215 protein-coding genes, 1 tRNA gene, 1 pseudogene and 1 riboswitch (2 of these 218 only partly in view) are annotated in these 226645 nt (G+C 69.8%); of the genes and pseudogenes, 107 read left to right on the top strand and 110 right to left on the bottom strand.

The window, feature by feature from the left end; all coding sequences use genetic code 11:
• Positions 1-588, top strand: partial view of an NAD(P)-dependent alcohol dehydrogenase gene (locus HF024_RS07310; RefSeq protein ID WP_168689133.1) — the 3' portion only. The gene continues 453 nt to the left of window position 1, outside the view; 588 of the gene's 1041 nt are visible here — the last part of the coding sequence; the start codon falls outside the window, past its left edge; it ends in the stop codon at positions 586-588.
• A 10-nt stretch (positions 589-598) separates the two neighbouring features.
• Here the strand turns inward: HF024_RS07310 and HF024_RS07305 are convergent, their stop codons facing one another.
• Positions 599-1204 (bottom strand): TetR family transcriptional regulator, encoded by a 606-nt coding sequence (locus HF024_RS07305; RefSeq protein WP_168689132.1) that lies wholly within the window; start codon positions 1202-1204, stop codon positions 599-601.
• A 78-nt stretch (positions 1205-1282) separates the two neighbouring features.
• Here HF024_RS07305 and HF024_RS07300 point away from each other — a divergent pair, with 78 nt between their 5' ends.
• On the top strand, positions 1283-2041 hold the full coding sequence (locus HF024_RS07300) for an SDR family NAD(P)-dependent oxidoreductase (RefSeq protein ID WP_085369260.1): 759 nt from the start codon (positions 1283-1285) through the stop codon (positions 2039-2041).
• Here the strand turns inward: HF024_RS07300 and HF024_RS07295 are convergent.
• A complete protein-coding gene (locus tag HF024_RS07295) occupies positions 2038-3522 on the bottom strand; it encodes a PLP-dependent aminotransferase family protein (RefSeq protein WP_168689131.1) in 1485 nt (494 codons plus the stop codon). The two genes, HF024_RS07300 and HF024_RS07295, sit on opposite strands and share 4 nt — an antisense overlap.
• A gap of 81 nt (positions 3523-3603) precedes the next feature.
• Between HF024_RS07295 and HF024_RS07290 the strand changes: the two genes are divergently transcribed.
• Positions 3604-4041, top strand: a complete 438-nt coding sequence (locus HF024_RS07290) for a carboxymuconolactone decarboxylase family protein (protein WP_085369262.1) — start codon at positions 3604-3606, stop codon at positions 4039-4041.
• A gap of 95 nt (positions 4042-4136) precedes the next feature.
• On the opposite strand, the gene HF024_RS07285 is transcribed toward HF024_RS07290, so the two are convergent.
• The gene (locus tag HF024_RS07285) at positions 4137-4511 is read right to left on the bottom strand and encodes an FKBP-type peptidyl-prolyl cis-trans isomerase (RefSeq protein WP_168689130.1); all 375 of its coding nucleotides are present in this window, start codon (positions 4509-4511) and stop codon (positions 4137-4139) included.
• A gap of 245 nt (positions 4512-4756) precedes the next feature.
• Here HF024_RS07285 and HF024_RS07280 point away from each other — a divergent pair, with 245 nt between their 5' ends.
• Together HF024_RS07280 and HF024_RS07275 are read left to right on the top strand one after the other, a co-directional pair.
• Positions 4757-5956: an ROK family transcriptional regulator gene (locus HF024_RS07280; protein WP_168689129.1), complete on the top strand. Its 1200-nt coding sequence runs from the start codon at positions 4757-4759 to the stop codon at positions 5954-5956.
• 135 nt (positions 5957-6091) lie between these two features.
• Positions 6092-7591 carry a carboxylesterase family protein gene (locus HF024_RS07275; RefSeq protein ID WP_168689128.1) on the top strand — a complete coding sequence of 500 codons (1500 nt, stop codon included), beginning with the start codon at positions 6092-6094 and terminating at the stop codon, positions 7589-7591.
• A gap of 30 nt (positions 7592-7621) precedes the next feature.
• Here the strand turns inward: HF024_RS07275 and HF024_RS07270 are convergent, their stop codons facing one another.
• Positions 7622-9013 carry an FAD-linked oxidase C-terminal domain-containing protein gene (locus tag HF024_RS07270; protein ID WP_168689127.1) on the bottom strand — a complete coding sequence of 464 codons (1392 nt, stop codon included), beginning with the start codon at positions 9011-9013 and terminating at the stop codon, positions 7622-7624.
• Between the two features lie 76 nt (positions 9014-9089).
• Between HF024_RS07270 and HF024_RS07265 the strand changes: the two genes are divergently transcribed.
• Both HF024_RS07265 and HF024_RS07260 read left to right on the top strand, forming a co-directional pair.
• Complete coding sequence (locus HF024_RS07265; protein ID WP_210724044.1) at positions 9090-10613, top strand: AlkA N-terminal domain-containing protein; 1524 nt, start codon at positions 9090-9092, stop codon at positions 10611-10613.
• Positions 10614-10689: 76 nt separating this feature from the next.
• Positions 10690-11454, top strand: a complete 765-nt coding sequence (locus tag HF024_RS07260; protein WP_168689125.1) for a glycosyltransferase family 2 protein — start codon at positions 10690-10692, stop codon at positions 11452-11454.
• Between the two features lie 25 nt (positions 11455-11479).
• Here the strand turns inward: HF024_RS07260 and HF024_RS07255 are convergent, their stop codons facing one another.
• Positions 11480-12355, bottom strand: coding sequence for a fumarylacetoacetate hydrolase family protein (locus tag HF024_RS07255; protein WP_085369269.1), 876 nt, complete (start codon positions 12353-12355; stop codon positions 11480-11482).
• Positions 12356-12440: 85 nt separating this feature from the next.
• On the opposite strand from HF024_RS07255, the gene HF024_RS07250 reads away from it, so the two are divergent.
• Positions 12441-13367, top strand: coding sequence for an alpha/beta hydrolase (locus tag HF024_RS07250; protein ID WP_168689124.1), 927 nt, complete (start codon positions 12441-12443; stop codon positions 13365-13367).
• Between the two features lie 33 nt (positions 13368-13400).
• Here HF024_RS07250 and HF024_RS07245 read toward each other — a convergent pair whose 3' ends face one another.
• The 5 genes from HF024_RS07245 to HF024_RS07225 form a co-directional block, all read right to left on the bottom strand.
• Positions 13401-14927 (bottom strand): aspartate ammonia-lyase, encoded by a 1527-nt coding sequence (locus HF024_RS07245; protein WP_085369396.1) that lies wholly within the window; start codon positions 14925-14927, stop codon positions 13401-13403.
• 132 nt (positions 14928-15059) lie between these two features.
• A complete protein-coding gene (locus tag HF024_RS07240; RefSeq protein WP_168689123.1) occupies positions 15060-16442 on the bottom strand; it encodes an aldehyde dehydrogenase family protein in 1383 nt (460 codons plus the stop codon).
• 9 nt (positions 16443-16451) lie between these two features.
• Positions 16452-17150, bottom strand: coding sequence for a tRNA (guanosine(46)-N7)-methyltransferase TrmB (gene trmB / locus HF024_RS07235; RefSeq protein ID WP_247597346.1), 699 nt, complete (start codon positions 17148-17150; stop codon positions 16452-16454).
• 70 nt (positions 17151-17220) lie between these two features.
• Entirely contained in the window at positions 17221-17499 is a 279-nt protein-coding gene (locus tag HF024_RS07230) for a hypothetical protein (RefSeq protein WP_168689121.1), read from the bottom strand.
• A gap of 125 nt (positions 17500-17624) precedes the next feature.
• A complete protein-coding gene (locus tag HF024_RS07225) occupies positions 17625-19079 on the bottom strand; it encodes an NCS2 family permease (protein WP_210724043.1) in 1455 nt (484 codons plus the stop codon).
• Between the two features lie 98 nt (positions 19080-19177).
• On the opposite strand from HF024_RS07225, the gene HF024_RS07220 reads away from it, so the two are divergent.
• A complete protein-coding gene (locus tag HF024_RS07220; RefSeq protein ID WP_085369274.1) occupies positions 19178-20455 on the top strand; it encodes a solute carrier family 23 protein in 1278 nt (425 codons plus the stop codon).
• 140 nt (positions 20456-20595) lie between these two features.
• Here the strand turns inward: HF024_RS07220 and HF024_RS07215 are convergent, their stop codons facing one another.
• Positions 20596-21570 (bottom strand): sugar-binding domain-containing protein, encoded by a 975-nt coding sequence (locus HF024_RS07215; RefSeq protein ID WP_168689120.1) that lies wholly within the window; start codon positions 21568-21570, stop codon positions 20596-20598.
• A 175-nt stretch (positions 21571-21745) separates the two neighbouring features.
• On the opposite strand from HF024_RS07215, the pseudogene HF024_RS07210 reads away from it, so the two are divergent.
• The 7 genes and pseudogenes from HF024_RS07210 to HF024_RS07180 all read left to right on the top strand — a co-directional run bounded on the left by HF024_RS07210 (position 21746) and on the right by HF024_RS07180 (position 29280).
• A pseudogene (locus HF024_RS07210) lies at positions 21746-23201 on the top strand (mannitol dehydrogenase family protein).
• 87 nt (positions 23202-23288) lie between these two features.
• Positions 23289-24389 carry an alcohol dehydrogenase catalytic domain-containing protein gene (locus HF024_RS07205; RefSeq protein ID WP_168689119.1) on the top strand — a complete coding sequence of 367 codons (1101 nt, stop codon included), beginning with the start codon at positions 23289-23291 and terminating at the stop codon, positions 24387-24389.
• Between the two features lie 56 nt (positions 24390-24445).
• Complete coding sequence (locus HF024_RS07200; RefSeq protein ID WP_168689118.1) at positions 24446-25771, top strand: RbtT/DalT/CsbX family MFS transporter; 1326 nt, start codon at positions 24446-24448, stop codon at positions 25769-25771.
• Complete coding sequence (locus tag HF024_RS07195; RefSeq protein ID WP_168689117.1) at positions 25768-27492, top strand: dihydroxyacetone kinase family protein; 1725 nt, start codon at positions 25768-25770, stop codon at positions 27490-27492. Before HF024_RS07200 ends, HF024_RS07195 begins: the two co-directional genes overlap by 4 nt.
• Positions 27489-27947 (top strand): ribose-5-phosphate isomerase, encoded by a 459-nt coding sequence (locus HF024_RS07190; RefSeq protein ID WP_168689116.1) that lies wholly within the window; start codon positions 27489-27491, stop codon positions 27945-27947. Before HF024_RS07195 ends, HF024_RS07190 begins: the two co-directional genes overlap by 4 nt.
• Positions 27944-28753: a GolD/DthD family dehydrogenase gene (locus tag HF024_RS07185; RefSeq protein WP_168689115.1), complete on the top strand. Its 810-nt coding sequence runs from the start codon at positions 27944-27946 to the stop codon at positions 28751-28753. Before HF024_RS07190 ends, HF024_RS07185 begins: the two co-directional genes overlap by 4 nt.
• A 68-nt stretch (positions 28754-28821) precedes the next feature.
• Positions 28822-29280, top strand: a complete 459-nt coding sequence (locus tag HF024_RS07180) for a hypothetical protein (protein WP_168689114.1) — start codon at positions 28822-28824, stop codon at positions 29278-29280.
• 51 nt (positions 29281-29331) lie between these two features.
• On the opposite strand, the gene HF024_RS07175 is transcribed toward HF024_RS07180, so the two are convergent.
• From HF024_RS07175 to HF024_RS07165, 3 genes are all read right to left on the bottom strand, one after another.
• On the bottom strand, positions 29332-29664 hold the full coding sequence (locus HF024_RS07175) for a peptidase (RefSeq protein WP_085369283.1): 333 nt from the start codon (positions 29662-29664) through the stop codon (positions 29332-29334).
• Complete coding sequence (locus tag HF024_RS07170) at positions 29661-30878, bottom strand: inorganic phosphate transporter (protein ID WP_085369284.1); 1218 nt, start codon at positions 30876-30878, stop codon at positions 29661-29663. The genes HF024_RS07175 and HF024_RS07170 overlap by 4 nt, the downstream gene beginning before the upstream one ends.
• Positions 30879-31001: 123 nt before the next feature.
• The gene (locus HF024_RS07165) at positions 31002-31589 is read right to left on the bottom strand and encodes a TetR/AcrR family transcriptional regulator (protein WP_168689113.1); all 588 of its coding nucleotides are present in this window, start codon (positions 31587-31589) and stop codon (positions 31002-31004) included.
• 76 nt (positions 31590-31665) lie between these two features.
• Between HF024_RS07165 and HF024_RS07160 the strand changes: the two genes are divergently transcribed.
• On the top strand, positions 31666-34059 hold the full coding sequence (locus HF024_RS07160) for an MMPL family transporter (RefSeq protein WP_168689112.1): 2394 nt from the start codon (positions 31666-31668) through the stop codon (positions 34057-34059).
• A gap of 1 nt (position 34060) precedes the next feature.
• Here HF024_RS07160 and HF024_RS07155 read toward each other — a convergent pair whose 3' ends face one another.
• Positions 34061-36625: a DEAD/DEAH box helicase gene (locus tag HF024_RS07155; RefSeq protein WP_168689111.1), complete on the bottom strand. Its 2565-nt coding sequence runs from the start codon at positions 36623-36625 to the stop codon at positions 34061-34063.
• A gap of 82 nt (positions 36626-36707) precedes the next feature.
• Between HF024_RS07155 and HF024_RS07150 the strand changes: the two genes are divergently transcribed.
• From HF024_RS07150 to HF024_RS07110, 9 genes are read left to right on the top strand one after another with little or no spacing between them, the layout of a single operon-like run.
• Positions 36708-38234: a molybdopterin-dependent oxidoreductase gene (locus HF024_RS07150; protein WP_085369288.1), complete on the top strand. Its 1527-nt coding sequence runs from the start codon at positions 36708-36710 to the stop codon at positions 38232-38234.
• 49 nt (positions 38235-38283) lie between these two features.
• On the top strand, positions 38284-39426 hold the full coding sequence (locus tag HF024_RS07145) for a ThiF family adenylyltransferase (protein WP_168689110.1): 1143 nt from the start codon (positions 38284-38286) through the stop codon (positions 39424-39426).
• A 4-nt stretch (positions 39427-39430) separates the two neighbouring features.
• A complete protein-coding gene (gene glp / locus HF024_RS07140) occupies positions 39431-40678 on the top strand; it encodes a gephyrin-like molybdotransferase Glp (RefSeq protein WP_168689109.1) in 1248 nt (415 codons plus the stop codon).
• Positions 40675-41766 carry a bifunctional molybdenum cofactor biosynthesis protein MoaC/MoaB gene (moaCB, locus tag HF024_RS07135; protein ID WP_168689108.1) on the top strand — a complete coding sequence of 364 codons (1092 nt, stop codon included), beginning with the start codon at positions 40675-40677 and terminating at the stop codon, positions 41764-41766. The genes glp and moaCB overlap by 4 nt, the downstream gene beginning before the upstream one ends.
• On the top strand, positions 41763-42176 hold the full coding sequence (locus HF024_RS07130) for a molybdenum cofactor biosynthesis protein MoaE (protein ID WP_168689107.1): 414 nt from the start codon (positions 41763-41765) through the stop codon (positions 42174-42176). The genes moaCB and HF024_RS07130 overlap by 4 nt, the downstream gene beginning before the upstream one ends.
• A gap of 48 nt (positions 42177-42224) precedes the next feature.
• Positions 42225-42629 (top strand): TOBE domain-containing protein, encoded by a 405-nt coding sequence (locus HF024_RS07125; RefSeq protein ID WP_168689106.1) that lies wholly within the window; start codon positions 42225-42227, stop codon positions 42627-42629.
• 32 nt (positions 42630-42661) lie between these two features.
• Positions 42662-43471, top strand: a complete 810-nt coding sequence (gene modA / locus HF024_RS07120) for a molybdate ABC transporter substrate-binding protein (protein WP_168690816.1) — start codon at positions 42662-42664, stop codon at positions 43469-43471.
• Between the two features lies 1 nt (position 43472).
• Positions 43473-44309 carry an ABC transporter permease gene (locus HF024_RS07115; RefSeq protein WP_247597345.1) on the top strand — a complete coding sequence of 279 codons (837 nt, stop codon included), beginning with the start codon at positions 43473-43475 and terminating at the stop codon, positions 44307-44309.
• Between the two features lie 59 nt (positions 44310-44368).
• Positions 44369-45433: an ABC transporter ATP-binding protein gene (locus tag HF024_RS07110; protein WP_168690815.1), complete on the top strand. Its 1065-nt coding sequence runs from the start codon at positions 44369-44371 to the stop codon at positions 45431-45433.
• 20 nt (positions 45434-45453) lie between these two features.
• Here HF024_RS07110 and HF024_RS07105 read toward each other — a convergent pair whose 3' ends face one another.
• The 3 genes from HF024_RS07105 to moaA all read right to left on the bottom strand — a co-directional run bounded on the left by HF024_RS07105 (position 45454) and on the right by moaA (position 47179).
• The gene (locus tag HF024_RS07105; protein WP_168689105.1) at positions 45454-45789 is read right to left on the bottom strand and encodes a hypothetical protein; all 336 of its coding nucleotides are present in this window, start codon (positions 45787-45789) and stop codon (positions 45454-45456) included.
• 72 nt (positions 45790-45861) lie between these two features.
• Positions 45862-46122 carry a MoaD/ThiS family protein gene (locus HF024_RS07100; protein ID WP_168689104.1) on the bottom strand — a complete coding sequence of 87 codons (261 nt, stop codon included), beginning with the start codon at positions 46120-46122 and terminating at the stop codon, positions 45862-45864.
• A complete protein-coding gene (gene moaA / locus HF024_RS07095) occupies positions 46115-47179 on the bottom strand; it encodes a GTP 3',8-cyclase MoaA (protein ID WP_168689103.1) in 1065 nt (354 codons plus the stop codon). Before moaA ends, HF024_RS07100 begins: the two co-directional genes overlap by 8 nt.
• A gap of 47 nt (positions 47180-47226) precedes the next feature.
• Here moaA and HF024_RS07090 point away from each other — a divergent pair, with 47 nt between their 5' ends.
• The 6 genes from HF024_RS07090 (at position 47227) to HF024_RS07065 (ending at position 53022) form a co-directional block, all read left to right on the top strand.
• Positions 47227-47820 (top strand): sulfite oxidase-like oxidoreductase, encoded by a 594-nt coding sequence (locus tag HF024_RS07090; RefSeq protein WP_168689102.1) that lies wholly within the window; start codon positions 47227-47229, stop codon positions 47818-47820.
• Positions 47817-48557, top strand: a complete 741-nt coding sequence (locus tag HF024_RS07085; RefSeq protein WP_168689101.1) for a ferredoxin reductase — start codon at positions 47817-47819, stop codon at positions 48555-48557. Before HF024_RS07090 ends, HF024_RS07085 begins: the two co-directional genes overlap by 4 nt.
• Positions 48554-48829 (top strand): DUF6510 family protein, encoded by a 276-nt coding sequence (locus HF024_RS07080; RefSeq protein WP_168689100.1) that lies wholly within the window; start codon positions 48554-48556, stop codon positions 48827-48829. Before HF024_RS07085 ends, HF024_RS07080 begins: the two co-directional genes overlap by 4 nt.
• 9 nt (positions 48830-48838) lie before the next feature.
• Entirely contained in the window at positions 48839-50425 is a 1587-nt protein-coding gene (locus HF024_RS07075) for an SDR family NAD(P)-dependent oxidoreductase (RefSeq protein ID WP_168689099.1), read from the top strand.
• Positions 50426-50531: 106 nt separating this feature from the next.
• Positions 50532-52541: an amino acid transporter gene (locus HF024_RS07070; protein WP_168689098.1), complete on the top strand. Its 2010-nt coding sequence runs from the start codon at positions 50532-50534 to the stop codon at positions 52539-52541.
• Between the two features lie 88 nt (positions 52542-52629).
• Positions 52630-53022, top strand: a complete 393-nt coding sequence (locus HF024_RS07065; RefSeq protein WP_168689097.1) for a DUF1622 domain-containing protein — start codon at positions 52630-52632, stop codon at positions 53020-53022.
• Between the two features lie 18 nt (positions 53023-53040).
• On the opposite strand, the gene HF024_RS07060 is transcribed toward HF024_RS07065, so the two are convergent.
• Positions 53041-53433, bottom strand: a complete 393-nt coding sequence (locus tag HF024_RS07060) for a DUF5997 family protein (protein WP_085369303.1) — start codon at positions 53431-53433, stop codon at positions 53041-53043.
• A 34-nt stretch (positions 53434-53467) separates the two neighbouring features.
• Here HF024_RS07060 and HF024_RS07055 point away from each other — a divergent pair, with 34 nt between their 5' ends.
• On the top strand, positions 53468-54199 hold the full coding sequence (locus tag HF024_RS07055; protein ID WP_168689096.1) for a LysR family substrate-binding domain-containing protein: 732 nt from the start codon (positions 53468-53470) through the stop codon (positions 54197-54199).
• Positions 54200-54241: 42 nt separating this feature from the next.
• Entirely contained in the window at positions 54242-55519 is a 1278-nt protein-coding gene (locus tag HF024_RS07050) for an alpha-hydroxy-acid oxidizing protein (RefSeq protein ID WP_168689095.1), read from the top strand.
• 55 nt (positions 55520-55574) lie between these two features.
• On the opposite strand, the gene HF024_RS07045 is transcribed toward HF024_RS07050, so the two are convergent.
• The 4 genes from HF024_RS07045 to HF024_RS07030 all read right to left on the bottom strand — a co-directional run bounded on the left by HF024_RS07045 (position 55575) and on the right by HF024_RS07030 (position 58802).
• Positions 55575-55982 carry a hypothetical protein gene (locus HF024_RS07045; protein WP_085369306.1) on the bottom strand — a complete coding sequence of 136 codons (408 nt, stop codon included), beginning with the start codon at positions 55980-55982 and terminating at the stop codon, positions 55575-55577.
• A gap of 98 nt (positions 55983-56080) precedes the next feature.
• Positions 56081-57004, bottom strand: coding sequence for an NADP-dependent oxidoreductase (locus HF024_RS07040; protein WP_168689094.1), 924 nt, complete (start codon positions 57002-57004; stop codon positions 56081-56083).
• A 43-nt stretch (positions 57005-57047) separates the two neighbouring features.
• Positions 57048-58076, bottom strand: coding sequence for a 6-phosphofructokinase (locus tag HF024_RS07035; protein WP_085369308.1), 1029 nt, complete (start codon positions 58074-58076; stop codon positions 57048-57050).
• A 96-nt stretch (positions 58077-58172) separates the two neighbouring features.
• Positions 58173-58802: a CYTH domain-containing protein gene (locus tag HF024_RS07030; RefSeq protein ID WP_168689093.1), complete on the bottom strand. Its 630-nt coding sequence runs from the start codon at positions 58800-58802 to the stop codon at positions 58173-58175.
• 75 nt (positions 58803-58877) lie between these two features.
• On the opposite strand from HF024_RS07030, the gene HF024_RS07025 reads away from it, so the two are divergent.
• Entirely contained in the window at positions 58878-59270 is a 393-nt protein-coding gene (locus tag HF024_RS07025) for a DUF3224 domain-containing protein (protein ID WP_168689092.1), read from the top strand.
• Between the two features lie 45 nt (positions 59271-59315).
• Positions 59316-59510, top strand: a complete 195-nt coding sequence (locus tag HF024_RS07020; RefSeq protein WP_168689091.1) for a hypothetical protein — start codon at positions 59316-59318, stop codon at positions 59508-59510.
• A gap of 26 nt (positions 59511-59536) precedes the next feature.
• Here HF024_RS07020 and HF024_RS07015 read toward each other — a convergent pair whose 3' ends face one another.
• The 5 genes from HF024_RS07015 to HF024_RS06995 form a co-directional block, all read right to left on the bottom strand.
• Complete coding sequence (locus HF024_RS07015) at positions 59537-61693, bottom strand: DEAD/DEAH box helicase (RefSeq protein WP_085369312.1); 2157 nt, start codon at positions 61691-61693, stop codon at positions 59537-59539.
• Between the two features lie 172 nt (positions 61694-61865).
• A complete protein-coding gene (locus HF024_RS07010; protein ID WP_247597344.1) occupies positions 61866-62207 on the bottom strand; it encodes a DUF6804 family protein in 342 nt (113 codons plus the stop codon).
• A 93-nt stretch (positions 62208-62300) separates the two neighbouring features.
• Positions 62301-62726, bottom strand: a complete 426-nt coding sequence (locus HF024_RS07005; protein WP_085369314.1) for an RbsD/FucU domain-containing protein — start codon at positions 62724-62726, stop codon at positions 62301-62303.
• Positions 62727-62906: 180 nt separating this feature from the next.
• Positions 62907-65129, bottom strand: coding sequence for a heavy metal translocating P-type ATPase (locus HF024_RS07000; protein WP_281727832.1), 2223 nt, complete (start codon positions 65127-65129; stop codon positions 62907-62909).
• On the bottom strand, positions 65126-65350 hold the full coding sequence (locus tag HF024_RS06995; protein ID WP_168689089.1) for a heavy-metal-associated domain-containing protein: 225 nt from the start codon (positions 65348-65350) through the stop codon (positions 65126-65128). Before HF024_RS06995 ends, HF024_RS07000 begins: the two co-directional genes overlap by 4 nt.
• 61 nt (positions 65351-65411) lie before the next feature.
• On the opposite strand from HF024_RS06995, the gene HF024_RS06990 reads away from it, so the two are divergent.
• From HF024_RS06990 to HF024_RS06980, 3 genes are all read left to right on the top strand, one after another.
• On the top strand, positions 65412-65690 hold the full coding sequence (locus tag HF024_RS06990) for a metal-sensitive transcriptional regulator (RefSeq protein ID WP_085369317.1): 279 nt from the start codon (positions 65412-65414) through the stop codon (positions 65688-65690).
• Positions 65691-65692: 2 nt separating this feature from the next.
• Positions 65693-66220, top strand: a complete 528-nt coding sequence (locus HF024_RS06985) for an O-acetyl-ADP-ribose deacetylase (RefSeq protein WP_168689088.1) — start codon at positions 65693-65695, stop codon at positions 66218-66220.
• Between the two features lie 68 nt (positions 66221-66288).
• The gene (locus tag HF024_RS06980; RefSeq protein ID WP_168690812.1) at positions 66289-67563 is read left to right on the top strand and encodes a M20/M25/M40 family metallo-hydrolase; all 1275 of its coding nucleotides are present in this window, start codon (positions 66289-66291) and stop codon (positions 67561-67563) included.
• 82 nt (positions 67564-67645) lie between these two features.
• On the opposite strand, the gene HF024_RS06975 is transcribed toward HF024_RS06980, so the two are convergent.
• The 5 genes from HF024_RS06975 to HF024_RS06955 all read right to left on the bottom strand — a co-directional run bounded on the left by HF024_RS06975 (position 67646) and on the right by HF024_RS06955 (position 72738).
• The gene (locus tag HF024_RS06975; RefSeq protein WP_085369319.1) at positions 67646-68239 is read right to left on the bottom strand and encodes a GDSL-type esterase/lipase family protein; all 594 of its coding nucleotides are present in this window, start codon (positions 68237-68239) and stop codon (positions 67646-67648) included.
• 113 nt (positions 68240-68352) lie between these two features.
• Positions 68353-69213: an aldehyde dehydrogenase family protein gene (locus tag HF024_RS06970; RefSeq protein WP_168689087.1), complete on the bottom strand. Its 861-nt coding sequence runs from the start codon at positions 69211-69213 to the stop codon at positions 68353-68355.
• Complete coding sequence (locus tag HF024_RS06965) at positions 69210-70718, bottom strand: aldehyde dehydrogenase family protein (RefSeq protein WP_247597343.1); 1509 nt, start codon at positions 70716-70718, stop codon at positions 69210-69212. Before HF024_RS06965 ends, HF024_RS06970 begins: the two co-directional genes overlap by 4 nt.
• A 24-nt stretch (positions 70719-70742) precedes the next feature.
• Positions 70743-71774, bottom strand: a complete 1032-nt coding sequence (gene deoC / locus HF024_RS06960; protein ID WP_085369322.1) for a deoxyribose-phosphate aldolase — start codon at positions 71772-71774, stop codon at positions 70743-70745.
• Positions 71775-71787: 13 nt separating this feature from the next.
• On the bottom strand, positions 71788-72738 hold the full coding sequence (locus HF024_RS06955) for a sugar-binding domain-containing protein (protein ID WP_168690811.1): 951 nt from the start codon (positions 72736-72738) through the stop codon (positions 71788-71790).
• A gap of 98 nt (positions 72739-72836) precedes the next feature.
• Here HF024_RS06955 and HF024_RS06950 point away from each other — a divergent pair, with 98 nt between their 5' ends.
• Positions 72837-73778, top strand: coding sequence for an ROK family protein (locus HF024_RS06950; protein WP_168689086.1), 942 nt, complete (start codon positions 72837-72839; stop codon positions 73776-73778).
• Positions 73779-73843: 65 nt separating this feature from the next.
• Here the strand turns inward: HF024_RS06950 and HF024_RS06945 are convergent, their stop codons facing one another.
• The 6 genes from HF024_RS06945 to HF024_RS06920 are packed head-to-tail and all read right to left on the bottom strand — an operon-like array spanning position 73844 to position 78403.
• Positions 73844-75064 carry an MFS transporter gene (locus HF024_RS06945; RefSeq protein WP_168689085.1) on the bottom strand — a complete coding sequence of 407 codons (1221 nt, stop codon included), beginning with the start codon at positions 75062-75064 and terminating at the stop codon, positions 73844-73846.
• Positions 75064-76008, bottom strand: coding sequence for a bifunctional riboflavin kinase/FAD synthetase (locus HF024_RS06940; RefSeq protein ID WP_168689084.1), 945 nt, complete (start codon positions 76006-76008; stop codon positions 75064-75066). The genes HF024_RS06945 and HF024_RS06940 overlap by 1 nt, the downstream gene beginning before the upstream one ends.
• Positions 76005-76481, bottom strand: a complete 477-nt coding sequence (locus tag HF024_RS06935; protein ID WP_085369327.1) for a hypothetical protein — start codon at positions 76479-76481, stop codon at positions 76005-76007. Before HF024_RS06935 ends, HF024_RS06940 begins: the two co-directional genes overlap by 4 nt.
• A gap of 25 nt (positions 76482-76506) precedes the next feature.
• The gene (locus HF024_RS06930; protein ID WP_085369328.1) at positions 76507-76875 is read right to left on the bottom strand and encodes a hypothetical protein; all 369 of its coding nucleotides are present in this window, start codon (positions 76873-76875) and stop codon (positions 76507-76509) included.
• Entirely contained in the window at positions 76872-77780 is a 909-nt protein-coding gene (gene truB / locus HF024_RS06925) for a tRNA pseudouridine(55) synthase TruB (RefSeq protein WP_168689083.1), read from the bottom strand. Before truB ends, HF024_RS06930 begins: the two co-directional genes overlap by 4 nt.
• Positions 77777-78403, bottom strand: a complete 627-nt coding sequence (locus HF024_RS06920; RefSeq protein WP_085369330.1) for a TetR/AcrR family transcriptional regulator — start codon at positions 78401-78403, stop codon at positions 77777-77779. The genes truB and HF024_RS06920 overlap by 4 nt, the downstream gene beginning before the upstream one ends.
• 90 nt (positions 78404-78493) lie before the next feature.
• On the opposite strand from HF024_RS06920, the gene HF024_RS06915 reads away from it, so the two are divergent.
• Positions 78494-79960 (top strand): DHA2 family efflux MFS transporter permease subunit, encoded by a 1467-nt coding sequence (locus HF024_RS06915; RefSeq protein ID WP_168689082.1) that lies wholly within the window; start codon positions 78494-78496, stop codon positions 79958-79960.
• A gap of 55 nt (positions 79961-80015) precedes the next feature.
• Positions 80016-81017: a 2-dehydropantoate 2-reductase gene (locus HF024_RS06910; protein WP_168689081.1), complete on the top strand. Its 1002-nt coding sequence runs from the start codon at positions 80016-80018 to the stop codon at positions 81015-81017.
• Here HF024_RS06910 and HF024_RS06905 read toward each other — a convergent pair.
• Positions 81014-81601 (bottom strand): hypothetical protein, encoded by a 588-nt coding sequence (locus tag HF024_RS06905; RefSeq protein ID WP_168689080.1) that lies wholly within the window; start codon positions 81599-81601, stop codon positions 81014-81016. The genes HF024_RS06910 and HF024_RS06905 overlap by 4 nt on opposite strands.
• Before the next feature lie 42 nt (positions 81602-81643).
• Here HF024_RS06905 and HF024_RS06900 point away from each other — a divergent pair, with 42 nt between their 5' ends.
• The gene (locus HF024_RS06900) at positions 81644-82519 is read left to right on the top strand and encodes an A/G-specific adenine glycosylase (protein WP_168689079.1); all 876 of its coding nucleotides are present in this window, start codon (positions 81644-81646) and stop codon (positions 82517-82519) included.
• Between the two features lie 104 nt (positions 82520-82623).
• On the opposite strand, the gene rbfA is transcribed toward HF024_RS06900, so the two are convergent.
• The 4 genes from rbfA to nusA form a co-directional block, all read right to left on the bottom strand.
• On the bottom strand, positions 82624-83061 hold the full coding sequence (rbfA, locus tag HF024_RS06895) for a 30S ribosome-binding factor RbfA (RefSeq protein ID WP_085369335.1): 438 nt from the start codon (positions 83059-83061) through the stop codon (positions 82624-82626).
• Between the two features lie 85 nt (positions 83062-83146).
• Positions 83147-85981: a translation initiation factor IF-2 gene (gene infB, locus HF024_RS06890; RefSeq protein WP_168689078.1), complete on the bottom strand. Its 2835-nt coding sequence runs from the start codon at positions 85979-85981 to the stop codon at positions 83147-83149.
• Between the two features lie 83 nt (positions 85982-86064).
• Positions 86065-86343, bottom strand: coding sequence for a YlxR family protein (locus tag HF024_RS06885; protein WP_168689077.1), 279 nt, complete (start codon positions 86341-86343; stop codon positions 86065-86067).
• Between the two features lie 33 nt (positions 86344-86376).
• On the bottom strand, positions 86377-87384 hold the full coding sequence (gene nusA / locus HF024_RS06880; protein WP_085369337.1) for a transcription termination factor NusA: 1008 nt from the start codon (positions 87382-87384) through the stop codon (positions 86377-86379).
• Between the two features lie 106 nt (positions 87385-87490).
• Between nusA and HF024_RS06875 the strand changes: the two genes are divergently transcribed.
• Entirely contained in the window at positions 87491-88279 is a 789-nt protein-coding gene (locus HF024_RS06875) for a DUF1206 domain-containing protein (protein WP_168689076.1), read from the top strand.
• Positions 88280-88297: 18 nt separating this feature from the next.
• Here HF024_RS06875 and HF024_RS06870 read toward each other — a convergent pair whose 3' ends face one another.
• Positions 88298-90064, bottom strand: a complete 1767-nt coding sequence (locus HF024_RS06870) for a proline--tRNA ligase (protein ID WP_168689075.1) — start codon at positions 90062-90064, stop codon at positions 88298-88300.
• 59 nt (positions 90065-90123) lie between these two features.
• Between HF024_RS06870 and HF024_RS06865 the strand changes: the two genes are divergently transcribed.
• The gene (locus HF024_RS06865) at positions 90124-91551 is read left to right on the top strand and encodes an RNB domain-containing ribonuclease (protein WP_168689074.1); all 1428 of its coding nucleotides are present in this window, start codon (positions 90124-90126) and stop codon (positions 91549-91551) included.
• Between the two features lie 29 nt (positions 91552-91580).
• Here the strand turns inward: HF024_RS06865 and ispG are convergent, their stop codons facing one another.
• The 5 genes from ispG to HF024_RS06840 all read right to left on the bottom strand — a co-directional run bounded on the left by ispG (position 91581) and on the right by HF024_RS06840 (position 96988).
• A complete protein-coding gene (gene ispG / locus HF024_RS06860) occupies positions 91581-92735 on the bottom strand; it encodes a flavodoxin-dependent (E)-4-hydroxy-3-methylbut-2-enyl-diphosphate synthase (RefSeq protein ID WP_179150775.1) in 1155 nt (384 codons plus the stop codon).
• Positions 92736-92790: 55 nt separating this feature from the next.
• Positions 92791-94122, bottom strand: coding sequence for a site-2 protease family protein (locus HF024_RS06855; RefSeq protein ID WP_210724040.1), 1332 nt, complete (start codon positions 94120-94122; stop codon positions 92791-92793).
• A 58-nt stretch (positions 94123-94180) separates the two neighbouring features.
• The gene (locus HF024_RS06850; protein ID WP_210724074.1) at positions 94181-95263 is read right to left on the bottom strand and encodes a 1-deoxy-D-xylulose-5-phosphate reductoisomerase; all 1083 of its coding nucleotides are present in this window, start codon (positions 95261-95263) and stop codon (positions 94181-94183) included.
• 112 nt (positions 95264-95375) lie between these two features.
• A complete protein-coding gene (locus HF024_RS06845) occupies positions 95376-95960 on the bottom strand; it encodes a hypothetical protein (protein ID WP_168689072.1) in 585 nt (194 codons plus the stop codon).
• A 65-nt stretch (positions 95961-96025) separates the two neighbouring features.
• Positions 96026-96988, bottom strand: coding sequence for an FKBP-type peptidyl-prolyl cis-trans isomerase (locus HF024_RS06840; protein WP_247597342.1), 963 nt, complete (start codon positions 96986-96988; stop codon positions 96026-96028).
• Between the two features lie 83 nt (positions 96989-97071).
• On the opposite strand from HF024_RS06840, the gene HF024_RS06835 reads away from it, so the two are divergent.
• The 3 genes from HF024_RS06835 to HF024_RS06825 are packed head-to-tail and all read left to right on the top strand — an operon-like array spanning position 97072 to position 100101.
• Complete coding sequence (locus tag HF024_RS06835) at positions 97072-98418, top strand: aminotransferase class III-fold pyridoxal phosphate-dependent enzyme (RefSeq protein WP_085369343.1); 1347 nt, start codon at positions 97072-97074, stop codon at positions 98416-98418.
• A gap of 7 nt (positions 98419-98425) precedes the next feature.
• Positions 98426-99292, top strand: coding sequence for a hypothetical protein (locus HF024_RS06830; protein ID WP_168689071.1), 867 nt, complete (start codon positions 98426-98428; stop codon positions 99290-99292).
• 50 nt (positions 99293-99342) lie between these two features.
• Entirely contained in the window at positions 99343-100101 is a 759-nt protein-coding gene (locus HF024_RS06825; RefSeq protein WP_168689070.1) for a lysophospholipid acyltransferase family protein, read from the top strand.
• On the opposite strand, the gene HF024_RS06820 is transcribed toward HF024_RS06825, so the two are convergent.
• Positions 100070-100594, bottom strand: coding sequence for a CGNR zinc finger domain-containing protein (locus HF024_RS06820; RefSeq protein ID WP_168689069.1), 525 nt, complete (start codon positions 100592-100594; stop codon positions 100070-100072). The two genes, HF024_RS06825 and HF024_RS06820, sit on opposite strands and share 32 nt — an antisense overlap.
• A gap of 67 nt (positions 100595-100661) precedes the next feature.
• Here HF024_RS06820 and HF024_RS06815 point away from each other — a divergent pair, with 67 nt between their 5' ends.
• Positions 100662-100880, top strand: a complete 219-nt coding sequence (locus HF024_RS06815; protein ID WP_168689068.1) for a hypothetical protein — start codon at positions 100662-100664, stop codon at positions 100878-100880.
• A gap of 66 nt (positions 100881-100946) precedes the next feature.
• Here the strand turns inward: HF024_RS06815 and HF024_RS06810 are convergent, their stop codons facing one another.
• Positions 100947-101420 carry an OsmC family protein gene (locus HF024_RS06810; protein ID WP_168689067.1) on the bottom strand — a complete coding sequence of 158 codons (474 nt, stop codon included), beginning with the start codon at positions 101418-101420 and terminating at the stop codon, positions 100947-100949.
• A 37-nt stretch (positions 101421-101457) separates the two neighbouring features.
• On the opposite strand from HF024_RS06810, the gene gabT reads away from it, so the two are divergent.
• The 6 genes from gabT to HF024_RS06780 all read left to right on the top strand — a co-directional run bounded on the left by gabT (position 101458) and on the right by HF024_RS06780 (position 107675).
• Positions 101458-102819 carry a 4-aminobutyrate--2-oxoglutarate transaminase gene (gene gabT, locus HF024_RS06805; protein ID WP_168689066.1) on the top strand — a complete coding sequence of 454 codons (1362 nt, stop codon included), beginning with the start codon at positions 101458-101460 and terminating at the stop codon, positions 102817-102819.
• Complete coding sequence (locus HF024_RS06800) at positions 102816-103811, top strand: asparaginase (protein WP_168689065.1); 996 nt, start codon at positions 102816-102818, stop codon at positions 103809-103811. The genes gabT and HF024_RS06800 overlap by 4 nt, the downstream gene beginning before the upstream one ends.
• 46 nt (positions 103812-103857) lie before the next feature.
• Positions 103858-103967, top strand: a riboswitch (TPP riboswitch).
• A 57-nt stretch (positions 103968-104024) separates the two neighbouring features.
• Entirely contained in the window at positions 104025-104651 is a 627-nt protein-coding gene (locus HF024_RS06795) for a Ykof family thiamine-binding protein (protein ID WP_247597341.1), read from the top strand.
• On the top strand, positions 104648-105241 hold the full coding sequence (locus HF024_RS06790) for an ECF transporter S component (RefSeq protein WP_085369350.1): 594 nt from the start codon (positions 104648-104650) through the stop codon (positions 105239-105241). Before HF024_RS06795 ends, HF024_RS06790 begins: the two co-directional genes overlap by 4 nt.
• The gene (locus tag HF024_RS06785) at positions 105238-106878 is read left to right on the top strand and encodes an ABC transporter ATP-binding protein (RefSeq protein ID WP_168689064.1); all 1641 of its coding nucleotides are present in this window, start codon (positions 105238-105240) and stop codon (positions 106876-106878) included. The genes HF024_RS06790 and HF024_RS06785 overlap by 4 nt, the downstream gene beginning before the upstream one ends.
• Complete coding sequence (locus tag HF024_RS06780; protein ID WP_168689063.1) at positions 106875-107675, top strand: energy-coupling factor transporter transmembrane component T; 801 nt, start codon at positions 106875-106877, stop codon at positions 107673-107675. Before HF024_RS06785 ends, HF024_RS06780 begins: the two co-directional genes overlap by 4 nt.
• An 85-nt stretch (positions 107676-107760) precedes the next feature.
• On the opposite strand, the gene HF024_RS06775 is transcribed toward HF024_RS06780, so the two are convergent.
• Genes HF024_RS06775 through HF024_RS06760 form a run of 4 tightly spaced genes read right to left on the bottom strand, consistent with a single transcriptional unit; the run spans position 107761 to position 111834 of the window.
• Positions 107761-108567 carry an ABC transporter permease gene (locus tag HF024_RS06775; RefSeq protein ID WP_085369353.1) on the bottom strand — a complete coding sequence of 269 codons (807 nt, stop codon included), beginning with the start codon at positions 108565-108567 and terminating at the stop codon, positions 107761-107763.
• Complete coding sequence (locus tag HF024_RS06770; protein WP_085369354.1) at positions 108564-109490, bottom strand: ABC transporter permease; 927 nt, start codon at positions 109488-109490, stop codon at positions 108564-108566. Before HF024_RS06770 ends, HF024_RS06775 begins: the two co-directional genes overlap by 4 nt.
• Complete coding sequence (locus HF024_RS06765) at positions 109490-110689, bottom strand: ABC transporter ATP-binding protein (RefSeq protein WP_168689062.1); 1200 nt, start codon at positions 110687-110689, stop codon at positions 109490-109492. Before HF024_RS06765 ends, HF024_RS06770 begins: the two co-directional genes overlap by 1 nt.
• Positions 110689-111834, bottom strand: a complete 1146-nt coding sequence (locus HF024_RS06760; RefSeq protein ID WP_247597340.1) for a spermidine/putrescine ABC transporter substrate-binding protein — start codon at positions 111832-111834, stop codon at positions 110689-110691. The genes HF024_RS06765 and HF024_RS06760 overlap by 1 nt, the downstream gene beginning before the upstream one ends.
• Positions 111835-112253: 419 nt before the next feature.
• Between HF024_RS06760 and ald the strand changes: the two genes are divergently transcribed.
• A complete protein-coding gene (gene ald, locus HF024_RS06755) occupies positions 112254-113369 on the top strand; it encodes an alanine dehydrogenase (RefSeq protein ID WP_085369356.1) in 1116 nt (371 codons plus the stop codon).
• A 33-nt stretch (positions 113370-113402) separates the two neighbouring features.
• Here the strand turns inward: ald and HF024_RS06750 are convergent, their stop codons facing one another.
• From HF024_RS06750 to HF024_RS06710, 9 genes are all read right to left on the bottom strand, one after another.
• Positions 113403-113948 (bottom strand): hypothetical protein, encoded by a 546-nt coding sequence (locus HF024_RS06750; RefSeq protein WP_247597339.1) that lies wholly within the window; start codon positions 113946-113948, stop codon positions 113403-113405.
• 23 nt (positions 113949-113971) lie between these two features.
• On the bottom strand, positions 113972-116332 hold the full coding sequence (locus HF024_RS06745; RefSeq protein WP_168689060.1) for a transglutaminase domain-containing protein: 2361 nt from the start codon (positions 116330-116332) through the stop codon (positions 113972-113974).
• Positions 116332-117675, bottom strand: a complete 1344-nt coding sequence (locus HF024_RS06740; RefSeq protein ID WP_168689059.1) for a DUF58 domain-containing protein — start codon at positions 117673-117675, stop codon at positions 116332-116334. Before HF024_RS06740 ends, HF024_RS06745 begins: the two co-directional genes overlap by 1 nt.
• On the bottom strand, positions 117672-118643 hold the full coding sequence (locus HF024_RS06735) for a MoxR family ATPase (protein ID WP_085369359.1): 972 nt from the start codon (positions 118641-118643) through the stop codon (positions 117672-117674). Before HF024_RS06735 ends, HF024_RS06740 begins: the two co-directional genes overlap by 4 nt.
• Before the next feature lie 92 nt (positions 118644-118735).
• The gene (locus tag HF024_RS06730; protein ID WP_168689058.1) at positions 118736-124690 is read right to left on the bottom strand and encodes an Ig-like domain-containing protein; all 5955 of its coding nucleotides are present in this window, start codon (positions 124688-124690) and stop codon (positions 118736-118738) included.
• Positions 124687-126057, bottom strand: coding sequence for a serine/threonine-protein kinase (locus HF024_RS06725; protein ID WP_247597338.1), 1371 nt, complete (start codon positions 126055-126057; stop codon positions 124687-124689). The genes HF024_RS06730 and HF024_RS06725 overlap by 4 nt, the downstream gene beginning before the upstream one ends.
• 198 nt (positions 126058-126255) lie before the next feature.
• Positions 126256-127092, bottom strand: a complete 837-nt coding sequence (locus tag HF024_RS06720; RefSeq protein WP_085369362.1) for a protein phosphatase 2C domain-containing protein — start codon at positions 127090-127092, stop codon at positions 126256-126258.
• Positions 127089-128297: an FHA domain-containing protein gene (locus HF024_RS06715; protein WP_168689056.1), complete on the bottom strand. Its 1209-nt coding sequence runs from the start codon at positions 128295-128297 to the stop codon at positions 127089-127091. The genes HF024_RS06720 and HF024_RS06715 overlap by 4 nt, the downstream gene beginning before the upstream one ends.
• Before the next feature lie 80 nt (positions 128298-128377).
• Positions 128378-129811 carry a gamma-aminobutyraldehyde dehydrogenase gene (locus HF024_RS06710; RefSeq protein WP_168689055.1) on the bottom strand — a complete coding sequence of 478 codons (1434 nt, stop codon included), beginning with the start codon at positions 129809-129811 and terminating at the stop codon, positions 128378-128380.
• 88 nt (positions 129812-129899) lie between these two features.
• On the opposite strand from HF024_RS06710, the gene HF024_RS06705 reads away from it, so the two are divergent.
• From HF024_RS06705 to HF024_RS06695, 3 genes are all read left to right on the top strand, one after another.
• On the top strand, positions 129900-130382 hold the full coding sequence (locus HF024_RS06705) for an Lrp/AsnC family transcriptional regulator (protein ID WP_055892090.1): 483 nt from the start codon (positions 129900-129902) through the stop codon (positions 130380-130382).
• Positions 130379-131791 carry an aspartate aminotransferase family protein gene (locus HF024_RS06700; RefSeq protein ID WP_168689054.1) on the top strand — a complete coding sequence of 471 codons (1413 nt, stop codon included), beginning with the start codon at positions 130379-130381 and terminating at the stop codon, positions 131789-131791. Before HF024_RS06705 ends, HF024_RS06700 begins: the two co-directional genes overlap by 4 nt.
• A gap of 105 nt (positions 131792-131896) precedes the next feature.
• A complete protein-coding gene (locus tag HF024_RS06695; RefSeq protein ID WP_085369408.1) occupies positions 131897-133285 on the top strand; it encodes an FAD-binding oxidoreductase in 1389 nt (462 codons plus the stop codon).
• A 97-nt stretch (positions 133286-133382) separates the two neighbouring features.
• Here HF024_RS06695 and HF024_RS06690 read toward each other — a convergent pair whose 3' ends face one another.
• The 4 genes from HF024_RS06690 to HF024_RS06675 all read right to left on the bottom strand — a co-directional run bounded on the left by HF024_RS06690 (position 133383) and on the right by HF024_RS06675 (position 138884).
• Positions 133383-135365: an ABC transporter ATP-binding protein gene (locus HF024_RS06690; RefSeq protein WP_168689053.1), complete on the bottom strand. Its 1983-nt coding sequence runs from the start codon at positions 135363-135365 to the stop codon at positions 133383-133385.
• Positions 135362-137095 (bottom strand): ABC transporter ATP-binding protein, encoded by a 1734-nt coding sequence (locus HF024_RS06685; RefSeq protein ID WP_168689052.1) that lies wholly within the window; start codon positions 137093-137095, stop codon positions 135362-135364. The genes HF024_RS06690 and HF024_RS06685 overlap by 4 nt, the downstream gene beginning before the upstream one ends.
• Before the next feature lie 20 nt (positions 137096-137115).
• Positions 137116-137790: a TetR/AcrR family transcriptional regulator gene (locus HF024_RS06680; RefSeq protein WP_247597337.1), complete on the bottom strand. Its 675-nt coding sequence runs from the start codon at positions 137788-137790 to the stop codon at positions 137116-137118.
• 122 nt (positions 137791-137912) lie between these two features.
• Positions 137913-138884 carry an aldo/keto reductase gene (locus HF024_RS06675; protein ID WP_168689051.1) on the bottom strand — a complete coding sequence of 324 codons (972 nt, stop codon included), beginning with the start codon at positions 138882-138884 and terminating at the stop codon, positions 137913-137915.
• Positions 138885-138997: 113 nt separating this feature from the next.
• Between HF024_RS06675 and HF024_RS06670 the strand changes: the two genes are divergently transcribed.
• Both HF024_RS06670 and HF024_RS06665 read left to right on the top strand, forming a co-directional pair.
• Complete coding sequence (locus HF024_RS06670) at positions 138998-139495, top strand: methylated-DNA--[protein]-cysteine S-methyltransferase (protein ID WP_085369369.1); 498 nt, start codon at positions 138998-139000, stop codon at positions 139493-139495.
• The gene (locus HF024_RS06665; RefSeq protein ID WP_168689050.1) at positions 139492-140136 is read left to right on the top strand and encodes a DNA-3-methyladenine glycosylase I; all 645 of its coding nucleotides are present in this window, start codon (positions 139492-139494) and stop codon (positions 140134-140136) included. The genes HF024_RS06670 and HF024_RS06665 overlap by 4 nt, the downstream gene beginning before the upstream one ends.
• A gap of 392 nt (positions 140137-140528) precedes the next feature.
• Here the strand turns inward: HF024_RS06665 and HF024_RS06660 are convergent, their stop codons facing one another.
• From HF024_RS06660 to HF024_RS06600, 13 genes are all read right to left on the bottom strand, one after another.
• Positions 140529-141335: a peroxide stress protein YaaA gene (locus HF024_RS06660; RefSeq protein ID WP_168689049.1), complete on the bottom strand. Its 807-nt coding sequence runs from the start codon at positions 141333-141335 to the stop codon at positions 140529-140531.
• Between the two features lies 1 nt (position 141336).
• Positions 141337-141894: an ATP-binding protein gene (locus HF024_RS06655; RefSeq protein ID WP_085369372.1), complete on the bottom strand. Its 558-nt coding sequence runs from the start codon at positions 141892-141894 to the stop codon at positions 141337-141339.
• Position 141895: 1 nt separating this feature from the next.
• On the bottom strand, positions 141896-142156 hold the full coding sequence (locus HF024_RS06650; protein WP_055892062.1) for a F0F1 ATP synthase subunit epsilon: 261 nt from the start codon (positions 142154-142156) through the stop codon (positions 141896-141898).
• 2 nt (positions 142157-142158) lie between these two features.
• Positions 142159-143622, bottom strand: a complete 1464-nt coding sequence (gene atpD, locus HF024_RS06645) for a F0F1 ATP synthase subunit beta (protein ID WP_085369373.1) — start codon at positions 143620-143622, stop codon at positions 142159-142161.
• A gap of 41 nt (positions 143623-143663) precedes the next feature.
• Positions 143664-144563, bottom strand: coding sequence for a F0F1 ATP synthase subunit gamma (locus HF024_RS06640; protein ID WP_085369374.1), 900 nt, complete (start codon positions 144561-144563; stop codon positions 143664-143666).
• 45 nt (positions 144564-144608) lie between these two features.
• A complete protein-coding gene (gene atpA, locus HF024_RS06635; RefSeq protein WP_085369375.1) occupies positions 144609-146246 on the bottom strand; it encodes a F0F1 ATP synthase subunit alpha in 1638 nt (545 codons plus the stop codon).
• Positions 146247-146269: 23 nt separating this feature from the next.
• Positions 146270-147064: a F0F1 ATP synthase subunit delta gene (locus HF024_RS06630; protein ID WP_085369376.1), complete on the bottom strand. Its 795-nt coding sequence runs from the start codon at positions 147062-147064 to the stop codon at positions 146270-146272.
• Positions 147064-147621, bottom strand: coding sequence for a F0F1 ATP synthase subunit B (locus HF024_RS06625; protein ID WP_168689048.1), 558 nt, complete (start codon positions 147619-147621; stop codon positions 147064-147066). Before HF024_RS06625 ends, HF024_RS06630 begins: the two co-directional genes overlap by 1 nt.
• 32 nt (positions 147622-147653) lie before the next feature.
• Positions 147654-147884, bottom strand: a complete 231-nt coding sequence (atpE, locus tag HF024_RS06620; RefSeq protein WP_085369378.1) for an ATP synthase F0 subunit C — start codon at positions 147882-147884, stop codon at positions 147654-147656.
• A 51-nt stretch (positions 147885-147935) separates the two neighbouring features.
• Positions 147936-148733 (bottom strand): F0F1 ATP synthase subunit A, encoded by a 798-nt coding sequence (atpB, locus tag HF024_RS06615; protein ID WP_168689047.1) that lies wholly within the window; start codon positions 148731-148733, stop codon positions 147936-147938.
• 172 nt (positions 148734-148905) lie between these two features.
• Positions 148906-149424, bottom strand: a complete 519-nt coding sequence (locus tag HF024_RS06610) for a hypothetical protein (RefSeq protein ID WP_168689046.1) — start codon at positions 149422-149424, stop codon at positions 148906-148908.
• Positions 149421-150677, bottom strand: coding sequence for an MraY family glycosyltransferase (locus HF024_RS06605; RefSeq protein ID WP_085369381.1), 1257 nt, complete (start codon positions 150675-150677; stop codon positions 149421-149423). Before HF024_RS06605 ends, HF024_RS06610 begins: the two co-directional genes overlap by 4 nt.
• Positions 150678-150680: 3 nt before the next feature.
• On the bottom strand, positions 150681-151403 hold the full coding sequence (locus HF024_RS06600; protein ID WP_085369410.1) for an L-threonylcarbamoyladenylate synthase: 723 nt from the start codon (positions 151401-151403) through the stop codon (positions 150681-150683).
• Between the two features lie 63 nt (positions 151404-151466).
• Between HF024_RS06600 and HF024_RS06595 the strand changes: the two genes are divergently transcribed.
• The gene (locus HF024_RS06595; protein ID WP_085369382.1) at positions 151467-152102 is read left to right on the top strand and encodes an HAD family phosphatase; all 636 of its coding nucleotides are present in this window, start codon (positions 151467-151469) and stop codon (positions 152100-152102) included.
• 40 nt (positions 152103-152142) lie between these two features.
• Here the strand turns inward: HF024_RS06595 and HF024_RS06590 are convergent, their stop codons facing one another.
• Both HF024_RS06590 and HF024_RS06585 read right to left on the bottom strand, forming a co-directional pair.
• Positions 152143-152958, bottom strand: coding sequence for an ABC transporter permease (locus HF024_RS06590; protein ID WP_168689045.1), 816 nt, complete (start codon positions 152956-152958; stop codon positions 152143-152145).
• Positions 152955-153878, bottom strand: a complete 924-nt coding sequence (locus HF024_RS06585) for an ATP-binding cassette domain-containing protein (protein ID WP_168689044.1) — start codon at positions 153876-153878, stop codon at positions 152955-152957. The genes HF024_RS06590 and HF024_RS06585 overlap by 4 nt, the downstream gene beginning before the upstream one ends.
• 119 nt (positions 153879-153997) lie before the next feature.
• Between HF024_RS06585 and HF024_RS06580 the strand changes: the two genes are divergently transcribed.
• Entirely contained in the window at positions 153998-154942 is a 945-nt protein-coding gene (locus HF024_RS06580) for a TetR/AcrR family transcriptional regulator (protein WP_168689043.1), read from the top strand.
• 18 nt (positions 154943-154960) lie between these two features.
• Here the strand turns inward: HF024_RS06580 and prmC are convergent, their stop codons facing one another.
• Positions 154961-155839 carry a peptide chain release factor N(5)-glutamine methyltransferase gene (gene prmC / locus HF024_RS06575; protein WP_168689042.1) on the bottom strand — a complete coding sequence of 293 codons (879 nt, stop codon included), beginning with the start codon at positions 155837-155839 and terminating at the stop codon, positions 154961-154963.
• Between the two features lie 113 nt (positions 155840-155952).
• Between prmC and cysK the strand changes: the two genes are divergently transcribed.
• Together cysK and epsC are read left to right on the top strand one after the other, a co-directional pair.
• Entirely contained in the window at positions 155953-156891 is a 939-nt protein-coding gene (gene cysK / locus HF024_RS06570; protein WP_168689041.1) for a cysteine synthase A, read from the top strand.
• Between the two features lie 4 nt (positions 156892-156895).
• Positions 156896-157468: a serine O-acetyltransferase EpsC gene (gene epsC, locus HF024_RS06565; protein WP_168689040.1), complete on the top strand. Its 573-nt coding sequence runs from the start codon at positions 156896-156898 to the stop codon at positions 157466-157468.
• A gap of 19 nt (positions 157469-157487) precedes the next feature.
• On the opposite strand, the gene prfA is transcribed toward epsC, so the two are convergent.
• From prfA to argS, 8 genes are all read right to left on the bottom strand, one after another.
• Positions 157488-158564 (bottom strand): peptide chain release factor 1, encoded by a 1077-nt coding sequence (prfA, locus tag HF024_RS06560; RefSeq protein WP_085369389.1) that lies wholly within the window; start codon positions 158562-158564, stop codon positions 157488-157490.
• Positions 158565-158657: 93 nt separating this feature from the next.
• Positions 158658-160844 carry a transcription termination factor Rho gene (gene rho, locus HF024_RS06555; RefSeq protein ID WP_168689039.1) on the bottom strand — a complete coding sequence of 729 codons (2187 nt, stop codon included), beginning with the start codon at positions 160842-160844 and terminating at the stop codon, positions 158658-158660.
• A gap of 219 nt (positions 160845-161063) precedes the next feature.
• Positions 161064-162026, bottom strand: coding sequence for a homoserine kinase (thrB, locus tag HF024_RS06550; RefSeq protein ID WP_168689038.1), 963 nt, complete (start codon positions 162024-162026; stop codon positions 161064-161066).
• Positions 162023-163129 carry a threonine synthase gene (gene thrC, locus HF024_RS06545; protein ID WP_085369392.1) on the bottom strand — a complete coding sequence of 369 codons (1107 nt, stop codon included), beginning with the start codon at positions 163127-163129 and terminating at the stop codon, positions 162023-162025. Before thrC ends, thrB begins: the two co-directional genes overlap by 4 nt.
• Entirely contained in the window at positions 163129-164499 is a 1371-nt protein-coding gene (locus HF024_RS06540; protein ID WP_168689037.1) for a homoserine dehydrogenase, read from the bottom strand. Before HF024_RS06540 ends, thrC begins: the two co-directional genes overlap by 1 nt.
• Positions 164496-165923 carry a diaminopimelate decarboxylase gene (gene lysA, locus HF024_RS06535; protein ID WP_168689036.1) on the bottom strand — a complete coding sequence of 476 codons (1428 nt, stop codon included), beginning with the start codon at positions 165921-165923 and terminating at the stop codon, positions 164496-164498. The genes HF024_RS06540 and lysA overlap by 4 nt, the downstream gene beginning before the upstream one ends.
• Positions 165924-166072: 149 nt before the next feature.
• Positions 166073-166867, bottom strand: a complete 795-nt coding sequence (locus HF024_RS06530) for a DUF2993 domain-containing protein (protein ID WP_168689035.1) — start codon at positions 166865-166867, stop codon at positions 166073-166075.
• Positions 166868-166877: 10 nt separating this feature from the next.
• Positions 166878-168563, bottom strand: a complete 1686-nt coding sequence (argS, locus tag HF024_RS06525; protein ID WP_168689034.1) for an arginine--tRNA ligase — start codon at positions 168561-168563, stop codon at positions 166878-166880.
• Positions 168564-168720: 157 nt separating this feature from the next.
• Between argS and HF024_RS06520 the strand changes: the two genes are divergently transcribed.
• Together HF024_RS06520 and HF024_RS06515 are read left to right on the top strand one after the other, a co-directional pair.
• Positions 168721-169341 carry an iron ABC transporter ATP-binding protein gene (locus HF024_RS06520; protein WP_168689033.1) on the top strand — a complete coding sequence of 207 codons (621 nt, stop codon included), beginning with the start codon at positions 168721-168723 and terminating at the stop codon, positions 169339-169341.
• A 58-nt stretch (positions 169342-169399) separates the two neighbouring features.
• Positions 169400-169475: transfer RNA gene (locus HF024_RS06515), tRNA-Arg, on the top strand.
• Positions 169476-169536: 61 nt separating this feature from the next.
• On the opposite strand, the gene msrA is transcribed toward HF024_RS06515, so the two are convergent.
• The 3 genes from msrA to HF024_RS06500 all read right to left on the bottom strand — a co-directional run bounded on the left by msrA (position 169537) and on the right by HF024_RS06500 (position 171024).
• Positions 169537-170082 (bottom strand): peptide-methionine (S)-S-oxide reductase MsrA, encoded by a 546-nt coding sequence (gene msrA / locus HF024_RS06510; protein WP_085370919.1) that lies wholly within the window; start codon positions 170080-170082, stop codon positions 169537-169539.
• Positions 170079-170540 (bottom strand): peptide-methionine (R)-S-oxide reductase MsrB, encoded by a 462-nt coding sequence (msrB, locus tag HF024_RS06505; RefSeq protein WP_085370920.1) that lies wholly within the window; start codon positions 170538-170540, stop codon positions 170079-170081. The genes msrA and msrB overlap by 4 nt, the downstream gene beginning before the upstream one ends.
• Positions 170541-170655: 115 nt before the next feature.
• Positions 170656-171024, bottom strand: a complete 369-nt coding sequence (locus HF024_RS06500) for a VOC family protein (RefSeq protein WP_085370921.1) — start codon at positions 171022-171024, stop codon at positions 170656-170658.
• 62 nt (positions 171025-171086) lie between these two features.
• On the opposite strand from HF024_RS06500, the gene HF024_RS06495 reads away from it, so the two are divergent.
• Together HF024_RS06495 and HF024_RS06490 are read left to right on the top strand one after the other, a co-directional pair.
• Complete coding sequence (locus HF024_RS06495; protein ID WP_168689032.1) at positions 171087-171590, top strand: MarR family transcriptional regulator; 504 nt, start codon at positions 171087-171089, stop codon at positions 171588-171590.
• 126 nt (positions 171591-171716) lie between these two features.
• Positions 171717-172445: an alpha/beta hydrolase gene (locus HF024_RS06490; RefSeq protein WP_168689031.1), complete on the top strand. Its 729-nt coding sequence runs from the start codon at positions 171717-171719 to the stop codon at positions 172443-172445.
• A 30-nt stretch (positions 172446-172475) separates the two neighbouring features.
• Here HF024_RS06490 and HF024_RS06485 read toward each other — a convergent pair whose 3' ends face one another.
• Entirely contained in the window at positions 172476-173678 is a 1203-nt protein-coding gene (locus HF024_RS06485; RefSeq protein ID WP_085370924.1) for a mechanosensitive ion channel domain-containing protein, read from the bottom strand.
• Positions 173679-173769: 91 nt separating this feature from the next.
• Between HF024_RS06485 and HF024_RS06480 the strand changes: the two genes are divergently transcribed.
• Positions 173770-174765, top strand: a complete 996-nt coding sequence (locus HF024_RS06480) for an SDR family oxidoreductase (RefSeq protein WP_168689030.1) — start codon at positions 173770-173772, stop codon at positions 174763-174765.
• A 7-nt stretch (positions 174766-174772) separates the two neighbouring features.
• Here HF024_RS06480 and HF024_RS06475 read toward each other — a convergent pair whose 3' ends face one another.
• Complete coding sequence (locus HF024_RS06475; protein WP_085370926.1) at positions 174773-175162, bottom strand: RidA family protein; 390 nt, start codon at positions 175160-175162, stop codon at positions 174773-174775.
• Positions 175163-175297: 135 nt separating this feature from the next.
• Here HF024_RS06475 and HF024_RS06470 point away from each other — a divergent pair, with 135 nt between their 5' ends.
• The 7 genes from HF024_RS06470 to HF024_RS06440 are packed head-to-tail and all read left to right on the top strand — an operon-like array spanning position 175298 to position 182710.
• Positions 175298-176479, top strand: coding sequence for an ROK family transcriptional regulator (locus HF024_RS06470; RefSeq protein WP_168689029.1), 1182 nt, complete (start codon positions 175298-175300; stop codon positions 176477-176479).
• A 57-nt stretch (positions 176480-176536) separates the two neighbouring features.
• Entirely contained in the window at positions 176537-177874 is a 1338-nt protein-coding gene (locus HF024_RS06465) for an ABC transporter substrate-binding protein (RefSeq protein WP_168689028.1), read from the top strand.
• 2 nt (positions 177875-177876) lie between these two features.
• Positions 177877-178854 carry a sugar ABC transporter permease gene (locus HF024_RS06460; RefSeq protein WP_085370929.1) on the top strand — a complete coding sequence of 326 codons (978 nt, stop codon included), beginning with the start codon at positions 177877-177879 and terminating at the stop codon, positions 178852-178854.
• On the top strand, positions 178851-179753 hold the full coding sequence (locus tag HF024_RS06455) for a carbohydrate ABC transporter permease (RefSeq protein ID WP_085370930.1): 903 nt from the start codon (positions 178851-178853) through the stop codon (positions 179751-179753). Before HF024_RS06460 ends, HF024_RS06455 begins: the two co-directional genes overlap by 4 nt.
• A 2-nt stretch (positions 179754-179755) precedes the next feature.
• Entirely contained in the window at positions 179756-181027 is a 1272-nt protein-coding gene (locus tag HF024_RS06450) for a 6-phospho-beta-glucosidase (RefSeq protein ID WP_085370931.1), read from the top strand.
• Complete coding sequence (locus tag HF024_RS06445; protein ID WP_247597336.1) at positions 181024-182046, top strand: BadF/BadG/BcrA/BcrD ATPase family protein; 1023 nt, start codon at positions 181024-181026, stop codon at positions 182044-182046. The genes HF024_RS06450 and HF024_RS06445 overlap by 4 nt, the downstream gene beginning before the upstream one ends.
• Positions 182015-182710 (top strand): protein-L-isoaspartate(D-aspartate) O-methyltransferase, encoded by a 696-nt coding sequence (locus HF024_RS06440; protein ID WP_281727834.1) that lies wholly within the window; start codon positions 182015-182017, stop codon positions 182708-182710. The genes HF024_RS06445 and HF024_RS06440 overlap by 32 nt, the downstream gene beginning before the upstream one ends.
• Before the next feature lie 42 nt (positions 182711-182752).
• On the opposite strand, the gene HF024_RS06435 is transcribed toward HF024_RS06440, so the two are convergent.
• Positions 182753-183502 carry a gamma-glutamyl-gamma-aminobutyrate hydrolase family protein gene (locus HF024_RS06435; RefSeq protein ID WP_168689026.1) on the bottom strand — a complete coding sequence of 250 codons (750 nt, stop codon included), beginning with the start codon at positions 183500-183502 and terminating at the stop codon, positions 182753-182755.
• Positions 183503-183670: 168 nt separating this feature from the next.
• Here HF024_RS06435 and HF024_RS06430 point away from each other — a divergent pair, with 168 nt between their 5' ends.
• The 7 genes from HF024_RS06430 to HF024_RS06400 are packed head-to-tail and all read left to right on the top strand — an operon-like array spanning position 183671 to position 191113.
• The gene (locus HF024_RS06430) at positions 183671-185746 is read left to right on the top strand and encodes a TPM domain-containing protein (protein ID WP_085370935.1); all 2076 of its coding nucleotides are present in this window, start codon (positions 183671-183673) and stop codon (positions 185744-185746) included.
• Between the two features lie 37 nt (positions 185747-185783).
• Positions 185784-186560: a PspA/IM30 family protein gene (locus HF024_RS06425; protein ID WP_085370936.1), complete on the top strand. Its 777-nt coding sequence runs from the start codon at positions 185784-185786 to the stop codon at positions 186558-186560.
• A 26-nt stretch (positions 186561-186586) separates the two neighbouring features.
• Complete coding sequence (locus HF024_RS06420; RefSeq protein WP_210724039.1) at positions 186587-187570, top strand: arginase family protein; 984 nt, start codon at positions 186587-186589, stop codon at positions 187568-187570.
• Positions 187571-187592: 22 nt separating this feature from the next.
• Positions 187593-188378, top strand: coding sequence for a crotonase/enoyl-CoA hydratase family protein (locus HF024_RS06415; RefSeq protein WP_168689025.1), 786 nt, complete (start codon positions 187593-187595; stop codon positions 188376-188378).
• Positions 188379-188431: 53 nt separating this feature from the next.
• The gene (locus HF024_RS06410; protein WP_168689024.1) at positions 188432-189880 is read left to right on the top strand and encodes an NAD(P)/FAD-dependent oxidoreductase; all 1449 of its coding nucleotides are present in this window, start codon (positions 188432-188434) and stop codon (positions 189878-189880) included.
• 4 nt (positions 189881-189884) lie between these two features.
• Positions 189885-190250 carry a Fe-S oxidoreductase gene (locus tag HF024_RS06405; protein ID WP_085370940.1) on the top strand — a complete coding sequence of 122 codons (366 nt, stop codon included), beginning with the start codon at positions 189885-189887 and terminating at the stop codon, positions 190248-190250.
• Positions 190247-191113 carry an SDR family NAD(P)-dependent oxidoreductase gene (locus tag HF024_RS06400; protein ID WP_168689023.1) on the top strand — a complete coding sequence of 289 codons (867 nt, stop codon included), beginning with the start codon at positions 190247-190249 and terminating at the stop codon, positions 191111-191113. The genes HF024_RS06405 and HF024_RS06400 overlap by 4 nt, the downstream gene beginning before the upstream one ends.
• Before the next feature lie 55 nt (positions 191114-191168).
• On the opposite strand, the gene HF024_RS06395 is transcribed toward HF024_RS06400, so the two are convergent.
• Complete coding sequence (locus tag HF024_RS06395; RefSeq protein WP_168689022.1) at positions 191169-191615, bottom strand: SIP domain-containing protein; 447 nt, start codon at positions 191613-191615, stop codon at positions 191169-191171.
• A gap of 140 nt (positions 191616-191755) precedes the next feature.
• Between HF024_RS06395 and HF024_RS06390 the strand changes: the two genes are divergently transcribed.
• Positions 191756-192847 (top strand): ATP-dependent DNA ligase, encoded by a 1092-nt coding sequence (locus tag HF024_RS06390; RefSeq protein WP_168689021.1) that lies wholly within the window; start codon positions 191756-191758, stop codon positions 192845-192847.
• A 103-nt stretch (positions 192848-192950) separates the two neighbouring features.
• On the opposite strand, the gene ligD is transcribed toward HF024_RS06390, so the two are convergent.
• Positions 192951-193970 (bottom strand): non-homologous end-joining DNA ligase, encoded by a 1020-nt coding sequence (gene ligD, locus HF024_RS06385; RefSeq protein ID WP_210724038.1) that lies wholly within the window; start codon positions 193968-193970, stop codon positions 192951-192953.
• Between the two features lie 91 nt (positions 193971-194061).
• On the opposite strand from ligD, the gene HF024_RS06380 reads away from it, so the two are divergent.
• The gene (locus HF024_RS06380) at positions 194062-194790 is read left to right on the top strand and encodes an endonuclease/exonuclease/phosphatase family protein (RefSeq protein WP_247597335.1); all 729 of its coding nucleotides are present in this window, start codon (positions 194062-194064) and stop codon (positions 194788-194790) included.
• A gap of 60 nt (positions 194791-194850) precedes the next feature.
• Positions 194851-196296, top strand: coding sequence for a lipase maturation factor family protein (locus tag HF024_RS06375; protein ID WP_168690806.1), 1446 nt, complete (start codon positions 194851-194853; stop codon positions 196294-196296).
• A gap of 33 nt (positions 196297-196329) precedes the next feature.
• Here HF024_RS06375 and HF024_RS06370 read toward each other — a convergent pair whose 3' ends face one another.
• Complete coding sequence (locus tag HF024_RS06370) at positions 196330-196953, bottom strand: hypothetical protein (protein WP_168689019.1); 624 nt, start codon at positions 196951-196953, stop codon at positions 196330-196332.
• Positions 196954-197048: 95 nt separating this feature from the next.
• Here HF024_RS06370 and HF024_RS06365 point away from each other — a divergent pair, with 95 nt between their 5' ends.
• Entirely contained in the window at positions 197049-197351 is a 303-nt protein-coding gene (locus HF024_RS06365; RefSeq protein ID WP_085370945.1) for a DUF1905 domain-containing protein, read from the top strand.
• Between the two features lie 17 nt (positions 197352-197368).
• Here HF024_RS06365 and HF024_RS06360 read toward each other — a convergent pair whose 3' ends face one another.
• Entirely contained in the window at positions 197369-197896 is a 528-nt protein-coding gene (locus tag HF024_RS06360) for a hypothetical protein (RefSeq protein WP_168689018.1), read from the bottom strand.
• Between the two features lie 159 nt (positions 197897-198055).
• Between HF024_RS06360 and HF024_RS06355 the strand changes: the two genes are divergently transcribed.
• From HF024_RS06355 to HF024_RS06315, 9 genes are all read left to right on the top strand, one after another.
• Positions 198056-199111, top strand: coding sequence for a helix-turn-helix domain-containing protein (locus HF024_RS06355; protein WP_247597334.1), 1056 nt, complete (start codon positions 198056-198058; stop codon positions 199109-199111).
• A 194-nt stretch (positions 199112-199305) separates the two neighbouring features.
• Complete coding sequence (locus HF024_RS06350; RefSeq protein WP_168689017.1) at positions 199306-200439, top strand: alcohol dehydrogenase catalytic domain-containing protein; 1134 nt, start codon at positions 199306-199308, stop codon at positions 200437-200439.
• Positions 200436-201179, top strand: a complete 744-nt coding sequence (locus HF024_RS06345; RefSeq protein WP_168689016.1) for an SDR family oxidoreductase — start codon at positions 200436-200438, stop codon at positions 201177-201179. The genes HF024_RS06350 and HF024_RS06345 overlap by 4 nt, the downstream gene beginning before the upstream one ends.
• 24 nt (positions 201180-201203) lie before the next feature.
• Positions 201204-202016, top strand: a complete 813-nt coding sequence (locus HF024_RS06340) for a MoaF C-terminal domain-containing protein (RefSeq protein ID WP_168689015.1) — start codon at positions 201204-201206, stop codon at positions 202014-202016.
• A gap of 53 nt (positions 202017-202069) precedes the next feature.
• On the top strand, positions 202070-202459 hold the full coding sequence (locus tag HF024_RS06335; RefSeq protein WP_168689014.1) for a nuclear transport factor 2 family protein: 390 nt from the start codon (positions 202070-202072) through the stop codon (positions 202457-202459).
• A 130-nt stretch (positions 202460-202589) separates the two neighbouring features.
• Positions 202590-203777, top strand: a complete 1188-nt coding sequence (locus HF024_RS06330; protein WP_085370951.1) for an ABC transporter substrate-binding protein — start codon at positions 202590-202592, stop codon at positions 203775-203777.
• Between the two features lie 68 nt (positions 203778-203845).
• On the top strand, positions 203846-204706 hold the full coding sequence (locus tag HF024_RS06325) for a branched-chain amino acid ABC transporter permease (RefSeq protein WP_168689013.1): 861 nt from the start codon (positions 203846-203848) through the stop codon (positions 204704-204706).
• A complete protein-coding gene (locus tag HF024_RS06320) occupies positions 204693-206456 on the top strand; it encodes an ATP-binding cassette domain-containing protein (RefSeq protein WP_168689012.1) in 1764 nt (587 codons plus the stop codon). Before HF024_RS06325 ends, HF024_RS06320 begins: the two co-directional genes overlap by 14 nt.
• On the top strand, positions 206453-207154 hold the full coding sequence (locus tag HF024_RS06315; RefSeq protein ID WP_168689011.1) for an ATP-binding cassette domain-containing protein: 702 nt from the start codon (positions 206453-206455) through the stop codon (positions 207152-207154). The genes HF024_RS06320 and HF024_RS06315 overlap by 4 nt, the downstream gene beginning before the upstream one ends.
• Positions 207155-207254: 100 nt before the next feature.
• On the opposite strand, the gene HF024_RS06310 is transcribed toward HF024_RS06315, so the two are convergent.
• From HF024_RS06310 to HF024_RS06300, 3 genes are read right to left on the bottom strand one after another with little or no spacing between them, the layout of a single operon-like run.
• Positions 207255-208058: an SDR family oxidoreductase gene (locus tag HF024_RS06310; protein WP_168689010.1), complete on the bottom strand. Its 804-nt coding sequence runs from the start codon at positions 208056-208058 to the stop codon at positions 207255-207257.
• Between the two features lie 53 nt (positions 208059-208111).
• Complete coding sequence (locus HF024_RS06305; protein WP_168689009.1) at positions 208112-208906, bottom strand: SDR family oxidoreductase; 795 nt, start codon at positions 208904-208906, stop codon at positions 208112-208114.
• Positions 208906-210441: an APC family permease gene (locus HF024_RS06300; protein WP_247597332.1), complete on the bottom strand. Its 1536-nt coding sequence runs from the start codon at positions 210439-210441 to the stop codon at positions 208906-208908. The genes HF024_RS06305 and HF024_RS06300 overlap by 1 nt, the downstream gene beginning before the upstream one ends.
• 187 nt (positions 210442-210628) lie before the next feature.
• Here HF024_RS06300 and HF024_RS06295 point away from each other — a divergent pair, with 187 nt between their 5' ends.
• From HF024_RS06295 to HF024_RS06280, 4 genes are all read left to right on the top strand, one after another.
• Complete coding sequence (locus HF024_RS06295; RefSeq protein WP_168689007.1) at positions 210629-212632, top strand: primary-amine oxidase; 2004 nt, start codon at positions 210629-210631, stop codon at positions 212630-212632.
• Between the two features lie 50 nt (positions 212633-212682).
• Entirely contained in the window at positions 212683-213561 is an 879-nt protein-coding gene (locus HF024_RS06290; protein WP_168689006.1) for a molybdenum cofactor biosynthesis F family protein, read from the top strand.
• Positions 213558-215225, top strand: a complete 1668-nt coding sequence (locus HF024_RS06285; protein ID WP_168689005.1) for an amidohydrolase — start codon at positions 213558-213560, stop codon at positions 215223-215225. Before HF024_RS06290 ends, HF024_RS06285 begins: the two co-directional genes overlap by 4 nt.
• Before the next feature lie 111 nt (positions 215226-215336).
• On the top strand, positions 215337-215930 hold the full coding sequence (locus HF024_RS06280; protein ID WP_168689004.1) for a TetR/AcrR family transcriptional regulator: 594 nt from the start codon (positions 215337-215339) through the stop codon (positions 215928-215930).
• Here HF024_RS06280 and HF024_RS06275 read toward each other — a convergent pair.
• Together HF024_RS06275 and HF024_RS06270 are read right to left on the bottom strand one after the other, a co-directional pair.
• A complete protein-coding gene (locus HF024_RS06275) occupies positions 215917-216903 on the bottom strand; it encodes an MBL fold metallo-hydrolase (protein ID WP_247597331.1) in 987 nt (328 codons plus the stop codon). The two genes, HF024_RS06280 and HF024_RS06275, sit on opposite strands and share 14 nt — an antisense overlap.
• Positions 216904-216997: 94 nt before the next feature.
• On the bottom strand, positions 216998-217987 hold the full coding sequence (locus tag HF024_RS06270; RefSeq protein ID WP_247597330.1) for a methyltransferase dimerization domain-containing protein: 990 nt from the start codon (positions 217985-217987) through the stop codon (positions 216998-217000).
• A 155-nt stretch (positions 217988-218142) separates the two neighbouring features.
• Between HF024_RS06270 and HF024_RS06265 the strand changes: the two genes are divergently transcribed.
• The gene (locus HF024_RS06265; RefSeq protein WP_168689002.1) at positions 218143-218967 is read left to right on the top strand and encodes an alpha/beta fold hydrolase; all 825 of its coding nucleotides are present in this window, start codon (positions 218143-218145) and stop codon (positions 218965-218967) included.
• A gap of 73 nt (positions 218968-219040) precedes the next feature.
• Here the strand turns inward: HF024_RS06265 and HF024_RS06260 are convergent, their stop codons facing one another.
• Positions 219041-220021 (bottom strand): aldo/keto reductase, encoded by a 981-nt coding sequence (locus tag HF024_RS06260; protein WP_210724037.1) that lies wholly within the window; start codon positions 220019-220021, stop codon positions 219041-219043.
• Positions 220022-220122: 101 nt separating this feature from the next.
• Here HF024_RS06260 and HF024_RS06255 point away from each other — a divergent pair, with 101 nt between their 5' ends.
• Complete coding sequence (locus HF024_RS06255; protein ID WP_168689000.1) at positions 220123-220863, top strand: SDR family oxidoreductase; 741 nt, start codon at positions 220123-220125, stop codon at positions 220861-220863.
• A 513-nt stretch (positions 220864-221376) separates the two neighbouring features.
• On the opposite strand, the gene HF024_RS06250 is transcribed toward HF024_RS06255, so the two are convergent.
• Positions 221377-222807 (bottom strand): amidohydrolase family protein, encoded by a 1431-nt coding sequence (locus HF024_RS06250; protein ID WP_168688999.1) that lies wholly within the window; start codon positions 222805-222807, stop codon positions 221377-221379.
• 112 nt (positions 222808-222919) lie between these two features.
• On the opposite strand from HF024_RS06250, the gene HF024_RS06245 reads away from it, so the two are divergent.
• The 4 genes from HF024_RS06245 to HF024_RS06230 all read left to right on the top strand — a co-directional run.
• Complete coding sequence (locus tag HF024_RS06245) at positions 222920-224086, top strand: zinc-binding dehydrogenase (RefSeq protein ID WP_168688998.1); 1167 nt, start codon at positions 222920-222922, stop codon at positions 224084-224086.
• A 50-nt stretch (positions 224087-224136) separates the two neighbouring features.
• The gene (locus HF024_RS06240) at positions 224137-225174 is read left to right on the top strand and encodes an aldo/keto reductase (protein ID WP_168688997.1); all 1038 of its coding nucleotides are present in this window, start codon (positions 224137-224139) and stop codon (positions 225172-225174) included.
• Positions 225175-225235: 61 nt separating this feature from the next.
• Positions 225236-226264, top strand: coding sequence for an alpha/beta hydrolase (locus HF024_RS06235; RefSeq protein ID WP_168688996.1), 1029 nt, complete (start codon positions 225236-225238; stop codon positions 226262-226264).
• Positions 226265-226325: 61 nt separating this feature from the next.
• A protein-coding gene (locus HF024_RS06230) for an alpha/beta hydrolase (RefSeq protein WP_168688995.1) crosses the window boundary here: on the top strand, positions 226326-226645 show its 5' portion. Its footprint extends 673 nt past the window's final position; only the first 320 of its 993 coding nucleotides appear in the window; its start codon is at positions 226326-226328; the stop codon falls past the right edge of the window.

Genomic DNA, 226645 nt, shown 5'->3' with positions numbered 1-226645 from the left:
ACCGACGCGGGACTCACTCCCTATCACGCGATCAAGAAGTCGCTGCCGAAGCTCGGCGCAGGCACCACGGCCGTCGTGATCGGCACCGGCGGCCTCGGCCACGTCGGCATCCAGATCCTCCGCGCGCTCTCCGCGGCGACGGTGATCGCGCTCGACGTCAACCAGGAGAAGCTCGACCTGGCGAAGGCCGTCGGTGCCCACCACACGATGCTGTCGAACCAGGATGCGGTCTCCGCCGTCCGCGACCTGACCGGCGGCCGGGGTGCGAACGCGGTCTTCGACTTCGTCGGCGTGCAGCCGACGGTCGACCTCGCGGGTGCGATGGCGGCGACGGAAGGCGACGTGACCATCGTCGGGATCGGCGGAGGGGCGCTCGCCGTCGGCTTCGGCCGCATCGCATACGACGTCGCGGTGCGCACGCCGTATTGGGGTTCCCGTTCCGAGCTGATCGAGGTGCTCGACCTGGCCCGCGCCGGCTCCATCGAGGTGGAGATCGAGACGTATTCGCTCGACGAGGCGCCGAAGGCGTACGAGCGACTGCATGAGGGCAAGATCCGCGGGCGCGCGGTGATCCTGCCGAACGGCTAGCCGGGGCGCTTCAGGCGCTCAGCGCATCCAGAGCGGCGGCGACGACGGTGGCCGGGTCGTCGTCGCTGTTCGCCGCCCACCAGGTGAGCGCGGAGAACGAGGCGGCGGAGAGGGCGTCCGCGCGCACCTTCGCGTGCAGGCCGTCCGGCGCCGTTCCCGTGCGGCGCGCGATGAACGCGGCGAGCACATCCCGGTTGGCGGCCAGACGGCTGAGGCCGAAACCGATGAGGGCGTCGTCGGAGCCGATGAGCAGCAGGCGTCGCCGGGTGGCCTCGACGCGATCCGGCGGGAGGTCGAGGGCGCGCGCGATGGCGCGGTGAAGCACGGACGCGATCGGTTCGTCGTCCGGTGCAGCGTCGAGCTCGGCGGCCGTGCGCGCGACCACGGGCTCCATGCCGCCCCAGACGAGGGCGGGCTTGCTCGGGAAGTAGCGGAACAGCGTGCGGCGCCCGATGCCGGCGACGCGGGCGATGTCGTCCATCGTCGTGGCCTCGTAGCCGTGCTCGGCGAAGTGCCGGAGGGCGAGCAGGGCGACCTCGTCCGGGTCCACGTCCACGGGACGGCCGCGGCGACGCGCGGCGGGCTGCTGCGCCCGTTCGGCTGCTGGCGAATTCACATCTCCATTATGGCACCGAGTGCTATAAATACATCGACGCCCAGATCGAGCGCCACACACGACTCAGGAGATTCAGGAATGAGCACAACAGATTCTGCTCGCTTCGCCGGCAAGACCGCCATCGTCACGGGCGCCGGTTCGGGCATCGGCCGGGCGACGGCGCTCCGCATCGCGGCGGAGGGCGGGCGCGTGATCGCCAGCGACATCGCCCCCGACCGCCTCGAGGCGCTCACCGCCGAGCACCCAGACCTCGACCTCGTGACCGTCGCAGGAGACGTGTCCAGCGAAGAGACCATCGCCGCCATCCTCGACGCTGCGGGCGGACGCGTGGATGCGCTCGCCAACGTCGCCGGCATCATGGACGGCTTCCAGCCGGCCGCCGAGATCGACGACGCCACCTGGGACCGCGTGATGAACATCAACATCACCGCGATCATGCGGCTCACCCGCGCGGTGCTCCCGGTGATGCTCGAGGCCGGAGCCGGCTCCATCGTCAACGTCACCTCCGAGGCCGGACTCCGCGGTTCGGCTGCCGGCGTCGCGTACACGACCTCGAAGCACGCCGTGGTCGGGTACACGAAGTCCACCTCGGTGTTCTACGCCCCCAAGGGGATCCGCACCAACGCCGTCGCCCCCGGACCGGTCGCCACCAACATCGAGGCGCCGTTCCGCTCCGAGTGGGCAGGCCAGCGCCTCGGCCCGCTGATGCAGACGATGGTGCCGCCGGTTGCCCAGCCGGAGCAGCTCGCCGCATCCATCACCTGGCTGCTCAGCGACGACTCCTCCAACGTCAGCGGCGTCATCCTCGCCTCCGACGGAGGCTGGTCGGCGATCTAGTCGCGTCCCGTCGCGGAGGCGCGCGGCTCCGGCTGCGCGTCTCCGCCGCGGTGCGAGCGCGCGACGGCGCGGGCGAGCACGCGGAGGCCGTCCGGCACGTCGGCGGGCGCGATGGCGCCGAAGCCGAGCATGAGGCCGGAGGCCGGGGTCTCGCCGAAGCCGAAGCGGGCGATCGACTGCACGGACACTCCGGATGCCGCGGCCTCGGCCGCGGCCCGGTCCGAGTCGAACACGGCCCCGTCCCGCGGGAGCAGGCAGACGTGCAGCCCGGCGACCGACGGCACGGCCTGCAGCACGTCGCCGAGCATGGCCTCCGCCTGCTCCAGGATCTGGCGCTGCCGCATCCCGTACTGTTTCGTGGCCTGCCTGACGTGCCTGGCGAAGCCGCCGGAGTCGATGAACCGGGCCATCGCCGCCTGGGTGACGTGGTCGTTGTGCCAGTCGGTGAGCCGTTTCGCGCTGCGCAGCGCCGGCATCAGCGACGGTGGCGCCACGAGGAAGCCGAGCCGCAGCGCGGGCAGCATGGTCTTCGAGAACGTGCCGACGTAGACCACGCGGCCCTCGGTGTCGAGACGCTGCAGCGGATCGAGCGGTCGGTCGGCGTATCGGTATTCGCTGTCGTAGTCGTCTTCCACGATCACCGCGTCGTTCGCGCTCGCCCAGGCGAGCAGCTGGGTGCGACGCTCGAACGAGAGCACGCCGCCGAGCGGGAACTGGTGCGACGGCGTCACATAGACCAGCTTCGCCCCGTCGGGCAGCGCATCCACCCGGAGGCCGTGCTCGTCGACCGGAACGGGAACGACGCGCGCGCCCATCGTCTCGAACAACTGCCGCACCGGCGGGTATCCGGGGTCTTCGACGGCGACGACGTCACCGGGGTCGAGCAGCACCCTCCCGATCAGGTCGAACGCCTGCTGCGCTCCGCTCGTGATCAGGATGTCGTCGGCCAGCGCATCCACCGACCGGGCGACGCCGAGGTGCCTGGCCAGCGCATCCCGCAGCCGCTGCAGTCCAGCCGGATCGCGGTAGTGACCGGAGCGCAGGATGCCGCCGCGCAGCTCGGCCGCGACGAACCGGCGCCACGACTCGGCGGGGAAGAGCGCGGGGTCCGGCGTCCCGACACTGAAGTCGTACGCGATCGGCAGCGACTCCGTCCACAGCGGATCGTGGATGTCCGCCCAGCGCTGCACAGGACGCGCCGCCGTGCGCTCCCCGCGCGCCGCCGACGGGCTCGGCGCGGCCGTCGGCGCGGACACGAAGGTGCCGGACCCCACCCGCGACGCCAGGTAGCCCTCGGCGGTGAGACGTTCGTACGCGGTCGCGACGGTGGAGCGCGAGACGGACAGCCGGTCCGCCAGCTCCCTGGTGGCCGGGAGGCGCTCGCCGTGCCGCAGCCGCCCATCCAGGACGGCGTCGCGCAGCTGCCGGTAGATGCGGTCGGCGCGGTCGCCCCTGCCGTCGATCTGCACGTGCACGTCCACAGGGACCTCCTGCGATTGGCCTGATCGGAATGTGGTGAATTGGAGCTTACCCGCGGCCAATGACGTCTCTAGGCTGGCCACATGACAGAACGAATCGACATCTCCTCCATCGTCCCCGACGGCTACCGCAAGGTCATCAACCTCGACGGCTATGTGGCCCAGCACGTCGAGGAGCCGCTCGGCGACCTCATCAAACTCCGCGCATCCCAGATCAATGGATGCACGTTCTGCGTCGACATGCACTCCGTCGACCTGCAGGCAAGCGGCTACCCGCTGCGCAAGGTGTTCTCGGTGATCACCTGGCGGGAGTCGGAGTGGTTCAGCGAGCGGGAGCGGGTGGCGCTCGAACTGACCGAGGAGGTCACCCTCATCCAGGGCGGCGTTTCCGACGACCTCTACGGGCGCGCGCTCGCCGAGTTCGGCGAGGAGGGCCTCGCGAACCTGCTGCTCGCCATCGCGACGATCAACGTCTGGAACCGGATCGCCATCCCGACGCTGATGCACCCGCCGGCGCTCTGACCTGCGCGAACCACGTCACGCGCGAAAAAGGCGCGGTGCGGCCTCGAGCCGCACCGCGCCTTTCCTCGTGCGCGTGTCTGGGAGATCGAGACGATCTAGGAGACGCCGAGCAGGTCGATCACGAAGATCAGGGTCTTGCCGGAGAGCGGGTGACCTCCACCGGCCGGGCCGTACGCCTGCGCGGGCGGGACGGTCAGCTTGCGGCGACCGCCGACCTTCATGCCGGGGATGCCGTCCTGCCAGCCCTTGATGAGGTTGTTGAGCGGGAAGTTGATGGACTGCCCACGGCTCCAGGAGGAGTCGAACTCCTCGCCGGTCTCATACTCGACGCCGAGGTAGTGCACGTCCACCTTGGAACCTGCGGTCGCCTCTGGACCGGTGCCCTCGACGATGTCGACGATTTCGAGGGTCTCGGGAGCCGGGCCGTCGGGGGCGTCGACTTCGGGCTTCTGGTTGGTGTTTTCTGCCATGCATCCATCCAACTGGCTCCGCGGGCCCGCGTCAAAGCGCGTTCTCTGAGAGCGCATGTCCGAAATCCGCTCTTGCGCTCGCCCGGGATGCGGAGCACCCTTGACGTAGATCACAAGATCAACTCGTCGCCCGGGAGAGTCGCAGGCATCGCCGCACCACCGGGCGTCGAGTCTTTAACGGGGTGGGATCACCGTCGGCCGGGATGCTCCACCTCCGTTCGTTCGCCGTGTGAGATTCTGGCGCTATGAGTTCTGCAGCCGGACGGGACAGCGCCGACGTCCGCATCCACAACCTGGCGCTTCTGATGCGCCTGCTGGTCGACGGGCCGAGCGCGCGCAGCGAGCTCGCGGCGGCGACAGGACTCTCCCGCGGCACGGTCACGGCCCTGGTCGACGTGTTGAGTTCGGCAGGGCTGGTGCGCGAGTCCGCGGTGGTCGGGTCGGGGAGCGGGCGGCCGAAGACCATGCTCGCCCTGGCGGCGGACGGCATCGCATTCGCGGCCATGCAGCTCGACGCCGATCAGGCCGTCTTCCTCGCCCACGACCTCGCCGGGGAGGAGCTGGTGCGCATCGCCGAGCGCCACGGCAGGCCGATGGGCGACCCTGACGCCGTGCTCGACGTCGCAGCGCACACCCTCGGCGCCGGGCTCGACGCGCTCGCACGCCTCGGCCGCATCCCGGTCGGGTTCACCGTCGTGATGCTCGCGCCGGTGGGCGGCGAGCCGAGGATCGTGCTCGCGGACACCGACCTCGGCTGGGGGCAGGTGGACGTGCTCGGGATGCTCGGCGCCCGGGAGCCGCGCCTCCCGGCGGATACGATCCTCACCTCCGACGAGCCCGCCGCTCTGGCCGAGGCGCAGCGCCTGCCGGGCGAACGGTTCGTGCTGTACCTGAAGAGCAACAGCGGCATCGGCGGCGCATACCTCGCCGACGGCGCCTTCGTCGCGGGCGCGCACGGGCTCGCGGGCGCGATCGGGCACCTGCCCGTCGACCACGACGGACTCCCCTGCGCCTGCGGCCAGCGCGGCTGCTTCGTGACCGTCGCAGGGCCGGATGTCGTGCTCGCCGCGGCGGGACTGGCCGAGCTGCGCGACCGGGACGGCCTCACAGCGGCGCTGGCCGAACTGGTCGAGCGGATGCAGGCGGGAGACGCGGTGGCGACGGCGGCGTTCGACGCGGCAGCGGTGTGGATCGCCAGGACCATCGCACTGCTCCGGATGGCGCTCGATCCGTCCGTGATCGTGCTCGGCGGATACTGGGCGGAGCTCGCGCCGCGGATCGCCGCGGCCGCCGCTTCCCGCCTGCGGATCGGCGCCGCCGAACAGCTCGCGCCCGCTCCCCCGATCGTCGCCGGCCGCCTCGGCGCGGACGCCGCGCTGCTCGGTGCCCTGCACCAGGCACGGGATGCGGCCATCGCCGACCCGCTCGGCCTCGCGTCGCGCTAGCCCTTCTCGGCGCCGTCGTCCGCCCCAGTTAATTCGATGCTTGAACTAACCGACCGTGTCACCGATACTCATTACCAAGCAACACACGGTTTTTGACGTTCGGGAGCGAGCGTCCGTCGAGAGAGGATCATCCAGATGACGACACCGACCGCCGCCCCCGAGGTGGACACGACCGCCGGCCGGGTCCGCGGGATCTGGAGGGAGGGCTCCGCCGCGTTCCTCGGCATCCCGTTCGCCGAGGCGCCGACCGGCGAGCGCCGGTTTGCCGCTCCTGTGCCGCACGCGGCGTGGGAGGGGGTGCTCGACGCCACCGCGTACGGGGCGACCCCGCAGCGTGCCGCGCTGTCCGAGATCACCCTGATCCCCGAGCCGTCGATCCCCGGCGACTCGACCCTCAACGTCAACGTCTTCACGCCCGCGCCGCGCAGCGACTCCGCGCTGCCCGTGCTGGTCTACATCCACGGCGGCGGGTTCGTCGCGGGCTCCCCCGCGAGCCCCTGGTACGACGGCGCCGCCTTCGCCAGGGACGGCGTGGTGACCGTGTCCGTGTCGTACCGGCTCGGCTTCGACGGGTTCGGCTGGATCGAGGACGCTCCACAGAACCGGGGTGTCCTGGACTGGCTGCTGGCGCTCGAGTGGGTGCGGGACAACATCGGAGCGTTCGGCGGCGACCCAGCGAGGGTGACCATCGCCGGGCAGTCGGCGGGAGGCGGAGCGGTGCTGTCGTTGCTGGCCGTGCCGCGGGCCGCCGCGCTGTTCCAGCGCGTGATCAGCATCTCGGGGGCGACCAGCGACCTGCCCGCCGCAGACGCGGAGGTCTTCGGGCGCAGGCTGGCCGAGCTCGCCGGCGTGCCGCCCACCCGAGCGGGACTGTCCGCGCTCGACGAGGCGACCATCCTCGCGCTGCAGGCGCAGGTCGCCTCACCCGCGCCGGCGCCGGGCGACGAGGATGGCGAGGACGACGCGCTGGCCGGTCTCGTCCAGCTCGCCGCCGGCCGCCTGGTCTGGGGTCCCGTCGTCGACGGCGACCTCCTGCCGCAGGCCGTCGCCGACGCCCTCCGCTCCGGCGTCGGTGCGGAGAAGGAGCTGGTGCTCGGGGCGACGGACAACGAGTTCAACATGGCGCTGACCGCCCACCGGGATGCGCTCGCCGCCGTCCCCGCGGCCGCGGTCCTCACCCGGTTCGGGCTGGCGGACGACACCGCGGCCGCGTACGCCGCAGCGCACGATGGGCGCGACACCGCCGACATCCTCGGCCAGTACATCACCGACCGCCTGTTCCGCACCACGGCGCTCACCATCGCCAGGGAGCGCGCCGCCGCCGCACCGACCTGGCTCTACCGCTTCTCCTGGCCGTCCCCGACGATGGGCGGCGCCTGCCACTGCCTCGACGTGCCGTTCTTCTTCGACTGCCTGGACGCGGAGCGGGTGCAGAACATCGCCGGACCGAACCCTCCGCAGGCGCTCGCCGACGACGTGCACGGCGCCGCGGTGTCGTTCATCGTCGGCGGCGACCCCGGCTGGGCGCCGTTCGACGCCGCCACGGAGGCCGGGCGGGTTTTCGACCTGCCGTCCCGCACCGACGAGCACGCGTACGCGGACGTGGAGGTGCTGCTGCCGCAGGCGGTGCGCTGACGCGCGTCCACCGGGGCCGGCAGCAGCGGATCAGCCGAAGACCTTGCCGGGGTTGAGGATGCCGAGCGGGTCGAAGACCGACTTGAGCTTCACCTGCAGGTCGTAGGAGTCAGGGCCGAGCTCATCGGCGAGCCAGCGTCGCTTCAGCACACCGACGCCGTGCTCGCCGGTGAGCGTTCCGCCCAGGTCCATCGCCGTGCGGAACAGCTCGTTCGCCGCATCCCACACCGCCGGAGGCACCTCGGCACCGGAGTAGACGAAGTTGGGGTGCAGGTTGCCGTCGCCCGCGTGCGCGACGGTCGGGATGGGCACCCCGTACTTCTCGGAGATGCGCTCGATCGCGGCGAACATCTCCGGCATCCGGGAGCGAGGGACGGAGACGTCCTCGATCAGCACCTCTCCGGTGGCGGCGAGCGCGGGGTGGAAGGCGCGGCGGATCGCCAGCAGGCGTTCGCCGTCGTCCGCGTCGGCGGAGACGCGCACGGTGCCTCCCTCCGCCCCGATCAGCTCGGCGGCGGAGGCGGCGTCCGCCGCAGCGCTCGGGCCGTCGAACTGAACGAGGAGGTAACTGCCGCCTCCCGTCGTGCCGAACGCCGAGGCGATGGTGTCCGCGCCGAGGTGGGCGGAGATGCGGTCGAGGGACGCGGCGTCGAGCAGTTCCATCACGGCGGGGCGGAGTCTGGATGCTGTCACGCGCGCGGACGCTGCCGCCGCCGACCGCACATCCGGGAACAGCGCTCCGATGGTGGTCGGCTCCCCGGCGGGGATCGGGATGGCGCGCACCGTGGCGCCGACGATCACGCCCAGGGTGCCCTCCGACCCGACGAACAGCGCGGTGATGTCGTAGCCGGTCACGCCCTTCACCGTGCGGTGACCGGTGGAGACGAGGCGTCCGTCCGCGAGCACGACGTCGAGGGCGAGGACGGCCTCGCGGGTGACGCCGTACTTGGCGCAGAGCAGGCCGCCCGCGTTGGTGGCGATGTTGCCGCCGACCGTGGAGATGGCCTTGCTCGCCGGGTCGGGAGCGAAGAACAGGCCGTACGGCTCGAGGGCGTCGTTGAGGTCGGCGTTGATGACGCCCGGCTCGATGACGGCGAGCTCGTCGTCGGCGGAGATCTCCAGGATGCGGTTCATGCCGGCCACGCTGAGCACGATCGCGCCGTCCGTGCCGTTCGCGCCGCCTGCCAGGCCCGTGCCCGCTCCGCGGGGGACGACGGGGACGCGGAACTCGCTGGCTGCGCGCATGGTCGCCTGCACGTGCTCGACGGCCGTGGCATTGACGACGGCGAGCGGGCTTCCGTCCGCGATCCAGCCGGAGCGATCCGTGCGGGCGGCGTCGAGCGCCTCCCGATCGGTGCTGAGCACGCCGGCCGCGATGGCGTCGTCACCGAGTGCTGCGGACAACCACTCCAGAACATCCATGCGATTCAGCATATTCAACGCGGGTAATGTCCGTTTTCCGCTACCGAACGTCGGTGGCGAGTGCGAGGCTGGGGGCATGAACCGCGAAACAGACAAGCTCGCCGACCCGGTCTTCGCCGAGCGCTACCGCGCGATGAGCGCCAGGGACACACGGTTCGACGGGCAGTTCATCACCGGCGTGCACTCCACCGGCATCTACTGCCGCCCGAGCTGCCCGGCGGTCTCGCCGAAGCCGGGCAACGTCACCTTCTACCTCACGGCGGCCGCGGCGCACGAGGCAGGGCTCCGCGCCTGCAAGCGCTGCCTTCCGGATGCGGTGCCCGGCTCCCCGGAGTGGAATACCCGCGACGACCTCGCCGCCCGGGCCATGCGTCTCATCGCCGACGGGACGGTCGAGCGCGAGGGCGTGCCGGGACTCGCCCGACGCCTCGGATACACGCCACGTCACCTCGGGCGGGTGCTCGCCTCCGAGCTCGGCGCTGGACCCCTCGCACTCGCTCGGGCGCATAGGGCGCAGACCGCCCGGCTCCTCCTCGCGGGCACCAACCTGTCGATCACCGACGTGGCGTTCGCGGCGGGATTCACCAGCGTGCGCCAGTTCAACGAGACGATGGCCGACATCTACCGCACGACGCCCGGCGCGATCCGGGCGTCCGCGAAGGGGCGGGCGGGCGCACGGGCAGCATCCACGGACGTGAAGGATGGCGGAGAGCCCACCGCATCCGGGGCCGCCACCCTGAGCCTCCGGCTCCCCGCCCGCGCGCCGTTCGACGGCGCAGCCCTGCTCGGCTTCCTGGGGGCCAGGTCGATCGCGGGCGTCGAGAGCGGAGACGCGGATTCGTACAGCCGCGCGCTCGCCCTCCCCCACGGCCCTGCCGTCGTCCGGCTCACTCTCGGCGGCACGCCGACGGCACCGCACGTGGAGTGCGACGCGACCCTCGCCGATGTGGCCGACCTCGCGCCGCTCGTCGCCCGCGTGCGCCGCCTGCTCGACCTGGATGCCGACGCTGCGGCCATCGACGCCGCTCTCTCCGCAGACCCCGCCCTCGCGGCCAGCGTCTCCGCCGCGCCGGGACGCCGGGTGCCTGGCGCCGTCGACGCGGAGGAGATCGTCTTCCGCGCTCTCATCGGCCAGCAGATCTCCGTCCCTGCCGCGCGCACGGCGCTCACCCGGCTCACCGACGCGCTCGGCCGCCCGCTCGACCTCGGCGGGTTCACGCGCCTCTTCCCCACCGCCGCCGACATCGCCGAGCACGGCAGGCAGGTGCTGCGCGGTCCGGCGAGACGCATCGACACCATCGTGAACACAGCCGCGGCCATCGCCTCCGGCGAGCTCGTGATCGACGTCGGCGAGTCGCGCGAGGAGCTGGAGGAACGGCTCACCGCCCTCCCCGGCATCGGCCCGTGGACCGCCGGCTACATCGCGATGCGCGTGCTCGGCAGCCCGGACATCCTGCTCACCAGCGACCTCGCCATCCGTCAGGGGGCAGCCAAGCTCGGCCTGCCGGACGACGCGAAAGCGCTCGCTGCGTACGGCGCTCGCTGGGCGCCGTGGCGCAGCTACGCCGGAATGCATCTGTGGAGGTCCGCGCAGGCGTAGGCTCTCTGAGGACTTACATGCATTCGACGTGCATGCATTCGACTGACATGCGCTGAGGGAGGAGGGGATCTCGCAGGTGCCAACCATCGCCGTCGTGATCCCTGCCCTGAACGACTCCGAGATGCTCGCGCGCTGCCTGGACGACCTCGCGGCCCAGCTGCGGCCCGCCGACGAGATCATCGTGGTCGACAACGGCAGCACGGACGATACCGCCGCCGTGGCCCGCTCGAAGGGCGCCACCGTGATCGAGCAGTCGCAGCGCGGGATCTGGCCTGCCGCATCCACCGGCTACGACGCGGCGTCGACAGACATCATCGCCCGGCTGGACGCCGACTCCCGTCCCCCGGTCGACTGGCTGCTGCACATCGAGGCCGAGTTCGTCGACGACCCGGACATCGGCGTGCTCACCGGCCCAGGCATCTTCTACGACGGCAACACGCTCATCGCCGGCCTCGGGCAGACGCTCTACATCGGCGGCTACTTCTGGTCGATGGAGATCTGGCTCGGCCACCCGCCGATCTTCGGCTCCAACTTCGCCATGCGGCGCACCGTCTGGGAGGGCGTGCGCGGTCGCGTGCACCGCGGGATGCGCGAGATCCACGACGACCTCGACCTCGCCATCCACCTCGACCCCAGCCAGGTGGTGCGGTACGACGAACGCCTCACCGTCGGCATCTCCGCCCGCCCGTTCAGCACCTGGCGCGGCTTCGGCCGACGGCTCGGCTGGGCGTACACCACGCTCAGGATGCACCTGCCGGAGGAGTCGCCGTGGCGTCGCCGCGCAGCGCGCCGCCGCTGGGAGGCCGAGCACGCGGACGACGCGCCGGGCGCGATCGCCTGAGTCTGCGCCTGCGACTGCGCCCGCGTCAGGTGACGCGGCAGTACGTGGTGAGGTAGCCGATGCCGCCGATCGAGACGGTCACGGTCGAGTGGTCCTTGAGGAACACCGGCGGGGTGCGCGAGTATCCCGCTCCGCCCGGGCTGCCGGTGGAGATGAGCGTGCCGGGCTGGATCGTCGCCGACTTCGACAGGTAGGACACGATCTCGGCGACCGAGCGCACCATGTCGGCGGTCGACGCGTCCTGCAGGATCGTGCCGTCGACGTTCGTGGTCAGCCAGAGGTCCTGCGGGTCGCGGATCTCGTCGGCCGTCACCACGACGGGACCGTTCGGGGTGAACCCGTCGAACGACTTGCAGCGCGACCACTGCGCCTCGGAGAACTGCAGGTCTCTGGCCGTGATGTCGTTGACGACGGTGTATCCCCAGACGTAGTCGAGCGCATCCTGCACCGACACATCCCGGGCCGGCTTGCCGATGATGACGCCGAGCTCCGCCTCGTAGTCGACCTGCGTCGTCAGGTCCCCCGGCCAGGTCGTCGTGCCGCCGTGACCGGCGAGCGAGTTCGGCCAGAGCGAGAAGATGGTGGCCGCCTTCTCCGAGCGCAGCGCGAGCTCGGCGGCGTGAGCGGCGTAGTTCGCGCCGATCGCGATGACCGCCGGCGGCCGCAGCACAGCCGAGGCGTGCCGCAGCTCCCTGACCGGCGTGAGGCTGGTGTGCTGTGCGAGTGCGTTGTCGACGACCGCCTTGACGTGTGCGAGGACACCGTCGCCCTGCTCGATCAGGTCTTGCAGATCGCGCGGGGCCGGGTCCATCACCTCCTCGAGGAAGAGGGCGCCGTCGCCGATGACGGCCGCAAGACGCGGCGTTGGATCTGTGGTGGAGCTGAGGTGCGAGAATCTCACCTGCCCAGGCTATCGGGCGCGGTGGTGGGTCACGAAAACGCGCTGGATGCCGTGAAAGGTCCGGCCTGTCGGCTAGCGTGGAAGGGTGTCCATCGAACAGAGGCGGCCCGGAGTCGCCGGAGGCGACGACGACGCTGCGCGTCTGGATGCGGGTCTTCCCGACATCGACTGGTCCGTCGCGCCGGTCGGAGCCGTCTTCAGCAGGTTCGCCGCGCCGAGCGGCGAGCTCGCCGTGGTGTCGCTCGGCGACCCGTCCGACCCGCGCGTGGTGCTCATCCCGGGCGTGACGGGTTCGAAGGAGGACTTCTACCTGCTGGCGCCGATCCTGGTGGCCGCCGGGTATCACGTGCAGAGCTTCGACCTGGCCGGCCAGTACGAGTCCGCGGACGCCGGCCCCGTTCCCGGCGGCCACTACACGTACGAGCTGCTGGTCACCGACATCGTCGCGTTCCTGCAGTCCGGGCCACCCGCCCACGTGCTCGGATACTCGTTCGCCGGCGTGCTCGCGCAGCTGGCGCTGATCGAGCATCCCGGGCTGTTCCGCAGCCTCACCCTGCTGACCACGCCGCCGGAGCCCGGCCAGGCGTTCCGCGGCGTGCGGGTGATCGGCTGGCTGAGCTGGTTCCTCGGCGGCCGCCAGGGTGCAGGACTGATGATCTGGGGCATCGTCACGAACAAGAACAAGGTGCCGCCGTCGCGGCTCGCGTTCGTGCGCTCGCGCTTCGCCCTCACCCGCCGGTCGAGCGTCGACGACATCGTCGGGCTGATGAAACGGGTTCCGGATGTGCGCGGCAGGGTCGCAGCGATGCGCATCCCGATACTGGTCGCCACCGGCAACCACGACCTGTGGCCGACGCACCTGCACGCGGCCAACGCGCAGGCCCTCGGGGCGACGCTCGCCGTCTACAGCACCGGGCACAGCCCGTGCGAGACCGCTCCGCATCAGCTCGCTCGCGACATGGTCGCGCTGTTCCGCCGCGCAGAGCGCGCGGAGGCGGCGCGCCAGGACTGACGCGCCGCGCTCCGTTCCAGCGCGCGTCCTGCGTTAGGCCGTGGGGTCGGTGCCGGCGTCGATGATCGGGATGGCCGTGGTGATCGCCTCGAGGCCGCTCAGGCGAGCAGGCGACAGCAGCCTGGTCACGTCCTCACGGCTCATCAGCTTGGCCTCCACGACGAGGTCGGCCACGTTGCCTCCGGTGAGCAGCGCCGTCTTGGCGAGCGCGGCTGCGGCCGCGTATCCGATGTGCGGCATGAGCGCCGTGATCACGCCGACGGACGAACCGACCATCGCTCCGAGACGCTCCTCGTTCGCGGTGATGCCGTCCACGCAGTTCACGCGCAGCGTGTGGAAGGCCTGCGTCATCCAGGTGATCGACTGCAGCAGCGAGTGCGCGATGACGGGCTCGAACGCGTTCAGCTGGAGCTGACCGCCCTCGGCGGCCATCGTCACCGTCACGTCGGCGCCTGCCACCGAGAACGCCACCTGGTTGACGACCTCCGGGATGACCGGGTTGACCTTGCCGGGCATGATGCTCGACCCGGCCTGGCGCGGCGGGAGGTTGATCTCGCCGAGGCCGGCCTGCGGGCCGCTCGACAGCAGGCGCAGGTCGTTGCAGATCTTCGAGAGCTTGATGGCACTGCGCTTCAGCGAACCGGAGAACGACATGAACGCGCCTGCGTCGCTCGTCGACTCGATGAGGTCGGGCGCCGTCTCCAGGTTGAGGCCGGTGATCACGTTGAGGTGGCGAACGGCGGCTGCCGCGTATCCGGGGTCGGCGGTGATCCCGGTGCCGATGGCCGTCGCGCCGAGGTTGATCTCCGCGAGGAGCCACTTCGTCTCCGTGAGACGGGCGTGGTCCTCCGTGAGCGTGGTCGCGAAGCCGTGGAACTCCTGCCCGAGCGTCATCGGGACCGCATCCTGCAGCTGGGTGCGGCCGACCTTGAGCACGTGCCGGAACTCCTCGCCCTTCCGCGCGAACGAGTCGCGCAGCTGGGCGAGCTGGTCGAGCAGGTGACCGAGAGCGAAGGTGAGGGCGATCTTGATGGCCGTCGGGTATGTGTCGTTGGTGCTCTGGCTGCGGTTGACGTCGTCGATCGGGCTGATGTACTGGTACTCGCCCTTGGCGTGGCCGTCGAGTTCGAGCGCGACGTTCGCGATGACCTCGTTGGCGTTCATATTCGTGGACGTGCCCGCGCCGCCCTGCATGACGCCGACCACGAACTGGTCGTGGAACTTGCCGTCGATGATGAGCTGGCAGGCCTGGTCGATCAGGGCGGCCTTGTGCTTGTCCAGCACGCCGATCTCCAGGTTCGCGCGCGCCGCCGCCTGCTTCACACTGGCGAGCGCCACGATCAGATCGGGGTAGACCGAGATGGGACGCTTGGCGATCTGGAAGTTCTCCAGCGCGCGGGACGTGTGCACGCCCCAGTACGCGTCCGCCGGGATCTCCCGGCTGCCGAGCGAGTCGGATTCGGTGCGGACGGGGCCGCCTTCCGCGGTCGGGGTGGGAACGTCCGAGACGTTCTGCGACGCGTCGATCACGGGAATCGGGTGGGTCTTCGGCTCGTCCATCATTGCTGTCGGGGTATTCACGCTTGGCTCCGTTGCCTATCGTTTTGGGTTGGCATTCTGATGTCGGTCGTTCGTGGCCACCGACGATACGAGCCTACCCCGTGCATCCCGCGCGGTCGGGGGCTAAGCGGTTCAGCCGAGCTTGCGGAGCAGCCCGCGGGCGAACCGGTCCTTCGCTTCGGTGAACGGCGGGTAGATCAGCCGCAGTGTGTCCGGTTTCAGCGATTTCGTCAGCACCGCCTTCTCGTGGCTGAACGTGCGCAGCGAGTGCTCGCCGTGATACGCGCCCATGCCACTGGCGCCGACCCCGCCGAACGGCAGCCCCGCGACGGCCAGGTGTGCAGCGGGGACGCCGAAACCGACGGCGCCGGAACTCGTCTCCGTCAGGAAGCGCCTGCGCACCCGCTTGTCCTCGCTGAACACGTAGAGCGCGAGCGGCTTGTCGCCCGAGACGATGTACCGGATGGCGTCGTCGAGCCCGTCGACCGTGACGATCGGCAGGATCGGGCCGAAGATCTCCTCCCGCATCACCGGGGCGTCGCGTGGCACGTCGATGAGCACGGTCGGCGCCAGGTAGCGGGATGCGGCGTCGTGGGTTCCCCCGGTGACGGTCGCGCCCGCATCCAGGAGCGTCGTCAGCCGCTGGAACTGGCGGTCGTCGACGATCCGGCCGTAGTCGGGGCTGGTCGACGGGTCTGCGCCGTAGAGGTCGCTCACGGCGGCGGCCAGCGCGGTCGCGAGGCGGGCGGCGACGCTCGGGGTCGCCAGCACGTAGTCGGGGGCGACGCAGGTCTGGCCCGCGTTCATGAACTTGCCCCAGGCGATGCGCTGGGCCGCAGCATCCAGGTCGGTGGTGTCGTCGACGTAGACCGGCGACTTGCCGCCGAGCTCCAGCGTGACGGGCGTGAGGTGCTCGACGGCGGCCGCGGCGACGATGCGCCCGACCCTGCCGTTGCCGGTGAAGAAGATGTGGTCCCAGCACTGGGCGAGCAGCCCGGTGGTCTCCTCGACGCCGCCCTCGACCACGGCGACGGCCCGGGTGTCGAGGTACTCCGGGATCAGTCTCGCCATCGCGGAGGAGGTCGCAGGGGCCAGCTCGCTCGGCTTCAGCAACACGGCGTTGCCCGCCGCGAGAGCGCCGACGACGGGAGCGAGAAGCAGTTGCACGGGATAGTTCCACGGGGCGATCACCAGCACCACACCGACCGGCTCACGGACGATGGATGCGCCGGCCGGCAGCAGAGCGCCGGGAACACCGACCCGCTTCGGCCGCAGCCAGCGACGCAGATGCCTGGTCATGTGGTCGATCTCGCCCACCACGAACCCCAGCTCGGCGATCTGCGACTCCGTCGGGTTCTTGCCGAGGTCGGACAGCAGGGCGTCCTCGAACTCGACCGAACGCTCGGTGAGCATCCTGCGCAGCGCACGCAACTGGGCGAGCCGCCACGAGAGGGGCTTCGTGATGCCGCGATCGAAGAAGGCGCGGAGGTCGTCGGCGGTCTGCGCAGGTGTCATGCGGCCATCCTACGGATGCGCGGCCGGACGGTACTCCAGATCGAAGATGGCGTGCCCGAGCCGTTCGCCCCTCTGCTCGAATTTGGTGACGGGGCGGTCCTCCGGACGCGGGATGAACAGGCTCTCCCCCGCGGTGTTCACCAGGCCGGGCTCCGCATCCAGCACGGCGATCATGTGCTCTGCATACGGCTCCCAGTCGGTGGCGAGCCGGAGCACGCCGGTGGGGGCGAGCGCGCGGACGATGAGCTTCGCCACATCCGGCTGCACGATGCGCCGGCGGTGGTGGCGGACCTTCGGCCACGGGTCGGGGAAGTAGATCATCACGTCGGCGATGCTGTGCTCGGCCAGGCCGTGCTCGAACACCTCGACGGCGTCGTGCCGCACCACCCGGATGTTCTCGATGCCGCGCACGCGCATCTCGCCGAGCACGCGCCCGACGCCCGCTCCGTGCACCTCGACGCCGAGGAAGTCGGTGTCCGGATGCCGCTCGGCGAGCGTCAGCAGGTTCTCGCCGTTGCCGAAGCCGATCTCGACCGCGCGCGGCGCCCGGCGGCCGAACGCCGCATCCAGGTCGAGGAGCTGCCCGTCGAACTCGACGCCGTACACCGGCCAGAGCTCGTCGATGGCGCGGGTCTGCGCCTCGGTCTTCCGCCCTCGCGTCACGAAACTGCGGGTGCGGGTGCTCTGCTGCTGCTTCTCGTCGTCCACGTCCTCCATTGTCCCAGGCCCGGGGACCGCGAAAGTCCGGGGGCCGGAGCCGCGGGGGTCGGAGCGTGCTTTAGAGCCAGGCGAGCGGCAGGAACGCGAGGCCGACGCCGACGCCGATCACCGCGAGCAGCGCCACGAACACGGCGCCGGCGAGCATGATCGAGTTGAGGACGATGCCCCAGACGGCGAACGCCTTCGCCTGCGGTTCGCGGCCGAGCGCCAGGATGCCGACCACGAGGCCGGCGATGGGGGCGACGAACGTCCAGCTGAAGACGATCGACGCGAGCCCGAGCACGAAGCTCGTGATGCTGAGCGTCCTGGCGGGAGCCTGATATGCGACGTTGGTCATGGGTGCTGGTTCTCCTCGATCGATGGTGTGCATCCAGTCAATCGGCAGGCGCGCATCCACACCATCCGGTTATCCCCCGATTCCGCTCAGGGGTCACCCTGAGTGGAATCGGGGGCTGATCTTCGCTAGTGCGGGAGCACGGCCTCGATCGGACCCCTGGCGAAGTAGACCAGGAAGCCGGCAGCGACGATCCAGAGCAGCGGGCTGATCTCGCGCGCCTTCCCGGAGAGCGACCGGACGAGCACCCAGCTGATGAAGCCGACGCCGATGCCGTTGGCGATCGAGTACGTCAGCGGCATGACGATGATCGTGAGGAAGACCGGGAGGACGCTCGAGAACTCCGAGAAGTCGATGTGCCTGATCTGCACGACCATCAGCGCACCGACGATCACAAGGGCGGCTGCTGCGACCTCCAGCGGGACCACCTGGGTCAGCGGGGTGAAGAACATCGCGAGCAGGAACAGCGCGCCGGTGATGACGCTGGCGAAGCCGGTCTTCGCACCCTCGCCGATGCCGGATGCCGACTCCACGAACACGGTGTTCGACGATGCGGAGGTGCCACCGCCGACGATGGCACCGACGCCCTCCACAATGAGCGCGGGCTGCAGGCGCGGGAAGGTGCCGTCCTCCTTGGCGAGACCGGCGCTGCGGGCGAGGCCGGTCATCGACCCCATCGCGTCGAAGAAGTTGGTGAAGACGAGGGTGAAGATGAGCATGATCGCGGCGAGGGCGCCGATACGGCCGAACGAGCCGACGACGTCGAACTGACCGACGAGGCTGAGGTCGGGAAGTGCGACGAGCGAGGTCGGCAACTGCGGGACGGTGAGGTTCCAGCCTGCCGGGTTCTTGCCGAGCGACGGCCCGACGTGGAAGATCGCCTCGGCGACGATCGCGACGACGGTGGCCGCGACGATCCCGATCAGCAGCGCACCCTTGACCTTGCGGGCCATCAGCACGGCCATGATCACCAGCGCGACGAGGAACACGACGGTCGGCACGGTGGCGATCGACCCGGCCTCACCCAGCTGCACGGGAGGCGACGACATGTTGGTGCTGCGCACGAAACCGCTGTCCACGAAGCCGATGAACGCGATGAACAGGCCGATGCCGACCGTGATCGCCGTCTTCAGCTGCGGAGGGACGGCGTTGAAGATCAGGCGGCGCAGACCGGTGGCCGCGAGGATCACGATGATGACGCCGTTGATGACGACGAGCCCCATCGCCTCCTGCCAGGTGAGGATCTTCACGACGTTGACCGCGAGGAACGAGTTGATCCCGAGCCCGGCGGCGAACGCGAACGGCAGCCGGGCGACCAGCCCGAACAGCACGGTCATCACACCGGCGCTCAGCGCGGTGACCGCCGCGAGCTGCGTCCCCTGCAGCGAGTGGCCTGTCACATCCTCCGTCCCGCCGAGGATCAGCGGGTTGAGGATGACGATGTACGCCATCGTCACGAAGGTCAGGACGCCGCCGCGCAGCTCAGTGGCCCAGTTGGACCCGCGGGCGCTGATCTCGAAGAACCGGTCGAGCCTGCCGCGGAACGTCGGCGCGGTTTCGGTGTTCGTAGGCGATGCGGACAAGGTCGTCTCCCGTAGTATCTCCGAGGGCTTTCATGCGCGAACGCGCGCCAATAAGCCTAGACGCCCGCAACGCCCCGATACGACGCGAAGGATGCGCCATGCCCCTGCCCTGGAAGCTACACGGTGACGGAAAGGACGTCGCGGCCTCGGCCGTCGTCCTCCCGGGAGAGCGGCTCACCTGGCCGCGCACGATCGGTCTGGGCGCCCAGCACGTCGTCGCGATGTTCGGTGCGACGTTCCTCGTGCCCGTGCTCACGCACTTCCCGCCGAGCACCACGCTGCTCTTCTCCGGCATCGGCACCATCCTGTTCCTGCTGATCACCGGCAACCGGCTGCCCAGCTACCTGGGCTCGTCGTTCGCCTTCATCGCGCCGATCACGGCGGCGACGGCCAGCAACGGGATGGGCGGGGCCCTGTTCGGCATCGTCGCCGTCGGCATCCTGCTGGCCATCGTGGGCGGGATCGTGATCCTGACCGGCACCGGCTGGATCGACGCCCTGATGCCCCCGGTGGTGGCCGGTGCGATCGTGGCGCTGATCGGATTCAACCTGGCGCCCGCCGCCCGGGACAACTTCGTGAAGGCGCCGTGGACGGCCATCGTCACGCTGCTCGCCGTTCTGCTCTGCACCGTGCTGTTCAAGGGGCTGCTCGGCCGCTTGTCGATCTTCATCGGCGTGGTGGTCGGCTACATCTTCGCCGTGATCGTCGGCGAGGTCGACTTCACCGCCGTCGCGAAGGCGGACTGGCTGGGCTTCCCGACGTTCGCGTTCCCGGCGAACCCGTTCGAGAACCCCGGTGCGACGTTCGGCATCCTCCCCGCGTTCCTGCCGGTCGTGCTGGTGCTCGTGGCCGAGAACGTCGGACACATCCGCGGCGTCGCCCAGCTGACGGACCCGTCCGTGAACAAGCTCACCGGCCGCGCCCTGTTCGCCGACGGCCTGGCGACCACCATCGCCGGGTTCTTCGGCGGCTCGGGAACGACCACGTACGGCGAGAACATCGGCGTGATGGCCGCGACCCGCGTCTACTCGACCGCCGCATACTGGGTGGCGGGCTTCGTGGCCGTGCTGCTCGGCCTCTCCCCCAAGATCGGCGCGGTCATCAACACGATCCCGGCCGGCGTGCTCGGCGGCGTGACCACCGCCCTGTACGGCCTCATCGGCATCATCGGTGTGAAGATCTGGCTCGACAACAAGGTCGACTTCTCGAAGCCGGTCAACCAGTTCACCGCCGCCACGGCCCTCATCGTCGGCATCGCGGACTTCACGCTCAACCTCGGCCAGCTCACCTTCAACGGCATCGCGCTCGGCACCATCGCGGCGATCGTGGTCTACCACCTGATGCGCACGGTCGCCCGCCTGCGCGGCACCGACTGACGCGGTTCCTGAGCCAGCTCTGTCCACTGCTCCGACCCCGGCTCCATCCGGTGTCCGTTCCTGCGGAGAATCGCGCGTCACCCGCGTGAATCACCGCTCGAACGGACACCGCACCGGCGTGTCGGCCGGGATCTCCTGCGTTACTCCGCCGCGCCGAGCAGCGCCACGGCCGTGCGCTCGTCGGTGATCAGCGACCGGATGAGCCCGCCGGCTGCCGCCGCGCGGATACCGGCCGCCTTCTCCGCACCGACCGCGATGCCGACGGTGTGCGGGATGGTGCGCAGCGCATCCATCGGCGTCCTCACCATCCTGTCGCTCCCCGCGAACTCCACCGGCTGACCGTCGATGTCGATGAAGTTGAGCGCGACGTCGCCCACCGCCTTGCGCAGCTCGACGTCGCTCATCGGCACCGACCGGGAGATGGATGCGCGGGTCAGCGGCGGCGCGCCGATGCCGAGCAGCGCGCCGGTGGCCGACGCCCACAGCGCCTGAACGCGCTGGAACGACGGGTCGTCGAGCAGGCGCTCGTACAGCGCGGCGGACGGCATGGCCTCCGCGAACAGGAACATCGCCGTCGCCCTGGTCCGCTCGGCCATCGACCGGGCGATCTCGTTCGTCTGGTGCCACGGCTCCGGCTCCGCCACGCCGCCGACGGTGGGCACGAGCACGACGCCGGGGAGTTCGGGAAGCGGTCCCCTGGCCACCTCGTAGAGGGTGTTGCCCGACGCGATCAGCAGCGCATCCCCGGGGTTCAGCCCCATGTCGGCCAGCGCGGTCGCCACCTGCTCGGAGAGACCGGTGCGCAGGTTCGCCGACTGGTCCCCGGCGGCGACGTACGCCTTCGCGAGCCCGAGCTTCGTCGCGAGCCGAGCCGCCAGGTCGGAGACCTCCGCATCGCGCGGGTTCACGATCTCGATGCGCACCAGGCCGATCCGCCTCGCCTCGCTGAGGAGCCTGCTGACCGTCGGGCGGGACACGTTGAGCCGTCCGGCGATCTCCGACTGGGTTGCGTCTTCGAGGTAATACATGTGCGCTGCGGTGTGCAGCGTCGCGAGCGGGAAGCGGCTGTGCCCCGCGCTGGACGCGCTCGCTGGGCTGGGTGGCGTGGATGTCATAGGTGGGTTCGCGGCCGGTGGGTGGGACGGTCGCTCGACTGAAGGATATTCCCGTCCGCGTCGCGCAGCCCGGCGACCCGCCAGAGCGGCCATCCGTCCCCTCCCGAAACGATGCCAGTATTTCCTTTCGATACTGCACAGATGTTCTTGCACATCCGTTCAGCATCCGGTTAGGGTGATCGGCAACGAAAGGAGCACGGTGCAGAACTTCGACTCGCAGCCGTACGACCGCTCTGGTGTGACCTGCGGAATCGCGCACATCGGGGTCGGCGGCTTCCATCGCGCCCATCAGGCCGCCGTGTTCGACGACCTGCTCCGGCAGGGTCTCGCGCGCGACTGGGGCATCTGCGGCATCGGCGTCCTGCCCACGGACGCCGGGATGCGCGACGCCCTCGCGGCGCAGGACCACCGCTACACCCTCGTGCTCAAGCATCCGGACGGCACCTGGGACGCCAGGACCATCGGGTCGATCGTCGACTTCGTCCACGCACCGGACGACCAGGAGGCCGCCATCGAGCGGCTCTCCTCCCCCGGGCATCCGCATCGTCTCCCTCACCATCACCGAGGGCGGGTACAACATCGACCAGGTCACCGGCTCCTTCGACGTGGATGCGCCCCACATTCGCGCCGATCTGGGCGCCGCCGCTCCGGCGAGCGTCTTCGGTCTCGTCGTGGAAGCGCTGCGGCGCCGCCGCGAGCGCGGCATCGCACCGTTCACGGTCATGTCCTGCGACAACATCCAGGGCAACGGCGAGGTCGCGCGCACGGCGTTCACGGCCTTCGCCCGGCTGCGCGACCCCGGCCTCGCCGAGTGGATCGAGCAGAACGTGGCGTTCCCGAGCTCGATGGTCGACCGCATCACACCAGCGACCACCGCGGACGACCGCGAGCGCATCGAGGAGCGCTTCGGCATCGCCGACCGCTGGCCGGTCGTCGCTGAGCCGTTCTTCCAGTGGGTCCTCGAAGACGAGTTCCCGGCCGGGCGGCCGCCGTTCGAGCGCGCCGGCGTCCAGCTGGTCTCCGACGTCGAGCCGTACGAGCTGATGAAGCTGCGGCTGCTCAACGCCAGCCACCAGGGGCTCTGCTACCTCGGCCGGCTGAGCGGGTACACCTACGTGCACGACGCGGCACGCGACGAGAACATCGCCGCCTTCCTGCTCCGCTACATGGACGAGGAGGCGACGCCGACCCTGCGACCTGTTCCGGGCGTCGACCTGGCGACGTACAAGCGCACCCTTATCGAGCGCTTCGCGAACGCCGAGGTGCTGGACACCATCGCCCGGCTGTGCGCGGAGTCGTCGGACCGCATCCCGAAGTGGCTGCTGCCGGTGGTGCGCGAGCGCAGGGCGGCCGGTCACCGCACGCCGCTATCCGCCGCGATCGTCGCCTCCTGGGCGCGCTACGCGGAGGGCGTCGACGAGACAGGCTCCCCGATCGAGGTCGTCGACCGCCGGCGCGACGCTGTCATGGCGAACGCGGCCAGGCAGCGCGAGGAGCCGACAGCGTTCCTGACCGAACGGAGCCTGTTCGGCGACCTGATCGACGACGCCGAGTTCGTCGACGACTACCTCAGCGCGCTCGGTTCCCTGCACGCCGCCGGCGCGCGGGCGACCGTCGCACGTCTCGTCTGAGCGCGCTTCGCCGCGCTCCTCCGCCGCTCTCGCTCCTCCGCCGCTGCGCTCCATCGCCACCCACCCCACACCGATCCAAGGAACACCATGACAACCGCTGACGCCCGCACCGCCATCCCGGCCACGATGACCGCTGTCGTCGTCCACGGCCCGGAGGACTACCGCCTCGAACAGCTGCAGACGCCCACCCCGAAGGCCGACGAGCTTCTGATCCGCGTCGAAGCCGTCGGCGTCTGCGCCTCCGACCTGAAGTGCTACCACGGTGCAGCCAAGTTCTGGGGCGACGAGAACCGTCCGGCCTGGGCACAGTCCGGGATCACGCCGGGCCACGAGTTCGTCGGCGAGGTCGTCGCGGGTTCCTCCTCCGCGCTCGCCGCGAAGCGCGTCAACATCGGCGACAGGATCGCCTGCGAGCAGATCGTGCCGTGCGGCGACTGCCGTTACTGCGTCCGCGGCCAGTACTGGATGTGCGGGCCGCACGCCATGTTCGGCTTCAAGGACTACAACGGCGCGATGGCCGAATACGCCATCGTCCCGGCCAAGGCGCTCGCGCACCGGGTCTCGAAGCAGCTTCCCCCGCAGCACGCCGCATACGCCGAGCCGCTGTCCTGTGCCATGCACGCCGTCGAGCGCGCCGACGTCCAGTTCGGCGACGTGGTCGTCATCGCCGGCGCGGGCCCGATCGGTCTCGGCGCCATCGCGGGCGTGCGTCAGAAGAACCCGCTCCTCGTCGTCGCCCTCGACTTGAGCGACGACAAGCTCGAGCTCGCCAGGAAGTGCGGAGCGGACGTCACCATCAACATCGCGTCCGAGAACGCCGTCGAGCGGGTCAAGGCGCTCACCGACGGCTACGGCGCCGACGTCTACATCGAGGCGACGGGGCACCCCTCCGCTGTCGGCCAGGGCCTCAACCTCCTGCGCAAGCTCGGCACCTACGTCGAATACTCCGTCTTCGGCTCCGAGGTCACCGTGGACTGGTCGATCATCAGCGACGACAAAGAACTGGATGTGCGCGGAGCCCACCTCGGCCCCCACTGCTGGCCCGCCGCCATCAAGCTCCTCGAATCCGGCGTGCTGCCGATGGACGAGATCTGCACGCACCAGTTCGCCCTCGCCGACTTCCAGCAGGCGCTCGACCTCGTCGGCGACACAGCAGGCGCCTCCATCAAGGTCTCGATCCTGCCCTGACCGGCGACGCACCACGGCACCACGGCACCTCGCACGAAAGCAACGGAGTTTTCCCCATGACCACCACCACAGTGACCACCACTGAGACCTTCCTCGACAGGATCGGCATACCGCATCCCCTCCGCTGGGGGTTCCTCGGTGTCCTCGTCTTCATGACGGGCAACGGCGTCGAATCCAACTTCCTCTCCCCGCACATGACGGAGGCGCTGGGCGGCAACCAGCTCGTCCTGGTGGCCCAGATCATCGCCATGTACAGCCTCGCGGTCCTGATCGCCTCCTACCTGTCCGGCGCGCTGGCCGACCTGTGGGGGCCGCGCCGCGTGATGACGCTGGGCTTCGTGGCCTGGGTGGTGTTCGAGATCGCCTTCCTCGTCAGCCTGTCGATGGCGAGCGTCCCGCTGATGTTCGTGTCCTACTTCCTCCGCGGGTTCGGCTTCCCGCTCTTCGCGTTCGCGTTCCTGGTCTGGATCAACCAGGTCGCGCCGAAGAAGCGCGCAGGCACGGCTGTCGGCTGGTTCTACGTGATGTTCACGGGCGGCCTTCCGACGCTGGGCTCGCTGTTCGCGGTGTTCGTCATCCCGGCATTCGGCGGCGGATACCACGGCGAGACCTGGACCATGATCGCCTCGATCGGGCTCGTCCTGATCGGCTGGGCCATCGCGAGGTTCTGCGTGAAGGAGGCGCACGGCGCGCGCCGTCTGGCCGATCCTGCCGACTCCACCGCGAAGGTGCTCAGCGCCGGCATCGTGCTCACCGCACGCAACCCGCGCATCCTGATGGGCTTCCTCATCCGCCTCATCAACACCGCCCCCGAGTTCGGGATGTTCATCGTGCTCCCGGCGATCGTCGCCGACAGCCTCGGCTGGGGTCAGAGCAGGTGGCTGATCATGACCGTCGTCATCTTCGCGGGCAACATCGCCTTCAACGCCGTCTTCGGTGCCATCGGCGACCGGATGGGCTGGGTGCGCACCGTGCGCTGGTTCGGCATCGTCGGCTCCTCGATCGGCCTGCTGCTGTGGTGGTACGTGCCGCACTGGGTGCCTGCAGGAAGCGACTGGGGCTTCGTGGTCGCGACCATCGCAGGAACCGTCTTCGGCATCATGCTCGCCGGCTTCGTCCCGATGGGCGCGATCATGCCCGCCCTGGTGCCGCAGCACAAGGGCGCGGCGATGGCCATGTACACCACGGCGGCGGGCGGCGCGACGTTCCTCGGCTCCGGCGTGGTCGCCCTCGCGCTCCCGCTTTGGGGCCCGGTCGGCGTGGTCTGGACCTTCGTCGCCCTGTACGCCTGCGCGTTCGTGATGATCGGTTTCCTGAAGGTCGACCAGCACCGCGACGACGCCACAGCCGCTCCGGCCTTCGCGGAGGCGGGAGCACGATGACCACCATTTTCACCGACGCGTCCGAGTTCGCCGACGACCAGCTCACCGGCTTCGCCGCGCTCTACGCCGACCGGCTGAGGGCGGTGCACGGCGGCGTGGTCGCGCTCCCGTCGGGAGACTCCATCGTCGCGGTGGTCGTCGGCGGCGGATCCGGTCACTACCCGGCGTTCGCCGGCCTGGTCGGGCCCGGCTTCGCGTCCGGGGCCGTCGTCGGCAACATCTTCACGTCGCCGTCCGCCTCGCAGATCTACTCGGTCGCTCGCGCCGCCGACCGCGGGCGCGGCGTCATCCTCACCTTCGGGAACTACGCGGGCGACGTGATGAACTTCGGGATCGCCGCCGAGCGCCTGCGCAGGGAGGGCATAGACACCCGCATCGTCGTCGTCACCGACGACGTCGCCTCGGCGAGCGACGAGCAGAAACGCAGGGGTATCGCGGGCGACTTCACGGTCTTCAAGGCGCTCGGCGCCGCGGCGGCCGACGGCCTCGGCATCGACGAGGTCGAGCGCGTCGGCCGCGCGGCCAACGCCGCGACACGCACGCTCGGCGTCGCGTTCTCTGGCTGCACGCTGCCGGGAGCCGACGGCCCGCTGTTCACGGTGCCCGCCGGGATGCTCGGCCTCGGACTCGGGATCCACGGCGAGCCCGGCATCCGGGACGTCCCGATGCCCTCCGCGCCCGCCCTCGCCAGGATGCTGGTCGACGGCGTGCTCGACGCCGCGCCGCACACGGGTGGCGGGAGGATCGGTGTGATCCTCAACGGCCTCGGCACCACGAAGTACGAAGAGCTGTTCCTGCTCTGGGGACTCGTCGCCCCGCTGCTGGCCGAGCGCGGGCTCGAACCGGTGGATGCGGAGGTCGGCGAACTGGTCACCAGCCTGGACATGGGCGGCTGCTCGCTCACCCTGATCTGGCTGGACGACGAGCTCGAACGCTTCTGGCGCGCCGACGCGTACGCGCCCGCGTACCGCAAGCTGGCGGCCCCCATCGCCGCACTGGATGCGTCGGCCGCTCTGTTCGACGCCGGAACCTCCGCCGCGTCCGCCGTGCCGGACTCCTCGCCGGCAGCACGCGACCTCGCCGCCGGCATTCTGGGCGGCCTCCGCCTGGTGGCGGACCTCCTGCACGAGAAGGAGTCCGAACTCGGCGCGATCGACGCGGTCGCCGGAGACGGCGATCACGGCCGCGGCATGGTCAAGGGGATCGACGCCGCGGTGTCGGCCGCCACGGCCGCTGCTGACGCGGACGCCGGGGGCGGACACCTTCTGGCCGCCGCCGGACAGGCGTGGGCCGCGCGTGCAGGGGGCACCTCCGGGGTGCTCTGGGGCGCGGCGCTCGAAGCAGCAGGCCGGTCGCTCGGAGACACCGCAGACAGGTACACCGCCGCCGACGGCGTCCTGGCCGTCGAGGCGTTCGCCGACGCGATCCTCGACCTGGGTCGCGCCACCATCGGAGACAAGACCCTGGTGGATGCGCTGCTCCCGTTCCGCGACGGACTCGCCTCTGCCGTCGGCGCCGGGCGTCCACTCGCGGCAGCGTGGCAGCAAGCTGCGGCTGTCGCCGCCGCTCACGCCGCAGCGACCAGCGCCCTCACCCCCAAACTCGGACGCGCGCGTCCGCTCGCGGAGAAGTCCGTCGGAACCCCGGACGCCGGGGCTACATCACTCGGCATGATCCTCGTCGCCACCGGCGGCCTGCTGTCTCGAAAGGACGACGAATGAGCGCGCCCCTGCGCATCGTCATCGGAAGCGATGACGCCGGATACGACTACAAACGAATCCTGCTGGCCGAACTCGAACGGGACGCCGGAGTGGCCTCGGTCGTCGATGTCGGCGTCGACGCCGGGGAGTCGACGCCGTATCCGTCGGTGTCGTCCGCGGCTGCCGAAGTGGTCGCATCCGGGGCCGCCGACCGCGCTCTGCTGATCTGCGGCACCGGGCTCGGCGTGGCTATCGCGGCCAACAAGATCCCCGGCATCCGCGCGGTCACGGCGCACGACTCGTTCTCGGTCGAGCGCTCCGTGCTCTCGAACGACGCTCAGGTCCTCTGCCTGGGACAGCGGGTCATCGGGATCGAACTCGCGAAACGGCTTGTGCGCGAGTGGCTGACCTACCGCTTCGACCCCGCAAGTCCATCGGCCGCGAAGGTGGCCGCGATCGGAGAACTGGAATCATGACAGAGCAGACCTTCGACGGCCGCGTGGCCGTCATCACCGGAGCGGCCAGCGGAATCGGCAACGCTGTCGCGCACCACTTCGCCGAACGCGGCGCGACGGTCGTGGCCGTGGACCGCAGCCCGTCCACCCAGGACGCGGTGGACGCCCTGCCGGTGCCCGGCGGCGGCAGCGCGACTGTTGGCAACAGCGCGACCGGCGGCAACAGCGCGACTGGCACCAGCAGCCATCTCGCCATCGTGGCCGACCTTCTCGCACCGGGAGCAGCAGCATCCATCGCCGCGACCGTGCACGACCGATTCGGGCGGCTCGACGTCCTGGTCAACTCGGCGGGGATCGCGCTCCTCTCCCCCGCCATCGACACGTCCGACAGCGACTGGGATGCGACGCTCGCCGTGAACCTCACGGCCAGTTTTCGCATGGCCCAGGCCGTCGCTCCCGGCATGATCGGCGCCGGCTACGGCCGCATCGTCAACCTGGCCTCGCAGGCGAGCGTCGTCGGCCTGGACCAGCACGCCGCGTACTGCGCAAGCAAAGCCGGTCTCCTCGGCCTGACCCGCGTGCTGTCGCTTGAATGGGCCAGGCACGGCGTGACGGTCAACGCGGTGTCGCCGACGGTCGTCGAGACGCCGCTCGGCAAGAAGGCGTGGGCGGGAGAGAAAGGCGATGCGCTCAAGGCGCAGATTCCGGCTCGCCGATTCGCGCAGCCGGAAGAGGTCGCCGCCCTGATCGGCTACCTCGCCTCCGAGCAGGCCGGGATGGTGACCGGGGAGAACATCCTCATCGACGGAGGCTACGCCTCGATCTGACCCCGAAGCCGGCTCCCCCCAGCGGCCCTGCTCCCCCGCTCCGACGCGCCCTGCGGCATGATGAGCGTGTGCACACGACGAGGACACGCAGCGCCGCCGGAACGCTCGGCGCGCTCGTGCTCGTCGCCGCCGCCCTGTCCGGATGCGCGCCCGTGGTGCGCTCCTGCCCGAGCTGGGCGGATTTCTCCGACCCGGACGCCGCATACCGGCAGGCCGACGTCGTCGTCGTCGGACACGTCGCCGGGCGGGACGGCACCATCGGGACCCAATTCGGCGACGTGCGCGCATACCGGTTCGAGGTCGAGGATGCGGTCAAGGGCGGCGAATCCGGAACCGTGGTGCGGATCGGATCCCGCGCGGACCCGTGCGACGGCGGCGACGGATACACCGGCGGCGACGCGCTGGCGGGCGCGGCCGACCGCGTCATCGTGTACGCGATAAACGACACCGGCGGCCTGGTCACCCTCACCCCGAGCCAGGGCGTGACGGCTCTCCCCGACGGAGCTCCCCTGCCCTTCGATCGCTGACCCCCTCGTGCGCGACCCGATAGGCCGCGCGGCGGCGACAGCGACGGGCGCCTACTGGTGGAAGAACGGGATGATCAGGTACAGCCCGTACAGCACCGCGAGGCCGCACCCCACGAAGCACGCGTACGCGCCGGTCAGCGCCCAGCGCTTCTGCGCGTCCGAGAGGGGGTTCTTCTTGCGGGCTTTCGCGGCCTTCTTGAGGGCGCGCGCCGCCTCCTCCGGGGAGATGACGGTGATCGCGTCGGTGAACTCGACCGGCTCGACGAACAGGGCGCGGCCGGCGACGGCGAGGAGGCGGGTGCCGAGGGCATACAGGCTGACGACGACGCACGCGCCGACGATGGATGCTGCGAAGACGATCAGGAAGGCGACCCAGTCGATCATGCTGATTCCTTCTCCTTGCCGCGCGGCTTCTTGAGCGGCTTGACCTTCTTGATCTTGACAGCGCGACCGGATGCTGCGACCTCGCTGACACCCTGGACCGGGGCGGGGGCGACCGCGTTCTCGCTGTCGACCTTGTTGCGGTTGGACAGCCAGAAGATGAGCACGATCACGATCACAGCGGCGATCGCGTCGACCGCGAGGCCGATCGGGCCGAGGCCGACGAGCCAGGCCGAGACGGCGCCGACGATGCCGGCGGCCGGGAGGGTGAGCAGCCAGCCGAGGGCGATCCTGCCCGCCGTGCCCCAGCGCACGGACGCACCGCGGCGACCGAGGCCGGAGCCGATCACCGAACCGGATGCGACCTGCGTGGTGGAGAGGGCGAAGCCGAGGTGGCTGGAGGCCAGGATGGTCGCCGCCGTGCTCGTCTCCGCCGCGAAGCCCTGCGCGGGCTTGACCTCGGTGAGGCCGCGGCCGAGCGTGCGGATGATGCGCCAGCCGCCCGAGTACGTGCCGATGGCGATGGCGAGCGCACAGGAGATGACGACCCAGAGCTCCGGGCCCGAGCCCGCCGCCTGCGCACCGGAGGCGATGAGCGTGAGGGTGATGACGCCCATCGTCTTCTGCGCGTCGTTCGTGCCGTGCGACAGCGCCACCAGGGACGAAGAGAAGATCTGTCCGTAGCGGAAGCCGCCACGACCATCCGGCCGGCCGTCGTAGCGGCGGGTGATCCAGTATGCGAGCTTCGTGGCGCAGTACGCCACCACACCGGCCGTGACCGGGGCGATCACCGCGGGCAGGATGACCTTGTCGAGCACGACCACGAAGTCGACCGAGCCGAGCCCTGCGCCCACCAGGGCGGCGCCGATCAGGCCGCCGAACAGGGCGTGGCTGGACGACGACGGCAGGCCGAGCAGCCAGGTCACCATGTTCCAGATGATGGCGCCGACCAGACCCGCGAAGATCAGCTCCGGCGTGATCTGCACGCCACCGTCGCCCTCCCGGATGATGCCGCCCGAGATGGTCTTCGCCACCTCGGTCGACAGGAACGCGCCGACGAGGTTCAGGACGGCAGCGAGAGCGACCGCGACCTTCGGGCGCATCGCACCGGTGGCGATGGGGGTGGCCATGGCGTTCGCTGTGTCATGGAAGCCATTGGTGAAATCGAAGAACAGGGCCAGCGCGATGACCAGCACGACGATGAGGGTGAGATCCACCGGTTTCTTTCTCGTCTCGGGACACAGTCCGCCCCGCGGAAGTTCATCGGGGATTCATGCAAGTGACCTGGCGCTGTTAGGCAACCACGAAGATACTCACACGGCTGGCGGGCGAGGTCAACTTCACCGGGAGCCGACCGGACGGGGACCGAGGACGAGATCGACCAGGCGCTCCGCGAATCCGGGGTCGGAGGGCGCTCCGGCCAGGGCGCGGAAGATCAGCGCGCCGATGACGGTCTCGCTCACGTCGTCGATCGGGAGGTCGGCGCGCAGCTCTCCCGACGCGCGCGCATCCCGCAGCCTGGTGGCGAACAGGCGGGGGTCTGCGAGGGATTCGCGCAGCCTGCTGCCCACGTCGGCGTTGGCCGTCGCCGCGGCGATGAGCGACCGGAACAGGGCCTCCCCCGTCGCGCTCTCGAGCACGCTCAGCACCTCGATGAGCCAGGAGGTGAGGTCGTCCCGGAGGTCGCCGGTGTCGGCCAGGACGAAGCGCTCCGGAAGCAGCATCCCTTCGAGCAGGCATTCCGCGATCAGTTCGCTCTTGCCGGACCACCAGCGGTAGACGGTCTGTTTGCCGACGCCGGCGCGCGCGGCGATGCCCTCGATGCTGAGGTGGTCGTAGCCGCGTTCGGCGAACAGCGCTGCCGTGGCGTCGAGGATGGCGAGCCGAGCCGCTTCGCTGCGGGGAGCCCCTCGTCGTCCTTCCGGCATGGCTCACAGCCTACCTGCATATTTCGAGACGGACCGTTGCGTATTATCGACGCGGACGCCACGAAAGGGATGCGACATGGCCGAACTGCTCTACCGCCTCGGGAAGTTCTCCGCACGACGCGCCGGGCGGGTGATCGTGGCGTGGATCATCGTGCTCGGCATCGCCGTCGGCGGGTTCCTGATCGGTTTCAAGGGGCTCGCGACGAGCTTCGACGTGCCGGGCACCGCATCCGGGGCGGTCGTGGACGAGCTGATGAAGAAGCTCCCGGACTTCGCGGGCGCCTCGGGGACCGTGGTGTTCCAGAGCAAGGACGGCTCCGCACTCTCCGACGCGCAGCGCAAGGACATCAGCGCCCTCGTCGCCGACGCGGACGGCCTTCCCGACGTGTCCGGCGTCAACGACCCGTTCAGCACCGAGAAGGAGCGGGCGGACCGCCAAGCGCAGGTCGCCGACGGCACCACGCAGCTGGATGCGGCGGCGGCACAGCTCGACGCCGGGCAGCAGCAACTGGATGCGGCGAAGCAGCAGCTCCAGGCCGCCGGCCTGCCGACCACGCAGCTCGACGCGCAGCAGCAGACCATCGACGCCAACCGCGCCACCGTCGAGGCGAAGCAGAAGGAGCTCTCGCAGGGCGCCGAGCTGCTGAAACTGTCCGACGGCATCCGGGTGGTGTCGAAGGACGGCGCGACGGCGCTGGTCAACGTGTCGTTCACGAAGCCCCGCCTCGAACTGTCCGAGGACTCCAAGCAGGCCGTCATCAAGCACTTCGAGGCGAAGCCGATCGACGGCGTCACGGTCTCGTTCTCCACCGATATCGCCCAGGGCGTCCCGCAGATCGTGGGCGTCGGAGAGGCGGTCGGCGTCGTCTTCGCCGCGATCGTGCTGGTGGTGGTGCTCGGCTCGCTGGTCGCGGCGGCACTCCCCCTGGTGACCGCGCTGTTCGGCGTCGCCGTCGCGGCGCTCGGGTCGCTCGCGTTCTCCGGGATCGTGGACATGGCGTCGGTCACGCCCGTGCTCGCCATCATGCTCGGCCTGGCCGTCGGCATCGACTACTCCCTGTTCATCGTGAAGCGGCACAGACGGCAGCTGCTGGAGGGGGCGGAGCCGCACGAATCGGTGGGCCTCGCGAACGGCACCTCCGGCAACGCCGTGGTCTTCGCCGGAACGACCGTCGTGGTCGCCCTTCTCGCGCTGAACGTCACCGGCGTCCCGTTCCTCGGCCTGATGGGCACGGTCGGCGCCGTCGCCGTGGTGCTCGCCGTCCTCATCGCGATCACGCTGACGCCCGCCGTCCTCGGCCTCCTCGGCACCCGGCTGCTCGCCAAGCGCGCCAGGACGAAGGTGGGGACGGTGCACCACGACGACAGCAGCGTGAAGCCGATGGCGACCTGGCGTGCCGTGGTCACCGTCATCGCGACCGCCGCCGCCCTGCTGGTGGTGGCCATCCCGGCCCTGTCGATGCGGGTCGGCCTGCCGGACGGTTCCTCCGAGCCCGTCGGCTCGACCACCTACAACGCGTTCCAGCAGACCGCAGAGGCGTTCGGGGACGGCGCCACCGGCCCGCTGCTCGTCACCGCGAACGTCCCGGCCGGCCTCGCGGACGACAAGGTCACCGCGACCCAGCTCGACGTCGCGCGCACGCTCGCCGACCAGAAGGACGTGGTCGCCGTCGCGCCGATCGCGGTCTCCGACGACCACCGGCTGATGGCGTTCCAGGTCATCCCCACCGAAGGCCCGAACAGCGTCTCCACCGAGAAGCTCGTCGGCGCCCTCCGCTCGCTCGGCACCATCGACGGCGACATCACCCTCGGCGTCTCCGGCCAGACCGCGATCAACCTCGACATCTCGCAGAATCTCGCAGACGTGCTTCCGCTCTACCTGGTGGTCGTGGTCGGTCTGTCCCTGCTGATCATGATCCTGGTGTTCCGTTCGCTGCTGGTGCCGCTCATCGCGACGGGAGGCTTCATCCTGTCGCTGTTCGCGACGTACGGAGCCATCACCGCCCTGTTCCAGTGGGGCTGGGGAGCGGACGCCCTCGGCATCCACACCGGCCCCATCCTGAGCTTCCTCCCGGTGATCCTGGTCGGCATCCTGTTCGGCCTGGCGATGGACTACCAGCTGTTCCTGGCGTCCGGGATGCGCGAGGCGTACGTGCACGGAGCCTCCGCCCGCCTGGCCGTCACGAAGGGCCTCCGGGCCGGACGCACCGTGGTGATCGCTGCGGCCCTCATCATGATCTCGGTCTTCGGCGGCTTCGTCTTCAGCGAGTCGACGATGATCCGCTCCATCGGCTTCGGCCTCGCCTTCGGCGTGCTCGTCGACGCCTTCGTGGTCCGGATGCTGCTGATGCCCGCCCTGATGCACCTGCTCGGCCGCTCGGCCTGGTGGCTGCCGCGATGGCTCGACAAGGCGCTGCCGAACGTGGACGTGGAAGGGGCTGCGCTGGAGCGGCGGCACCACGTGGGGTGAATTACAGCCGCCCCACGCCCGTCACCGACACCACCGCCACGCCCGCCTCCGCGGATGCGGCCAGCAGCACCTCGGCACTGATGCCCCAGTCGTGGTCGCCGGCCGGGTCGGCGAAGATCTGCCGCACCTTCCAGACGCCGTCTGTTGCCGCTGCCGTCTCGTCGACGATGATCATGGCCGCCGAGCGGGCCGCAGCGTCCGTGCCGATCTCGTCGTGCTCGGCGTAGTAGGCCTCCAGGGCCTCGTCCCAGTCGAGTTCGGTGAAGGTCGGGGTGGCGAGTCCGGCGAGGGCTGCGGCCTCCACTTCGACCGCACCGAGGTCCTGCACCTTGTCGAGGGCCGCCAGCTGCACGCGGCGGAACAGTTCGTTGCGGACCAGCACGAAGAACGCGCGCCGGTTCGTGGTCACGTTGCGGGGCGCAGGAGGCGCCAGCTCCCCCGCGGAGGCCGCGTGCGCGGCAGCATCCGGATGGATGAGCTCCTCCCACTCGTCCAGGAGGCTCGAGTCGACCTGCCTGACCAGTTCGCCGAGCCACTCGATCAGGTCGCGGAGGTCGTCGGTGCGGAGGTCGGCCGGCACCGTCTGGCCGAGGGCACGGTATGCGTCGGACAGGTAGCGCAGCACCACGCCCTCCGAGCGGGCGAGCTTGTAGAGGGCGATGTACTCGCCGAACGTCATCGCGCGCTCGTAGAGGTCGCGCACCACCGATTTCGGGCTGAGCTCGAAGTCGGCCACCCACGGCTGGCTGGCCGCATAGGTGGAGAACGCGGCGGCCAGCAGCTCGGCGTGGGGCTGGGGATGCGTGACCTGCTCCAGCGCCTCCATCCGGTCGTCGTACTCCACACCGTCGGCCTTCATGGCCGCCACCGCTTCTCCGCGCGCCTGGAACTGCTGCGCGGACAGCACCGGCCGCGGGTCGTCGAGGGTCGCCTCCACCACCGAGACGATGTCGAGCGCGTACTCGGGGGCCTCTGGGTCGAAGAGCTCGAACGCGGCGAGCGCGAACGGGGACAGCGGCTGGTTGAGGGCGAAGTTCGGCTGCAGGTCGACGGTCAGCTGGATGCGGCCGTCCACGTTCTCGACGACGCCCGCCGTGAGCAGCGAGCGGTAGAGGCCGAGGGCGCGCCTGGCGAGGGCGAGTTGCCGTTTCCACGGCTCGTGGTTGTCGAACACCAGCGCGCGGACGTGCTCGAACACGTCGCCGCCGCGGGCGATCACGTTGATGAGCATGGCGCTCGTGATCTGCATCGACGAGGTCAGCGTCTCCGGCTCGGCCTCGATCAGCTTCCTGAACGACGGCTCTCCCCAGGAGACGAAGCCGTCCGGCGCCTTCTTGCGCACGATCTTGCGGCGCTTCTTGGGGTCGTCGCCCGCCTTCTCGATGGCTTTCAGGTTCTCCGTCTCGTGCTCGGGCGCCTGGGCGACGACCGTTCCCGCCGTGTCGAAGCCCGCCCGCCCGGCGCGCCCGGCGATCTGGTGGAACTCGCGGGCGTTCAGCTGGCGCATCCTGGTGCCGTCGAACTTGGTGAGTGCTGTCAGCAGCACGGTCCGGATGGGGACGTTGATGCCGACGCCGAGGGTGTCCGTCCCGCAGATGACGCGGAGCATCCCGCGCTGGGCGAGCTGCTCGACCAGCCTGCGGTATTTGGGCAGCATCCCCGCGTGGTGGACGCCGATGCCCTGGCGCAGCAGCCGGGAGAGCGTCTTGCCGAAGGACGTGGTGAAGCGGAACTCGCCGATCAGCTCGGCGATCGCATCCCGTTGCTCCCTGCTGGCGATGCGCGCGCTCGACAGGGCCTGCGCGCGTTCGAGGGCGGCGAGCTGGGAGAAGTGGACGATGTAGATGGGCGCCTGGCCGGTGCTGAGCAGGTCTTCGACCGTCTCGTGCACCGGGGTGAGCTCGTAGTAGTAGTGCAGGGGCACCGGGCGCTCGACGCCGGTGACCGTCGCGGTCTCCCGTCCGGTGCGCGCACTGAGGTCGTCGGCGAGCGCCGTCACGTCGCCGAGGGTCGCGGACATGAGCACGAACTGCGTGCGCGGGAGGGTGAGCAGCGGCACCTGCCACGCCCAGCCGCGGTCGGGGTCGGAGTAGAAGTGGAACTCGTCCATCACGACCTGGCCGACCGGGGTGTCCGCTCCGTGCCGGAGGGCGAGGTTCGCGAGGATCTCTGCGGTGCAGCAGATGATCGGAGCGTCGGCGTTGACGGCGGAGTCCCCGGTCATCATGCCGACGTTCTCCGCCCCGAAGATCTCCACGAGCGAGAAGAACTTCTCCGACACGAGCGCCTTGATCGGAGCGGTGTAGAAGCTGCGCTCTCCGCGGGCCAGCGCGGCGAAGTGCGCCGCGACGGCGACGAGCGATTTGCCCGTTCCTGTCGGTGTGCTCAGGATGAGGTTCGCCCCGGCGACGATCTCGATCACCGACTCGTCCTGTGCCGGGTACAGGCTGATGCCGCCCTCCTCCACCCAGTCCACGAACGTGTCGTAGAGGGCGTCGTCGTCCAGGGTGGCTGGACCGGTGTAGCCGGGGATCGTCCCGACGCGGAGCTGACTGCGTTCTGACATCGTGCGTCAAGCCTCCCACGGCCGGATGCGGCGCGGGTGCAGCACTCGACTCGGTCCCAGCTTGCGGCCATACTCTCTGCGCATGGTGTCGTTCTGGCGCTCGGCGTCGACCGGGGTGGCGAGTGTGCTCGCCGGTGTGGGGGCCGGGGAGCTGGTCAGCGCGTTCCTGGTGCAGAACGGCAGCCCGGTGCTCGTGGTCGGCGCCCTGGTGATCGACCTCGTCCCCGCCTGGCTGAAGGAGGGCGTCATCGCACTGTTCGGCACCGGTGACAAAGCCGTGCTGGTGATCTCGCTCGGCATCGTGCTGCTGGTCGCCGGAGCGCTGGCGGGCTGGCTGGAGCTGCGCAGGCCGCCGCTCGGGCGCATCCTGATCGGGCTGGGAGGCGCGTTCGGCGTGCTGGCCGCGCTCACCCGGTCCGGGGCAGGATTCCTGGATGCTGTCCCGTCGGTCGTGACGGCCGGTGTCGGCATCCTCGTGCTCGGGTCGCTGGCCAGGATGCTGCGCGGCACCGTGCCGAGCAGGATCTCGCCGGACGGCGCCGTGACCAGGCGCCGCTTCGTGACCGCCACCGCCACCACGGCAGCCGCTGGTGCGCTGGCCGTGGTCGTCGGGCAGGTCGTGGCGACCGGGTACCGCACGGCAGCGGCGGCGCGCGCGGCGTTCCACCTGCCGAAGCCCGCGGTCGCTGCCCCGCCCATCCCGGCCGGCGCGTCGTTCGACATCGCCGGCCTCTCCCCCGTCGTCACCCCCAACGCCGACTTCTACCGCATCGACACCGCCCTGCAGATCCCCGGCATCGACCCGTCCTCCTGGAAACTGCGCATCACGGGCATGGTCGAGAACGAGGTCGAGCTGAGCTTCGCCGACCTGCTGAAGCTGCCTCTGGAGGAGTCGACCACCACCCTCACCTGCGTCTCCAACGAGGTCGGGGGCGACCTGATCGGCAACGCCACCTGGCTCGGCTACCCCATCCGGCACCTGCTGGCCCGCGCGAAGCCGAAACCGCAGGCGGACATGGTGCTGTCGAAGAGCCAGGACGGCTGGACGGCGAGCACGCCGATCGAGGCGCTCACCGACGAGCGGAACGCGATCCTGGCGGTCGGGATGAACGGGCAGCCGCTCCCTCTGGAGCACGGCTACCCGGTGCGGATGGTCGTGCCCGGCCTCTACGGATACGTGTCGGCCACCAAGTGGGTGGTCGAGCTGAACGTGACCAGGTTCGACGCCGTCACCTCGTACTGGACGGACAGGGGCTGGTCGCAGCGCGGGCCGGTGAAGCTGTCGTCGCGGATCGACGTTCCCGCATCCGGCCGCCAGGTCGCAGCCGGAACGGTGGCCGTCGCCGGTGTCGCCTGGTCGCAGCACGTCGGCGTGAGCGCCGTGCACGTCCAGATCGACGGCGGCGAATGGCACGAGGCGACGCTCGCCGACGCGATCTCCGCCGACACCTGGCGGCAGTGGAAGTACGCATGGGCCGCGACGAAGGGCTCGCACACCATCCGGGTGCGGGCGACGGATGCGACGGGCATGGTGCAGACCTCGCGGGTCGCCGATGTGGTGCCCGACGGGGCGACCGGGCTGCACAGCATCCAGGTCACCGTCTCCTGAGCAACCGGCCGACTGAGTGACCGTCCCCTCCGCAAGCGATACTGGGCTCATGGGGATTCCTCCGCTCGTCGCACCAGGACCAGACCTCTCGCCGGACCGCGAGGCCCGCTACGCCCGCACCGCCCAGCTGCCCGGCTTCGGGATGCTCGCCCAGCGCCGCATCCGGAACTCCCGCGTCCTCGTGGTCGGCGCGGGCGGGCTCGGCGCCGCTGTGCTCCCGTTGCTGGCCGCGTCGGGCGTCGGAACCATCGGCATCGTGGACAACGACAGGGTGGAGCGGAGCAACCTGCCGAGGCAGACCGTGCACACCCCGGCCGACGTCGGGCGCGCCAAGGTCGATTCCGCGGCGGACGCCGTGCGCGCTCTGGACGCGGAGACCGAGGTGGTGCTGTTCCGCGAGCGGCTGACCGCGCAGAACGCCGAGCGCATCCTGGCCGGGTTCGATCTGGTGCTCGACGGCAGCGACAACTTCCCCACGCGCTATCTGGTGAACGACGCCGCCGTGCTCGCCGGCGTGCCCGTGGTGTGGGGCGCCGTGCACCAGTTCGGCGGCCAGGTGGGCGTCAGCTGGGCGGATCACGGACCGCACTACCGCGACCTGTTCCCGGTGCCTCCGGAGCCCGGCAGCGTCGCCAGCTGCGCGGAGGCCGGTGCGCTGCCGTCGGTGTGCGGGATGATCGGCAGCGTGATGGTGAGCGAGGCGATCAAGCTGGTCACGGGGACGGGGACGCCGCTCATCGGGCGGGTGCTCATCCACGACGCGCTGCGCGGTGATGTACGCGAGCTGGCGTACGAGCGCGACCCCGCCGCCGCGCCGATCACCGGCCTGATCGACTACGACGCGTTCTGCGGGCTGACCGACGCCGTCGCCCATTCGATCAGCCCGGCCGAGCTGCACGCCAGGCTCCTCGCCGGCGAACCGCACACGCTGCTCGACGTGCGCGAACCGTGGGAGGCGGACATCGCCGAGATCCCCGGCTCTCTGCTGGTTCCGCTGGGCGTCGTGCTGGACGACGCGGAGGGCGTCGCTTCCCGGCTGGGCGACGACCCGATCGTGATCGTCTGCCACCACGGCATCCGGGCGGAGACGGCGAGGAAACGGCTGGTGGAGGCGGGAGCATCCGGGATCGTCCTGTCCGGGGGCATCGACGCCTGGGCACGAGACATCGACGCCGACCTGGCGCGATACTGAGACCATGACGCCACCGCGCACGGTCGAGGAGCACGCAGAGACCATCGCCCGGCTGGTCGAGCCGTTGCTCGCCGGGGGGACGACGGAGCGCCTGCCGCTCGCGCAGGCCGCCGGGAGGGTGACGGCCGCCGCCGTGCGCTCCGACGTGGACCTGCCGCTGTTCCGCAACTCGCAGATGGACGGGTACGCCGTCCGCTCCTCCGACATCCGGAACGTCCCCGTCGCGCTCGAGGTCAGCGGCGACATCCCGGCCGGGCACACCGTTCCGGTCATCCTCACGCCGGGCACGGCGCTGCGGATCATGACCGGCGCGCCGGTGCCGAGCGGAGCGGACACGATCGTCCCGGTGGAGGACACCGACCTGGTGCTCGGCCGCGACGACGACCTGAGGGGCGCCGTGGTCACGATCGGCCGGTCCCGCCGTGCGGGCGAGTACGTGCGCGAGCGGGGAAGCGACCTGCGCAGGGGCGACGTGCTGGTCGAGGCCGGGGTCCGGCTGGCCGCGCGCCACCTGGCCGCGCTGGCGGCTGCGGGGGTGGAGGCCGTCGAGGTGCGACAGCTGCTGCGCGTCGGCATCCTCACGACCGGCGCGGAGCTCGTGAGTGCCGAAAAGGGCAGCGCCGAAAAGGGCACGGACGGGACGCCCGCCGGGTTCGGCCAGGTGTTCGACGCCAACGGCATCGCGCTCGCCGCGCTGGTGCAGGAGTCCGGCGCCGTCGTCTCGGTGCGCACGGCGACGAGCGACGACCACGACGAGTTCGAGCGGGCGCTGATGGATGCGGTGGGCGCGAGCGACCTCGTCGTCACCTCCGGCGGCATCTCGAAAGGCGCGTACGAGGTGGTGCGGGAGGTGCTGCAGCCGCACGGAGCCGAGGTGGTGACGGTCGCGATGCAGCCGGGCGGACCACAGGCGACGGCGGTCGTCGCCGGTGTGCCCGTGCTGTCGTTCCCCGGCAACCCGGTGAGCACGCAGGTGTCGTTCACGGTGTTCCTGCGCGACCTGCTGCGTGCCTCCGCCGGGCTCGCCCCCGCGGGCGTGGAGACCGCGCAGCTCGCCGCCGAGCTGCGGTCGGTGGTGGGGAAACGGCAGTTCCTGCGGGGCAGGCGGCTGCCGGACGGCACGGTCGAGCAGGTGGCAGGGCCGAGCTCGCACCTGGTGGCCGCGATGGCCAGGGCGGACGTGCTGATCGACGTGCCTGCGGAGACGGAAGCGCTCGCGGCGGGCGACGACGTGACAGTGTGGACTCTATGAGCGGGGATGCTGTGGGAACGGGTGCTGCGGAGTCTGGTGCAGCGGGGTCTGGTGCAGCGGGGTCTGGTGCTGGGTCGCAGGCACGGCTCAGCCACCTCGACGGCGACGGGCGCGCCAGGATGGTCGACGTCGGCGGCAAGCCGGAGACCGATCGGGAGGCCGTGGCGCGCGGGCGCGTCGTCACCCGGTCGGACGTGGTGCGGCTTGTCCGCGCCGACGACCTCCCCAAGGCCGACGTGCTCGCCACGGCTCGGCTCGCCGGGATCGGCGGGGCGAAACGCACCTCGGAACTGATCCCGCTCTGCCACCCGCTTCCGCTGTCCGCGGTGGACATCGAGTTCTCGCTCGACGCGGAGGCCGGGGTGATCGACATCCAGGCGACGACCCGCACGCACGGACGCACCGGAGTGGAGATGGAGGCGCTGACGGCGGTGGCGGTCGCCGGCCTCACGCTGCACGACATGATCAAGGCCGTCGACCCCGCTGCGACGCTGACCGACGTTCAGCTGCTGTCCAAGAGCGGCGGCAAGCGCGGCGAGTGGCGGAGGGAGGATGCGGAGGCGGAGCATGCGGGCGCACCGGCCCACGCAAGCGGCGACACTGCGACCGCACCCACCGCATCCACCGCCATCGTCATCGTCTCCTCCACCCGCGCCGCCGCCGGGGAGGCCGAGGACACCACCGGCCCGGTGATCGCCGCGTGGCTGGCCGAGCGTCGCCTTCCCGCCGAGGTGCGGGTGGTCGCGGACGCCGACATCGCCCCGGCCATCCGGGATGCACTGTCCGCCCGCCCTGCCGTCCTCCTGACCACCGGGGGCACCGGGGTCTCCCCCACCGACCGCACGCCGGAGGCGACCGCCGCCGTGCTCGACAGGACCCTGCCCGGCGTCGCGGAGGCCCTGCGCGCCCGCGGCGCTGCGCACACGCCGCTCGCCGCTCTGAGCAGGGGCGTCGCCGGGGTCGCGGGTGGAACGGTCGTGGTGAACCTGCCCGGTTCGCGCGGCGGCGTGTCCGACGGCCTCGCCGTGCTCGACGACCTGCTCCCCCACCTGCTCGACCAACTGCGCGGAGGCGACCACACCCGATGAGCGACGTCTACGCCTCGATCAGCGCCGACCCTCTCGACGGCACGGCGGTCGACGAGTTCGTCTGGCGGGCCGAGTCCGGCGCCGTCGTCTCCTTCCAGGGAATCGTGCGCTACCACGACGGAGGGCGCAGCGTCGTCTCGCTCGACTACCGGGCGCATCCGGAGGCCGAGCGGTTCCTCCGCGAGTGCTGCGAGGAGATCGCGTCGCGGACGGGCCTCAGGGTCGCCGCGGAGCACAGGGTCGGCTCGCTGACCATCGGAGACCCGGCGCTCATCGCCGCCGTCGCGGCACCGCACCGAGCGGAGGCGTTCGAGGCCTGCGCCGCTCTCGTCGAGCTGATCAAGGGGCGCGTGCCGATCTGGAAGCGCCAGCACTTCGCCGACGGCGTCTCCGAGTGGGTGGGCCTCTAGCCGCAGATCCGCGTGCACTGACGCAGATGCGGCGCTATCGTGTGTTTTGTGCCGCAGATTCGGATTAAAGACGCCGCGCTCTACCTCGGGGTGAGCGACGACACCGTGCGCAGATGGATCGACGCCGGGACGCTCGGAAGCGCGACGGACAGTGCGGGCCGCACCGTGGTGGACGGGCTCGAACTCGCCCAGCTCGCCAAGCAGAACGCCGTGCTCCCCGCCGACCCGTCCGGCGTCGCGCGCTCGGCCCGCAACCGCTTCGTCGGACTGGTGACCGGCATCGTGATGGACACGGTCATGGCCCAGGTGGAGCTGCAGTGCGGCCCACACCGGGTGGTGTCGCTGATGAGCAGCGAGGCGGTGCGCGAACTGGGGCTCGAACCCGGCTCGGTCGCCGTCGCGGTCGTGAAGGCGACCACCGTCATCGTCGAGACCCCCATCGGGAAGGACTGACCGTGTCCAGACGACCGACCGTGCCCCGACGACTGACCGTGCACCGACGCTCCATCGCAGCCATCGCGGCAGCGGCCCTCGCCCCCGCCCTCCTGCTCTCCGGATGCGCGGCCTCCTCCGCGACGCAGCCCACCGCATCCACGGGGTCGGCGTCGGCGGATACGGTCGGCGGCACGGTCACCGTGTTCGCGGCTGCATCGCTGACGTCCAGTTTCACCGCGCTCGGGAAGACGTTCGAGTCCGCGCATCCCGGGGCGAAGGTCACCTTCAGTTTCGCCGGGTCGTCCGACCTGGTCTCGCAGCTGACCGAGGGCGCCCCCGCCGACGTGTTCGCGTCGGCGGACGGGGCCAATATGGCGAAGGCGGTCACGGCGAAGCTGGCGGACGGGAAACCGGTCGACTTCGCCACGAACGTCCTCGCCATCGCCGTCCCTCCCGGCAACCCGGCGAAGATCACCGGGTTCGCCGACCTCGCGAAGCCGGGGGTGAAGACCGTCGTGTGCGCTCCGCAGGTGCCGTGTGGGGCCGCGACCGCGAAAGTGGAGGCGTCGAGCGGGGTGACGCTCACGCCGGTGAGCCAGGAGTCGTCGGTGACCGACGTGCTCGGCAAGGTGGAGTCCGGCGAGGCGGACGCCGGGATCGTCTACGTGACGGACGTGAAGGGGGCAGGCTCGAAGGTCGCATCCGTCGCCTTCCCGGAGGCGTCCGGCGTGGTCAACACGTACCCGATCGTGGCGGTGGCCGGGGCGCCCAACCCGAAGGGGGCCGCGGCGTTCATCGACTTCGTCACCGGCGGGAAGGGCCGCGCCGTGCTCGCGGCCGCCGGGTTCGGTGCTCCGTAGCGTGGTGTCGCCGCCGCGCCGCCTCGACGTGCCCGGCTGGATCGTCGCGCTGGCGGTGCTCGGCGGACTGTTCGTGCTGCTTCCGCTGGTCGCGATGCTGCTGCGGGTCGACTGGGGCGAGTTCATCCCGCTGATCACGTCGCCGTCGTCGCTGGATGCGCTCGGGCTGAGCCTGCGCACCTCGCTGGCCGCGACCGCGCTCTGCGTGCTGCTGGGGGTGCCGATGGCGACGGTGCTGGCGCGGGTGCCGTTCCGCGGGCAGCGGGTGGTGCGCGCGGTGGTGCTGCTGCCGCTGGTGCTGCCGCCGGTCGTGGGCGGTCTGGCCCTGCTCTACCTGTTCGGCCGGCGCGGCCTCCTCGGCGGCGCGCTGGACGTGGCGTTCTCGACGACGGCGGTGGTGCTGGCGCAGACGTTCGTCGCCCTGCCATTCCTGGTGCTGAGCCTGGAGGGCGCCCTCCGCACGGCGGGAACCCGGTTCGAGGCGGTCGCCGCGACCCTGGGAGCGCGGCCGGCGACGGTGCTGTTCCGGGTGACGCTGCCGCTGGTGCTTCCCGCCCTGCTATCCGGCGCGATCCTGTCGTTCGCCCGCGCCCTCGGCGAGTTCGGCGCGACCCTCGCCTTCGCGGGCAGCCTGCAGGGTGTCACCCGCACCCTGCCGCTGGAGATCTACCTGCAGCGCGAGACCGACCCGGATGCGGCGGTCGCGCTCTCGCTGGTGCTGATCGCAGTGGCGGTGGTGGTGGTCGCGGTGGCACACGGCGCCGGCGAGCCGGGACGGCGGCGGCTGCGGGCGGTCGGTGGGTCTGCCCGCCGGTCGGAGCAGGCGGCGGCGCGGTGAGCGACGTCGACGCGGAGCGCAGCGGCGGCGCGGTGAGCGACTCCGACTCGACCGTCCGGATGCGCGCGACGCTGTCCGAGCGCGGGACCGACATCGACCTCAGCATCGCAGACGGACAGACCGTCGCCGTGCTCGGCCCGAACGGCGCGGGCAAGTCCACCGTGCTCGGGATGCTCGCCGGGCTCGTCCGCCCCGACACCGGCCGGGCGACACTCGGCGGCGACGTGCTGTTCGACCTGCCCGGCGCCTGGACGCCGCCGCACCGCCGCGGGGTGGCTCTGCTCGCGCAGGAGCCGCTGCTGTTCCCGCACCTGACCGTGCGGCAGAACGTGGAGTTCGGTCCGCGGGCCGGACGCGCATCCCGGGTCGACGCGCGGGGCGTCGCCGATGGCTGGCTGCGCTCCGTTGGTGTGGAGGCGTTCGCCGACCGCCGCCCCGACGAGCTGTCCGGCGGGCAGGCGCAGCGGGTCGCCGTGGCCCGCGCCCTCGCCGCCGAACCCCGGGTGCTGCTGCTCGACGAGCCGCTGTCTGCGCTCGATGTCGCCGTGACCGGCGAGGTGCGGCAGACACTCGCGCGAGCACTTGCCGGGCGCACGGCCGTGATCGTCAGCCACGACGCGCTCGACGCCTACCTGCTCGCCGATCGGGTGATCGTGATGCACGACGGCCGCATCGTCGACGACGGACCGACCAGAGACGTGCTCGACCGCCCCCGCCGCGCGTTCACCGCCGAGCTGACCGGGGTGACGCTGCTCACCGGGCGGCGCAGCGCATCCGGGATCGTCACCGACGACCGGACCGCGCTGGACGGAACGGTGCTCGACGGAACGGTGCTCGACGGAACTGCCACCTCCCCCGCCCCACCCATCGGCTCACGGGTCGCCGCCGCCGTTCGGCCGTCGACCGTGCGGGTGCTCCGCGCGCTCGATCCCGCGCCGGACATCCCGAACCGGCTCCCCGCGACCGTGCGCGACCTGGAGCCCCGCGGCGACCTCGTGCTCGTGCGCACCGACAGCCTGCCAGCGCTGGTCGCGCCGTCGGTCGTCGCCGACCTCGCCCTGATGCCGGGCACGCCGGTCACCGTCGCGGTCGATCCCGCCGACCTGCCCGTCTACGCCCTCTGACGCGCGCCGACGCCCGCGGCTCAGGAGCCGATCTGGAAGCCGTTCATGGCGTTGCCGCCGTTCGGGTTGCGGGACGGGAGCGGGTCGTCGAAGCGCAGGTTGGCCTTGCCCGGCTGGCTCGACGGGGCGACGCGCGTGCGCACCGCCGCGACGATCGCCACGATCATGGCCGCCAGCAGAACCAGGCCGGCCGCCGCGAGCGCCCAGCCCGCCGCGTCGCCGAAACCGATCATCACGATCCCGATCGGCCCGGTCAGCCACGCGGCGACCCCGGCGACGATCGCCGCCACCATCAGCAGCGCAACCCTCCGCCGACGCCGTTGCACCGCAGCGAATTCGTCCATCAGCGTGCTCATCGCGCACCTCCCCTGCTCAGCCCCCACTGTTGCGACAACCCTAGCGCACCGGTCAGGTCAGATCGGGTCAGGTCACCCGCCCGCGAACGGCGGAAGCACATCCACGGTCCCTGCCACGCGTCTGGCAGGGTCGCGCGACACGACCGCATCCACCAGGAATGACCCTGACCGCAGCACCAGCTCCATCGGCGCACCGTAGCGGGCGAGCAGTTCGGCGCGCAGGGCACCGAGCGTCGGCTCCGCCAGCCGGATGCGCTCCTCCGACCGCCCGGCCGCCTCCTCCGCCGCGGCGAAATACCGCACGAGCACGGTGCCGTCGCCCGACTCAGCCACCGATCGCCCCCATGCTCCGCACCGGAGGCACGAACCCGTCTGCGCCGATCCCGTGGCCGGCCTGCTTGCCCCACATCGCTCCCCGCCACCAGCGGGCGATCTCGGCGTCGTCCGCCCCGCCGCGCAGCAGTGCGCGCAGGTCGGTCTCGTCGTCGCCGAACAGGCAGGAGCGCACCGTGCCCTCCGCCGTGATCCTGGTGCGGTCGCAGGCGGAACAGAACGAGCGCGTCACCGACGCGATGATGCCGACCGTCGCTGGCCCACCGTCCACCAGCCACTCCTCCGCTGGCGCTGAGGGGTCCACCCTGCCCGCCTCGGTGAGGGTGAAGCGGGCGCCGAGCACGTCGAGGAGTTCGGCGGCGGGCACCATGTTGTCGCGCATCCAGGTGTGGTCGGCGTCGAGCGGCATCTGCTCGATGAAGCGCAGACGGCAGCCGTTCTCGATCGCCCAGGCGAGCAGGTCGGGGGCGCCGGCGAGCGTGTCGCGCATCAGCACGGCGTTCAGCTTGAGCGGCATGAGCCCGGCGTCGTGCGCCGCGCGGATGCCCGCGAGCACCGCCGGCAGCCTGTCGCGCCGGGTCAGGCGCGCGAAGTGCTCCCTGTCGACCGTGTCGAGGGAGACGTTCACCCGGGTGAGCCCGGCATCCACCAGGCTCCGGATGCGGTGGTCCAGTCCGATCCCGTTGGTCGTGATCGAGAGGTCGACGCCCGGCGCCGCCTCCGCGGACAGGCCGATGATCTCGGCGAGGTCTGCGCGCATCAGCGGCTCCCCGCCGGTGAACCGCACCTCGGTGATGCCGAGGTCGCGCGTGGCGATGCGCACCAGCCTGGAGATCTCGACGGCGCTCAGCAGGTCGTCGCGCGGGATGCTCGGCAGGCCGTCCTCCGGCATGCAGTACGTGCAGCGCAGCGAGCATTTCTCCGTCACGGATACGCGCAGGTCGCGGGCGACCCTGCCGTACCGGTCGACGAGGTCCCGTGTGTCCGGGCGGCCCTCCGTGCTCGGCTCTGTCCGCAGAGCTGCGCTCCGCGGTGTGCCGAGATTCACGACGGTCATAGGCAACACCATAGACCGCGCGGGTGGCCGGGTAATAAGCTGCGCGCATGGGAATCATCTCCTCCGGATTCCTCGGCCGCCGCCGTACCGAGGACACACGACTTCCGCCAGGCCAATACCTCACCGAGGGCTTCCCCGTGCTCTCCGCCGGTCCGACGCCGCGCATCACGCACGACGAGTGGGCGTTCACCATCACCACCGAGAACGGGACGGTGCACCGCTGGAGCTGGGACGAGTTCCTCGCCCTCCCCCAGGACGACGTGACCCAGGACATCCACTGCGTCACCAGCTGGTCGAAACTCGGCACGTCGTGGCGGGGCGTCGCGATCGACACGCTGTTCGAGGGCGTCGACACCGACTACGAGTACACGATGGCGCACTCGTACGGCGGGTACACCACCAACGTCCCGCTCGCCGACCTGCTCGACGGGAAGGCCTGGATCGCCCACACCTTCGACGGCGAGGACCTCGCTCCGGAGCACGGAGGGCCCGCGCGCCTGCTGGTGCCGCACCTCTACTTCTGGAAGAGCGCCAAGTGGGTCAACGGCCTGCAGATGCTGCCGCAGGACCAGCCGGGGTTCTGGGAGCAGAACGGCTACAACATGTACGGGGACCCCTGGAAAGAAGAGCGCTACTGGTGAGCACGGCCTGGCGCGTCGCGGAGGTGGTGGCCGCCCGCTTCGAGACGCCGACCGCGCGCACGCTGCGGCTGCGCATCCCCGGCCTCAGCGGGCACCTGGCCGGGCAGCACGTCGACATCAGGCTCACGGCTCCCGACGGATACCAGGCGGTGCGGTCGTACTCGATCGCGTCTGCGCTGCCCGGCGACGAACTCGAACTGACCGTGGAGGAGCTCGCGGACGGCGAGGTCTCCCCCTACCTCGTGCGCGGCGTGACGACGGGAGAGCAGCTGGAGGTGCGCGGCCCGGTCGGCGGCTGGTTCGTCTGGCGGCCGGGTGAGCAGACGCCCATCCAGCTGATCGCCGGAGGCTCCGGCGTCGTGCCGCTGATGTCGATGGCGAGGGCGCACGCCGCCGCGGCGAGCGCAGCACCGTTCCGGCTGCTCTACTCCGTGCGCTCCCCCGAGGCCGTCTACTACCGCGACGAGCTCGCCATGCTCGCCAGGGATACGGCCGCCCCGCTCTCCGTGCACTACGTCTACACCCGCGAGACCCCGCCCGACTGGCCGGTGGATGCGGGACGGCTGACCGCGGAGGCGCTGGCGGCGGCCACCCTGCCGGTCACCGCGACCCCCACGTTCTACCTCTGCGGCGCGACCGCGTTCGTCGAGACGGTGTCCGGCTGGCTGGTGGACGCCGGGCACGACCCTGCACGCATCAGGACCGAACGCTACGGCGGGATCGGAGCGGCGGCATGACCGGACCGGACTACCTCGACGGGAACGCGGCGGCCGGGCTGCTGTCGGAGGTCTTCGCCGCCGACATCACCAGCGCCGTCGGCAAGTGCGCGAGCTGCGGAGACGAGGCCGTCGTCGCGGTCGCGCGGGTGTACCCGAACGATCACGGACTGGTGGTGCGCTGCTCGGTCTGCGGCGACGTGCTCGTGGTCGCCGTCGAGAAACGCGAGACGGTGTGCGTCGACCTGCGCGGGCTGAGCTGGCTGGAGATGCGTCCAGCCGCCACCGCGTAGAATTCTCCGGTGCTCCCCGACTCCCCCTCTCCCGATTCCGACGCGCTCGATTCCGACGCGCCCGGCGCATCCGGCGCATCCGACGCATCCGGCTCCGCTGCGTCCCGCGTCGACCCCGCAGACCTCGCAGCGGCCCTCCGCGTCCTGGAGAACCTGCACGAGCTCGACGAGGAGCACCCCGACTTCATCACCGTGCGCCGGGCGACCGCGCACATGTTCAAGGCCGTCAAGCAGGCCAGGCGCAAAGAGATCCGCCGCGCCGTCGCCGAGGCCGATAAGGCCGTCGTCGCCGCCACCGCGACCGGAGCACCGGACCGCATCGACGACGAGACCCGCGGCCTCGACCTCACCACCAGCACGGAGGCGGCGAGCGCAGGCACCCTCCTGAAGTCCCGCGCCTGCTACATCTGCAAGCAGCACTACACGCTCGTCGACGCCTTCTACCACCAGCTCTGCCCCGACTGCGCCGCCCTCAGCCACGCCAAGCGCAACGCGAGGACCGACCTCACCGGCAAGCGCGCCCTGCTCACCGGCGGCCGCGCCAAGATCGGGATGCACATCGCCCTGCGGCTGCTGCGCGACGGCGCGCACCTCACCATCACCACGCGGTTCCCCCGGGATGCCGTCCGCCGCTTCTCCCAGCTGCCGGACGCGTCCGAGTGGCTGCACCGCCTCCGTGTCGTCGGCATCGACCTGCGCGACCCCGCCCAGGTGATCGCGCTGGCCGACTCCGTCGCCGCGCAGGGCCCGCTGGACATCCTGATCAACAACGCCGCCCAGACCGTCCGACGCTCGGCGGGAGCGTACTCGCTGCTCGCCGAGGCGGAGAGCCGGCCGCTCCCCGATGGTCCCCTGCCCGAGATGGAGACCTTCGGTCACACGGCGGACCCGCACCCGCACGCGCTCGAGGCGTCCGTGGCCGCGCATCCCCTGCTCTCCGCCGCGAACGTCGCCGGCACGGTCGCCGAACTCGCCGGGCCGTCTGCGCTCACCGCCGACGAGCTGGCTGCTCTCGCGATGGCGCCGGGCTCGTCGTCGCTCGCCAAGCACGCCGACGGCACCGCCATCGACGCCGGAGGGCTCGTTCCGGATGTGCACACCGTCAACAGCTGGACCCAGGCGGTCCAGGATGTGGACCCGCTGGAGATGCTGGAAGTGCAGCTCTGCAACACCACCGCACCGTTCCTGCTGATCAGCCGGCTGCGCGCATCCATGGCCGCCGCCACGGCAGCCGCAGAGGCCGGGCGCGCGTACATCGTCAACGTCTCGGCGATGGAGGGCGTGTTCGGCCGCCGCTACAAGGGGCCGGGCCACCCGCACACCAACATGGCGAAAGCCGCCCTCAACATGCTCACCCGCACCAGCGCCGGCGAGATGTTCGAGACGGACCGCATCCTGATGACGGCGGTCGACACCGGCTGGATCACCGACGAGCGCCCGCACTACACGAAGGTGCGCCTGGCGGAGGAGGGCTTCCACGCCCCGCTCGACCTGGTCGACGGCGCGGCCCGCGTATACGACCCGATCGTGCGCGGACAGGCCGGAGAAGACCTGCACGGCGTGTTCCTGAAGGACTACCGCAGCTCGGCCTGGTGATCCGTTAGCCCGACGCGGCCGCGTCGCGTCATCCCTGCACGTTCCCGCGCTCTCTCCGTGCGTACAATTCAGTTGCGCGCCGACCTGCACGAGAACGAAGGAACCGATGTCCAGCACTCCTGCGGAGACCACCCCCACGAGTCCGACTCCGGTTCCCGGTCAGGCGCACGAGCCGCAGAAACCGGCCAGACCGGGGAAGAGCACGTTCCGGCACTGGCTGCTCTCCGGACTGATCGACGAGCGCGGCACGCACCAGGGCCCGCACGGCAGGAAGCCGGAACGCCAGCACACCTGGTGGCAGGTCATGTGCCTCACCGGCGTCGACTACTTCTCCACGCTCGGCTATCAGCCGGCCATCGCCGCCCTGGCCGCCGGGGTGGTCTCCCCCTTCGCCACGCTCGTGCTCGTCGCCCTGACCCTGCTCGGCGCCCTGCCGGTGTACCGCAGGGTGGCGAGAGAGAGCTTCAAGGGCTCCGGGTCCATCGCGATGCTCGAGCGCCTGCTGCCCTGGTGGGCCGGAAAGCTGTTCGTGCTCGTGCTGCTCGGCTTCGCCGCCACCGACTTCATGATCACGATCACCCTGTCCGCGGCGGACGCCACGGCCCACGCGATCGAGAACCCGTACACGCCCGAGTGGTTCCACGGCAACCAGGTCGGCATCACGCTGTTCCTCCTGGCGCTCCTCGGCGCGGTGTTCCTCAAGGGCTTCCGGGAGGCCATTGGCATCGCCGTCGTCCTGGTGGCGGTGTACCTGGCGCTCAACGTGATCGTCGTGGCCACCTCCATCGTCGAGGTGTTCCAGCACACCACCGCCATCGACGACTGGTGGGCCGCCCTCAACACGCAGCACGGCAACCCGCTGATGGTGGTCGGGATCGCGCTGCTCGTCTTCCCGAGGCTCGCCCTCGGCCTGTCCGGCTTCGAGACGGGTGTTGCGGTCATGCCGCAGATCAAGGGACGGCCGGACGACGACCCGGAGTACCCGCGGGGACGCATCCGGGGCGCCGGCCGCCTGCTGACGACCGCGGCCATCATCATGAGCTGCTTCCTCATCACGTCGAGCTTCACCACCACGCTGCTGATCCCGCAGAAGGAGTTCCAGTCCGGAGGCTCCGCCAACGGCCGCGCGCTCGCCTACCTGGCCCACGAATACCTGGGAAACGTGTTCGGCTCCGTCTACGACCTCAGCACCATCCTCATCCTGTGGTTCGCGGGAGCATCGGCGATGGCCGGTCTGCTGAACCTGGTGCCGCGCTACCTCCCCCGCTACGGCATGGCGCCTCAGTGGGCGCGCGCCGTGCGCCCGCTGGTGCTGGTGTTCACGCTCATCGCGTTCGTCATCACCCTGGTCTTCCAGGCCGACGTGGATGCGCAGGGCGGCGCGTACGCGACCGGCGTGCTGGTGCTGATCACGTCGGCATCCCTCGCCGTCACCCTGTCGGCCTGGCGGAAGAGACAGCGCAAGCGCACCATCGCGTTCGCGATCGTCACCACGATCTTCGTCTACACGACCATCGCCAACATCTTCGAGCGCCCGGACGGCCTGCGCATCGCCAGCCTGTTCATCATCGGCATCATCACCATCTCGATCGTCTCCCGCATCGGCCGGTCGTTCCAGCTGCGCGCGACCTCCGTCACCCTCGACGTCACGGCGCTCGACTTCGTCCTCGAAGACGCGGAGGAGGGCGAGATCCGGATCATCTCGCACGAGCCGGACGTCGACACGACGAAAGAGTACGAGCAGAAGAACAAGGACGAACGCAAGTTCAGCCACATCCCGCAGCGCTCCCGCACGATCTTCATCGAGGTCTACCGGTCGGACTCGTCCGACTTCGAGGAGGACCTGATCGTGCACGGCGTCGTCAAGCACGGCTACCGGGTGCTGCAGGTGAAGGCGGGCAACGTTCCGAACACGATCGCGGCCGTGCTGCTGGAGATCCGGGATGTGACCGGCGTCGTGCCGACGATCTACTTCGAGTGGACCGAGGGCAACCCGATCTCCAACATGTTCCGGTTCCTGATCACGGGTGTCGGCGAGGTGGCTCCTGTGACGCGCGAGGTGCTGCGCGAGGCGGAACGCGACGTGAAGCGCCGCCCGGCCGTGCACGTGTCCTGACGCGGGACACGCGGGGCGGGACACGCTGGGCGGGGTTCGCTGGGCGGGGCGCTCGCTGACCGTGGCCGGGATGTGGCAGCATGAGCGCATGTTCGGTCAGGGTTTCTTCGACACCATCGCGGTCGCCTTCGAGGTCGTCGGCGTCAGCGCGATGGCCGTCGGCTTCCTCGTCGCCGTCGCCATCGCGATCCGCGCCTGGGTGATCTCCCGCTCCGGGCGGACGGCGTTCAAGACGCTCCGCGAGAGCTTCGGCGGGGTCATCCTGCTCGGACTGGAAGTGCTGGTGGCCGCCGACCTGGTCAGGACGGTCACCTCGACGCCGTCGCTCACCGACGCCCTGGCGCTGGCGCTGATCGTCCTCATCCGGACCGTCCTGAGCTTCTCGCTGCAGATCGAGATCGACGGGGTGGCGCCGTGGCGCCGGGCGCTCGTCACCGGTCCGGAGGTCCTCGCCCGGTCGGCTGCGCGCACGCAGCGCTGACGCGAGCCGGGCCGGAGGTCAGTCGGTGCGGGCGGCGCGCTCCGCGTTGCGTGCCTTGACGCGGGCGTTCTCCGCGTGCACGGCGGCCTGGGTGGCTCGCTCGGTGACCAGCCACGCGGGCGGGTTCTCCAGCAGCGCCTTGATTTCCGCCGTCGTCAGCGCCTCGGTGACGCCGCCGCGCGCGAGGCCGGAGTTGGAGACGCCGAGCTTGTGGGCGACCACGTCGCGCGGGTGCGGTCCTTCCGCGCGCAGGGTGACGAGCCACTCCGGCGGGTTGGCGGCGAGTTCGTCGAAGTCGGTGCGGCTGACCTCGCCCTCCTGGAACTCGGCAGGGGCGGCCGGGAGGTAGATCCCCAGCTTCTTCGCGGCGGTCGCCGCCTTCATCGTCTGGGGCTTCTTCTGGGCGCTCATAGGTTCAAGGGTATCCGTTCGATACCCTCGGAGAATGCCGTCCACGTTCACGATCGTCTTCCCCCTCGGCGTGACCGTCGGCAAATGGACCCGCGTCTTCGAGCAGCGCCACCCCGAGGTGCAGCTGATCGTCTCCCGCGTGCCGGATGCGGACCAGCGCGCAGCCATCGACACCGGCGGGGCGGACATGGCCTTCGTGCGCGAGCCGGTCGACACCGACGGCCTCCACCTGATCCCCCTCTACGCCGAGGACATCGTGGTCGCGATGCACCACGAGCACCTCCTCACCCTGGAGAAGAAGCTGCACCTGGCCGACCTCGACGGCCAAGCGGTGGTCGACGGCGAGCCGTCCGAGGCGATGTTCCGCAGCATCGCGGCCGGAGACGGCATCGCGGTGATGCCGCAGTCGGTCGCGAAGTCCCTGCGCCGCAAAGACGTGGTGGCGATGAAGCTCGAAGACGCCGAGCAGAGCAGGGTAGGACTCGCCTGGCCACGGGATGCGCAGCACGAGCTGGTCGACGAGTTCATCGGCATCGTCCGCGGCCGCACGGCCCACAGCTCCCGGAACCCCGACGTGGCGGCCGCGCAGGCCGACGCGGCGAAGGAGGGCACCAGGAAGGACGGCGGGAAGAAGGACGGCGGCAAGAAGGACGGCGGCAAGCGCCCGGCGTCCGGCCCAAACGGCCCGGGCTCGAAGCAGACGAGACGGCCGACCGGCGGCCCGCGCCGCCCGCCGCGCCGCGGAGGCGGGCGCCGCTCCCACTGAGCCGCATCGCCCGGTCCACCGCCCACGGTGCAGAATGTTGCCATGTCGCTCAGCGCCGGTCGTGAAGCCCAGTCCGCCATCTACCGCGCGGGCGTTGCGGGGCGCACCCCGCGCATCCCGGTCGGTTTCACCGCGCTGGAGCGGGCGGCCGAGCGTCGCATGTCGCGGGCGGCGTTCGCGTACGTCGCGGGATCCGCAGGGCTCGAACGCACCGACAGGGCGGACACGGCAGCATTCGGCAGCCACCGGATCGTGCCGCGGGTGCTCCGTGACGTGTCGTCGCGCGACCTCGGCATCGAGCTGTTCGGGCGTCACAGGCCCACCCCGCTGCTGCTCGCGCCGATCGGGGTGCTCGACCTCGCGCATCCATCGGCCGACAGCGGTGCGGCCCGTGCCGCCGCCGCGCTCGGCATCCCGGCCATGCTGTCCAACCAGGCGTCGACGCCGATGGAGACCGTCGCCCGGGACATGGATGCGATGAGCCGGGGCGCGAGCCGCTGGTTCCAGCTGTACTGGAGTTCGTCGAACGAGTTGGTCGAGAGCCTCGTCTCCCGCGCGGAGCGGTCCGGCTGCGAGGCCATCGTCGTCACCCTCGACACGCACGTGCTCGGCTGGCGGCCGCGCGACCTCGACCTCGGCTACTTGCCGTTCAGCCGCGGCCGCGGGATCGCGCAGTACACGAGCGACCCCGTCTTCCTGCGCCTTGTGCGGGAACGGATCGCCGCAGGTCGCCCGCGGGAGCACACGCCCGTCACCCCCGCGACGATCGCCTCGTTCGCGAGCATCCTGCGCCACCACCCCGGCCGCCTGCGCGACAACCTCCGCTCTGCGGAGCCGCTCGCGGCCATCGAGACGTTCCTCGACGTGTTCGCGAACCCGGCGCTCACCTGGGCCGACCTCGCGTTCCTGCGCGAGCGCACCGCGCTGCCGATCGTGCTCAAAGGCGTGCTGCACCCCGACGACGCTGTTCGCGCGATCGACGCGGGCATGGACGCCGTGCAGGTGTCGACGCACGGTGGGCGCCAGATCGACAACGAGCAGCCCGCACTGGATGCGCTCCCCCGCGTGGTCGGGGCGGTGGCCGGACGCATCCCGGTGCTGTTCGACAGCGGCGTGCGCAGCGGGGCGGACGCGGTGGTCGCGCTCGCCCTGGGCGCGCGGGCGGTCGCGATCGGGCGCCCCTACGTCTACGCGCTGGCGCTCGCGGGCGAGGCCGGCGTGCGCGAGCTGCTGCGGAACACCGTCGCGGAACTGGACATCACCCTCGGGCTCGCCGGTGTGCGCAGCGTCGCCGAGCTGGACGCGTCGATCTTCGCCTGACCCCGGGTGCCCGGCACCGGAACTCGGCACAGGCACCGGCGGCACCGCGACCGGCTCAGGACACCGACGCCCCGATCAGCGACAGAAGTGCCTGCGCGTACGCGGTCGCCGCATCCTCGTCCTCGAACATGCGCTCCTCACCGCCGATGGCGATGCTGACGCGGTAGCCGTCCGGGGTGCGCGCCAGGTGCAGGAAGGAGCCGCCGAGGAGTTCGCGCAGCTGGTCTTCGCGCGGGATCCACAGCGCGTCTTCGACGGCGAGCGAGTCGAGGGCCCACTCGGTCGTGCCGTTGAAGCCGAGGATCGTGCCCGTGTCGAACTCGTGCGGCTCGATGGTCATGTCGCTCACCGTGAACCGGTCGCCGGCGAGCTCGTCGCGGTCGATCGCGAAGGTGTCCCCGGATTGCGGGCGCCAGCGGAGCCCTGCTGCACGCAACTGGCGGGCGGTGTCGTCTGCGATCATCGGATGCTCCTGAGCCTGCTCGTGAGAACCATGTCCGCGAGTCTAGGCTCCCGACCCTGCGAAACCCAGAGCGTGCCCGCCCGGCACACGACGGTGTCTCAGTCCGTGACCAGCACGATCTTCCCGCGCACGTGCCCGGCCTCCAGCCGGGCGAACGCCTCGATGACGCGCTCGATCGGGAAGATCGAGTCGATCGGCAGGATGCACTCGTCTTCCGCGAGCAGCCCGGCCAGCCAGGCCAGCTCCTCGTTTCCCGCCGCCGACCCTCCGACTGTGCGCGCACCGAGGGCGTCAGGACCGAACGCGGCGATGGTGTTGATGCGCTCCACCGGCACGCCCAGCGCGATCCCCACCTCGATGGTCTCCCTGCCGTGGTTGTCGAGCACGGCCGTCAGCGCGCCGCCGTCGAGCGCAGCCAGCACCCGGTCGGCGAGGCCGTCCCCGTAGGCGACGGGCACGATCCCGAGCCCGTCGAGGTACGCGTGGTTCTCCGAGGCCGCCGTGCCGATCACGGTGGCTCCCGCGCGCACCGCGAGCTGGGCGGCGAGCACGCCGACGCCTCCCGCCGCTGCGCTCACCAGGACCGTGTCGTCCTCCGTCAGGCCGATGGATGCCGTGGTCGCCACGGCCGTCCTGCCCACCGTCGCGAGCGCTCCGGCCACCTCGAAGGTGAGAGGGTCCGGCTTGTGCAGCACGGCCCCGTCCTCCTGCACGACGATGAAGTCGGCGAACGTGCGGAACGGCGCGCTGCCGAACACGGCCTCGCCGACGGTGAAGCGCGTGACCCCCTCGCCGACCTCCTCGACGAACCCGGCGAAGTCCTGGCCGAGACAGCTCGGGACGGTGACGCCGAAGCGGGACGCGACGTCCGCATCCCGGTACGCCTTGACGTCGATGGCGTTGAGCCCGGCCGCCATCACGCGCACGACGAGCTCACCGGGCCCCGGCCACGGCCGCTCCGTGTCGACGATCCGGAGAGCGTCGCGGGAACCGAACTCGTCGAACTGAACGCACCTGGGCACATTGACTCCTTCACGCCTGTGACGAGGAGTCTAGTCAGCCGGCCTAGCCGAAGAGCAGAGCAGCCTCGTCGTACCTGGCCTGCGGAACGGTCTTCAGGCCGCCGGTCGCGTCGGCGATGGACACGTTGACGACGTCGGTGCCGCGCAGCGACACCATCGAGCCCCAGCGTCCCTCGTAGACGGCGTCGACCGCCGCCATGCCGAGGCGGGTGGCGAGCACCCTGTCGTACGCGCTCGGGACGCCTCCGCGCTGCATGTGGCCGAGCACGGTGGCGCGCGCCTCGATGCCGGTGCGCTCCTCGATCATCGGGGCGAGCATCTCGCCGATGCCGCCGAGGCGCGGACGGTTGAACGCATCCAGGCCCTTGTGGGAGTGCGCCTCCTCCATCGTGTCGAGGTGGAAGCCCTCGGAGACGACGATGACCGGCGCGCGGCCGCGGTCGCGGACCGATTCGACCCACTCGATGATCTGCTCGATCGACTGGGGCTGCTCCGGTATGAGGATGGCGTGCGCTCCGCCTGCCATGCCGGAGTGCAGGGCGATCCAGCCGACGTGGCGGCCCATGACCTCCACCACCATGCAGCGCTGGTGGGACTCCGCGGTGGTGCGCAGCCGGTCGATGGCCTCTGTCGCGATCTCGACGGCGGTGTCGAAGCCGAACGAGTAGTCGGTGGCGGCGAGGTCGTTGTCGATGGTCTTCGGGACGCCGACGATCTTGAGACCGGCGTCGGTGAGACGGCGGGCAGCGGTCAGCGTGCCCTCTCCGCCGATCGCGATGATGGCGTCGATGCCGTTCTCGTCCATCATCGCCTGGATGTGCTCCGGGCCGCCGTTCTCGCCCTCGAACGGGTTGGTGCGGCTGGAGCCGAGGATCGTGCCGCCCTGACGGGAGAGGCCACGGACGCTGTGCCGGTCGAGCGGCATGATGTCGCCGTCGACGACGCCGCGCCAGCCGTAACGGAAACCGGCGAACTCGGAGCCGTGGACGCGGTCGCCCTTCAGGACAGCGCCGCGGATGACCGCGTTCAGTCCTGGACAGTCGCCGCCACTGGTGAGGATGCCGATCTTCAAAATGCTGCTCCCTGGGTGAAATTCGCTACCTGTGAATCATGCCTGACGGCGGGCACCAGCACAAAAACGCGGGTACGAGGCCGGTGGCGCCGCCCGCTAGAGCCCGAGCGCGCGCTGCAGCTTGGACGAGCTCGCCGACACCACGGCGCCCGCGGCGAGCACGCGCTCCTCGATCTCGTCGAGCAGCGCCGTGCGGCCGGAGCGGGTGTCGGGTGCGCCGCTCAGCAGCTCGACCTCCCACTCGCGCCACGATTGGGTGCCCCCACTGCGGAGGTTCTCGCTGGTGACGTGGTCGTCGCAGAACTCGGCGAGGTCGAACCCGGCCGCATCCTGCAGCACGACGGTGACGCGCCGGTTGGTGACTCTGGCCACCGGCACCAGCTCGGCCTCCGCGATTCGCGCATCCGGGACCACGGCGGCGACGGAGGCGATCAGCTCCTCCGGAACGTCGTCCCCGTCGGTCAGCGGCCAGCGCAGCTCTGTGCGGCCTTCCTCGGCCGGCAGCTTCACATGCCAGCCCTGGTCGGCTCCCCCGCGGCGGACGCGCACCGCGATCCTCGCGCGCGCCAGGGTGAGGTCTGCGGTGTCGAAGTAGGTGGCGACGAGTTCGGCGGTCTCCGGCTCCGTCTGCAGCGCGACAGCGCCGACCCCCACCAGCAGCGGAGGGGCCGTGGTCTCGTCGACGTCGTATTTGCGCTCGATCTCGACCTGGGAGTGCTGTGGCATGCCCCTTGTCTAGTGCAGATTCGCTCTGTCGCGAAATTACAAGACGGCGACCGGCCCCCTCTCTATGGTGAGGGGATGAGCGAGCACGAGACGATCACCGCCCGATTCGAGGTCACCGGCTGGGACCCGGCAGAGCTTCCCGGCATCGACGGGGACTGGGTCGGAGCGATCACCATGCGGAAGACGTACACGGAGGGACTGGTCGGAGAGTCCGTCGCGCACTTCGTGTCGTCCGGCACGGAGGAGAGCCGCGGCTACCTCGCGGCCGAGCGGGTGACGGGCACCCTCGACGACGGCAGGACCGGCTCGTTCACCGTGCACCACGGCGCGCTGCAACACCCGAGCGACGACTCGGCGTTCGGCTACATCATCCCCGGCACGGGGACGGGCGATTTCGCCGCGTTCTCCGGCCAGGCGCGCATCCTGCACGACGGCAGAGGGCCGTACTTCGTCTTCACGCTCGGCTGACACCAGCCTCTCGACCGCGGCAGGCGCGAGAGGTACCCTCGGTGCATGACCGAGAGCGACACGCGCGGCGGCGACGACGAGCTGGACGACTTCCGCGAAGCCCAGGAGGCCGACTACGAGCCGGCCCCCATCGTTCGCGACGAGGACGACCTGCCCGTCGCCGACGACGAGGACGACGACCTCGTCCCCGACGACGACCGGCCGGTGCCTCTCGACCCGGACGACGCCGACATCGCCTGAGGCGGCGCCGGCGCCCACCCGGGCGACTACCCCAGCGCGTCCTCCAGCAGGTGGATGAGCGCATCCAGCTGCACGGAGTCCGCCGAGCCCGGCTCGACATCCGAGCCGTCGAGCGCGCGAGCCGCGAGGCCCTGCTTGGCGTCGATCAGCTCGGCGATCTTGGAGTCGATGGTCTGCGCGGCGATGATCCTCCACGCCGTGACCGGCTCCTCCTGGCCGATGCGGTGCACGCGGTCGATGGCCTGGGTCTGCTCCGCCGCCGTCCAGGACAGCTCGGCCAGGACGACGTTGGACGCCGCCTGCAGGTTGAGCCCGACGCCCGCGGCGGTCAGCGAGCACACCGCCACCGACACCTCCGGGTCGTTGTTGAACGCGTCGATCTCCCGCTGGCGGGCGATCGCGGTCTGGTCTCCGCGGATCGAGATCGTCTTGAGGTCGCGGGCGGCGAAGGCCTCCTCCGCCGCATCCATCACGTCGATGTGCTTGGCGAAGAACACCACCTTGCCGACGGAGCGCGCGAGCTGCGCTGCGTAGTCGGAGGCCAGCCCCGCCTTCGCCTGACCGATCTTGCGGACCATCGTGAAGACGTTGTCCCCGCTCTTGGACGAGCGTGCGTCCTCGAGCTCCGACTGGGCGACGAGGCGGATGAGGTGCGCACGGTGCGCGTCGTCGTCTCCGTCGAACGAGTCCGGCCGGCCGGCGGCGGATGCGCGGCGGAACTTGGCGACGAGGCGGGCAGCCAGCTCCTTCTCCGCCTGGCGGATGCTGCGGCCGAGGTCGTCGTCCAGCTCGACGGGCAGGTCGACCACGCGGCGGCTCGGCAGGTCGGCGGCCACGTCGATCTTGCGGCGGCGGACGATGCCCATGTCGATGACGGCCTCGCGCGCCGCGGCGTAGAAGCCGAAATCGGCCGGCGTCAGCTCGGTCTCCTCGAGCTTCTCCATCAGGGCGGGCGCCGGCTTGTTGCCGTCGATCCAGCCGAGGAACTGCCAGATGGCCTTGAAGTCGTCGATGTCGTTGATCAGCGGGGTGCCGGTGAGCGCCATCAGCAGGGGGTCGCCGGTCTTCTTGATCGCGTCCGCGAGCCCGAGCACGTACTTGGAGCGCTGCGAGTGCAGGTTCTTGATGAAGTGCGCCTCGTCGACGACCATGCCCTTGAAGCCGAGCGTGCTCAGCCAGGCGAGGTGCCGATCCAGGACCTCGTAGTTGACGATGACGACGTCGGCGAACGCATCCAGGCCCTCGCCGTCTCCGTGGATGACCGTCGCCCTGCGGTGCGGCGTCCAGCGCTCCACCTCGCGCGCCCAGTTCATCTTGACGACGTTCGGCACGACGGCGAGCAGTGGATACGCGCCGGCGACGCTGGCCGCGAGGACGGACTGCGCCGTCTTGCCGAGGCCGGGCTCGTCGGCGAGCAGGAAGCTGCGGTGGCCGAGCCGGACGCTCTCCACGAAGCGGGCCTGGTGGTGCATCAGCTCGAGGCCGGGAGGCGAATACCGGTCGATGGCCGGAGCGGGCGGCAGCTCCATGCTGGCCGCCTGGCCGCCCGAGCCGTACTCGAACGACTTGAACAGCGGGCCGAGCAGCTCCCACGAGTCGAGACGGCGCCGCGGAGCGGACTGCGCGGCGGTGGCCTTCGAGAAGTCGGGGGCGAGGAACGGGTTCGAGAGCTGCCTGGCACGCACGGACTGCGGGATGACCTGCTTCTCGGCGAGCTCCGGCGTGATGACGCTGTCCTGCTTGGCGACGGGACGCTCCACCGTGATGATGAGGTCGTCCGGAGAGAGCTCCGTGCCCGACTCGAGCAGCCAGTCCCTGCGCATGGTCTGCGCGGTCGCCGTAGGCGGGGACTCGCTCTCCAGCAGGGCGATGAGCGAGGTGTCGCGCGCGGCCGTCTTGGCCAGGATGGTCGCGATGCCGTCCAGGCGCTTCAGCTGCTCCGCGCGAGCTGCGTCGCTCAGCTCGGGGTCCGACTTGGCCCTGGCCCGCTCCTCGCGCATGAGGAACGCGATGACCTGGAACTTGGTGCGATTGGTCGGTCCGAGCTTCTTGCCGTCCGCGGCCTTCGCCTCCACCTCCCGCACTTTGCGCGCGAGGACGGGGATCAGCCCGTCGTTGTTCGCGTGGCGGGTGCGTCGCTGCTGCTGGCGCGACGAGCTGGTGCGTTGACCGGAACGAGACATGGTCCTCCAGGGGGAGCGTCGCGCGCTGACGAAGAGCGGACGCCGTATGGCGTGAGGGCCGGCGCAGCGTCCGGGCGGGGAACCGAATGGACCCGCCCGCCGCGGTGAGCGCCGGGGACGCGTCGTGCAGGAACTCGCGACGCGACCACCAGTTTACGCGAGGATGCGCGAATCAGCGACGCGGATCGACGGGGATCTTCACGGTGACGGCGACGGCGACGAAGAGCACGGCGCTCGCGAGGTGCAAGAGACGGATGACCACGTCCCCGAAGGTGATCGGCCAGACCGGGTTCCAGAGCACGGCGACGGGGATCAGACCGGCCAGCCACCACCACTGCTTGGCCTGTCCGGCGAAGACGCAGAGGATGAGCGCGAGGATGCTCACCGCATACTGCACGTAGAGGTACCACTCGCCCCCGATCAGGGCGAGGCCGCCGATCAGGACGATCGCCCCGAGGATGCCGGGCGCGAGAGCCGCGCGGTTGAAGGTCGGCTGGGTGGTGGGTCGGGACACGGTCACCGAGTCTACGGCAGGAGCATCCACGCTGGTGGGGCGTGCCGGCGCCGATGAGGCTCCGGCACGCCCACGTTCAGCTGTGCGTGTGATTCAGCAGGGGCCTTTCCGCAACAGGAACGCGCATGGCGGGGCGTCCGACCCCACGCTCACGGTCACAACGGAATGGCGGGCGAGCTCGACGAATTCGCCGAGCTCCAGACGGGTCATGGGCACGCGACGGAGTTCGGCATCGGAAGCGATGCCGTTCACCGCGAACGCCACGTCTGGGACATCGTACGGTTCACCGGCGAGATCGAGGAACGTGATCGGCGACGGATCGTCGTTGTCGAGAGGGAACACACTGAGAATCGCGTCGGCCGCGGCTTCAGTCGTCACCTCTCCGAGATGAATGACGGGTGAAACTATTTCTTCTTGTGGATAGCCGCTGCCGACAAGGGTAAGCATGTCGCCATCGTGCATGGAATCAAGGACGCTCAAGAGCGCACCGGACAGCAGCGGGCTGAGGTTCTTCAGCAAAGTCGGGCCTTTCCTGTAAAACGAATATTTCTCAACCCCTATGTGGAGGATAGACCCGGCAGTATGTCCTCCCCCACCCCCCATTCAGGGGTGAATGCACGCGGCACGCCGGGATACTGTTCAGATCGCACACAGGGTCACTGATATGGACGCATCCCGGCGCCGAATATGACGCCCGCGTCAGGAAGAAACCGTACGCCCGGAAAACCGTCGCAACCGCAGGCTGTTGAGCACCACGAACACGCTCGAGAACGCCATCGCCGCCCCGGCGATCATCGGGTTGAGCAGCCCGGACGCCGCGATCGGGATGGCCGCGACGTTGTACGCGAACGCCCAGAACAGGTTGCCCCTGATGATCGACACCGTGCGCCTGGACAGCCGGATCGCGTCCGCCACGAGCACCGGATCCGAGCGCAGCAGCGTGAGGTCGCCCGCCTCGATGGCGACATCCGAGCCCGAGCCCATCGCGATGCCCAGATCGGCGGCCGCGAGCGCCGCAGCGTCGTTGACGCCGTCCCCGACCATCGCCACCGACCGGCCGTCGTCCTGCATCCGCCGGACGGCCTGCGCCTTCCCCTCCGGCGTCGCCCCGCCCACCACGCGCTGGATGCGCAACGGCGCGACCACGGCCCGTACGGTCTCCTCGTGGTCGCCGCTCAGCACCACGGGCTCCAGGCCGAGCGCCCGCACCCGGCCGATCGCCTCCGCGGCGTCCGGACGCAGCGGGTCCGTGACGCTGAGGACCGCGGCCGGCGCGTCGTCGACGGAGACGACGACCGCCGTGGCACCCGCCGCCCTGGCGTCGCGCAGCGCGTCGGAGAGCACGGCAGGGAGGGTCGCGTGCGCGTCGGCGCGTGCGACGGCGACCGTCCGTCCCTCCACTTGCGCCGTCACGCCGAACCCGGCCACGGCACGGAATCCGGTGACGGGAGCGTGCGCATCCACTGCCGCAGCGACCGCCCGGCCGATCGGGTGCTCCGACCCGCGCTCGGCCGATGCGGCGAGCAGCAGCACCTCCTGCGCATCCACCCCGTCCGCCGGCACGACGCCGGTGACCGTCATCGCTCCGGTGGTGAGGGTTCCGGTCTTGTCGAACACGATCGTGTCGATGCGGCCCGTGCGTTCGAGCACCTCCGGGCCGGTGATCAGGATGCCGAGCTGGGCGGCGCGTCCCGTGCCGACCAGCAGCGCGGTCGGGGTCGCCAGACCGAGCGCACACGGGCAGGCGACGATGAGCACGGCGACCGCGGCGGAGATCGCGGCGGAGGTTCCGCCGCCGAGGAGCATCCACACGCCGAAGGTGGCCAGGGCGAGCGCGATGACCACGGGCACGAAGACGCCGGAGATCCGGTCGGCCAGTCGCTGAACGGCCGCCTTGCCGAGCTGGGCCTCCTCCACCAATTTCGCCATCCTGGCCAGCTGCGTGTCCGCTCCGACCCGGGATGCGCGCACCATCAGCGTGCCGGCGTGCGCGATGGTGCCTCCGGCGACCGTGTCGCCCTGTGACACCTCGACCGGCACGGACTCCCCCGTCATCGCGCTGGTGTCGACGGCGGCGGCGCCGTCCTGCACGACGCCGTCCGCGGCGATGCGCTCGCCGGGCCGCACCACGAACCGGTCGCCGACCGCGAGAGCGGAGACCGGAACGCGCGTCTCCGACCCGTCGCCGGTCAGGATCGCGACGTCTTTCGCCCCGGCCTGCAGCAGTTCGCGCAGCGCGGCGCCCGCCCTCCGCTTGGACCGCTCCTCCACGAACCGCCCGAGCAGCAGGAACGTCGTGACGCCGGCTGCAACCTCCAGATAGATGGCCCCGGATGCGCTGCCCGGCTCCGCGACCAGGGTGAAGGGATGCCGCATCCCCAGTTCGCCCGCCGTGCCGAAGACGAGAGCCCACACCGACCAGAGGTAGGCGGCGGCCGTGCCGAGCGACACGAGCGTGTCCATCGTGGCCGCCCCGTGCCGCAGGTTGATCGCCGCAGAGCGGTGGAACGGCCAGCCGCCCCACAGCACCACCGGCGTCGCCAGCAGCAGCGACACCCACTGCCAGCCCCAGAACTGCCAGGCCGGGATCATGGCCAGCAGCACGACGGGCACGGTGAGCGCCGCGCTGACGATCAGCCGCAGGCGCAGGGCGGACGACGACGACGCATCCCGGGGTGGCTCCACCGCTTCGATGACGTGCGCGCCGTATCCGGCCTTCTGCACCTCGGCCACGAGCAGTGCCGGATCGAGCGACGCGGGTGCCGTGACCCTGGCCCGTTCGGTGGCGAGGTTGACGCTGGCGGTGACGCCGTCGATCCTGCCGAGCCGCTTCTCGACGCGGGCGACGCAGCTTGCGCAGGTCATCCCGTCGATCGCGAGGTCGAGCTGGATGCCGGGAGCGGCCGTGTCGGCGCTCGTCACAGCAGGGGAAGCTGTCGGGGGTGGGCCAGCGTGTACCCGGCCTCTTCGACCGCGCTCTGGACCGCATCCCGTGCGAGAGCGGCGTCGCTGGTGACCGTCGCCGTGCCTGCCGCCACGTCGACCGCCACGGCCGTGACGCCGTCCAGCGCCCCCAGCTCTTCGCTCACCGCGTGCGCGCAGTGCGCGCAGGTCATGCCCTGGATGTCGTAGCTCGTTTCCATGTCTTCGACTGTAACACATACCCCATAGGGGTATACGGGATCGGCGCGGTATCCTGGACGGGTGATCGCAGACATCAAGAAACGCGCCATGCACCGCACGCGCATCCTCGAAGGCCAGCTGAGAGGCCTGGAGAAGATGATCGAGAACGAGGACTACTGCATCGACATCATCACCCAGTCCCTCGCCATCCAGAAGTCGCTCGGCTCGCTCAACAAGCTGCTCGTCGAGAACCATCTCAAGACGCACGTCACCGAGATGTTCGACGAGGGCGGCAGCCAGCGCGACGACGCCATCGTCGAGCTGCTGAAGGTGTACGAGCTCTCCAACAACAGGGGCTGACGGTGGACGACCTGATCCAGATCGTCCGCGGCGACATCACCGACGAGCACGTCGACGCCATCGTCAACGCCGCGAACAGCTCCCTCCTGGGCGGAGGAGGCGTCGACGGCGCCATCCACCGCCGCGGCGGTCCGGCCATCCTCGACGCCTGCCGCGAACTGCGCGCGACGACATTCCCGGATGGGCTCCCCACCGGCCAGGCCGTCGCCACCACCGCCGGCGAGCTCGACGCCACGTGGGTCATCCACGCGGTCGGCCCCGTCTGGTCCGCAACGGAGGACAGGACGGAGCTGCTGCAGAACGCCTACCGTTCATCGCTGCGCGTCGCGCGCGAGGTCGGCGCGGCCTCCGTGGCCTTCCCCGCGATCTCCGCCGGCGTCTACGGCTGGCCGATGGACGACGCCGCCCGCATCGCGGTCAGCACGGTCCGCGCCGTGCTCGCCGCGTCGTTCGGGCCGGTGGAGCTGGTGCGCTTCGTGCTCTACTCCGACGATGCCCTCGCAGCGTTCCGCCGGGCGGCGGGAGAGTGAGCGGTCCTGCGCGCATCGACGACGATGCCGCCGTCGACCGCTTCCGCACGCTGCTGCGCATCCCGACCATGTCCCGCAACGCGGTCGAGCAGACGGACTGGGAGGCGTTCGACACCTTCATCGCCACGCTGCCCGAGCTGTATCCCCACCTGCACGCCACTCTCGAACGCGAGCAGCACGGCCACTCCCTGCTTTACCGCTGGCGCGGCGCAGGCGACGGAGCCCCCACCGTCCTGATGGCGCACTACGACGTGGTGCCGGCCACCGACGACGGCTGGGAGCACCCGCCGTTCGGCGCCGAGCTCACCGGAACAGGCGACGCCCGCGTGCTGTGGAGCAGAGGCACCCTCGACGACAAGGGATCCCTCGTCGCCATCCTCGAAGCAGTGGATGCGCTGGTCGCCGCCGGCCACACCCCCGCCGCGGACGTGTACCTCAGCTTCGGCCACGACGAAGAGACCGTCGGGTCCGGGGCGAAGACGATCGTCGCCTCCCTCGCCGGCCGCGGCGTGCGGCCGGCCCTGGTGCTCGACGAGGGCGGTGCGGTCGTCGAGGGCATCTTCCCCGGCGTCGCGAAGCCGATCGCGGTCGTCGGCGTCAGCGAGAAGGGCATCACGAGCGTCCGGCTGACGGTCGAGCAGAACGGAGGGCACGCCTCCACCCCGCCCAAGCTGACCGCGACGGTGCGGCTGGCGCGCGCGATCACGCGGCTGAACGCGAAACCGTTCCCCGCCGGCCTCAGCGAGACCAACCTGCAGATGGTGGAGACGCTCGGCGCCCACGCCACCGGCCCGCTGCGCGCGGTGTTCACCCGGGCCAGGCGCCTGAAGCCCGCCCTGGTCGCCGTGCTCGGCCGGGTGAGCGACGAGACCCGCGCGATCGTGCGCACGACGACGGCGGTCACGCAGCTGTCCGGCAGCCTCGCCGCCAACGCCCTGCCGGAGACCGCCGAAGCGGTCGTCAACGTCCGTATCGCCGTCGGGTCGAGCGTCGCCGAGACCATGACGCACCTCCGCCGCGCCATCCGCGACCCGTTGGTGCGCATCGAGGCGATCGACCCGAGCGAACCGTCGCCGGTGTCCCCCACCACCGGTCCGGAGTGGGATGCGATCGCCGGCAGCATCGCGGCCGTGCATCCGGATGCGGTGGTGACGCCGTACATCATGCTCGGCGCCAGCGACAGCCGCCACTTCACCACGATCAGCGACGCGGTCTACCGCTTCACCCCGTTCGAGATGAGCGGCGAGGAGCGGGCGACGCTGCACGCCCGCAACGAGCGCATCCACGTGGCCACCTGGCTCCGCGGCATCCGCTTCTACGAGACGCTGCTCCGCACCCGCTAACCCACGCACACCATCGAGTCCGAAGTTATTCACGCGACACGCCGGGTGGGGGCGTGAACAACTTCAGACTCGATGGCTTGGGTCACGCCGCCCCGCCCAGGTCCGGCAGCGTGATCGCGCGGCTGGTCGGCGGCTGCTGGCGCAGGCGCTCCAGGGCGGGCACCAGCTCGTTCAGCCAGACGCGGTATCCGTCGTCGTTGAGGTGCAGGCGGTCCTCGCTGTATGCGGGGTTCAGTTCGCCGTCCTCCAGCGCCAGAGCGGGCCAGAGGTCGAGCCACTGTGCGTGCACGGTGGGCGCGAACTGCCACAGGTGGCGGTTGATGTCGCGGATCTGGTCCGCGAACTCGTGGCCGCGCGGCAGCACCGACTGCACCAGGATGCGCGTCTCCTGCAGCTCCCTGCGCAGCGTGACCAGGATGGTCTCCACGTTGCGCACGATGTGCTCGACCGAGCGCCGCCAGGCGAGGTCGTTCGTGCCGATCAGCAGCACCACGACGGTGGGCTGCGCGTTGATCACATCCCACAGACGGGCCACCACGTCGTCCGTGGTGTCTCCCCCGACCCCGAAGTTGTAGATGGTCTCCCCCGGCATCCACGCCTGCCAGTCGCCGCCCTGCGTGAGACTGTCTCCGACGAGGGCGGTCGGACCCATACCCGACATCCCCTGATCCGTCATCCGGACCTCCTAAGTCTTTCCTTCATCCTCCCCCATGATGCGCAAAGGCGCGAGGGGTGTACCGCTGCGCAGGGCTGCGGTACACCCCTCGTGGATGCACGGATCGGTCGGGATCAGATCAGCGACTTGGTGTGCCAGACCGTCTTCGTCTCGGTGAAGAACGCGATCCTGTCGAGCGACGGCGCCGCCGCATCCGGACCGTTCTCCGGGGTGAGGACGCGCTTCAGCGTGTCGGCCGCCGCGATCTGCAGGTCGATCCACTCGAGGCCGCCTGCGCCGACCAGGTCGAGCGCGTTGACGTCGGCGTGCGAGGCGAGCCACGGTGCGATCTCGGCCGGGGAGCCGGTCAGGATGTTCACCACACCGCCGGGCACGTCGCTCGTCGCGAGCACCTCGCTCAGGCTGATCGCGGACAGCGGGAAGCGCTCGCTCGCCACCACGACCACCGTGTTGCCCGCCACCAGCGCGGGGGCGACGGCGCTCACGAAGCCGAGCAGCCCAGTGTCCTGCGGGGCGACGATCGCGACCACGCCGGTGGGCTCCGGCACCGAGATGTTGAAGTACGGACCGGCGACCGGGTTGGCGTTTCCGACGACCTGCGCGAACTTGTCCGCCCAGCCCGCGTACCAGACCCAGCGGTCGATCGCCTCGTCCACCTGCGCGCCGGCGACGGCGGCGGAGACGCCCTCCGTCTGCTGCACCTCGTCGACGAACTGGGCGCGACGGCCCTCCATCAGTTCGGCGATGCGGTAGAGCACCTGGCCGCGGTTGTACGCGGTGGCGCCCGCCCAGCCGCTGAGCGCTCCGCGGGCGGCGACCACGGCATCCCGGGCGTCCTTGCGGGACGCCTTCGCCGCGTTGGCCAGGAAGGCGCCCTTCGCGGAGACGACCTCGTACGTGCGACCGGACTCGCTGCGCGGGAACTTGCCGCCGATGTAGAGCTTGTAGGTCTTCGGCACGGTCAGGCGGCTCATTTCTTCGCTCCCTTGCGGGTCGTGGTGGATGCGGAGGTCAGCGCCGCGGCGGACGAGCCGCCGAGCGCGCGGCCGGGCGTCAGGTACGCGGCGAGCCCGTGGCGACCGCCCTCGCGGCCGTAACCGGACTCCTTGTATCCGCCGAACGGGCTGGCCGGGTCGAACCTGTTGAAGGTGTTCGCCCAGATCACACCGGCGCGCAGCTTGTCCGCCACGGCCAGGATGCGGCTGCCCTTGTCGCTCCAGATGCCGGCGGACAGGCCGTACGGGGTGTTGTTCGCCTTCGCGATGGCCTCGGCGGGCGTGCGGAAGGTGAGCACGGAGAGCACCGGCCCGAAGATCTCCTCGCGGGCGATCCGGTGGCTGGTGGAGACGTTGTCGAAGATCGTCGGCGCGAACCAGAACCCGTTCTCCGGGATGGCGCAGTCGGCCGTCCAGCGGTCAGCACCCTCCGCCTCCCCGATGTCGGACAGCTCCCGGATGCGCTGCAGCTGCTCTGCGCTATTGATCGCGCCGATGTCGGTGTTCTTGTCGAGCGGGTCGCCGAGGCGCAGCGTCGACAGGCGGCTCTTCAGACGGTCGACGACCTCGTCGTGGATGCTCTCCTGCACCAGCAGGCGGCTGCCTGCGCAGCAGACGTGGCCCTGGTTGAAGAAGATGCCGTTGACGATGCCCTCGACGGCCTGGTCGATCGGGGCGTCGTCGAAGACGATGTTCGCCGCCTTGCCGCCGAGTTCGAGGGTCAGCTTCTTGTCGGTTCCTGCGACGGCGCGGGCGATCTCCCTGCCGACGGCGGTGGAGCCGGTGAAGGCGACCTTGTTCACATCCGGGTGGTTGACCAGGTCGCGACCGGTCTCGCCTGCACCGGTGACGATGTTGACGACGCCGGCGGGGAGGCCGGCCTGCTGCACGATCTCGGCGAACAGGAGCGCGGTCAGCGGGGTGGTCTCCGCCGGCTTCAGCACGACGGTGTTGCCCGCCGCCAGCGCGGGGGCGATCTTCCAGGCGAGCATCAGCAGCGGGAAGTTCCACGGGATCACCTGGGCGGCGACGCCGAGCGCGCGCGGTGCGGGGCCGAGACCGGCGTGGTCGAGCTTGTCCGCCCATCCCGCGTAGTAGAAGAACCAGGCGGCGACGAGCGGGACGTCCACATCCCTGCTCTCCTTGATCGGCTTGCCGTTGTCGAGGCTCTCCGCCACCGCGAGCTCGCGGGCGCGCTCCTGGACGAGGCGCGCGATGCGGAACAGGTACTTGCCGCGGTCGCTGCCGCTCATCTTCGACCACACGCGCTCGTACGACCGGCGCGCTGCGGCGACGGCAGCATCCACGTCGGCGGTGTTGGCCGTCGCGATGGTCGCGATGCGCTCCTCCGTCGCCGGGGAGATGGTCTGGAACGGGGTGCCGTTGCCCTCGACGAACTCGCCGTCGATGAAGAGGCCGTACTGGTCGCGCAGGTTCAGGATGGCCCTGGACTCCGGCGCTGGTGCGTATTCGAGGAAACTCATTGTTCTGCCTTCGGTCTCTGCTGGTCAGTCGATCGTGACGTAGTCGGCGCCGGAGTAGTGGCCGGTGCTCAGCTTCTGACGCTGCAGCAGCACGTCGTTGAGCAGGCTGGACGCCCCGAACCGGAACAGGTGCGGCTGCAGCCAGTGCTCGCCCACCGTCTCCGCGACCGTCACCAGATACTTGATGGCGTCCTTCGACGACCGGATGCCGCCCGCCGGCTTCACGCCGATCTCCTCGCCCGTGAGCTTGTGCCAGTCGCGCACGACCTCCAGCATCAGCAGCGTGACGGGCAGCGTGGCCGCCGGGGACACCTTGCCGGTGGACGTCTTGATGAAGTCTCCTCCGGCGAGGATCGCCAGCCAGGATGCGCGGCGCACGTTGTCGTACGTGTTCAGCTCGCCGGTCTCCAGGATCACCTTGAGGTGGGCGTAGCTGCCGTCTGCGCGGCGGCAGGCTTCCTTCACGGCGACGATCTCGTCGAAGACGAGCCCGTAGCGCCCGGAGAGGAACGCCCCGCGGTCGATCACCATGTCGATCTCGTCCGCACCGGCGGCGACGGCGTCCGCCGTGTCCGCCAGCTTCACGGCGAGGGATGCGCGCCCGCTCGGGAACGCGGTCGCCACGGCGGCCACGTTCACGCTGCCGGGTGCTCCGCCCGAGCGTCCGGCGTGGGATGCGCCGAGCGCCTCCACCGCGTACGGCACCATGTCGCCGTACACGCAGACGGCGGCCGGCCGGGGAGCGGTGAGATCGCTCGGGTCCGGCGTGAGCGCCTTCGCGACGAGCGAGCGCACCTTGCCGGGCGTGTCAGCGCCTTCGAGGGTGGTCAGGTCGATCAGCTCGATGATCTTGTCGAGCGCCCAGGCCTTGCTGGTGGTCTTGATGGAGCGCGTTCCGAGCCCGGCGGCACGCTGCTCGAGGCCGACGGCGTCGACCCCGGGGATGCCGTTCAGGTAGCGGCGCAGGGAGGCTTCGGTGAAGTCGCCCCCGAGCACCTCCACGGCCCTGGCCGCCGGTGCGAGGGTTCGCACGGGCGGCGTCGTTTCGATGGTCACGTCACTCCTTCTTTCAGCTGGCCGCTGAGCGGCCGAGCAGATGGTTCGCGGTGGATTCGTCGGTGATGATCGTGCTGCACAGCCCGCTGGACACGATCGCGTGCGCCACCCTGTGCTTGGTCTCCCCTGCGATCACGGCGATGCTGGTGCGCGCGGCGCGGAGCTCGTCGAGCGAGATGCCGAGGGTCCTTCCGTCGAGCTCCGGATCGGCGACCTGGCCGTCCTCGGTGATGAACCGGCCGACCACGTCGCCGACGGCGCCCTTCGCGGCGAGGGATGCGACGTCGTCGGCGGTCAGGTAGCCGGAGTCGACGTGCACGGAGCTGGTGTCGACCACGCCCGCGCTGAACAGGTACGCGGAGGCGCTCCTCGCCAGCGCCAGGACACTCTGCACCGAGCGGTCGGCCTCGATGGCGCGCCGGGTGGCGGCGTGCTCGAAGATGGCGGGACTCGGAAGCAGGGTGGCCGTGCCCTGCGCCTTGCGGGCGATCACGACGGCGGTGTCCGCCGCCGCTGTCGCCTGCCGGGTGCTGGACACGCTGCCGTTGATCTGCACGGGGTTGACGCCGACGGCCCAGCCGGGGCGCAGCCGCGCCGCCACCGCGTGCAGGGTGCGTCCCCAGCTCACGCCGAGCGTGCGGGGAACGGGGCGCAGGGTGGTCAGGTAGTCCGCCGCGGCCTGCGCGACGCGCGCCTGCACATCCGAGTCGGAGTCGAGGGACGGCACGACCACGGCGTCCTGCAGGTCGTAGAAGCCGCACAGCTCGCGTTCGAGCGAGAACCGCCTAGCGCTCGGGTGCACGATCTCGATGCGCACGAAGCCGTGCTCGCGCGCTGCGACGAGCAGCCGTCCCACCTTCCAGCGGCTGACACTGAGGGCGAGACCGATCTCGTCCTGAGTTTTGCCCGCCTCGTAGTACAGCTCAGCGGCTTTGACGGCGAGGATCTCATCGGTGTCGTTCATGGCCACGGTTCCAGCTTAGGAACCGGATGCGCGTCTGAGCAACGGTTGCGCGGATGTTGCTCATATGAGCGCGGGCGGTTTCGTTTAGGGTAAAGGTCGTGCCAACTCCCCTCGCCCTCGCCGTCGACTTCGGCGGAACCAAAGTCGAAGCAGCCATCGTCGATGCGGACGGTCGCCTGCTCGAATCGTCCCGCTTCCGCCGCCCGACGGGCCGCACGGCGACCGTCGCCGACCTCGAGGCCTCGGTGGGCGGCGTCGTCCGTGACGCCATCGCCTCCGTGCCCGCCGGTGCGACGCTCATCGGAGCGGGAATCGGCTGCGCCGGGCCGATCGACCGCATCCGGGGCCTGGTGTCCCCGCTGAACGTCCCTCACTGGCGCGACTACCCGATGCGCGACTTCATCGCCGGTGTCATCGCGGACGCCGGGCTCGACATCCCGGTGACGCTCGAGATGGACGGCGTCGCGATCACGCTCGCCGAGCACTGGGTCGGAGCTGCGCAGGGCGTGGACAACGTGATGGGCATGGTCGTCTCGACCGGCATCGGCGGCGGCCTCATCGTTGGCGGCCGCGTGATCACCGGTCCGACGGGCAACGCCGGCCACATCGGGCACGTCGAGGTGGGCGAGCTGGTCGGAGAGGACACGTTCGGCAACCCGAGCGCCCTCGAAGCAATCGCCTCGGGCCCGCACACCGTCGCCTGGGCTCGTCGCCACGGCTTCACCGGGAACACGGGCGAGGAACTGGCGGCGGCGTACGCGGCGGGCGATGAGGTGGCCCACCAGGCCATCGCGCGCACCGGAGAGGCCGTCGGCCGCGCCATCGCGTCGGCGACCGCCCTGCTCGACCTCGAGCTCGTCGCCATCGGCGGCGGCTTCTCGCACTCGACGCCCGACCTGTTCGACCACATGCGCCGCGTCATCGAGAACCACTACTTCCCGTACGTGCGAAAGGTGCGCATCATCCCCTCGGCCCTCTCCTCCGAGGGCCCGCTCATCGGCGCGGCCGCGCTCATCCACCGCGCCCACCTCCTCCCCTGACAATCGAGCCGGGACTTCTGTACGCGACACGCCGAGCGGAGCGTACATAAGTCCCGGCTCGATTCCTACGGGCGGAAGTGGTCTTCGAGGGTGTGCGGGCGGGCGACGACGGTGCCGGCGAGGGCGGCAGCGAGCGCGGTGCCGATGAGGACGATGAGGGCCGCTGTCCAGTCGCCGGTGAGCTGGTGCAGCACACCGACCGCGAGCGGGCCGAGCGCACCGAGCGTGTAGCCGAGGCCCTGCGTGAAGCCGCTGAGCGCCACGGAGCCCTCGTGCGTGCGCGTGCGCACGTTGATCAGCACGAGGCACAGCGGGAACAGCAGCGGCCCGAGACCGGCGAACACCACCCACAGCCAGGTCGCCGTGCCCGGCGCGATGATCAGGCCCAGATAGCCGAGCACGAAGAACGCAACGCCCGCGTAGAGCAGCAGGGCGACGTTGCGCATCCTGGCGGCCAGCAGCGGCACCAGCAGCCCGGCCGGGATGCCCATGCCCGCGTACAACGAGAGAAGCGCGCCAGCCTCCACCGGCGTCGAGCCGGCCACGTCGTGCAGGATCTCCGGCAGCCAGGCGAACATCGCGTACGCGTTCAGGCTGGACGCCGCGAACACCACGGCCATCGCCCAGGCGAGCGGCGCGTGCCACACCTTGCCCAGCATCCCGGGCTCAGCGCCCTCCACCTCGACGTCGTGCTCCGGATGCACCGGTCGCCTGGTCAGGATGATGCGCAGCCACGGCAGGATGGCCAGCAGGCTCACCACGCCCCACATCCCCACGGAGACGTGCCAGTTGGATGCGTCGGCCACCGGCACCGCGACCAGCGGAGGCAGCAGCGTGCTCACCGACATCACGGTCGCGTACAGCGACGTGACCAGCCCGATCCTGTCCGGGAAGTACCGCTTCACCAGAGGGGGCAGCAGCACGTTGCCGACACCCATCCCCGCGAAGGTCACGGCGGAGCCGATGGCGAGCATGGCGAACGAGCCGGCCGTCGCCCGCAGGACGTGCCCGAGCAGCATCACGCCGAGCGCCGCGATCAGCACGCCCTCGAGGCTCGCCTTGCGGGTCAGCGACGGCGCGAGCAGGCCGAACAGCGCGAAGAAGATGGGCGGGAGCATCCCGAGCAGTCCGACGCCGACGCTGGTGACCGCGAACTCCGTGCGGATCTCGGCGAAGATCGGCGACAGGGCGGCGACGGCCGTGCGCAGGTTGCTGGCGACGAGCAGGATGCCGATGAGCGCGATGGCGCGGCCATGCCACAGGGGCCTGGCGGGGAGTTCCGTCATCAGTTGGCGTTCTCGGGCTGCAGGATGCTCCTGGCCCTGGCGACATCGTCCGCGATCTGGGCGATCAGCGGCTCGATGCCTGCGTACGCGACCATGCCCCTGATGCGTTCGACGAACGAAATCTCGACGTGGTGGTCGTACAGGTCGAGGTCGCGGTCGAGCACGTACGCCTCGACCTGCTTCTGCGGGACGCCCTCGAACGTCGGGTTGTTGCCGACCGAGATGGCGGCAGGATACCGTTCGCCGCCGTCGGTCAGCCAGCCCGCGTACACGCCGTCTGCCGGGATCAGCCCCTCCGACTCCGGCGACAGGTTCGCCGTCGGGAAGCCGAGCTCCCTGCCGCGCTTCGCCCCGTGCACCACGACGCCGCGCAGGGTCGGGATGTGGCCGAGCAGTTCGCCGGCGTGCGCCACGTCGCCGTCGGCGAGCAGTTCGCGGATCCAGGTGGAGGAGACGCGGCGTCCGTGCTCCGGGCGAACGTCGTCGATGAGGTGCACGACGAAGCCGTACGTCTCGCCGAACGCGCGCAGCATCTCCACGTCGCCTGCGCCACGCCTGCCGAAGCGGAAGTCGCTCCCGACCAGCACGGCGGCGGCGTGCAGCCTGTCGACCAGGATGTGCTGCACGAACTCCTCGGGGCTGAGGTCGGCCAGTGCACGGTCGAACGGGACGATCAGCGTCGCCTCGACGCCGGTTCCCGCGAGCAGGTCGAGCTTCTGCTCGACGCTGACCAGCGCCGTCGGGCACTTCTCCGGCGCGAGAAGCTCCAGTGGGTTCCTGTCGAAGGTGATGACCGTCGGCGTGAGCCCTCCGGAGGCCGCGACCTCGCAGAGCCGCGCGATCACCGCGCGGTGGCCGGTGTGCACCCCGTCGAATTTGCCGATGGTCACCGCACTCGGGCCGAAGCCGTCCGGCACCTCCTGAACGGACCGGAAGACCTTCACGATGCGGCCGGGCGCGGCTTGTGCCCGCGCAGGTAGATCAGCCCGAGGATCGGCAGGACGAGGGGGATGAACAGGTAGCCCATGCCGTAGACCGACCAGACGGTCGCATCCCTGCCGAACGGGTCGATGTCGTGCAGACCGAGGGCCGCAGGCGCGAACAGGCTGAGCGAGCCGATCACGAGCACGCCCACCAGCTCGAAGGTGATGGTGATCCAGGCCACCCGGTACCAGGCGACGCCCGGCGCGATCAGCGCGACGGTGGCCACGATGTAGACGACGGCGGCGAGCGCCGAGAGGGTGAACGCGACCGGCGCCTCGTGGAAGCGGTCGATGATCTGGAAGACGCTGCGTCCGGTCGCCGCGAGGGCGAGGACTCCGTAGACGAAGACGAGCACACGCCCGATGCCGGTGATCCGCCGCCTGGCGGTGGGGCTCTCCGGGTGTTCGCGCGCGGACATGGTGTGGTGTGACATCGCCTACGATTCTATTCGCGCTGGCTCAGGCTCCCTGCACGAACCAGATCTGCCCCATCCGGTACACCATCACCGCGATGGCGAGGCACACGCCGCCCAGGATCACTGTCGACCACCTGTTGCGCTCGATCAGCGCCCAGAAGGCTCCGGCGGGCGGCAGGATGAGCGCGGAGATCAGGTAGATGTAGAACTCGGGCAGGCTGCCGCTCGGCTCGTTGCCCACCGCCGGGGCGACGATGGTCACGATCAGCTGGGCGATGAGCAGCACCTCGACCAGCGCGACGGCGCCCATGCTGAGGTCGCCGGGCACGCGTCCGGCCAGTCCGAGCACGATGCAGAGCACGCCTGCGACGGCGGCGACGATCACCTGCGTCGCCGTGAACCACTCGATCATGCGGTCGCGATCTCGTCTGTCGGGAAGTTCACGAGGGTTCTTGCTTCCTTTCCGCGGAACTCGATGAGCCCCACCAGGTGTCCGGTCGGTGCGATGGCCGCGAGCGGTTCGCCTCCCCTATTCTCCCTGTCCGCGACGTGGATGCGTTTCCCGTGGGTCAGGTCGATGGCCTGCTGCTCCGTCAGGTCGAACCGCTCGAACAGCGTCGTGGCGGCCACGGCGGCCGGAACGAGCGCCGAGGCGACGTCGAGGGCTTCGATGGGATGCGCGTCCTCCACGCTGAACGAACCCACCCGCGTGCGCCGCAGCGCCGTGAGGTGCCCGCCGACGCCGAGCGCAGCCCCCAGATCGCGGGCGAGCGACCGGATGTACGTGCCGGACGAGCAGACCACCCGCACGTCGAGGTCGATGGCGGCGGGCAGCCGCCGCGTGGCGAGCAGCTCGAACTCCGAGACGGTGACCGGCCGCGCCTGCAGCACGACCGCTTCCCCCGCCCGCACCCGCGCGTACGCGCGCTTGCCGTCGACCTTGATCGCGCTGACCGAGCTCGGAACCTGCTCGATCTCGCCGGTGAGGTCGGCGATGCCGGACCGGATGGCGTCGTCGGTGACCGCGGAGACCGCATCCTGGGGCGCCTCGTCGACGATGTCGCCCTCCGCGTCGTCCGTCGTGGTGCTCTGGCCGAGCCGGATGGTCGCGAGGTACTCCTTGTCGGTGCCGACGATGTACGTCAGCAGCCGCGTGGACGAGTTGAGGCCGACGATCAGCAGGCCGGTGGCCATCGGGTCGAGGGTGCCGGCGTGGCCCACCTTGCGGGTGCCCGCGAGCCTCCTGGTGCGCGCGACGATGTCGTGGCTCGTCCAGCCCTGCGGCTTGTCGACGAGCAGGATGCCGGAGCCCGTCATGCGCTCTTCTCGGCGCTTCGCGTGCCGACGACGTCGAGCACCAGCTGCAGCTTGGTCTGGAACGTGCACTCGAGGAGCTCCGTCGCCGCCTCGTCGATCCCGTACTTCTCGGGGAGGCGGAGTCCGAGCAGCGTGTTCAGCAGCATCCCCTCCGCCAGGAAGGAGCGCACGCGCTCGGGTTCGAAGCCCGCCTCGTCGCGCAGCATCGTGTAGATGGCGATGAAGCCCTGTCTGGCCTGCTCGCCGATGACGGGGTCGTGGCCCATGCTGAACGCCTGCATCAGCGACAGCAGCAGCCCGCGGTCCTCGATCAGGTTGACGTACGCCGTGCCGAGCAGCCGGCCGATCTGGTCGTCGGGCGAGCCGTCGGCCTTCCAGCCCGCGATGGTCTCTTCGAACGTGACGAGCAGTTTGCCGAGCGCCCGCGAGAGCACCTCGACGAAGAGGTTCTCCTTGCTGCCGAACATCCGCACGACGTACGGCTGGCTGATGCCGGCCGCCTTGGCGATCTGGTCGGTGGTGGCGCCGACGTATCCGCGTTCCCCGAAGACGAGGCTGGCGGCGGCGAGGATCTGCTCTCTGCGCTCCTCCGCCGGGATGCGCTCACTGATTTTGTCGGTCACGCTTGACAGGTTATCAGTCGATTACTAATCTCGGTCTTGTTGTAATCATCCGATAACAACATTCCCGTGACTTCGACAGGATGTGCCGCCATGTCGTCCCCCTCCACCGCCCGCCGCATCCCGATCTGGCTGGCCGTCGTCGCCGCATCGCTCCCGATGTTCATGGCGACCCTCGACAACCTCGTCGTCACCAGCGCCCTGCCGGTGATCGCCAAAGACCTCAGCGCCTCCATCGAGGAACTGCAGTGGGTCATCAACGCATACACGCTCAGCTTCGCCACCCTCATGCTCATGGCGGTGGCCCTCGGCGACCGGTTCGGACGCCGCACCGTGTTCCTCAGCGGCATCGCCGTCTTCACCCTCGCCTCGGCGGCGAGCGCCCTCGCCACGGAACCCTGGATGCTCATCCTGGCCCGGGCCGTGCAGGGCGTCGGGGCCGCCGCGCTCATGCCGCTGTCCCTCACCCTCCTGGCCGGAAGCGTCAGCGTCAGGATGCGCCCGGCCGCCATCGGCATCTGGGGAGGCATCGCCGGCCTCGGCGTCGCGACGGGACCGCTGATCGGCGGCGCCGTCGTGCAGGGCTGGAACTGGCAGGCCATCTTCTGGCTGAACGTCCCGCTCGGTGTCATCGCCGTGCCGCTCGTGCTCGCCGCCCTGCCGAACAGCTTCGGCCAGCGCGTCCGGGCGGACATCGTCGGCCTGCTGCTCGCCGGCCCAGGCGTCCTCGGGATCGTGTTCGGGATCGTGCGCGGCAACGACGCGGGCTGGGACAGTTTCGAGGTACTCGGCTCCCTGATCGCCGGGGCCGTGCTGCTCGCGGCGTTCGTCTTCTGGGAGGGCCGCGCCTCGGCGCCCCTGCTGCCGCTGCGCCTGTTCCGCGACCGCAGCTTCACCGTGGCCAACCTGGTCGGCGTGACGTTCAGCTTCGGGATCTTCGGGGCGGTCTTCATCCTGATCCAGTTCCTGCAGGTGGTGCAGGGCCACACACCGCTCGAAGCCGGTGTGATGACCATGCCGTGGACGCTCGCCCCAATGGTGGTCGCGCCACTCACCGGCCTCGTCTCCGGCCGGACGGGTACCCGGCTGCCGATCCTCGTCGGCCTGGTCCTGCTCACGATCGCGATGGCCTGGATCGCGCTCACCCTGTCCGCCGATCTCGAATACTCGGCCATGTGGCCGCCGTTCGCCCTCGCCGGCATCGGCATGGGCCTGGTCTTCGCCCCCAGCTCCACCGCCGTGCTCGCCAACATGAAGGCCGAGGACCACGCGAAGGCGTCCGGCACCAACTCCACCCTCCGGGAGATCGGCGTCGCGCTCGGCATCGCCGTGCTCACCGCCGTGTTCACCGGCGCTGGCGGATCGCTGACCCCCACCGGCTACGTGGATGCCGCCATCCCGGCCATCTGGGTCGGCGCCGGAGTGCTCGGAGTGGCCGCGATCATCTCGCTGGCCCTGCCGTCGGGCATCCGCCGCCGCGGCCACCAGGATGCGGAGACCGAGCTCGCGGAGGCGGCGGCAGCCGAAGGCTCCCCGCAGGCGGCAGCACTGGTCGACTGACCGCATCCGGTCGCACCGCATCCCTCCTCCCCTGCCGCGCGGCTAGGGTGGGGGGATGCGGATCGGCGTCATCGGAGCGGGAGCCATCGGCGGCACCATCGCAGCCCTGCTCGACCGCGTCGGCCACCAGGTGGAGGTCACCGCGCGCGGCACCCAGCTCGCCGCCATCCACGAGAGCGGACTACGTCTCGACGGCGCGTGGGGCTCGCACACCGCGCAGGTGGCCGCTGACGAGGTGCTGCGCACCCAGCCCGAACTCGCCTTCCTCTGCACGAAGGCCCAGGATGCGGCCGCCGCCCTCCGCGAGAACCAGCACCTGCTCGGCGGCATCCCGGTCGTCGTGGTGCAGAACGGCCTGACCGGGCTGCGCCAGGCCATGACGATGCTCCCGGACTCGCAGTGCGTCGGCGCCCTCGCCCTCTACGCGGCCAGCTACCTCTCCCCCGGCCGGGTCACCGTGACCACGGCGGCGAACACGTACATCGGGGCCGGAAGCGGAGAGCCGCCGGAGGCCGCGGTCTTCGCCACCCGTGTCCTCGACGCCGCGATGCCGGCCTTCGCCGTCGAGAACTTCGACGGCGCCCAGTGGACCAAGCTCATCGTCAACCAGATCAACGCCATGCCCGCCATCACCGGCCTGAGCGCCCAGGACTCGCTCGGCGACCGCCGGCTCCGCCGCATCGTCACCGCCAGCATGCGCGAGGCGGTGCGGGTCGGCTTCGACCGCGGCATCCACTACGGCAGCATCCAGGGGCTCAGCAACGGCATCCTGCGGTTCGTCGCCGTCTCGCCGCTCTGGGCCGGCCAGCTCGTTCCGCTCATGATGAAGCGCAGGATGGGCGCGACCCCCAACCCCGGGTCGACGCTGCAGAGCATCCGGCGCGGCCAGCTGACCGAGATCGACTACCTCAACGGCGCCATCGTTGGCGAAGCCCACGACCTCGGCAGGGAGGCGCCGATCAATGCGGCCATCGTCGACCTGGTGCACGAGGTGGAGCGCACGCGCGCGTTCATCGAGCCCGCCGTGGTCGTCGACCGGATGCGCGCGGTCGTCTAGCAGCTGTCCGCGAACACCCTCCGCGGCAGCTCGGGGTCGCTGTCGTCCACCAGCGCGCTCGCCCACATCCGCGGCTCCGCGTCGTTCTCGTAGATCGCGTCCTGCGGCATGTTCACCAGCGCGACGGAGTAGTGCCAGATCCCGCGCAGCTCCGGCCGCAGCAGGAACTCGCCGTCGACCACGAGCACAGCATCCTGGCCGGTCGTCTCCCAGCGGCTCTCCATCGGCACATCCCGGCGCTCGTCGAACGCCGCCGTCTGGAACCCGGTGCTGCCCGCCATCCGGAACGGGTCGATCAGCACCCGCCGGAAGGTCACGTAGTCGAACGAGCCGCGGTAGTAGTCGAGCGCCGACTCCGGCCCCAGCCTGGTGCGGTCGGCGCGCGGACGGTGGAAGTCGGTCATCGACGCGCGGAAGGTATCGTAGCCCGCCTCGCGGAACACCTCGGCGAGGTCGTCGGCGAACGGCGCGGTGTCCGTGACTCCGTCCACCGCCACCATCGTTCGGCCGTGCCCATAGCTGCGCGTCACCTCGCCGACCAGTTCACGGAGGAACAGGACGCGCGGCGTCGGTGGAAGCTTCATGGCACGAGCCTAAGCCGCGCGCGCACCGATTACGCTGGAACGATGGTGGATGCTCAGGACTCGTTCTCCGCCTCCGTCATCGACTGGTTCCACGCCAACCGTCGCGACCTGCCGTGGCGCCGCGACGGTTTCACCGCCTGGGGCACCCTGGTCAGCGAGTTCATGCTGCAGCAGACCCCGGTGAACCGCGTCATCCCTCGGCTCGAGGAGTGGCTGACCCGCTGGCCGACGCCGGCGGACCTCGCCGCCGTCCCGCCGGGCGAGGCCGTGCGCGCCTGGCAGTCGCTCGGCTACCCGCGCCGCGCGCTCTGGCTGCACGCCTGCGCCGTCGCCATCACCGAGCGTCACGGCGGTGTCGTCCCCGACGACGTGGATGCGCTGCTCGCGCTCCCCGGCATCGGCGACTACACGGCGCGCGCCGTCGCTGTGTTCGCGTACGGCGACCGGCACCCGGTGGTCGACACGAACATCCGGCGCGTGATCGCCCGCGCCGTCGACGGCCAGGGCGAGCCTCCTCCGCCGAGCAGGCGCGACCTCGCGGCGATGGAGTCGCTGCTCCCCGCCGAGCGTGCAGCAGCCGCCGCGTTCAACGCGGGAATGATGGAGCTCGGCGCGCTGGTCTGCGTGGCCAGGACGCCGCGCTGCGACGTGTGCCCGCTTTCCGACGTGTGCGCCTGGCGGCTGGCCGGATACCCGGAGTACGCCGGCCCGAAGAAGGCCGTGCAGAAGAAGTACGAGGGCAGCGATCGCCAGGTGCGCGGACGCATCCTGGCCGAGCTGCGCGCCTCGCACATCCCGGTGACCGCCGCCGAACTCGAGTCCGTCTGGCCGGACGCCACCCAGCGCGACCGCGCCCTGGCGGGCCTCCTCGCCGACGGCCTCGCCGTTACCACCCCAGGCGGCTACACCCTCCCCTGACCCCGCGGCACGCAGCAATCGAGCCGGGACTTGTGTACGCGACACGCCGTAGCGGTGCGTACACAAGTCCCGGCTCGATTGTCTGGGAAGGCGGAAGACCGGGGTCAGTCTTCGTCGTCGTCTTCGCGGGGCTTGACGTACGGGTCCTCGTCGCCCGCGTATGCGGCACCGGCGGCCAGGCCGGCCACCTCGGTGTCGCGCTGGCGCGCCTCGCGCAGCAGGTCTTCGATGTGCGCCGCGTTCTCCGGGATCGCATCCAGGATGAACTCGAGCGACGGCGTCAGGCGGGCGGTGATGTTCTTGCCCACCTCGCTGCGCAGCATCCCGGTGGCCGCAGCGAGGGCCGCAGCGGTGTCCGTGCGCTCCTCGTCGGTGCCGTAGACCGTGTAGAAGACCGACGCGTGCTGCAGATCGCCTGTCACCTGCACATCCGTGATGGTCACGAAGCCCATGCGCGGGTCGCGGACGCCGCGTTCGAGCCGCTTGGCGATAATGACCTTGATTCTGTCCGCGAGCTTCCTCGCGCGTGCCGGGTCAGCCATGTTGTCTCTCCTTCACTGCCCTGATACCACCGAGCGGGATGGGAGGAGGTCCGGAGGGCAAACCCTCCGGACCTCCTTTCCACACCTACGCGCGGGGCTTCTCCCGCATTTCGGTCGTCTCGATCTCGTCGCCGATCTGGATGTCGTTGAACTTGCCGAGACCGATACCGGCCTCGAAGTCCGTCCGAACCTCGGTGACGTCGTCCTTGAAGCGACGCAGCGACTCGATGGCCAGGTTGTCCCCGACCACGACGCCGTCGCGGATGACGCGCGCCTTGGCGTTGCGCGTGATCGTCCCGGAGCGGACGATGACACCGGCGATGTTGCCGAACTTGGAGGAGCGGAACACCTCGCGGATCTCGGCGACACCGGACTGGACCTCTTCGAACTCCGGCTTGAGCATGCCCTTGAGCGAGCTCTCGATGTCGTCGATCGCGTTGTAGATGACCGAGTAGAAGCGCACATCCACACCCTCGCGGGCTGCACGCTCGCGGGCCTTGACGTCCGGGCGGACGTTGAAGCCGATCACGATCGCGTTGTCGATGGTCGCCAGGTCGATGTCCGACTCGGTGATCGCGCCGACGCCGCGGTGCAGGATGCGGAGCTGGACCGAGTCGTCGACCTCGATCTTCATGAGCGACTCCTCCAGCGCCTCCACGGCACCGGACACGTCGCCCTTGATGATGAGGTTGAGCGCCTCGACCTTGCCCTCTTCCAGAGCACGGGTGAAGTCTTCCAGCGAGATGCGCTTGCGCGACTTCGCCAGCATGGCGTTGCGCTCGGCCGCTTCACGCTTCTCAGCGATCTGACGGGCCGTGCGGTCCTCCTCGGTGACGAGGAAGGTGTCGCCTGCTCGCGGAACGCTGGACAGACCCTGCACCTGCACAGGACGCGACGGGTACGCCTCGTGAACGGCGTCGCCGTTCTCGTCGACCATCGCACGGACGCGGCCATAGGCCGTACCAGCGACGATCGAGTCTCCGACGCGCAGCGTTCCCGACTGGATGAGCACGGTCGCGACAGCACCGCGGCCCTTGTCGAGCTTGGCCTCGATCGCGATACCGCGCGCATCCTTGTTGGGGTTGGAGCGCAGGTCGAGCCCGGCGTCCGCGGTGAGCAGCACGGCGTCCAGGAGGTCCTGGATGCCGATGTCGTTCCGCGCGGACACGTCGACGAACATGACGTCTCCGCCGTACTCCTCGGCGACCAGACCGAACTCGGTGAGCTGCTGGCGCACCTTGGCCGGGTTGGCGTCCGGCTTGTCGATCTTGTTCACCGCGACCACGATCGGCACGCCGGCCGCCTGGGCGTGGTTGAGCGCCTCGATGGTCTGCGGCATGATGCCGTCGTCCGCCGCGACCACGAGGATCGCGATGTCGGTGACCTGCGCACCACGGGCACGCATGGCGGTGAACGCCTCGTGACCCGGGGTGTCGATGAAGGTGATGGCACGTTCGATGCCCTCGTGCTCCGTCCACACCTGGTACGCACCGATGTGCTGGGTGATGCCACCGGCCTCGCCGGCGACGACGTTCGCGTTGCGGATCGCGTCGAGAAGACGGGTCTTACCGTGGTCGACGTGGCCCATGACCGTGACGACGGGCGGACGGATCTCGAGGTCTTCGTCCGTCTCGTCCTCGAGCTCCTGGTCGAGGTCGATGTCGAAGCCTTCGAGCAGCTCCTTGTCCTCGTCCTCCGGAGAGACGATCTGAACCTTGTAGCCGAGCTCCTCGCCCAGCACGCCGAAGGTCGCCTCGTCGAGGGACTCGGTCGCCGTCGCCATCTCACCGAGGTGGAACAGCACGGTGACCAGGTTGCCGGGGCTGGCGTCGATCTTGTCGGCGAAGTCCGAGATGGACGCACCGCGGCGCAGCCGGACGACGGTGTTGCCGTCGCCACGGGGTACGCTCACGCCGCCCAGCGACGGAGCTTCCCTCAGCTCGAATTCCTGCCTCTTGGCGCGCTTCGACTTGCGGGCCTTGCTCTTGCCGCCACCGCGACCGAAGGCACCAGCGGTTCCACCGCCCGGTCCACGACCACGGCCGCCGCCGCCACCTGCTGGGCGCGGACCGCCGAAGCCGCCGCCTGGACGCTGGAAGCCACCTGCGCCGGCACCGGCGCCTGCTCCACCACCGCTACCCGGACGCTGCTGGAAACCGGGACGGCCTCCACCACCGCCGCCAGGACGCTGGCCGGGACGGTTGCCGCCCGCTCCGGGGGCACCGGGGCGCGGCGAACCGGGACGCGGAGGCGTCGGGCGCGGGATGTTGCCGGGCGACGGGCGCTGGCCCATGCCCTGCGAGCTCGCGAAGGGGTTGTTGCCAGGACGCGGTGCGCTCGGGCGCTGGCCCATGCCCTGGTTGGATGCGAACGGGTTGTTGCCCGGGCGCGGTGCGCCGGGGCGCGGGATGCTGCTGCTTGCGGCGTTTCCGCCTGCCGGGCGAGCGGTGTTCGGCTTGACGGCGTCCGACGGCGCTGCGGGCGCGGCGGAGTCTGCGGAGGCCGCAGGGGCGTCCTTCGCCGCCTGTGCCTTGGCGTCTGCCGCGGCCTTGTCGGCCTCAGCCTTCTCGGCGGCAGCCTTCTGCTCCGCGAGGGCCTGGCGCTCCGCCACCGACAGCGGAGCCGCCGGCTTGGGAGCGGTGCCGCCCGGGTTGGGAGCAGACGACGGACGCGAAGCGCCCGGCGCGGGAGCGGAGGACTTCGGCGCTGCCGCCTTCTGCTCCGGTGCTGCCGCTGCAGCCTTGTCGGCCGTGAAGCCTTCCGCCTCGAGGGCAGCGCGAAGCTTGCGCGCCACCGGCGGTTCGATGCTGGAGGACGGTCCCTTGACGAACTCGCCCATCTCTTTCAGTTTCGCAAGGGCGACCTTGCTGTCGACTCCGAGTTCGCTTGCGACCTCGTGTACGCGTGGTTTTGCAGCCACAATTCTCCTGTCTAGGGGGTCTACCCCTAGCAGGGCAGACCGTTAGTTACGGACGGGTCTCATTTCGAGCCGCTCATTAGTTGTCACTCATTTGAGTTCACTGTGCCGTTCAGCCTGTTCTCTTCAAGTGCGGCCTGGATGGCCGTCGTATCGAGCATCCCGTCGACCTTCAAGGCCCGCCCGAAGGCGCGCCTCTGCAAGGCTTTGTCGAGACACCCGACGACCGGATGCAGCCACGCGCCTCGCCCGGGAAGCGTGGCGGAATGGTCCACCACGAGTTTCGAGTTCTGGGCGACGACCCTCAGAAGTGAGGATCGGGGAGCGCGAGAACGGCATCCGACGCACGTTCTAACAGCTTCCATCCTACACCCGCGCACAACCCCGGTCGGGCGCGACTACTCCTTGTCCAGGATCGAGTCGGGCTGGATGTCGATCTTCGCTCCAGTTAATTTCGCGGCGAGACGGGCGTTCTGGCCCTCCTTGCCGATGGCGAGCGAGAGCTGGTAGTCGGGCACGAGAGCGCGGACGGCCTTGAGCGATTCGTCGATGACGAACGCGCTGGTGACCTTGGCGGGCGACAGGGCGCTCGACACGAACGTGGCCAGGTCGGGCGAGTAGTCGACGATGTCGATCTTCTCGTTGTTCAGCTCGGCCGTCACGGCACGGACGCGCTGTCCGAGCTCGCCGATGCACGCGCCCTTGGCGTTCACTCCCGGCTCCGTGGCGCGCACCGCGATCTTGGTGCGGTGACCGGCCTCGCGGGCCAGGGACACGATCTCGACGACGCCGCTCGCGATCTCCGGCACCTCGAGTGCGAACAGCTTGCGCACGAGCGCGGGGTGCGTGCGCGACACGGTGATCTGCGGACCCTTGAGGCCCTTCGAGACACTCGTCACGTACACCCGGATGCGCGACCCGTGGGTGTACTCCTCGCCGGGCACCTGCTCCTCGGGCGGCAGGATCGCCTCGACGCTGCCGAGGTCGACGTGGATCATCCGGGGGTTCGGCCCCTGCTGGATGACACCGGCGACGATGTCGCCCTCCCTGCCGCGGAACTCGCCGAGCACGGCGTCGTCCGCGATGTCGCGCAACCGCTGGTTGATGACCTGCTTGGCGGCGAACGCCGCGATGCGACCGAAGTCGCTCGGGCTGTCCTCGGCCTCGCCGACGATGTTGCCCTCGTCGTCCTTCTCGGGGACGTACACGGACACGTGACCGGTCTTGCGGTCGAGGTGCACTCGGGCCGCCGGCGGCTCTTCGGTGTGCCCGTGCTTGTGGTCGGCCTGATCGGTGTGCTTCAGGTAGGCGGTCAGAATCGCCTGCTCGATGATCTGCACCAGCTCATCGAAGGGAATCTCTCGCTCGCGTTCCATGAGACGCAAGACGCTGAGGTCGATGTCCATGCCGGCCTCCTCTATTCAGATCTCGCCGCCGCGTTCTGCGCGACGGACTCGACTAACTACGGTACCCGATGTTCCGACCGGCCGGAACGGGGGTACCGTTCCGAACATGACCTCACCCACGTCTGCCGCCAGACGCGTCGAGCGCATCCCAGCCGTCCGCGTCCTCGCCAGGGTCGGAAATGCGGCCATCGGCATCCTGCACATCCTGATCGGCGCCATCGCGCTCGCTGTCGCCTTCGGCGCAGGCGGGAGCGGCGACGCCGACCAGTCCGGCGCCCTGCAGGCCCTCGTCGACGTGCCGGGCGGGCTGTTCGTGGTGTGGGCGGTGATCGTCGGCCTGATCGCGCTCGCGCTGTGGCAGATCCTGCAGACCGTCGTGGCGCACAAGGCGGGCACCCGGGTCGTCGAGATCAGCAAGGGCGTCGTCTACGCGGTGCTCGCCGTGACCGCGATCAGCATCGCATCCGGTGGAGGCTCCAACTCGTCCGCCACCGAGAAGTCGGCGAGCTCGAAACTGCTCGCCATCCCCGGCGGCGTCTTCCTGCTGGCGGCGATCGGCCTGGCGATCGTCGGCGTCGGCATCGGCTTCCTGGTCAACGGGATCACGCACAAGTTCGAGCGCGGCCTCCGCCTGCCTCCGAACGCGCTGGCAGGTATCACGACGACCCTCGGCCGCGTCGGCTACATCTCCAAAGGCGTCGCCCTCGGCATCGTCGGCGGCCTCGTCGTCTACGCGGCGATCACCGTGGATCCGAGCAAGGCCGGCGGTCTCGACGGCGCGCTGAAGTCGCTCACCCAGCTTCCGTTCGGCGTGTTCCTGCTCATCCTGATCGCCATCGGCCTGATCGCCTACGGCCTGTTCTGGTGCGTCAGGGCCGTCGCCATCCGGCTCTAGCCGCCCCGCTCCGGCCGGCTACGCCGTGAGCGCAGCCAGCGCGTCCGCGATCGGCAGGGTCTCGCGGGAGCCCGTCCTGCGGTTCCAGAGCTCGACCTCGCCGTCGGCAGCACCGCGGCCGACCACCAGCACGCGCGGGACGCCGATCAGCTCGGCGTCGCCGAACTTCACGCCGGGCGAGACCTTGGGGCGGTCGTCGAACAGCACGTCCAGGCCGGCCTCCTCGAGAGTCGCCGTCACCTGCTCCGCCACGTCGAACGCCACCTGATCGCGGCCGGCGGCGACGACGTGCACGTCGAACGGCGCGACGGACTCCGGCCAGATCAGGCCCTTGTCGTCGTTGTTCTCCTCGGCGATGATCGCGAGGATGCGCGTGACGCCGATCCCGTACGAGCCCATCGTGACCGTGACGAGCTTGCCGTTCTCGTCCAGCACCTTGAGGCCGAACGCGTCCGCGTACTTGCGGCCGAGCTGGAAGACGTGACCGATCTCCATTCCGCGCGCCAGCTCGACGGGGCCGGAGCCGTCCGGGGCGGGGTCGCCCTCCTTGACCTCGGCGACCTCGACGGTGCCGTCCCACGAGAAGTCGCGGCCGGCGACGAGCCCGAAGACGTGCTTGCCGTCGATGTTCGCGCCGGTGATCCAGCCGGAGCCGTCCACGACGCGGGGGTCGACCAGATACCGGATGCCCGTGGCGGACTCCTCGCCGAGCACGGGACCGTCGACGCCCCACGGGCCGATGTAGCCCTTGACCAGGCCGGGGTGCTTCTGGAAGTCGGCGTCCGTCGCCGGCTCGACCTCACCGGGCGCGAACGCCACCTCTGCGCGCTTCATCTCGACCTCGCGGTCGCCGGGAAGCCCGACGACGACCAGCTCGCGCGTCCCGTCCAGGTGGGTGACGGCGAGCACCACGTTCTTGAGCGTGTCCGCCGCCGTCCAGGCGCGGCCGTCCGGCCGCGGGTGCTTCTCGTTGGCCACATCCACCAGGGTCTGGATGGTGGGCGTGTTCGGGGTGTCGAGCACCTCCTGCGGCGTCAGCTTCTCGTACGAGCGGGCGGCGGGCGCGAGGGTGGTGAACGCCTCGACGTTGGCCGCGTATCCGCCCTCCGAGCGCACGAAGGTGTCCTCGCCGACCACGGTCGGGTGCAGGAACTCCTCGCTGCGCGAACCGCCCATCGCACCGGCGTCCGCCTGCACGATCACGTAGGAGAGGCCGAGCCTGGTGAAGATGCGCTCGTATGCGTCCCGCTGCTTCTGGTAGCTGGCGTCGAGTCCGGCGTCGGTGTAGTCGAAGGTGTACGCGTCCTTCATCGTGAACTCGCGGCCGCGCAGGAGGCCGGCACGGGGGCGTGCCTCGTCGCGGTACTTGTCCTGGATCTGGTAGATCGCCAGCGGCAGGTCTTTATAGCTGGAGTACAGGTCTTTCACGAGCAGCGTGAACGCCTCTTCGTGCGTCGGCGCGAGCAGGTAGTCCGCGCCCTTGCGGTCCTGCAGGCGGAAGAGCGCGTCGCCGTACTCCTCCCAGCGGCCGGTGACCTCGTACGGCTCACGCGGCAGCAGGGCGGGGAAGTGCACCTCGTGCGCTCCCGCGGCCGACATCTCCTCGCGGATGATGGCCTCGATCTTGCCCTTGACGCGCAGGCCGAGCGGCAGCCACGCGAAGATGCCCGGCGCCTGGCGTCGGATGTATCCGGCGCGAACCAGCAGCCTGTGGCTGGTGACCTCGGCGTCGGAGGGGTCTTCACGGAGGGTGCGGAGGAAGTAGTTCGTCAGGCGTGTAGGCACCGTTCCATGTTAGACGGCGGGGACGGGGCGGTGTCGCACCGCCGGAATAGGCTGACCGCATGCCCGACCGCAGAACGCACGTCACCGCCTCAGCAGCCCAGAGCGAGCTCGCGGAGGCATTGGCTGCGCTGCGCACCTCGCTCGACCTCCCCGACGGCTTCCCGGCCGCCGTCGAGGACGAAGCGGCGGCCGCGGCGGGCAGCTTGCGACTCCCCTCCCGGGATCTGACGGCGGTCGAGTTCCTCACCATCGACCCGGAGGGCTCGACCGACCTCGACCAGGCCGTGCACATCGAGCGCACGACGGACGGCTATCTGGTCAGCTACGCCATCGCCGACGTTCCGGCACTTGTGCATCCCGGAGGGGCGGTCGACGGCGAGGCGCGCAAGCGCGGGCAGACGATCTACGCGGCGGACGGCCGCATCCCGCTGCACCCGTCGGCCATCGGCGAGCACGCCGGTTCGCTGCTCGCCGGCGAGGACCGCAGCGCGTACGTCTGGGAGCTGGCCCTGGATGCCGACGGCCGCCAGGTCTCCGTATCCGTCGCGCGCGCCGCCATCCGGTCGCGCCGCCAGTGGTCGTATCCGGAGGCGCAGGCCGCGATCGACGACGGCTCAGGGCCGGAGACGCTGCAGCTGCTCAAGGAGGTGGGCCAGCTGCGCATCCAGTGCGAGCGGGAGCGCGGAGGCGCCAGCCTGAACGCGCCGGACGAGGAGATCGTGTTCCGCGACGGCGCGTACACGCTCGAGCGCCGGGCTCCCCTGCCGGTCGAGGAGTGGAACGCCCAGATCTCGCTGCTCACCGGGATGGCCGCAGCCGGACTGATGCTGGATGCGCGGGTCGGCATCCTGCGAACGATGCCGCCTCCCTCGGACGACGCGATCGCCGGGTTCCGCGCGCAGACGGCAGCACTCGGCCTTCCCTGGCCAGAGGACGTGTCGTACGGCGAGTATCTGCGCACCCTGGACCACGGGGACCCGCGCGCTCTCGCGGTGATGCAGGCGGCCACCGGGCTGTTCCGCGGGGCCGGCTACGTGGTGATGGCGGGCGAGGCGCCCGTTGACCCTCTCCAGTCGGCGGTCGCCGCTCCGTATGCGCACACCACCGCTCCCCTGCGCAGGCTCGTGGACCGATGGGTGCTGGTGATCTGCGAGGCGCTGAGCGCTGGGCGACCGGTGCCGGAATGGGTGACGGACTCGCTCGGCGAACTTCCCGCGATCATGGGGACGTCCTCGCGCGTCGCGGCGCAGCTCGGCGCGGCGAGCGTCGACCGCGTCGAGGCCGCCCTGCTCAGCGACAGGATCGGCGACGAGTTCGACGCGACGGTGCTCGCCATCCGGAACGGCGACATGAACGTGCAGCTGGCCGACCCTGCCGTGGTCGCGTCGATGCCACGCCCGGACTCCGTGCTGCCGGGAACGGTCGTGCGGGTGCGCCTCACGGCCGCGAGCATCCCGGACGGGCGCGTGGCGCTGGTCGTCGCGTAGCTGCGGCAGAGGGTGACGGAGCGTCGCGCCTAGTGCGCGCCCACCGTGACCGTCGGCTCACCGGAGGTCACGTCGGGCATCTCGGCCGCCAGGCGGTTGGCCTCCGCGATCAGGGTCTGCACGATCTCGGCCTCCGGCACGGTCTTGATGACCTCGCCCTTGACGAAGATCTGGCCCTTGCCGTTGCCGGATGCAACACCCAGGTCGGCCTCGCGGGCCTCGCCCGGTCCGTTGACGACGCAGCCCATGACGGCGACACGCAGCGGGACGCTCATGCCCTCGAGGCCGGAGGTGACGTCGTTGGCGAGCTTGTACACATCCACCTGGGCACGTCCGCAGCTCGGGCAGGAGACGATCTCGAGCTTGCGCTCGCGGAGGTTGAGCGACTGCAGGATCTGCAGGCCGACCTTGACCTCCTGCGCGGGAGGAGCGGAGAGCGAGACGCGGATCGTGTCGCCGATGCCCTCGGAGAGCAGGATGCCGAACGCCGTCGCCGACTTGATCGTGCCCTGGAACTCCGGCCCGGCCTCCGTGACACCGAGGTGCAGGGGCCAGTCGCCGCGCTCGGCGAGCTGGCGGTACGCCTTGACCATCACGATCGGGTCGTTGTGCTTGACCGAGATCTTGAAGTCGTGGAAGTCGTGCTCCTCGAACAGGCTCGCCTCCCAGACCGCGCTCTCGACGAGCGCCTCCGGGGTGGCCTTGCCGTACTTCTGCAGCAGGCTGGGTTCGAGCGATCCGGCGTTGACGCCGATGCGGAGCGAGACGCCCGCTGCCTTGGCGGCTGCGGCGATCTTGCCGACCTGGTCGTCGAACTTGCGGATGTTGCCCGGGTTGACGCGCACGGCCGCACATCCGGCGTCGATGGCCGCGTAGACGTAGTTGGGCTGGAAGTGGATGTCCGCGATGACCGGGATCTGGCTCTTCTTCGCGATGATCGGCAGCGCCTCCGCGTCGTCGCGGCTCGGCACGGCCACCCGGACGATGTCGCATCCGGATGCGGTGAGCTCGGCGATCTGCTGCAGGGTCGCGTTGATGTTGGTGGTCGGCGTCGTGGTCATCGACTGGACGCTGATCGGGGCGTCGCCGCCGACGAGGACCTTGCCGACCTTGATCTGACGGGACTTGCGTCGGGGTGCGAGTGTTTCGGGAACCTTCGGCATCCCCAGGTTGATTGCTGCCACGTCCCCAATCCTACGCGGCTGTTTGGGAACCGGCTGGGCGCGGGGTGTGCGGTGCCTAGCCGAACAGGTTGATCGGCTTGACGATGTCCGCGTACATCAGCAGCACGCTCATCCCGCCGAGGACGATCACGACCGCGAAGGTCAGCGGCATCAGCTTGGCCATGTCGACGGGCCCGGGGTCGCGACGCTTGAACAGCTTCGCGAACGTGCGCCGGATGCCCTCCCACGCCGCCCCGGCGATGTGTCCGCCGTCGAGCGGGAGCAACGGGATGAGGTTGAAGACGAACAGGGCGATGTTCAGGGACGCCAGGATCCCGATCATCGAGTACACCTTGTCGATCACCGGTACGCCGTCGAGCGCCGTGAGCTCTCCGGCCGCCCGCCCGATTCCGACCAGGCTCACCGGCCCGTTCGGGTCGCGCTCCCCCGAGCCGAACGCCGCGTTCCAGACGTCGACCATGCGCTGCGGCAGGTGGATGATCACGCCGACGACCGCTCCGGTCTGCGCCCCGACGGCGGGGAGCACCGAGGTGATCGGCTGCGGCACCAGCTTCTGCAGCGACCCGATGCCGGCGAATCCGGCCGTGAGCGTTGCGACCTTGCCGTCCGCGTCCTTGACGACGGCACCGGATGCGTCGGTCTTGGCGACTGTGTTGGTCTTGGGGGTGAGGGCCAGAGTCTTCTGCGCCCCATCGCGCGTGACGACGACGGAGAGGGTGCGGTCGGCGGACTCGCGGATGATCTTGGTGGACTGCGCCCAGCTGGTGATCGGCGTGCCGTCGATGCTCACAATGGTGTCGCCCGGCTTGATGCCCGCCGCGGCGGCCGGTGCGGTGGGATCGTCGGCCGCGCAGGTCTGGCGCGCGCTGTTCGACGCGATGACACACTGGCTCACGGTCGCCACCGTCGTCGACTGCTGCGCGGTGCCGAAGCCCATCAGCAGCACGCCGAACAGCACGACGCCGATGAGGAGGTTCATGAACGGTCCGCCGAACATGATGATGATGCGCTTCCACACCGGCAGCTTGTAGAAGGTGCGGTTCTCCTCGCCGACGAGCACGGTCTCTGCGCTCGCCGACCGCGCATCCTGGGCCATCGACTGCATGAACCCGGTGGTGGCGTTGCGGCCGGAGCCGCCCTCCTTGCCAGGGGGGAACATCCCGATCATGGAGATGTAGCCGCCGAGCGGGATGGCCTTCACGCCGTACTCCGTCTCGCCGCGACGGAACGAGAACAGCGTCTTGCCGAAGCCGATCATGTACTGCGTCACCTTGACGCCGAACAGCTTCGCCGGCACGAGGTGGCCGATCTCGTGCAGCGCGATCGACAGTGCGACGCCCGCCAGGATGATGACGACGCCGAGGACGAAGAGCAGCACGGATTCCACGGCTACAGGCTAGCCGCGATCAGCTTGGAACCAGCCGGGGGAAAGCTATGCGGTAAAGCTATGCGGCGGCGATCAACCGGTCGGCGGCATCCCGCGCCCAGCGCTCGGCCTCCGCGAGGCTCTCGCGGGTGAGCTCGCCGGCCGGGCGGTGCGCCTCCACCACCCGTTCGACGGTGTCGACGATGTCGAGGTAGCCGATGGCCCCGGCGTGGAAGGCGGCGACGGCCTGCTCGTTCGCGGCGTTGAACACGGCCGGGTACGTCTCCCCCGCCTCTCCGACGCGTTTCGCCAGCGCGACGGCGGGGAACGCCTCGGCGTCGAGCGGCTCGAAGGTCCAGCTGTGCGCGGCGGTCCAGTCGAGGGGGACGCCGACGCCCGGCACCCGGTTCGGCCAGTCGAGGCCGAGCGAGATCGGGAGCCGCATGTCCGGAGAAGAAGCCTGCGCGATGGTCGAGCCGTCCACGAACTCCACCATCGAGTGGATGACGGACTGCGGGTGCACCGTCACCTCGATCCTGTCGTACGGCACATCGAACAGCAGGTGCGCCTCGATCACTTCGAGCCCCTTGTTGACCAGGGTCGACGAGTTCGTGGTGACGACGAGTCCCATGTCCCAGGTGGGGTGCGCGAGCGCCTCCCCGGGGGTGACGTCCGCGAGGGATGCGCGGCTTCTGCCCCGGAACGGCCCACCGGATGCGGTCAGCACCAGCCGCCGCACCTCGCTGTGCGTGCCGGAACGCAGCGCCTGCGCGATGGCGGAGTGCTCGGAGTCGACGGGGACGATCTGCCCAGGGGCGGCCGCCGCCTTCACGAGCGCTCCGCCCACGATCAGCGACTCCTTGTTGGCGAGTGCCAGGCTCGCGCCCGTCTCCAGCGCGGCGAGCGTCGGGCCCAGGCCGACGGAGCCGGTGATCCCGTTGAGCACGACATCGGCCTCGACGCCGCGCACCAGCCGCTCGGAGTCGTCGGCCCCGAGCGCGGTCTCCCGCACCCCGAACCGCTCGGCCTGCGCGGCGAGCTCGTCCGCGTTGCTGCCGGCGGTGAGCCCGACCACGGTGAAGCGGTCGGGGTTCGCCTGGATGACGTCGAGGGCTTGGGTGCCGATCGAACCGGTGGAACCGAGGATGATGACTCTGCGCACGTTGGACACGAACTCATCGTATGGTGCCGACTACAGCGGTGGTCGAGCCGCCCACAGCTCCGAGCGCCGCCAGGACTCCCCGACGGCGCTCGAATCGAGTCGGGCGGCCCGGTCAGGACCGCGTAACCGCCTTCGCCGTCTGCTGCTGGGCGAAGTAGATCATCAACGTTCGCTTGACCGAGTGCGTGGTGCCGGTCGCCGTCTTGATGCTGCTATCGCGATCCCCTGCTGCAAACGATACGACTCCGGGGATGCTCATCGTCATGGTCCCCGTTCCGGTGTATCCGCGGGGTACACCGTCAGCGGTCTTCATGCACGTGCTCGTGAGCGAACATCCCGGCCCCAGGATCGAGATCGCGCGCGAAGTCCGAGCATCCGGTTCGGTGTGCACCGCCGCGAGCTCTTCACCAGTTTCACCATCCACGAGAACGGCTGTTCCTAGGCCGAGAGCCTTCAGCCGCTGTATCTCATCCTTCGTCTGGGTACCGGACAGGCGGTGGAGTTCAGCGTTCGTGGCACGCTCGCTCACGTCGAGCACCGCGACGCCCGAGGACGCCTCGATGGTGTTCGGCGCGCTTTCGCTCGCGTTTGCCGCAGTAGGGACGCAGAGCATCGCGGCGGCAAGCGTGACAAAGAAGATCGATCTTCTATTCACCAGTTCATTCCGTTCTTCGTTGAACAACGTGTCGTTGTTCAAATAAACGTAACGAACTTCAGACCTCTAGTGTCTCTTATTTTTATATTTTATGGTCACGCGAAGCGCTAGCTCACGGCCTTCAGGATGTCGACCACGAACACCATCGTGTCCGTGCCCTTGATGTCGCCGTTGCCCTTGCTTCCGTAGCCGTCGGCGGGCGGGATGATCGCGATGATCTGCGAGCCGACCTTCTGGCCGACGAGAGCCTTGGTGAATCCGGGGACGAACTGGGAGGCGACGCCGGAGTATGCCTGCCCCTTCGCCCATGTGGAGTCGAAGACCTGGCCATTGCGCCAGAGCAGGCCGGAGTACTGGATGGTGACCGTGTCGGTGGCCTTCACCTCTGCGCCGTCGCCCTGCTTGAGGACGCCGATCTTCGTCTCGGTGGGCGGGTCGGTCTTCGGGATAGTGACCGTCGGCGCGCCATCCTTCGCGAGCTTCACCGTCGGGAAGCCCTCAGGCGGAGTGACGGACTTGCCGGTGGCCCTGGTCGGCTCTTTCTCAACGAGGTCGGCGACGAAGACGACAGGGTCGCTGGCCTTGAGCTTGAGCGACGAGACGTCCGCATCGCCGAAGGCCTCCTTGGTGGTGGAGGTGAGCACGACGCGCGACTTGAGCGGCAGGCACTCGACGGCGCGGACGAGCCCAGGGACGAACGCCTTGTCGTCCACCTTGATCGACTGCGCCGGCTGGCCGTCGAAACCGGCGGCGGGGGTCAGCTCCTTGCCGGTGGTGCCGTTGTATGCGACCAGCGCGATGCCGATGCTGTCTCCGCCCTTGACCACTGCTCCGTTGCCCTTGATCACGACGGTGCGCTCGATGTCCGTGGTCTTCAGCGGCGTCGGGATGGTGACCTTCGGCGTCGCACCGAACTTCCCATCCACGGTGATCGACTTCGACGCGTCACCCGGCTGGATGTTCAGGCACCCGTTCGCATCCGGTGTCGGACTACTCGGCGCCCCCGAGCTGCAGGCGGCGAGCCCGGCCACGACGAGGGCGGCGGTGACGATCGAGAGAGTTTTGCGCACAGTGATACTTTCCGGAATGCGGGCAGGAGTACCCAGTCTGCCGCATCCTCCTTTGCCCAACCTGACAGCGAGCGCCGCATACGATGGAACACATGACTCGCGAATTCTCGGTCCCGCAGACCCGCAACCTCGTCACCGCTCTTCCCGGCCCTCGCTCCATCGAGCTGCAGGAGCGCAGGGTCGCGTCGGTCAGCCGCGGGGCGGGCACCCTCGCGAACATCTACATGGAGTCCGGCTCCGGCGCGATCCTGGTCGACGTCGACGGCAACAGGCTGATCGACCTCGGCTGCGGCATCGGCGTCACGACCATCGGTCACGCGCATCCCGAGGTCGCCGCCGCCGCGTTCGAGCAGGCGTCGAAACTCACGCACACCCTGTTCACGGTCACGCCGTACGAGAACTACGTGCGCGTCGCCGAGAAGCTGGCCGAGATCACCCCCGGCGACTTCGAGAAGCACAGCATCCTGGTCAACTCGGGTGCGGAGGCCGTCGAGAACGCGGTGAAGATCGCCCGCAAGTTCACCGGCCGCCGCGCCATCGCCACGCTCGATCACGCCTTCCACGGCCGCACCAACCTGACGATGGCGATGACGTACCGCCCCTGGCCGGAGCGCGCGGGCATGGGCCCGTTCCCCGGCGAGATCTACAGCGTGCCGATCAGCTACCCGTTCCGCGACCCGGAGGGGATGACGGGCGAGGAGGCGGCAGAGCGCACCATCGACTACATCAACACCCACATCGGAGCCACCGAGCTGGCGGCGCTGTTCGTCGAGCCGATCCAGGGCGACGGCGGCATCATCATCCCGGCCCCCGGATACTTCAAGCGGCTGTCCGAGTTCTGCACGGAGAACGGCATCGTCTTCGTCGCCGACGAGATCCAGGCGGGTATCGGCCGAACGGGCACGTGGTACTCGATCGAGCACCACGGCGTCGTCCCCGACCTCGTCACGAGCGCCAAGGGCATCGCGGGCGGCTTCCCGCTCGCGGCGGTCACCGGCCGCGCCGAGATCATGGATGCTGTGCAGCCGGGCGGCATCGGAGGAACGTTCGGCGGCAACCCGGTCTCCACCGCGGCAGCGCTCGCCGTCTTCGATGTCTTCGAGAAAGAGGACCTGCTCGCCGAGGCGCAGCGGGTCGAGAAGGCGCTCTGGGCGCGCATCGGCGACTGGGCGGACCGCTTCGCCGTGGTCGGCGAGGTGCGCGGCAAGGGCGCGATGTTCGGCGTCGAGCTGGTCATCCCAGGCACGAAGACCCCGAACCCGGATGCGCTGAAGGCGATCCTCGCGCACGCGACCGCGAACGGCGTCATCCCGCTCGACGCCGGAAGCTGGGACAGCGTGTTGCGCCTGCTGCCGTCGGTCGTCATCAGCGAGGAGCTGATCGACGACGCGGCGTCCGTGATCGAAGAAGCCCTCGCCACCTTCGGCTGAGCCTGACGTGGGATTCCTTCGCCGACGGTGGCGCGCACTCTCCGGGGTGGCCGCCCTGGCCGCCGTCTTCACCCTGGTGCCCGCCGTCGGCGTGTTCGCCGAGCAGAAGGCGTCGTTCGATCCCGGCGACATCATCAGCGACGACAGTTTCTTCAACCCGAACTCGATGACGCAGGCCGACATCCAGAAGTTCCTGGCCGCTCGCCCGTGCAAACCCAAGGACGGCGTGCCCTGCCTGTCGCGCTACCGCGTCGACACCCCGGATGTCGCGGCCTCCCCCGAGCGCTGCACGGCGCTCCGCGGCCAGCGCAACGAGCGGGCGAGCAACGTCATCGCGCGGGTCGCCGCCGCGTGCACGATCAGCCCGCGGGTGCTGCTCGTGCTGCTGCAGAAGGAGCAGTCGCTGCTCACCGCGCCGAGCGCATCCGGATACCAGAAGGCAACGGGATACGCGTGCCCGGACACCGCGGAGTGCGACGCGAAGTTCTTCGGGTTCTTCAACCAGGTGTACCGGGCGGCGTGGCAGTTCCGGGAGTACACCGTGCATCCCGGTGACTGGCGATACCGGATCGGCAAGAACAGCATCCAGTACCACCCGGACGCCACCTGCGGCACGAGCACGGTGACCATCGCCAACCAGGCGACGGCCAACCTCTACAACTACACGCCGTACCAGCCGAACGCCGAGACGCTGGCGAAGCCGACGGGACCGGCCGGCGCGTGCTCCACGTTCGGCAACCTCAACTTCTCCCGGCTGTACAACGCCTGGTTCGGCTCGCCCCTCGCTGTGCGGTTCGCCGGGTTCGTCCCGGCCTGCCTGATCTACACCGGCGGGTTCGGCTGCGAACCGGTCCGGCCGTTCGACGGCGGGTGAGGCCGCACGCATTCCGTTCCCGGAATACACCCGAGACTACGCTCGTATCCGTGACACAGACCGCACCCGACGATGGGACGACCGAGGTGAAGAAGCCCGGTTTCGTCTACCTGCTCGGGCGCTCGGTCATCGGGCCCGTCGCCCGGCTGCTCTACCGGCCGACGATCATCGGCCGCAAGAACGTGCCGCGCACCGGCAAGATCATCCTGGCGAGCAACCACCTGTCGTTCATCGACAGCATCGTCATCCCGCTGATGGCTCCGCGGCGCGTGCAGTTCCTCGCCAAGTCGCACTACTTCGAGGGCACCGGTTTCAAGGGCTGGGTGTCCCGCACGTTCTTCACGGCGATCGGAGCCGTCGGCGTCGAGCGCGGCGCAGGGCAGGCCGCTCAGGATGCGCTGGACCAGTCCAAGCGGATCATCGACACCGGAGCGGCGTTCGCGCTGTACCCGGAGGGCACGCGCTCGCTCGACGGACGTCTGTACAAGGGGCGGACGGGCGTCGCCTGGCTCGCCCTCACCACGGGCGCACTGGTCGTGCCGGTGGGCCTGATCGGCACGAACGAGTTGCAGCCGGTGGGCTCGAAGGTGCCGCGCATCCGGAAGTTCACGGTGAAGTTCGGCGAGCCGATCGACGTGAGCACGTACGGGTCGGCGGAGTCTGGTCGCGCTCGCCGTCAGGCGACGGACGAGATCATGGCGGCCATCCACGGGCTCACGGGGCAGGAGCTGGCCGAGCGGTACAACGAGGCTCCCCCGGCCAACGCGGTCGAGCGCGTCAAGCGGGCGTTCCACCCCGAGCGTCGGTAGCGTCAGCGGCGTCGGTGTCGGCTTCCGCATCCGTCGCCTTCGAGCGGTAGGTGCGCGCCTTCTGCCTGTTGCCGCAGACGCCCATGCTGCACCAGGTGCGTGATCCGTTGCGCGACTTGTCGTAGAACGCCCAGCGGCAGTCGTCCGCCCCGCACAGCTTCACGCGTTCGAGCCTGCCCTGGATGCTCAGGATGACCGAGCTCGCGACCGCCGCCTGCGCCGCGGTGCGGGCGGTGAGGCCGACGGCGCGCTCCCCGCAGGTGGTCTGCAGCTCGACCGACGGGAGGGCTGCTGCGTCTCCGTCGATCACGGAGCGCAGCGCATCCCGCACCCGCCTGGCCTCCTCCATGTCGCCCGGCTCGACGCCGCGCGCCTCCGCCCAGGCGGCGAATCCGGCGACGTCGTCGATCGCGTCGACGCCGTCTTCGACGTCGTAGGTGTTGAGGAAGTCGACCAGGAGGTCGGCACCGAGCTCGACTGCATTCGTACGCATGTAACCATTGTAACTCGATAACCGGTTACTGTATGCTCTAACCACCAAAACAAGTTAGGTGGTTATCATGCATCCGCTCACACTGTGGCTGACGTCGATCGCCGAACTCGGCGAGCGCGAACGAGAACAGGCACTGCTCCGCACCCGCCGCGACTCCGGCACCGAGCAGCCTCCACCGCTCACCCGCGACGGCCGCTGGGCGGCCGCCATCCACCGCTGGGCAGAGGAGGAGCGCGCGTCCGCCCCCACCCCGAGCCCGGCCTCCGTCCGCACCCGCCACGCATAGCAATCGAGTCCGACGTTGTTCACGCCCGCAACCGGCGCGTCGCGTGAATAACTTCGGACTCGATTTTCAGGCGAGGGTGAGGAGTTCGGGGGCGTGGGCGACGGGGAAGTTCACCGACGCCGCGATGAAGCACTTGGCCGCGGCAGGGGCGTGCAGGGAGGCGGCCAGCTCGGCCTGAGCAGGGTCGGCGATCGTGACGCGGGGGCGCAGGGTGGCGCTGGTGAAGTGGCCTCCCCCGTTGCCGGTCTGCTCCATCACTCCGGTCGCTGCATCCGTGTATCCCACCACGACGACCCCGGCCAGTGCCGCCTCGGCAAGATAGCTGAGCATGTGGCACTGGCTGAGCGCCGCGAGCAGCAGTTCCTCGGGGTTCCAGCGGTCGCGGTCGCCGAAGAACGTGCGGTCGGCCGAGCCCTCGATGGGGTGCTTCCCCTCGGCCGTGACGACGTGCTCCCGCCCGTAGTCCTTGTAGCCGCTCGTCCCGGTTCCGCGGTTGCCGGTCCATTCGATGTCGATCGCGTAGCTGTGCTCGAGCCTCATGGTCCGATTCTGCCACCGGAGCTAAACTCGTCTCATCATGACCGACACTCTGAGCACCAGCGCGCCCGTTTACAGCGTTGCGCAAGAACGCCGAATCGTCACGGCCGTACCCGGCCCGAAGTCCCAGGAGCTGCACCAGCGACGCCTGGCAGTGGTTCCCACCGGCGTCTCGTCCACCCTTCCCGTCTACATCGCCAAGGCGAACGGCGCCATCCTGGTCGACGTCGACGGCAACCAGTTCGTCGACTTCGGCGCCGGCATCGGCGTGACGACGGTCGGCCACACCGAGACGGCCGTCGTGGATGCTGCTGCCGCTCAGCTGCAGGACGTCATCCACACGCTCTTCACCATCACGCCGTACGAGGAGTACGTGCGCGTCGCCGAGCTGCTCGCCGCGCACACGCCGGGCGACCACGCCAAGAAGACGGTGCTCGTCAACTCGGGCGCCGAGGCCGTGGAGAACGGTGTCAAGATCGCCCGCAAGCACACCGGCCGCCGTGCCGTCGCTGTGCTCGACCACGCGTACCACGGGCGCACCAACCTCACGATGGCGATGAACTTCAAGGCGATGCCGTATGCGACCGGCTTCGGCCCGTTCGCCGGCGACGTCTACCACGCCCCCAGCTCGTACCCGTATCACGACGGTCTCAGCGGTGCGGAGGCGGCAGCGCGCACCATCGCATACCTCGAGAAGGTCGTCGGCGCATCCGACCTCGCCTGCCTCGTCGTCGAGCCCATCCAGGGCGAGGGTGGCTTCATGGTGCCCGCGGACGGCTACCTGCCCGCCCTGCAGGAGTGGTGCACGGCCAACGGCGTCGTGTTCATCGCCGACGAGATCCAGAGCGGCATGGCGCGCACGGGTGCGTACTACGCCAGCGAGCACTTCGGTCTCGTGCCCGACCTGGTGCTGAGCGCCAAGGGCATCGCCGGCGGTCTCCCCCTCGCGGCGGTCACCGGCCGCGCCGAGATCATGGACTCCGCGCAGCCCGGCGGGCTCGGCGGCACCTTCGGCGGCAACCCGGTCGCCGCCGCGGCCGCCGTCGCGGTGTTCGAGTCGATCGAGAAGAACCACCTGCTCGCCGAGGGCAAGCGCATCGAGAACACCCTCAAGCCGGCGCTGCTCGCCCTGCAGGAGAAGTACGACATCATCGGCGACGTGCGCGGCATCGGCGCGATGCTGGCGATCGAGCTGGTGCAGCCGGGCACGGCCTCCACCAGCAAGGAGCCGAACCCTGAGGCCGTCACCGCCATCGTGGCGTACGCGGCCCAGCATGGGCTGCTCGTCCTGTCGGCAGGAACGTACGGGAACGTCCTGCGCTTCCTGCCCAGCCTGGCCGTCTCCGACGCACTGATCGCCGACGCCGTCCAGGTGCTCGACGACGCCTTCTCCGCCCTGTGAGCCCCGCCGTCTTCACCGGCGAGGAGGCCGTCGAGCTGGCGGTCGTCGAGCGCAGCGGTTTCATCGAGTCCCGGCACGTCGGCTCCGCCATCGTGCTCGGACCGGACGGCAGCGTCGTCCGGTCGCTCGGCGCACCGAGCGCACCCGTCTTCCCCCGGTCGAGCATGAAGCCGTTCCAGGCCATCGCGGTCATGGGCGCCGGGGTCCCGCTGGAGGGCGCCGCGGCCGTGCTCGCCACGGCCAGCCACGGAGGGACGCCCGCCCACCTGTCCGTCGTGCGCGGCCTGCTCGCGCAGGCGCAGCTCACCGAGGACGCCCTGCAGTGCCCGAACGACTGGCCGCTCGACACTGCGGCACGCGACGACGCGATCCGGGCAGGCGACCACAAGCAGCCGCTGTTCATGAACTGCTCGGGCAAGCACGCCGCCATGCTGCTGGCCTGCATGGTCAACGGCTGGCCCACCGAGAGCTACCTCGACCCGCAGCACCCCATGCAGCAGCAGGTGCGGGATGTGGTCGAGCGGCTGACAGGGGACAAGGTCGTCGCGACCGGCATCGACGGCTGCGGAGCCCCGGTGTTCGCGATGGCCCTCAGCACCCTCGCCCGCGGCATCCAGCGCATCGCCACCGCATCGGAGGGCTCCCCGTTCGCGCTCTACCGCAACGCGGCGACGCTCAAGAACGCGGTGCTGGCGAACGGCTGGGCGATCGACGGCCCCGGACGCGCCAACACCCTGGTGATCGACGAGCTCGGCGTCTTCGCCAAGCTCGGCGCAGAGGGCGTGATGGTGATGGCCGCCCCCGACGGCACCACCGTCGCGCTCAAGATCCTCGACGGCAGCCTGCGCGCGGCGAGCATCGTCGCCCTGTCGCTGCTGGCGGATGCCGGGGCGATCGAGCGCCAGGCGGTCGACGCCATCGCTCCGAGACTCGACCTCGCGGTGTACGGCCGCGGCGAGCAGGTCGGGGAGATCCGCGCGTCGTACGTGTGACGCACGCCCCGTGACGTACGCCCCGTGTCCGGGACCGCGCTAAGGTGGTCCCGAACACGGGAGTCCGGTGAACCGGGCTGAGAGGAAGCGTCGAACGCTTCGACCGTCGAACCTGATCTGGATCATGCCAGCGCAGGGAGGCTGAATTCTCGCATATCGTCGCGTCCGCGACGGTGTTTCCCGTGCCCCACCTCCGACAGGAAGGGCACGACAGTGCACGCAACACCCACCCCACCCATCGAGCCGCGCGCGTTCGGCGTCGGCGGCAGGATCACCCTCTCGGTGATGAGCGACGACTACGTCGAGGTCATCCTCGGCGCTCTCGACGCAACGCCAAGCACCGGGCTGACGGTCGAGACCGACCCGATCAGCACCTGGGTCACCGGCCACGAGCAGGACATCGCGCGCTACTTCAGCGCCCTGATCTCCGCCGCCTCCGCCGGCGGCCACCATGTCGTCGCCACCGTGATGCTCTCCCGCGGCTGCCCGGGCGAGGTCACCTGCGAGCGTCCGGAGCATCCCCCAGTGTTCTCGGACGCCCCGCTGGACGTGCCGCAGACCGGCGTGGATGCGCTGGCCCAGTGGGCGCTCTACCCGCTCGACGACCACGGCACCCCTGAGCGCACCGCCGACCACATGCGCGACATCTACGCGGCCATCGACGACGCGAAAGCGAAGGGCACGTACGTCGGCAGCGACCACTACGTCACCAGGCTCTCCGGCGACCTCGCAGACATCGTCGGCACCATCGCCAGCACCTGGGCGGCGGTCGGCCGCGCCGTCGCGCACGTGACGACGCACGCCACCATCTCCGTCAACAGCCCGAGCGTGACCCGATGAGCGCCGGTGTCCGGCGAGGCTGGTCGCTGCGCGATCTGATGCTGGTCGTCGTGCTCGGGGTCGTCTTCGGCTTTCTCTACTGGGCGCTGGTGCAGGGCTGGATCGCCCTGTCCGCGCTGGCCGGACCGTTCGGCGACCTGGTGCAGCACGTGCTGCTCGGCGGCTGGCTGCTGGTGGCGCCGCTCGCCATCGCGATCGTGCGGCGGCCGTTCGCCGGCGTGCTGGCGGAGGTGATCGCCTCCGTGATCGAGGTGGTGTTCCTCGGCTCGGCCGTCGGGCCGACGCTGCTGATCGCGGCCGCGATCCAGGGTGCTGGCAGCGAGCTGCCGTTCGCGGCCGGGCGCTACCGGCGGTTCGGCTGGCTGCGGTACACGCTGTCCGGCGCGCTCGGGGCCGGTGCGGTGTTCTTCTACTCGGCGTTCCGGGCGGGCTGGTACGGCACCGACCTGTTCTGGACCAGGCTGATCATCCAGGTGCTGTCCGGCGCCATCATCGGCGGGCTGCTCGCGAAGGTGCTGGTGCGGGCGGTGGAGCGCACCGGCGCCGTCGACAACTTCGCCATCGGACGGGACGCGGCGGCGGCCAGGTGATCGCGCTCGACGCCGTCGCCGTCCGCTACCGGCGGCAGGAGCATCCCGTGCTGAACGGCGTGGACCTCCGGGTCGCCGCCGGTGAGCGCGTGCTGGTGTTCGGGCCGTCCGGCTCCGGCAAGTCGACGCTGCTGCAGGTGCTGGCGGGGAGCATCCCGCACAGCGTCCACGCCGTGCTCGACGGGTCCGTGCGGATCGGCGACGGCGTCACGGAGGCGAGCACCGTGGTGGAGCGCTCCCCCGTCATCGGGATGGTCGGTCAGGATCCCGCTGCGGGCGTGTGCCTCCCCCAGGTGGATGCCGAACTCTCCCTGGTCCTGGAGAACGCGGCGGTGCCTCCCTCCGAGATCGACGGCAGGGTGCGCTCCGCCCTCCGGCTGGCGGGGGCCGCGGCGCTCGAGGGGCGCTCGACGGCGGAGCTGTCCGGCGGCGAGCTGCAGCGGGTGGCGCTGGCCGCCGCCGTGGTCGGCGAACCGCCCGTGCTGCTGCTCGACGAGCCGACCTCGATGCTGGATGCGCGCGGCGTGCGCGCCGTCCGGCAGGCGATCGACGACGCGGTGCGCGAGACAAGCCCGGCCGTCGTGCTGGTCGAGCACCGGCTGGACGAGTTCGCGGGCGACGCGGGGACGGCCGGGCTGCCGGAGCGGGCCGTCGCGGTCGGCGACGACGGGACGGTACTGATGGACGGACCGACCGACGCCGTCCTCTCCGCCAACGCAGCGCGGCTGCATTCGCTCGGCTGCTGGCTGCCGCTCGACACCGAGCTGCAGGCCATCACGGGCAGGGAGGGCCGCGTGGAGGACGGGACGTTCGACGACTTCCTCTCCTCGTGCATCCCGGAGCGGGCAGAGGCGGAAGCGGAGACGGCCGGGCGCCCGCTCGGCGACGCGGTGCTCACGGCGGTGGGTGTCACGGCGGGCCGCCGCGGCGCCCCGGCGGTCTCCCGCATCGACCTCGCCGTGCACGCCGGGGAGACGGTCGCGGTGCTGGGCGCCAACGGTGCGGGCAAGTCGACGGTGCTGCGCACGCTCGCCGGGCTGCTCCGGCCGCTCGCCGGACGGGTGGAGGGCGACCGTCCCGCGCTCGTCTTCCAGAATCCAGAGCACCAGTTCGTCGCCGGCACGGTCGAGCGCGAACTGGTCTACGGCCTGGCTGCGCGGAGCATCCGACGCCTGGACGTGCAGGGCATCCTCACCGAGCACCGCCTCACCGCACTCGCCCAGCGGCACCCGCACCAGCTGTCCGGCGGGGAGAAGCGCCGCCTGAGCCTCGCGGCGATGCTCGCCCATGCCCGCGGCGTGCTGCTGGCGGACGAGCCGACCTTCGGTCTCGACAGGAGGGACACCGTCGCCGTCGCCGAGGTGCTGCGCCGCACGGCGGACGCCGGGCGCGCTGTCGTGTTCGCCAGCCACGACCTCCGGCTCGTCGCCGCTCTGGCCGACCGCGTCGTGGTCGTGGCGGACGGCGGCATCGCATACGACGGCGACCTCCCCGGGCTCCTCGCCCGGCCGGACCTGGTCGACGCGGCGGGCGTGCATCCCTCCCGGCTGCTGCGCTGGTTCGCCGCCCGCTGCGACACCGCCGCCCAGCTGCGCGCGGCGGTCACCGCCGTCGACCGGGCGCGGGTGCCGTCGTGACCGCGTCGTTCGTGCGAGAGGTGGCCGACTCGCCGCTGGCCAGACGAAACCCGAGCGTCAAGCTCCTACTGATGCTGGTGGTGTCCGTCGCCGTGATGTTCGTGCTCGACCCCGTCACGCCCGCCGTGCTCCTGCTGGTGGCGTTCGCCGCCGTCGTGGCCGGCACCGGGATGCGGGTGACGGCGCTCGCCCGGTCGCTCGCGCCGTTCCTGCTCTTCGCCGTCAGCGTCTTCGTGGTGAACGTCCTCACCCGGCCGGGCGATGTGCTCTGGCAAGCCGGGATGCTCAGGGTCACGACCGAGGGCGTGCTGGTCGGGCTCGCGCTCGCCGGACGCACCATGCTCACCGGCCTGCTCGCCGTCGCGTTCCTCGTCTCGACGGACGGCGTCGCCCTGGTGAACAGCCTGCACCAGCACGCCGGGCTCAGCGTGCGCGTCACGTACGCGATCCTCGCCGGATACCGGATGCTCCAAGACCTCGGAGCGGAATGGACGACGATCAGGCAGGCGCAGCTCGTGCGCAGCCCGGTCGGCCGCTCCGGACGACGCAGGGCGCGACCGCGCCTGCTGGCCGCCGCCGTATTCGCGCTGCTCGTCGGCTCGATCCGCCGGGGAGAACGGGTGGCAGGCACGCTGGAGCTGCGCGGACTCGGCCGCAGTCCGAGGACCGTCTGGCGGCCGGTGCCGCTCGACACGACGGACGCCGTGTTCTTCGCCGTCTCGCTCGCCGTGCTGGCGGCGATCCTGGCCGGGGCAGCGGCATCCGGGGTTCTGCGGGGCCCGGGCGCCCTGTTCTGAACGACGTGACGACCCGGCAGCTGGGTGCTGTCGGGTCGTCTCGCCTTTGGGGGTCTGGGTGCTTCGGCTCGGGTACCGGAAGCGGTCAGCCCACGTTCCTGGCGAGCCGTTTCGCTCGTGCCGCCGCCGTGAGCTGGGTAATCAGCACCACGAGAATGGTGATGATGAACACGGCGGAGGCGATCACGTTCGCCTGGGCGGGGATGCCGCGGGACGCCGCGATGTAGATGTACATCGGGAACGTCGTCACGGCACCTGCGTTGAAGTTGGTGATGATGAAGTCGTCGAAGCTGAGCGAGAACGACAGCAGCGCCGCCGACAGGATGCCGGGGAGCAGCAGCGGGAAGGTGATGCGCCAGAACACGGCGATCGGGGATCCGTACAGGTCGCGTCCCGCCTCCTCCAGCGCGGGGTCCAGGCTCGCGACGCGCGCCTTCACCGTGACCACCACGAAGCTGATGCAGAACATCACGTGGGCGATGATGATCGTGCCGAAGCCCTTGTTCACGCTGAGGCTGAGGAACTGCGCGGCGAGGCCGGCACCGAGCACGACCTCCGGGCTCGCCATCGGCAGGAACAGCAGCAGGCTTGTCTGCGACCGGAACCGGAAGCGGTAGCGCATCAGCGCGATGGCGATCATCGTGCCGAGCACCGTCGCGATGACGGTGGCGACGATGCCGATGATGATGCTCGCCATGAACGCGTCGCAGATGCCGGCGGCGTCGCAGACGTTCGTCCAGTTGCGGAAGGTGAACCCGCGCCAGGCGATGTTGTTCTTGAGCGCGTCGTTGAACGAGAAGATGAACGTGTAGACGATCGGGATGAGCAGGAACGCCAGCGCGAGGAACGCGTAGACGCCGAGGCCGAGGCCCTTGAATCTGAAGCCCTTCACAGCAGATCCTCCGTCCCGCTGCGCTTCACATAGACGCCGACCACCGCCAGGATGACCGCCATCAGCACCACGGACATGGCCGCGGCCGTCGGGTAGTTCTGCAGCACCAGGAAGTTCGTCTCGATGACGTTACCGATCATCGAGGTGTCCGAGCCGCCGAGGAAGTCCTGCGACGCGTTGATGTAGTCGCCGGCCGCCGGGATGAAGGTCAGCAGCGTGCCGGAGACGATGCCGGGCATCGACAGCGGGATGGTGACCTTGCGGAACGTCGTCCAGGCACTCGCGTACAGGTCGGCTCCCGCCTCCAGGTAGCGCACATCCAGTCGTTCGAGCGTCGAGTACAGCGGCAGCGTCATGAACGGGATGAAGTTGTACGTCAGACCGAAGATGACGGAGAACGCCGTGCCGGTGACGTGCGCATCCGGTGGCAGGATCGACAGCGCCTTGAGCGAGCTGGTGAACCAGGAGTCGTCGGACAGCAGCTGCTTCCAGGCGAGCGTGCGGAGCAGGAAGCTGATGAAGAACGGTGCGATGACGAGCGTCATCAGGAGGTTCTGCAGCAGCGGATACTTCCGCACCTTCACGCCGATGAAGTACGCCAGCGGGTAGCTGATCACCAGAGCGGCGGCCGTCGCGATGATCGCGTAGACGAACGACCGGATGATCTGCGGCCAGTACTCCGCGATCGCGTCCGTGTAGTTCTGCCACTGGAACGCGGCCTGGTACTGCCCGATGTCCCCATCCACCACGGGAGTCTGGAACGACGTGATGATGAGCGACACCAGCGGCGTGAGGAAGAACAGCACCAGGTACAGGATGCCCGGAAGCAGCAGCACGAGCGCGATGCCGCTCCTGCGCCGCTGCGGCGGCTCCTGGTCCTGCGCCGTCGGCGGTGCGGCCGACGAGAACGTGGCGAGCGCCATCAGGCCTCCTCGAGCTCCGTCAGCATGCGCTCCTTGGCCTGCGTCGCGATCATCTGGGTGTCGGAGTCGTCGGCGAACCGGCCGTCCGCCGGTGGTTCGTCGGCGAGCACGAAGGTGTGCGACGGGTCCCACGCGATCCACACCTCGCCGCCGAGGGTGGCGACGGGACCGCTCGACAGGTTCTGCGCGAACACGACGATCGAGCCTGCTCCGGGCACCTGCACCAGGTACTGCGTGCTCACACCGCTGAACGACACGTCGATCACCCGGCCTGGACCCAGGATGTTCGAGCCGCCGGGGATCGCGGACGGGTCGGAGAACAGCGACAGTTTCTCCGGCCGGACGCCCACCGTGACCGTTCCGGTGTGCCGCTGAGCGCGCGACCGGGGAACCTGGATGCGCTGCCCGGCCACATCCACGCCGAGCACGTCTCCTCCCCCGTCCAGGATCGGGCCGACGAACAGGTTGGACTGGCCGAGGAAGTTCGCCACGAACACCGTGGCCGGAAGCTCGTAGAGCACAGCGGGTGCGCCCATCTGCTCGATCTCGCCCTTGTTCATCACGGCGACGGTGTCGGCCATCGTCATGGCCTCCTCCTGGTCGTGCGTGACGTGCACGAAGGTGAGGCCGACCTCGTTCTGGATCGACTTCAGCTCCAGCTGCATCTGACGGCGCAGCTTGAGGTCGAGCGCGCCGAGCGGCTCGTCGAGCAGCAGCAGGGCGGGCCGGTTGACGACGGCGCGGGCCAGGGCGACGCGCTGCTGCTGACCGCCGGACAGCTGGGCGGGCCGCCGGGAGGCGAGGTGGTCGAGCTCCACCAGGCGCAGCGCCTCGTGCGCCTTCTGTACAGGGTCGCCGATCTTGCGGCGGCGCAGCCCGAACGCCACGTTCTCCAGGATGGTCATGTGCGGGAAGAGCGCGTAGCTCTGGAACACCGTGTTGACCGGGCGCTGGAACGGCTTGGTCTTGGTGACGTCCTTGCCGCCGATGAGGATCTGGCCCTCCGTCGGCTCTTCGAGCCCGGCGACGAGGCGCAGGGTGGTGGTCTTCCCGCATCCACTCGGCCCGAGCAGGGCGAAGAACGAACCGGCCGGGATGGTGAGGTCGAGGTTCTCGATCGCCGTGAACCCCGGGAAGCGCTTCTTGATCCCGACCAGCTGCAGGTCGGCGCCGGACTCGGCGAATGCTCCGCGTGCCATCAGGCGCCCAGGATGACCTTCTGGAACGCCGCCTGGTACTTCTGCTCCTCCGCCGGGGTGAGGGTGCGGAAGATGTGCGCGTTCGAGAGGGTGGTGTCGTCCGGGAAGATCAGCTGGTTGTCTGCGAGCTCCGGGTCGATCTTGACCGCGGCCTCCTTCGCACCGACCACCGGGGTGATGTAGTTCACCCAGGCGGCCACCTCTGCTGCGACCTCCGGCTGGTAGTAGTAGTCGATCAGCTTCTCGGCGTTCGCCTTGCGCGGCGAGCCGATCGGGATGACGAAGTTGTCGCTCCACAGGGTGCCGCCCGCCTCCGGCAGGATGAACTCCCAATTGTCTCCGGCCTCGGCGTTCAGCTGGGTGATGTCGCCCGACCAGCAGATCGCGGCGAGGGTGTCCCCGCTCTTGAGGTCGTTGAGGTACGAGTTGCCCTTGATGTTGCGGATCTGCCCGTCGCTGACCTCCTTGGTCAGTTTGTCGATGGCCTTGTTGAAGTCGTCGTCGCTGAATTTCTTCGAGATGTCGACGCCCTGCTGCAGCATGAGCAGCCCCATCGTGTCGCGCATCTCGCTCAGCACGCCGACCTTGCCCTTGAGCTCGGGCTTCCACAGGTCGTCGACCGACTTGAGGCCGTTCGGCAGCTTGGACTTGTTCCAGCAGATGCCGGCGAAACCGCTCTGCCAGGGCAGGGACTTCTTGCGTCCGGGGTCGAAGTCGGCATCCTGGAGCGACGGCGACAGGTTCTTCTTGTTCGGGATGGCCGACTCGTCGAAGGTCTGCACGTAGCCGAACCGGATGAGGCGGGCGACCATCCAGTCGGTGAGGCAGACGGTGTCGGCCCCGATGTCCTTGCCGAGGGCGAGCTGGTCCTTCACCTTGGCGTAGTAGGTGTTGTTGTCGTCGACGGCCACGTCGTATTTGACCGTGATGCCGGTCTGCTTCTCGAACGCCATGAGCGTCGGGTACTTGCCGTTGTCGTCCTGGTCGAGGTATGCCTGCCAGTTGGCCCAGGTCAGCGTCTTGTCCGACGACGACACGTCCTTGGCCGCGGTCGGCTTGCTCGACGCTCCGCCGGTGGAGCAAGCGGCCAGGGCGAGCGCCGCAGCGCTGGCGCCTGCACCGGCGAGGAGCCCGCGGCGTGTCATCTGAGAACGCCTGGCGGATTCCACCAGTTTCTGGATCATCGGGTCTTGCGGAAGCTGCCTGGAATTCACGAGTGGTGCTCCTTCGGGGTCGAACACGATCACGCACAACAACCCGCCGGCACTTCGATGTGCCCGTGCGGTGGGTCGATACTGGCACATGGCCGGTGCTGTGCGCATCATCCAATGGGGAAAACGTCCATTCCGAAACACAATCTTCACGAAATCCGTTTCGGATCGTCGTTTTCGACGGGGAAACCGTTGTGCAGCCCCTTCCGAGGGAGGCCCGCTGGCGGAATCCGCGCCCTCTCCCCTGCGAATTCACGAAATCAGCACAAATACGACCAAGGGACAGTCGAAATCGTCGTTGTGTTCGGGCTAGGGTGATCATCGAACCACCACGTCGACGTGTAAGGAGCCCCATGAAGGTCGCGATCCCCCGCGAAATCAAGAACAACGAGTTCCGGGTGGCGATCACCCCGGCCGGCGTGCACGACCTCGTCGCGAACGGGCACGAGGTCTACGTCGAGACCGAGGCAGGTGTCGGTTCCTCCATCCCCGACGAGCTCTACGCCTCGGCGGGCGCCACGATCCTGCCGGACGCCGTATCCACCTGGCAGATCGCGGACCTGGTGCTCAAGGTCAAGGAGCCGATCGAGAGCGAGTACCAGCACTTCCGTGCCGGCCTCGTGCTGTTCACCTACCTGCACCTCGCCGCGGAGGAGAACCTCACCCGCGCGCTCATCGACTCCGGCGTCACCGCCATCGCGTACGAGACCGTGCAGCTGCCGTCCCGCGCGCTCCCCCTGCTCGCCCCGATGAGCGAGGTGGCCGGACGCCTCGCCCCGATCGTCGGCGCGAACACGATGCTCAAGCCGAACGGCGGTCCCGGCCTCCTGGTCCCCGGCGTTCCCGGCACGCACCCGGCCGTCGTCACGGTGCTCGGCGGCGGCGTCGCGGGCACGAACGCGACCTCGGTGGCCGTCGGCCTCGGCGCGGAGGTGACGGTGCTCGACACCAACATCGCCCGCCTGCGCGAACTGGATGCGCTCTACGCGGGACGCATCAAGACCATCGCCTCGAACAGCTTCGAGATCGAGAAGGCGGTCGTCGCCTCGGACCTCGTCATCGGCTCCGTGCTCGTTCCCGGCGCGAAGGCGCCGAAGCTGGTGAGCAACGAGCTGGTGTCCAGGATGAAGCCGGGGAGCGTGCTCGTCGACATCGCCGTCGACCAGGGCGGCTGCTTCGCGGATTCCCACCCGACCACCCATGCCGACCCGACGTTCACAGTGCACCAGTCGCTGTTCTACTGCGTCGCGAACATGCCGGGCGCGGTGCCGCACACCTCGACGTACGCGCTGACCAACGCGACGCTGCCGTACGCGCGCGCCATCGCCAACCGCGGCTGGCGCGAGGCGCTGTCTGCTGACGCCTCCCTCGCGCTCGGCCTGAACGTGCACGCAGGCACGGTGACCAACTCCGCCGTGGCAGAGGCCCACGGCCTCACCTCCGGGACGGTCGCCGACGCGCTCGCCTAGCCGCGCATCCCGGCGGGGCGCTGCGGCGTCAGCTCAGCTGACGTCGAACCACTGGTCGCCGATCTCCACGCGGGTGCCGCGGGTCACCCGGTAGCGTCGTCCTGCCTCGCAGAGGCGGGCGACGCCGCCGAGTGGATGCGCGACCGTCCCGTTCCCGGAGTACCGGTCGCAGATCCACAGCTCCCCCGCCTCGATGCCGAACTCGAGGTGCGTCTTCGAGACGCTCCTGGCCGGGTCGTCGACGGTGATCAGCTGGTCGACCTGCTCCCCCGGCTGCGTGATCGGGCGGCGGCCGATCAGGCCGGTGCCCGACACCTCGACGCTCGGTCCGGTGGAGAAGCTGAGCGTGTACGTCACCTGTGCCTCCTCGACCGGGGGCGCGGCGTCGAGGTCTTCGACCAGGATCGGCGCGTCGTCCAGGGGCTCCGCTCCCGGGAACCGTCCGGCGACCGCCGGCTTGGGCAGCCGCTCCACGATGGAGGTGTCGGAGGGCCGGGAGTCCGCGACGGCAGGCGGCCGAACGCGCGCCGCCGTCACCGAGCTTCCGCAGTTGCCGCAGAACAGGGTTCCGTCCGACAATTCGCTGCCACACACCCGACAGTTCATCGTCTGCCTTTCCTTCCGTTGCCCTTCCACCCACGGTAGCCGAGCGAGCGGAGCGAAACCGCCGCCAGCAGGCGCTTCCACCGTGTGTCGCGCTTGCCGAGCTGGCCGCGCAGTTCGTCGACGGCCTTCCAGACCGTGTCCGCCTCCTCCTCGGTGGGGGCGATCGGGCTGAACACCGCCCGGTCGGCGACCGCCGCCAGGGCGCTCGCCCGGGAGCCGCCGATGGTGCCGGCGAACTCCTTCCTGGTCGCAGCGGGCGGCGGGTCGTAGCCGTGGTCGACCGCGGTGTCCGCGAATTCGCGCCACCCTCCCGCGATGCGCTCCACCGAGGTCGGCGCCCGCCTGCGCAGCGCCCTGCGCCGCCACTTCGCGGCGAGGACGGCGAGGAACGGCGCGGAGAGGATCGCCAGGCCGAGCACCACCCAGCCGAGGATGGTGAGCACCGTGAGGATCGCATCCAGGAGCGGGTTGGGCTGCGGGGTGTTGCTCTTGTCGACCTGCGCCTGCGGCGGGTCGTCGCGCTGCGCGGGTGTGTCGTCGACGGGAGGCTGCACGTTGGTCTGCGGGCGCGTGATCTGCGTCGGCTGGTCCGGCTGCTTCGGCGGAACGGGCCGCAGCGGCGGGGTCGGGTCGACCGTGACCCAGCCGTCCGCCGTCTGCACTTCGATCCACGCCGAGATGTCCGAGCCGGTGAGGGTGACGCTCGCCGAGCTCGCCTGGTCCTTCGGAGCGACGAATCCGACGACGACGCGGGCCGGGAAGCCCAGCTGCCTCGCCATCAGGGCAGCGGTCACGGCGTACTGCTCCTGGTCGCCCAGCATCGGGATGTCGGTCAGCAGCTCCGTGATGCGGTCTGCTCCGTGCCCCGACCTGCTCGGCGGCTCGTCCGGTCCGATGCCGTGGCTGATGTACCCGTCGGCCGCGAGCCCATCGAGCGCGGCTGCGAGCTTCGCGCCGGCGCCGGTCACCCCGGCGGTGTACTTCTGCAGCGTCTGCGACAGCTCGTCCGGGATGATCGCCGGTTTCGGGACCACGGCGCTGCCCGGCTCCGCCTTCGTGAGGCCGGCGGCGGTGACCTCGGGCTTGACCACCGCATCCATCGTGTAGCTGTCGCCGGATGCGAGGCTGCGGGTGACGGCGCCGGTGCCGGTGACGTCGTTATAGAAGAACGCGCCGGAGAGCGTCGGCGCGTTCGAGCCGTGGAAGGTGATCTGCTGCAGCTGGCCGCTGCCGGGAACCCAGGGGCCGCGGTAGTCGCGCACGGTCACCGCGATGGTGTCGCGCGTTCCGGTGACGCCGTTCTGGTCCATCCGGTACGGCACGCGGGTGAACGATCCGGATGCGCTGGTCACCGCGTCGGTGCCGACCGAGTACGTCACTCCGTCGTAGGTGTCGAGCGTCGCGATGCGCAGCCGGCGGTCGGACGGGAGCCCGTCGACGGTGAGCATCGGCTGGTCGGCCTTGGCCGGTTCGAGGTAGGAGCGGAAGCCGCTCAGCGGCGTCGGGTACGAGCGGGGGTCGAACGGCTGCTCGACGGCGGTGCGCACCACCTGGCGCTCGCGGTCCGGCGGGGCGAGCACGGCGGCGGCGGTGCCGGCGACGCAGGCGATGGCCACGATGACGGCCGCGCCGACGAGGGTGCGGCCGACGGTCCTCCTCCTGTCGCGGGCCGACTCGACGATGACGCCGCTCTGCTCGGTGAGGCTGCGCACGGACGCCGCCCGTCTGCGCAGCCGGAACCGGATCATCCAGCCGAGCAGCACCGCGAACAGGGTCAGCGCCAGCCAGAGCGGGACGGCGGAGGTGCCGGAGCCGAGCAGGATGCCTGCGAGCATCAGGAGGATGGGCGGGATGGCGGCCAGCTCTCCTCGTCTGGAGCGCAGCGCTGTCGATACCGTCGCCACGACGGCGACGAGGGTCAGGATGAACGCGGGGACGAGCAGCGCCTGGTACGAGCCGACCGGCAGCGAGATCGTGACGAGCTGCTTCCAGCTGAGCCAGGTGGCGCGCACCAGGTCGCCGAAGCCCTGCGCGGTGGGCAGCAGGCCGCGCGCCGTCGTCTCCCCCGGCACCGCCAGCTGGGTGCCGAGGCCGAGGTACACCAGTACGACGAGCGGAGCGACGACGATGCTCGGCCAGCGGAACACCGCGCCGAGCACGGCGATGGCGGCCCCGACCAAGAGGGTCACGCCGAGCATCACGGCGAAGGCGGACGACTGGTACACCGGCCAGAAGGCCGCGGCGGCCAGCCCGGTGGCGACGATCGCGAACGTGGTGTCGACGGCGGCGCCCGCCAGCCGCTTCCGCGCATCCACGGCGGAGACGGTCGTGCGCTTCGTCTTCTGCTGCGCTGCCATCAGGTCGCCAGCCGTTTCGCCAGGCTCTTCTGCAGGTCTTCCAGGTAGCCGATGGTGAGCACGCTGAGGTCGGACACCCTGCGCAGGGCGGGCACCGCGCCCTCGTCGCAGACCACGGCGACCACGTCGACGCCGAGCGGGAAGTGCGATGCGGAGGCGCGCAGCTGCGTAGCGGTCACGGTCGAGCCGCAGACGAGGAACGCGACGGAGATGCCCGTCGATTCCTCCGCCGCGATCTGCGCGAGCTCCGGCAGCCGGAGTGCCGTCGGCGCCAGCTCGACACTGGCGAGGTCGTCGAGCAGCCTGCCCCTGTTCACGACGCTGAGGCGCCGGACGGTGTGCACGATCTTCTTCGCGAAGTCCGGCGTGCGTGCGCTCGCGACCACGGATACGGTGCGCGAGTCGAGCATGGCGCGCACGCCGAGCGAACCGGCGGCGCTCACCGCCAGCTCGAACTCCTCGTCGTTGCCGTAGTCGGAGCTCGACAGGCTGAGGGCGACCAGCAGGTGGCTGCGCCTGGTCTCCTCGAACTGCCGCACCATGTAGCTGCCGGTCTTCGCCGTCGACTTCCAGTGGATGTTCCTGCGCTCGTCGCCCGGAACGTACTCGCGCAGCGCGTGGAACGCGATGTCGCTCGCGGTCAGGTCGCGCGTCGGGGCGCCTTCCAGGTCGCGCACGAACCCTGTGCTCATGCTCGGGATGGCGATGGTCCGCGGATGCACGAACAGGTCGAGCGACTCCGCCCACACCATCTCGCGCCGCACGACGCCCACCGGGTCGGCGCGCACCGTGCGCACGGGGCCGATCGGCACGATGCCTCTGCGCGTGGTCGGCACCAGGAAGACGTCGGAGTGCTCCTCGCCTCCGGCCAGCGACGGAGCGGCGAACTCGGCGAGGCCGTGCCCGACCGGCACCTCGACCCGCACACCGGGGAGCCTGCGGCGCACGGGGTTCCGCACGATCACCTCGCCGGGCGCCTTCTCCCCCACCACGACGCGGTTCGACGGCAGGGCCAGCTGCACCCGGTACGCGTTTCGCCCCGCCAGGTAGCCGGAGGCCACCACCAGCAGGGCGACGGCCGACCAGCCGACCACCACCGCCTCCAGCCAGCCGTAGACGTAGCCGGACGTCAGCCCGAGGATCGCGACGACGGCGAGAGCCCAGCCGAGCGGCGTGACCACCGAGCCGATCCTGCGCGCCACCCCGGAGACCGCCCGCCAGGCGGCAGAGGTCGACCGCACGACCAGCACGATCACGTCGGCCAGGAATCCGTCCCTGGTGCCGACGATCCTCGCCCTGGCGTTGGTGAGCTCCGCCTGGGTGCGACTGACGGTGGTGCTCACACGGCGACCCGATCCCCGGGCGGCGGCGTCTCGATCAGGATCTGGGCGACGACGCTCGACGCTGTCACACCCTCGAACTCGGCCTCGGGGTCGAGCACGAGGCGGTGGGCGAGCACCGGCTCCGCCAGCGCCTTCACGTCGTCGGGCGTCACGTAGTACCGGCCGGCCGACGCAGCGAGCGTCTTGGACGCGCGCACGAGCGCGAGGGCGCCGCGCACGCTGACGCCGAGACGGATCTCGTCGGCCGTGCGCGTCGCATCCACCAGCCGGGAGACGTAGTCGTTGATCGTGGCGTCGACGTGCACCGTGCGCGCCATGCCCGCCATCTCCACCACCGTGGCCGCCGAGATGACCTCCGGCACGACGATCTCGTGCGCCCGGTGCTCCGACCCCTCCAGGATGCGCAGGGTCGCCTCGTGGTCCGGGTAGCCGATCGACGCCTTCATCAGGAACCGGTCGAGCTGCGCCTCCGGAAGCCGGTACGTGCCCGCCTGCTCGATCGGGTTCTGCGTGGCGATGACCATGAACGGGGCGCCGACCTGGTGGCGGACGCCGTCGACCGTGACCTGCTCCTCCTCCATCACTTCGAGCAACGCCGACTGGGTCTTGGGACTCGCCCTGTTGATCTCGTCGGCGAGCACGATGTTCGCGAACACCGGGCCGCGGTGGAACTCGAACGCGCCGGTGCGCTGGTCGAAGATGTTGACGCCGGTGATGTCGCCCGGCAGCAGGTCGGGGGTGAACTGCACCCGGTTGCTCGTGCCGCGGACGCTCTGCGCGATGGCGCGCGCCAGCGACGTCTTGCCCGTGCCGGGGAAGTCCTCCAGCAGCAGGTGCCCTTCGCTGAACAGCGCCGTGAGGGACAGCCGGATGATGTGCGCCTTGCCGAGCAGCACCCTGTCGATGTTCGACACCAGCCGCTCGAAGACGCCGGAGAACCACGTCGCCTGCTCGGGGGTCATTGTCATGCGTGGCCTCTCAGCGTCTTCTGGGTGGTGCCGCGGCCGGTGCCGTGGGGGTTCGTCTGCATTGCGGGCATTGTCATTCAGTATGGCCGTTCCTACCCTTGCGGCACGGCAGAACTCGCGTAGCTCTGGGTGTACGTGCTGCCGCCGACGGTCACGGAGACGACCAGCGGGAAGCTCGGGTCCACCGGGGCACAGGATGCGGTCTGACCGACGGCGGGCATCGGCGTCTGGGTGACGCCGCCGTCGCAGCTGTACGTCACCGAGTCGTAGGAGCCGGTCGGCCACGACGTCCAGGTGTACGCGTAGGTGTACGTCACGGGGTCGGTGTCCGGGACCGGCGTGGTGGTGAACCGGATCCCGCCGAGGTCGGTGGCGACGGCCACCCCGAGCGGCACGCTGAGCTGGCTGCCCGGATCGCTGCACAGTCGGGAGTTGTCGGGGTAGCCCTCGCAGATCTGAGTGATCGTGAGGGTGAGCGGTATGCCGTAATGGTTGCCACCCGCGCCAGACAGCAGCCCCGAGGTGCCCGTAATCGTGCCGGACTCGTTGACGCCCGCGCCGGTCAGCCGGTAGGAGACGACCGGGTTGGCCCCACTGCCGGCGCGGTACGTCACGCCGTCGAGCCGGAAGTCGTAGCGGTCCGGGAAGCTGGACGCCGGCCCGGACACGCTCACGGCGGTCGGAGCCCCCGGTGCCTGCCGCGGGGTGGCCGTCGCGAAGGCGCTGCGCGTGCATCCCTGTCCGTTGTACGCGTAGACCACGAAGTTGTAGCTCGTGTTCGGCTGCAGCCCCCGGAACGTGGTGCTCGTGCCCGCCGTCGAGACGAACGACGACGAGGTGGGGTCCACCTGCAGCACGGGGTTGCCGGACTCGACACCCGTGACCGTGCAGTTCGGCATCGCCGAGCCCTGGAAGACACCGGCGTAGTAGCGGGTGATCGCTTTGCCGTTGTCGCTGAACACCGTCGGCCAGCTCAGCGTGGCCGTCGACCCGTCCGTCATGCTCGGCGTCGCCGTCGGCGCCGGGCCGGTGACGAGCGGAGCGCCGGCGGGCACGCCGCTGCTCTGGCTCTGGTTCCAGCTTGTGCGCCCGGCGTAGAAGTCGTTGCGGGACGACACCGCGTATCCGATGGCTGCGCCGTTCGCGATGCTGCCGTCCGCGAGGTTGAGCGAGTACTGGGTGCCGACCGCGTCGCCGCGCTGCACGGCGAGCGAGGCGGTCTGTCCGCCGAGGGTGACCACGTACGAGCTGATCGGGCTGGCGCCCGGCACGTCGGCCGGCTTGGTCCAGCTGATCCGCAGTCCGTGGTCGAGCGGCTGCGACGACAGCCCGGACGGGGCTCCGGGGATCACGTCCGACCAGACCGGCTCTGTGTATGCGGTCGGGTCGGACAGCCCGAGCGCGTTCTTCGCCCGCACGGCGATGGTGACGGCGTTGTCGGGGCCGTTGCCCGGCGTCTGGACGGCGCAGCTGGTCGTCGCGCACGGCGTGGTCGAGAAGACCTGGCCCGTCGCCGCGTTCGCGACGGTCACCTCGAACCCGGTGATCGGCGAGTTGTTGAACGCGCCGGGGATCCACGACACCGTCAGCGACCGGTCGGCGAACGCCGTGATCTGCACGTTCGAGACGGGGGCCGGCTTGTCCTGCACGGACACGGTGACCGTTCCCCAGGTGTACCTGTCGGGGTCGCCCGTCGCATCCGCCACCTCGTACTGCACGGTCGCGTCGGCGGGCGCCGCCGTCGCAGACACCTGGATGCTCAGAGTCGAGTTGTCCGCGCTCGGCGTGATGGTGACCCCGCTCGGCAGGTCGCTGCTGCCCAGCCCGCGCACGCCGACGACCCTGAGCGGCTTGTCGGGGAACGGGTTGGTCGCCTTGTCGTTGGCGAGCACATCCACGCTCGTCGTCTGGCCGCGGGGCGCGATCACGGTGTCGGACTGCGGACTCGCCAGCGGCCTGGTGGACGGCACCACGTTGAGGTCGATGCGCCCTGGCTGCCCGGCGTTGACCGCATCCCGCACCCCGATCGCGATCGAGGGATGCGCGCCCTTCGCGGTGCCGGCGGCGACCGCGATCGTGAGCTTGCGCCCGTCGAGCGAGACGGAGACGCCGTCGGGTTTCGGGTCCTGGATGCTGAAGGCCAGCTCGTTCTGGTCTTTCGCATACGGGTAGCTGGTGAGCTTCGTGAGGTCGACCGTCTTCGTCTGCCCGGGCTCGAAGTCGATCAGCGCCCCGGTGAACACCGGGGGCTGGTTCTGCCGCGCCGTGACCTGGATCGGCAGCACGATGGTGGCGACGTTGCCGTTCGGGTCGCCGGCGGACGTGCCGTCCGTCACCTGGAACGAGATGGATGCCGGCCCGAAGTAGCGCGACGTGCTCGTGTACTGCAGGGTGTCGTTGTTGACGACGAGGTCGTCGCCGTTCGCGTGCGTCGCCCGCACGGTCGCCGCGTCCGTCAGCCGCACTTTGCGTCCGCCGACGGCCACGATGTAGTCGTTGAGGTGGATCGTCAGCGTCTTCTCGCTGACCACGGTGAGGTCGGGGGCGCCGCGCTTCACCTGCGGAAGGGCGTCGTTGTATCCGGGGATGTGCACGAACCCGTAGCCCGAGATCGACTCGTCGTCCGGGTTGGTGACCTTGAACGGGATGATCTGGCTCTTGGCGCCGATCGTGATCCTGATCCGCTTGTTGGCCGTCACCTGGGCGCTGGTGCCGTAGCCGGGCACCAGTTGCAGCTTGAGCGAGGAGACCGGCCCGTCCGCGAAGAACACGTTGGCCAGCACGTTGACGTTGACCCTGTCCTTGCCCAGGATGTCCGACAGGCCGAGCGACGTGTCGGAGACCACCGGACGCGCGGGAGGGGCGTTCGCGCTGACCGTCACGCGCACGAAGTTCTCGCTCGTGCCGCCGCGCTGGTTCTGGATCGTGTAGAGGAAGCCGTACGTCCCTTCGGCCTTCGGCGCGGTGACGACCACGATGTCGTCGGTGATCTTCGCCTTCGCCTTGCCATCGAGCGACGACACCTTGGTGACCGTCAACGGGCTCCCGTCCGGGTCGCTGTCATTGGCGAGCACTTGGATGTTCAGGGTCTTGCCCGGCCGGGTCGTCACGTCGTCCTCGACCGCGACGGGGTTCCGCGCTCCGTCGACGCGCGGGGCGATGCCGACCCTGACCGTCCCCGTGGCCCGCGCGCCGAGCGCATCCACCACCGCGTAGCTGAACGTGTCGGTGCCTGCCGCGTAGTCTCCGGCCTGGAAGTCCATCCAGTCCGCGCCGGAGGCGATCACGGCGCCCTTCTGCGGGTTCGTCTCCTGCCCGATGAACTGCACGGAGTCGCCGTCGGGGTCGATGCCGGACAGCGGCACCGTGATGCGGACCGTGTCGCCGGCGAGCACGCGCGCCGTCACCGTCTTCGGCACGGGCGGGTTGTTCGTGGCCTCGTCGCGTTCGCGGACGGCGATGTTGACCTCGGCGGTCGCCCACTGGCCGTCCTCGCCGAACACCTTGTACGCCGCCGTGAAGTTGCCCGGCTTCGACGGCGCGAGGTAGCGCAGCTGGCTGCCGCTCGCGAAGAGCAGGCCGGCGCCGGACGGCAGCGGCGTCGCCAGCGTCGGGTCGAGGGTGAGCTTGTCGCCGTCCGGCTGGATGTCGTTGGTGAGCACCGGGATGTCGACCACGTCGTCCACGCGCACCGAGACGGAGTCCGGCGCCGCGATCGGCGGCTGGTGCACGGTCAACGGCGGCAGCTGCACGACCGTCACCGTGCCGACCGCGTCGGCGAGGCCGTTGCTCAGCTGGTAGTGGAAGTCCATCGGGCCGGCGAGCGGACGGTTGAGCGTCACGCGCAGCGTGCGCTGGCCGAGGATCTCGACGCGGACGCCGCTGGTCGGCGGCGGCGCGGTGACCCCGGTGACCAGCAGCACGCCGCCGGACGGGTCGATGTCGGTGGAGAGCACATCCACGTCCTGGGTGGTCTGCTCCCGGATGAACGCGGTGTGCGGCACCGCGATGGGCGCCGTCTTGGCGCCGGGCGGGGCCTTCACGTCGATCCGGACGGTGCCGGTGGAGGTGACGACGCCGTCGGAGACCGTGTACTCGATGTTGTGCGTCCCGACCTGGTCGGAGTCGAAGCGGAACGTGCCGCCCTGGTAGTCGGGCGTGATCGTCGCGTCGGCCTTGCTCGGGACGTTGCTCAGCCGCACGGTGCCGTTCCCGCCGCGCACGTGCGCGAGCGGCTGCACCGTCACCTCCTGGCCCTGATAGGCGAGGACGGCGAACGGGTCGGCGATGATCGGCACCTGGCCGGGCGCGCGCACGGTGACGGCGAGCGTCCCCGTCCCCTGGGCGAGGGCGTCGGACACCACCAGGCTCACATCTTTGAGGTCGCCGCCCTGGCCGTGGTCGGAGAACGCGACCTGACCCTGCGGCGTGAATGTCACGGTGTCCGGGCCGGGAACGCTCGCCCCGGCGAGGAAGAAGGAGTCGCCATCCGGGTCGTAGCACTCGCTGAGCACCGAGCTGGTGACCCGGCCTCCCGCCTGTACGACGGCCTTCGCCGCCCTGGCGCAGACCGGCGGGGAGTTCTCGGTGGGCAGGCGCACGCTCACCACCACGTGGGCGGACGCCGTACCTCCCCTGCCGTCCGAGATGGTGTAGTCGAACGCGATCGTGCCGCTCGCCGTGTCCGGCAGGGTGATCTGCAGCTGCTGGTTGCTGTTGGTCAGCTCGAGGGTGCCCTGCTCGACCGGGATGCCCGTGAACGAGTCGATCGTGAGCACGTCGCCGTTCGGGTCGTAGTCGTTGAGCAGCACCGGCAGCGGTGTCACGCGTCCCGGCCGCGCGCCGAACTGGTCGTCGACCGCGACCGGAGGCTGCTGCTGCTTCTCGTACTGCGGTGTCGTGTCCTGCCTGGACTGGTCGACGAGTTCCTTGGTGTTCTTCTTGGCGACGAGCTCGTCCCAGTTGTCGATGCGCGTGTTGCCGCTCTGCACGGCCCAGGAGACGCCGGACTTGGCGTCGTTCAGCACGACCCTGCCCGTGTTGGCGCGGAAGGCGAGCGCCGCTCCGCCGGGAACCTCGCTGAGCGTCGAGGCCTTTCCTGCACCGGATGCGTCGCACGTCGACCACGCGGCTCCTCCGGCCCACGCGGCGTACGTGCAGTCGCCGACGGTGATGGGAGCCGCCGGCGCGCCGGACGCGTCCGCGAACGCGCGGGACGGCTTCGTGCCGTCGAGCGGCACCTCGATGAGTCCGGAGTTGGTCGCGATCCACACCGCGTCCCCGGAGGCGGACGGCTGCTGAACGACGGCGTCGTCGCCGGTGCGGAGGAAGCCGGAGAGGTCGACGGTCCTCCCCGCCAGGTAGACGGCACGCGCATCCGGATCGAAGAGCGCCCACTTGCCACCGACGATGGTGAGCGCCGCCGCGGCTCCGTCGCCCGTCGTCGGCACCTTCTGCGAGGTGGTCGTCGGCTCGGAGCCCGTCACGTCGATCCTGGTGACCGTCTTCGTGTCCGGCAGGTAGGCGAACAGCGCGCCGGCGGGATCCATCGCCGCGATGGTCCGTCCGCCGAGGTCGATGGTCGAGCCGGAGCCCGCGTTGAACTGATCGAGCTGCGGCACCGTCGTCAGCCAGAGCTGCCCCGTCGCCTGCGAGAGCAGCGAGACGTGGTCGCCGGAGATGTCGACCCGCGGCGAGCGCGGGGGAAGCGCGACGGACTTGCCCGCCTCGCTGGTGGCAGGGTCGACGACGGCGAGGGTGTTCGTCTCTTTGTCGAGCAGCAGCACGTTCGAGCCGTCCTGGACGACGTCGATGGCCTCCCCCGTGCCGGTGACCACGGAGTTCAGCTTGTCGATCTCGGTGTTGGCCCTGCCGAGCGACTTCTTCGCTCCGCTCGCCACCCAGACGGCCGCGTCGCCGAGCTGCAAGTGCTGGGCGCTGTATCCGCCGGAGACGACGGCGAGCGTCGTCACGAGCGCGACGACAGCCGTGCTGCTCGTCACGGTCGCCACGAGCGACTTGTGCGCCGCGATCCAGGCACCGATCACGGGCTGTCGGCTCTCTGAACGCACTTCTGGCCGCTGGGGGCGCCGGTCTTGCCGTCCCTGTTGACGGTGACGGTGACGCACACGGTCTCGCCGGGTTTCGCATCCACCCGGAACTCGGTGGCGTGCTGGCTGCTCGGCGGCTCGTCCCCGACCGCCACCTGATAGGTGTCGTCCGGCTGCAGGCCGGGGTCGGTCCAGCTGAACACGATGGTCCCGGACGACACCCGGCCGGAGAGGTCGCGCACCGTCGGGATCTCCCCGCTCGACGACACCTTCACCAGCACGAACGTCGCCGTCACGGCCAGCGCGACCACCAGGATCGCGCAGGCGACCAGCGAGAGCACCAGTGCGCGCGACCACCGGGCGGGCGGAGGCGCCGTGCTGCTCGGCATGCTTCCTGCGCTCTCGCGCACCACGGTCCGCGTCGGGGCGCGCATGACGGTCGCCGCCGACGCGTTCCTGCGCCGTCTGCGCGCGGCGGACGGGTCGACGGAGACCAGGCCCTTCACGCGGGTCCTGTCCTCCGGGTCCTCCGCCGTGGCCAGCGCCCAGTCGTCCATCGCGACCTCGATCGGCGTCTGCGGCAGGCCGAGCTCGGTCTCCACCGCCTGCAGCTCCCGGATGAACTCGATCACGCTGCGCTGCCTGGCCGACGGCTTCTTCGACATCGCCTTCTGCAGCACCTGCTCCAGCCGCGGAGGAACGTCGACGCGGCCGATCGGCTGCGGGCGTCCCTTGGTGATGCGCGAGATGAGCTCGGAGGAGGTGTTCTCCTTGCCGATCACCTCGAACGGCGAACGGCCGGCGAGCAGCGAGTATATGGTCGCGCCGAGCGCCCAGATCTCGCTCGCGATCGTGCCGCTGGTCTCGTCGAGCAGCACCTCGGGCGCCGACCACGGGATGGACAGCCCGATCGCCTCCGTCACCTCGGCTTCCCCCAGGGTGGCGGCGATCCCGAAGTCGCTCAGCACCGGATGCCCGTATGCGGTGGTCAGGATGTTCGACGGCTTGATGTCCCGGTGCAGCACGCCGGCCCTGTGCGCCGTCTCGACCGCGCTGGCGATCCGCACGCCGATGCTCAGCGCCTCGGCGACGGGGAGGGGGTCCATCCGGTAACGCTGGCCGATCGCCGACGAGCACAGCTCCATCACGAGGTACGGGCGGCCGTCGGCGGAGACGCCCGCCTGGTAGACGGTGAGGATCGACGGGTGCGTGCTCAGCTGGGCCATCAGATTGGCCTCCGCCTGGAACATCTGCTTGACCTGGCTGGTGACCACTTCGGCGAGCATGACCTTCACCGCCACCTGGCGGCGCGGCATGTTCTGCTCGTACAGGAACACGTCGGCGAAGCCGCCGGAGCCGAGCACACGAACGTACGAGAACCCGGGAAGATTAGGCGGCTGTGACGGCAATCGCCGGGCCATATCGCCTCCCGGGTCGGTTGAAGCACAAAACGGTCCCCCAATTGTAGGCAGGGCCTGCTGGGCGGATCGGGCCAGGTCCCGGACTGGGGACAGGATACCTACCCCCAACTCGGGGGCCAGCATCCGGATGCGGCGAGCCGGTCAGTGGCGGCGCGCGGCCCGCCGGGGCACGCCGTCGCCGTGCGGTCCGCTCTCCGGGGTGGCGAGCACGTCGACGACCACGACGGTGACGTTGTCCCGTCCGCCGTTGCCGAGTGCCGCATCCATCAGCTGCTGCGCCGCGTCAAGCGGGGAGGCGCCCTCACCGAGGAAATACCGGATGCCGTGCTCGGTGAGTTCCTTGGTGAGCCCGTCGGAGCAGACCAGCAGCCGGGAACCGGCGACGATCGGGATGAAGAAGAAGTCGGGAACGGGGTCTTCGTTGAAGCCGACGGCCCTGGTGATCACGTTGCTGTGCGGGTGCACCTCGGCCTCTGCCGGGGTGATCGCGCCGGAGTCGAGCAGTTCCTGCACGATCGAGTGGTCGACGGTGACCTGTTCGAGCGTGCCGTCGTGATAGCTGTACACGCGGGAGTCGCCGATGTTGAAGACCAGCCAATACGGCGAGCCGTCGACCAGCGTGAGGGCGATGCCGGTCACGGTCGTCCCGGTGCCGAGGTCGGTGTGGCCGACGCCGCGGCCCATGTCGTCGACGGCGGAGCGGAGCGCGCTGGTCAGCGCATCCTGGCCGACGAAGTCGACGGAGACCTGCTCGGCCAGCCGGGTGACAACGGCGGTGCTGGCGAAGTCCCCCGCGGTGTGGCCGCCCATTCCGTCGGCGACGGAGAAGATCGGCGAGCGGGCGAGCAGGCTGTCCTCGTTGACGGAGCGCCGGTAGCCTTTGTCGCTCAGCGCCGCCCAGGCAAGGCTGATCCGCGCGTCGGAATCGCCGGGGACGACCACGGTGTGGCGTCTGTTGCTGCGACCGATCTGGGTCACTCGCGTCCTCTTCTGGTCGGTTCGGCCGATGCGTCGCCGTCGGCGCGCTGGCCCACGGCAGTGATCTCGATGATATTACCGTCGCCGATCTCCACGGTGGCCCCCGCGAGCACGACGACGGACTGTCCAGGCCGCAGCCGGGACTCCGTTCCCGCAGCTGCGGTGACGATGGTGCCGTTGGTGGAACGCAGGTCGGTGACGACCACGGCGTCCCCCTCCTGCTCGATCCTGACGTGGGTCGACGACACCTCGTGCTCCGGCGACGCGACAGCGACCAGGCGGGGAGGAGCCCCCTGCTCGATGCGTGGAGCGGACGGCCGCCTGCCGATCAGGACGGGCAGATCGAGGTCGAACACCTCACCGGATGCGAGACGGATCGCGTATTGCGCCGGTGCGGGAGGGAGGATGACGGGCTGGGTCTGCGCGTCGGCATCGCCGGTGATGGGCGTCGCGAACGGTCCGGGCGTGTCGGAGGGCGGCTCGATGTCCACGGCACCCGGCAGTTCGTGCCCGGCGGGGACAGAGGCCGCGGGGGCGGGCTCCGGCTCGGCCTCGCGCGCGAAGATGCTGGCGCCGCGCCTGGCCCGGATGATGGTCTCGTCGAAGAGGGCGTCGTCGTCGGCGTCGGCGCTGGGCGTGCTGGCAGTGGCGCTGCCGGCGTCGCCTGCTCCGCCCACGTATCTCCCCGGCGCCGTTCGCTCGACGCGCTCGATCGGCGACAGCGTCCAGGTCAGCAGCTCGCCGTCCACGACGCCGAGCCCGACCGGAAGCGACCCGACGCTCAGCCGGGCGACGGGACCCGTCGGCAGGTCGTCCCCGCCGATCACCAGCCCGGTCACCGAACGGAACTCGGCGAGCACCCACGGCTGCACCCCGGCGGCGGAGAACCGCCGGGATCCGCCGACGGAGAAGACGTCGATGGCGGCCGTCCCGCGCACGACGGCCGTCACCAGCACCTCGCCTGCGGCGTTCGGCTCACTCAGCTCGGCGACAGCGAACGAGCGCACCGCATCCTGGCCCACCAGCGGAAACGCGCCGACGACCGACTCGATGGTCGCCAGCTCGGAGTCGGCCAGCCACCACACCGTGTCGACGATCGAGTCGGCGACAGAGCTCTCGACGGCGGCGACGAACCGTCGCCCGGCGATCAGCAGCCACCGCGACGGCCCTGCGACCGGGGCGTACCTCACGTATCCGGGAGACACCGAGGTTTCCTCCCGTGGATGTCGTGGTGGTGGGGTGAGAGCCGACCTGGCTCATAACGTGCTGATCCGAGTGTAATCACTCACCCGATGAACGACATCACGTGCTTCACCCGCGTGTAGTCCTCGAACCCGTACATCGAGAGGTCTTTGCCGTACCCGGAGTGCTTGAACCCGCCGTGCGGCATCTCCGCCACGATCGGGATGTGCGTGTTGATCCAGACGCAGCCGAAGTCGAGGTTCTTCGCGAAGCGCATCGCGCGGCCGTGGTCTTTCGTCCAGACCGAGGAGGCCAGACCGTATTGCACGCCGTTCGCCCAGCGCAGCGCCTCCGCCTCGTCGGTGAACTTCTGGACCGTCTGCACCGGCCCGAAGATCTCGTTCTGCACCGCCTCGTCGTCCTGGCGGAGGCCGGAGACGATCGTCGCCTCGTAGAAGTAGCCTGTGTCGCCCTGGCGGTGGCCGCCGAGCTCGACCGTGGCGTGGTCGGGCAGCCGGTCGACGAATCCGCTCACCTGGGCGAGTTGATTGGCGTTGTTCACCGGGCCGAACAGGATGCCGTCCTCACGAGGAGCCCCCGTCCGGGCGTTCTCGCGCGCGTACGCGGTGAGAGCTGAGACGAACTCGTCGTGGATGCCCTCCTGCACCAGCAGGCGGGTCGCCGCCGTGCAGTCCTGCCCGGCGTTGAAGTAGCCGGCGGCCACGATGCCCTCCACGGCCTGCGCGATGTCCGCGTCGTCGAACACGATCACCGGCGCCTTCCCGCCGAGCTCCAGGTGCACCCGCTTGAGGTCGAACGATGCGGCGCGTGCCACCTCCATCCCGGCCCGCACCGAGCCGGTGATCGAGATCAGCTGCGGGATGGGGTCTGCCGTCATCGCGGCGCCCGTCGTCCTGTCCCCCGTCACCACATTGAGCACCCCGGCCGGCAGGAACTCGGCGGCCACCTCCGCGAGCAGCAGCGTGGACAGAGGCGTCGTGTCCGACGGCTTCAGCACCGTCGTGTTCCCCGCGGCGAGCGCCGGGGCGAACTTCCAGACCGCCATGTTGAGCGGGTAGTTCCACGGCGTCACCTGGCCGACCACGCCGATCGGTTCGCGCCGGATGAACGAGGTGTGGTCTTTCAGGTACTCCCCGGCCGACCGGCCTTCGAGGTTGCGGGCCGCCCCCGCGAAGAAGCGGATCTGGTCGACGGACAGCAGGATCTCGTCGTCGACCAGCGTGGCGCGGGGCTTGCCGGTGTCCTGGGACTCGGCGTCGGCGAACTCCTCCGCCCTCTGCTCCATCGCGTCGGCGATCCTGAACAGCGCGAGCTGGCGTTCGGCCGGCGTCGTCTCTCCCCAGACCTCGAACGCATCCCGTGCCGCGGCGTACGCGTCGGCGACGTCATCCGCTGTCGACACCGGTGCCGTCGCGTAGACCTCTTCGGTCGCGGGGTCGATCAGCGGGATGCGCTCCGTCGCCCGGGATTCGGAGAAAGCGCCGTTGACGAAATTGCGGAGTTCTCGCGTTGTCATGCCGGAAGTCTACTGATTTCGATAGAAAACGACACAGATTCGTGCGGATTCGCTTGCCCGACGACCATCTCACTGACAGAATCGCTCCATGAGTTCCCCTCGGGCAGTCACTGCCGCCAAGCCTGTCCAGATCGACGACGTCTCCAAGGCGATCATCGAGCAGCTGCAGGTCGACGGCCGTCGCTCATACGCGGAGATCGGCAAAGCCGTCGGGCTCAGCGAGGCGGCGGTGCGCCAGCGCGTGCAGAAACTGACCGAGTCGGGGGTCATGCAGATCGTCGCCGTCACCGACCCGATGCAGCTCGGGTTCTACCGGCAGGCGATGATCGGCGTGCGGGTGACCGGGGACACCAGGGCGGTGGCGGACAAGCTGGCCGCCATGCCGTCCGTCGACTACGTGGTCCTCACGGCCGGGACGTTCGACATCCTGGCCGAAGTGGTCTGCGAGAACGACCTCGACCTCATCACCATGCTCAATTCCGAGATCCGGACGATCGAAGGCGTGCTTTCGACGGAGACGTTCGTCTATCTCAAACTCCACAAGCAGTTCTACAACTGGGGAACACGATGACAATCACCACAGAAGACCCCGCCATCTCGACGGCAGACGAGGACGCCCTCCAGGTCAAGGCGAAGGACCACCTCTGGATGCACTTCGCGCGCCAGTCGGTGATGGAGGACGGCCACGGCGTCCCCATCATCACCCGCGGCGAGGGCCACCACATCTTCGACTCCCGCGGCAGGAAGTACATCGACGGCCTCTCCGGGCTGTTCGTGGTCAACGCCGGTCACGGACGCAAGCGCCTCGCCGCCGCTGCCGCCAAGCAGGCGGAAGAGCTCGCGTTCTTCCCGATCTGGTCGTATGCGCATCCGAACGCCATCGAGCTGGCGGACCGGCTCGCGCACTACGCGCCGGGCGACCTCAACCGGGTGTTCTTCTCCACCGGTGGAGGCGAGGCGGTGGAGACCGCGTTCAAGCTCGCCAAGTACTACTGGAAGCTGCAGGGCCGCCCCACCAAGCACAAGGTGCTGTCCCGCGCCGTCGCGTACCACGGCACGCCACAGGGCGCTCTGGCCATCACGGGCATCCCGGCCATGAAGGAGATGTTCGAGCCGTTGACGCCCGGTGGTTTCCGCGTCCCGAACACCAACTTCTACCGCGCGGGCGAGATGGGCGCTCCGACGGACGACATCGAGCAGTTCGGCGTGTGGGCGGCGAACCGCATCGAGGAGATGATCCAGTTCGAGGGTCCGGAGACCGTCGCGGCGATCTTCCTCGAGCCGGTGCAGAACTCGGGTGGATGCTTCCCTCCGCCTCCCGGATACTTCCAGCGCGTGCGGGAGATCTGCGACAAGTACGACGTGCTCATGGTCAGCGACGAGGTCATCTGTGCCTTCGGCCGCATCGGCCACATGTTCGCGTGCGACGAGTACGGCTACGTCCCGGACATGATCACCTGCGCCAAGGCGATGACCAGCGGGTACTCCCCCATCGGCGCGACGATCATCAGCGACAAGCTGTACGAACCGTTCAAGCACGGGAACACGTCGTTCTACCACGGCTACACGTTCGGCGGCCACCCGGTCTCCGCCGCTGTCGCGATGGAGAACCTGGACATCTTCGAGGAGGAGGGGCTCAACGAGCGCGTCCGCGAGAACTCGCCGCTGTTCCGCGCGGAGCTGGAGAAGCTGCTCGCGCTGCCGATCGTCGGCGACGTGCGCGGCGACGGCTACTTCTTCGGCATCGAGCTGGTCAAGGACAAGACAACCAAGGAGACGTTCGACGACGACGAGTCCGAGCGCCTGCTGCGCGGCTTCCTGTCGAAGGCGCTGTTCGAGGCCGGGCTGTACTGCCGCGCGGACGACCGCGGCGACCCCGTCGTCCAGCTCGCACCGCCGCTGACCATCGGCCCTGCCGAGTTCACCGAGATCCGCCAGATCCTCGAGTCCGTCCTCACCGAGGCCGAGAACCACCTGTAACCACCCACCACACACACAATCGAGTCCGGACTTGTGCACGCGTTTCACGGCGTGTCGCGTGCATAAGTCCGGACTCGATCTTTTGGCGAGACGAGAGGGATGCGCGTGAGCTACGAACGGGTCGGATTCTGGTTCGAGTCGATCAGTGAGGCGGAGGACGGCTTCCGGCCACGCGCGGGGCTGGGCGACGACGTGGATGCGGATGTCGCGATCGTCGGCGCCGGGCTCACCGGCCTGTGGACCGCGTACTACCTGCAGGAGGCCGACCCCTCACTGCGCATCGTGCTGCTCGAGAAGGAGGTCGCCGGCTTCGGCGCCTCCGGTCGCAACGGCGGCTGGTGCTCCGCCCTGTTCCCGTGGTCGGCGTCCGCGCTGCGTGCGCGCTACGGACTGGCCGCGGCCGTCGCCCAGCGCCGCGCGATGATCGACACCGTCGGCGAGGTCGGCCGCGTCGTCTCCGCCGAGGGCATCGACTGCGACTACGTGCGCGGCGGCACCGTCACGTTCGCCCGCTCGCGCGTGCAGCTCGCCGCCGCCCGCGCCGAATACGCGGAGGCGAAGGAGTTCGGCGTCGACACGGTCTCCATCCTCGGCACGGACACGGTGACCGACCGGTTCGGGGCGCGGGATGCCGTGGCGGCGACGTTCACGCCGGATTGCGCGCGCATCCACCCGGCCAAGCTGGTGCGCGGCCTGGCGCGCGTCGTCGAGGCGCGCGGGGCGACCATCGCGGAGCAGACGGAGGTGCTGTCCTGGTCGGACGGCGTGGTCACCGCAGTGTCCGGCGGCCTGGTCCGCACCGTCCGTGCCGGGACCGTGGTGAACGCCACGGAGGGCTACGGTTCGCAGCTGCCCCAGGTGGGCAGGCGCATCCTGCCGCTGTATTCGCTGATGATCGCCACCGAGCCGCTGCCCGACGAGGTCTGGGACAGCATCGGCATCCAGCACGGCCAGACCTTCGCCGACTTCCGCCACCTCATCATCTACGGCCAGCGCACGGCCGACAACCGCTTCGCGTTCGGTGGACGCGGCGCCCGCTATCACCTCGGCAGCACGATCCTGCCCGAGTACGACCGCGCACCCCGCGTGCGCGAGCACCTCACCCGCGCGCTGTTCGACCTGTTCCCGGATGCGGCCGGCGCGCGCATTACCCACCACTGGGGCGGCCCGCTCGGCGTCCCCCGCGACTGGCACGCGAGCGTCGGCCACGATCCGGATGCGCGGGAAGCCTGGGCGGGCGGCTACGTCGGTGACGGCCTCAGCACCACGAACCTCGCGGGCCGCACGGTCGCCGACCTCCTCGGCGGCCGCCGCACCGCGCTCACGGCACTGCCGTGGGTCGGCCACCGCTCCCCGCAGTGGGAGCCGGAGCCGCTCCGCTTCGCCGGTGCGAACGCCGGCCTCGTCGGCACCGAGCTGGCCGACCTCGAGGAGCGCGTCACCGGCCGCCCCTCGATCGCCGCCCGCCTGATGGCTCCCCTCACCGGACACTGACCCGCCCCAACCCGGCCCCCAAACAATCGAGCCGGGACTTATGCACGCGACACGCCGCGGCGCGCGTACACAAGTCCCGGCTCGATGGCTGCGGCGGTCAGGCCTCGTCGGAGACCGGGGCGGCGAACTGCGCGTTGTACAGCGTGTAGTACGCGCCACCGGCGGCCAGCAGCTCGTTGTGCGTGCCCTGCTCCACGATCCGGCCCGCCTCCATCACCAGGATGAGGTCCGCATCCCGGATCGTCGACAGCCGGTGCGCGATCACGAACGACGTGCGGTCGCTGCGGAGCGCCGCCATCGCCTTCTGCACCAGCACCTCCGTGCGGGTGTCGACCGAGGAGGTCGCCTCGTCCAGGATGAGCACGCTCGGCCGGGCGAGGAAGGCCCGCGCGATGGTCAGCAGTTGCTTCTCGCCCGCGGAGACGTTGCCGCCCTCGTCGTCGAGCACCGTGTCGTAGCCGTCGGGGAGCGAGTGCACGAACCGGTCCACGTATGTGGCGCGGGCCGCATCCAGGATCTCCTCCTCCGTCGCATCCGGACGCCCGTACGCGATGTTCTCGCGGATCGTCCCGTTGAACAGCCAGGTGTCCTGCAGCACCATGCCCATCCTGCTGCGCAGGTCGAGCCTGGTCATCGAGGCGATGTCGACGCCGTCGAGGGTGATCCGGCCCGAGTCGAGCTCGTAGAAGCGCATCATCAGGTTGACCAGGGTGGTCTTGCCAGCACCGGTCGGGCCGACGATGGCGACGGTCTGGCCGGGCTCCGCGACGAGAGACAGATCCTCGATGAGCGGCTTGTCCTCCGTGTACCGGAACGACACGTCCTCGAACGCCAGGCGTCCCTTCGTGCCCTGAGGGCTCTCCGGGTCGGCGGGGTCGGCGGACTGCTCGTCCGCATCCAGCAGCTCGAACACCCGCTCGGACGACGCGACGCCGGACTGCAGCAGGTTGGCCATCGAGCCCAGCTGCGTGAGCGGCTGCGTGAACTGACGCGAGTACTGGATGAACGCCGTCACGTCACCGAGCTGCATCGCGCCGCTCGCCACCTGCAGACCACCGACGACCGCGATCACCACGTACATCAGGTTCCCGACGAACATCATCGCCGGCATGATGATGCCCGAGATGAACTGGGCGCCGAAGCTCGCCTCGTACATCTCCTGGTTCTTCAGCCGGAACTGCTCCTCCACCTCGCGGTGACGGCCGAACACCTTCACCAGGGCGTGGCCGGTGAAGGCCTCCTCGATCTGGCCGTTCAGCTCGCCGGTGTTCTTCCACTGCGCGACGAACAGCTTCTGCGACCGCTTGGCGATCACGGTGGTGATGATGAGCGTCAGCGGGATCGTGATGAGCGCGATCACCGCGAGCAGCGGGGACACCACGAACATCATCACGACGACGCCGATCACGGTCAGCAGCGAGGTGAGCAGCTGGCTCATCGACTGCTGCAGCGTCTGCGAGATGTTGTCGATGTCGTTGGTGACCCGGCTCAGCAGCTCGCCGCGCTGCATCCCGTCGAAGTAGCGCAGCGGCAGGCGATGGATCTTCGCCTCGACCTCCTCGCGGAGGCGGTAGACGGTGCGCTGGGTGATCCCGTTGAGCACGTACGCCTGCAGGTAGCTGAACACCGACGACAGGACGTAGAGCGCGAGCACCCACATCAGCACACCGCCGACAGCGGTGAAGTCGATCCCCGCGCCCGGCGTGAAGGTGGTGCCGGAGAGCAGATCGGCCAGCTGCGTCTGGTGACTGGCCCGGAGACCGGCGATCACCTGCTCCTGCGTCGCCCCTTTCGGGAACTGCAGCGACAGCGCTCCGGCGAACACCAGGTTGATCGCGTTGCCGAGCAGTTTCGGCCCGAGTACCGCGAACACGACGCTCACCACCGCGAGCAGGGTGACGAACGCGATCCCGATGGCTTCCGGCCGCAGTCTCCCGACGAGGCGCTTGGCGGACGGGCCGAAGTTCATCGACTTCTCGACCGGTCCCTGCATCCCGCCGAAGGGGCCGCCGCCACCCGGGCCGCGGCGCACAGGCGGGCGGGCGGGGACGCGTTCTTCCGTCTCGGTGTTGTCGCTCATGCTGCTTCCTCCGCGGTGAGCTGCGACGACACGATCTCCGCGTACGTCTCATTGGTCTGCAGGAGTTCGTCGTGCGTCCCGCGGCCGACCACGCGGCCGTCGTCGAGCACGATGATCTGGTCGGCGTCGACGATGGTCGACACCCGCTGGGCCACGACGATCATGGTGGCGCCGGCGACCTGGCGCGACAGTGCCTGCCTCAGCCGCGCATCCGTCGCCGTGTCCAGGGCGGAGAACGAGTCGTCGAACACGTAGATCTCCGGCCGTTTGACCAGGGCGCGCGCGATGGCGAGCCTCTGACGCTGGCCGCCGGAGACGTTCGTGCCTCCCTGGGCGATCGGCGCATCCAGTCCTTCGGCCATCGCTTCGACGAAGTCGCGCGCCTGCGCGATCTCGAGCGCCTGCCAGAGTTCGTCGTCGGTGGCGTCCGGCTTGCCGTAGCGCAGGTTCGACGCGATCGTGCCGGAGAACAGGTACGGCTTCTGCGGCACGAGCCCGATGCGCGACCAGAGCAGATCGGGGTCGAGCTCCGCCACATCCACGCCGTCAACGAGCACCAGTCCACTGGTGGCATCGAACAACCTCGGGATGAGGTTGACCAGCGTGGTCTTGCCCGCTCCCGTGCTGCCGATGATCGCCGTGGTCTGCCCGGTTTTGGCGAGGAAGGTCACGTCGCTGAGCACCGGCTGCTCGGCTCCCGGATACGAGAACCCGACATCCACGAACTCCAGCGTCCCGTGCGCCTCCAGTTCGGTGACCGGCGAGCTCGGGATGCGCACCGACGACTCCGTGCCGAGCACCTCGCCGATCCGGTCGGCGCAGACGGCGGCACGCGGCACGAGCACGGCCATGAACGTCGCCATCATCACCGCCATCAGGATCTGCATCAGGTACTGCAGGAACGCGGTCAGCGTGCCGATCTGCATCGAGCCGTCCTGCACGCGGAACGCGCCGAACCAGATCACGGCGACGCTCGACACGTTGAGCACGAGCATCACGATCGGGAACATCAGCGCGAACAGCCGGCCGGCGCGGAGCGCGGTGTCCGTGACGTCGGCGTTCGCCTTCCTGAACCGCCCGGTCTCGATGTCCTCCCGCACGAACGCGCGCACCACCCTGATGCCCGTCAGCTGTTCGCGCAGCACCCGGTTGACCCGGTCGATCCGCTCCTGCATGGTGCGGAACAGCGGCACCATCCTGGTGATGATGAGGCCGACGGCCACCAGCAGGATGGGCACGCTCACGGCGATCAGCCAGGACAGCTGGATGTCCTGCTGCATGGCCAGGATGATGCCGCCGATCGCCAGGATCGGCGCGGACACCAGCAGGGTGCAGGTCATCAGCACGAGCATCTGCACCTGCTGCACGTCGTTCGTGTTGCGGGTGATCAGCGACGGAGCGCCGAACTTCGACACCTCCCGCTCGGAGAACTCGCCCACCTTCTGGAAGATCGCGCCACGCAGATCGCGGCCGACCCGCATGGCGACCTTCGCGCCGAAGTAGACGGCCGTGATCGAGCAGGCGACCTGCACGAGGGTGACCCCGAGCATCCCTGCGCCCACCCAGACGATGTAGTTGGTGTCGCCCTTCGCGATGCCGTTGTCGGTGATGTCGGCGTTGAGCGTCGGCAGCCACAGCGACAGCAGCGATTGGGCGAGCTGGAAGACCACCACCCCGATGAGGAGCGGCCAGTGCGGTCGGAGGAACCGGCCGAGGAGTTTGAGCAACATGGGGTCTCCTTGGATGCGGGTTATGGTGCGAATGGGGACGCGCTTGCCGTCGCCGGTCCCAGACCGGCGCTCTGCGCGTCGAAGTCGATCGGGCGCCCGGCGACGCCGACCATCGTGAAGCGGGCGAGGTCGTCGATGCTGAACTCGATGCCCTCGTTGAGCATCGGGAATGCCGACGAGAAGCTGATCAGCCTCAGCAGGTGCGCCACCCGCTCCGGAGGCCAGTTGAGCTGCTCCGCTTCCGGTTCGAGCACCTGCGCGATGATCCTCGCGAACTCGCCGCGCTCCTGCGGCACGGGCGGGCGCTGCGGGCCGACGACGGCCATGATCCGCATGACGCTCTCGAACCGCTCGCGCAGCAGATACAGGATGGCGCGGATTTTGTGCTCGAACGGCAGCGACGGGTCGATGGCTCTGAGCGCGTTCCTGAGCGGTTCGGGATCCAGGTACTTCTCGATCGCGGCCTGGACCAGCGTCTCCTTGTCGCCGAACGCGCGGAAGATCGTGCCCTCCGCGATCCCGGCGGCCTCCGCGATCTGCTTGGAGGTGACCCCGCGTCCGTGCTCGACGAGCAACGGGATAACGGCGTCGACGATCATCGCCCTCCGGTCATCCGGGCTGAGCGGCTGCGCGCGCGGCGGACGCTTGGCGTCTCGCTCCGCCGCGTCCTCGAGTTCGTCCTCCGCCGTATCCACGGCAGCGATCCTACGCGGAGTGAGTGCTCACTCACAACGCTCGGTGTGTTCGCCCTGAGCGAACAATCGCCAGGACTCCCCCGCAGGAAAACGGGCGAGTCCTGGCGGGCGCCAGGCGCCGGTCAGGCGGCGGGGGTGAAGATGGCGGTGATGGCCGCGATGTCCTCCGGAGTCGCGCGCCACTCCGTGGCCGCCTCGGCGTTCGCGGTGATCTGCTCCGGCTTGGTGGCGCCGGCGATTACGCTCGTCAGCCCGGGCTGGGCGAGCAGCCAGGCGAACGTCGCGGCCAGCATCGTCACGCCGCGCTCGTCGCAGAACGCCTGGTAGCGCTCGATGACATCCCACGGCGCGTTGTCGACCAGGTGCCGCCTGATCATCATGATGCGGCTGTCCGACGGGCCGCCGTCCCGCGAGAACTTGCCGGTGAAGAGGCCGTTGTAGAGCGGGAAGTACGGCAGGAAGCCGAGCCCGTACTTGTTGACGGCCGGGAGCACCTCGCGCTCCGCATCCCGCACAAGCAGGCTGTACTCGTTCTGCGACGAGATGAACTTGGGATGCCCGTTCAGCTGGGCGGTGAACTCCGCCTCCGCGATCTGCCAGCCGGCCAGGTTCGAGTGCCCGATGTACCGGATCTTGCCCTCGGCGATGAGGTCGTCGAGCGTTTCGAGGGTCTCCTCGATGGGCGTGATCGGGTCAGGCTGGTGCAGCTGGTAGAGGTCGATCCAGTCGGTGCGGAGCCGTCTCAGCGACGCCTCGACCGCGAGCCGGATGTAGCGGCGCGAGCCGCGCACACCCCAGTCGGGTCCGTTCGTTCCGGCCATGTCCATCCCGAACTTGGTGGCGAGGACGATCTGGTCGCGTTTCCCGGCGAGCGACTTACCCATCAGCGTCTCGGAGAGGCCGCGCTCTTTGCCGTAGATGTCGGCGGTGTCGAAGAGGGTGACCCCGGCGTCGATCGCGGCGCCGATCACCGCGTCCGTCCCCTCCTGGGTCTCGGATGCGGTTCCCTCGCGCCCGAAGTTGTTGCAGCCGAGGCCGATGGTCGAGACAATGAGCCCCGAATTCCCGAGAGGACGATAGTCGATTTCTGCCATGCTCCGAGTCTATGCAGGCCACGGATCCCTCCACAGCCACGGCCCCCTCCCGACTTATCCCCCATGTCCGTTTTCCGCGAGAACACGTCGGTGGCCCCCCGTAGAGTCTTCCCATGACCACTTCTTTCGCTTACCTCACACGGATGCCGAGTCCGATCGGCCGCATCGAGCTGACCAGCGACGGTCACGCCATCACCTCCCTCTCCATCGAACGCTCCGGCCACCTCCCACTCGAACAGCACGAGGAACGCACCACCGAGGTCCTGGAGCGTGCCGAACTGCAGCTGCAGGAGTACTTCTCCGGAGACCGCAAAGACTTCGACCTCCCCGTGAAGCTCGACGGCACAGCCTTCCAGCTCGCGGTCTGGGAACAACTGGCCGGCCTCGAGTTCGGCACGTACACGTCATACGGGGAGCTGGGCCTCGGCATCGGCCGCCCCGGCTCCGGCCGCGCGATCGGCGGCGCTGTCGGCGCCAACCCCATCCCGATCATCGTCGGCTGCCATCGCGTGCTCTCCTCCTCCGGCAAGATCACCGGATACAGCGGAGGCGACGGCATCCCCACCAAACTCTGGCTCCTCACCCACGAAGGGATCATGCTGGCCGCATGAGCACCGACACCACCGCCACCGCCTCCGCCACCCCTGCCGCTGCTACCGAGCCGTCCTTCCCACCGCGCGCGGCCGTGATCGTCGGCGACGACGGCCTGGCCCGCTGCTCCTGGTCGGCGAGCGACCCGGAGTACCGCCGCTACCACGACGAGGAGTGGGGCCGCGAGCAGCACGACCCGCGCGCCCTCTACGAGAAGCTCTGCCTCGAAGGCTTCCAGGCCGGCCTCTCCTGGATCACCATCCTGCGCCGCCGCCCCGCCTTCCGCGAGGTCTTCCACGGCTTCGACCCCGTCGCCGTCGCCGCCATGACCGAGTCCGACATCGAGCGCCTGCTCCAGGATGCGCGCATCATCCGCCACCGCGGCAAGATCCAGGCCACCATCTCCAACGCGCACGCCGTGCTCGCCCTCGACGTGCCGCTCGACGAACTCATGTGGAGCTTCGCCCCGCCTGCCAGGGGCCGCCGGCGCCCCAACGCGTGGTCCGAGGTCCCCGCCGTCACGCCCGAGTCCACCGCCCTCAGCAAAGAGCTGCGCCGCCGCGGCTTCCGCTTCGTCGGCCCGACAACCATGTATGCCCTGATGCAGGCCACCGGGATGGTCGACGACCATTTCACCGGCTGCTTCCGCGCTCACGCGTGAAGCTCACCACCCAGGAGAGGGTCGGGCCGACGACGGTACTCGTTTGTTAGCACCGGATTCTCGCTGGCGATGTCACGTCCGCACGTGCCCGACCGCAGGCGGAATCTGTTGTGTCATCGCGCATCCGGCCAGGAGATCGGCGTGAGGGGATCACGCCGGGTTTCCGTTACGTCGGCCCGACTGATAGACGAGGTGAGGTGGCCGTTCGACTTCGAACATACCCACTGACCCCGGCTGGCTGGCTGGCTCCTCCTCATTGCTCGCATTGCCCGATGCGAAGCTATCCGAGACGCTTCACCTAGGGTTGAGCATATCTCAGTTTTTGGAAGTCCACCACTGATTCGCGCACAATCTCGACATCCATCCAGCTCCGGATGTGCCCCGGGACCGCCTCAGCGCAGCACGGCCACCAACGCGCCGGGCTCCCCCGCCACCTCGGGCACGATCAGCTCCAGCTCCGCCGATCCGTCCCCGGCCGCGCGCAGCTCGTAGCCCTCGGCGGCCGCCCAGGCGAGCAGCTCGTCCGTGGTGGCGAAGTCCGTCCCCGCTTCGATGAGCGCGCGCGTGAACAGGCCTTTCGCCTGCTTGTTGAAGTGGTTGAGCGCGCGCACGTGGCCGTCGCCGTCGCGGGCGAGCACGCGCACGTAGTGCGCATCCGGCCGCCCGGGGAGCGGCCCGAGCGCCGCATAGCCCTCCGACCGCAGGTCCACGATGAGCCCGGGATGCGCGTGGAACACCGCGCTCGCAGCCGGCGCCCACCGCTTCTTGAGCGTCGCGACGCCCTTCTCGAGCGACAACCGGGAGTCGAACGACAGCCGGTAGGCCGGGATGAGGTCGGTGGCGGCCACCGGGCCGAGCAGGGCCGACTGCACCACCACGGTCGAACCCGCGAACGCCCACTGGTCGTCGGTGAGGGTCTGCGCATCCAGAGCGTCGTAGAGCACTCCGGTGTACCGGCTCAGCGCCGGCATCGTGGCGGACGAACGGATCGCGCGGTTGCGGTCGACTTCCGCCGCCTGCTTGGGTCCCAGCTTCAGTGCCCGGATGCTGTGCTCGCGGTTCCTGGACAGCGCGGCCACCGCGGCGAGCACGTTCCTGCGCACCGGCTTCAGTTCGCCGAAGCGGAGGCCGTCGAGGTCGAGCGGAGCTCCCGCTCCCCCGTCGCGCTTGGTCTCGGAGGGCGGGAGGAGGATGAGCAAACTAGGCCACCAGGAAGTCGAGAGCGATCTCGACGTTCTGGCCGAGCGGTGCTGCGGTGTCGATCGTGACGCGCGGGAGGGTCGCGCAGGCGCCCCTCCACTCGTCGTACTCGTCGACGCTCTGCTCCACCGCGTACGCGGCCGTGAGACCGGTGCGCTTCGCCAGCCGCGACTGGTGCAGCTCGTCGTCGGAGCAGACCACCTCGATCACGCGCAGTTTCACGCCGGAACGCTCAGCGAGATCGCGCCACTGCAGCCGGGCCGGCTCGACGGCGTTGACGGCATCCACGATCACCGAGTGACCGGACTGCAGCACCTGCTCCGCCATCGTCTCGGCGACCAGGTAGGCCGCGAGGCCCGTCGGCTGATCGGAGTCGATGCCGGCGCGCAGGATCGACGCCTCGATCGGGTCCACGGACACCGTCGTGGCGCCGAGCCTGGCGCCGATGATCTCGGCGAGCGTCGACTTGCCTGAGCCGGGCAGGCCCGCCATCGCGATCAGGATGGGGACGCGCACGTCGCCGAACTGACGCTCGACGCTGACGGGCTGCTCGGCCATGTCAGACGAGCTCCGCCTGGCGTGCCACCACCGTGACCGTGTTGTTCTCCACGGACAGGAAGCCGTCGTCGGCCTGGGCCTTGATCGACTCCCCGCCGTTCAGAGTCACGCGCACCTCGCCGGAGGCGAGGATGGCCAGCAGCGGTTCGTGGCCGGGGAGGATACCGATCTCACCCTCGACCGTCTTCGCGACGACCATGCTCGCCTCGCCCGACCACACTTCGTGGTCGGCGGCGACGACGCTGACGTTGAGGACAGCCATTGTTAGCCGTTCTCCTTCTGGATCTGAGCCCACTTCTCTTCCACGTCGCTGATCGGGCCGACGTTGAAGAACGCCTGCTCTGCGACGTGGTCGAACTCGCCCTTGGCGATGGCGTCGAACGACTCGATGGTGTCCTTGAGCGGAACCGTCGAACCCTCGACACCGGTGAACTTCTTCGCCATGTAGGTGTTCTGCGAGAGGAACTGCTGGATGCGGCGCGCACGCGACACCGTGATCTTGTCTTCCTCGGAGAGCTCGTCGACACCGAGGATGGCGATGATCTCCTGCAGTTCCTTGTTCTTCTGGAGGATCTGCTTGACCGTGGTGGCGACGCGGTAGTGGTCCTCGCCCAAGTAACGGGGGTCGAGGATGCGCGACGTCGAGGTCAGCGGGTCGACGGCCGGGTACAGACCCTTCGACGCGATCTCACGCGAAAGCTCGGTGGTGGCGTCGAGGTGGGCGAACGTGGTCGCCGGAGCCGGGTCGGTGTAGTCGTCGGCGGGAACGTAGATCGCCTGCAGCGAGGTGATCGAGTGGCCGCGGGTCGAGGTGATGCGCTCCTGGAGGAGGCCCATCTCGTCGGCGAGGTTCGGCTGGTAGCCCACCGCGGACGGCATGCGGCCGAGCAGCGTGGAGACCTCGGAACCGGCCTGCGTGAAGCGGAAGATGTTGTCGATGAAGAGCAGCACGTCCTGCTTCTGCACATCGCGGAAGTACTCCGCCATGGTCAGGGCCGACAGGGCGACGCGCAGACGCGTTCCCGGCGGCTCGTCCATCTGGCCGAAGACGAGGGCGGTCTTGTCGAAAACGCCCGCCTCCTCCATCTCGTGGATGAGGTCGTTGCCCTCACGGGTGCGCTCGCCGACACCCGCGAACACCGACACACCACCGTGGTCCTGCGCGACGCGCTGGATCATCTCCTGGATGAGGACGGTCTTGCCGACGCCCGCACCACCGAAGAGGCCGATCTTTCCACCCTGCACGTACGGGGTGAGGAGGTCGATGACCTTGATGCCGGTCTCGAAGAGCTGCGTCTTCGACTCCAGCTGGTCGAACGCCGGCGGCTGGCGGTGGATGGGCCAGCGCTCGGTGATCTCGATGGTCTCGCCGGGCTCTGCGTTGAGAACGTCGCCCGTGACGTTGAACACCTTGCCCTTGGTCACGTCACCGACGGGCACCGAGATGGGTGCTCCGGTGTCGCGGACCTCTCCGCCACGGACCAGGCCGTCGGTCGGCTTGAGCGCGATGGCGCGGACCAGGTCGTCTCCGAGGTGCTGTGCGACCTCGAGGGTGATCTCGGTCGACTCCTCGCCGATCGTGATCGTGGTCTTGAGCGCGTTGTAGATGCCAGGGATCGAGTCATGGGGGAACTCGATGTCGACGACAGGGCCGGTGACGCGGGCGATGCGCCCGACGCCGGCCGGCTGCGCGGTCGAAGCCTGAGCTTCGGCGGTTGCGGTAGTCATGGTGTCTTCTCTTCTCGTTTGCTAAACGTGTGTCGTCCGAGTTACTTGGCGGAGCTCAGTGCGTCCGCACCGCCGACGATCTCGGAAATCTGCTGGGTGATCTCGGACTGGCGCGCGTTGTTGGCCAGGCGGGTGTAGTCGGTGATGAGCTTGTCCGCGTTGTCGCTCGCGGACTTCATCGCCTTCTGCGTCGCAGCGTGCTTCGACGCAGCCGACTGCAACATGGCGTTGAAGATGCGGCTCTCGATGTACACCGGGAGGAGCGAGTCGAGAACGGTGCCGACATCCGGCTCGAACTCGTAGAGCGGGAGGATCTGCTTGTCGCCCGGCTCCTCCACACCTTCCACGACCTCGAGCGGAAGCAGTCGGACGACCTCCGGCTCTTGCGTGAGCATGCTCACGAAGCGGTTGTAGATGATGTGGATCTCGTCGACCCCGCCGTCCGCGGAGTCGCGGAGGAAGGACTCGAGGATCGCGTCGCTGATCTCCTTGGCCTGCTCGAACTCCGGAGCGTCCGTGCCGCCCGTCCACACCCGCTCGAACGCGCGGCGGCGGAAGCTGAAGTATCCGCTCGCCTTGCGTCCGATCAGGAAGTAGACGACATCCTTGCCCTGGCTCCGGAGCAGCTCTGCGAGCTGCTCCGACTCCTTCAGCACGTTCGAGTTGAACGCGCCTGCGAGTCCACGGTCGGAGGAGAAGATGACGATCGCTGCGCGCTCGATCTTCTCCGGCTCCGTCGTGAGCACGTGCTCGACGTTCGAGTACGTCGCCACCGCCGACACCGCGCGCGTGATGGCGCGGGCGTACGGCGTTGAAGCGGCGACCCTCGCCTGCGCCTTCTGGATGCGTGAGGCGGAGATCAGCTCCATGGCCCGAGTGATCTTCTTGGTCGTCTGGGCAGACTTGATCTTCTGCCGGTAGACCCGAAGTTGCGCTCCCATGTCTCTCCTACGTAACTATCTGCTGTCGCCGGGCGATGCCGCGGCTCAGCGCTTCGCCTTGACGATGCGCTCCTGGTTGACATCCTCTTCGGCGATCGCTTCGAACTCTTCGCGCCCGACGGAGGCGAGCGGCTTGCCCTCTCCGGTCTGGAACTCGAGCTTGAACTTGTCGACCTCTGCCTCGAGCGTCGCGACGGTCTCGTCCGACAGCTGGTTGGTCTCGCGCAGCACGTTCAGGACGTCCGTGTTGCGGCGGAGGTGGTCGAGCAGCTCTGCCTCGAAGCGCAGGATGTCTTCGACAGCGACCTCGTCGAGCTTGCCGTTGGTGCCGGCCCAGATCGAGACGACCTGCTCCTCGACGGGGAACGGCGAGTACTGCGGCTGCTTGAGGAGCTCGGTGAGGCGTGCGCCACGGGCGAGCTGACGACGGCTGGCCGCATCCAGGTCGGACGCGAACATCGCGAAGGCCTCGAGCGAGCGGTACTGGGCCAGCTCGAGCTTGAGCGTGCCCGACACCTTCTTGATCGACTTCACCTGCGCGTCGCCACCGACGCGCGAGACCGAGATACCCACGTCGACCGCCGGACGCTGGTTGGCGTTGAAGAGGTCGGACTGCAGGAAGATCTGGCCGTCGGTGATCGAGATCACGTTGGTCGGGATGTACGCGGAGACGTCGTTCGCCTTGGTCTCGATGATCGGGAGACCGGTCATCGAGCCGGCGCCCAGCTCGTCGGACAGCTTGGCGCAACGCTCCAGCAGACGGGAGTGCAGGTAGAACACGTCACCCGGGTATGCCTCGCGTCCCGGCGGACGACGGAGGAGGAGCGACACGGCGCGGTAGGCCTCTGCCTGCTTCGACAGGTCGTCGAAGATGATCAGGACGTGCTTGCCGCCGTACATCCAGTGCTGGCCGATGGCCGAGCCGGTGTACGGAGCGAGGTACTTGAAGCCGGCGGGGTCGGAGGCGGGAGCCGCGACGATGGTGGTGTACTCCATCGCGCCTGCATCCTCGAGCGCGCCCTTCACCGAGGCGATGGTCGAGCCCTTCTGGCCGATGGCGACGTAGATGCAGCGAACCTGCTTGTTGACGTCGCCCGAGTCCCAGTTGGCCTTCTGGTTGATGATCGTGTCGATCGCGATGGCCGTCTTGCCGGTCTGGCGGTCGCCGATGATGAGCTGGCGCTGGCCGCGGCCGACCGGGATCATCGCGTCGATGGCCTTGATGCCGGTCTGGAGGGGCTCGTGCACGCTCTTGCGCTGCATGACGCCGGGCGCCTGCAGTTCGAGTGCGCGGCGACCCTCGGAGGCGATGTCGCCCAGGCCGTCGATGGGCTTGCCCAGCGGGTCGACGACGCGACCGAGGTAGCCGTCGCCGACGGGGACGGAGAGGACCTCGCCGGTGCGGGTCACCTCCATGCCTTCGACGATGCCGTCGAACTCGCCGAGGACGACGACGCCGATCTCGTTCTCGTCGAGGTTCTGGGCGAGGCCCAGGGTGCCGTCGGAGAAGCGGATGAGCTCGTTCGCCATCACGCCGGGGAGACCCTCGACGTGCGCGATGCCGTCGGACGCGTCGATGACGTGTCCGACCTCGGTGGTCGCTGCCTTGGTGGGCTCGTACTTGGTGACGAAGTCCTTGAGCGCGTCCCGGATCTCGTCGGGGCTGATCGTTAGTTCTGCCATCGTTGTTCCCTATCTTGGGGCGGTCAGCCCGCCAGCTGAAGTCGTAAATCGGTGATGCGCGAGGCGATGCTGCCGTCGATCACGTCGTCGCCGATCTGCACACGCAGTCCACCGAGGACGGTGGGGTCGACGACCTGGTTGATCTTGAGTTTCTGTCCGTACTTCGCTGCGAGGCCCGCCTGCAGGCGCTCGGCCTGCGCGGCGGGGAGCGGCTTCGCGGTGAACACCGTCGCGACGGTGAGTCCCGACTGGGCCGCGACGACGCGGGCTGCTTCGCGCAGACCCTCGCGGATGCTGCGGCCGCGAGGCTGCAGCACCAGCTGGCGCACGATGGCGACCGTCTGCACGGAGGCCTTTCCGTCGAGCAGGCGCTCGACGAGCGCGCTCTTGGATGCCGGGTCTGCGAGCTTGCTGCGCAGTGCGAGTTCGAGCTGCGCGTTGGAGGTCACGGCGCCTCCGAAGGCGAACAGCTCTGCGGCGATGTCGACGTCTTTCGGCGCCGACTGGGCGATCGACCGGACACCGAGCTCTTCGATCGCGGCCAGGACGTCGTCCTGGCTCGACCAGCGCTCGGACGCGACGACACCCAGCAGCTCGACGGCCGGCGCCGAGAGCGAGCCGAAGACACGCTGCACGAGCGCGGTCTTGCCCGCCGAGTCGGCCGAGGGATCGCTGACGACCGCTCGGAGCTGGGCGGAGTCTGCGACGACCCGTCCTGCGGCGAACAGGTCTTCGGCCGTCGCCAGATCGGCCTTGGAGCCCTGAGCGGCGAGAGCCGACACGGACCTGGCCAGTGCTTCTCTGGAGGCGCTTCCCATTACTTGTTCGACCCTGCCTTTTCGCTGGCGTCGAGGTCGGCCAGGAAGCGGTCGATGATCGCCTGCGACTTCTTGTCGTCGTTGAGAGCCTCACCGATGACACCCGATGCCAGGTCGATGGCGAGCGAGCCGACTTCGCTGCGGAGAGCGACGACGGCGGACTGGCGCTCTGCCTCGATCTGCGCCTGGGCGTTGGAGGTGACGCGGGCGGCCTCGACCGTCGCGTTGTCCTTCGCCTCTGCGACGATCTTCTGTCCGTCGGTGCGAGCCTGCTCACGGATCTTGGCCGCTTCTGCGCGGGCGTCGGCGAGCTGGGCGGTGTACTCCTCGAGGAGCGCCTCCGCCTTGTGCTGAGCCTCGTCGGCCTTCGCGATGTTGCCTTCGATCGCCTCTGCGCGCTCATCCAGGAGCTTCTTCATCCGCGGAAGCACGAGCTTCCAGAAGAAGAACAGGATGATGACGAAGCAGATGAATGAACCGACGACGTCATACCACTCGGGGATGAGCGGATTGCGCTGCTCGGCCTCCGCGGCGGCGTGAACCAAACCGTAGAGCATCGTTCCTCCTTACTGAAGAGTGATAAAGAGGACTACTGGCCGGTGGTGAAGATGAAGTACGTAGCGATACCGATGAACGCGAGCGCCTCGGTGAACGCGATACCGATGTACATCAGAACCTGGAGACGGCCGGCGAGCTCGGGCTGGCGAGCGACGCCCTCGATGGTCTTGCCGACGACGATGCCGACGCCGATGGCCGGGCCGATGGCCGCGAGACCGTATCCAACGGTGGCAATGTTGCCGGAGATAGCAGCGATGTCCACGTTATGTGTTTCCTTCCGTGATGGCGTTCCGTGCGAGTGCGCGGAACGTTGTTAGTGTTCCTCGGCGACTGCGAGCTGAATGTAGACAGCCGTGAGCAGCGCGAAGACGTAGGCCTGGAGGACTGCGACCAGGATTTCGAACAGGGTGAATGCGAAGCCGAACGCGAAGGTGCCGATTCCGAAGAGCGACCACCAGCTTCCGGCGGTGAAGAGGAAGAACGCCGTCGCGCTGAAGAACAGCACCAGCAGCAGGTGGCCGACGACCATGTTCATCAGAAGTCGGAGCGTCAGCGTGATCGGACGCAGGATGAAGGTCGAGATGAACTCGATCGGCGTCACGATGATGTAGAGCGCCTTCGGCACACCGGGCGGGAACAGCGAGTTCTTGAAGAAGTTGCCCGGGCTCGCCTTGATGCCCGCGTAGATGAACGAGATGTACGCGACGATGGCGAGCACCAGCGGGACACCGATCACCGAGGTGCCTGCGATGTTCAGGCCGGGGATGATGCCCGTCAGGTTCATGAACAGCACCATGAAGAAGATGGTGGTGAGGATCGGCAGGAAGCGACGACCGTCCTTCTTGCCGAGGAGGTCCTCTGCGATGTTGACCCGAACGAAGTCGAGCCCCATCTCCACGACCGACTGGAAGCGTCCGGGGACGACCTTCATGCGACGGGTGCCGAGCCAGAAGATCAGGACGATGGCCAGGACCGCGATGAAGCGGATGACCATGATCCGGTTGACCTCGAAGCCACCGATGGAAAAGATTGCGGGCGGGAAGAACTCATCGATCGACGGACCGTGGAAGCTACCATCATCGGAGCTTGCGGTCTGGACCAGCAGGTTCACAGCGTTAGCTAACAGCGCTATCTCCTGTTTCGGGGCGTCGAGCCAAAGCTCTCGCAGCGACGAACATTTGGACACCCGGGATCATGCGCCGATTGAAGCCTGAGGCGCTATGCGGGTGGGGAATCACCACAACTCTACAAGAGTTTTCGCAGGGTAACGAATCGGACACGGGTCAGCGCTTCTCACCGGGCAGCGTGACGTCGCTGGCGTATGGCACGCGGGACCGGAAGACGACGATCATGTCGACGACGAGCGACCCGATGACCCCCGCGATCAGGCTCAGGAAGAGCACGATCGGGTTGATCCACGGCTGGTCCCTGAGCACGAAGGCGAGCACGAGGAACAGTACGAACTTGAGCAGCCAGCCGCCGAGCACGATGCCGAAGAACAGGCCGACGAACAGGTCGGTGCCGACGAATTTGTTGGCGATCAGGATGCTCAGAGCGGTGATGCTGAGGAACACCACGGCCATCAGCGTGCCGATGAGGGCGCTGGTCACGCCGATCCATCCGGCGAAGACGCCGCCGAGGATCGCGCCGACGACGGCGATGACCAGCGCGAGGATGAGGCCGTACTTCAGCACGTCCTTGAGGATGGGGGTCGACGATGGCTGGGCGGGCGCCGCCTGCTGCGGTGCGGCGGGTTCGTCGGGCCGGCCGTCGGCGGGGTTTCCGCCGTCGTGGTCGGTCATTGTGTCTCCTTGCTGAGGGGGGTGGTCGCCGGGGTGGGCGCGGTGGTGGGGGCGTGCTCGCTCGCGGCGTCCAGCTGGTCGTAGCGGGCGGTCGCGTCCGCCTCGTCCGTTCCAGCAGGGGCGAGCTCCGCCGCGGCCTCGTTGGCCTTCCTGCGGCTCAGCGGGGCGAGCGTGAACGCTGCGCACACCACCAGGCCGACGGCGATGAACACGATCGCCATCCAGTACGGGTCGAAGAAGAACAGCAGACAGCCGATCGACAGCACGGCGGTCCAGCCGTAGAAGATCAGCACGGCGTGCAGGTGGGTGTGCCCCATGTCGAGGAGCCGGTGGTGCAGGTGCTTGCGGTCGGCGCTGAACGGCGACTTCCCCGCCCGCAGCCGCCGGATGACGGCGAGCCCGAAGTCGAGGAGCGGCACGATCAGCACGGCGAACGGGACGATGATCGGCACGAACGCGGGGACGAGCGACGACTTGCCGAGGGTCTGCAGCGCCTCCGGGTTGATCGTGCCGGTGACCGAGATGGCCGAGGTGGCCATGAGCAGCCCGATCAGGAGCGCTCCCGCGTCTCCCATGAACATCTTCGCCGGATGCCAGTTGAGCGGCAGGAACCCGGCGCACGCTCCGACCAGGATGGCCGCGATGACGCCGGCGAGGCTGAAGTAGTTCTGCGGGCTGATCTCGCGCTGCAGCAGATAGGTGTAGACGAGGAACGAGCCGTTGGCGATGAGCGCCACGCCCGCCACGAGACCATCCAGGCCGTCGATGAAGTTGATGGCGTTCATCACGAGCACGATGGCGAACAGCGTGATGATGATGCTCATCACCGGCGACCCGACGGTCAGGCCGCCGATCGGCAGGGAGTAGATCTGCACGCCCAGCCAGGCCACGAGCCCGGCCGCCACGAACTGCCCGGCCAGCTTGGTCATCCAGTCGAGGTCCCAGATATCGTCGGCGACGCCGATGACCACGATCAGCAGCGAGGCGCCCAGGATGGCGATGATCGGCCCGGAGTCGGAGAAGATCAACGTCAGCACGCCGAACTGGCTGGACAGCAGCCAGGCGACGCCGAACGCGACCAGGATGCCGAGGAACATCGCGATGCCGCCGAGCCGCGGAGTCGGCCTGGTGTGCACATCCCGTTCCCGGATCTTCGGGTACAGCCGGTACTTGAGGCTCAGCTTGTAGACGACGAGCGACATCCCGAAGGTGATGACGGCCGAGATCAGCGCGAGGGCGAGGAGGAGGGTCACGGCTCAGGCGCCCGGGGAGGAATCGGTGGGCTCCACCACGCTGTCGTCCGCGAGCTGGTCGCCGACGACGGCACGGATCTGCTCCGCCGAGATCACGCCGTGACGCAGGATGCGGAGCTTTCCCGTTCCTGCGGCCAGCGCGGTCGCGTCGACGATGGTGGACGAGCTGTCCTTGCCGTCGACGCGGTCGTACCCGGCGCCCGCCTCTCCCCCGTCGAGGTACACGGAGACGGAGTCGGTGAGCATGGCCTCTGCTTCCGCGGCGGTGCGGGCGGCGGGGCGGCCGGTGAGGTTGGCGGAGGAGACCGCGAGCGGGCCGGTCTCGGAGAGGAGTTCGAGGGCGATGGTGTCGCTCGGCATGCGCAGGGCGACCGTTCCGCGGGTCTCCCCCAGGTCCCAGACCAGCGACGGCTGCGCGGGCAGCACGACGGTCAGCCCGCCCGGCCAGAACTCCTGGACGAGGTCGGTCACGGCCTGCGGGACCTCTTCAGCCAGGGCGGCGAGGGTCGGGATGCCGGGGATGAGCACGGGGGGAGGCGACTGACGGCCGCGACCCTTCGCATCCAGGAGGCGCTGCACGGCGGCGGGGTTGAAGGCGTCCGCCGCGACCCCGTAGACCGTGTCCGTCGGTATCACGACGAGTTCGCCCCGCCCGATGGCGGCGCGCGCGAGCCGCATGCCGGTGAGGAGTTCGGAGTCGACGGAGCAGTCGTAGATGGGAGACATGTCGCCCACCATGATAGATGAGCGATCAGGGCGTTCCCTGCTGGAAGGTCGATACTTGTCCTGATGGATGTCTACTTCTTCGATTGCGACAAGACCCTCTACGACTACGACTTCCACAAGCGCCTGCCCGCGCTGGCGCAGCTCGGCGGCGTGAGCCAGTACCGCCTGGCCTCCAGCTGGTGGGCGGGAGGGTTCGAGCGCGCGGCGGAGATCGGCGAGTACTCCACGAGCGCCGAATACCTGGATGCGTTCGCCGACGTGACGGGCGCCCGCCTCACGCTGGAGCAGTGGCAGCAGGCCAGGAAGGCGGCGATGACACCGATCCAGGGGTCGATCGACGCCCTGCACGAGGCGGCGACGCTCGGCACGGTCTCGCTGCTGTCCAACAACCCGATCCCGTTCAAGGACTCGCTGCCGGTGCTGACCCCCGAGATCGTCGACGTGCTGCAGGGCAACGACCTCGTCTCCGCGGTGCTCGGCGCCCGCAAGCCGGAGCGGCGCATCTTCACCAGGGCTCTCGGCCGGTTCGGCGTCGACCCGGCAGACGCGATCCTGTTCGACGACTCCCTCGCCAACGTCGAGGGCGCCCGCGAGGCCGGGATGCACGCCTTCCACTTCACCAAGCTGGCCGACGGCACCTTCGACACCGACGGCCTCCGCGCCGCCATCCACACCTTCTCCACCCGTCCCCGCCCATAGCCGTCGAGCGCAGCCATCTGGGCGGGGACGGGATCGCCGGTCAGCGGCGGCCGGCCTTGCGGCGGAACTGGATGGCCGCCCAGAGGTAGGCGCCGACGATGATCGCGAGGCACCAGCCGATCGCCCAGAGCGGGCGGGTGCCTGCGTCCGTGCCGAAGAGGAGGCTGCGGATGGTCTCGATGATGGGCGTGATCGGCTGGTTCTCGGCGATCCACTGCAGCCAGGTCGGCATCGTGTCCGTCGGCACGAACGCGCTCGACAGGTACGGCAGGAACAGCAGGGCGAAGCCGTAGCCGTTCGCGGCCGTCGGGTTCTTCGCCGCCAGCCCGATCGCGGCGTACAGCCAGGTGATCGCGAGGATGAACAGGGCGATCACCGCGATGGCGCCGAGCCACTGCGCCGCGTTCGCCGTCGGCCGGAAACCGACCGCGAGGGCCACGCCGATCACGACGCCGGTGGCCAGCAGGTTGCGCACGAGGCTCGCCACCACGTGGCCGGTGATGACCCCGTTGGCGTGCAACGGCATGGTGCGGAACCGGTCGACGATGCCGTTCGTCATGTCGTCGGCCACGTCGACCGCGGTGCTCGACGAGCCGAAGCCCGCGCAGAGCAGGATGATGCCGGGGACGACGTAGTTCACGTAGTCCCCTCCTCCGTCGATCGCGCCGCCGAACACGTAGGTGAACAGCAGCATGAGCATGATCGGGAGCAGGATCGCCATCGTGAGCGCTTCGACGTTGCGCACGGTGTGGCGGAGGCTGCGGCCGACGAACACGACGGTGCTCGTCAGGCGGGAGACGGTGCGGTCGACGGCGGCGGGGGCTGCGGTCCGGCGGGTGTCCAGTGCGACGGTCATCGGGTGACCTCCATTTCTTCTGCTGCACGGGATGCGGTGGATGCGGGTGACGTGGGGCTCGACGTGAGCGCGAGGAACACGTCGTCCATGCTGGGCTTGCGGATGCTGACGCTGCCGCCGGGCAGGAGGTGCGCATCCAGCTGATCGATGGCGGCGCGGAGTCCGTGGACGGTGCCGTCGGTGGGGAGCTCGCGGACGATCTCGTCGTCGGCGTCCCTCAGCTCGACGACCTCTCCCCCGACGCGCGCCTTGAGCTCGGCGGCCGTGCCCTCCGCGACGACGACGCCGTGGTCGATCACGGCGATGCGGTCGGCGAGCTGGTCGGCCTCCTCCAGGTACTGCGTGGTGAGGAGGATGGTGATGCCCTGCGCAGCGAGGTCGAGGATCATCGCCCACAGCGTCTGCCTGCTGCGGGTGTCGAGTCCGGTGGTCGGCTCGTCGAGGAAGATGACCGGCGGGGTCGCGACCAGGCTGATGGCGAGGTCGAGACGCCTGCGCATCCCGCCGGAGTACGCCTTGACGCGCTTGCGGGCCGCGTCGCCGAGGTCGAACCGCTCGATAAGCTCCGCCGTCCGCGTCCGCGCTCCTGCTGCGGTGTATCCGGAGAGTCTCGCCATCATGCGCAGGTTCTCCTCGCCGGTGAGCACGTCGTCGACGGCGGCGGACTGGCCGGTGAGGCTGATCGAGCGCTTGACGCCCTCCCTGTCGTGCACGACGTCGTGGCCGCAGACGGTGGCCTGGCCCGCATCCGGAGCCACCAGGGTGGACAGGATGTTGATCAGCGTCGTCTTGCCTGCGCCGTTCGGCCCGAGCAGCGCGAACACGCTTCCCGCCGCGACGCTGAGGTCGATGCCGGCCAGCACACGCTGGTCGCCGAAGGACTTCCGGAGGCCGGCGATCTGGATCGCTTGAGCTGTCATGATCGGTTCCTTTCTGCATCCACTCTTCTGAGTACGACGCAAACTGTTTATGGTGCACGCTGTTTTGTTTAAGGTATACACAGTTCTAGGATGGGTGTCAACAACCGAAAGGGCGCGACATGGCCGATGCCGTCGAAGAAGCACTCCCCCGAGCCGTAGCGCTCAGCTGGGGAGTCGCAGAGCGCCCGCAGCGCGGGCCGAAACGCGAGCTCAGCATCGAGCGGATCGTCGACGCGGCGATCCAGCTCGCCGACGACGAAGGCCTCGCTGCGGTCTCGATGAGCAAGATCGCGACGGCGCTCGGCTTCACCACGATGTCCCTCTACCGCTACGTCACCAGCAAGGACGACGTGCTCGCCCTGATGCAGGATGCGGTCTGCGCCGTGCCGATCCCCTCCGAGGAGGAGGACACCGACTGGCGGAGCGGGCTGCGCCTCTGGGCGATGGCCAGCATCCAGGTGATTCAGGCGCACCCCTGGTTCCCCGACATCCCGATCGCCGGGATGCCGCTGATGCCCAACAACCTCGCCGTGCTCGACTGGGGACTGCGGGTGATGAAGGACCTGCCGCTCACCGAGCCGGAAAAGATGTCGACGGCCCTGCTGCTCAGCTCGTACGCGCGCGCGACCGCGGTGGTCGAACGGGATGTGACCCGCTCCCGGCAGCTGGACGGCCCTCCGCAGCGCGGCGAGGCGTTCACCGCGGCGCTGGCCGAGCTCGTCACCCCTGAGCGCTTCCCATACCTGTCGCCGCTTGTGCTCTCCGGCACGTACTCGGACGCAGAGGGCGACGACGACCAGGACGACTTCGCGTTCGGGCTGGAACGCATCCTGGACGGCATCGAGCACTACGTGTCGTCCCGGCGCAGCGGCGAGCCGGTCACGGCCTACGAGCCCCGGCCGGAGCCCGTGCCGAACGACAAGGCGATCCGCGAGGCGGCGAAGGCCCGCAGGGAGGCGGAGTCGCAGCTGCGGGAGGCGCGGAAGCGGGAGCGCGAGGTGATCGCGAAGGTGCGCGAGCGGCTGGCGAAGGAGGAGGAGCGCCGCGCGCGCCAGAAGGGCTAGCGGCGCGCGGCAGAAGGGCTAGCGAATCGCGGTCGTCGTGCGGTCGCGCGTCGTCAGATCGCGGTGCGTCGCGGCGGCACGCCACCCGTCCGCGGTGAGCATCTCCCGGATCTCGGCTCCCTGCAGCTCGCCGTGCTCCAGGACGAGCGTTCCGCCCTCGTGCAGCAGCCGCTGGGCGACGCGCGAGATCGTCCGGACGACGTCGAGGCCGTCCTGGCCGCCGTACAGCGCGGCGGGCGGGTCGTAGAGCCGCACCTCCGGGTCGCGCGGGATCGCCTCGGCCGGGATGTAGGGCGGGTTCGAGATGACGACGTCGACCGTGCCGTCGAGTTCGGGCAGCGCGTCGGCCAGGTCCACGAACACGACCCTGGCGTTCGTGACGCCGGACTCCTCCACGTTGCGTCTGGCCCAGATGAACGCCTCCGGCGAGTTCTCGACGGCGTGGATGCGCGCGTGCGGCACCTCCGTCGCCATCGCCAGCGCGATCGCCCCGCTCCCCGTGCCGAGGTCGACGCCGATCGGCTCTGCACTCGGCACGGAGCGCAGTGCGTCGATCGCGAACTGCACCACCTGCTCGGTCTCCGGCCGTGGGACGAACACGCCGGGCCCGACGGCCAGCTCCAGCGAGCGGAACGGGGCGGTGCCGGTGATGTGCTGCAAAGGCTCGCGGGTGGCGCGGCGTTCTGCGAGTTCTCTGATGCGCGACACGTCCGCATCCTGGACTGTCGCATCCAGGTGGATGAGCGCCTGCACGCGCCCGCGCCCCTCGCCGAGCACATGGCCGACGAGCAGGTCGGCGTCGACCTCCGGGTCGGGGACGCCCGCGCGCGCGAGGAGCGCTGCGACCTCGTCTCTGACGGAGCGGACGGACGGAGGGGAGCTGGCTTCGGATGACATCGCCCGTCGAGCCTACGGCACGCCCCCAGGAGTCACACAGGCGGTTACCCGCCGCGACGGGAATAGAGTTGTAAGGCTTTCACACCGTCCACCCGCGTCAACGAGGAAGAGCCATGACTGGTCACGTCTACGAGAACATCACCGAGGCGGTCGGAAGGACCCCGCTCGTCAAGCTCAATCGCATCGCCGAAGGCGTCGGCGCGACGGTGCTCGGCAAACTGGAGTTCTACAACCCCGCCGGCAGCGTCAAAGACCGCATCGGCGTCGCGATCATCGACGCGGCGGAGAAGGCGGGAGCGCTGCGTCCGGGCGGCACCGTCGTCGAGGGCACGAGCGGCAACACCGGCATCGCGCTCGCGATGGTCGGCGCCGCCCGCGGATACAAGGTGATCCTGACCATGCCGGAGACGATGAGCAAGGAACGCCGCGTGCTGCTGCGCGCGTTCGGCGCGGAGATCGTGCTCACGCCGGGACCGGACGGGATGCGCGGAGCGGTCGAGAAGGCCAAGGAGATCGTCGCGAACACCGAGAACGCCATCTGGGCGCAGCAGTTCGCGAACGAGGCCAACCCCGCCATCCACCGCGCGACGACCGCGGAGGAGATCTGGGAGGACACCGACGGCGGTGTCGACATCTTCGTCGCCGGCGTCGGCACAGGAGGCACCATCACCGGTGTCGGCCAAGTGCTGAAGGAGCGGAAGCCCGGCGTGCAGGTGGTCGCCGTTGAGCCGATCGACTCCCCCATCCTGAACGGCGGCAAGCCAGGGCCGCACAAGATCCAGGGCATCGGCGCGAACTTCGTGCCGGAGATCCTGGACACCACGATCTACGACGAGGTCGTCGACGTGTCGTTCGACGACGCTCTCGACATCGCGAAGAAGCTCGCCAGCGAGGAGGGCATCCTCGCCGGGATCTCGTCCGGAGCGATCGTCTGGGCTGCCCTGCAGCTCGCGAAGCGGCCGGAGAACGCGGGCAAGACCATCGTCGCCGTGGTGTGCGACACCGGTGAGCGCTACATCTCGACCCCGCTCTGGGCCGACCTGCTGGACTGATCCATTGGCGTTCATCTCCCGCATCCGTGAGGACATCGCGAACGCGCGCAAACACGATCCTGCAGCGCGCAGCGGTTTCGAGGTCTTCACGGCGTACTCCGGCCTGCACGCGATCTGGTCCTACCGCCTCGCCCACCGGCTGTGGCGGTCAGGGCTGAAGATGCCTGCGCGGTTCCTGTCGCAGTTCACCCGGTTCCTGACCGGCATCGAGATCCACCCGGGCGCCACGATCGGACGGCGCTTCTTCATCGACCACGGGATGGGCGTGGTGATCGGCGAGACCACCTTCGTCGGCGACGACGTGATGCTGTACCACGGCGTCACCCTGGGCGGGAAGGGCAGCGGTCACGGCAAGCGGCACCCGACGATCGGCGACGGTGTGATCGTCGGCGCAGGGGCGAAGGTGCTCGGCGCGATCTCGATCGGGTCGCACACCGTGATCGGCGCGAACGCCGTCGTCATCCACGACTCCCCGTCGGGGTCCGTCCTCACCGGCGTCCCGGCCCGCGCTCGCCCGCGCACCGGCCACGAGCAGATCCCCGGCGACGACTTCCTCGACCCGGCCATCTACATCTGACAGCCGGGTCGGGAGAAGGTCAGTCGGTGGCGAGGTCGGCCAGGCGGGACTCCTCGTCGGCCTGGATGCAGGAGTCGATGACCGGCTCCAGGGCACCGTTCATGACGGCGTCGAGGTTGTACGCCTTGTAGCCGGTGCGGTGGTCGGCGATCCGGTTCTCCGGGAAGTTGTACGTGCGGATGCGCTCTGAACGGTCCATCGTGCGGATCTGGCTCTTGCGCACGGCGGCGGCCTCCGCATCCAGTTCCTCCTGCTGGCGCGCGAGCACGCGGGCGCGCAGCACGCGCATCCCGGCCTCGCGGTTCTGCAGCTGGCTCTTCTCGTTCTGCATCGCCACGACGATGCCGGTCGGGAGGTGCGTGATGCGCACGGCGGAGTCCGTCGTGTTGACCGACTGGCCGCCGGGGCCGCTCGACCGGTAGACGTCGATCTTCAGGTCGTTCTGGTTGATCTCGACCTCCTCCGGCTCATCCACCTCGGGGAAGACGAGCACGCCCGCCGCGGACGTGTGGATGCGTCCCTGCGACTCGGTCGCCGGCACCCGCTGAACGCGGTGCACCCCGCCCTCGTACTTCAGGTGTGCCCAGACGCCCTCCGCCGGGTCGCTGGACGAGCCCTTGATCGCGAGCTGGACGTCTTTGATGCCGCCGAGGTCGCTGGAGGTCTGCTCCAGGATCTCGGTCTTCCACTTCTTCGACTCCGCGTAGTGCAGGTACATCCGGAGCAGGTCGGCGGCGAACAGCGCGGACTCCGCCCCGCCCTCGCCCATCTTGATCTCCATGATGACGTCGCGGCTGTCGTTGGGGTCGCGCGGGATCAGCAGCCTGCGCAGCTTCTCGCCGGACTCCTCCAGGCTCGCTTCGAGCCCGGGCACCTCCTCGGCGAACGCCTCGTCCTCCGCTGCCAGCTCCTTCGCCGCCGCGAGGTCGTCCTCCAGCTGCTTCCACTGGTGGTACGCGGCGACGATGCGGCTGAGTTCCGCATAGCGCCGGTTGACCTTCTTGGACCGCACGGGATCGCTGTGCAGCTCCGGGTCGGCGAGCTGCTCCTGCAGGTCGTCGTGCTCGGCGATCAGGCTGTTCACCGATTCGAACATTGCGTCTTCTTTCTGAGTGGGTACGAGCGTGTCCGGGAACGGAAAAGTGCCCGTCGACTCCGCGGTTCTGCGGGGTCGGCGGGCACTTCTCAGCTAGCGGTGGTCGTTCTCGTGGCCGTGCGAGTGCGCGGTGCCGTGGCCGTTGGCCGGCGCGGGCATCGACTTCTGGACCTGCATCAGGAACTCGACGTTGCTCGAGGTCTCCTTGAGACGGCCGAGCACGATCTCGAGCGCCTGCTGCTGGTCGAGGCCGGCGAGGGCACGACGCAGCTTCCAGGTGATCTTGACCTCGTCCGCGCCCATCAGCATCTCTTCGCGGCGGGTGCCGGATGCGTTGACGTCGACAGCGGGGAAGATGCGCTTGTCCGCCATCTGGCGGGACAGGCGGAGCTCCATGTTGCCGGTGCCCTTGAACTCCTCGAAGATGACCTCGTCCATCTTGGAACCGGTCTCGACGAGCGCCGAGGCGAGGATCGTGAGCGATCCGCCGTGCTCGATGTTGCGGGCGGCGCCGAAGAAGCGCTTCGGCGGGTACAACGCAGAGGCGTCGACACCACCGGAGAGGATGCGACCGGATGCGGGAGCAGCCAGGTTGTACGCCCGGCCCAGGCGGGTGATCGAGTCGAGCAGCACGACGACGTCGTGGCCGAGCTCCACCAGACGCTTCGCACGCTCGATGGCGAGCTCGGCGACCGTGGTGTGGTCTTCTGCCGGACGGTCGAAGGTGGAGGCGATGACCTCACCCTTCACCGTGCGCTGCATGTCGGTGACCTCTTCCGGACGCTCGTCGACCAGGACGACCATGAGGTGCACCTCAGGGTTGTTCGTGGTGATGGCGTTCGCGATCTGCTGCATGACGATCGTCTTGCCGGCCTTCGGCGGCGCGACGATGAGGCCGCGCTGGCCCTTGCCGATGGGGGCGACGAGGTCGATGATGCGCTGCGTCAGCTTGCCGGGCTCCGTCTCGAGGCGCAGGCGCTCCTGCGGGTAGAGCGGGGTCAGCTTGCCGAACTCGACGCGGCCTGCCGCCTCGTCGATGGTCTGGCCGTTGATCGAGTCGACCTTGACGATGGCGTTGTACTTCTGGCGGGTGTTGTTCTCACCCTCGCGCGGCTGGCGGATGGCTCCGACGACGGCGTCGCCCTTGCGCAGGTTGTACTTCTTGACCTGGCCGAGGGAGACGTAGACGTCGCTGGCGCCCGGCAGGTAGCCGGAGGTGCGGACGAACGCGTAGTTGTCGAGCACATCCAGGATGCCCGCGACGGGGATGAGCACGTCGTCATCGCTGATCTCGGGCTCGAGCTCGTCTGCTCCGGTGCTTCCACGGCGCTTGCGGTCGCGGTAGCGGCTGCGGCCTGCGCGGTCGCCGTCGGCCTGGGTGTCCTGGCCGCCGTTGCGGTTCTGCTGACCGTTGCGGTTCTGCTGGCCGTTCTGGCCGCCCTGCTTCTGGTCGTCGCGGTCCCTGTCGCGGTCGGCCTGCTGGCCGCCCTGCTGGTTCTGCGCCTGCTGGGCGTCTCCGCCCTGCTGGCCGTTCTGGCCCTGGCCGTTCTTGTTGCGGTTCCTGTTGCGGTTGCGGCCCTGACGGGGCTGCTGGTCGCCGTCGCCCTGGGCGTCGCCCTGAGCCTGCGCGTCGCCCGCATCCTGCGATCCTGCGCCGTTGTCGGCCTTCTCGCCCTGGTCCTGCTGAGCGTTCTGGTCGGCGTCCCGTCCGCGACCGCGGCGGCGGTTGCGGCCCTGACCCTGGCCCTGCTCCGACTGCTTGTCGCCGTCGGCGCCGGCCTGCTGGGCGGCGGACTCGCGGTTGGCGAGCGCGGAGTCGAGCAGCGCATCCACATCCGGGATGAGCGAGTCGACGCCGGTCGCGCCGGTGTTCACGTGGGTCGCTGCTGCGATCCCGGTGCCGTCTGCGCTCGACACGCGGCGCGAGCCGCGGCGGCGGGGCGCCTGCTCGGCAGGAGCGGCGGCTGCGTCCGGCAGCACGGGCTCTCCGACGTGCGGCTCCTCCGATGCCGGCTCTGCGATGAGCGGCTCGATGAGGACCTGGGATGCTGCACGGGCGTTCTCCGCTGCCGGTGCGGCAGCGGGTGCTTCGGCTGCGGGGGTCGCGGAACCCGCGGCCTCCGCACGCGCGGCGGCGATGGCCGTCACGAGTTCGCCCTTGCGAAGCTTGGTTGCTCCCTGAAGTCCCAACTGGGCGGCGAGAGCCTGAAGCTCTGCCACCTTGAGGGAGGTCAGGTCGCTGGTGTCCACGCCCCCGGCGTGGAGTTCGACATCAGTCACTGAAGAGGATTCCTTTCCCCCGACGCGCGATTCTCGCCGTCGTTCTGGAGCACTCGTCACATGAACTACCGGTTCTGGGGTGTCACCGAAAGGTACTCGGGTGCACAGGTAGGAGTGACGGCATGATTGCTAGAAATCACCCGAAGATCAGATTCGCTCATGGAGAGGTTTCTGCGGGTGCACGCACAGTTTACCACTGATGCGGGACTGCTCTTGACGCTACGCGACCGGCGTGTCCAGCGCTTTCGCGGCGAGCTGCGAGACTGTTGCGCCCTTGAAGTCGACCGCGAGCATGAGCGCCTGCCAGGGCGTCTCCGACTGCGCGGCCACCAGCTCGGCGGCGGCGAGCCGCTGACTCGGGTCGCTGCAGAGCACCAGGATCGACGGGCCTGCTCCCGAGACGACAGCGGCGAACCCGTTCTCCCGCAGCAGCGTGATCAGCCGATCGGTCTCCGGCATGGCGGAGGCGCGGTAGCTCTGGTGGAGCTTGTCCTCCGTTGCCGCGTGCAGCAGCTCGGGGCTCTGGATGAGGGCCGCGACGAGCAGCGCGGACCGCGAGACGTTGAAGACCGCATCCTCGTGGGGCACGGACTGCGGCTGCAGGCTGCGGGCGAGCGCCGTCGACATGACGTGCTGCGGCACGAGCACGAGCGGAGAGACGCCGCGGTGCACGATCAGCTTCTTGAACCGCGGGCCCTCGGGGGTGACCCACGCGATGGTGAGTCCTCCGAAGAGCGCGGGGGCCACGTTGTCCGGGTGGCCCTCCATGTCGTTGGCGAGCGCGAGGAGACCCTGGGCGTCGATGTCGACGATGCCGTCGAGCAGCCCCTTCGCCGCCATGATGCCGGAGACGATGGCGGCACCGGAGGAACCGAGTCCCCTGCCGTGCGGGATGTTGTTGCGGGCGACGAGCTGCAGCCCCGGCATCGGGATGCCGACGGACTCGAAGGTGTGCGCGATGGCCCGGACCACGAGGTTGGTCTCGTCGGTGGGCACCTCGCCGGCTCCGACGCCGATGACCTCGACGGTCGCGCCGGGCTCGTCGCGGACCGACACCTGCAGTTCGTCGTAGAGCGCGAGGGCGAGACCGAGGGTGTCGAAGCCCGGGCCGAGGTTGGCGCTGGTCGCCGGAACCTTGACCGTGACGGCGCGGCCGCTCAGGTCGGCGGCCTGCGAGGTCACGCGGTGGCCTTTTCGCTCGCCACCAGACCGAGCACGTCGGCGATGGCGGTGGTGTCCACGGGGACGACGGTGGGCTGGACGTCGGAGCCGTCAGCGGTGCGGAGGGCCCACTGCGGGTCCTTCAGGCCGTGGCCGGTGACGGTGAGGACGACGGTCGCGCCGGCGGGGATGACCCCGGCGGCCGAGCGCTCCAGCAGACCGGCGACGCTGATCGCGGAGGCCGGCTCGACGAAGATGCCGACCTCGGCGGACAGGATGCGCTGCGCTTCGAGGATGTGCTCGTCCGAGATCGCGCCGAAGTAGCCGTCGCTGTCGTCGCGCGCGTTGAGCGCGAGCTCCCACGACGCCGGGTTGCCGATGCGGATGGCCGTGGCGATGGTGTCCGGGTCCTTGACGGGCTGGCCGAGAACGATCGGGGCGCTGCCTGCGGCCTGGAAGCCGAACATCCTGGGCAGCTTGGTGGCCTCTCCGCGCTGCAGCTCCTCGGTGTATCCGCGGTGGTACGCCGTGTAGTTGCCCGCGTTGCCGACGGGGACGATGTGGAAGTCCGGGGCGTCGCCGAGCACCTCGACGACCTCGAACGCTGCCGTCTTCTGGCCCTCGATGCGGTCGGGGTTGACCGAGTTGACGAGGTGGACCGGGTAGTTGGTCGCGAGTTCGCGGGCGATGTCGAGACAGTCGTCGAAGTTGCCCTGCACCTGCAGCAGCTGCGCGTTGTGCGCGATGGCCTGGCTGAGCTTGCCCATCGCGATCTTGCCCTCCGGCACCAGCACGACGGCCTGGATGCCCGCGTGCGTCGCGTACGCCGCGGCCGACGCGGAGGTGTTGCCGGTGGATGCGCAGATGACGGCCTTCGCGCCGTGCTCGACGGCCTTCGAGATGGCCATGGTCATGCCGCGGTCCTTGAAGGAGCCGGTGGGGTTCATGCCCTCGAACTTGACGAACACGTTCGCACCCGTGCGCGCGGAGAGCGCAGGAGCGGGCAGCAGCGGCGTGCCGCCTTCGCCGAGCGTCACGATCGGAGTGGCATCGCTGATGTTCAGGCGGTCCGCGTATTCACGCAGGACGCCCCGCCACTGACGACTATTCGCTTTCTCGGGCATTACGATCCTTCGACTCGGAGTACGGATGAGATGGCTGTCACGGCGTCGCTCGCCGCGAGAGCCTCAACGGTGGCCGCGAGTGCGGCCTCCTCGGCCTCGTGGGTGCCGATAACCAGGGTAGCGGTGGGCGCGCCGTTGCCGTGAACCGTAGCGTTGCCCGCGATGACGGCGCTCGGGATCGTGACGGGCCCGGTGGTGCTCGGCACGGACTGCTGCACCGTCTCCACGCTCACGCCGCCATCGCTCAGGATGCGCGCGACCGCGGCCAGCACACCGGGCTGGTCCGCCACATCCAGAGTGATCTGGTAGCGGGTGACGACGCGGCCGATGTCGAGCACGGGAAGCTGCGCGTGCGTCGATTCCGCGACGCCAGGGCCTCCGACCACGTGCCGCCTGGCCGCAGAGACGAGGTCGCCGAGCACGGCGGACGCCGTCTCCACTCCCCCGGCGCCAGCACCGTAGAACATGAGGTCGCCGGCGGCGGCGGACTGCACGAACACCGCGTTGTGCGCACCGTGCACGGCGGCCAGTGGATGGTCGCGGCTGATCAGCGCGGGATACACCCGCGCGGACACACCCTCCTGGCCGGTCTCCGGGTCGGTGAGGCGCTCGCAGATCGCGAGCAGCTTGATGACGGACCCCGCCTCCCTGGCCGCGTCGACCTGCGCCGTGGTGACCGAGGTGATGCCCTCGCGGTAGACGGATTCGAGCGGCACCGTGGTGTGGAAGGCGAGGCTCGCGAGGATCGCGGCCTTCTGCGCCGCATCGTATCCGCCGATGTCGGCCGTCGGGTCCGCCTCCGCGTATCCGCGATCGGTGGCGGTGGCGAGGGCGTCCTGCAGGGACTCGCCGTTCACATCCATGCGGTCGAGGATGAAGTTGGTCGTGCCGTTGACGATGCCGAGGATGCGATTGACCCTGTCGCCGGCGAGGCTGTCGCGCAGCGGCCGGATGATCGGGATGGCTCCGGCGACGGCCGCCTCGTAGTAGAGCTGGGCGCCGACCTGCTCCGCCGCCTCGAACAACTCGGGACCGTGCGTGGCCAGCAGCGCCTTGTTGGCGGTGATCACGTCCGCGCCGGAGTTGATGGCCTGCAGCACGTAGCCGCGGGCGGGCTCGACACCGCCCATGAGTTCGACCACGATGTCCGCGCCGAGGATCAGGGATGCAGCGTCGGTGGTGAACAGCTCGCGCGGCAGGTCGACGTCGCGCTGCGCATCCAGGTCACGGACGGCGATGCCGACCAGTTCGAGCTTCGCGCCGACCCGGGAGGCGAACTCGTCTCCCTGTTCCAGCAGCAGCCGGGCCACCTGCGATCCGACGGAGCCTGCGCCCAGCAGGGCGACCCGGAGGTTGCGGTACTCGATCATGCGTCGGCTCCTTCGTACGCAGCGTCGCGCATCAGCAGGTCGTGCTCGGTCTCTCCGCGCACGATGACGCGGGATGCGCCGTCGCGGACGGCGATCACGGCCGGCCTGCCCACGTGGTTGTAGTTGCTCGCGAGCGACCAGCAGTATGCGCCGGTCGCAGGGACGGCGAGCAGGTCGCCGGGGGCGACGTCGCCGGGAAGGTAGTCGGCGTCGACGACGATGTCTCCGCTCTCGCAGTGCTTGCCGGCGATGCGCACCAGCTCGGGGGGCGCGACGGACTGCCGTCCGGCGATCCGCACGGAGTAGTCGGCCCCGTAGAGCGCGAGCCGCGCGTTGTCGCTCATGCCGCCGTCGACGCTCACGTACCGGCGGATCGCGGTCTCCCCGTCGTCCTGGAACGCCACGGGCACATCCTTGGTCGTGCCGGCGGTGTAGAGCGTGAGCCCCGCACGTCCGATGATCGCCCGGCCGGGCTCGAACGCCACGACGGGAAGAGGGATGTCCAGCTCGGCGCAGCCCGCGGCGACCGTCTGCGCGATGGTCTCCGCCAGCTCCTCGATCGGCGTCGGATCGTCGGCGGACGTGTACGCGATGCCGAAACCGCCGCCGAGGTTCAGTTCGGGAACCGGCCCATCGGCCAGAAGCTCGGTGTGCACGGCGAGCAGCCGGGCGGCGGACTCCGCGAAGCCGTCCGCCCCGAAGATCTGCGAGCCGATGTGACAGTGCAGGCCGAGGAAGTTCAGCGACGCGTGGCTCCGGATGCGCGCGACGGCGTCCGCGGCGGCCGCCAGCCCGATCCCGAACTTCTGATCCTCGTGCGCGGTCGCGAGGAAGGCGTGCGTGTGCGCGTGCACCCCGCTGTTGACGCGCAGCCGCACCGACTGGACGCGACCGTGCCTGACCGCGGCCTCTGCGACGCGCTCGATCTCCTGCACGCTGTCGATGATGATGGCGCCGATGCCGAGCGAGACGGCCCTGTCGATCTCGGCGAGAGACTTGTTGTTCCCGTGGAAGCCCAGACGCTCCGGGGCGACGCCCGCAGCGACCGCGACGGCGAGCTCCCCACCGCTGCAGACGTCGATGTTGAGGCCGGCCTCGCTCATCCAGCGCGCGACCTCGATGCTCAGGAACGCCTTGCCCGCGTAGTAGACCTTCGCGGAGCCCCCGACGCGCTCGAAAGCGCCGACCAGGGCGGAGCGCACCTCGGTAGCGCGCTCCCGCGCATCCACTTCGTCGACGATGTAGACAGGGGTGCCGTAGCGGGCAGCGAGTTCGGCGGCACTCACACCACCGACGACGAGCTCGCCGTCCCGTCGTTCCACCGTGCGCGACCAGAGGCCGGGATGGAGGGCGTTGGCGTCGCCGGGAACGGCGAGCCATTCGGGGGCGAGCGGATTGGCTGCCGCATGCGTGTCAAAGGCCACTGGGAAAACCTCACGGAATGAATCGAGTGGGGATCTCTCGGAGGCGAGCGGACCCGGATTGGTCCCTGAAGCCGGTGGAGAAGTATCGGAAGTCTATCGGGGGCCGGGCTGGGGATTCGCCCGTGTTACGGACCGGGGTGCGTTGCCCGTCAGCAACTGCCCTTGCTCTTCAGCGACTTCTCGTTCACCACGAAGTCCTGCGCGTTCAGGGTGACCGTGGCCATGCCCTTGCTGATCGCGATGTCGTTCACCAGCACGCCGTCCGGGAGGTACTGGGCGACGCAGACCGGGATGGGGCCGCGGTTGGTCAGCGCTTTGACGAGGGTGGAGAGGTCGAGGGCCGTGTCGGCCGCGCCCGTGGTGACCTTCGCATCCACCGGGAGCAGGTTGACCGTCTTGCCCGCCGCCTCCGGGGAGACGGTGACCTGGTAGCCGATCGGCAGGCCGAGGAGCGAGGCGGTGCCGTCGTAGCTGATGGTGCCCTTACCGAGGGCGAGATCGCCGTCGACGCCGGGGACCGTGACCAGCTTGTTCAGCGACGACTGCGAGATGGTCAGCGCACCGTCGATGCTCTGCACCGGCTTGGAGAAGTCGGCGGGCACGCCGGTGGCCGTGACCTTGGCGTGGATGGGCGAGCCGTTGACACTCAGCGCCGGCGCATCCAGGACAACCTTCTCGAACCGGCCGCTCAGATACTGCTGCAGCACGGAGACGCCGCCGATGCTGGTCGACACGTCGCCCTTCACCTCGGCGGGGAGGCTCTTCTTCACCTCGGCCGAGATGCGCTGCTGCGCCACCTGGCGCACGATGGCGTCCGCGACGAAGAACAGCCCGACGAGCACGACGATCGGGATGACGATCCACAGCACCAGCCGCAGCGTGCGCCTCCGCTTCGGCGGCCTGGCCGTCTCCACGATCACCTCTGTCGCCTGCGTGTCAGTCATCGGCGGACGCTCACATTCTGTCCGGAGCGGAGACCCCGAGGAGCCCGAGACCGTTGCGGATGACCTGGCCGGTGGCGTCGTTCAGCCACAGGCGGGTGCGGTGCAGGTCGGTGACGGGCTCGTCGCCGAGCGGGATGACTCGGGTCGCTGCGTACCAGGTGTGGTAGAGCCCAGCGAGCTCCTCGATGTAGCGGGCGACGCGGTGCGGCTCGCGCAGTTCGGCCGCCTGCGCGACGATCCGCGGGAACTCCTGCAGCCCGCCGAGCAGAGCGGACTCGCTCTCGTGCGTGAGCAGTTCCGGCGCGAACGCGCTGCGGTCGACACCGGCGGCTGCTGCATTGGCGGCGACGGACCGGGTGCGGGCGTGGGCGTACTGCACGTAGAAGACGGGGTTCTCGTTGCTGCGCTTGCTCAGCAGGTCGAGGTCGATGTCGAGCTGCGAGTCGCTGGACGAGCGCACCAGGGCGTAGCGGCCCGCGTCGACGCCCACCGCATCCACCAGGTCGTCGAGCGTGACGATGGTGCCGGCGCGCTTCGACATCTTGACGGGCTCACCGTCGCGGACCAGGTTGACCATCTGGCCGATCAGGATCTGCAGGTTGACGTTCGGGACGTCGCCGAACGCCTCGACGGCGGCCTGGAGCCGCGCGACGTAGCCGTGGTGGTCGGCGCCGAGCATGATGAGGTTCTGCTCGAAGCCGCGCTCGCGCTTGTTCAGGTAGTAGCCGAGGTCGCCGGAGATGTACGCCGGCTCTCCGTTCGAGCGGATGACGACGCGGTCGCGGTCGTCGCCGAACGTGGTGGTGCGGAGCCAGACGGCTCCGTCCTCCTCGAAGATGTGGCCCTGCTCGCGCAGTCGCTCGATGGCGCGCTCGACGGCCCCGGACTCGTGCAGCGAGTCCTCGTGGAAGTACACGTCGAAGTCGACGCCGAAACCGTGCAGCTTCTCCTTGATCTCGGCGAACATCAGCTCGGTGCCGACCGAACGGAACACCTCCTGCTGCTCGTCGCGCGACAGGGAGGAGATGTCGCCGTCGTAGCGCTCGACCACCTGGGCGGCGATGTCGGAGATGTACGCTCCGCCGTAGCCGTCCTCCGGCGTCGGCTCACCCAGGTATGCGGCGAGGAGGCTCCTGGCGAAGCGGTCGATCTGCGAGCCGTGGTCGTTGAAGTAGTACTCGCGCGTGACGTCCGCGCCCTCGGCCTTGAGGATGCGCGCGAGGCTGTCGCCGACGGCCGCCCAGCGCACGCCGCCCATGTGGATGGGGCCGGTCGGGTTGGCGGAGACGAACTCCAGGTTGACGGTCAGGCCGTCGTAGAGGTGCCCGTTGCCGTAGTCGTCGCCCGCCTCGACGATGGTCTTCGCCAGCTGGCCGGCCGCAGCAGCGTCCAGCCGGAAGTTGATGAAGCCAGGACCGGCGACCTCTGCGGAGGCGACGCCGTCGATGGATGCGGCGGCCTCGGCGATCTCGGTGGCCAGCTCCCGCGGGTTGGCGCCGACTTTCTTCGCCAGGCGCATGGCGACGTTGGACGCCCAGTCGCCGTGCTCGCGGTTCTTGGGGCGCTCGAGGGGGACGTCGTCGATCGTGACGACGACAGCATCCCCTGCACCCTCCTCCGCGCCGTCCCCGCGTCGCCGCTCGACAACGGAGGTCACGATGTCGAGCAGGGCAGCAGAGAGGTCAGCAGGAGTCACGATCAACGATTCTACCGGGCACGCGCTGCATCGATTGCCTAACGAACGGGCCGCGACGGCCGGTCCTCTCCGCCCGGCTTGATAGGGTCATCGCGATGTGCGCCGCCGCGCATCCTCTCGCAGTGAATCCCGACCATCCGACGGAGAACGAACACGCATGGCCAACCCCACCAGAACCGCCGCCCGAGCAGCGGCTGCCGTCACGGCGATCCTCGCCTGCACCCTGGCCATGACCGCGTGCGCCAGCCCGTCGAAGAGCGCGGGAGGCTCATCGTCCCCCTCCGCCTCCGCGAACGCGGGAGGCACGAAGGCGCCGACGCCCACGCCCACCCCGACGCCGACGGACCCGCCCACCCCCGTCACCCTCACCTGCGACCAGATCGTCACGCCGGACCAGGCGTACGCATACAACCCCAACTTCGGCACGGACCCCGGATACCAGCCCAAGGACGGCAGCCTGGAGAAGCAGGTCGCCGACTGGAAAGGCGTCACCTGCGCCTGGCTCAACCAGACCAGCGGCGACGTGATCGAGATCGCGGTGGCGCAGCCCCCGGCGAGCGCCCTCGAAGGCCTGAAGAACGCGGCGGTCACCGCAGCGACCCCGGTGCCCACCTACGGCGTTCCCCCGGAGGTCGAGGGATACTTCAAGCAGGGAACCCCCGGTCAGGTGCAGGTCTTCCGCGGCGCATACTGGATCGTCTCCGACTCGGCCGCCTTCTTCGAGCCGGGCGACGCAGCTCCGCTGATGGAATCGGTGCTCGCCAACCTGCCGAAGTAGCGCCCACCAGAAGGTGCGAAAGGTGCGTCCCGCGGGATGCTAGCCTGGATGCACCCTGGCCCCCATAGCTCAGGGGATAGAGCGTCTGCCTCCGGAGCAGAAGGCCGTAGGTTCAAATCCTACTGGGGGCACCAGATACGACGAGAGGCCGCCCCAAACGGGACGGCCTCTCGTGTGTTTCAGGAACGGGTTCCGCTACGAAGCGACTTCCTCGCGGCGCGGGAGCTTCCAGCCGGGGCGCACGTAGTGGCAGGTGTAGCCCCACGGGATGCGCTCCAGGTAGTCCTGGTGCTCGGGCTCCGCCTCCCAGAACGGACCGGCGGGCGACAGCTCGGTTACCACGGGGCCCGGCCAGAGTCCGGAGGCGTCGACGTCGGCGATGGTGTCCTCCGCCACGCGGCGCTGCTCGTCGGTCTCGTAGAAGATCGCGGAGCGGTAGCTGGTGCCCACGTCGTTGCCCTGGCGGTTCTTCGTCGACGGGTCGTGGATCTGGAAGAAGAACTCCAGCAGGTCGCGGTAGCTGACCTTCGACGGGTCGAAGACGATCTCGATGGCCTCGGCGTGGCTGCCGTGGTTGCGGTACGTGGCGTTCGGCACGTCGCCTCCGGTGTAGCCGACACGGGTGTCGAGCACGCCGGGGCGCTTGCGGATCAGGTCCTCCATGCCCCAGAAACAGCCACCGGCGAGGATGGCCTTCTCCGTGGCGGGAGTGGCGGGGGTGGTGGGTGTTGCGTCGGTCATCGGGTGACCTCCTCATTCTCGAACAGGTGACGATAGTCGCCGTAGCCCTCGGTGTCGAGGTCGGCGAGCGGGATGAAACGGAGGGCGGCGGAGTTGATGCAGTATCGCATCCCTCCCGCCTCGGCGGGGCCGTCGTCGAACAGGTGGCCGAGGTGGCTGTCCCCGTGAGCCGAACGGACCTCGGTGCGCACCATCCCGAACGTCCTGTCGCGCTTCTCGACGATGTTGGCCGGGTCGACGGGCACGGTGAAGCTCGGCCAGCCCGACCGGCTGTCGTACTTGTTCACCGAGGCGAACAGCGGCTCTCCGGAGACGATGTCGACGTAGAGACCCGCCTCCTTGTTGTCCCAGAACTCGTTGCGGAACGCCGGCTCCGTTGCCTCGCGCTGCGTGACGGCGTACTGCTCGGGGGTCAGGCGGGAGACTGCATCCTGGGTCTTGCGGTAATCGTGTGACACGTGATCCTCCTCGACGGGGTTCCGGCGCAGCTGGCTGCTGGGCCGTCAGAGAATAGAACACGGCGAGGCGGACGGTTGGTCCCGCTGAAACTGTGTGTTCCCTGGCAATGACCGATCAGGCGCGGTCGTGCAGGGTGACCTGGTAGCCGTCCGGGTCGGCGAAGGTGAAGGTGCGGCCGAACGGGCCATCGATGGGCGCGGAGACGATCGTGCGGCCGTCCGCGACCAGGGCGTCGTGGATGTCCTGGACGTCGGTGGCGTGCAGCCAGAGCGCGACGCCGATGCCCGGCTGCGAGACCGAGGCCAGGTCGGTGCCTTCCACGATGTCCCTGAGCGCGAACGCGATCGGCTTCGTGTCGAAGACGACGGCGTGCGGAGGGCCGGCCGGGGAGCGGACGAGCCCGAGGTACTGCTCGTAGAACGCCTGGGATGCGTCGAGGTCGCGCACCTGGATGGAGATGAAGTCTGGGCCGATGGCTGGCATGGTGTGTTCCTTCTTGTCGTGTCAGTTTTCTGACATGGCTGACTCTATGTCAGACTACTGACATGAGTCAAGACGGTGCCGGCGTCGACCTGGAGACGTCACTGGGCTATCTGCTGAAAGAGGCGTCGAGCGCGCTGCGATCCGCGATGGAGGACGTGCTTCGTCCCCTCGGGATGAGCGTGACGCACTACTCCTGCCTGGAACTGCTCGCGCAGCGGCCGGGGCTGTCGAACTCCGAACTCGCCCGCGGCGCGTTCGTCACCAGGCAGACGATGAACGTGCTGCTCCAGGCCCTGGAACGCGACGGCGTCGTCACCCGGCCCGCCGAGGCGCCCGTCGGCAAGGCCCTCCCCGCGCGGCTCACCGCGCGCGGGCGGCGCGAGCTGGAGAAGGCGACGGCGGCCGTCCGCTCCGTCGAGCTCAGGATGCTGGGCGGCATGACGGCGACGGAGCAGGCGGACGCGTTCCGCAGCCTGCAGAGCATGATCGCCTCCCTGCGCGGCGGCGACGTGGAGCGCGACGCGGAGCCTGACCCAGAGCCCGACCAGGAGTCTCTCCCCCGCTGACGCCCTCTTCCGCTCGTTCCCCCGGCCGGTCTAGTCTGTGCACGTTCCATCACCACCACACCCACCGCTGAGCACGCGGTACCCCGATGGGAGCGGCCGCGGACCGGCACGAACGAAGGAACCTTCATGTCCGCGAAACCCACCATCGTCCTCGTCCACGGAGCCTGGGCAGACGCCTCCAGCTGGAACGCCGTCGCCAGTGCCCTGCAGCAGCAGGGCTTCGAGGTGCTCGCCCCCACCAACCTGCTCCGCAACCCCATCAGCGATTCGGCCTACGTCGCCTCGTACGTCGCGCAGCGCACCAGCGGTCCCGTCGTGCTCGTCGGCCACTCCTACGGAGGCGCCGTGATCAGCGGGGCCGGGCTCGGCGGCGGGGACGTCAAGGCGCTCGTCTACGTGGACGCCTTCATCCCGGAGGAGGGCGAGACGGTGTTCTCGATCCTGGGCGGCTCCGGATCGGCGTTCGACGTTCCGGACCCGTCGACGGTGTTCGACGTCGCCGGCTACCCGGGAGCGCCGGAGGGCGACGCAGAGGCGTTCCTGAAGCCGGCGACCGTGCACACGGCGTTCGCGCAGGACCTCCCGGAGGCCGACCGGCTGCTCATCGCCGCCGGCCAGCGCCCGATCACGTTCGCGGCGAACACCACGCCGATGGGCGCCCCCGCCTGGCGCACCCTGCCCTCCTGGACGGTCATCGGCACGGAGGACAAGGTGATCCCGCCTGCGACGCAGCGCAGCATGGCGGAGCGGGCGGGCTCCACGATCACCGAGGTCGCGGCGTCGCACGTCTCGATGGTGTCGCATCCCCAGGCCGCGATCGACGCGATCCTGGCGGCGGTGGATGCGGTGAGCTGAGCAGCGAAGTCGGGCGGCGGGGCCGCGCCGTCACCGGGGGTCGGGCTCGTCGACCCCATCCGGTTCGTCGTCACGGACGATCGGGATGGACTCGGTGAACTGCGCGGCCCTCTGCTCGCCCTCCGGGGTGCCGCTGAACAGGCCGGCCTCCTGCTGCGCCCTGGCGCGCGGAGGCGGCGTCAGCTGGTCGGGCGCCTCCACCATCTCCACCCGCGTGCGCGGGAGGGATGCGGTGCTGTACCGCTGCATCCAGTCGATCAGGCGTTCGCGCACCAGGCAGCGCAGGTCGAACAGGGTGGGGGCATCCCGTGCCGTCACCAACACGCGCACGCGCACCCAGCCGGAGACCGCATCCGTCACCTGCAGCACGCCGGTGCGGCCGTCCCAGAGGTCCGTCGAGGCGAGCACGCGGTTGAGCTCCGAGCGCATCCCTCCCGGCGAGACCCGCCAGTCGAGGTCGAACTCGACGGAGCCGAGCAGTTCGCTGTGCTGCCTCGTCCAGTTCTCGAACGGCTTGGTGGTGAAGTAGCTGGACGGAAGCACGAGACGGCGGTCGTCCCAGATGTGCACGACCACGTAGGTGAGGGTGATCTCCTCGATCGTGCCCCACTGCTGCTCCACCACCACCACGTCGTCGATCCGGATGGCGTCGCTGAACGCCAGCTGGAGCCCGGCGAACAGATTGCCGAGCGTCGACTGGGCCGCGACACCGGCGATGATGCCGATGACACCGGCGGAGGCCAGGATGCTCGCGCCGGCCGCCTGCAGGGCGGGGAAGGTCAGCAGGATCGCGCCGAGGCCGATCACGACCGCCGCGACGATGGTCAGCCGCCGCACGATGAGCACCTGGGTGCGCACCTTGCGCGCGTAGCGGTTGTCCGGCACATCCAGCCGGTAGCGGGCGAGGCCGAGATCCTCCACATAGACGGCGAGGGCGGCTGCGAACCAGACGCCGGCGGCGATGGTGAGGATGAGGAAGGTGTGCTGGACGGCGTCACGCCATCCGGCCGGCACGTCCCGCGGCAGGGTGATGGCGACGGCGATCCAGAGCACGATCACCATCAGGAGGATCCGGAACGGGATGCGCGCCCGCGTGATCAGCAGGGCCGCCCACGCCCTGCGCCGCGCGATGGTGCGGAAGACGGCGCCGACGATGGCGGTGATCACGATGGCGGCCAGGACGGCCACCACGCAGGCGACGGCGAGACCTGGCCAGGAACGCAGGACGAACACGGGGGCTCCTTATCGGGGATCGGGTGTGCCCCGGAGTGTACGCGCGGGCTACGCTGATGCATCGGGGGAAGTCGACGACGAAGGAGTACGCATGGCAGCGACACGGTCACTTTTCATCGGCGGCACGGGGGTCATCAGCTCGGCCTGCGTCGCCAGATCTCTCGAGGCGGGACACGAGGTGACCGTCATCAATCGCGGCAATTCGAGCATCCGGCCGCTCCCGGACGGGGTGGAGGTGCTGCACGCGGACATCCGGGAGCCGGAGAGCGTGCACGCGGTGCTCGGCGAGCGCAGCTTCGACGTGGTGTCGGAGTTCCTGGCCTTTACGCCCGAGCACATCCAGACCGATTTCCGGCTGTTCGAGGGCCGGGTCGGGCAGTACGTGTTCATCAGCTCGGCCTCGGCGTACCAGACGCCGCCGTCCCGCCTTCCGGTGACGGAGTCGACACCCCTGCGCAACCCGTTCTGGCAGTACTCCCGCGACAAGATCGCCTGCGAGGACCTGCTCGTCGAGGCGTACCGCGAGCGGGCGTTCCCGATCACGATCGTGCGCCCGTCGCACACCTACGACCGCACGATGATCCCGACGAGCGGGCACTGGACCGACCTGGCCAGGATGCGCCGCGGCGCCCCCGTCGTGGTGCACGGCGACGGGTCGAGCCTCTGGACCATCACGCACAACACCGACTTCGCCGTCGCGTACGTCGGCCTTCTCGGCCGCCCGGAGGCGGTCGGCGAGGCGTTCCACATCACGTCGGACGAGGCGCCGACCTGGAACGAGATCTACGCGTACCTCGCGGAGGGCCTGGGAGTCGAGGCGGAGCTGGTGCACGTCGCCAGCGAGTCCATCGCGGCCGTGGTGCCGGAGCTCGGCCCCGGTCTGATCGGCGACAAGGCCAACTCGATGGTGTTCGACAACAGCAAGGTGAAGGCGCTCGTGCCCGAGTTCCGCGCGACGGTGCCGTTCGCGAAGGGTGCAGGCGAGATCGTCGAGTGGTTCCTCGCCGATCCGTCCCGTCAGCGTCTCGATCCGGACCTCGACACCGCGTTCGACCGGCTGGTTGAGCACGCGCGCGCCTTCGGGTAGAGCAGGATCAGTCGGGAACGGCGGCCACCGCTTCGATCTCGACGAGCGCGCCTGCGCGTGCCGGGGTGACGGAGAGCACTGTCACCGCTGTGCGGTGCGCTCCCCACACGGCGCCGGTGGCCGCGTACGCCTCGCCGGGGTCGACGCCCACCGCGAGATAGATGGTGAGCTTGGCCACGTACTCGGGGCCGCTGCCTGCCTCGGCGAGCACGGCGAGGACGTTCCGTAGCGCCTGCTCGGTCTGCGCCTGCAGGCCGTCGAGCAGTGCTCCCTCTGCGTCCGTGCCGTTCTGCCCGCCGACGTAGAGCGTGCGCCCCTGCTCCACGAGCATCCCCTGGGCGAACGCCGGACTGGCGTGCAGGCCCGGCGGGTCGACGGGCGTCGGTCGTGCGGTCATGGCGTGCTCCCCTCGTCGCGATACGTGCGTCCGATTGTGCCCGCATCCCCCGACATCGAAACAGCCTCTTTACTATTAAGAAACTTTCCTGATACATTCACCACGCACGATTGTTCCAACGAAGGGATGTGCGCGATGGCCACCAGACCAGTACCGGGAACCCCCTCCTGGCTCCGCGAGACCAATGACCGCACAGCCCTGTCCCTGCTGCTCGAGCACGGGGTGCTCACCCGCAACAGGATCGGCGAGCTCTCCGGCCTCTCCAAGCCGACTGCGGCCCAGATGGTCTCCCGGCTCGAAACCGCCGGGCTCATCCACGCGGTGGGCGAGGTGTCAGGTGGCCGCGGCCCGAACGCGGCCAGCTACGCCGTACGCACCGACCGGGTGCTCGGCGTCGCCGTCGACATCGACGCGACCACGATCCGCTCCACCGTCGTCGACGCGAGCGGCACGGAGCATCCCATCGCCGCCACTCCCCTGCGGGTGACCGATCCTGACCGCACGCCGGAGTCCGACGTGCGCGCCGCAATCGACGGCGCGTGCGAGGCGGCGGGCGTCGCGAGCGACAGGGTCAGCGCCGTCTGCGTCGGCGTGCAGGGCGCCCTCGACCCCCGCACCGACGAGCTCACGTTCATCGAAACGCTCCCCGGCTGGCCGATGCAGGGCATCACCGCGCACCTCGAAGACGCTCTCGGCATCTCCGTGCACATCGACAACGACGTCAACCTCGCCGCCATCGCCGAGCGCACGGACGGCGTCGGGCGTGACACCGGCGGCTTCGCGCTGCTCTGGATGGGAGACGGCCTCGGCCTCTCCGTCGACCAGGGCGGCTCTGTCCACCGGGGTGCGTCGGGAGGCGCTGGCGAGATCGGCTATCTGCCGATCCCCCGCAGCGCCGCCGAACTCGACCAGGACGCCCACGACCTGCAAGACCTGATCGGCGGCCCGACCGTCGCGCGTCTGGCCGAGCGCCACGGCATCCACGCCGCCGACTACACCGCCGCCGTCGAGGCCATCCCCGGCTCGCCGGCCCGGGATGCGCTGCTCGCCGAACTCGCGCCGCGCATCGCCGTCGGGGTCGTCCCCGTCCTCGCCCTGCTCGACCCGGAACTCGTCGTGCTCGGAGGGCCGACAGGACGCGCGGGCGGCGACAGGCTCGCCGAGCTCGTGAGCGCGGAGCTCCGCGCATCCTGGGGGTCGTCCACCGTCGTCGCAACCGGCGTCCCCGCCCATCCCGTGCTCAGAGGCGCACGAGAGCACCTGCTCGCCGAGGTGCGCAACGCCCTCTTCGCCGAAGTCTCGAGGATCTCCGCGTAACACAGCACCACCCGTCCATTGCACGCATCACGAACTGGAATCAGTGAGGAACCACCCGTGAAACACCGTCAACGTCACATCATCGCCACCGTCGCGGTCGCCGCGGCGGCGGCTCTGACCCTCGCCGGATGCTCCGGCGGCGGCAGCAGCGCCTCCTTCGACGCGAGCACTCCGAAGGAGCTGTCCGGCACCGTCTCGTTCTGGCACTTCTTCTCCGACAGGGAGGCGAAGGTCATCCAGTCTGTGGTCGACGACTTCGAGAAGAAGAACCCGAAGGTCAAGGTCGAGGTGCACTCCGGCCAGGACGACGAGAAGCTGCAGAAGGCCATCGCCACCGGGAGCAAGGTGGACGTCGGGCTCTCGTACTCCACCGACATCGTCGGCAACTTCTGCTCCAACGGCGCGTTCCGCAGCCTCAACACGGTGATCAAGCGCGACGGGGTGGACATGAGCCAGTTCTCGCCCACCGTGAAGTCGTACACCGAGTTCAAGGGCACCCGCTGCGCGATGCCCATGCTGGCCGACGTCTACGGCCTCTACTACAACAAGGCACTGCTGTCCGCGGCCGGGTTCACCGCACCGCCCAAGACGCTGTCCGAGCTGGAGTCGATGGCGGAGAAGCTGACCACGTTCAACCCGGACGGCTCGATCAAGACCCTCGGGTTCAACCCGACGATGGGCTGGTACGAGAACGCGGCAGCGCACTACGGCCCAGCGGCGGGAGCCGAGTGGCTGAAGCCGGACGGAAAGAGCGCGATCTCGTCCAGCCAGGGCTGGACCGAGCTGATGGAGTGGCAGAAGGCCTACGTCGACAAGATCGGCTGGGACAAGCTGAACACGTACACCTCCGGTCTCGGCCAGGAGTTCTCCGCCGACAACGCGTTCCAGACCGGCCAGGTCGCCATGAACATGGACGGCGAGTACCGCACCGCCTTCATCGCCGACCAGGCGAAGAACCTCGACTACGGCACAGCGCCGTTCCCGACGGCGGACGACCACACCGAGCTGTACGGCGGCGGATACATGACGGGCAACATCATCGGCATCTCGAAGGGCTCCAAGAACCCGGAGCTCGCCTGGGCGCTGCTGAAGTACCTGACCACGGACACGGATGCCGTCGTCAAGCTCGCCAACGGCCTCAAGAACGTGCCGACCACGAAAGACGCGCTGAACTCGCCGAAGCTCGAGGTCTCCGAGCAGTACAAGACCTTCCTCGACATCGCGTCGGACAAGAATGTCGCCACCACCCCGGCCAGCCCGCTCGGCGCCGGATACCAGCAGTCGTTCCAGGACTTCTGGAACAAGTACCAGAGCCAGGGCGGAGACCTGCAGGCAGGACTCAAGAACGTCGACAAGCAGATCAACGACGCGCTCGCGCTGACGACCGGTCCGTAACGATGACGACAACGGCACTCCGGGAGGGGCGGGCGGCACGCGTCCGCCCCTCGCGGGCCCGCACCAAGCGGAAGCTCGTCACGCTGGCGCTGCTCGCGCCGGCCCTGCTCGGCCTCGCGATCTTCTTCGTGTACCCGCTGATCGCATCCGTCTACTACTCGTTCACCCGGTTCGACCTCGTGTCGTCACCGCAGTGGATCGGCCTGCGCAACTACCAGTACCTGTTCACCCAGGACCCGAACGTCTGGCAGGCCACCCTCAACACGCTCTGGTTCGTCGTGATCTGGGTGCCGGTGAAGGTGGCGTTCGCGCTGCTGATCGCCGGGCTGCTCGCCCGGGCGAAGCGCGCATCCGGATTCTGGCGGACGCTGTTCTACCTGCCGGCGCTCGTGCCGCCGGTGGCGAGCGTCGTGGCGTTCGTGTTCCTGTTCAACCCGGGAACGGGACCGGTGAACCAGGTGCTCAAGTTCTTCGGCATCCAGGGACCGCTCTGGTTCAACGACCCTGCGTGGTCGAAGCCGTCGCTCGTGCTCCTCGGCGTGTGGGTGATGGGGGACATCATGATCATCTTCCTCGCCGCCCTGCTCGACGTCTCCAAGGAGCAGTACGAAGCAGCATCCCTCGACGGCGCGAACGGCGTGCAGAAGGTGCGATACGTCACGCTGCCGAGCATCGCCCCCGTGCTGCTGTTCTCGGTGGTCACCGGTGTGATCGCGGCCATCCAGTACTTCACGGAGGCGGCCGTCGCCTCCGGGGTCGCCTCCGGCAAAGCGGTGATCGGCGAGGGCATCAGCAACAACCTCGGCTATCCGGACGGCTCGCTGCTGACGTACACGCAGTGGCTCTACGTGCGCGGCTTCGGCACATACCAGCTCGGATACGCGTCCGCGCTCGCCGTGCTGCTGTTCGTCGTCGCCGCCGTCATCCTCATCCTCCTGCTGCGCCGCTTCAAGGCGTTCACCCCGGAAGGCGCACAATGACCTCCGCAACCCTGACCAAGCCGCAGGCTCCCCCCGCCCAGCGGCAGGGACGCATCCCGACCCCGCGGTCGCTCCGCAGCAGGCGCGTGCTGGCCTGGATCGCCGAGCACATCGTGCTCGTCGCGCTCGGCATCCTGTTCGCCGCACCGATCGTGTTCGTGTTCCTCACGTCGCTGATGTCGAGCGAGCAGACGCTCACCGCGTCGCTCTGGCCGCAGCCGTTCCAGTGGGACAACTACGTGAAGGTGTTCACGACCGTGCCGCTGCTGCAGTGGTTCGGCAACTCGGCGCTGTACGCGATCCTCGCCACGGCCTTCATGCTCGTGTCGAGCGTCCCGGCCGCGTACGCGCTTGCCAAGATCAAGTTCCGCGGCTCCGGTGCGCTGTTCACGGTGATCATCATCGCGATGCTGCTCCCCCCGCAGGTCACGGCCATCCCGATCTACGTGATGTGGTCGCAGCTCAACCTGACCGGCACGCTCTGGCCGTTGATCCTGCCGAACCTGCTCGGCGACGCGTTCTCGATCTTCCTGCTCCGGCAGTTCTTCCTCACCATCCCGAGCGAGTACGCCGACGCGGCGAGGATCGACGGCAACGGCGAGTTCGGCGTGCTCTGGCGCGTGGTGCTTCCGATGGCGAAGCCGGGCATCGCCGCGACAGCGATCTTCATGTTCTTCAACTCGTGGAACGACTACTACGGCCCGCTGCTCTACACGTCGGAGAACCCGGCCGCGTGGCCGGTGGCATACGGGCTGGCGTCGTTCCGCGGGGTGCACGGCACCGACTGGGGACTCACGATGGCGATGACGATGCTCGTCACGATCCCCGTCGTCCTCATCTTCTTCTTCGCCCAACGCGTCTTCGTCGAGGGCATCACACTCACAGGCGTGAAGGGATAGCAGTGAAACTCGCAGTCGTCGGTGGAGGCTCCACCTACACCCCCGAACTCATCGACGGATTCGCCAGGATGCGCGACCTCCTCCCCATCGAGGAGCTGTGGCTCGTCGACACCGACCCTGACCGCCTGCGGCTGGTCGGCGGGATGAGCGAACGGATGTTCCGCGCCGCGGGCCACACCGGCCGCATCGTGCCGACGAGCGACCTCGTCGCCGGGGTCTCCGATGCGGACGCCGTGCTGATCCAGTTGCGCGTCGGAGGCCAGAACGCCCGGCACGGAGACGAGACCTTCCCGCACGAGTGCGGCTGCATCGGGCAGGAGACGACCGGTCCCGGCGGCTTCGCGAAGGCCCTCCGCACGGTGCCGGTGGTGCTGCGCGTCGCCGACGTCGTGCGCGCGCACGCCAAGCCGGACGCCTGGATCGTCGACTTCACCAACCCGGTCGGCATCGTCACCCGCGCCCTGCTGCAGGAGGGTCACCGCGCCGTCGGGCTCTGCAACGTGGCCATCGGCTTCCAGCGGCGCTTCGCGAACCTGCTCGGCGTCGACCACACGCAGGTGACGCTCGGTCACGTCGGGCTGAACCACCTCACCTGGGAGCGCGCGGCATACGTGACGGACGAAGCCGGGACGAGGGATGCGCTCCCCGCCCTCCTCTCCACGCACCTGGCCGAGCTGTCCGAGGAGATCGAACTCCCCGCATCCCTCATCCGGATGCTCGGGAACGTCCCCAGCTACTACCTCCGCTACTACTACGCGCACGACGAGGTGCTGCGCGAACAGCTCGGCTCCCCCACCCGCGCGGAGGCCGTGCAGGAGGTCGAGCGCGCACTGCTCGCGCTCTACGCCGACCCGGCCGTCGACACCAAGCCGGACCAGCTCGCGAAGCGCGGAGGCGCCTTCTACTCGGAGGCGGCCGTCGACCTGATCGCCTCGCTCACGAGCGACCGCGGCGACACCCAGGTGGTCAACCTGCGCAACGACGGCTCCCTGCCGTTCCTGCCGGACGACCACGTGATCGAGGTGCCGGCCACGGTCGGCGCGAACGGGGTGACCGCGCTGCCGATCGAGCCGCTGCCGGACGACATCCGCGGGCTCGTCTCGCATGTCGCCGGCTACGAGCGGCTGGCACTGGACGCCGCGGTGCACGGAGGACGCGAGCGGGTGGTGCGGGCGATGCTCGCGCATCCCCTCGTCGGGCAGTACGAGAAGGCGGAGAAGCTCACCGACCTGCTCATCGCCGGGAACAGGGACCACCTCTCGTGGGCGAAGTGAGCGACGCGCGGCCGATCGCCATCGCGGTCGACGGCGGAGGGTCGAAAACGGACGCCGTAGCCATCGACCTCGACGGAACCGTGATCGCCAGCGCGCGCAGCACCACCTCCAGCCCGCACATCATCGGGATGGCGGAGGCGGCCGCGCTGGTCGACGGCCTGATCGAGGAACTGCTCGCGCAGACCGGGCAGCGGCAGATCGCCGCGGCCAACATCTATCTGTCCGGGCTCGACCTGCCGGCGGAGGTCGCCGCGTTCCGCGACGGGATCGCCGGGTACGCCTGGGCGGACGCGGTGGTCGACAACGACCTGTTCGCGCTGCTGCGCGCGGGCACGAGCGAACCGGATGCGGTGGCCGTGGTCTGCGGCACCGGCATCAACTGCGTCGGCGTGCGCGGAGACGGCCGCGTTGTGCGCTACCCGTCGCTCGGGATCATGTCCGGAGACTGGGGAGGCGGCTGGCACCTCGGCGAGCAGGCGCTCTGGCACGCGGCGCGCGCGGTGGACGGGCGAGGGCCTGCGACGAGGCTCGTCACGGACATCCCTGCGGTCTACGGGCTGGACAGCGTCACCGACGTGATCGAGGCGCTGCACTTCCAGCGCATCCCGAACAGCGACCTCTCCCGGATCGCGCCGTCGGTGTTCGACGCCGCGCGGGCTGGGGATGCGGTGGCAGGCTCGCTCGTCGACCGGCAGGCGGAGGAGATCGTGGTGTTCGCCGCGACGACGCTCCGGCGGCTGGAACTGCTCGACCGGCCGGTGCCCGTGGTGCTCGGCGGCGGCGTGATCGGCGCCCGGGATGCGCGGCTGCTGTCCGCGATCGAGACCGGGCTCTCCGAGACCGCGCCGCTCGCGCGCATCCGGCTGGTGACGGCGGCGCCGATCCTCGGGGCGGGGCTGCTCGCGCTCGAAGCGGCAGGCGCGGACGCGGCGGCGCTCGCGAAGGCGCGCGAACAGCTGGCGTCGCGTCAGGCGGCGGCCGGACTGCCTGTCGCGGCCGCTCCCGCGGTGGTTCAATAGCGGTACGAACACCGAATTCGCCGACGAACGCAGGCGGATGGTCGAGCAGCAGCTCGTCCCCCGCGGGATCGAGGACCAGCGGGTCCTCGACGCGATGCGGCGTGTGCCACGGCACCTGTTCGTGCCGGACGAGCAGGCGCGATACGCGTACGACGACCATCCCCTGCCGATCGGCGACGGACAGACCATCTCGCAGCCGTACATCGTGGCTCTCATGCTGGAAGCAGCGCGGATCGGTCCGGAGGACGCCGTGCTCGACATCGGGACGGGCTCCGGGTACGCGGCGGCCGTCGCGGCGGAGCTCGGGCACCGCGTGGTCAGCGTCGAACGGCATCCGGATCTCGCGGTCACCGCGGCGGCGACCCTCGAAGCTCTGGGCTACCGGGTGAACGTGGTCACGGGCGACGGCACGCTCGGCTGGCCGGGGGGTGCTCCGTACGACGTGATCGTCGCGGCGGCGACCGGCCCGGATGTGCCGCGGGCGTGGGTCGCCCAGCTCGCGCCGGGCGGCAGGATCGTGATGCCGATCGGGCGGGCAGGCGGGGCGCAGCACCTCGCGGCGTTCACGCGGACGGACGACGGCGGGCTGGTGTCGACGAACCTGGGCGCTGTGGCGTTCGTGCCGCTGGTCGGCGAGGCGGGGTGGGGGCCGGACGGCGGGTGACGGCTCGGGCCGGTCGGGGCTGGTCCGGCCGGTTGGGCCGGGTCAGGCGACGGCGGCCACGGCGGCCGACTGGACGCCGGACAGGTGCGCGATCAGCGCGGCCAGCTGGCCGGCGGGCGCTCCCGGGTCCTCCGGGTGCCACTGCACCGCGATGACCGGCGCCGTCTCGTGTTCGAGCGCCTCGACGTGGCCGTCGGGAGCGCGGCCGGTGACGCGGAGGCCGGAGCCCACCGCATCCACTGCCTGGTGGTGGGCGCTCTGCACGTCCACCGACGTCGCGCCGAGCAGGTCGGCCGTGAGGCTGTCCTCGGCGATGGCGACCGGATGCGACGCCATGATCTGGCGGATCGGGACGCCGTGGTTCCTGTGCGTGCTGTCGTCGCCGAGGTGCTGCACGATGGTGCCGCCGAAGGCGACGTTGAGGATCTGCAGGCCGCGGCAGATTCCGAGCAGCGGCGTCTCCCGCTCGACGGCGCGGCGCACCAGCGCGAGCTGTGCCTCGTCCGCCGTCTCGAGGTGGCGGCTCTCCCCCGGATATCCGGTGCTTCCGCCGTAGAAGCGGGGCGCGATGTCCTCGCCGCCCATCACCACGATGGCGTCGGCCGCCTCCGTGCGGGCGAGGAGCGCATCCACGCCGTCGTCGGCGGCGAGCCTCGACACGGCCCAGCCCTGCGACTGGGCTTCGGCGATCACGGCGCCGACGAGCAGCTGCACGTAGCCGTGGTACTCCGGGTCGTCACCGCGGAAACGGGTGGCCTCGACCACGGCGAGGGAGCGACCCTGGATGCCCATGCCTGCTCCTCTCCCATTGGTGTGCGTCCCGTCCATTCTGTTCGGAGGCGGAGGAGGACGCATCCCGCGTGTAACAGGGTGAAACACACGGCGGCGGCGGAGCCCTGGCGCGTCTTCCCGAGCCCCCAATAGACTCGGCTGGTACCACCGACTCGAGAGAGTGAGTAGATGCACCGACGACGCGTACGTGGCGGATTCCTGCTGGCGATCGGACTGGTGTTCGGCTCTGCCCTCGGCACAGCGTCGATGGCGAGCGCTGTCGACCCGGTCGACCTCGGCTCCGGCCACGTTGTCGATCAGGCCGGGGTGGTCACGTCGCAGGTGTCGACCATCGAGGCGGCGACCGACAAGCTGTACACCGACCACAAGATCGACCTGTTCGTGGTCTACGTCGACCGGTTCACCAACCCGACGGATGCGGCGGACTGGGCCAACGAGACCGCGGCGCAGAACAACCTCGGTCCGTCCGACTACCTGCTGGCCGTCGCCACGGACGGGCGTGCGTACTACCTGTCCGGGGACGACGCAGGGCCGGTGTCCGCCGACCAGCTCACGCAGATCGAGCAGAACGACATCGAGCCGAAACTGCGCGCAGGCGACTGGTCGGGCGCCGCCGTCGCGGCTGCCACCGGGCTCGGAGACGCCGTCGGAGGCGGAGGGGGCGGCGCAGGGTTCTTCTGGGTGTTCATCATCGCCGTCGTGGTCATCGGCGTCATCATCTTCTTCGTGGTCCGCTCGCGTTCGCGGAAGAAGGTCGCCGCCGGCGGGCAGCCGCAGACCCCGCAGAGCGAGCTGCAGACCATTCCGCTCGTCGATCTCGAACGTCGCGCGGGGTCCGCCCTGGTGCAGACGGACGACGCCATCCGCACCAGCGAGGAGGAGCTGGGCTTCGCGACGGCGCAGTACGGAGCAGACTCCGTCGTGCCGTTCCAGGCGGCACTGGATGCGGCGAAAGCGCAGCTGAGAGACGCCTTCACCCTCAAGCAGAGGCTCGACGACGCCGAACCGGACACCGACCAGCAGAAGCGCGAGTGGAACGCCCAGATCGTGCAGCTCTGCGCGGCGGCCAACGACGCCCTGGACAAGCAGGCGGACGCGTTCGACGAACTGCGCGCGCTGGAGAAGCGCATCCCGCAGGCGACGGCGGAGGTGCAGACAGCAGCGGACACGGTCCACGGAAGGCTCGACCAGACGGCCGCCACCTTCGCCACCCTGTCCTCGACGTACACGGCGGCATCCCTCGCGACCGTGCAGGACAACATCCACCAGGCGACGGAGCGGCTCGCGTTCGTGACAACGGCTCTGACGGCCGCGAAGCAGAAGAGCGATGCCGGGGACACCAGCGCCGCGGCGATCGGCGTCCGGGCGGCCGAAGAGTCCGTCGACCAGGCCAAGCTGCTGCTCGACGCGGTCGACAGGGTCGGCGCAGACCTCGGGACGGCGCAGCAGACCATCGACTCCACCATCTCCGAGCTGGAGAGCGACCTCGCGGAGGCGCGCACCATCGCGGCGACCGACGACGCGACAGGGGCCGTCGCCGGGGTCGTCGCCGCCACGGAGCAGACGGTCGCCGACGTCAGATCGAAGATCGCAGCCGGCCCGATCAACCCGCTGGAGATCGCCCAGCGACTTGCAGCCGCCAATCAGAACATCGACGGCGTGCTGCAGAACGTGCGGGATGCGCGACAGCAGACCCAGCGCGCCCAGGCGTCGCTGCAGCAGACGCTCCTCGCCGCGCGCTCCCGGGTGTCCGCGTGCGAAGACTTCATCACCGCTCGCCGCGGAGCCGTCGGACCGGAGGCACGCACCCGGCTGGCCGAGGCAGGACGGCTGGTCGTGCAGGCCGAGGCGACGGCAACGGCCGACCCGGTGACCGCACTCGCCCAGGCGCAGCGCGCCGCCCAGCTGGCCGAGGAGGCGACGCAGCTCGCCCAGCGCGACGTTGGCGGGTTCCAGCCGGATTCCGGCGGCCTTGGCGACCTCGGCGGCCTGTTCGGAGGCGGCGGGTTCAGCGGAGGCGGCTCCGGCGGCGGCAATCGCGGCGGAGGGAACGGAGCGATGGGGGCGATCCTCGGCGGCATCCTGATCAACTCCGTGCTCGGCGGCGGCGGTGGAGGCGGCGGACTCTTCGGCGGAGGCGGCGGTGGCGGAGGAAGCCGCAGTCGCAGCGGCGGCGGCGGGTTCAGCTCGGGAAGCTTCGGCGGGGGCGGAACCCGCTCGCGCCGCGGAGGCGGACGGTTCTAAGGCGCCTGACCGGGGGCCTCAGCGAAAGGAAAACACGATGGCAAAACAGTCCATTTTCGGTCGGATCTCACAGCTGCTGAGAGCGAACGTGAACGCGCTCATCGACCAGGCGGAAGACCCGGAGAAGATGCTCGACCAGATGGTCCGCGACTTCACCAACAGCATCGCCGACGCGGAGAGCGCCATCGCGGAGACGATCGGCAACCTCCGCCTGCTCGAAGACGACCACGCGGAAGACGTCGAAGCGGCATCGTCGTGGGGCCAGAAGGCCCTCGCGGCGAGCAAGCAGGCCGACACGTACCGCTCCGGCGGCGACACCGCGAACGCCGACAAGTTCGACAACCTCGCGAAGGTCGCCCTGCAGCGCCAGATCTCCTCGGAGAACGAGGCGAAGGCCGCTGAGCCGCAGATCGCGGCGCAGACCGAGGTGGTCGAGAAGCTGAAGTCCGGCCTCAACGGCATGAAGACCAAGCTCGAACAGCTCAAGAGCAAGCGCTCCGAGCTGATCGCCAGGGCCAAGAGCGCCCAGGCGCAGTCGCAGGTGATGGATGCGGTCAAGAGCGTCGACATCCTCGACCCCACCAGCGAGGTCAGCCGCTTCGAGGAGAAGATCCGCCGCGAGGAGGCGAGGGTCCGCGGAGCGTCGGAGCTCGCGGCCTCCAGCCTGGACGCGCAGTTCAACCAGCTCGACGACCTCGGCGAGATGACGGAGGTCGAGGCGCGCCTCGCCGCCCTCAAGACCGGCGGAGCACCCGCGCAGCCCGCCGTGACGGCCGACCCGGCGTCGTCGGCGCCGTACACCCCCGGTCAGTGACGGGTGGCGGCGGAGGCGGGAGACGGATGAGCGGCGCGTCCTTCCTGGTGGTGCCGCAGTGGCAGGGGTCCGGATCGTCGCGGGCCATGCGGCTGATCGACGGGGCGGAGGCGATCAGGGGCGACCTGCCCGCCGCCGCGACCACCGTGGTGCCCGTCCCCGCCGCGGCGGGCGAATCCCTCGGCACCGGCGTGCACCGGTTCTCCGCGCTCACGACCGTGCGCGACGCTGCGACGGCCGAGCTCATGCTGCTCGACGCGCCGGTGGTCACGATCGGCGGGGACTGCGCCGCCGACCTCGCCAGCGTCCAGCACGCGGTCGCCGTCGCAGAGCCGGGATCGGTCGCCCTGGTCTGGTTCGACGCGCACGCCGACATCAACGACGTGGGATCCTCCCCGTCGAGCGCCTTCCACGGCATGGTCGTGCGCGCCCTCCTCGGCGACGCACCGGACGGGCTCGCGTCTACCGGACCATCCCTCCTCTCCCCCGCGCAGGTGATCCTGGCCGGGACGCGCGCACTCGACGACGACGAGTCGGCGTACATCGACGAGGCAGGCATCCGGATGCTCGGCCCGGCCGACCTCGACGACCCGGCCGCCCTGGTCGCGGCTGTCGAGGCGACGGGAGCGACGTCTGTGTACGTGCACATCGACCTGGATGTGCTCGACCCGGCCACCATCAGCGGCATCGGACACCCGGAGCCGTTCGGGGTACAGCCGGAGGCGCTGTGCGACGCGGTGCGGGCGCTGCGCGGGCGGTTCGAGCTGGCCGGTGCTGCGATCACGGAGTTCGCGCCGGAGTCCCCGGATGCGGCGGGGCGCGACATGGCCGTGATCCTGCGGATCCTGGGCGCGCTGACCGGGCGGCTGGGCGGCGGCGCTGGCGGCGTGGGCGGCGCGGCTGGCGCGGGCGGCGCGGGCGGCGCGGCTGGCGCGGGCGGCGGTTCCTCCACAGGCGGCGCCGCTCGCCATCTCTCCACAGATCCGCGCCCTGCCGATGACGCGTCCTGACGGCGGAGGTAGCTTGGGAGACATGACCGAACCCAAGATCATCACCGAGAGGCGGGGCCACATCCTGCTCATCGGCTTCAACAGGCCGGAGAAGCGCAACGCCGCAGACTTCGAACTCCTCCGGCTGCTCTCCGACGCATACGGAGAGCTCGAACGCGACCCCGGGTTGCGCGTCGGCCTCGTCTACGCCGTCGGCGACCACTTCACCGCAGGCCTCGACCTCGCAGACATCGGGCCGCGCATCGGAGCGGACGGCCTCACCATCGAGAGCGACGACGGCATCAACCCGTGGCAGGTGTCCGGGCAGTGTCTCAGCAAGCCCGTCGTGATCGCCGTGCACGGCACCTGCCTCACCCTCGGCATCGAGCTGATCCTGGCGAGCGACATCGCCGTTGCGGCCCGGTCCACCACGTTCGGCCAGATCGAGGTGTCCAGGGGCATCCTGCCGTTCGGCGGGGCCACCATCCGGTTCCCCCGCGCTGTCGGCTGGGGCAACGCCATGCGCTACATCCTCACCGGCGATTCTTTCGACGCGGCAGAGGCCCATCGCATCGGCCTGGTGCAGGAGCTGGTCGACGACGGAGAGCAGTTCGACAGGGCGCTCGCCATCGCGGAGCGGATCGCGGCGCAGGCTCCCCTCGCCGTCCAGGCCGCGCTCGCCAACGCCAAGCTCGCGGTGCGAGAAGGCGACGCGGCGGCAGAGGCCCAGTTGCAGCCGGCGCTCGTCCGGCTGGCCACCAGCGAAGATGCCGCGATCGGCATGCAGGCCTTCCTCACCAGGACCCAAGCGGAGTTCGTGGGCCGCTAGTGGCGTCCCCCTCCCCGACCACCCCGCACGACAACGAATCGACAGGAGAGAGCATGAGCAGCAACGAATACGACGTGATCGTGATCGGAGCGGGAGCGGTGGGCGAGAACGTCGCCGACCGGGCGGTGCAGGGCGGGATGCGCACCGTGATCGTGGAGGCCGAGCTGGTCGGAGGCGAGTGCTCGTACTGGGCCTGCATGCCGTCGAAGGCGCTGCTCCGTTCCGGAGCGCTGCTGCGCGCGGCGCAACGGGTCGGCGGGACGCGCGAGGCCGTCACCGGCCGGCTCGACGTGGAGGCGGTGCTCCGGCGCCGCGACGTCATGACGAGCGACTGGAAAGACGACGGGCAGGTGGAGTGGCTGAACGGAGCGGGCATCGACCTCGTCAGGGGCCACGCCGTCATCACCGGTGTCCGCGAGGTGACCGTGACGGCCGAGGACGGCACAGAGACGGTGCTCACGGCAAAGCACGCCGTCGCCGTCTGCACCGGTTCCGCCTCCCTCCTTCCCGACATCCCGGGCCTCCGCGAGAGCGAGCCGTGGACGAGCAGGGACGCCACGAGCGTCCAGCGCGTGCCCGTGTCGCTCGCGATCCTCGGCGGCGGTGTCGTCGGGGTCGAGATGGCCACGGCGTACGCCGGCTTCGGCACGGAGGTGCACCTCGTCTCCCGCAGCGGCCTGCTCGGCGCGAACGAGCCGTTCGCCGGGGAACTCGTCGCGGACTCGCTGCGCGAACTCGGCGCGAACCTGCACCTCGACGTGTCCCCGACCGCCGTCGAGCGCACGGACGACGACGGCTTCCAGCTCACGCTCGACGACGGCACCACCATCCGCACCGACGAACTCCTCGTGGCGACGGGACGCATCCCGCACACCGCGGGCCTCGGCCTGGAGGCCTTCGGTCTCGAAGGCGGGGCGTGGCTGAACGTCGACGACTCGATGCGCGTCCTCGGCGCCGACGGCGAGCCGGTCGACGGTGGATGGCTCTACGGCGTCGGCGACGTCAACCACCGCGCGCTGCTCACCCACCAGGGCAAGTACCAGGCGCGGGCCGCGGGAGACGCGATCGCGGCCAGGGCGAAGGGGGCGACGGTCTCCCTCGAGCCGTGGGGCACCTACGTGGCGACGGCCGATCACCAGTCGGTGCCGCAGGTCACGTTCACCGACCCGGAGGTCGCGTCCGTCGGCCTCACGGCCGCAGCCGCCGAGAAGGCCGGATACCGCACCAGGGTGGTCGACTACGAGATCAGCGGGGTCTCTGGCGCGAGCATCGCCGCGGACAACTACGTGGGGAAGGCGAGGATGGTCGTCGACGAGGACCGTCAGGTCGTCCTCGGGGTCACCTTCGTCGGGCAGGATGTCGGCGAGCTGCTGCACTCGGCCACCATCGCAGTGGTCGGCGAGGTCCCCCTCTCCCGCCTCTGGCACGCCGTGCCGTCGTACCCGACTCTCAGCGAGGTCTGGCTGCGGCTGCTCGAAACGTACGGCCGGCCGAAGGAATAACGGGATGCGCGTGATCACCCGCGTGCTGTTCGACTCCCCGATCAGCACACTCGGCTACCTCTACGCCACGGCCGTCGGCTTGGTCTGGGGCTTCATCTGGAGCACGGGCCGCGTCGAGCGCCGCGCCGGGCTGTTCGTGTTCCGCGGGATGCCGGAGCGCACGTTCGGCAGGGGCGGTTCGTGCGTCGGAGGCTGCTACCTCACCGCGCAGAACGTCTCGGACGACATCCTGGAGCACGAGGCGATTCACAAGCGTCAGTGGCAGCGTTACGGCATGGTGTTCCCTCTGCTCTACCTCGTCTCCGGACGGGATCCGCTGAAGAACCGTTTCGAAATCGAGGCCGGCCTCGAGAAAGGTGGCTACCGATGACCGCAGCGTCCGAGGGTTCCCGGCGCACGATCGTCCTGACCGGTGCGAGTTCCGGGATCGGGCTGGTCGCCGCCCAGCGGCTCTCCGAGCAGGGCAACGAGGTGGCGGTGGTCGGGCGCAACCCGGAGCGCACCAGGGGCATCGCGGAGAAGATCGGGGCGACGCCGTTCCTCGCCGACTTCGAGAAGCTCGACGAGGTGCGGGCGCTCGCCAGCGCGCTGCTCGACCGCTACGACACCATCGACGTCCTCGCCAACAACGCCGGCGGCCTGAACGCCAAGCGCGAGCTCACGGTCGACGGCCACGAGCGCACCATCCAGGCCAACCATCTGGCGCCGTTCCTGCTCACCCACCTGCTGCGGCCCCGGCTGGAACAGACGGCGGCGCTGGGCCGGGATGTGCGGGTCGTGTCCACGGCCAGCCTCGCCAACCGCTTCGGTCACCTCCGCCTCGACGACCTCGACTGGGAGAAGCGCGCCTGGCTGGGCGGCTGGCGGGCATACGGCACGGCCAAGCTGGCGACCATCCTGTTCATCAGGGAGCTGGCGGAGCGTCTCACCGGCACGGGCGTCGACGCGTTCTCGTTCCATCCGGGCACGATCGCGACCAACTTCGGCCGCACGTCGCCGCTGATCCGGTTCGGGGCGTTCGTCACCCGCAACGGCTACGGCGTCCCCGTCGAGGCCGGGGCGGCTCCGCTCGTCCGCCTCGCCGCGGAGGCTCCGGTCGGTGCGCCGAGCGGAACGTACTTCGACCGCCTCAGCGCCAACGGTCCCACCGCCGCGCAGGCGAAAGACGCGCAGCTCGGCCGCGACCTGTGGACGATCACCGAACAGCTCGTGGGGGTGGACACCCGCGTGTGACGCCGCGGTGACGCCGTGAGGTCAGGGGAGCGCCGTGAGGGTGCGCGGGGCGCCGTCAGTGGTAGGCGGGGGCGACGATGGCGTCGGCGGGCATGCCGACGACCGATTCGAGGTGGTCGCGCACCTCGGAGACCAGGGCGAAGCCGCCGGTCAGGATGACGCGGGTCTCGCCCGGTCCATCGCAGAGCATCTCGGTGGTCCAGGCGCGGACCGCGCGGGTGGCGGCCTCTCCCCTAGCGCAGCGTTCGCCGGTTCCCGGGCGGCCGCTGCGGTTGTGGCGGGTGAGCCAGGTGACGGTCATGCGCATCGGGGTGGCCAGCTGGACGATCTCGTCCGCGTCTCCGACCTCCACGAAGACCCGGCCGCGAGCGCACAGCGGAAGCAGCGCGAGCTCGGCTTCGAGCTCGGTCAGCGACGACTCGTCACCGACGACGAGGAACTGCACACGGTCGTCGTGGTGGGCGGTGGTCGCGGTGTGGTTCGCGTGATCGGGTCGGTACATCGTGTTCTCAGTATAGGCGAGCCTTACCTAACACCGAAGGGCTCCGAGCGGATGCCCAGCGACCGGCCAGCAGGGGCGCCGAGCGCACGCTGGCGAACGCAAGGGTTCCGCCCGGCCGGCCGACGCGGGATGATCGACGCATGGAGCCAACGCACCCGTCGCCCGCCCAACCGGTCGCCCCCATGCTGGCGAAAGCCGTCCCCACCGTGCCGGATCCGGACAAGGTCGACGGCGGGCTCAGCTACGAACCCAAATGGGACGGGTTCCGCGCCATCGTCTACGCGACCGGCACCAGCAACCCAGACGGCACCGGCACCATCGAGAGCGTCGAGATCGGCAGCAGGGGCTCCAAGATGCTCACGCGGTACTTCCCCGAACTCGTCGAGGCGTTCACGCGCATCCTGCCCGGGCCGTGCGTGCTCGACGGCGAGATCGTCGTGCCGACCGGCGAGCCCGGCGCGCAGCGGCTCGACTGGGAGGCGCTGTCGCAGCGCATCCACCCCGCCGCGAGCCGGGTGAAGCTGCTGGCCGAGCAGACCCCGGCCACCTTCGTCGCATTCGACCTGCTCGCGCTCGGCGACGAGTCGTACCTCGACCGGCCGTTCTCGGAGCGGCGTGCCGCGCTCGAATCGTTCGCGGGCGACCTCCCCGCGCCCATCGAACTCACCAGGACCACCACCGACGTCGACCTCGCCCGCCGCTGGCTGGTCGAGTTCGAGGGCGCCGGGCTCGACGGGGTCGTCGCCAAACCGCTGGCGGCGCCGTACGCGCAGAACAAGCGCACGATGCTGAAGGTCAAGCACCACCGCACGGCCGACGTTGTGGCGCTCGGCTACCGCATCCACACCAGCGGGCGAGGGGTGGGGTCCCTGCTCGTCGGCCTGTACGACTCCGACGGCGAGCTGCGCAACATCGGGGGCGTCTCCGCGTTCACCGACAAGCGCAGGCTGGAACTGGTGGACGAACTCGACCCGCTCGTGCTCCGGGACGACGACGGGCAGACCGTCACCGGCGAGACGGAGCGCAGCAGGTTCTCGTCCGGCAAAGACGTGTCGTTCGTGCGCCTGCGGCCGGAGCGCGTGCTCGAAGTGCGCTACGACCAGATGGAGGGGATGCGGTTCCGCCACACGGCCCAGTTCGAGCGCTGGCGTCCAGACCGCGACGCCCGCTCCTGCACGTACGAGCAGCTCGACCGCCCGATCGCCTACGACCTCGGAAACGTCCTCAGCTGACCCGAAGCCATCGAGCCGGGACTTGTGCACGCGACACGCCGGTCGCACCCGTGCATAAGTCCCGGCTCGATGGTTTCGCCCGTGTGGGGATGGATGGGCGCGGCTAGGGCTTCTTGGCGCGGCTCGGCTGCACGCGCGGCGGCTCGCCGGGCATCTTCGGGTAGTCGGGAGGGAACGGTAGTTCGCCGAGGCCGTCGTCGAGGTCGCGCTGCCACCAGCCGAGCAGCTCGTCGATGCGGCCCGGCTTGTCGCCGAACGTCTCCCACGGGTCGCCGACCGTCGCCAGCCGTTCCGGGATGGTCAGGATGGTGTGGGAGCGCGGGTCCGTCGACTCCAGCTCGTCCCAGGTGATCGGCGTGGCCACCGGTGCGTGGGCGAGAGCGCGCGGACTGTATGCGCCCGCCATCGTCCTGTCCCTGTTGGCCTGGTTGAAGTCGACGAAGATGCGCTCGCCGCGCTCCTCCTTCCACCACGCCGTCGTGACCTTGTCGGGCATCCTGCGCTCCAGTTCGCGGGCGGCGGCGATCACAGCGTGCCGCACATCCAGGAACTCGTGGGTCGGCTCGATCGGGGCGAACACGTGCAGGCCGCGGTTGCCGGAGGTCTTGATGAACGCATCCAGGCCGGCCTCGCGCAGCACGGCGCGCAGCTCGATGGCCGCGGGGATCGCGTCGCCGAAGTCGGTGCCGGGCTGCGGGTCGAGGTCGATGCGGAGCTGGTCGGGGTTGTCCGAGTTCTCCGCGCGCGACGGCCACGGGTGGAAGACCACCGTGTTCATCTGCACCGCCCACACCGCGGCGGCCGGTTCGTCGATGACGAGCTGGGGATGCGAGCGGGCGCTCGGGTAGACCACCATCACCGAGCGCACGTAGTCCGGCGCGCCCCTCGGCGGGTTCTTCGAGAAGAACTGCTCGCCGTCGATGCCCTCCGGGAAACGCTGCAGCGACACCGGCCGGTCGCCGTTGGCGCGGACGAACGCGTCGCCGACCGCGACGAAGTAGTTCGCGAGGTCGAGCTTCGTGATGCCGAGCTCCGGCCACAGCACGCGGCCGGGACTGGAGACCCGCACCTCGCGTTCGCCGTGCGGACCGGGGACCGTGAGGACAACTGCGTCGCCTGCCATGCTCACACCGTACCCGTCCGGTCGCCGAAGCCGATGGCACTCGTGTGAATTCCGTGTGCGAAGCGGCGCGCGAGCGCGTCTCGGCACCGTTGTGGGTGAGAATGATGAGGCGTCCCCGAAGACGGGGTGCGAGACACGAGGAGTTCCCCTGAAGATCGTCAGCTACAACCTGCGCAAGCACGCAGCAGGCCACGAGCTCGCGGACATCGCTGCAACCTACGACGTCGACGCGCTGTGCCTGCAGGAGTGCGACAGTGAGGCGCTTCCCGAGCGTCTCCACCACCTGATCCTCGCCGACGCGACGAGGACCAACCGTCTCGGCCTCGCCGTCTACGTGCGCGAAGACCGCTACGACATCCTCGACACCAAGGTGTTCGCCGTGCAGAAGTCGGTGCACGACCGCGTGCTCGCCCCGGCGAATGAGCGCCTGCTCGCAGTGCGCCTGCACGACAGGGAGACCGAGGAGGACGTGCTCGTCGGGTCGTTCCACGCTGCGCCGCTGACCGCATCCAACTCGTTGCGGCGCAAGCAGATCGCCGCCGCCCACGCCGGGATGCGCTCCCTGGCCGCCGACATCCCCTCTGTGATGGTCGGCGACTTCAACTACCCCTGGTTCATCCGCGGGCTGGAGCGGCACCTGACGACGGCGGGCTACGCGCTCAGCCGTAGTACAGAGCCGACCTACCTGCGCTACAAGTTCTTCACCGGATACTTCGACTTCGTCACGTCGACGGGGTTCGAGATCCAGCGGGTGGATGTGCTGCCGCGCGGCGCCTCCGACCACCGGGCGATCAGCCTGGACGCCGAACTCGCCGCCTGACCCGCACCTGGACCGCCCGCCGGGCGCGGCGTATCGTGAAGCGCGTTTCCTGGCGAGGTGATGCGCGTGGACGTTCTCGGGTGGCTGGCCGCTACCGACTACACGATCGCGCGCGAGATCCTCGAGCGGGGCGTCGCCGCCATCTACCTGATCGCGTTCGTCTCCGCGGTCAACCAGTTCCCCGCGCTGCTCGGTGAGCACGGGCTGCTCCCCGCCCCGCGCTTCCTGCGAAGCGCATACGCGCGCAGCCAGCCCACCATCTTCCGCCGCCGATACTCCGACCGGATGCTCCTCGCCGTCGCCTGGACCGGCGCAGCGCTCTCGGCGCTGATCGTCGCCGGCGTTCCGCAGCTCGCGCCGACCTGGGTGTTCCTGCCCGTCTTCCTGCTCGTCTGGTTCCTCTACCTCTCGATCGTGAACATCGGGCAGACGTTCTACGGGTTCGGCTGGGAGAGCCTGCTCTGCGAGGCGGGGTTCACCGTCGCGCTGCTCGGCGCTCTCGACACCGCTCCCCCGGTGACGGTGGTGTTCCTGCTGCGCTGGCTGGTCTTCCGGCTCGAGTTCGGCGCGGGGATGATCAAGATGCGCGGCGACCGGTCGTGGCGCGACCTCACCGCGCTGTACTACCACCACGAGACCCAGCCGATGCCGAACCCGCTGAGCCGCACCGCCCACCTGCTGCCGAAGTGGTGGCACCGGCTGGAGGTGCTCGGCAACCATTTCGCGCAGCTGATCGTCCCGTGGCTGCTGTTCGCGCCGCAGCCGGTGGCCAGCATCGCGGCGGCGGTCGTGATCCTCACCCAGCTGTGGCTGGTGGCGACGGGCAACTTCGCCTGGCTGAACGTCATCACCATCGTGCTCGCGTTCTCGGCGGTGGACGACGCGTCGTTCTCGTGGCTGTTCGGCGGCGCGCGGCTGGGCGGCATCGGGGCGGAGGGCGTGCCCGGCTGGTACGCGGTCGTGGTGCTGGTGGCGAGCATCCTGATCGTCGGCCTCAGCTGGCAGCCGCTGCGGAACCTGTTCGCGCGCAGGCAGCTGATGAACGCGAGCTTCAACCGGTGGCATCTCGTCAACGCGTACGGGGCGTTCGGCACGGTCACGCAGGAGCGGTTCGAGGTGATCGTCGAAGGGACCGAGGACGACCCCACCGATCCGGATGCGCGCTGGCGGGAGTACGCGTTCAAAGGAAAGCCGGGCGACGTGAAGCGGCTCCCGCGACAGTTCGCGCCGTACCATCTGCGACTCGACTGGCTGATGTGGTTCCTCGCGCTCGGGTCGAGGGACACGGAGTGGTTCGAGATGTTCCTGCTGCGGCTGCTGGAGGCGGACAGGCCGACACTGCGCCTGTTGCGCGCCGACCCGTTCGACGGACGGGCGCCGCGGGCGGTGCGGGCCGAGATGTTCCTCTACCGGTTCACGACGCGGGAGGAGAAACGCGCATCCGGGGACCGGTGGATGCGCGAGGAGATCGCCGACCTCGTCCCTCCGGTGTCGCTGCGTGGCTGAGCGGCAGCGCAGCTGCGCGCCAGCGCGACCGGCTCAGTATCCGCCGCGCTCCTCCTCCAGCTTGGCCAGGTCGCGCCAGATCAGCAGCCGCAGCCGAGCGGGGCGCTCCTCCTCGTAGTTGGCCTTGAGCGCCTCCGCGCCGGAGAACGCGTCGAGTCCGGCCTGGATGGCGCGGCCCACCTCGTCCCAGGCGTCCTGCCTGGCGCGCTCCACGATCCTCAGCAGCTCCTCCTCGGAGTCCGCCTTCGCGCGCAGTGCCGTCGCCAGCGCCCTGGCCGCCTCCTCGCGCAACGCCAGGTTGCCCGCGTCGACGTCGCGGTAGTCGTGCGGGTGCGTCGCGTCGCCGCCCAGCCCCGCCACCGCGAGCCGCGCCTCGGCCGCCCGCTCGGCGGCCTGGTCCTGCTCGTCGGCGAGCTCCCGCAGCATCTCGGCGGCCTGCGCCGTGTGCCTGGCGGGGTCGAACGGGTTGTCCTGCTGGATGGTGTCGACCACGATGTGGTTCTTCACCGCCATCCTCGTGGCGTAGTCGGCGAGGAGCATCCCCTCCTCCACGGACTGTTCGAGGGTCGGCGGAGCCGCTTCCTCGAGCGCGTCCTCGTCGAACGGCCGGGTGCGCGGCGTGACCGCGCGCTTGCGGAACCAGTTCGGCCAGCGCATCCCTCTCCTCGGATCGCAGGCGGCGCGGAAAGGAGCGGCGCCGCCCTGCCCTTCCATTCTGTCGGAAAACCGCGTCGGTGAGGCAGAGTGGTGGCATGGCCGGTGTGCGATACGAATTCGAAGCGGAACTGTGGCGGTGGGAGGCCCGGCGGGACCTGTGGGTGTTCGCCAGGCTGCCGCTCGACGTGTCGGAGGACATCCGGCTGCAACCGCATCCACCCGCCGGGTTCGGCTCGGTGAAGGTGATGGTGACGCTCGGCGGCTCGCGGTGGTCGACGTCGGTGTTCCCCGAGTCGGCGGACGGGTCGTACATCGTCGCGATCAAGGGTTCCGTGCGGCAGAAGGAGGGCGTCGGGCTCGGCGACGTGGTGAGGCTGGGGATCGAGACGCTGCTGTAGGGGTCAGGCGTGTCGGGTCAGGCGACGAGCATCCAGGTCGTCATCGCGCACATCGCGACGGCGGAGACGACGGGGAGCAGGGCCGCGACGATGCCGTGCGTCGCTGCCAGGCGCACGGCGCAGGTGAGGCAGACGACAGTAAGCGCTGCGACCGCGACGGCGATGACGAGCAGCAGCCAGGAGCCGCCGAGGTGGGCGGCGTGCGGATCGCTGGATGCGGTGACTGCTACGCCGGATGCGGCACCGGACGCTGCGCCGTCGCGACCGTGGAGCGCCGCGAGCACGACCATGAGCGCCATCGTGAACGGCTCGACCGCGAACCGCGCCTGGCCGCGCCTGCGCCCCGCGGCCGCCACCACCGCGGCGACGACGAACAGCCCAGCGGCCCAGACGGCTCCGGGAAGCAGAGGGACGGCGATCGCAGAACCCGCCATGTCCGCCACCATCGCCGCCGTCGCGAGCAGCGAGAGCACCGGCAGCACGATCAGCGGAACGCTCGGGATGCGGCGCGCGGCCGGGCGCGGCGAGACGGTCGCACTGGTCATACCGCCAGGCTACGAAGGCCGCCGTTCTCCCGGTGTGCCGCCCGCGCATCCCTGTTGCCCGCGCCCGCACGGTTCCGGCCGGAGCGCGCGGGGGTTCGCGTGCTACGATCCGTATCACGGATCGTATACAGTGTCGTCCCGATCAGGTGAGGTAACCCCGTGCTCAACCCGACAACGCAGGCCGTCAACCCGACCATGCAGCCTGGCCAGACCATCCAGCCCGGCCAGACCACGCAGCCCGGCCAGGGCACGCAGGCCACCGGTCAGCCGCGCGCCAACCGCGTGACCACATCCATCGCCAGGAACTTCAGCGAGTTCCGCACCGCGGTGTCCGAGTCGTTCGTGCCGCTACACGTGACCAGTTCGCGTCCCGACCCGTTCTGGGGGCGCATCCGGTCGGCGGGCGCCGACGAGGTGCACGTCTCCGAGGTCAGCGCCGCCGAGCACGTCGTCGAGCGTACGCCGGAGCTGATCGCGCGCTCCGATCGGCACTACTTCAAGCTGAGCCTGCAGCTGTCCGGCACCGGTCTGCTCATCCAGGACAACCGGGAAGCCGTGCTGCAGCCGGGCGATCTGGCGGTCTACGACACACACCGGCCGTACTCGCTGGTGTTCGACGACGACTTCCGCACGATGGTCGTCATGTTCCCGAAGCACCTCATCGACCTGCCCGCCGACGTGGTTGCCCAGCTCACCGCGGTGAAGATGAGCGGCAAGTCCGGCGTGGGCAGCATCATCGTCCCGTTCCTCGCGCAGCTGGTCGGCAATCTCGAGCAGCTCAACGGCGCGACGGGCGCCAGGCTCGCCCACAGCGCGCTCGACCTGGTGACGACGATGTTCGCCAACGAGCTCGACGTGACCAGCGGACCCGGCAACCCGCACCAGGCGCTGATGCAGCGCATCCGGGGCTACATCGACGCGAACCTGGCGTCCACCGACCTCGGTCCGACGCAGATCGCCGCAGCGCACTTCATCTCGACGCGGCACCTGCACGGGCTGTTCCGCGAACAGGGCACGACGGTGTCGTCGTGGATCCGCACCCGGCGGCTCGAACGCTGCCGGCGCGACCTGCTGAACCCGCTCTACGGCGACCGTCCCGTGGCCGCGATCGCCGCCCGCTGGGGGTTCGTGGACGCCGCACACTTCTCCCGGGTGTTCAAGGCGACGTACGCCGAGTCGCCGAGCGAACTGCGCGCCTCCGGTCGCGCCGCCTGACGATCGAGTCCGAAGTTGTTCACGCCCCGCCCCGGCGTGTCGCGTGAATAAGTTCGGACTCGATTCTTTGTCGGGGAGGGAACGGGGCTTGACGGTCGGGGCACGATCGCGGCCGGGCGGTTGAGGCCGATGGATGCGCGTGAGCACGATGGGTGCGACCCGCGCGACGCAGCGCGGGCGGAAACGGAACCCGCATGCCAGGCACCGCCCTTCCCCCGACCAGCAGACAGGTGGTCTTCCCGTCCGCTGGTGTGATCGAGACCGCCGAGCAGCTGCTGCCTGCGCCGGGGCGGGACGACCTCATCCTGCGCGTCGCCCTCGTCGGCGTGTGCGCGACGGACCTGCACCTGCTCGCCGGGCACATCGGCGACCCGTTCCCGCTCGTGCCCGGTCACGAGTTCGTCGGGGAGGTCGCGGCCATCGGCGACGCGGCCGCCGAGGCGCGCGGGCTGGCGGTCGGCGACCACGTCGCCGTCGAGATGCTGCTGCCCTGCCAGGTCTGCGCGCGCTGCCGCGAAGGCCGCTACAACCTGTGCGAGGCGGACGACCCGGCCTCCGGGCTGCCGCACGGCCGCCAGCTGGGCGTGAACATCCCGCGCACGGTCGCGCCCGGCCTGTGGGGCGGATACGCCGAGCACCTGTTCGTGCCGCGCGAGGCGGTGGTGCACCGGCTTCCCGATGCGCTTCCCTGGCAGCGCGCCGTGCTGACCGAGCCGCTCGCCGTCGCCTGCCGCGCCATCGCGCGGGGGCGGGTGGCGCCGGGCGAGTCCGTGATCGTGATCGGGCCGGGCCCGGTCGGCATTCTCGCCGCCGCTGCCGCCCGGTCGGCTGGCGCAGGACGCGTGATCGTCGTCGGCACCCGCGCGAACCGGCTAGAGCTCGCGATGCGGTTCGGCGCGGACGCCGTGGTGAACTCCCGCGAGACCGACCCGGTGGCTGCGGTCACCTCCGAGCTCGGTGGACGCCTGGCCGACGTGGTCATCGAGATCGCGGGAGCCACCGCTGCGCAGCAGCAGGCCGTACGGCTGGTGCGGCGCGGAGGGCGCGTGGTGCTCGCCGGTGCGTGCGGTGCGAACGCTCCGGTGACCTTCCTCGCCGACGAGGAGCTGCTGACCCGCGAGATCGACCTGCTGCCGTCGTTCCTGTCAGCCGGAGGCTTCGAGCCGGCCATCCGGATGCTCGAACGCGGCGACTTCGACTACGAGTCCCTGGTGACCCACCGGTTCGGGCTCGGTGAGGTGCGTGCGGCGTACGACGTGATCGACCGGCGTGACGGCGGAGTGCTGAAAGCCGTGATCGACCCCGGCGTGAGCGTGGTCTCGCGATGACCGGCGAGCGGGCCGGACGGGCCGGGCGGTTCGGCGGGCGCGTTGTCGCCGTCAGCGGCACCACGAGCGGCATCGGGAGGGGCATCGCCTCCACGCTGGCCGCCGAGGGCGCGACGGTGTTCGGGCTCGACGTCGAACCGGGAGGGATCGGCGAGCACATCCCCTGCGACGTCTCCAACGCGGACAGCGTCGCCAATGCGGCGGCCGACCTGCTCGCGCTCAGCGGAGGGCGGATCGACCACGTGGTCGCCAACGCGGGCATCCGCGGGTCGGACACGGCCGCCGAGGAGCTTCCGATCGCGGAGTTCGACGCGGTGCTCGCGGTGAACCTGCGCGGGGTGTTCCTGACCCTGCAGGCGTTCGCGCCCGCCATGCTCGCGGCGGGGCGAGGGAGCATGGTGGCCGTCGCATCCATGTCGGGCAACCGGGTGGTGAATGTGCCGCAACGCACGGTGCACTACAACACGGCGAAGGCGGGAGTGACGGCGATGGTGCGCACGCTCGCCGTCGAGTGGGGCACGCGCGGCGTTCGGGTCAACACGGTCTCCCCCGGCTACGTCTCCACGCCCTTCCTCGACGGCGACAGCGCCCTGCACGCGCAGTGGCTGCCGAACACGGTGCCTGGACGCTTCGCGACCATCGAGGAGATCGCGGCAGGCACCCTCTACCTCCTGTCCGACGACGCAGGGTACTGCTACGGCACCGACCTGCTGATCGACGGCGGATACTCCCTGCGCTGAGACGCGCACCACGAAAGGAATGCGATGACGGACATCCAGCACGACCAGGCGACCCACGACCCGGCAACCGACGAGTGGCGCACCTACGACGAGTTCGCCGCGGGCATCGACACCTACCGGCTGCCGAACACCGACCTGGCGGGCACCGCGCTCTCGCTGACGCTCGACGACGACTCGACACTGTCGCTGGCGTTCGACACCGACGCAGTGACCTGGACCGCCTCCGGCGCCATCGGCTCCGGAGGGACGGACCCGTACGACGCTGTCGCGGTGCGCGACGACGTCGTCTTCGTCAACCTGCCGCTGACGAGCGTGGAGCGGGAGGCGATCACGGTGGTCTACTCGACACGGACGCACCGCGCGCTGGTGGCGCACTCGGTGATCGGCGAGGAGGACGTCGACGGCACCCCGCGGGTGCGGCAGACATTCCACGCGGCGGTGACCGATGCCGGCGATCCCACCGGGGAGGCGCCAGCTCCGTCCCGCGACCTGATCGGCAAGAGGAACATCTACCGCTACAGCCCGCAGCACCTCTACGAGCACGTCTACGTGTCGTCGCAGCGCTACGCCTGGCAGTGCCTGGAAGGCGTGCAGCGCGGGCACGGCGACATGGACCTCTCCACCGTGTGGAAGTTCGCCGACGGACTGTACCTGTTCTGCTTCCGCGAGTTCCGGATCGCCGTCGCCAGCGTGTGGCTGCACGACCTCGGCTACGACCTGCGCACCACGGGCATCTTCCTCGGGCTGAACGGCGCGGGCGAGTCCGAGCACTCCCGCGCGGGCGGCCACATCTACCCGCTCGGCTCCGTCTCGTACCCGGACGCGCAGCCGGTCTGACCGCATCCACCGCAACACCTACACCCACCGCATCCACTGACTGGAGCAGCAGCATGACACGCAATCACGACATCATCGCGGCGCACTACGCCGCCTCCGACCGCGGAGACATCGACGGGATGCTCGCCCCGCTCGCCGCCGACGCCCGCTGGACCGAGATGGCCGGGTTCCCGTACGCGGGCACGTACATCGGACCGGACGAGGTGCGCGCGGGCGTCTTCGAACGCATCGGTGCCGAGTGGGACGGCTACACGGCCGCCATCACCGACCTCGTCGACGGCGGGGACACCATCGTCGGCCTCGGCACGTACAGCGGCACCAACAGGGCCACCGGCCGCTTCTTCGAGGCCCGCGTCGCCCACGTCTGGCGGCTCGCGGACGGCAAGGTCGTCGCGTTCGAGCAGTTCACGGACACCGCGCTGGTCCGGGATGCGGTGCAGTAGCGACGGGAGAGCGCGGACGGGCAAGAAGGGTGCAGCCACAGGCAACACCCGGAGACACACCCGGCCATAGGTTTCAGTCGAGATGCCACGACGAAGTGGTCGTGGCGCAACCCGAGAGGCAGGGAAGCGCATGAGGAAACACCTGATCTACGCGGCGGCGGCGCTCGCGGCATCAACAGCACTCGTGCTGAGCGGCTGCAGCGGCGGAGGCAGCGGCGACGGCAAGTCCCCGATCGTGGTCGGATCGGTCAACACCAAGAGCGGCGCAGCCACGTTCCCCGAGGCATCGCTCGCCGCCGCTGCGGTCTTCAAAGACCAGAACGCCAAGGGCGGCATCAACGGCCACCCGATCGACTACAAGGCGCTCGACGACAAGGGCGACCCGGCCACCGCATCCGCCAACGCCCGGGAGATCGTCGGCAGCGACGAGGCCGTGGCGATGGTCGGCTCGGCGAGCCTGATCGAGTGCGAGATCAACGCCAAGTACTACGAGCAGCAGAAGATCCTCTCCATCCCGGGCGTCGGGGTGGACACCGGCTGCTTCGACAGCCCCAACATCTCGCCGGCCAACGTCGGGCCGTTCAACGACATGACCCTCACCCTGTACTGGGGCTCCGAGGTCGCCAAGCTCGACAACATCTGCGTGCTGCTGGAGATCGCGGGAAGCACCCGCCCCGCCTACCAGAAGGCCATCGACAAGTGGACCGAGATCACCGGCAAGAAGCCGCTCTACGTCGACGACACGGTGCCGTACGGGGCCAGCGACTACACGCCGTACATCGTGAAGGCGAAGGACGCCGGCTGCAAGGCTCTCGCGATCAACCCGGTCGAGCCGGACGCCATCGCCCAGGTCAAGGCGGCGAACGCGCAGGGCTGGAAGGACGTGAACTGGCTCTACCTGACCAGCGTGTACAGCGACAACTTCGCCAAGGCGGTCAGCGATGCGGGAGCCGGGATCTACGTCCCCGCCGAGTTCTACCCGTTCACCGACGCATCCAGTGACATCAACAAGGACTGGCGCGACCTGATGACCAAGAACGACATCCCGCTCACCTCGTTCTCGCAGGGCGGATACCTCGCGGCCAAGTACTTCATCGAGGTCGCGAAGGGCATCAAGGGCGATGTGACGAGGGACTCGGTCACGAAGGCTCTGCACGACATGAAGCCGATCGAGAACCCGATGGTCGGAACGCCGTACACGTTCGGCACGGCCAAGGTGCACGACGGGAACACCGCGGGCTGGCCGATCAAGCTCGTCACCGGCAAGAACGCCTGGGAGCTGAACGGCGACGACTGGATCACCATCCCGAAGAAGTGACCACCGGCGGGGCTCGGCTCCCTCGCGGAGGCGAGCCCCGCATCCACCGTTTCTGAAAGGAGCCCCGGATGCTGCAGGGCGCCCTCGCCGGCCTCGCCGCCGGTGGACTGTACGCCGTGCTCGCGGTGTGCCTCACCCTGATGTCCCGCCTGGTGCGGGTGGTCAACTTCTCCCAGGCCGCGACCGGGATGTTCGGCGGATTCGTCGCCGTGTGGCTGGTGAGTCACGGCGGCTGGCCGATCTGGCTCGGCTCGCTGGCCGGCGTGCTCATCGGCGGGGCTCTGAGCGCCCTGATCGGGCTGATCATCGCCACCTGGCTGCCGGAGGCGGACACCACGACACGCTCGGCGGTGACGGTGGGGCCGCTGCTGCTGCTCATCTCGCTGTCGTTCATCCTGTTCGGCAACAAGCCGCAGCCGTTCAGCCCCATACTCTCCGGCCCGGCGTTCTCCATCGGCGGCGTGGTGGTCAGCCAGGTGACGGTCGCGACCGTCGTGCTCGCCGTCGTCGTGGCCGTGGCCTGCCGGCTGGTGCTCACCCGCACCTCGATCGGCACCAAGCTGCGCGCACTGTCGGAGCGGCCGACGACGGCCGAGCTGATCGGCATCCCGGCCAAGCCGCTAAGTGTCGCAGTGTGGGCGGTCACCGGGCTCATCTCCGCCCTGGTCATCATCATCGTCGCCCCGTCGCAGTCGAACGACGCGACCAGCCTGTCGATGCTCATCGTGCCGGCGTCGGCGGCGGCGCTGCTCGGCGCGTTCAAACGGCTCGACCTCGCCGTGATCGGCGGCCTCGTGCTCGGGCTGCTCAGCGGCCTGGTGGCGCAGATCGACGAGGTGTCGTTCATCCGGAACTTCCTGCCGTTCCTGTTCATCATCGGATTCCTGCTGTGGACGCAGCGCAAGGAGGTGTGGGATGCGGCGCGTTAGCGGCACCCCCGCGGCACGGATCGCCCTGCCGTTCATCGTCGGAGCCGTCGGCCTGGGCGCCGGATACGCGCTCAGCGTCTCGCTCTCCGGCTACTTCGTCTTCCTCGCGGTGAGCGCCGTCGTCGCCGCCATCGCGATTCTCGGGCTCGGCATCGTGACCGGCAGCGCCGGGATGATCGCGCTCTGCCAGCTGACGTTCGCCGCGGTGGGAGCGTGGATCGTCTCGCTGCTCAACGTGCTGAACGCGCCGGGCGGGTTCATCGTCTGGCTCATCGTCGGCGGCCTGGCCGCCGGGGTTGTCGGCGTGCTCGTCGGCCTGCCGGCCCTGCGGCTGCGCGGGGTCAACCTCGCGGTGGTCACGCTCGGCTTCGCCGCAGCGGCCGACGTGACGCTGGTGCAGATCCAGTTCCCCGGCTCGACGGACGGCATCTCGGTGCTCCGGCCCGACGCGTTCAGCGACGACCGCTCGTACTTCTTCTTCAGCGTGCTCGTGCTGGTGGTCTGCGGCATCGCGGTGTACTTCCTGCAGAACGGCCGCTGGGGGTCCAGCTGGAAGTCCGTCGCGTTCTCCGAGCGGGGCACGGCCTCTGTCGGAGCGAGCGTGCGCAGCTCCAAGCTCACCGCCTTCGCCGTGAGCGCCACCCTCGGCGGGGTGAGCGGCGGCCTGATCGCCGGGCAGGTGGGGCTGCCGTTCGCGAGCAGCTTCACGCCCATCCAGTCGCTCGCGCTGTACGTGCTGGCGATCATGTCCGGCGCGTACCTGATCGACATGGCGATCTTCGGCGGCATCGTCTGGATCGCCGTGCCGGAGCTGCTGAAGCGCTGGGGCATCCCGCAGGACTGGGGCTTCGTGATCTTCGGTGTGCTCGGCGTGCAGGCGCTGACCAGCGGGTCGAACCTGGGGCAGAGCATCCGGAACGCCTGGTGGAAGCGGCAGGCGGCGCGGCGTCCGGTGGAGGTGGCCGCCCCGCTGTCGGACGCGGACGCGGTGCGGGATGCCGTGCTCTCCCCCGCCCAGCCGCCCGCGCCGGACCCGGCCGCAGCGCCCGTGCTGGTGGTCGAGGACCTCGGCGTGGCCTTCGGGCAGGTGAAGGCGCTGAACGGCGTGAGCCTGGTGGTGCCGGAGAACACGATCATGGGACTCATCGGCCCGAACGGCGCGGGCAAGTCCACGTTCGTGGATGCCGTGACCGGCTTCCTGCCGCAGCACACCGGACGGGTCAGCCTCGACGGCCGCGACCTGCGCGGGCTGTCCGCCACGGCGCGCGCCCGGCTCGGCCTCCGCCGCACCTTCCAGCAGGACAGGGTTCCGCCGACGCTCACGGTCGACGCGTACGTCCGCTTCGTCGCCCGCCGCCGCCTCAGCACGGCCGAGCTCGACGAGACGCTCGCGTTCTTCGGCTGCCCCACCGCCCGCACCCGCCTGCAGAACGTGGATGTGGGCACCAGGCGGCTCGTGGAGGTGGCGGCCAACGTGCTGGCCCGGCCGCGCATCCTGATCCTGGACGAGCCGGCGGCCGGACTGTCGCACGAGGAGCACCTCGAACTCGGAGCACGCTTGCTGCAGGCACCCGCACGGTTCGGGATGTCCATCGTCCTGATCGAGCACGACCTCGACCTGGTGCGCTCCGTCTGCTCGAGCCTCACGGTGCTCGACTTCGGCGAGGTGCTCGCCAGCGGTCCGCAGGCGGAGGTGCTCGCCGACCCCGCCGTCGTGAAGGCGTACATGGGTGAAACGGAGATGCTGTGAACGCGGACAACGAGCTGGTGCTGGATGCGGTCACGGTCAGCCGTGGCGCAGGACCGGTGATCAGCGAGGTGAGCCTGCGCGTCGAGCCGGGCAGGATCACGGCGCTGGTCGGGCCGAACGGCGCGGGGAAGACGAGTCTGCTCGAAGCCATCTCGGGGATCGTGTCTCCGTGCGGCGGCACGGTCAGCGTCGACGGCGACTCGATCGCGCGGCTCTCCCGGGTGCAGCGCGCCCGGCGCGGCATCGTGCACATCGAGCAGGGGCGCGCCATCTTCCCGTCGCTGACGGTGCAGGAGAACATCCGGCTCACCGCCGGCACGCAGGAGGGCGTCGACGAGGCGCTCGCGCAGTTCCCCGAGCTGGAGAAGCGGCGGACAAGCGCATCCGGGCTGCTGTCCGGCGGCGAGCAGCAGATGGTGGTGCTGGCGCGCGCGTTCGCGTCGAAGCCGAGGTTCCTGCTGATCGACGAGATGTCGCTCGGGCTCGCGCCGGTGGTGTTCATGCGGCTGCTGCCGATGATCAAGCAGTTCAGCGAATCCGGGGTGGGCGTGCTGCTCGTCGAGCAGTTCACGCACCTGGCGCTGGGCGTCGCGACCGACGCGCTCGTCGTCGCCGGCGGGCGGGTCACGTACGCGGGCGATGCCACCACCCTGCAGGCCTCCCCCGAGATCCTCCACCGCGCCTACCTCGGCGGCTGATCCCGCGCTCCCAGATAATCGAGTCCGGACTTATGCACGCCTCCACCGGCGTGTCGCGTGCATAAGTCCCGACTCGATTATCTGGGGGCGGGACGGACGGTCAGGCGTCGAGGGGGATGGTGGGGACGTCGACGATGTGGGCGCCGCCGTCGGCGACGATGGTGGCGCCCGTGATGTACGAGGATTCGGCGGAACCGAGGAAGCGGATGACGGAGGCGATCTCCTCCGGCTGGGCCGGGCGCGCGAGCGGGACGGCGGCCGTCACGATGCGGTAGCCCTCCTCGCGGCTCGCCAGCCCGGACGCCCTGGCGAAGTCGTCCATCTCCTCGTCGGCCATCGGCGTCTGCACCCAGCCGGGGCAGACCGCGTTCACGCGCACGCCGAACCGGCCGTAGTCGCGGGCGAGAGACCGGGTCAGCCCGATCAGCGCGTGCTTGCCGACCGTGTATCCGGCAACGCCAGGACCTGCGAAAAGCCCGGCGAGCGACGACACCACCACGATCTGCCCGTGCGACTCGACCAGCTGCGGCAGGGCGGCCCGGGCGAGCACGAACGCCGTCGTCACGTTGGTGCGGAAGGACAGCTCCCACGCGGCGTCGTCCGTCTCGTCCACGGTGCCGAGCCCGTGCCCTCCGGCGTTGGCCACGACAACGTCGATGCGTCCCAGCTCGGTGACGACCTGGCGCACGGCGGCCTCCGCGTCCTCGCGCACGCTGGCGTCCGCGACGATCGCGAGCCCTCCGGTCTCCGCGGCCACGGCGTCGAGCGGCCCGCGACGGCGGCCGACGAGCACGACGTGCGCACCCTCTGCCGCATAGCGGCGGGCGGTCGCGGCGCCGATGCCGGTGCCTCCCCCGGTGATGACGACGACCTTGCCGTCGATGGATGCTCGGCTCAGGGGCACGGCTGCCTGCTTTCTGTGCTGGGTGGTGACGCTGTGGGTGGTGACGCCGGCGGTCACGCCGGGAAGGACGATCGCGCCAGATAGCCGAAGTCGGAGACCAGGGCGTGCCCGTTGACCGGCCTCGATGCCGGCGACGCGAGGTACAGCACGTGTCTGGCGACCTCGTCCGGGCTCTGCACGGGGAAATCCGCGTCCGCGAATCCCCCGGGCTCGACGCCCAGATCGGCGCGCGCCATCGGGGTGTCCACAATCGACGGACATACGGCGTTGACCCGCACGCCATCGGCGGCGAGATCGACGGACAGGGCGCGCATCAGCTGCAGCACAGCGCCTTTCGACGCGTTGTACGGCACCATCCCGGGAGCCGCGACGAAGCTGGAGTCCGACGCGAGCAGCACCACGGACGGCGACGAGGTGAGCCGCAGCCACGGGAGCGCGTGTTTGACCACGAGGAACGGTCCGGTGACGTTGACAGCGAGCACCGCGTTCCAGTCCGCCAGCGCGATCTCGTCGACGCGGGAACCGAACGGGCCGGAGATCCCCGCGCAGGCGACCACCGCATCCACGGTGCCGAGGGCGGCCGCCGCCGACGCGACGGCCGATGCCACGGAGGACTCGTCCGTGACGTCCACCACGAACTCCGCGGCCTCGACGGCGCCGTCGGCTCCGACGGCGCCGACCGCTCCGGATGCGCGCAGCTCGTCGCCGGCGGCGGCCAGCCCCGGCGCATCCCGGTCCAGCAGCGCCACCCGCGCGCCCTCGGCGGCGAACGCCAGCGCGCACGCCCGGCCGATGCCGCTGGCCGCGCCCGTCACGATGACGCCGCGGCCGGCGAGTCCCAGCTCCATCAGTCCTCCGGCACCAGCTCGGGAGCGCCCGTCTCCTCTGTGCCGTGGCCGATCTGCGCGTACACGCGTGGGTTGCGTCGCTTCAGGATCGCTCCCCAGACGATCCCGAGGATGCCGGGCACGATCACCACGGCGGGCAAGATGAACGTGGTCGCGGTGGCTGGGGCGGTCGGGTCGCTGGTGAGCAGCACATTGAAGTTGACCAGGATGAGCACGAACACCACGAGCAGGGCGACGCCGGAGACCACGGGGGCGACCAGCCGCTGCCAGACCCCGACGCCGTGCCGGTCGCGGCGGAAGAAGCCGATCACGGCGACAGACACCACCGCCATCAACAGCACGAGCCCCATCGCCCCGCTGTTGGTCAGCCAGGAGAACAGCGTCAGCACGGGGAACAGCGCGGCCGGAGCACCCTCCGGCGGCACCCAGCCGACGCTCGCGATGGCGAAGACGGCGATCACCACCACGGCGAGCGCCGTCTGCGTCACCGATCCTGCCCACGGTGCTCCGCTGCTGGCGCGCACCCTGGACAGCCAGCCTGGCAGCACGCCTTCGCGGCCGAGCGAGAAGAAGTAGCGCGAGACAGCGTTGTGGAAGCTGACCAGGGAGGCGAACAGGCTGGTGACGAAGAGCAGCTGGGCGATGTCGCTGACCACGACGCCGACGTTGGTGGAGAGGAAGGTGAAGATGAGGTCGGGGCCCTGCTTGGTGGCGTCCGCGATGACCTTGCTCGGGCCGGAGCCGACCGTCATCGCCCAGGACGAGAGGGCGTAGAACAGCGCGATGATGCCGACGGCGGTATAGGTGGCCCGCGCGACCGTGCGCTTCGGGTCCTTGGACTCCTCGCCGTAGATTGCGGCGGACTCGAAGCCCATGAATGCTGCGATGCCGAAGGCGAAGACGGCGCCGATGCCGGTGACGAACAGGCTCGACGGGCTGAGCGCCTCGGCGCTGACGCCCTCCGGCGCGACGATGAACGCGGCGACGTCGTAGACGATGACCACCACGAACTCGAGGGCGACCAGCACGCCGAGCACCTTCGCGGACAGGTCCACCCTGTTGACACCGAGGACGGCGATGAGTGCGATGCAGACGAGGATCGGCAGCCACCACGGCACATCCCAGCCGAACTTCGCGTTCAGGAGGGAGGAGACCTGGAAGCCGAACAGGCCGTACACGCCGATCTGCATGGCGTTGTACGAGACCAGCGCGACGATCGAGACGCCGACGCCGGCCGGGCGGGAGATGCCGCGGGCGACGTAGGAGTAGAAGGCGCCTGCGTTGGTGACGAAGCGGCTCATCGCCGCGTAGCCGACCGCGAAGATCGCGAGCGTCACGCCCAGGATGAGGAACGAGAGCGGCACCCCCGTGACGCCGGTGACCGCGAACGTGGTGGTGACGCCGCCGGCGAGCACGGTGAGCGGCGCGGACGCCGCGATGATCATGAACGTGACGGCGGGGACGCCGAGGCGCCGCCGGTGCGCGGACGGCGTGGTGGCGGCGACGGCGTTGGCTGCCTGATCTGTGGAAGTCACGGGGTACTCCTCGGTCGGCGCGGCACAGGATTCGCCACGGCTATCAGCGATATTCCCGCTTCCTCCACAGATCGGGCTTGGCTCCAACTGCACACAACTTGACTCAACAGGCACATCGCGCCGGTGCGCATTCCCCAGGATGGAGTACGGCTTCGATACTGAACAGACCACCAGCAGAAGGATGTCCATGTCCGCGCACCACCACACCAGCACAACGACCGCACCGACCACGGTCGCGCATCCCCTCGATTCGCTGACGGCCGCCGAGCTCGCGCGCGGTCGCGACATCCTCGACGCAGCGGGGCTCATCGGGCCCGGCACGCGGTTCCCGTCCGTGCTCCCCGTCGAGCCCGCCAAGGAGGCCGTCGCCTCCTTCCGCCCAGGGGATGCGATCGAGCGGCGCATCCTGTTCGTGCTGCTGGACACTGCCACCGGGCAGTCGGCGGAGGCTGTCGTCTCCCTCACCACTTCGGAACTCGTGAGCCACACGCCGCTGTCGACGGGCGCCGCGCCGTACGGGCAGCCGCAATACCTCTTCGAGGAGTACGAGGCGGCCGAGCGGATCGCCAAGGCGTCCCCGGAGTGGCAGGCGGCCATGACGCGTCGCGGGCTGGCCGACCGCATGGAGCTGGCGTTCTGCGCACCGCTCGCGCCCGGGCACTTCAACCGGGCGGACGAAGTGGGCAGGCGCGCCATCCGGTCGCTGACGTTCCTGCGATCGAGCATCGACGACTCGCCGTGGTCGCATCCGGTGGAGGGGCTGATCGTGCACATCGACCTCACTGCCGGCACGGTGATCCGGGTCGAGGACGAGGGCGACGTCCCCGTGCCCGCGATGGACGGCAACTACGACGCAGCGACGGTCGGACCGGCCCGCACCTCGCTGAAGCCGATCGAGATCACGCAGCCGGAAGGGCCGAGCTTCCACGTGGACGGCCAGGCGGTGAAGTGGGAGAACTGGAAGTTCCGGGTCGGCTTCAACGCGCGCGAGGGCCTGGTGCTGAACCAGGTCACGTTCCGCGACGGCGACGAAGACCGGCCGGTGCTCTCTCGTGCGTCCGTTCCCGAGATGGTCGTGCCGTACGGCGACACGACGCCCACCCGGTTCTGGATCAGCTACTTCGACGCCGGCGAGTACCTGCTCGGCAAGAACGCCAACAGCCTGACCCTCGGCTGCGACTGCCTCGGCGTCATCCACTACTTCGACGGCGTGGTCGCCGACGACCACGGAAACCCGGTCACCATCCCCCAGGTGGTGTGTATGCACGAGGAGGACTACGGCGTGCTCTGGAAGCACACCGACCTCACCGGCAAAGCGGAGGTGCGGCGCTCCCGCCGCCTGGTCGTGTCGTACTTCTCCACCATCGGCAACTACGACTACGGCTTCTTCTGGTACTTCTACCTCGACGGCACCATCCAGGTGGAGGCGAAGGCGACGGGCATCGTGTTCGCGGGAGCCGGCATCCCGGGCTCCGACGACCCGCACGCGACCGAGATCGCGCCAGGGCTGTTCGCTCCCGCGCACCAGCACCTGTTCTGCGCGCGGCTCGACGTGGCGATCGACGGGGAGCGCAACTCGCTCGCGGAGGTCGACGTGGTCGGCATCCCGATCGGCGAGGACAACCCGTACGGCAACGCGTTCACCTGGACCACCACGCCCATCCGCAGCGAACGGGAGGCCGGACGCCTGGCCAACACCGCATCGTCGCGAGTGTGGGAGGTGACCAGCTCCAACAGGCGCAACCTGGTCGGCAAGCCGACGGCGTACCACCTCGTGCCGCAGCCGGGGGCGACGCTGATGGCGCAGCCGGAATCGACCGTGTTCGGGCGCGCGATGTTCGCCACCAAGCACCTGTGGGCGACGGCGTTCGATCCGGCCGAGCGCTTCCCGGCCGGCGACTACCCCAACGCACACGCCGGAGGGGCGGGCCTCCCCGCCTGGACGGCCGCCGACCGCTCGCTGGAAGACACCGACATCGTGCTCTGGCACGTCTTCGGTCCGACGCACATCCCGCGCCCGGAGGACTGGCCGATCATGCCGGTCGACTACTCCGGCTTCCTGTTCAAGCCGTACGGCTTCCTCGACCGCAACCCGGCGCTCGACCTGCCGGATGGCGCTGCCGCGTCATCCTGCTGCGCGGGCGGCGACAGCGGCGAGCACGGCGGCGGCGAGTGCCGCTGCGAGCACTGACCACCTGACGGCATCCCTCTGCACCACCCCTCACCGAACGGAGACATCACATGAGCGCTCTCACCCTGTCTGACACCTCCACCTGGCTCCCGCTGGACGGGCTGGCCCCCGGCTTCGACGCGAACAAGGCGGAGCCGACCGCCGACCTCACCGGGCGCACCGTCGCGCTCGTCGACGAGCGCGGCACCAGGATCGTGCACCGCTTCGGCGCGGACAGCGTCGAGTGGGAGTACCAGCCGGGAGACGGGGATCCGATCGCCGCGTCCTCCGGCATCGACCCGTACGAGGCGTTCGAGGTCGACACCGGGCTGTACTTCGCGCAGTTCCACCACCAGCACAAGCCCGACGAGGCGGTGTCGCTCGTCATCGACCTGACGAACGGCCGGGCGCTGTCGATCATCCAGGCCATCGGAGACCAGTTCCCCGGGAACACCGCGGTGCGTCAGCTGTTCGTGCCGTCGCTCATCGAGGGCGTCGAGACCGGCGGGGCGGAACCGGCGCCGACCACCGCGCTGATCGGCCGCCGGGTGATGTGGGTGTACAGCAGCGAGCACGCGTACGAGCACGTCTACCTGAGCCCGCAGTGGTACTCGTGGCAGTGCCTGGCCGGACCGGAGAAGGGTCTCGCCGACACCGACGAGAACTCGGTCTGGGAGATCCGCCCCGGCATCTACGTGTTCACCTGGCGCGAGAAGGTCATTCCGTGCGCGTCGGTGACCATCGCCGACCACCGCAACGTGCGCGCCATCCGGTCGCACGGCGTGCTGTTCGGGCTGGACGAGTCCGGCACCGTGCCGACGCACTTCACCTTCGGGGCGTACGGGCGGCTGCTGAGCAACACCGTGCATCCGGACCCGTACGATCCTGCGGTGCCTGCTCCCACGGCGGGCGCCCACGCTCAGGATGCCGGAGCGGACACCGCGCGATGAGCACCGTCGGTGAGGGCGCGGCCGACCTCCTGGTCACGAATGCCACCGTGTACACCGTGGACCCCGATCGCTCGCGGGCGGAGGCGTTCGCCGTGCGCGGCGGCCGGATCGTCGCCGTCGGTTCTGCGGCGGAGCTGTCCGGCCTGCGCGGGCCGGAGACGCGGGTGCTCGATGCGGCAGGCGCGTTCGTGATGCCCGGCCTCGTCGACGTGCACAACCACCACGCCCACGCCGGACGGGCGGAACTGTTCGAGCTCACCTTCTCGAACGGCGCGAGCTACGACCAGATCCTCGACGCGGTGCGCGCATACGCCGCGACCCGCGGTCCGGACGAGTGGATCGTTGGCAGCAGCTGGGGCACGGGACTCCTCGACCGGCTCGGGCACGCCCAGGCGCGGCGCGGGCTCGACGAAGCGGCAGGGGGCCGTCCCGTGCTCCTCACCGACGACAGCCACCACAACCGGTGGGTGAGTTCACGGGCGCTGGAGCTCGCCGGGATCGACGCATCCACACCGGATCCGGATCGCGGCGTGATCGTGCGCGACCCGGAGACCGGGGAGCCGAGCGGCGTGCTGCTCGAAGCGGCCGGCCTGCTCGTCGAAGAGGTGGCGCAGCCCGCCGTCGCCCTGAACGCCGCCCAGCAGGAGCAGGCGTCGGCGCGCGCCATCGAGATCGTGCACTCCTACGGCATCACCGCGTTCCAGGATGCGGCGATCTCGCTCGACCAGATGCGGGCGCTCAAGGCGCTCGACGACCGTGGGGCGCTGAGCGCGTGGGTCGTCTCCTCGATGACCGTCAACGACCAGATCTTCGGATACGCCGAGCTGGGAGACGCGCTCATCGCGCACCGTGCGGAGCTGACGGGCGAGCACCACCGCCCCGACTTCATCAAGATCTTCCTCGACGGAACGCCGCCGGCGCACAGCGGCGCGTTCCTCGAACCCTACCTTCCGTCCGACGCGCACGGCGCCCACTTCCACGGCACGACCACGATGCCCGCCGACGAGTTGCTCGGCTGGCTGCGACGCACCGCCGCCCAGGGCATCTCGGCCAAGATCCACTGCTCGGGAGACGCCGCCGTCCGGATGGTCCTGGATGCGGTCGAGACGGTTCGCGCGGAAGGCCACACCGCTCCGCTCTACCAGATCGCCCACGGGCAGTTCATCGCCGAGAGCGACCTGCCACGCTTCGCGCAGCTGGGAGTCTCTGCGGACATCTCGCCGTTCCTGTGGTTCCCCGGCGTGATCGCCGACGCCCTCAGCACCGTGCGGCCGGCCGAGGAGGTCGCCGGGCTGCAGCCGAACCGGTCGCTGATCGACTCGGGCGCCCTGGTGGCCGGAGGGTCCGACTGGCCGGTGAGCGAGACCCCGAACGCCTGGGAGGGCATCGAGGGGCTCGTGACGAGGGCAGACCCGTCCGGGCAGCGCAGCGGCGTGCTCGGGATCGAACAGGCCATCACGCTGCCGGAGGCCATCGAAGTGTTCACCGTGAACGGCGCGACGGCGATGGGCCTCGGAGACGTGACGGGCTCCCTCGAACCCGGAAAGTCCGCCGACTTCGTCGTGCTCGACCGCGACCCGTTCGCGGTGCAGGAGCACGAGCTGCACAGCATCAGGGTGCTGCAGACGTTTTTCGAGGGTGAGCAGGTGTTCTCGCGGGAGTGACGCGTCCTCCGGTGCCGGGCGGAGCGGTTACCCTACACTTGTTGACTACGCGGCTGTCGATGCCGGCCACACCATCGTGGCCGAGTCCCAGCGCGTTTCGAGGGGAGACGTATGCCCAAGGTGATCGACCACGATCAGCGGCGCTCTGACATCATCGACGTCACCTGGGCGCTGATCGTCAAAGGCGGCCTGGAAGCTGCGACGATGCGGGAGATCGCCAGCGAGGCCGGCTTCGCCAACGGGGCACTGAAGCACTACTTCCCCGGCAAGGACGAGATCATCCAGGGCACGTACGACCGCGCCCTCGGCATGATGAGCGAGGGCGTGGCCACCGCTGTCGGCGACGCGACCGGCCTCGAAGCCCTCCGCGCGATCGTCTACGCCTCCGCCCCGCTCACCGAGGAGGCCATCGTCGCCGGCCGCGTCCTGCTCAGCTTCTGGGAGCGGGCGATGTCGAACGACGACCTCCACCAGGCGTACCTCTCCCACCTCACCAGCTGGCGCGGCGGCCTCCGCACGTACATCGAGCAGGGCAGGGCGGCCGGCGACATCGTCACCTCCACCCCCGACGAGCAGCTCGTCGACGAGATCGTCCTGATCAACGTCGGAGCCAACGTGATGAGCCTGATCGCCCCGCACCTCTCCACCCCGGCACTGCTTGAGGCGCAGCTGGACGCGTTCTTCGAGCGGATCACGACCGCCTGAGGTGGTCGCGCCCCTCCGGTGAGCGCGCGAACGCGGCGTGCATCCCGGTCTGGGTGAGAGCGGACAGCAGGGTGAAGCCGGAGAGGCCGTCCCAGCCGCTCGTCCAGGTGAGCGTGCGCGCCAGCTCCCACACGGTCTGCTCCTCCGCGGCGGCGGTTCCGGATGCGAGCCCTGCGGCGACCTCCTGGGTGCGCCGCAGCTGGTGTCGCGACAGTTCCGCGCAGCGCTCCGCCAGCCCGGTGAACACGTCCTCGTGTCCTGGCGCCACCTCGCGTTCACCCAGCGCCGCGACCCGTTCCAACGAGTCCAGGTAGTCGGCGATCGGGTTCCTGGTGAACCCCGGGCCGAGCCCGATCCCCGGGTTGACGGTCGGCAGCACGTGGTCGCCGGTGTAGAGCATCCCGAGCTCGGCGTCGTCCAGGCAGAGGTGGCCCGCGGTGTGGCCGGGCGTCCACAGCACCCGGATGCTCCTGCCGGGGATCGCGAGGATGTCGCCGTCCCGCACCCCGGCGATCCGGTCGGCGGCCCCGTCGGGGAGCGTCGTCGCCGCTGTGGGTCTGCCCGCCGCGGCGAGCAGTTCGGGACGCCGCTGCTCCGGCACGCCCCACGCCTCGAGTTGCGCGGCGGGGTCGGGAGCGGGCACAGGTGGCGCGAGCAGCGCATCCCGTTCCCGCTCGTGCAGCACGACGGGCGCGCCGGACGCCGCACTCACCTCGAACGCGAGCCCGAGGTGGTCGGGATGCAGGTGCGTGGCGATGACGGACGCGACAGAGTGCATCCCGTGCCCGATGCTGCGCAGGGCGGCGTCGAGGGCGGCGAGGTTGTCGCTGCCAGCCGTGCCGGGGTCGACGATGTGGATGCGGCCGTCGGCGTCCTCGATGAGGTAGCAGAGGCTGTACGGCAGCCCGCCCGGATGCATCGGGACGCGCAGGGCGTGCACGCCGGGGTGGAGTTCTCGCAGCTGCCCGGTCACCGCTTCAGGGTATCGGGGTGTGGTGTGCGCGCGGGTGGCGCGGCCGGAACGTGCCCGGCCGCGCCACCCGCGCATCCACTGTCCGCTCGCCTGGTCAGGCGGCGTCGGCGATCAGGATGCGCGGGCTGCCCGGCAGCGCGACCGTGCCGCGCGGGGTCCATCCGGCGGCAGTGAGCCAGTCGCGCACGACGCTCTCCTGGTAGACCACCGTTCCGTCGATGTTGTAGTACTCCCCCGCGTGCAGCGCGTCGATCTTGCGCTGCTCGGCGTCGTCGTCGAGGAAGAAGTCGAGCACCAGCAGCGTCGCGCCCGGCGCGGCGGCGGCACGGGCGTGCTCGAAGATGCCGCGGTTCTGGGCGTCGTCGAAACGGTGGATGACGTGGTTGACGAGGATGAGGTCGTGCTCCCCGCCCGGCTCCGCCGTCGCGGTCTCCGCCCCCTCCACGACCGACCGGTCGGCCAGCCCGGCCGCCTCGACCGCCGCCTGCACGGACGGCACGGACTGCGGGTCGAACACGAACCGGGTGCGCAGCTCGGGGTTCGCCGCCATCGCCTTCGCCGCGAACGCGGGGCTCAGGCCGCCGAGGTCGAGCGCGTTGCGGTACGGCGTGAAGTCGAAGTTCTGCACCAGCATCGCCGCGTGCAGTTCGTTGTACGTCATCACGCCGTCGAGGAACGCACCCCAGCCCGCATCGTCGAGGTCGAGCGTTCCCGCGTCGTTGGTGTCGACGGTCGAGTCGTAGCCGAGCCACTGGCTGTAGCTGGTGGCGTTGAGGAAGGCGAGGAACGGCGCGAGGTCGAGCTCGGCGCGGTCGCCGGTGAGGTAGGCGGCGGCGTCGGGGGTGAGCGCATACCGTCCGTCTGTCCTGCTGAGGAGTCCCTGGGCGGCCATGCTGTCGGCCAGGATGCGGATCTGCTGCTCGGAGACACCGGTCGCCGCCGCGAGCCCGGCCACGTCGAGCGGCCCGTCCGCGAGGGCGGAGAACAGTCCGACGCGGCTGGCGGCGAACAGCTGCTTCGCTCCCATGAAACCGATCGCGATGTCGACGATCGCCTCGGGCGTTGCTGCACGGGTTGAGGTCACTTGTCACGCTCTTTCTGTCGTGGCGCCGCCGCAGTCTGCTCCGGAATGAGCCTCTCCGGACGGCGATGTCTGAGTGGAGATGCCACGACTCTACATACGTTGACGTTTATTTTCTACTAACATAGAAAAACACCTCACCGTCGAAGGAGACCAGGATGCCGACACCGCAGAACGAGCCAGGGACGCCCGCCGCGGGCGCAGGGATCGACGGGCCGCTCGCGGTCCGTACGACCGTCGCCGCCGCCTCCGCCGACCATCTTCCGCCTGTGATCCTCCTTCACGGCTTCGCGTCGAGCGGAGACGACGACTTCACCGCCACCGGCTGGCCGCGCACCTTCGCCGACGCCGGACGCACCACCCACGTCATCGACCTGCCCGGCCACGGCCGCTCCCCCGCCGTCGCGGATGCCGCATCCGGAACCACAACGTCGGTCGTCGCCGCCATCGCCGCCGCCATCGATTTCCTCGGCGCCGACCAGGTGGATGTGGTGGCGTACTCGCTCGGCGCGCGGCTCGCGTGGGAGCTGCCCGCCGCATCCACTGGCCGTGTGCGACGCATGGTGCTGGGCGGCTTGAGTCCGTTCGAGCCCTTCACCGCCGTCGACCTGGATGCGCTGCGCCGCCTCACCGGGGTGGGGGTGGACGGGAACCCGGCGGCCACTGCTGCCGACTCTGCGCCCACCGCCACCGACCCGCTCACCGGGATGATGGCGGCGATGGTGTCTGCACCGGGCGCGGACACCGCATCCCTGGTCGCGCTGATCGCCGGGCTGGGGTCCGAGCCGTTCGCGCCGGAGTCCGGCGCGCCCGACGTGCCCGTCCTGTTCGCGGCGGGGGCGGAGGACCCGATGTCCGGTGGGATCGACCAGCTGGTGGCCGCAGTGCCCGGCGCGGCCATCGTGCGGGTGCCCGGCGATCACCGGGGTGCGCTCGACAGTGCCGAGTTCCGGGCGGCGGCGGTGGCGTTCCTGGGCGAGTGACGCATCCGCGCGCTGACCCCTGCACCGGCCACATTCCGTCCGCATCACCCTGCGCCAGCCTCATCCCGCCACCTCACGCCTGCATCGGCCACGTCCCGTCCGCGTTGACCTCGCGGTCGAGCCACAGGTCCGCCGTGACCGCGCGAATCCCCTCCGCACCCACCCGGTCGAGCAGCGCCAGCGCCCCCAGGTTGTCCTCCAACTGCTCCGCGCGGCTGACGCCGAAGAGCACGTTCGCCGTCGCGGGGTGGGCGAGCACGAACGCGAGTCCGAGTTGCGTCGGGGTGGCGTCGAGGCTGTGCGCGATCTGCTGGACGCGCGGGTATGCGGCGACGATGCGATCCCGGATGCCGCCGACATCCGCGCCGATCTTGCGCGACGGCGACAGCTTGCCCGCGAGGATGCCACCCTCGAACACGTCGGAGGCCTGCAGCGCGAGCGCACCGGAGGCGAACAGCTCGCCGTAGTGGGAGCCTTCCGCCATCGTGCGCCGCACCAGGCCGTATTTGAGCTGCGCGAACGTGGGCGGGGTGAGTCCCTCATCCTGCGCGAAGTCGATGGCGAGGCGCACGTCGTCGATCGCCCAGTTGTTCACGCCCCAGCCGTCGAACCGGCCGGCCGCGATCTCGGCAGCCACGTCGGTGACGATCGCACGCACATCCACCTCACCGAAGTAGTCGCCGACCACCACCAGGTCGGCCTTGTCGACGCCGATGCGGTCGACGGAGGTGCGCATCTGGTCGGCGAAGGTGGTGTGCGGGTACTCCCACAGCCACAGCTTTCCGCAGAGCAGGTAGTCGTCGCGTGCGATCCCGGATGCGCGGACCGCCTCGCCGAAGATCAGGTCGGTTCTCGCGTTCTCGGCGTGCGGGCCCATGTTGTAGTGCGCCACGTCGAAGAACGCCGCGCCGACCTCGTGCGCCCTGCGGATGAGCGAGACGGCGTCGTCGAACTCCATCCTGTCCCAGGTGTTCCAGGATCCGAGGGCGAAGACCGGCACCTCGGGGCCGCCTGGGCCGAGCGCGCGGGTGGGGACGGTTCCGGTGAATGACACGACTGGCCTCCTGAAGCAGCTTCGCTTTTTTCTACGTTTGTATAATATAACTGCATTCGACGCCATGACGTGGTGGCGCGACGCCTGACAAGGAGAGATCCGTGACCGAAACCCGCACTGTGCTCATCACCGGAGGTGGCGGCGGCATCGGCCGCGGCATCGCCGAAGCCTTCATCGACAACGGCGACCGCGTCGTCCTCGCCGACGTGGACGCCGACACGGTCGCCCGCGTGGCGAGCGAGATCGGCGCCTCCGCGATCGCCCTCGACATCACCGACGAGGCGGCCGTGGCGGCAGCCGTCGACGAGATCGCATCCGACCACGGACCCATCGACGTCCTCGTCAACAACGCGGGCATCCTGTCGGTGCACGGACGCCTCACCGACCTCAGCGTCGCCGACTACGACGCGATCGTGCGCGTCAACATCCTCGGAACCTTCGCGGTCACCCAGGCCGTCGCCCGACACATGACCGCCACCGGCACCCGCGGCGCGATCGTCAACATCTCCTCCATCGGCGGCCGCCAGCCGACGCCGGGCATGGGAGCATACGAATCCAGCAAGGCGGCCGTCGACTCGATCACCCGCTGGGCCGCCATCGAACTCGCCGCAAACGGCATCCGCGTCAACGCGGTCGCCCCCGGGCCGGTGCTCACGCCGATGCTGCAGCTGGGGATGCCGGAAGGCTCGCCCGAGCGCGCGGTCTGGTCGTCGCGCATCCCGCTGGGAAGACTCGCGGACGTGGAGGACATCGCCCCGGCGGTGCTATTCCTGGCGGGCCCGGGGGCGGCGCACATCACCGGCACGAGCCTGGCGGTCGACGGCGGGCAGCTGCTGGTGTAGTTCGGTAGTTCGGCGGCGCGCGGGATGCCCGGGGTTGCGACAGGTCTGCCGCCGCGCGCTCCCGCGTGTGCGCGGTGCTGGAGCAGCAAGTACGCGGGATGCGCGGGGCGGCCTGAATGCGCCGCTTCGCGTTCCCATGCGCTCGCCGTGGGCGGGCCGCGTTCCCGTGTGGTCGCGGGGTCGGGCGACTACCCCAAGCCAGGGAGCCTTCGCGCATCAGCAACGCAGGAGAACGCAGCCGACACGCCGCGCGTGTCTCCGTTGGAGCGGAGATACGCGCGGCCTCCTGGCACGAACTCCGTTCGAGCGGAGAGGGAACGCGCGAGTCGCGCGGGTGGTGATCGGGTCGAGCGCGATAGGCACGTCTCCGTCCGAACGGAATAGCCCGCGGCCGTCGCCGCGAACTCCGTTCGAGCGGAGCTACGCGCGGCGCGGCGGACACGAACACCGCTAGAGCGGAACCGCGCACGGCGCGGCGACCGCGCACACCGCACCCGATCCCCCGAGCCCGCCTCACCGCATATACACCGGCTCCCGCTCGTACACGAGCTCCCCGTCCACCACGGTCAGCTCCACCCCCACCGTGGGCAGCTCCGACGCCGCCACGTTCAGCGGATCGGTTTCGAGCACGCAGAGGTCGGCGACCTTGCGGGGTTCGAGGGTGCCCTTCCAGGGCTCTGCGCCGTCTTGGCGGGCGGGGGCGACGGTGTATCCGCGGAGGAGGGCGCGCATCCGGTCGGCGGTCGCGGTGGGTCCGCTCAGCGGGGCGCCGAGCCAGGCGTCGGCGTCGGCGATGCCCTGACGCCAGTCGGGGGCGAGGATGGGGGCGTCGGAACTGAGCGAGACGGACACCCCGGCGCGTGCCGCCTCGCCGATGGGCCATGCGGAGGCGGCGACGTCGTCGCCGAGGACCGCCGCCAGCCAGGATGCGGTCTTCACGGCGATGCCCGGCTGCACGTTGAGGCCCATCCCGAGTGTCGCCATGCGGGCGAGCTCGCCCGGGCCGACGAGGTCGCCGTGGATGATGTAGTGGCGCAGTTCCGCCCTGCTGTCGCGGAGGGCGTCCTCGACGGCGGCGATGGCGGTGTCGATGGTGCGGTCGCCTGTCGCGTGGATGCCCACCTGGTAGCCGAGACGGTTGGCTTCGACGATCATCCTGCGCAGGTTCTCCGCCCGCTCCTCCTCGTCGAGGCCGGCGACGAGGAGGCCGCCGGAGGTCCCGTCCGGGTAGCGGTGACGCGTCCAGGCCTGGTGCATGGGCGGGATGCCGTCCGCGAACAATTTGACCCCGGCGACGCGCAGCCAGGTGGGGCGGGTGGTCTCGCGTTCGAGGGACCGGAGCCCGGTCGTCACGTCGCGGAGGGTGCTCGGCCCGTCGAGCACGCCGAACAGGGCGAGCACGTTCACGCGGGCGGTGAGGCGGCGCTCGGCTTCGAGTTCGACGTACGCGTCGAAGACGTCCTGGCCGAAGCAGCCGGTCGCACCGCCGTCCTCGCCGGGGCCGATGCCCGGCTCGGTGTAGCTGGTGATGCCGAGGGAGGCGATCAGCTCCCCTGCGCGCAGGATGGCGGCGCGGCGCTCGGCGCGCGTGGTGAGGAGCGGCGCGGAGTGGGAGGTGTCGTGCGGGTCGCCGTCGACGGGCGGCGGTGCGGCGGCCCCCGCATCCATCGCCCCGAACACCGTGTTCGGCCACATCGCCCCCAGCCAGGTGGCGTGCAGGTGGGAGTCGTTGATGCCCGGGATGACCGCGCGGCCGTCGAGGTCGATCACGCGGGTGCGGCGGCCGATGGATGCGGTGACCTCGGCGTCTCCGCCGACCCGCAGGATGCGGCCGTGGCGGATGGCGATGGCCGTGCCCGTCGTGTCGTCCTGGTCGAGGGTGTGCACGGTGCCGCCGCGCAGTACGAGATCTGCGCTGGGGTCTGGGGTGTCGCGTCGCTGCACTTCTCCTCCTCGAGAGGCTCGCTATTTTGGTCAACGTATGTAGAATAACCCACATCGACGACCGGATGCGCAGCGAAGCCCCCGGAATCCGTCGAACGGAACGGAGACTTCGATGGCGAACCCAGGCACCAGCACCGACCCAGGCACCAGCACTGAGACGCGCACCCCCACCCCCACCCCCACCTCCACCCGCGCCGCCGTCCTCACGGCGCACGGCGAGCCGCTCACACTGCAGCGCATCCCCCTCCCCGAGACCCTCGAGCCGGGCGCGGCGCTCGTGCGCATCCACTGTGCGACCCTCTGCGGCACCGACATCGAGATCTGGTCGGGGAAGATGAGCTTCCCCGGGATGCTGCCGATGGTTCTCGGGCACGAGATGGTGGGCGAGGTCGTCGCGCTCGGCCCCGACACCCGGGATGCGCTCGGTCGCGCGCTGAGCGTCGGCGACAGGATCGGCTGGTCGGAGTCCACCTGCGGCGAGTGCTTCGGCTGCACGGTGCTGCGGGAGCCGGTCGCCTGCTCGAAGCGCGGCTACGGCTTCCTGCAGCGCTCCGACGTTCCTCCGTACGCGACGGCCGGGCTCGCCGACTACGCGTATGTCACGCCGGGCGCGGTCAAGCTGCTGATCCCGGACGAGGTCACGGACACCTGGGCGGCGATGGCCGGATGCGCGGCGAAGACCGTGCTGCGCGCATTCCACCGGGCGGGCGGGGTGCGTCCCGGTTCGCGCGTGGTGGTGCAGGGGTCTGGCGCTCTCGGCATCTTCGCCACCGCCGTCGCGCACCTGTCCGGAGCGGGGACGGTCATCACCGTCGGCGCGCCCGCCGAGCGGCTGGCCGTCGCCCGGAGGTTCGGCGCCGATCACGTGGTCGACATCGCGGACGGCTCCGACGCCACCGTGCAGCGGGTGCTCGACCTCACCGACGGGCAGGGCGCCGACCTGATCGTCGACGTCGCCGGAGCACCGAGCGTCGGGCCGGAGGCGCTCGCGATGGCGGCGCAGCGCGGCACGTTCGTCGTGGTCGGCAGCACGGGACCGGTGGGAGAGCCGGTCGCGCTCAGCACGATCATGGGCAAGGAGCTGACCGTGGTCGGCTCGCTCAACGGCGACATCTCCGACTACTACCGCGCCATCGAGTTCTTCCGCAGCTTCGCCGACCGCCTGCCGTGGGACGAGCTGTTCAGCGCACCGGTCGGCCTGGCGGAGGCGTCGCAGAAGGTGGCGGCGATGGCCGGGCTCGGCGAGATCAAGGCCGTCATCGACCCGCGCATCGGCTGACCAATGGATGCGCGCAGTAGCACCCCGAGCACGACGACGAAGGAGACGCCATGACCACGACACCGAGCCCGGCACCGGCACCCGCCGCAGCCCCCGGCACCACGCCATCACCCACTCCCACCCGCCTCCCGCGCCGCCTCATCGGCACCTCCGGCATCGAGGCGTCCGTGCTCTCGCTCGGCTCGTGGCACACCTACGACAGGATGGATTTCGCCGACGCCGTCGACATGGTGGCATTCGCCGTCGAGCACGGCATCACCCTGTTCGACGTCGGCGTGTACGGGTTCCGCGGCATGCAGCCTCCGGTGTTCACCGACGTGCTGTTCTCCGCGATCGTCCGCGCTGCGCGCATCCCGCGCGAGGACTACCTGCTGTCGGAGAAGCTGTGGCTGGAGGGGTTCGGCGACGACGGGTTCCGGCCGCAACTGGAGCACGCGCTGTTCCGGGTGGGCAGCGAGTACGCCGATCTGGTGATCCTCGGCGACCTCCGCAGGGACGACGTCGACCTGCGCGACCTCGTCGTCGACCTGGCCGCGCTGGCGGACGCCGGGCTGATCAGGGCGTGGGGCGTCAACAACTGGTCTGCGGCGAACATCCGGAGGCTGAGCGACATCGCAGCGGCGGAGGGGGTCGCCGGGCCGCAGATCGCGCAGCTCAAGTACAGCGTCGCCCGCCGGTCGATCCCGGATGGGGAACCGTTCGCGCGCCTGTTCGCCGACGGCCTGACGATGCAGGCGTCGGACGTGATGGAGGGCGGCATCCTCGCCGGAAACGTCACACCAGGCCGCGAGGTCGGCCGCGAGGTCGGCCGCGATCCGGGATCCATCAGGGAGCGGATCGTCGCCGACGTTCCGGCGTTCGCCGCCGTCGCGGACGAGCTCGGCACGACCCCGGCGCAGCTCGCCGTCGCCTTCACACTCACCCACCCGGCCACCACGACGACGCTGTTCGGCGCGAGCCGTCTCGAACAGGTGCAGCAGAACCTGGATGCTGTCGCCCTGGTCGAGCGCGTCGGCGCGGCGGAGCTGCGCGCCAGGGTGGAGCCGTTCTGGGCGGACAAGGGCGTCGTCGACCCCGAAGGTCCCTGAGCGGCGCCGGGCATCACGCCGAGACGCAGACACCACACCCACCACACCACCAGGAGCAGCCATGACCATCGCAGAAGACGACCGCACCGCAACCACCGGCACCGCCACCACCCCCATCCCCCGCGTCCCGTTCGATCCGGAGATCGCCCCGGTGCTCGACGCACTGGCGCAGAACCCCCAGCCGGCGCTCAGCAGGGAGACTCTGCACCTGAGCAGGGTCGGAGCGTCCGGCCTGTCCCCGAGCGCCGCCGAGGTCATCGGCGACCTTCCGATCGACGCCGTCGACCTCGTCATCCCCGGCCCGGCCGGTGCGCCGGACCTGGAGATCACCGTCCTCACCCCGCGCGGCCACGACGCGACCTCCGCAGCGCTGCCAGCCTTGTACAACATCCACGGCGGCGGGATGATCGTCGGACACCGCAGCTGGGAGACCGCGCGGCTGGTCGAGCTGGTCGCCGAGCTGGGCGTGATCGCCGTGAACGTGGAGTACCGGCTCGCGCCGGAGGATCCGTTCCCCGCCGGGGTGGAGGACTGCTACGCCGGGATCGCCTGGCTGGCGGAGCACGCCGCCGAACTGGGCGTCGATCCGGACCGGATCGTGGTGATGGGCGGCAGCGCGGGAGGTGGGTTCTCCGCCGCCGTCTCGCTGATGGCCCGCGACCGTCGCGGACCGGCCATCGCCGGCCAGCTGCTGCTCTGCCCGATGATCGACAACACCAACACCACCGTGTCGAGCCACCAGTACTCCGGGGTCGGCACCTGGACGCGCGAAGCCAACCTGCTCGCCTGGGACTGCGTCCTCGGCGCCGAGCTGGCGTACAGCCCGGATGCGCCGGAATACGCGGCCCCTACCCGCGCCACCGATCTCTCCGGCCTCCCTCCCGCGTTCGTGGAGGTGGGCGCCGCCGAGCCGTTCCGGGACGAGGACGTGGAGTACGCGTCCCGGATCTGGGCGGTCGGCGGAGAGGCGGAGCTGCACGTCTGGTCGGGCGGCTTCCACGGGTTCGACATCTACGCACCGGGCAGCGAGCTGACCAGGGCTGCGCTCGCCGCGCGGTTCTCCTGGCTGCGCCGCATCCTCGGCCTCTGACCCGCCTACTGCCCCGGCCCCGGCCCCGGCAGCCCAGCCCACCCCAACGAAAGGCACAGCAATGACGCTCGCATCGCCCCACCACCCGGTGCCGTACGACCCGGCCCTGGTGCCCGGCCTCACCGCGTTCCGCGAGCTGGTGGAGCGCATCCCGTTGCGGGCGGACACGATCCTCGCCAACCGCGCGCACTTCGCCACGATCATCCCGCCGATCGAGCAGCAGGTCGCGGGGCGCGCCGTCACCGCGGAGAACGCTGTCATCCCCGGCCCTGCCGGTGCTGCGGACATCGAGATCACCATTGTGCGTCCCGTGCGGCAGGCTCCGGATGCGCCGGGCGTGCTGAGCATACACGGCGGCGGGCAGGTGCTCGGCACCCGCTT

Source organism: Leifsonia sp. PS1209, assembly GCF_012317045.1.
Taxonomy (GTDB): domain Bacteria; phylum Actinomycetota; class Actinomycetes; order Actinomycetales; family Microbacteriaceae; genus Leifsonia.
This window is presented reverse-complemented; position numbering and strand designations above follow the sequence as displayed.

What these genes read in the sequence shown, in the direction of transcription:
- HF024_RS07300 (WP_085369260.1), top strand. Translation starts at nt 1,283, where the DNA reads ATGAGCACAACAGATTCTGCTCGCTTCGCCGGCAAGACCGCCATCGTC.
- HF024_RS07290 (WP_085369262.1), top strand. Translation starts at nt 3,604, where the DNA reads ATGACAGAACGAATCGACATCTCCTCCATCGTCCCCGACGGCTACCGC.
- HF024_RS07285 (WP_168689130.1), bottom strand. Translation starts at nt 4,511, where the DNA reads ATGGCAGAAAACACCAACCAGAAGCCCGAAGTCGACGCCCCCGACGGC.
- HF024_RS07280 (WP_168689129.1), top strand. Translation starts at nt 4,757, where the DNA reads ATGAGTTCTGCAGCCGGACGGGACAGCGCCGACGTCCGCATCCACAAC.
- HF024_RS07275 (WP_168689128.1), top strand. Translation starts at nt 6,092, where the DNA reads ATGACGACACCGACCGCCGCCCCCGAGGTGGACACGACCGCCGGCCGG.
- HF024_RS07270 (WP_168689127.1), bottom strand. Translation starts at nt 9,013, where the DNA reads ATGGATGTTCTGGAGTGGTTGTCCGCAGCACTCGGTGACGACGCCATC.
- HF024_RS07265 (WP_210724044.1), top strand. Translation starts at nt 9,090, where the DNA reads ATGAACCGCGAAACAGACAAGCTCGCCGACCCGGTCTTCGCCGAGCGC.
- HF024_RS07245 (WP_085369396.1), bottom strand. Translation starts at nt 14,927, where the DNA reads ATGGACGAGCCGAAGACCCACCCGATTCCCGTGATCGACGCGTCGCAG.
- HF024_RS07240 (WP_168689123.1), bottom strand. Translation starts at nt 16,442, where the DNA reads ATGACACCTGCGCAGACCGCCGACGACCTCCGCGCCTTCTTCGATCGC.
- HF024_RS07230 (WP_168689121.1), bottom strand. Translation starts at nt 17,499, where the DNA reads ATGACCAACGTCGCATATCAGGCTCCCGCCAGGACGCTCAGCATCACG.
- HF024_RS07220 (WP_085369274.1), top strand. Translation starts at nt 19,178, where the DNA reads ATGCCCCTGCCCTGGAAGCTACACGGTGACGGAAAGGACGTCGCGGCC.
- HF024_RS07215 (WP_168689120.1), bottom strand. Translation starts at nt 21,570, where the DNA reads ATGACATCCACGCCACCCAGCCCAGCGAGCGCGTCCAGCGCGGGGCAC.
- HF024_RS07205 (WP_168689119.1), top strand. Translation starts at nt 23,289, where the DNA reads ATGACAACCGCTGACGCCCGCACCGCCATCCCGGCCACGATGACCGCT.
- HF024_RS07200 (WP_168689118.1), top strand. Translation starts at nt 24,446, where the DNA reads ATGACCACCACCACAGTGACCACCACTGAGACCTTCCTCGACAGGATC.
- HF024_RS07195 (WP_168689117.1), top strand. Translation starts at nt 25,768, where the DNA reads ATGACCACCATTTTCACCGACGCGTCCGAGTTCGCCGACGACCAGCTC.
- HF024_RS07190 (WP_168689116.1), top strand. Translation starts at nt 27,489, where the DNA reads ATGAGCGCGCCCCTGCGCATCGTCATCGGAAGCGATGACGCCGGATAC.
- HF024_RS07185 (WP_168689115.1), top strand. Translation starts at nt 27,944, where the DNA reads ATGACAGAGCAGACCTTCGACGGCCGCGTGGCCGTCATCACCGGAGCG.
- HF024_RS07175 (WP_085369283.1), bottom strand. Translation starts at nt 29,664, where the DNA reads ATGATCGACTGGGTCGCCTTCCTGATCGTCTTCGCAGCATCCATCGTC.
- HF024_RS07165 (WP_168689113.1), bottom strand. Translation starts at nt 31,589, where the DNA reads ATGCCGGAAGGACGACGAGGGGCTCCCCGCAGCGAAGCGGCTCGGCTC.
- HF024_RS07160 (WP_168689112.1), top strand. Translation starts at nt 31,666, where the DNA reads ATGGCCGAACTGCTCTACCGCCTCGGGAAGTTCTCCGCACGACGCGCC.
- HF024_RS07155 (WP_168689111.1), bottom strand. Translation starts at nt 36,625, where the DNA reads ATGTCAGAACGCAGTCAGCTCCGCGTCGGGACGATCCCCGGCTACACC.
- HF024_RS07150 (WP_085369288.1), top strand. Translation starts at nt 36,708, where the DNA reads ATGGTGTCGTTCTGGCGCTCGGCGTCGACCGGGGTGGCGAGTGTGCTC.
- HF024_RS07145 (WP_168689110.1), top strand. Translation starts at nt 38,284, where the DNA reads ATGGGGATTCCTCCGCTCGTCGCACCAGGACCAGACCTCTCGCCGGAC.
- glp (WP_168689109.1), top strand. Translation starts at nt 39,431, where the DNA reads ATGACGCCACCGCGCACGGTCGAGGAGCACGCAGAGACCATCGCCCGG.
- moaCB (WP_168689108.1), top strand. Translation starts at nt 40,675, where the DNA reads ATGAGCGGGGATGCTGTGGGAACGGGTGCTGCGGAGTCTGGTGCAGCG.
- HF024_RS07130 (WP_168689107.1), top strand. Translation starts at nt 41,763, where the DNA reads ATGAGCGACGTCTACGCCTCGATCAGCGCCGACCCTCTCGACGGCACG.
- HF024_RS07110 (WP_168690815.1), top strand. Translation starts at nt 44,369, where the DNA reads ATGCGCGCGACGCTGTCCGAGCGCGGGACCGACATCGACCTCAGCATC.
- HF024_RS07105 (WP_168689105.1), bottom strand. Translation starts at nt 45,789, where the DNA reads ATGAGCACGCTGATGGACGAATTCGCTGCGGTGCAACGGCGTCGGCGG.
- moaA (WP_168689103.1), bottom strand. Translation starts at nt 47,179, where the DNA reads ATGACCGTCGTGAATCTCGGCACACCGCGGAGCGCAGCTCTGCGGACA.
- HF024_RS07090 (WP_168689102.1), top strand. Translation starts at nt 47,227, where the DNA reads ATGGGAATCATCTCCTCCGGATTCCTCGGCCGCCGCCGTACCGAGGAC.
- HF024_RS07080 (WP_168689100.1), top strand. Translation starts at nt 48,554, where the DNA reads ATGACCGGACCGGACTACCTCGACGGGAACGCGGCGGCCGGGCTGCTG.
- HF024_RS07070 (WP_168689098.1), top strand. Translation starts at nt 50,532, where the DNA reads ATGTCCAGCACTCCTGCGGAGACCACCCCCACGAGTCCGACTCCGGTT.
- HF024_RS07065 (WP_168689097.1), top strand. Translation starts at nt 52,630, where the DNA reads ATGTTCGGTCAGGGTTTCTTCGACACCATCGCGGTCGCCTTCGAGGTC.
- HF024_RS07060 (WP_085369303.1), bottom strand. Translation starts at nt 53,433, where the DNA reads ATGAGCGCCCAGAAGAAGCCCCAGACGATGAAGGCGGCGACCGCCGCG.
- HF024_RS07055 (WP_168689096.1), top strand. Translation starts at nt 53,468, where the DNA reads ATGCCGTCCACGTTCACGATCGTCTTCCCCCTCGGCGTGACCGTCGGC.
- HF024_RS07050 (WP_168689095.1), top strand. Translation starts at nt 54,242, where the DNA reads ATGTCGCTCAGCGCCGGTCGTGAAGCCCAGTCCGCCATCTACCGCGCG.
- HF024_RS07045 (WP_085369306.1), bottom strand. Translation starts at nt 55,982, where the DNA reads ATGATCGCAGACGACACCGCCCGCCAGTTGCGTGCAGCAGGGCTCCGC.
- HF024_RS07030 (WP_168689093.1), bottom strand. Translation starts at nt 58,802, where the DNA reads ATGCCACAGCACTCCCAGGTCGAGATCGAGCGCAAATACGACGTCGAC.
- HF024_RS07025 (WP_168689092.1), top strand. Translation starts at nt 58,878, where the DNA reads ATGAGCGAGCACGAGACGATCACCGCCCGATTCGAGGTCACCGGCTGG.
- HF024_RS07020 (WP_168689091.1), top strand. Translation starts at nt 59,316, where the DNA reads ATGACCGAGAGCGACACGCGCGGCGGCGACGACGAGCTGGACGACTTC.
- HF024_RS07015 (WP_085369312.1), bottom strand. Translation starts at nt 61,693, where the DNA reads ATGTCTCGTTCCGGTCAACGCACCAGCTCGTCGCGCCAGCAGCAGCGA.
- HF024_RS06995 (WP_168689089.1), bottom strand. Translation starts at nt 65,350, where the DNA reads ATGGAAACGAGCTACGACATCCAGGGCATGACCTGCGCGCACTGCGCG.
- HF024_RS06980 (WP_168690812.1), top strand. Translation starts at nt 66,289, where the DNA reads ATGTCCCGCAACGCGGTCGAGCAGACGGACTGGGAGGCGTTCGACACC.
- HF024_RS06975 (WP_085369319.1), bottom strand. Translation starts at nt 68,239, where the DNA reads ATGACGGATCAGGGGATGTCGGGTATGGGTCCGACCGCCCTCGTCGGA.
- HF024_RS06970 (WP_168689087.1), bottom strand. Translation starts at nt 69,213, where the DNA reads ATGAGCCGCCTGACCGTGCCGAAGACCTACAAGCTCTACATCGGCGGC.
- HF024_RS06965 (WP_247597343.1), bottom strand. Translation starts at nt 70,718, where the DNA reads ATGAGTTTCCTCGAATACGCACCAGCGCCGGAGTCCAGGGCCATCCTG.
- HF024_RS06955 (WP_168690811.1), bottom strand. Translation starts at nt 72,738, where the DNA reads ATGAACGACACCGATGAGATCCTCGCCGTCAAAGCCGCTGAGCTGTAC.
- HF024_RS06945 (WP_168689085.1), bottom strand. Translation starts at nt 75,064, where the DNA reads ATGACGGAACTCCCCGCCAGGCCCCTGTGGCATGGCCGCGCCATCGCG.
- HF024_RS06935 (WP_085369327.1), bottom strand. Translation starts at nt 76,481, where the DNA reads ATGTCACACCACACCATGTCCGCGCGCGAACACCCGGAGAGCCCCACC.
- HF024_RS06930 (WP_085369328.1), bottom strand. Translation starts at nt 76,875, where the DNA reads ATGATCGAGTGGTTCACGGCGACGCAGGTGATCGTCGCCGCCGTCGCA.
- truB (WP_168689083.1), bottom strand. Translation starts at nt 77,780, where the DNA reads ATGACGGGCTCCGGCATCCTGCTCGTCGACAAGCCGCAGGGCTGGACG.
- HF024_RS06915 (WP_168689082.1), top strand. Translation starts at nt 78,494, where the DNA reads ATGTCGTCCCCCTCCACCGCCCGCCGCATCCCGATCTGGCTGGCCGTC.
- HF024_RS06910 (WP_168689081.1), top strand. Translation starts at nt 80,016, where the DNA reads ATGCGGATCGGCGTCATCGGAGCGGGAGCCATCGGCGGCACCATCGCA.
- HF024_RS06905 (WP_168689080.1), bottom strand. Translation starts at nt 81,601, where the DNA reads ATGAAGCTTCCACCGACGCCGCGCGTCCTGTTCCTCCGTGAACTGGTC.
- HF024_RS06900 (WP_168689079.1), top strand. Translation starts at nt 81,644, where the DNA reads ATGGTGGATGCTCAGGACTCGTTCTCCGCCTCCGTCATCGACTGGTTC.
- rbfA (WP_085369335.1), bottom strand. Translation starts at nt 83,061, where the DNA reads ATGGCTGACCCGGCACGCGCGAGGAAGCTCGCGGACAGAATCAAGGTC.
- HF024_RS06885 (WP_168689077.1), bottom strand. Translation starts at nt 86,343, where the DNA reads ATGGAAGCTGTTAGAACGTGCGTCGGATGCCGTTCTCGCGCTCCCCGA.
- nusA (WP_085369337.1), bottom strand. Translation starts at nt 87,384, where the DNA reads ATGGACATCGACCTCAGCGTCTTGCGTCTCATGGAACGCGAGCGAGAG.
- HF024_RS06875 (WP_168689076.1), top strand. Translation starts at nt 87,491, where the DNA reads ATGACCTCACCCACGTCTGCCGCCAGACGCGTCGAGCGCATCCCAGCC.
- HF024_RS06865 (WP_168689074.1), top strand. Translation starts at nt 90,124, where the DNA reads ATGCCCGACCGCAGAACGCACGTCACCGCCTCAGCAGCCCAGAGCGAG.
- HF024_RS06835 (WP_085369343.1), top strand. Translation starts at nt 97,072, where the DNA reads ATGGAACACATGACTCGCGAATTCTCGGTCCCGCAGACCCGCAACCTC.
- HF024_RS06820 (WP_168689069.1), bottom strand. Translation starts at nt 100,594, where the DNA reads ATGCGTACGAATGCAGTCGAGCTCGGTGCCGACCTCCTGGTCGACTTC.
- HF024_RS06815 (WP_168689068.1), top strand. Translation starts at nt 100,662, where the DNA reads ATGCATCCGCTCACACTGTGGCTGACGTCGATCGCCGAACTCGGCGAG.
- HF024_RS06810 (WP_168689067.1), bottom strand. Translation starts at nt 101,420, where the DNA reads ATGAGGCTCGAGCACAGCTACGCGATCGACATCGAATGGACCGGCAAC.
- gabT (WP_168689066.1), top strand. Translation starts at nt 101,458, where the DNA reads ATGACCGACACTCTGAGCACCAGCGCGCCCGTTTACAGCGTTGCGCAA.
- HF024_RS06790 (WP_085369350.1), top strand. Translation starts at nt 104,648, where the DNA reads ATGAGCGCCGGTGTCCGGCGAGGCTGGTCGCTGCGCGATCTGATGCTG.
- HF024_RS06770 (WP_085369354.1), bottom strand. Translation starts at nt 109,490, where the DNA reads ATGGCGCTCGCCACGTTCTCGTCGGCCGCACCGCCGACGGCGCAGGAC.
- HF024_RS06765 (WP_168689062.1), bottom strand. Translation starts at nt 110,689, where the DNA reads ATGGCACGCGGAGCATTCGCCGAGTCCGGCGCCGACCTGCAGCTGGTC.
- HF024_RS06760 (WP_247597340.1), bottom strand. Translation starts at nt 111,834, where the DNA reads ATGACACGCCGCGGGCTCCTCGCCGGTGCAGGCGCCAGCGCTGCGGCG.
- ald (WP_085369356.1), top strand. Translation starts at nt 112,254, where the DNA reads ATGAAGGTCGCGATCCCCCGCGAAATCAAGAACAACGAGTTCCGGGTG.
- HF024_RS06745 (WP_168689060.1), bottom strand. Translation starts at nt 116,332, where the DNA reads ATGGCAGCGCAGCAGAAGACGAAGCGCACGACCGTCTCCGCCGTGGAT.
- HF024_RS06735 (WP_085369359.1), bottom strand. Translation starts at nt 118,643, where the DNA reads ATGACAATGACCCCCGAGCAGGCGACGTGGTTCTCCGGCGTCTTCGAG.
- HF024_RS06710 (WP_168689055.1), bottom strand. Translation starts at nt 129,811, where the DNA reads ATGACAACGCGAGAACTCCGCAATTTCGTCAACGGCGCTTTCTCCGAA.
- HF024_RS06705 (WP_055892090.1), top strand. Translation starts at nt 129,900, where the DNA reads ATGAGTTCCCCTCGGGCAGTCACTGCCGCCAAGCCTGTCCAGATCGAC.
- HF024_RS06700 (WP_168689054.1), top strand. Translation starts at nt 130,379, where the DNA reads ATGACAATCACCACAGAAGACCCCGCCATCTCGACGGCAGACGAGGAC.
- HF024_RS06690 (WP_168689053.1), bottom strand. Translation starts at nt 135,365, where the DNA reads ATGAGCGACAACACCGAGACGGAAGAACGCGTCCCCGCCCGCCCGCCT.
- HF024_RS06685 (WP_168689052.1), bottom strand. Translation starts at nt 137,095, where the DNA reads ATGTTGCTCAAACTCCTCGGCCGGTTCCTCCGACCGCACTGGCCGCTC.
- HF024_RS06675 (WP_168689051.1), bottom strand. Translation starts at nt 138,884, where the DNA reads ATGGCAGAAATCGACTATCGTCCTCTCGGGAATTCGGGGCTCATTGTC.
- HF024_RS06670 (WP_085369369.1), top strand. Translation starts at nt 138,998, where the DNA reads ATGACCACTTCTTTCGCTTACCTCACACGGATGCCGAGTCCGATCGGC.
- HF024_RS06665 (WP_168689050.1), top strand. Translation starts at nt 139,492, where the DNA reads ATGAGCACCGACACCACCGCCACCGCCTCCGCCACCCCTGCCGCTGCT.
- HF024_RS06655 (WP_085369372.1), bottom strand. Translation starts at nt 141,894, where the DNA reads ATGGCCGAGCAGCCCGTCAGCGTCGAGCGTCAGTTCGGCGACGTGCGC.
- HF024_RS06650 (WP_055892062.1), bottom strand. Translation starts at nt 142,156, where the DNA reads ATGGCTGTCCTCAACGTCAGCGTCGTCGCCGCCGACCACGAAGTGTGG.
- atpD (WP_085369373.1), bottom strand. Translation starts at nt 143,622, where the DNA reads ATGACTACCGCAACCGCCGAAGCTCAGGCTTCGACCGCGCAGCCGGCC.
- HF024_RS06640 (WP_085369374.1), bottom strand. Translation starts at nt 144,563, where the DNA reads ATGGGAGCGCAACTTCGGGTCTACCGGCAGAAGATCAAGTCTGCCCAG.
- atpA (WP_085369375.1), bottom strand. Translation starts at nt 146,246, where the DNA reads ATGGCAGAACTAACGATCAGCCCCGACGAGATCCGGGACGCGCTCAAG.
- HF024_RS06630 (WP_085369376.1), bottom strand. Translation starts at nt 147,064, where the DNA reads ATGGGAAGCGCCTCCAGAGAAGCACTGGCCAGGTCCGTGTCGGCTCTC.
- HF024_RS06625 (WP_168689048.1), bottom strand. Translation starts at nt 147,621, where the DNA reads ATGCTCTACGGTTTGGTTCACGCCGCCGCGGAGGCCGAGCAGCGCAAT.
- HF024_RS06610 (WP_168689046.1), bottom strand. Translation starts at nt 149,424, where the DNA reads ATGACCGACCACGACGGCGGAAACCCCGCCGACGGCCGGCCCGACGAA.
- HF024_RS06600 (WP_085369410.1), bottom strand. Translation starts at nt 151,403, where the DNA reads ATGTCTCCCATCTACGACTGCTCCGTCGACTCCGAACTCCTCACCGGC.
- HF024_RS06595 (WP_085369382.1), top strand. Translation starts at nt 151,467, where the DNA reads ATGGATGTCTACTTCTTCGATTGCGACAAGACCCTCTACGACTACGAC.
- HF024_RS06590 (WP_168689045.1), bottom strand. Translation starts at nt 152,958, where the DNA reads ATGACCGTCGCACTGGACACCCGCCGGACCGCAGCCCCCGCCGCCGTC.
- HF024_RS06585 (WP_168689044.1), bottom strand. Translation starts at nt 153,878, where the DNA reads ATGACAGCTCAAGCGATCCAGATCGCCGGCCTCCGGAAGTCCTTCGGC.
- HF024_RS06580 (WP_168689043.1), top strand. Translation starts at nt 153,998, where the DNA reads ATGGCCGATGCCGTCGAAGAAGCACTCCCCCGAGCCGTAGCGCTCAGC.
- prmC (WP_168689042.1), bottom strand. Translation starts at nt 155,839, where the DNA reads ATGTCATCCGAAGCCAGCTCCCCTCCGTCCGTCCGCTCCGTCAGAGAC.
- cysK (WP_168689041.1), top strand. Translation starts at nt 155,953, where the DNA reads ATGACTGGTCACGTCTACGAGAACATCACCGAGGCGGTCGGAAGGACC.
- prfA (WP_085369389.1), bottom strand. Translation starts at nt 158,564, where the DNA reads ATGTTCGAATCGGTGAACAGCCTGATCGCCGAGCACGACGACCTGCAG.
- thrC (WP_085369392.1), bottom strand. Translation starts at nt 163,129, where the DNA reads ATGCCCGAGAAAGCGAATAGTCGTCAGTGGCGGGGCGTCCTGCGTGAA.
- HF024_RS06540 (WP_168689037.1), bottom strand. Translation starts at nt 164,499, where the DNA reads ATGATCGAGTACCGCAACCTCCGGGTCGCCCTGCTGGGCGCAGGCTCC.
- HF024_RS06530 (WP_168689035.1), bottom strand. Translation starts at nt 166,867, where the DNA reads ATGACTGACACGCAGGCGACAGAGGTGATCGTGGAGACGGCCAGGCCG.
- HF024_RS06520 (WP_168689033.1), top strand. Translation starts at nt 168,721, where the DNA reads ATGGCCAACCCCACCAGAACCGCCGCCCGAGCAGCGGCTGCCGTCACG.
- msrA (WP_085370919.1), bottom strand. Translation starts at nt 170,082, where the DNA reads ATGACCGACGCAACACCCACCACCCCCGCCACTCCCGCCACGGAGAAG.
- HF024_RS06500 (WP_085370921.1), bottom strand. Translation starts at nt 171,024, where the DNA reads ATGCCAGCCATCGGCCCAGACTTCATCTCCATCCAGGTGCGCGACCTC.
- HF024_RS06495 (WP_168689032.1), top strand. Translation starts at nt 171,087, where the DNA reads ATGAGTCAAGACGGTGCCGGCGTCGACCTGGAGACGTCACTGGGCTAT.
- HF024_RS06490 (WP_168689031.1), top strand. Translation starts at nt 171,717, where the DNA reads ATGTCCGCGAAACCCACCATCGTCCTCGTCCACGGAGCCTGGGCAGAC.
- HF024_RS06480 (WP_168689030.1), top strand. Translation starts at nt 173,770, where the DNA reads ATGGCAGCGACACGGTCACTTTTCATCGGCGGCACGGGGGTCATCAGC.
- HF024_RS06475 (WP_085370926.1), bottom strand. Translation starts at nt 175,162, where the DNA reads ATGACCGCACGACCGACGCCCGTCGACCCGCCGGGCCTGCACGCCAGT.
- HF024_RS06470 (WP_168689029.1), top strand. Translation starts at nt 175,298, where the DNA reads ATGGCCACCAGACCAGTACCGGGAACCCCCTCCTGGCTCCGCGAGACC.
- HF024_RS06460 (WP_085370929.1), top strand. Translation starts at nt 177,877, where the DNA reads ATGACGACAACGGCACTCCGGGAGGGGCGGGCGGCACGCGTCCGCCCC.
- HF024_RS06455 (WP_085370930.1), top strand. Translation starts at nt 178,851, where the DNA reads ATGACCTCCGCAACCCTGACCAAGCCGCAGGCTCCCCCCGCCCAGCGG.
- HF024_RS06435 (WP_168689026.1), bottom strand. Translation starts at nt 183,502, where the DNA reads ATGGGCATCCAGGGTCGCTCCCTCGCCGTGGTCGAGGCCACCCGTTTC.
- HF024_RS06430 (WP_085370935.1), top strand. Translation starts at nt 183,671, where the DNA reads ATGCACCGACGACGCGTACGTGGCGGATTCCTGCTGGCGATCGGACTG.
- HF024_RS06425 (WP_085370936.1), top strand. Translation starts at nt 185,784, where the DNA reads ATGGCAAAACAGTCCATTTTCGGTCGGATCTCACAGCTGCTGAGAGCG.
- HF024_RS06420 (WP_210724039.1), top strand. Translation starts at nt 186,587, where the DNA reads ATGAGCGGCGCGTCCTTCCTGGTGGTGCCGCAGTGGCAGGGGTCCGGA.
- HF024_RS06415 (WP_168689025.1), top strand. Translation starts at nt 187,593, where the DNA reads ATGACCGAACCCAAGATCATCACCGAGAGGCGGGGCCACATCCTGCTC.
- HF024_RS06410 (WP_168689024.1), top strand. Translation starts at nt 188,432, where the DNA reads ATGAGCAGCAACGAATACGACGTGATCGTGATCGGAGCGGGAGCGGTG.
- HF024_RS06405 (WP_085370940.1), top strand. Translation starts at nt 189,885, where the DNA reads ATGCGCGTGATCACCCGCGTGCTGTTCGACTCCCCGATCAGCACACTC.
- HF024_RS06400 (WP_168689023.1), top strand. Translation starts at nt 190,247, where the DNA reads ATGACCGCAGCGTCCGAGGGTTCCCGGCGCACGATCGTCCTGACCGGT.
- HF024_RS06395 (WP_168689022.1), bottom strand. Translation starts at nt 191,615, where the DNA reads ATGTACCGACCCGATCACGCGAACCACACCGCGACCACCGCCCACCAC.
- HF024_RS06390 (WP_168689021.1), top strand. Translation starts at nt 191,756, where the DNA reads ATGGAGCCAACGCACCCGTCGCCCGCCCAACCGGTCGCCCCCATGCTG.
- ligD (WP_210724038.1), bottom strand. Translation starts at nt 193,970, where the DNA reads ATGGCAGGCGACGCAGTTGTCCTCACGGTCCCCGGTCCGCACGGCGAA.
- HF024_RS06375 (WP_168690806.1), top strand. Translation starts at nt 194,851, where the DNA reads ATGCGCGTGGACGTTCTCGGGTGGCTGGCCGCTACCGACTACACGATC.
- HF024_RS06370 (WP_168689019.1), bottom strand. Translation starts at nt 196,953, where the DNA reads ATGCGCTGGCCGAACTGGTTCCGCAAGCGCGCGGTCACGCCGCGCACC.
- HF024_RS06365 (WP_085370945.1), top strand. Translation starts at nt 197,049, where the DNA reads ATGGCCGGTGTGCGATACGAATTCGAAGCGGAACTGTGGCGGTGGGAG.
- HF024_RS06360 (WP_168689018.1), bottom strand. Translation starts at nt 197,896, where the DNA reads ATGACCAGTGCGACCGTCTCGCCGCGCCCGGCCGCGCGCCGCATCCCG.
- HF024_RS06350 (WP_168689017.1), top strand. Translation starts at nt 199,306, where the DNA reads ATGCCAGGCACCGCCCTTCCCCCGACCAGCAGACAGGTGGTCTTCCCG.
- HF024_RS06345 (WP_168689016.1), top strand. Translation starts at nt 200,436, where the DNA reads ATGACCGGCGAGCGGGCCGGACGGGCCGGGCGGTTCGGCGGGCGCGTT.
- HF024_RS06340 (WP_168689015.1), top strand. Translation starts at nt 201,204, where the DNA reads ATGACGGACATCCAGCACGACCAGGCGACCCACGACCCGGCAACCGAC.
- HF024_RS06335 (WP_168689014.1), top strand. Translation starts at nt 202,070, where the DNA reads ATGACACGCAATCACGACATCATCGCGGCGCACTACGCCGCCTCCGAC.
- HF024_RS06330 (WP_085370951.1), top strand. Translation starts at nt 202,590, where the DNA reads ATGAGGAAACACCTGATCTACGCGGCGGCGGCGCTCGCGGCATCAACA.
- HF024_RS06325 (WP_168689013.1), top strand. Translation starts at nt 203,846, where the DNA reads ATGCTGCAGGGCGCCCTCGCCGGCCTCGCCGCCGGTGGACTGTACGCC.
- HF024_RS06320 (WP_168689012.1), top strand. Translation starts at nt 204,693, where the DNA reads ATGCGGCGCGTTAGCGGCACCCCCGCGGCACGGATCGCCCTGCCGTTC.
- HF024_RS06305 (WP_168689009.1), bottom strand. Translation starts at nt 208,906, where the DNA reads ATGGAGCTGGGACTCGCCGGCCGCGGCGTCATCGTGACGGGCGCGGCC.
- HF024_RS06295 (WP_168689007.1), top strand. Translation starts at nt 210,629, where the DNA reads ATGTCCGCGCACCACCACACCAGCACAACGACCGCACCGACCACGGTC.
- HF024_RS06290 (WP_168689006.1), top strand. Translation starts at nt 212,683, where the DNA reads ATGAGCGCTCTCACCCTGTCTGACACCTCCACCTGGCTCCCGCTGGAC.
- HF024_RS06285 (WP_168689005.1), top strand. Translation starts at nt 213,558, where the DNA reads ATGAGCACCGTCGGTGAGGGCGCGGCCGACCTCCTGGTCACGAATGCC.
- HF024_RS06280 (WP_168689004.1), top strand. Translation starts at nt 215,337, where the DNA reads ATGCCCAAGGTGATCGACCACGATCAGCGGCGCTCTGACATCATCGAC.
- HF024_RS06265 (WP_168689002.1), top strand. Translation starts at nt 218,143, where the DNA reads ATGCCGACACCGCAGAACGAGCCAGGGACGCCCGCCGCGGGCGCAGGG.
- HF024_RS06245 (WP_168688998.1), top strand. Translation starts at nt 222,920, where the DNA reads ATGGCGAACCCAGGCACCAGCACCGACCCAGGCACCAGCACTGAGACG.
- HF024_RS06240 (WP_168688997.1), top strand. Translation starts at nt 224,137, where the DNA reads ATGACCACGACACCGAGCCCGGCACCGGCACCCGCCGCAGCCCCCGGC.
- HF024_RS06235 (WP_168688996.1), top strand. Translation starts at nt 225,236, where the DNA reads ATGACCATCGCAGAAGACGACCGCACCGCAACCACCGGCACCGCCACC.